This is a genomic window from Streptomyces sp. NPDC008092, assembly GCF_042957285.1.
Lineage (GTDB): Bacteria > Actinomycetota > Actinomycetes > Streptomycetales > Streptomycetaceae > Streptomyces.
Map to the genome: position 1 here is coordinate 165322 of NZ_JBIBHY010000004.1, position 230686 is coordinate 396007.

General features: G+C 71.6%; 194 protein-coding genes, 4 tRNA genes and 1 pseudogene (2 of these 199 running past the window's edge). 71 read left to right on the forward strand and 128 right to left on the reverse strand.

What is annotated here, in order from left to right; genetic code table 11:
* Together ACFZB3_RS13790 and ACFZB3_RS13795 are read right to left on the reverse strand one after the other, a co-directional pair.
* Positions 1–148 carry the 5' portion of a hypothetical protein gene (locus ACFZB3_RS13790; protein ID WP_391374474.1) on the reverse strand. 4745 nt of this gene lie to the left of the window's left edge, so 148 of the gene's 4893 nt are visible here — the first part of the coding sequence; its start codon is at positions 146–148; the stop codon falls past the left edge of the window.
* Between the two features lie 108 nt (positions 149–256).
* The gene (locus ACFZB3_RS13795; RefSeq protein WP_391374476.1) at positions 257–1165 is read right to left on the reverse strand and encodes an S-4TM family putative pore-forming effector; all 909 of its coding nucleotides are present in this window, start codon (positions 1163–1165) and stop codon (positions 257–259) included.
* Positions 1166–1312: 147 nt separating this feature from the next.
* Here ACFZB3_RS13795 and ACFZB3_RS13800 point away from each other — a divergent pair, with 147 nt between their 5' ends.
* Complete coding sequence (locus tag ACFZB3_RS13800) at positions 1313–6070, forward strand: NB-ARC domain-containing protein (RefSeq protein ID WP_391374479.1); 4758 nt, start codon at positions 1313–1315, stop codon at positions 6068–6070.
* Here the strand turns inward: ACFZB3_RS13800 and ACFZB3_RS13805 are convergent.
* Complete coding sequence (locus tag ACFZB3_RS13805; RefSeq protein WP_391374481.1) at positions 5982–6839, reverse strand: NAD-dependent epimerase/dehydratase family protein; 858 nt, start codon at positions 6837–6839, stop codon at positions 5982–5984. The genes ACFZB3_RS13800 and ACFZB3_RS13805 overlap by 89 nt on opposite strands.
* Positions 6840–6961: 122 nt before the next feature.
* Between ACFZB3_RS13805 and ACFZB3_RS13810 the strand changes: the two genes are divergently transcribed.
* Positions 6962–7822: a helix-turn-helix domain-containing protein gene (locus tag ACFZB3_RS13810; protein ID WP_391374484.1), complete on the forward strand. Its 861-nt coding sequence runs from the start codon at positions 6962–6964 to the stop codon at positions 7820–7822.
* On the opposite strand, the gene ACFZB3_RS13815 is transcribed toward ACFZB3_RS13810, so the two are convergent.
* Both ACFZB3_RS13815 and era read right to left on the reverse strand, forming a co-directional pair.
* A complete protein-coding gene (locus ACFZB3_RS13815; protein ID WP_391375759.1) occupies positions 7810–8316 on the reverse strand; it encodes a hypothetical protein in 507 nt (168 codons plus the stop codon). The two genes, ACFZB3_RS13810 and ACFZB3_RS13815, sit on opposite strands and share 13 nt — an antisense overlap.
* Positions 8317–8493: 177 nt before the next feature.
* Positions 8494–9462: a GTPase Era gene (gene era, locus ACFZB3_RS13820; RefSeq protein ID WP_391374487.1), complete on the reverse strand. Its 969-nt coding sequence runs from the start codon at positions 9460–9462 to the stop codon at positions 8494–8496.
* Between the two features lie 143 nt (positions 9463–9605).
* Between era and ACFZB3_RS13825 the strand changes: the two genes are divergently transcribed.
* Both ACFZB3_RS13825 and ACFZB3_RS13830 read left to right on the forward strand, forming a co-directional pair.
* Positions 9606–10916 carry an ammonium transporter gene (locus tag ACFZB3_RS13825; RefSeq protein ID WP_391374489.1) on the forward strand — a complete coding sequence of 437 codons (1311 nt, stop codon included), beginning with the start codon at positions 9606–9608 and terminating at the stop codon, positions 10914–10916.
* Positions 10913–11251 (forward strand): P-II family nitrogen regulator, encoded by a 339-nt coding sequence (locus ACFZB3_RS13830; protein ID WP_365711697.1) that lies wholly within the window; start codon positions 10913–10915, stop codon positions 11249–11251. The genes ACFZB3_RS13825 and ACFZB3_RS13830 overlap by 4 nt, the downstream gene beginning before the upstream one ends.
* Here ACFZB3_RS13830 and ACFZB3_RS13835 read toward each other — a convergent pair.
* The 8 genes from ACFZB3_RS13835 to ACFZB3_RS13870 all read right to left on the reverse strand — a co-directional run bounded on the left by ACFZB3_RS13835 (position 11145) and on the right by ACFZB3_RS13870 (position 18490).
* Positions 11145–12218 (reverse strand): WxL protein peptidoglycan domain-containing protein, encoded by a 1074-nt coding sequence (locus ACFZB3_RS13835; RefSeq protein ID WP_391374492.1) that lies wholly within the window; start codon positions 12216–12218, stop codon positions 11145–11147. The two genes, ACFZB3_RS13830 and ACFZB3_RS13835, sit on opposite strands and share 107 nt — an antisense overlap.
* A 103-nt stretch (positions 12219–12321) precedes the next feature.
* Entirely contained in the window at positions 12322–13656 is a 1335-nt protein-coding gene (locus ACFZB3_RS13840; protein WP_391374495.1) for a beta-xylosidase, read from the reverse strand.
* Positions 13657–13810: 154 nt separating this feature from the next.
* Positions 13811–14278, reverse strand: coding sequence for a hypothetical protein (locus ACFZB3_RS13845; RefSeq protein WP_391374497.1), 468 nt, complete (start codon positions 14276–14278; stop codon positions 13811–13813).
* A 480-nt stretch (positions 14279–14758) separates the two neighbouring features.
* Entirely contained in the window at positions 14759–15109 is a 351-nt protein-coding gene (locus tag ACFZB3_RS13850; RefSeq protein ID WP_391374499.1) for a cytidine deaminase, read from the reverse strand.
* A gap of 124 nt (positions 15110–15233) precedes the next feature.
* Positions 15234–15593: an MmcQ/YjbR family DNA-binding protein gene (locus ACFZB3_RS13855; RefSeq protein ID WP_391374502.1), complete on the reverse strand. Its 360-nt coding sequence runs from the start codon at positions 15591–15593 to the stop codon at positions 15234–15236.
* Complete coding sequence (locus ACFZB3_RS13860; protein WP_391374505.1) at positions 15590–16891, reverse strand: CNNM domain-containing protein; 1302 nt, start codon at positions 16889–16891, stop codon at positions 15590–15592. The genes ACFZB3_RS13855 and ACFZB3_RS13860 overlap by 4 nt, the downstream gene beginning before the upstream one ends.
* Positions 16892–16910: 19 nt before the next feature.
* On the reverse strand, positions 16911–17408 hold the full coding sequence (ybeY, locus tag ACFZB3_RS13865) for an rRNA maturation RNase YbeY (RefSeq protein WP_181802918.1): 498 nt from the start codon (positions 17406–17408) through the stop codon (positions 16911–16913).
* Between the two features lie 14 nt (positions 17409–17422).
* Complete coding sequence (locus ACFZB3_RS13870) at positions 17423–18490, reverse strand: PhoH family protein (protein ID WP_391374508.1); 1068 nt, start codon at positions 18488–18490, stop codon at positions 17423–17425.
* A 255-nt stretch (positions 18491–18745) separates the two neighbouring features.
* Here ACFZB3_RS13870 and ACFZB3_RS13875 point away from each other — a divergent pair, with 255 nt between their 5' ends.
* Positions 18746–19435, forward strand: coding sequence for an FAD binding domain-containing protein (locus tag ACFZB3_RS13875; protein ID WP_391374511.1), 690 nt, complete (start codon positions 18746–18748; stop codon positions 19433–19435).
* 229 nt (positions 19436–19664) lie between these two features.
* On the opposite strand, the gene ACFZB3_RS13880 is transcribed toward ACFZB3_RS13875, so the two are convergent.
* The 3 genes from ACFZB3_RS13880 to ACFZB3_RS13890 all read right to left on the reverse strand — a co-directional run bounded on the left by ACFZB3_RS13880 (position 19665) and on the right by ACFZB3_RS13890 (position 23172).
* Complete coding sequence (locus ACFZB3_RS13880) at positions 19665–20840, reverse strand: PfkB family carbohydrate kinase (protein ID WP_391374514.1); 1176 nt, start codon at positions 20838–20840, stop codon at positions 19665–19667.
* Between the two features lie 95 nt (positions 20841–20935).
* The gene (locus ACFZB3_RS13885; protein WP_391374516.1) at positions 20936–22225 is read right to left on the reverse strand and encodes an enolase C-terminal domain-like protein; all 1290 of its coding nucleotides are present in this window, start codon (positions 22223–22225) and stop codon (positions 20936–20938) included.
* Entirely contained in the window at positions 22222–23172 is a 951-nt protein-coding gene (locus tag ACFZB3_RS13890) for a 5-dehydro-4-deoxyglucarate dehydratase (RefSeq protein WP_391374519.1), read from the reverse strand. The genes ACFZB3_RS13885 and ACFZB3_RS13890 overlap by 4 nt, the downstream gene beginning before the upstream one ends.
* Before the next feature lie 106 nt (positions 23173–23278).
* Here ACFZB3_RS13890 and ACFZB3_RS13895 point away from each other — a divergent pair, with 106 nt between their 5' ends.
* Together ACFZB3_RS13895 and ACFZB3_RS13900 are read left to right on the forward strand one after the other, a co-directional pair.
* Positions 23279–24055 carry an IclR family transcriptional regulator C-terminal domain-containing protein gene (locus tag ACFZB3_RS13895; protein ID WP_391374522.1) on the forward strand — a complete coding sequence of 259 codons (777 nt, stop codon included), beginning with the start codon at positions 23279–23281 and terminating at the stop codon, positions 24053–24055.
* Between the two features lie 332 nt (positions 24056–24387).
* Complete coding sequence (locus tag ACFZB3_RS13900; RefSeq protein ID WP_391374525.1) at positions 24388–25650, forward strand: MFS transporter; 1263 nt, start codon at positions 24388–24390, stop codon at positions 25648–25650.
* Here the strand turns inward: ACFZB3_RS13900 and ACFZB3_RS13905 are convergent.
* The 10 genes from ACFZB3_RS13905 to hrcA all read right to left on the reverse strand — a co-directional run bounded on the left by ACFZB3_RS13905 (position 25635) and on the right by hrcA (position 36891).
* Positions 25635–26627 carry an adenosine deaminase gene (locus ACFZB3_RS13905; protein WP_391374528.1) on the reverse strand — a complete coding sequence of 331 codons (993 nt, stop codon included), beginning with the start codon at positions 26625–26627 and terminating at the stop codon, positions 25635–25637. The genes ACFZB3_RS13900 and ACFZB3_RS13905 overlap by 16 nt on opposite strands.
* Positions 26628–26647: 20 nt before the next feature.
* Positions 26648–27562, reverse strand: a complete 915-nt coding sequence (locus ACFZB3_RS13910; protein ID WP_391374531.1) for a ribonuclease Z — start codon at positions 27560–27562, stop codon at positions 26648–26650.
* A gap of 6 nt (positions 27563–27568) precedes the next feature.
* On the reverse strand, positions 27569–27922 hold the full coding sequence (locus ACFZB3_RS13915; protein WP_391374533.1) for an HIT domain-containing protein: 354 nt from the start codon (positions 27920–27922) through the stop codon (positions 27569–27571).
* A gap of 119 nt (positions 27923–28041) precedes the next feature.
* Positions 28042–31266 carry a S41 family peptidase gene (locus tag ACFZB3_RS13920; RefSeq protein ID WP_391374535.1) on the reverse strand — a complete coding sequence of 1075 codons (3225 nt, stop codon included), beginning with the start codon at positions 31264–31266 and terminating at the stop codon, positions 28042–28044.
* A gap of 46 nt (positions 31267–31312) precedes the next feature.
* Complete coding sequence (locus ACFZB3_RS13925) at positions 31313–31858, reverse strand: hypothetical protein (RefSeq protein WP_391374537.1); 546 nt, start codon at positions 31856–31858, stop codon at positions 31313–31315.
* Between the two features lie 156 nt (positions 31859–32014).
* A complete protein-coding gene (locus ACFZB3_RS13930; RefSeq protein WP_391374540.1) occupies positions 32015–32407 on the reverse strand; it encodes a VOC family protein in 393 nt (130 codons plus the stop codon).
* Positions 32408–32433: 26 nt separating this feature from the next.
* Positions 32434–33192, reverse strand: coding sequence for a 16S rRNA (uracil(1498)-N(3))-methyltransferase (locus ACFZB3_RS13935; protein ID WP_391374542.1), 759 nt, complete (start codon positions 33190–33192; stop codon positions 32434–32436).
* Positions 33189–34313 carry a nitronate monooxygenase gene (locus tag ACFZB3_RS13940; protein ID WP_391374545.1) on the reverse strand — a complete coding sequence of 375 codons (1125 nt, stop codon included), beginning with the start codon at positions 34311–34313 and terminating at the stop codon, positions 33189–33191. Before ACFZB3_RS13940 ends, ACFZB3_RS13935 begins: the two co-directional genes overlap by 4 nt.
* A 424-nt stretch (positions 34314–34737) precedes the next feature.
* Positions 34738–35874: a molecular chaperone DnaJ gene (gene dnaJ / locus ACFZB3_RS13945; protein WP_217549614.1), complete on the reverse strand. Its 1137-nt coding sequence runs from the start codon at positions 35872–35874 to the stop codon at positions 34738–34740.
* A complete protein-coding gene (hrcA, locus tag ACFZB3_RS13950) occupies positions 35875–36891 on the reverse strand; it encodes a heat-inducible transcriptional repressor HrcA (protein ID WP_189261748.1) in 1017 nt (338 codons plus the stop codon).
* 172 nt (positions 36892–37063) lie between these two features.
* Here hrcA and ACFZB3_RS13955 point away from each other — a divergent pair, with 172 nt between their 5' ends.
* Positions 37064–37786, forward strand: a complete 723-nt coding sequence (locus ACFZB3_RS13955) for an MBL fold metallo-hydrolase (protein WP_391374549.1) — start codon at positions 37064–37066, stop codon at positions 37784–37786.
* A 34-nt stretch (positions 37787–37820) separates the two neighbouring features.
* Positions 37821–38636, forward strand: a complete 816-nt coding sequence (locus tag ACFZB3_RS13960; RefSeq protein ID WP_391374552.1) for a DUF3097 family protein — start codon at positions 37821–37823, stop codon at positions 38634–38636.
* Here ACFZB3_RS13960 and ACFZB3_RS13965 read toward each other — a convergent pair.
* The 3 genes from ACFZB3_RS13965 to ACFZB3_RS13975 form a co-directional block, all read right to left on the reverse strand.
* Positions 38614–39204 carry a Uma2 family endonuclease gene (locus ACFZB3_RS13965; protein ID WP_391374555.1) on the reverse strand — a complete coding sequence of 197 codons (591 nt, stop codon included), beginning with the start codon at positions 39202–39204 and terminating at the stop codon, positions 38614–38616. The two genes, ACFZB3_RS13960 and ACFZB3_RS13965, sit on opposite strands and share 23 nt — an antisense overlap.
* A gap of 102 nt (positions 39205–39306) precedes the next feature.
* Positions 39307–40539, reverse strand: a complete 1233-nt coding sequence (gene hemW / locus ACFZB3_RS13970; RefSeq protein WP_391374556.1) for a radical SAM family heme chaperone HemW — start codon at positions 40537–40539, stop codon at positions 39307–39309.
* A 40-nt stretch (positions 40540–40579) separates the two neighbouring features.
* Entirely contained in the window at positions 40580–42544 is a 1965-nt protein-coding gene (locus tag ACFZB3_RS13975) for a SpoIIE family protein phosphatase (protein ID WP_391374559.1), read from the reverse strand.
* A 102-nt stretch (positions 42545–42646) separates the two neighbouring features.
* Here ACFZB3_RS13975 and ACFZB3_RS13980 point away from each other — a divergent pair, with 102 nt between their 5' ends.
* Positions 42647–46768 carry a HAMP domain-containing protein gene (locus ACFZB3_RS13980; RefSeq protein ID WP_391374562.1) on the forward strand — a complete coding sequence of 1374 codons (4122 nt, stop codon included), beginning with the start codon at positions 42647–42649 and terminating at the stop codon, positions 46766–46768.
* On the forward strand, positions 46765–47325 hold the full coding sequence (locus tag ACFZB3_RS13985) for a response regulator (protein ID WP_391374565.1): 561 nt from the start codon (positions 46765–46767) through the stop codon (positions 47323–47325). Before ACFZB3_RS13980 ends, ACFZB3_RS13985 begins: the two co-directional genes overlap by 4 nt.
* Before the next feature lie 61 nt (positions 47326–47386).
* Here the strand turns inward: ACFZB3_RS13985 and ACFZB3_RS13990 are convergent, their stop codons facing one another.
* Positions 47387–49261: an AMP-binding protein gene (locus ACFZB3_RS13990; protein ID WP_391374568.1), complete on the reverse strand. Its 1875-nt coding sequence runs from the start codon at positions 49259–49261 to the stop codon at positions 47387–47389.
* A gap of 282 nt (positions 49262–49543) precedes the next feature.
* Positions 49544–51418 (reverse strand): translation elongation factor 4, encoded by a 1875-nt coding sequence (gene lepA / locus ACFZB3_RS13995; protein WP_089106789.1) that lies wholly within the window; start codon positions 51416–51418, stop codon positions 49544–49546.
* A 221-nt stretch (positions 51419–51639) separates the two neighbouring features.
* On the opposite strand from lepA, the gene rpsT reads away from it, so the two are divergent.
* Positions 51640–51906: a 30S ribosomal protein S20 gene (gene rpsT, locus ACFZB3_RS14000; protein ID WP_089106790.1), complete on the forward strand. Its 267-nt coding sequence runs from the start codon at positions 51640–51642 to the stop codon at positions 51904–51906.
* Between the two features lie 228 nt (positions 51907–52134).
* On the opposite strand, the gene holA is transcribed toward rpsT, so the two are convergent.
* From holA to leuS, 9 genes are all read right to left on the reverse strand, one after another.
* On the reverse strand, positions 52135–53127 hold the full coding sequence (gene holA, locus ACFZB3_RS14005; protein WP_391374573.1) for a DNA polymerase III subunit delta: 993 nt from the start codon (positions 53125–53127) through the stop codon (positions 52135–52137).
* Between the two features lie 72 nt (positions 53128–53199).
* Positions 53200–53445, reverse strand: coding sequence for a hypothetical protein (locus ACFZB3_RS14010; protein ID WP_391374575.1), 246 nt, complete (start codon positions 53443–53445; stop codon positions 53200–53202).
* Positions 53446–53564: 119 nt separating this feature from the next.
* Positions 53565–54446, reverse strand: a complete 882-nt coding sequence (locus ACFZB3_RS14015) for a YceI family protein (protein ID WP_391374578.1) — start codon at positions 54444–54446, stop codon at positions 53565–53567.
* A 174-nt stretch (positions 54447–54620) separates the two neighbouring features.
* Positions 54621–55472, reverse strand: coding sequence for an arylamine N-acetyltransferase (locus tag ACFZB3_RS14020; RefSeq protein ID WP_391375762.1), 852 nt, complete (start codon positions 55470–55472; stop codon positions 54621–54623).
* A 13-nt stretch (positions 55473–55485) separates the two neighbouring features.
* A complete protein-coding gene (locus ACFZB3_RS14025) occupies positions 55486–58059 on the reverse strand; it encodes a ComEC/Rec2 family competence protein (protein WP_391374581.1) in 2574 nt (857 codons plus the stop codon).
* Positions 58056–59204, reverse strand: a complete 1149-nt coding sequence (locus ACFZB3_RS14030; RefSeq protein WP_391374584.1) for a helix-hairpin-helix domain-containing protein — start codon at positions 59202–59204, stop codon at positions 58056–58058. The genes ACFZB3_RS14025 and ACFZB3_RS14030 overlap by 4 nt, the downstream gene beginning before the upstream one ends.
* Before the next feature lie 131 nt (positions 59205–59335).
* The gene (locus tag ACFZB3_RS14035; protein ID WP_391374587.1) at positions 59336–60181 is read right to left on the reverse strand and encodes a DegV family protein; all 846 of its coding nucleotides are present in this window, start codon (positions 60179–60181) and stop codon (positions 59336–59338) included.
* Positions 60182–60253: 72 nt separating this feature from the next.
* Entirely contained in the window at positions 60254–60982 is a 729-nt protein-coding gene (locus ACFZB3_RS14040; RefSeq protein ID WP_391374589.1) for a hypothetical protein, read from the reverse strand.
* Positions 60983–61132: 150 nt separating this feature from the next.
* Positions 61133–64012 (reverse strand): leucine--tRNA ligase, encoded by a 2880-nt coding sequence (gene leuS / locus ACFZB3_RS14045; RefSeq protein ID WP_391374592.1) that lies wholly within the window; start codon positions 64010–64012, stop codon positions 61133–61135.
* Between the two features lie 426 nt (positions 64013–64438).
* Between leuS and ACFZB3_RS14050 the strand changes: the two genes are divergently transcribed.
* Together ACFZB3_RS14050 and ACFZB3_RS14055 are read left to right on the forward strand one after the other, a co-directional pair.
* Positions 64439–65740, forward strand: a complete 1302-nt coding sequence (locus tag ACFZB3_RS14050; RefSeq protein ID WP_391375765.1) for a cytochrome b/b6 domain-containing protein — start codon at positions 64439–64441, stop codon at positions 65738–65740.
* Positions 65737–67350 carry an NADH-ubiquinone oxidoreductase-F iron-sulfur binding region domain-containing protein gene (locus ACFZB3_RS14055; RefSeq protein WP_391374595.1) on the forward strand — a complete coding sequence of 538 codons (1614 nt, stop codon included), beginning with the start codon at positions 65737–65739 and terminating at the stop codon, positions 67348–67350. The genes ACFZB3_RS14050 and ACFZB3_RS14055 overlap by 4 nt, the downstream gene beginning before the upstream one ends.
* A 187-nt stretch (positions 67351–67537) precedes the next feature.
* Here the strand turns inward: ACFZB3_RS14055 and ACFZB3_RS14060 are convergent.
* Positions 67538–67610: transfer RNA gene (locus ACFZB3_RS14060), tRNA-Ala, on the reverse strand.
* Between the two features lie 113 nt (positions 67611–67723).
* On the opposite strand from ACFZB3_RS14060, the gene ACFZB3_RS14065 reads away from it, so the two are divergent.
* A complete protein-coding gene (locus tag ACFZB3_RS14065; RefSeq protein ID WP_391374598.1) occupies positions 67724–68935 on the forward strand; it encodes a glycosyltransferase 87 family protein in 1212 nt (403 codons plus the stop codon).
* Here ACFZB3_RS14065 and ACFZB3_RS14070 read toward each other — a convergent pair.
* From ACFZB3_RS14070 to ACFZB3_RS14080, 3 genes are all read right to left on the reverse strand, one after another.
* The gene (locus ACFZB3_RS14070) at positions 68914–69147 is read right to left on the reverse strand and encodes a hypothetical protein (RefSeq protein ID WP_006136074.1); all 234 of its coding nucleotides are present in this window, start codon (positions 69145–69147) and stop codon (positions 68914–68916) included. The two genes, ACFZB3_RS14065 and ACFZB3_RS14070, sit on opposite strands and share 22 nt — an antisense overlap.
* A 3-nt stretch (positions 69148–69150) precedes the next feature.
* Positions 69151–69324, reverse strand: coding sequence for a hypothetical protein (locus ACFZB3_RS14075; RefSeq protein WP_391374601.1), 174 nt, complete (start codon positions 69322–69324; stop codon positions 69151–69153).
* Between the two features lie 68 nt (positions 69325–69392).
* Positions 69393–70862 (reverse strand): MFS transporter, encoded by a 1470-nt coding sequence (locus tag ACFZB3_RS14080; RefSeq protein WP_391374603.1) that lies wholly within the window; start codon positions 70860–70862, stop codon positions 69393–69395.
* A 123-nt stretch (positions 70863–70985) separates the two neighbouring features.
* Between ACFZB3_RS14080 and ACFZB3_RS14085 the strand changes: the two genes are divergently transcribed.
* On the forward strand, positions 70986–71897 hold the full coding sequence (locus ACFZB3_RS14085) for a helix-turn-helix domain-containing protein (protein WP_391375768.1): 912 nt from the start codon (positions 70986–70988) through the stop codon (positions 71895–71897).
* Between the two features lie 61 nt (positions 71898–71958).
* Here ACFZB3_RS14085 and ACFZB3_RS14090 read toward each other — a convergent pair.
* The 7 genes from ACFZB3_RS14090 to ACFZB3_RS14120 all read right to left on the reverse strand — a co-directional run bounded on the left by ACFZB3_RS14090 (position 71959) and on the right by ACFZB3_RS14120 (position 76277).
* Positions 71959–72031, reverse strand: a tRNA-Ala gene (locus tag ACFZB3_RS14090).
* A 111-nt stretch (positions 72032–72142) separates the two neighbouring features.
* Positions 72143–72811: a histidine phosphatase family protein gene (locus ACFZB3_RS14095; protein WP_391374605.1), complete on the reverse strand. Its 669-nt coding sequence runs from the start codon at positions 72809–72811 to the stop codon at positions 72143–72145.
* A complete protein-coding gene (gene rsfS, locus ACFZB3_RS14100; protein WP_391374608.1) occupies positions 72811–73254 on the reverse strand; it encodes a ribosome silencing factor in 444 nt (147 codons plus the stop codon). The genes ACFZB3_RS14095 and rsfS overlap by 1 nt, the downstream gene beginning before the upstream one ends.
* Before the next feature lie 101 nt (positions 73255–73355).
* Positions 73356–75068, reverse strand: coding sequence for a LytR C-terminal domain-containing protein (locus tag ACFZB3_RS14105; protein WP_391374610.1), 1713 nt, complete (start codon positions 75066–75068; stop codon positions 73356–73358).
* Positions 75069–75084: 16 nt separating this feature from the next.
* Positions 75085–75768 carry a nicotinate-nucleotide adenylyltransferase gene (nadD, locus tag ACFZB3_RS14110; protein ID WP_391374613.1) on the reverse strand — a complete coding sequence of 228 codons (684 nt, stop codon included), beginning with the start codon at positions 75766–75768 and terminating at the stop codon, positions 75085–75087.
* A 69-nt stretch (positions 75769–75837) separates the two neighbouring features.
* Positions 75838–76005, reverse strand: coding sequence for a hypothetical protein (locus ACFZB3_RS14115; protein WP_167450157.1), 168 nt, complete (start codon positions 76003–76005; stop codon positions 75838–75840).
* 110 nt (positions 76006–76115) lie between these two features.
* Positions 76116–76277, reverse strand: coding sequence for a hypothetical protein (locus tag ACFZB3_RS14120; RefSeq protein WP_217549548.1), 162 nt, complete (start codon positions 76275–76277; stop codon positions 76116–76118).
* Positions 76278–76375: 98 nt separating this feature from the next.
* Here ACFZB3_RS14120 and ACFZB3_RS14125 point away from each other — a divergent pair, with 98 nt between their 5' ends.
* The gene (locus ACFZB3_RS14125) at positions 76376–77476 is read left to right on the forward strand and encodes a M48 family metalloprotease (protein ID WP_391375771.1); all 1101 of its coding nucleotides are present in this window, start codon (positions 76376–76378) and stop codon (positions 77474–77476) included.
* Between the two features lie 91 nt (positions 77477–77567).
* Here the strand turns inward: ACFZB3_RS14125 and ACFZB3_RS14130 are convergent, their stop codons facing one another.
* The 7 genes from ACFZB3_RS14130 to ACFZB3_RS14160 form a co-directional block, all read right to left on the reverse strand.
* Positions 77568–78638, reverse strand: a complete 1071-nt coding sequence (locus ACFZB3_RS14130; RefSeq protein WP_391374617.1) for a hypothetical protein — start codon at positions 78636–78638, stop codon at positions 77568–77570.
* Between the two features lie 100 nt (positions 78639–78738).
* Entirely contained in the window at positions 78739–79350 is a 612-nt protein-coding gene (locus ACFZB3_RS14135) for a hypothetical protein (RefSeq protein WP_391374619.1), read from the reverse strand.
* Positions 79351–79473: 123 nt separating this feature from the next.
* On the reverse strand, positions 79474–80760 hold the full coding sequence (locus ACFZB3_RS14140; protein WP_391374622.1) for a glutamate-5-semialdehyde dehydrogenase: 1287 nt from the start codon (positions 80758–80760) through the stop codon (positions 79474–79476).
* A 154-nt stretch (positions 80761–80914) separates the two neighbouring features.
* Positions 80915–81343 carry a hypothetical protein gene (locus ACFZB3_RS14145; protein ID WP_293995677.1) on the reverse strand — a complete coding sequence of 143 codons (429 nt, stop codon included), beginning with the start codon at positions 81341–81343 and terminating at the stop codon, positions 80915–80917.
* Positions 81344–81466: 123 nt separating this feature from the next.
* A complete protein-coding gene (gene proB / locus ACFZB3_RS14150; RefSeq protein WP_391375773.1) occupies positions 81467–82573 on the reverse strand; it encodes a glutamate 5-kinase in 1107 nt (368 codons plus the stop codon).
* A gap of 164 nt (positions 82574–82737) precedes the next feature.
* Positions 82738–83913, reverse strand: coding sequence for a phospholipase D-like domain-containing protein (locus tag ACFZB3_RS14155; protein ID WP_391374625.1), 1176 nt, complete (start codon positions 83911–83913; stop codon positions 82738–82740).
* A gap of 116 nt (positions 83914–84029) precedes the next feature.
* Positions 84030–84851 (reverse strand): trypsin-like serine protease, encoded by an 822-nt coding sequence (locus ACFZB3_RS14160; protein ID WP_391374628.1) that lies wholly within the window; start codon positions 84849–84851, stop codon positions 84030–84032.
* Positions 84852–85106: 255 nt separating this feature from the next.
* Here ACFZB3_RS14160 and ACFZB3_RS14165 point away from each other — a divergent pair.
* Both ACFZB3_RS14165 and ACFZB3_RS14170 read left to right on the forward strand, forming a co-directional pair.
* Positions 85107–85367, forward strand: a pseudogene (locus ACFZB3_RS14165) (winged helix-turn-helix domain-containing protein); the annotation flags it as partial.
* A gap of 21 nt (positions 85368–85388) precedes the next feature.
* On the forward strand, positions 85389–85844 hold the full coding sequence (locus ACFZB3_RS14170) for a BTAD domain-containing putative transcriptional regulator (RefSeq protein ID WP_391375776.1): 456 nt from the start codon (positions 85389–85391) through the stop codon (positions 85842–85844).
* Between the two features lie 45 nt (positions 85845–85889).
* Here ACFZB3_RS14170 and ACFZB3_RS14175 read toward each other — a convergent pair whose 3' ends face one another.
* From ACFZB3_RS14175 to rplU, 7 genes are all read right to left on the reverse strand, one after another.
* A complete protein-coding gene (locus ACFZB3_RS14175) occupies positions 85890–87113 on the reverse strand; it encodes a glycosyltransferase (protein WP_391374630.1) in 1224 nt (407 codons plus the stop codon).
* A 344-nt stretch (positions 87114–87457) separates the two neighbouring features.
* Positions 87458–89542, reverse strand: coding sequence for a hypothetical protein (locus tag ACFZB3_RS14180; protein ID WP_391374633.1), 2085 nt, complete (start codon positions 89540–89542; stop codon positions 87458–87460).
* 182 nt (positions 89543–89724) lie between these two features.
* On the reverse strand, positions 89725–91224 hold the full coding sequence (locus ACFZB3_RS14185) for a D-ribitol-5-phosphate cytidylyltransferase (protein ID WP_391374635.1): 1500 nt from the start codon (positions 91222–91224) through the stop codon (positions 89725–89727).
* Positions 91225–91522: 298 nt separating this feature from the next.
* Positions 91523–92752 carry a hypothetical protein gene (locus ACFZB3_RS14190; RefSeq protein ID WP_391374638.1) on the reverse strand — a complete coding sequence of 410 codons (1230 nt, stop codon included), beginning with the start codon at positions 92750–92752 and terminating at the stop codon, positions 91523–91525.
* A gap of 330 nt (positions 92753–93082) precedes the next feature.
* A complete protein-coding gene (obgE, locus tag ACFZB3_RS14195) occupies positions 93083–94522 on the reverse strand; it encodes a GTPase ObgE (protein WP_391374640.1) in 1440 nt (479 codons plus the stop codon).
* Between the two features lie 136 nt (positions 94523–94658).
* Positions 94659–94913 (reverse strand): 50S ribosomal protein L27, encoded by a 255-nt coding sequence (gene rpmA, locus ACFZB3_RS14200; RefSeq protein ID WP_030779398.1) that lies wholly within the window; start codon positions 94911–94913, stop codon positions 94659–94661.
* A 14-nt stretch (positions 94914–94927) separates the two neighbouring features.
* On the reverse strand, positions 94928–95248 hold the full coding sequence (gene rplU / locus ACFZB3_RS14205) for a 50S ribosomal protein L21 (protein WP_007381993.1): 321 nt from the start codon (positions 95246–95248) through the stop codon (positions 94928–94930).
* Positions 95249–95595: 347 nt separating this feature from the next.
* Here rplU and ACFZB3_RS14210 point away from each other — a divergent pair, with 347 nt between their 5' ends.
* Together ACFZB3_RS14210 and rfbC are read left to right on the forward strand one after the other, a co-directional pair.
* Positions 95596–97629 (forward strand): glycosyltransferase, encoded by a 2034-nt coding sequence (locus ACFZB3_RS14210; protein ID WP_391374643.1) that lies wholly within the window; start codon positions 95596–95598, stop codon positions 97627–97629.
* Positions 97630–97677: 48 nt separating this feature from the next.
* Positions 97678–98271, forward strand: coding sequence for a dTDP-4-dehydrorhamnose 3,5-epimerase (gene rfbC, locus ACFZB3_RS14215; protein WP_391374646.1), 594 nt, complete (start codon positions 97678–97680; stop codon positions 98269–98271).
* Between the two features lie 66 nt (positions 98272–98337).
* Here the strand turns inward: rfbC and ACFZB3_RS14220 are convergent, their stop codons facing one another.
* The 4 genes from ACFZB3_RS14220 to ACFZB3_RS14235 form a co-directional block, all read right to left on the reverse strand.
* A complete protein-coding gene (locus ACFZB3_RS14220) occupies positions 98338–99132 on the reverse strand; it encodes a class I SAM-dependent methyltransferase (protein WP_391374649.1) in 795 nt (264 codons plus the stop codon).
* Between the two features lie 348 nt (positions 99133–99480).
* On the reverse strand, positions 99481–103653 hold the full coding sequence (locus ACFZB3_RS14225; RefSeq protein WP_391374652.1) for an Rne/Rng family ribonuclease: 4173 nt from the start codon (positions 103651–103653) through the stop codon (positions 99481–99483).
* A 276-nt stretch (positions 103654–103929) separates the two neighbouring features.
* On the reverse strand, positions 103930–104694 hold the full coding sequence (locus tag ACFZB3_RS14230; protein ID WP_391374655.1) for a TIGR03936 family radical SAM-associated protein: 765 nt from the start codon (positions 104692–104694) through the stop codon (positions 103930–103932).
* A gap of 117 nt (positions 104695–104811) precedes the next feature.
* A complete protein-coding gene (locus ACFZB3_RS14235; RefSeq protein ID WP_391374658.1) occupies positions 104812–105687 on the reverse strand; it encodes a hypothetical protein in 876 nt (291 codons plus the stop codon).
* Between the two features lie 181 nt (positions 105688–105868).
* Between ACFZB3_RS14235 and ACFZB3_RS14240 the strand changes: the two genes are divergently transcribed.
* A complete protein-coding gene (locus ACFZB3_RS14240) occupies positions 105869–106222 on the forward strand; it encodes a DUF805 domain-containing protein (RefSeq protein ID WP_391374660.1) in 354 nt (117 codons plus the stop codon).
* 112 nt (positions 106223–106334) lie between these two features.
* On the opposite strand, the gene ACFZB3_RS14245 is transcribed toward ACFZB3_RS14240, so the two are convergent.
* From ACFZB3_RS14245 to ACFZB3_RS14275, 7 genes are all read right to left on the reverse strand, one after another.
* Complete coding sequence (locus ACFZB3_RS14245) at positions 106335–106799, reverse strand: hypothetical protein (protein WP_391374663.1); 465 nt, start codon at positions 106797–106799, stop codon at positions 106335–106337.
* 143 nt (positions 106800–106942) lie between these two features.
* Entirely contained in the window at positions 106943–109687 is a 2745-nt protein-coding gene (locus ACFZB3_RS14250) for an HAD-IC family P-type ATPase (RefSeq protein WP_391374666.1), read from the reverse strand.
* Positions 109684–110739 (reverse strand): PPK2 family polyphosphate kinase, encoded by a 1056-nt coding sequence (locus ACFZB3_RS14255; protein ID WP_391374668.1) that lies wholly within the window; start codon positions 110737–110739, stop codon positions 109684–109686. The genes ACFZB3_RS14250 and ACFZB3_RS14255 overlap by 4 nt, the downstream gene beginning before the upstream one ends.
* Positions 110740–110870: 131 nt before the next feature.
* Positions 110871–111143: a DUF6400 family protein gene (locus tag ACFZB3_RS14260; protein ID WP_391374671.1), complete on the reverse strand. Its 273-nt coding sequence runs from the start codon at positions 111141–111143 to the stop codon at positions 110871–110873.
* A 92-nt stretch (positions 111144–111235) separates the two neighbouring features.
* Positions 111236–111844, reverse strand: a complete 609-nt coding sequence (locus tag ACFZB3_RS14265) for a VOC family protein (RefSeq protein WP_391374674.1) — start codon at positions 111842–111844, stop codon at positions 111236–111238.
* 53 nt (positions 111845–111897) lie between these two features.
* Positions 111898–112647: an SDR family oxidoreductase gene (locus tag ACFZB3_RS14270; protein WP_391374677.1), complete on the reverse strand. Its 750-nt coding sequence runs from the start codon at positions 112645–112647 to the stop codon at positions 111898–111900.
* Between the two features lie 696 nt (positions 112648–113343).
* The gene (locus ACFZB3_RS14275; protein WP_391374679.1) at positions 113344–113484 is read right to left on the reverse strand and encodes a hypothetical protein; all 141 of its coding nucleotides are present in this window, start codon (positions 113482–113484) and stop codon (positions 113344–113346) included.
* Positions 113485–113565: 81 nt separating this feature from the next.
* Between ACFZB3_RS14275 and ACFZB3_RS14280 the strand changes: the two genes are divergently transcribed.
* Both ACFZB3_RS14280 and ACFZB3_RS14285 read left to right on the forward strand, forming a co-directional pair.
* A complete protein-coding gene (locus tag ACFZB3_RS14280) occupies positions 113566–113817 on the forward strand; it encodes a hypothetical protein (protein WP_391374682.1) in 252 nt (83 codons plus the stop codon).
* A 472-nt stretch (positions 113818–114289) separates the two neighbouring features.
* Positions 114290–115810 carry a lysyl oxidase family protein gene (locus tag ACFZB3_RS14285; protein WP_391374684.1) on the forward strand — a complete coding sequence of 507 codons (1521 nt, stop codon included), beginning with the start codon at positions 114290–114292 and terminating at the stop codon, positions 115808–115810.
* A 69-nt stretch (positions 115811–115879) separates the two neighbouring features.
* On the opposite strand, the gene ACFZB3_RS14290 is transcribed toward ACFZB3_RS14285, so the two are convergent.
* Both ACFZB3_RS14290 and ACFZB3_RS14295 read right to left on the reverse strand, forming a co-directional pair.
* Entirely contained in the window at positions 115880–116479 is a 600-nt protein-coding gene (locus ACFZB3_RS14290) for a hypothetical protein (RefSeq protein WP_391374687.1), read from the reverse strand.
* A complete protein-coding gene (locus ACFZB3_RS14295; protein ID WP_391374690.1) occupies positions 116460–117053 on the reverse strand; it encodes a DUF4291 family protein in 594 nt (197 codons plus the stop codon). Before ACFZB3_RS14295 ends, ACFZB3_RS14290 begins: the two co-directional genes overlap by 20 nt.
* A 123-nt stretch (positions 117054–117176) precedes the next feature.
* On the opposite strand from ACFZB3_RS14295, the gene ACFZB3_RS14300 reads away from it, so the two are divergent.
* Positions 117177–117863, forward strand: coding sequence for a hypothetical protein (locus tag ACFZB3_RS14300; protein WP_391375779.1), 687 nt, complete (start codon positions 117177–117179; stop codon positions 117861–117863).
* 675 nt (positions 117864–118538) lie between these two features.
* On the opposite strand, the gene ACFZB3_RS14305 is transcribed toward ACFZB3_RS14300, so the two are convergent.
* The 12 genes from ACFZB3_RS14305 to ACFZB3_RS14360 form a co-directional block, all read right to left on the reverse strand.
* The gene (locus ACFZB3_RS14305) at positions 118539–120521 is read right to left on the reverse strand and encodes a TIGR03960 family B12-binding radical SAM protein (protein WP_391374693.1); all 1983 of its coding nucleotides are present in this window, start codon (positions 120519–120521) and stop codon (positions 118539–118541) included.
* Positions 120522–120648: 127 nt separating this feature from the next.
* The gene (locus ACFZB3_RS14310; protein ID WP_391374695.1) at positions 120649–122154 is read right to left on the reverse strand and encodes a CHAD domain-containing protein; all 1506 of its coding nucleotides are present in this window, start codon (positions 122152–122154) and stop codon (positions 120649–120651) included.
* A 140-nt stretch (positions 122155–122294) separates the two neighbouring features.
* Positions 122295–123494, reverse strand: a complete 1200-nt coding sequence (gene rodA / locus ACFZB3_RS14315) for a rod shape-determining protein RodA (RefSeq protein WP_391374698.1) — start codon at positions 123492–123494, stop codon at positions 122295–122297.
* Entirely contained in the window at positions 123491–125746 is a 2256-nt protein-coding gene (gene mrdA, locus ACFZB3_RS14320) for a penicillin-binding protein 2 (RefSeq protein ID WP_391374701.1), read from the reverse strand. The genes rodA and mrdA overlap by 4 nt, the downstream gene beginning before the upstream one ends.
* Positions 125747–125861: 115 nt before the next feature.
* The gene (gene mreD, locus ACFZB3_RS14325) at positions 125862–126539 is read right to left on the reverse strand and encodes a rod shape-determining protein MreD (RefSeq protein ID WP_391374703.1); all 678 of its coding nucleotides are present in this window, start codon (positions 126537–126539) and stop codon (positions 125862–125864) included.
* A 14-nt stretch (positions 126540–126553) separates the two neighbouring features.
* Entirely contained in the window at positions 126554–127507 is a 954-nt protein-coding gene (gene mreC, locus ACFZB3_RS14330) for a rod shape-determining protein MreC (RefSeq protein WP_391374705.1), read from the reverse strand.
* Between the two features lie 215 nt (positions 127508–127722).
* Complete coding sequence (locus tag ACFZB3_RS14335; protein ID WP_004001297.1) at positions 127723–128742, reverse strand: rod shape-determining protein; 1020 nt, start codon at positions 128740–128742, stop codon at positions 127723–127725.
* Between the two features lie 328 nt (positions 128743–129070).
* The gene (gene ndk / locus ACFZB3_RS14340) at positions 129071–129484 is read right to left on the reverse strand and encodes a nucleoside-diphosphate kinase (RefSeq protein WP_093503045.1); all 414 of its coding nucleotides are present in this window, start codon (positions 129482–129484) and stop codon (positions 129071–129073) included.
* Between the two features lie 293 nt (positions 129485–129777).
* Positions 129778–130134, reverse strand: coding sequence for a DUF4233 domain-containing protein (locus ACFZB3_RS14345; RefSeq protein WP_391374708.1), 357 nt, complete (start codon positions 130132–130134; stop codon positions 129778–129780).
* Between the two features lie 2 nt (positions 130135–130136).
* Complete coding sequence (locus ACFZB3_RS14350) at positions 130137–131666, reverse strand: glutamate ligase domain-containing protein (protein WP_391375782.1); 1530 nt, start codon at positions 131664–131666, stop codon at positions 130137–130139.
* Position 131667: 1 nt separating this feature from the next.
* The gene (locus ACFZB3_RS14355; RefSeq protein ID WP_391374711.1) at positions 131668–134166 is read right to left on the reverse strand and encodes a SpoIIE family protein phosphatase; all 2499 of its coding nucleotides are present in this window, start codon (positions 134164–134166) and stop codon (positions 131668–131670) included.
* A 190-nt stretch (positions 134167–134356) separates the two neighbouring features.
* The gene (locus tag ACFZB3_RS14360; RefSeq protein WP_391374714.1) at positions 134357–136987 is read right to left on the reverse strand and encodes a valine--tRNA ligase; all 2631 of its coding nucleotides are present in this window, start codon (positions 136985–136987) and stop codon (positions 134357–134359) included.
* A gap of 137 nt (positions 136988–137124) precedes the next feature.
* Between ACFZB3_RS14360 and ACFZB3_RS14365 the strand changes: the two genes are divergently transcribed.
* Positions 137125–138114 (forward strand): hypothetical protein, encoded by a 990-nt coding sequence (locus ACFZB3_RS14365; protein WP_391374718.1) that lies wholly within the window; start codon positions 137125–137127, stop codon positions 138112–138114.
* Between the two features lie 96 nt (positions 138115–138210).
* On the opposite strand, the gene clpX is transcribed toward ACFZB3_RS14365, so the two are convergent.
* The 5 genes from clpX to ACFZB3_RS14390 all read right to left on the reverse strand — a co-directional run bounded on the left by clpX (position 138211) and on the right by ACFZB3_RS14390 (position 143055).
* Positions 138211–139497 (reverse strand): ATP-dependent Clp protease ATP-binding subunit ClpX, encoded by a 1287-nt coding sequence (gene clpX, locus ACFZB3_RS14370; RefSeq protein ID WP_093503035.1) that lies wholly within the window; start codon positions 139495–139497, stop codon positions 138211–138213.
* A 202-nt stretch (positions 139498–139699) separates the two neighbouring features.
* The gene (locus ACFZB3_RS14375) at positions 139700–140365 is read right to left on the reverse strand and encodes an ATP-dependent Clp protease proteolytic subunit (RefSeq protein ID WP_361294402.1); all 666 of its coding nucleotides are present in this window, start codon (positions 140363–140365) and stop codon (positions 139700–139702) included.
* Between the two features lie 67 nt (positions 140366–140432).
* Positions 140433–141041 carry an ATP-dependent Clp protease proteolytic subunit gene (locus tag ACFZB3_RS14380; protein WP_391375784.1) on the reverse strand — a complete coding sequence of 203 codons (609 nt, stop codon included), beginning with the start codon at positions 141039–141041 and terminating at the stop codon, positions 140433–140435.
* Between the two features lie 356 nt (positions 141042–141397).
* Positions 141398–142792 carry a trigger factor gene (tig, locus tag ACFZB3_RS14385; RefSeq protein WP_391374722.1) on the reverse strand — a complete coding sequence of 465 codons (1395 nt, stop codon included), beginning with the start codon at positions 142790–142792 and terminating at the stop codon, positions 141398–141400.
* Between the two features lie 186 nt (positions 142793–142978).
* Positions 142979–143055 (reverse strand) — tRNA-Pro (locus ACFZB3_RS14390).
* A 186-nt stretch (positions 143056–143241) separates the two neighbouring features.
* Between ACFZB3_RS14390 and ACFZB3_RS14395 the strand changes: the two genes are divergently transcribed.
* Both ACFZB3_RS14395 and ACFZB3_RS14400 read left to right on the forward strand, forming a co-directional pair.
* Positions 143242–143312 (forward strand) — tRNA-Gly (locus ACFZB3_RS14395).
* Between the two features lie 95 nt (positions 143313–143407).
* The gene (locus ACFZB3_RS14400; protein ID WP_391374725.1) at positions 143408–143629 is read left to right on the forward strand and encodes a hypothetical protein; all 222 of its coding nucleotides are present in this window, start codon (positions 143408–143410) and stop codon (positions 143627–143629) included.
* A gap of 38 nt (positions 143630–143667) precedes the next feature.
* On the opposite strand, the gene ACFZB3_RS14405 is transcribed toward ACFZB3_RS14400, so the two are convergent.
* Together ACFZB3_RS14405 and ACFZB3_RS14410 are read right to left on the reverse strand one after the other, a co-directional pair.
* The gene (locus ACFZB3_RS14405) at positions 143668–144099 is read right to left on the reverse strand and encodes a ribonuclease domain-containing protein (protein ID WP_391374727.1); all 432 of its coding nucleotides are present in this window, start codon (positions 144097–144099) and stop codon (positions 143668–143670) included.
* 149 nt (positions 144100–144248) lie between these two features.
* Positions 144249–144443: a hypothetical protein gene (locus ACFZB3_RS14410; RefSeq protein ID WP_089107496.1), complete on the reverse strand. Its 195-nt coding sequence runs from the start codon at positions 144441–144443 to the stop codon at positions 144249–144251.
* Between the two features lie 460 nt (positions 144444–144903).
* Between ACFZB3_RS14410 and ACFZB3_RS14415 the strand changes: the two genes are divergently transcribed.
* Positions 144904–146037 (forward strand): acyltransferase family protein, encoded by a 1134-nt coding sequence (locus ACFZB3_RS14415; protein WP_391374730.1) that lies wholly within the window; start codon positions 144904–144906, stop codon positions 146035–146037.
* A gap of 6 nt (positions 146038–146043) precedes the next feature.
* On the opposite strand, the gene ACFZB3_RS14420 is transcribed toward ACFZB3_RS14415, so the two are convergent.
* On the reverse strand, positions 146044–146490 hold the full coding sequence (locus ACFZB3_RS14420; protein ID WP_391374733.1) for an HD domain-containing protein: 447 nt from the start codon (positions 146488–146490) through the stop codon (positions 146044–146046).
* Between the two features lie 228 nt (positions 146491–146718).
* Complete coding sequence (locus ACFZB3_RS14425) at positions 146719–147882, reverse strand: SpoIIE family protein phosphatase (protein WP_391374736.1); 1164 nt, start codon at positions 147880–147882, stop codon at positions 146719–146721.
* A 174-nt stretch (positions 147883–148056) separates the two neighbouring features.
* On the opposite strand from ACFZB3_RS14425, the gene ACFZB3_RS14430 reads away from it, so the two are divergent.
* A complete protein-coding gene (locus ACFZB3_RS14430) occupies positions 148057–149298 on the forward strand; it encodes a GNAT family N-acetyltransferase (RefSeq protein ID WP_391374739.1) in 1242 nt (413 codons plus the stop codon).
* Between the two features lie 7 nt (positions 149299–149305).
* On the opposite strand, the gene ACFZB3_RS14435 is transcribed toward ACFZB3_RS14430, so the two are convergent.
* Both ACFZB3_RS14435 and ACFZB3_RS14440 read right to left on the reverse strand, forming a co-directional pair.
* Complete coding sequence (locus tag ACFZB3_RS14435) at positions 149306–150109, reverse strand: DNA-formamidopyrimidine glycosylase family protein (RefSeq protein ID WP_391374742.1); 804 nt, start codon at positions 150107–150109, stop codon at positions 149306–149308.
* Positions 150110–150337: 228 nt separating this feature from the next.
* On the reverse strand, positions 150338–150823 hold the full coding sequence (locus ACFZB3_RS14440; protein ID WP_361294379.1) for a ribose-5-phosphate isomerase: 486 nt from the start codon (positions 150821–150823) through the stop codon (positions 150338–150340).
* A gap of 205 nt (positions 150824–151028) precedes the next feature.
* On the opposite strand from ACFZB3_RS14440, the gene ACFZB3_RS14445 reads away from it, so the two are divergent.
* Positions 151029–152492, forward strand: a complete 1464-nt coding sequence (locus ACFZB3_RS14445) for an amino acid permease (RefSeq protein ID WP_391374745.1) — start codon at positions 151029–151031, stop codon at positions 152490–152492.
* Between the two features lie 3 nt (positions 152493–152495).
* Here the strand turns inward: ACFZB3_RS14445 and ACFZB3_RS14450 are convergent, their stop codons facing one another.
* A complete protein-coding gene (locus ACFZB3_RS14450; RefSeq protein ID WP_391375787.1) occupies positions 152496–154226 on the reverse strand; it encodes a protein kinase in 1731 nt (576 codons plus the stop codon).
* A 297-nt stretch (positions 154227–154523) separates the two neighbouring features.
* On the opposite strand from ACFZB3_RS14450, the gene ACFZB3_RS14455 reads away from it, so the two are divergent.
* Complete coding sequence (locus ACFZB3_RS14455) at positions 154524–155255, forward strand: LPXTG cell wall anchor domain-containing protein (RefSeq protein WP_391374748.1); 732 nt, start codon at positions 154524–154526, stop codon at positions 155253–155255.
* 65 nt (positions 155256–155320) lie between these two features.
* Here the strand turns inward: ACFZB3_RS14455 and ACFZB3_RS14460 are convergent, their stop codons facing one another.
* A complete protein-coding gene (locus ACFZB3_RS14460) occupies positions 155321–155905 on the reverse strand; it encodes a biotin transporter BioY (protein ID WP_391374751.1) in 585 nt (194 codons plus the stop codon).
* A gap of 437 nt (positions 155906–156342) precedes the next feature.
* Here ACFZB3_RS14460 and ACFZB3_RS14465 point away from each other — a divergent pair, with 437 nt between their 5' ends.
* From ACFZB3_RS14465 to ACFZB3_RS14495, 7 genes are all read left to right on the forward strand, one after another.
* A complete protein-coding gene (locus ACFZB3_RS14465; RefSeq protein WP_391374754.1) occupies positions 156343–157575 on the forward strand; it encodes an ROK family protein in 1233 nt (410 codons plus the stop codon).
* A 195-nt stretch (positions 157576–157770) separates the two neighbouring features.
* Positions 157771–158838, forward strand: coding sequence for an ABC transporter substrate-binding protein (locus tag ACFZB3_RS14470; protein WP_391374761.1), 1068 nt, complete (start codon positions 157771–157773; stop codon positions 158836–158838).
* Positions 158835–159680, forward strand: a complete 846-nt coding sequence (locus tag ACFZB3_RS14475; RefSeq protein WP_391374764.1) for an ABC transporter permease subunit — start codon at positions 158835–158837, stop codon at positions 159678–159680. The genes ACFZB3_RS14470 and ACFZB3_RS14475 overlap by 4 nt, the downstream gene beginning before the upstream one ends.
* A complete protein-coding gene (locus ACFZB3_RS14480) occupies positions 159656–160369 on the forward strand; it encodes an ATP-binding cassette domain-containing protein (protein ID WP_391374767.1) in 714 nt (237 codons plus the stop codon). Before ACFZB3_RS14475 ends, ACFZB3_RS14480 begins: the two co-directional genes overlap by 25 nt.
* Before the next feature lie 95 nt (positions 160370–160464).
* Complete coding sequence (locus tag ACFZB3_RS14485; protein WP_391374770.1) at positions 160465–161805, forward strand: NtaA/DmoA family FMN-dependent monooxygenase; 1341 nt, start codon at positions 160465–160467, stop codon at positions 161803–161805.
* 70 nt (positions 161806–161875) lie between these two features.
* Positions 161876–162766 (forward strand): TauD/TfdA family dioxygenase, encoded by an 891-nt coding sequence (locus ACFZB3_RS14490; RefSeq protein ID WP_391374773.1) that lies wholly within the window; start codon positions 161876–161878, stop codon positions 162764–162766.
* 113 nt (positions 162767–162879) lie between these two features.
* Positions 162880–164286, forward strand: coding sequence for an amino acid permease (locus ACFZB3_RS14495; protein ID WP_391374776.1), 1407 nt, complete (start codon positions 162880–162882; stop codon positions 164284–164286).
* A 4-nt stretch (positions 164287–164290) separates the two neighbouring features.
* On the opposite strand, the gene ACFZB3_RS14500 is transcribed toward ACFZB3_RS14495, so the two are convergent.
* Entirely contained in the window at positions 164291–165067 is a 777-nt protein-coding gene (locus tag ACFZB3_RS14500; protein WP_391374779.1) for an SAM-dependent methyltransferase, read from the reverse strand.
* A 205-nt stretch (positions 165068–165272) separates the two neighbouring features.
* Between ACFZB3_RS14500 and ACFZB3_RS14505 the strand changes: the two genes are divergently transcribed.
* Positions 165273–165497, forward strand: coding sequence for a hypothetical protein (locus tag ACFZB3_RS14505; protein WP_391374782.1), 225 nt, complete (start codon positions 165273–165275; stop codon positions 165495–165497).
* A 7-nt stretch (positions 165498–165504) separates the two neighbouring features.
* Here the strand turns inward: ACFZB3_RS14505 and ACFZB3_RS14510 are convergent, their stop codons facing one another.
* On the reverse strand, positions 165505–166167 hold the full coding sequence (locus tag ACFZB3_RS14510; protein ID WP_391374785.1) for a DsbA family protein: 663 nt from the start codon (positions 166165–166167) through the stop codon (positions 165505–165507).
* A 148-nt stretch (positions 166168–166315) separates the two neighbouring features.
* Here ACFZB3_RS14510 and pepN (ACFZB3_RS14515) point away from each other — a divergent pair, with 148 nt between their 5' ends.
* From pepN (ACFZB3_RS14515) to ACFZB3_RS14525, 3 genes are all read left to right on the forward strand, one after another.
* Entirely contained in the window at positions 166316–168901 is a 2586-nt protein-coding gene (pepN, locus tag ACFZB3_RS14515; RefSeq protein ID WP_391374788.1) for an aminopeptidase N, read from the forward strand.
* 207 nt (positions 168902–169108) lie between these two features.
* On the forward strand, positions 169109–170158 hold the full coding sequence (locus ACFZB3_RS14520; protein ID WP_391374791.1) for a hypothetical protein: 1050 nt from the start codon (positions 169109–169111) through the stop codon (positions 170156–170158).
* Between the two features lie 164 nt (positions 170159–170322).
* Complete coding sequence (locus ACFZB3_RS14525) at positions 170323–170877, forward strand: DUF4760 domain-containing protein (RefSeq protein WP_391374793.1); 555 nt, start codon at positions 170323–170325, stop codon at positions 170875–170877.
* A 24-nt stretch (positions 170878–170901) separates the two neighbouring features.
* On the opposite strand, the gene ACFZB3_RS14530 is transcribed toward ACFZB3_RS14525, so the two are convergent.
* From ACFZB3_RS14530 to ACFZB3_RS14550, 5 genes are all read right to left on the reverse strand, one after another.
* The gene (locus ACFZB3_RS14530; protein ID WP_391375789.1) at positions 170902–172122 is read right to left on the reverse strand and encodes a glycosyltransferase; all 1221 of its coding nucleotides are present in this window, start codon (positions 172120–172122) and stop codon (positions 170902–170904) included.
* A 310-nt stretch (positions 172123–172432) separates the two neighbouring features.
* Positions 172433–173590: a DUF6596 domain-containing protein gene (locus ACFZB3_RS14535; RefSeq protein WP_391375792.1), complete on the reverse strand. Its 1158-nt coding sequence runs from the start codon at positions 173588–173590 to the stop codon at positions 172433–172435.
* Positions 173590–174006, reverse strand: coding sequence for a YciI family protein (locus tag ACFZB3_RS14540; protein WP_391374796.1), 417 nt, complete (start codon positions 174004–174006; stop codon positions 173590–173592). Before ACFZB3_RS14540 ends, ACFZB3_RS14535 begins: the two co-directional genes overlap by 1 nt.
* A 96-nt stretch (positions 174007–174102) precedes the next feature.
* The gene (locus ACFZB3_RS14545) at positions 174103–175878 is read right to left on the reverse strand and encodes a TIGR03767 family metallophosphoesterase (RefSeq protein WP_391374799.1); all 1776 of its coding nucleotides are present in this window, start codon (positions 175876–175878) and stop codon (positions 174103–174105) included.
* A 244-nt stretch (positions 175879–176122) separates the two neighbouring features.
* Complete coding sequence (locus ACFZB3_RS14550) at positions 176123–176587, reverse strand: NUDIX domain-containing protein (protein ID WP_391374802.1); 465 nt, start codon at positions 176585–176587, stop codon at positions 176123–176125.
* Positions 176588–176798: 211 nt separating this feature from the next.
* On the opposite strand from ACFZB3_RS14550, the gene ACFZB3_RS14555 reads away from it, so the two are divergent.
* The gene (locus ACFZB3_RS14555) at positions 176799–180107 is read left to right on the forward strand and encodes a S8 family serine peptidase (protein ID WP_391374805.1); all 3309 of its coding nucleotides are present in this window, start codon (positions 176799–176801) and stop codon (positions 180105–180107) included.
* An 85-nt stretch (positions 180108–180192) separates the two neighbouring features.
* Here the strand turns inward: ACFZB3_RS14555 and ACFZB3_RS14560 are convergent, their stop codons facing one another.
* From ACFZB3_RS14560 to ACFZB3_RS14580, 5 genes are all read right to left on the reverse strand, one after another.
* A complete protein-coding gene (locus ACFZB3_RS14560; RefSeq protein WP_391374808.1) occupies positions 180193–180858 on the reverse strand; it encodes a hypothetical protein in 666 nt (221 codons plus the stop codon).
* 32 nt (positions 180859–180890) lie between these two features.
* Positions 180891–181361, reverse strand: a complete 471-nt coding sequence (locus tag ACFZB3_RS14565; RefSeq protein WP_391374810.1) for a matrixin family metalloprotease — start codon at positions 181359–181361, stop codon at positions 180891–180893.
* Positions 181362–181548: 187 nt separating this feature from the next.
* Entirely contained in the window at positions 181549–182097 is a 549-nt protein-coding gene (locus tag ACFZB3_RS14570; protein ID WP_391374813.1) for a hypothetical protein, read from the reverse strand.
* A gap of 132 nt (positions 182098–182229) precedes the next feature.
* Entirely contained in the window at positions 182230–183105 is an 876-nt protein-coding gene (locus ACFZB3_RS14575; RefSeq protein ID WP_391374816.1) for a hypothetical protein, read from the reverse strand.
* A 1-nt stretch (position 183106) separates the two neighbouring features.
* Positions 183107–183661 (reverse strand): sigma-70 family RNA polymerase sigma factor, encoded by a 555-nt coding sequence (locus ACFZB3_RS14580; protein ID WP_391375795.1) that lies wholly within the window; start codon positions 183659–183661, stop codon positions 183107–183109.
* A gap of 343 nt (positions 183662–184004) precedes the next feature.
* Between ACFZB3_RS14580 and ACFZB3_RS14585 the strand changes: the two genes are divergently transcribed.
* The 3 genes from ACFZB3_RS14585 (at position 184005) to ACFZB3_RS14595 (ending at position 188494) form a co-directional block, all read left to right on the forward strand.
* Positions 184005–185021: an aspartate-semialdehyde dehydrogenase gene (locus ACFZB3_RS14585; RefSeq protein WP_391374818.1), complete on the forward strand. Its 1017-nt coding sequence runs from the start codon at positions 184005–184007 to the stop codon at positions 185019–185021.
* Positions 185022–185248: 227 nt separating this feature from the next.
* Positions 185249–187822: an aminopeptidase N gene (gene pepN, locus ACFZB3_RS14590; RefSeq protein ID WP_391374821.1), complete on the forward strand. Its 2574-nt coding sequence runs from the start codon at positions 185249–185251 to the stop codon at positions 187820–187822.
* A 213-nt stretch (positions 187823–188035) separates the two neighbouring features.
* On the forward strand, positions 188036–188494 hold the full coding sequence (locus ACFZB3_RS14595; RefSeq protein ID WP_391374823.1) for a DUF5707 domain-containing protein: 459 nt from the start codon (positions 188036–188038) through the stop codon (positions 188492–188494).
* Between the two features lie 5 nt (positions 188495–188499).
* Here the strand turns inward: ACFZB3_RS14595 and ACFZB3_RS14600 are convergent, their stop codons facing one another.
* Positions 188500–189999, reverse strand: a complete 1500-nt coding sequence (locus ACFZB3_RS14600) for an FAD-dependent monooxygenase (RefSeq protein ID WP_391374826.1) — start codon at positions 189997–189999, stop codon at positions 188500–188502.
* A gap of 238 nt (positions 190000–190237) precedes the next feature.
* On the opposite strand from ACFZB3_RS14600, the gene ACFZB3_RS14605 reads away from it, so the two are divergent.
* Positions 190238–190789, forward strand: coding sequence for a TetR family transcriptional regulator (locus ACFZB3_RS14605; RefSeq protein WP_391374829.1), 552 nt, complete (start codon positions 190238–190240; stop codon positions 190787–190789).
* 108 nt (positions 190790–190897) lie between these two features.
* Here ACFZB3_RS14605 and ACFZB3_RS14610 read toward each other — a convergent pair whose 3' ends face one another.
* Entirely contained in the window at positions 190898–191152 is a 255-nt protein-coding gene (locus tag ACFZB3_RS14610; protein ID WP_391374832.1) for a hypothetical protein, read from the reverse strand.
* Between the two features lie 133 nt (positions 191153–191285).
* On the opposite strand from ACFZB3_RS14610, the gene ACFZB3_RS14615 reads away from it, so the two are divergent.
* Complete coding sequence (locus ACFZB3_RS14615) at positions 191286–192263, forward strand: SDR family oxidoreductase (RefSeq protein ID WP_391374835.1); 978 nt, start codon at positions 191286–191288, stop codon at positions 192261–192263.
* Here the strand turns inward: ACFZB3_RS14615 and ACFZB3_RS14620 are convergent.
* The 3 genes from ACFZB3_RS14620 to ACFZB3_RS14630 all read right to left on the reverse strand — a co-directional run bounded on the left by ACFZB3_RS14620 (position 192254) and on the right by ACFZB3_RS14630 (position 195684).
* Positions 192254–193309: a WYL domain-containing protein gene (locus tag ACFZB3_RS14620; RefSeq protein WP_391374838.1), complete on the reverse strand. Its 1056-nt coding sequence runs from the start codon at positions 193307–193309 to the stop codon at positions 192254–192256. The two genes, ACFZB3_RS14615 and ACFZB3_RS14620, sit on opposite strands and share 10 nt — an antisense overlap.
* A gap of 119 nt (positions 193310–193428) precedes the next feature.
* Entirely contained in the window at positions 193429–195474 is a 2046-nt protein-coding gene (malQ, locus tag ACFZB3_RS14625; protein WP_391374840.1) for a 4-alpha-glucanotransferase, read from the reverse strand.
* Positions 195475–195684 (reverse strand): hypothetical protein, encoded by a 210-nt coding sequence (locus ACFZB3_RS14630; protein ID WP_391374843.1) that lies wholly within the window; start codon positions 195682–195684, stop codon positions 195475–195477.
* 300 nt (positions 195685–195984) lie between these two features.
* On the opposite strand from ACFZB3_RS14630, the gene ACFZB3_RS14635 reads away from it, so the two are divergent.
* From ACFZB3_RS14635 to ACFZB3_RS14645, 3 genes are read left to right on the forward strand one after another with little or no spacing between them, the layout of a single operon-like run.
* The gene (locus ACFZB3_RS14635) at positions 195985–196518 is read left to right on the forward strand and encodes a helix-turn-helix transcriptional regulator (RefSeq protein WP_391374845.1); all 534 of its coding nucleotides are present in this window, start codon (positions 195985–195987) and stop codon (positions 196516–196518) included.
* Positions 196515–197213: an ATP-binding cassette domain-containing protein gene (locus ACFZB3_RS14640; protein WP_391374848.1), complete on the forward strand. Its 699-nt coding sequence runs from the start codon at positions 196515–196517 to the stop codon at positions 197211–197213. Before ACFZB3_RS14635 ends, ACFZB3_RS14640 begins: the two co-directional genes overlap by 4 nt.
* Positions 197210–198580, forward strand: coding sequence for an FtsX-like permease family protein (locus ACFZB3_RS14645; protein WP_391374851.1), 1371 nt, complete (start codon positions 197210–197212; stop codon positions 198578–198580). Before ACFZB3_RS14640 ends, ACFZB3_RS14645 begins: the two co-directional genes overlap by 4 nt.
* A gap of 135 nt (positions 198581–198715) precedes the next feature.
* Here ACFZB3_RS14645 and ACFZB3_RS14650 read toward each other — a convergent pair whose 3' ends face one another.
* Positions 198716–199252 carry an HNH endonuclease gene (locus tag ACFZB3_RS14650; protein WP_181805740.1) on the reverse strand — a complete coding sequence of 179 codons (537 nt, stop codon included), beginning with the start codon at positions 199250–199252 and terminating at the stop codon, positions 198716–198718.
* Positions 199253–199617: 365 nt separating this feature from the next.
* Here ACFZB3_RS14650 and ACFZB3_RS14655 point away from each other — a divergent pair, with 365 nt between their 5' ends.
* Positions 199618–200721 (forward strand): mechanosensitive ion channel domain-containing protein, encoded by a 1104-nt coding sequence (locus tag ACFZB3_RS14655; protein WP_391374855.1) that lies wholly within the window; start codon positions 199618–199620, stop codon positions 200719–200721.
* Positions 200722–200777: 56 nt separating this feature from the next.
* Here ACFZB3_RS14655 and ACFZB3_RS14660 read toward each other — a convergent pair whose 3' ends face one another.
* Positions 200778–201314, reverse strand: coding sequence for a hypothetical protein (locus ACFZB3_RS14660; RefSeq protein WP_391374858.1), 537 nt, complete (start codon positions 201312–201314; stop codon positions 200778–200780).
* A gap of 253 nt (positions 201315–201567) precedes the next feature.
* Here ACFZB3_RS14660 and ACFZB3_RS14665 point away from each other — a divergent pair, with 253 nt between their 5' ends.
* From ACFZB3_RS14665 to ACFZB3_RS14735, 15 genes are all read left to right on the forward strand, one after another.
* A complete protein-coding gene (locus tag ACFZB3_RS14665) occupies positions 201568–202395 on the forward strand; it encodes a hypothetical protein (RefSeq protein ID WP_391374861.1) in 828 nt (275 codons plus the stop codon).
* Positions 202396–202661: 266 nt separating this feature from the next.
* Positions 202662–203873 (forward strand): ROK family protein, encoded by a 1212-nt coding sequence (locus ACFZB3_RS14670; protein WP_391374864.1) that lies wholly within the window; start codon positions 202662–202664, stop codon positions 203871–203873.
* 65 nt (positions 203874–203938) lie between these two features.
* Positions 203939–205282 (forward strand): extracellular solute-binding protein, encoded by a 1344-nt coding sequence (locus tag ACFZB3_RS14675; RefSeq protein WP_391374867.1) that lies wholly within the window; start codon positions 203939–203941, stop codon positions 205280–205282.
* A gap of 2 nt (positions 205283–205284) precedes the next feature.
* The gene (locus ACFZB3_RS14680; RefSeq protein ID WP_391374870.1) at positions 205285–206226 is read left to right on the forward strand and encodes an ABC transporter permease subunit; all 942 of its coding nucleotides are present in this window, start codon (positions 205285–205287) and stop codon (positions 206224–206226) included.
* A gap of 2 nt (positions 206227–206228) precedes the next feature.
* Positions 206229–207122 (forward strand): carbohydrate ABC transporter permease, encoded by an 894-nt coding sequence (locus ACFZB3_RS14685; RefSeq protein WP_089107451.1) that lies wholly within the window; start codon positions 206229–206231, stop codon positions 207120–207122.
* Positions 207123–207128: 6 nt separating this feature from the next.
* Positions 207129–208397 (forward strand): 6-phospho-beta-glucosidase, encoded by a 1269-nt coding sequence (locus ACFZB3_RS14690; protein ID WP_391374874.1) that lies wholly within the window; start codon positions 207129–207131, stop codon positions 208395–208397.
* Entirely contained in the window at positions 208388–209359 is a 972-nt protein-coding gene (locus tag ACFZB3_RS14695) for a BadF/BadG/BcrA/BcrD ATPase family protein (RefSeq protein WP_391374877.1), read from the forward strand. The genes ACFZB3_RS14690 and ACFZB3_RS14695 overlap by 10 nt, the downstream gene beginning before the upstream one ends.
* A gap of 386 nt (positions 209360–209745) precedes the next feature.
* Positions 209746–211161 carry a hypothetical protein gene (locus ACFZB3_RS14700; RefSeq protein WP_391374880.1) on the forward strand — a complete coding sequence of 472 codons (1416 nt, stop codon included), beginning with the start codon at positions 209746–209748 and terminating at the stop codon, positions 211159–211161.
* 14 nt (positions 211162–211175) lie between these two features.
* A complete protein-coding gene (locus ACFZB3_RS14705; protein ID WP_391375798.1) occupies positions 211176–212216 on the forward strand; it encodes a transporter substrate-binding domain-containing protein in 1041 nt (346 codons plus the stop codon).
* A 47-nt stretch (positions 212217–212263) separates the two neighbouring features.
* On the forward strand, positions 212264–213589 hold the full coding sequence (locus tag ACFZB3_RS14710) for a hypothetical protein (protein WP_391374883.1): 1326 nt from the start codon (positions 212264–212266) through the stop codon (positions 213587–213589).
* A gap of 3 nt (positions 213590–213592) precedes the next feature.
* Positions 213593–216109 carry a tetratricopeptide repeat protein gene (locus tag ACFZB3_RS14715; protein WP_391374886.1) on the forward strand — a complete coding sequence of 839 codons (2517 nt, stop codon included), beginning with the start codon at positions 213593–213595 and terminating at the stop codon, positions 216107–216109.
* 3 nt (positions 216110–216112) lie between these two features.
* Positions 216113–217510 carry a protein phosphatase 2C domain-containing protein gene (locus ACFZB3_RS14720; protein WP_391374889.1) on the forward strand — a complete coding sequence of 466 codons (1398 nt, stop codon included), beginning with the start codon at positions 216113–216115 and terminating at the stop codon, positions 217508–217510.
* A 150-nt stretch (positions 217511–217660) separates the two neighbouring features.
* Positions 217661–219001, forward strand: a complete 1341-nt coding sequence (locus tag ACFZB3_RS14725) for a VWA domain-containing protein (RefSeq protein WP_391374892.1) — start codon at positions 217661–217663, stop codon at positions 218999–219001.
* A 68-nt stretch (positions 219002–219069) separates the two neighbouring features.
* The gene (locus tag ACFZB3_RS14730) at positions 219070–220677 is read left to right on the forward strand and encodes an FHA domain-containing protein (protein ID WP_391374895.1); all 1608 of its coding nucleotides are present in this window, start codon (positions 219070–219072) and stop codon (positions 220675–220677) included.
* Positions 220678–220802: 125 nt separating this feature from the next.
* Positions 220803–221207 (forward strand): globin, encoded by a 405-nt coding sequence (locus tag ACFZB3_RS14735; RefSeq protein ID WP_391374898.1) that lies wholly within the window; start codon positions 220803–220805, stop codon positions 221205–221207.
* Between the two features lie 13 nt (positions 221208–221220).
* Here the strand turns inward: ACFZB3_RS14735 and ACFZB3_RS14740 are convergent, their stop codons facing one another.
* From ACFZB3_RS14740 to ettA, 3 genes are read right to left on the reverse strand one after another with little or no spacing between them, the layout of a single operon-like run.
* The gene (locus ACFZB3_RS14740; protein ID WP_391374900.1) at positions 221221–221901 is read right to left on the reverse strand and encodes a hypothetical protein; all 681 of its coding nucleotides are present in this window, start codon (positions 221899–221901) and stop codon (positions 221221–221223) included.
* On the reverse strand, positions 221898–222311 hold the full coding sequence (locus ACFZB3_RS14745; RefSeq protein WP_351700066.1) for a thioesterase family protein: 414 nt from the start codon (positions 222309–222311) through the stop codon (positions 221898–221900). Before ACFZB3_RS14745 ends, ACFZB3_RS14740 begins: the two co-directional genes overlap by 4 nt.
* A gap of 6 nt (positions 222312–222317) precedes the next feature.
* On the reverse strand, positions 222318–223982 hold the full coding sequence (gene ettA, locus ACFZB3_RS14750) for an energy-dependent translational throttle protein EttA (RefSeq protein WP_391374903.1): 1665 nt from the start codon (positions 223980–223982) through the stop codon (positions 222318–222320).
* A gap of 192 nt (positions 223983–224174) precedes the next feature.
* Here ettA and murJ point away from each other — a divergent pair, with 192 nt between their 5' ends.
* The 3 genes from murJ (at position 224175) to ACFZB3_RS14765 (ending at position 228018) form a co-directional block, all read left to right on the forward strand.
* Positions 224175–225851 carry a murein biosynthesis integral membrane protein MurJ gene (gene murJ, locus ACFZB3_RS14755; RefSeq protein ID WP_391374906.1) on the forward strand — a complete coding sequence of 559 codons (1677 nt, stop codon included), beginning with the start codon at positions 224175–224177 and terminating at the stop codon, positions 225849–225851.
* Between the two features lie 113 nt (positions 225852–225964).
* Complete coding sequence (locus ACFZB3_RS14760; RefSeq protein WP_391374909.1) at positions 225965–226714, forward strand: ferritin-like domain-containing protein; 750 nt, start codon at positions 225965–225967, stop codon at positions 226712–226714.
* 245 nt (positions 226715–226959) lie between these two features.
* Positions 226960–228018 (forward strand): zinc-binding dehydrogenase, encoded by a 1059-nt coding sequence (locus ACFZB3_RS14765; protein WP_391374912.1) that lies wholly within the window; start codon positions 226960–226962, stop codon positions 228016–228018.
* 20 nt (positions 228019–228038) lie between these two features.
* Here the strand turns inward: ACFZB3_RS14765 and ACFZB3_RS14770 are convergent, their stop codons facing one another.
* The 3 genes from ACFZB3_RS14770 to ACFZB3_RS14780 all read right to left on the reverse strand — a co-directional run.
* Positions 228039–228431 (reverse strand): hypothetical protein, encoded by a 393-nt coding sequence (locus ACFZB3_RS14770; protein ID WP_391374915.1) that lies wholly within the window; start codon positions 228429–228431, stop codon positions 228039–228041.
* 24 nt (positions 228432–228455) lie between these two features.
* Positions 228456–229823: a Cys-Gln thioester bond-forming surface protein gene (locus tag ACFZB3_RS14775; RefSeq protein ID WP_391375801.1), complete on the reverse strand. Its 1368-nt coding sequence runs from the start codon at positions 229821–229823 to the stop codon at positions 228456–228458.
* Between the two features lie 406 nt (positions 229824–230229).
* Positions 230230–230686, reverse strand: partial view of a single-stranded DNA-binding protein gene (locus tag ACFZB3_RS14780; RefSeq protein WP_391374918.1) — the 3' portion only. It continues 23 nt past the right edge of the window; only the last 457 of its 480 coding nucleotides appear in the window; its start codon lies beyond the right edge, outside the window; it ends in the stop codon at positions 230230–230232.

Below are 230686 nucleotides of genomic sequence, written 5' to 3' on the forward strand. Positions count from 1 at the left end.
CTCCGCTGGCGCCGTCGGCGAACGGGCGCCACGGCGGGACGACCGGCCGGACCGTGCCGCCGTGCGCCCCCTTCTCCGCCCACTCGATCAGGGCGTCGGACACGGCCGTGTCGTCGAACAGACTCCGGAGGCCGGCCTCCTTCTCCACCCGCGCCTTCCCTGTCCAGGACCCGTCCGTGCCCGTCGTGGAGCCCGGCACCGGCTGTCGGCCGGGTGATCGCCTCGGGCATACCGTCCGTACCAAGCTGCCACAGAATCAACCGGGTTGGGGTGTCGTACGGCCGACAAGGCCCTGCAGATGCTCCATCGCGGCCTGGAAGTCCGCCCGGTCCGTGCTCTTGAAGCGGCGGAAGAACCAGTCGGGCACGCGCGTGTGCCGCTGCCGCGACTGGAAGATCACGTCCTGGACCTGCCGGGCGAAACCCAGCAGGGCGGCCGGGTCGCCGCCGGCGGCGACCCGGGCCTCCAGGAGCTCCATCACCCGCTCCCGCTCCGCGGCCACCTCCCACTGGGTACGGCACACGTCGAGGCCCGTCATCACCGCGCCGAGCGAGGGCACGTACCACAGCAGAAGCAGGTCGAGGACGCTCATGCGCGCCGAGAGGCCGGCCACCAGTCCCAGGGCGAGCCAGACGATCATCGCCGTCAGCACAGTCCTGGCGTACCGGCGGCGGACCCGGGCACCCCAGCCGAGGTTCTGCTGCTGGCAGGCGAGCACGTCGTACGGGCGCGGCAGTTCGGGTATCTCGTAGTAGTCCCGCAGCTCCGTCTCGTCACCCCGGAAGCGCCGGCTGAGGCCGTTGACCTGCTGGGGTGCGGGCGGTGGACCGGCCATCGGGCTGTTCCACTCCAGCCGGAACAGCCGGACGTCGAACAGTTCCTGGAGCAGCGCCGCACGCCGGGCCTCGTTGCTCTCCCACGAAGTGAGGCCGACGGAGTACGCCACGGCCCAGAGTCCGCCGAGGACCGTCACCGTGACGGTGAGCCGGGGCAGCAGGACGGTGCCGAGTCCGGCGGCGGCCAGCAGCAGGGAGACCCCCGTCCGGGCGTTGGCCAGCCGCTGGGCCCTGCGGTGGGATACGGCCATGGCCCGCAGCCGTTGCCTGGCCGCCTCGGCGTTCTGTTCCGACGGTATGCGGGAGCCCCCGGCCGGCTCGCTGCCCATGACGTCCCCCTCGCCCTCGGCTGTCCCCTTCAACTCTGCCCGCGGGGCCGCCGGGTGTACACAGGGCAGGGCGTCCGGGGCGGCGGCCGGAACGGTGCCAGAATGTCCCGGACCGGCCTTGGGGGACGAGGCCGTCGTGCGGGGGCGGTGACAGTGCTTCTTGAACTGACCGAGTGCCTCGGGGACGAGGACGCGGCCCAGGCACTCCTGCGCTGGGCGCGGGTGATGGGCGTGACGCTCACGCCCGTCGTCCCCCGCTGGGAGCCTTCCGGCAAGGGGTACACGGGTGCGGCGCTGGCGGCGGTGACGGTGACCCCCGGTCCGGGTGCCGTCGTGGTCAAGCTGTGCCCCGCCGGCCAGTGGGCGGAGCACTCGGCCCACGTGCGGGCCCGGCGTGTCTCCCGGCTGCACGGGGACTTCGCCCGACGGCATCTGACCGAGCAGGTCTTCGATCCGCACCCGGTGGGCGACGGACGGCTGCTGACGTTCCAGAGTCCGGCCGGCGGCAGCCTGCGCGATGTCGTCACGATGGCGCGGTTGTCGGAGGGCGAACTGGCCTCCGTGTTCCGGACCGTGGTCACGGGACTGGTGAACGACTGGAACCGGGGCGTCGTGGACCGGGACACCGAGTCCGTCACCGTCTCGGGGTTCCTGCGCGGCGAACTCGGCGCACTGGTCGAGGCGGACGGCGAGGTCACGCAGTACGCCGCCGGTGTCCACACGCTCCTGACGGACCCGGCACGGGCGGCCTGGATCGAGATCGACGGCACGGTCGTACCCGATCCGCTGCTCATGGCCAGGGGGAACCGTCTGCTGCCCGACCCGGAGTTCCCGGTGGTGCGCGGCCTGACCCACGGCGATCTGCATCTGCAGAACGTCCTGGTGCCCTGCCGCAGGGGGACGTTGCGCCCCGACGCCTACCAGCTGATCGACCTGCCCGACTTCGACGAGGCCGCACCCCTCACCCGGGACGTCGCGACACTGATGCTGTCGGTGCTGACCGGGAAGGCGCCCCTCGGCCTCCTTCCCGAGCAGGAACTCGCGCTGCTGTCCCAGGTGGTGGACCCTCGGGACGCCCATCTCCCGCAGATCGTCCCCTGGCTGGCGGAGCTCCTGGAGGAGATCCACACCGCCTGCACCGAAGTCGTCCCGGACGGCTGGCGGGACCTGTGGTCGGACCAGCTGCTCCTGTCGGTGCAGGCGACGGCGCTGCGCTTCACCACGTACGAGAATCTCGGCGACGACCAGCGGTGGCGGTGCTTCCGGCTGGCGGCCCATGCGGGCGGTGAACTGCTGCGGCGCAAGGGCGTGGCGCCGCCGGCGTCCGGGCCGGCGGTCCCGGCACCGGCCCGCACGGGTGCCGGGCCCGGGCCGGACGCCCGCCCCGGGCCCGCCCACGGCCCGGACCCGGGCGGCTCACGGCCGCGGGCCGACGTCCCGCACATGGCACCCGCGGTCCCGTCGGACTTCGTCGAACGGCCCGAGGAGGGCGAGGCCCTGGTCCGGTCGCTGCTGAACGCGGCGGCAGGCGGCGGAAGCGGCAACGGCGGAACGGTCACCGCCGGCGCACCCACAGCCGTCGGACTGACCTCTTCCGCCGTCACCGGTGTCCACGGCACCGGCGGTTTCGGCAAGACGACCCTGGCCGCCTGGGCCTGCGGCCACCCGGAGGTGCGGGCGGCCTTCCCCGACGGCGTGCTGTGGCTGCAGCTCGGCCAGGACGTGCCGCAGCAACGGATCGTCACCGGGGCCCGCGATCTAGTCAGGCTCCTCACCGGCGCCGAACCCCCCGCCTACGCCACCGTGGACGCCGCGGGCAGCGCGCTGGGTCGGGCGCTGGCGGATCGGCGCGTCCTGCTGGTGGTCGACGACGTCTGGCGTCAGGAGGACGTGGCGCCGTTCCTGCGGGGCGGCGGCGCGTGCGTCCGGCTGGTGACGACCCGCAGGCGCGGGGTCCTGGACCCGTCGGCGCCGCTGGTCCGGATCGACCGGATGTCCGCGGCGCAGTCGCTGCGCCTGCTGACGGCGGGCGTCGACGGGGCCGACAACACCACCGTGCTGCCGCTGTTCGAACGCTCCGGCCGCTGGCCGCTCGCCCTGGGCCTGCTCAACGGCGTGCTGCGCAGCATGGTGCAGCGCAGCGGGATGGCCGTGTCCGACGTCGTACGCGACATGGTCGGCGAACTGCGCCGGCACGGCCCGGAGCGACCGCTCGACGCGTACGCGGAGTCCGACACCCGCACGGTGGCGGCGACCGTCGACCTCAGCCTCGACGAACTCGCCCGGATCCCGCGCACCGGCCGCGGCTCCCTGGCCAGGCTGCTGTCCCTGGCCTGTTTCCCGGAGGACCAGCACATCCCGTACCGCTGGCTCACCCGGCTGTGGGACGTCGACGAACTGACGGCGCGGCGCGAGTGCCTACGCCTGGACGACCACTCCCTGCTGGCGCAGCTGGACGAGGAGGGCGTACGGCTGCACGACATCATCCGGGAGGTCCTCGCGAGCCGCGACCCGGAGGCGGTACGGCGGGCACACCGCGCCCTGCTGGACGGGCACGCACCGTTGTGCGGCAGAGCGGGCTGGCACACGTTGGGCAGGCCCGGTGCCGATCCCGCGTTCCTGGACAACGTCACCTACCACCTGGGAGGAGCCGGCGACGCCGAGACCCTCGACCGCACCACCACCGACTTCCGCTTCCTCGTCGAACGGGTCTGGCACAGCGGGCCCGCGGCCCTGGCGGCGGAGGCGGCGCGCCGCGAGGCCGTGCTCGCGCCGCCCGGGAACCAGGACGACTACGGGACGGGGCTCGCCGAGCTGGTCCACGCGGAGGCCCATCTGTTCGCCGGGCACGCGCGGCGCATCGACCTCGCGGTCACGCTGTACAGCCGTCTCCTGGCCGCGGTGCCGGTGCCGGAGCGGCTGCACGACACGCGTGCGGCCCTCCCCGAGGGCCTGCTGGCCCTGGACGCCTTTCCCGACCGGCCCGACCGGCGGCTGTGGCGGGTGCTGACCGGTCACGCGAGCCCCGTGCACGCCCTGTGCTGGCGACCGGACGGCCGGGTGCTGGCCAGCGGCGGCGACGACGGCACCGTGCGGCTGCACCGGATCGACGAGGACGACCGCGCGGAACTGGTCGTGGACGCGACGGACGGCGCCGGCGCGGTGACCGGACTGTCGTGGAGCCCCGACGTGCTGTACCTGGCCGTGGGCACCGACCGGGGCGAGGTCCTGCTGGTGGACCCGTCGGACGGCCGGATCACGGGGCGGCTGTCCCTCGGGGACCTCGGGGAAGCGGACCGTGCCCGGCAGGTCCTGGTGGCCTTCGCGCCCGGCTCCCGGGCGGTCGCCGTGGCCTGCGGCGGCGAGGTCCGGCTCTGGCACGCGCCGTTCACCGCGGACACTCTGGGCCCGCCGCTCCCCGTTCCGCACGGCGCCGGCTGTACGGCGCTGAGCTGGCATGCGCGGGGCGGGCTGGCCGTCGGCCTCGGTGACGGCCGGATCCGGCTGTGGCGGGAGGAGCCGACGGGCGAACCCGTGGTGCTCGACACCTGCCACACCGTGGTCCAGGGCCTGGACTGGCATCCGGACGGCAACCTGCTGGCCGTCGTGGGCCGCGCCGCCACGGTGGTCGTCGTCGACTGTGCCCGAACCGGTGCCCCCGAGCGTACGTTCGGGGAGGAACGCGCCGGGGAGGCCTGGCTCCGTTCGGTGGCGTGGTCACCGTCGGGGGACACCCTGTTCACGGGTGACAACGACGGGACCGTCTTCGCCTGGAGGCTCACCTGGTGGGAGAACGTGCCGCTGCTGGGTCTCGGCCACAGCTTCTCCGCCCGCAGCGTCCAGGCGAGGGCGATCGCCCCGCATCCGCGCGAGACCCTGATCGCTGTCGGCACCCGGCACCCCGCGGTACGGCTCTGGGACCCTGAGCCGCCCGTGGCCCTGGACCCGAAAAGCGTCGACCGGGTGAACACCGTGGCCTTGTCCCCGGGCGGGGAACTGGCCGTCGGTGATGCCGGAGGAGGGCTGACGGTACTCGACACAGACGCCCCGGTCCCGCGGTTCTCCTGGCGCCGGGCCGACCACGAAGGCGAACTGCGGGGCCTGGCCTGGGCCCCGGACGGCCGCCGCCTGCTCAGCGTCGGCGACGACGGCCGGCTGCGGCTGTGGGACGCCGACCGGGCCGGGCCGATACGTTCCCAGGTCCGGAGGCTGAGCTATCCGGGGGCTGTCGCCTGGAGCGCCGACGGCCGGTGGCTGGCCGCCGGGGACAATACCGAGGTACTGCTGTGGGAGACGACGGACTGGGGACGGATCCACACGGTCGCCGCGGGTGCGAGTGTCAACGCCCTGGCGTTCGAGCCGGCCGGGTCCCGGCTGGCCGTCGCCACCTCCTCCGGGGAACTCCGGATGGTTCCGCTGGGCCCGGCCGGTCGTCCCGCGGGCCCGGTCGCCGGGTGGGCGGGCCACACCAGTTCGGTCAGCGCGGTGGTCTGGTCACCGGACGGCCGGAACCTGGCCACCGCCGGCTACGACGGCCACGTACTGCTGTGGGATCCCGCCACCGGGCTGCCTCGCCACCGCCTCGAAGGCGACGGTTCGGCGGTGTGGTCCGTCGCACTGTCCCCGGATGACAGGAGTCTGGTGGCCGTCACCATGGACGGCTCGGCTCTCCTCTGGAACACCGCGAGCGGGGCCGAGGTGTGCCGAATGCGTGTGGACAACCACCTGTCCTCCTGCTCCTTCGATCCGCGCGGCAACCGGGTCGTTCTCGGCGGCGCGGCCGGCATCTACCTGTGCGAGGTGCGCCGCCGGGGCGTCAGAGGACCCCGGCGTCCCGGGCCGTCCAGGCGCTCGGGTAGATCGGCCGGAAACCGAGATCCCGGCGGATCTTCCGGTTCGACATGATCCCGTACCAGGGGTCGCGATCGCTGCGGTCGGACAGTTCCTCGGGCGGCTCGGCGCCGGCCAGCCGGTACAGCTCCACGGTCGTGACGGGCGCGTCGTCGGCGATGTTGTAGACCGGGCCGTTCACCGCGGGGGCGTACAGCAGCCGCATCAGCCCCTGTCCGACGTCCGCGTGGTGGGCCATCTGGAGCCGCTGCGCGAGGGCCCAGCGCGCGGCCCAGGGCATCGCGTTGGCGATGTGCGGGTCCCCTTCGCCGTAGACGAACGGCAGCCGCCCGATCCGCACCTCCATGCCGCCCGCCAGGGCGAGCAGTTCCCGCTCGGCGGCCGCCTTGGACTCGGGGTACGCGCCCCACATCTCGCCGCCAGGCCGGCTCTCGTCGTCCTCGGTGAGCGGGCGGCCGCGCCCGGACCCGTACACGTTCCCGGTGCTGACCTGCACGAACCGTCGTACACCGGCGCTCAGTGCGGCCCGCCCGAGGGCCACGGCCGCGTCCCGGTTGACGGCCCAGGCCTCCTCGTCGGGCACCCCGCGGAAGGCGGCGGCGACGTTCACGACGGCGTCCGCCCCGGCGACGGCCTTGCCGAGCGCCTCCTCGTCCCGCAGGTCGCCGACGGCGACCTCGGCGCCCAGCGCGGCGAACGGCTCCCCGCGGGCCGCGTCCCGCACGAGGACCCGTACCCGCTCACCCGCCTGCGCCTGCTGGACGAGCCGCGGCACGAACCGCCGCCCGACCTGACCGGTCGCCCCGGTGACAAGAGTGATCACGACCTTCTCCTTCGCTCTGGTCCCCTCACCCTCGCCCCGGTCCCCGGCCACCGGGAGAGACCTCCCGATCAGGGGACCGGCGGTCCCTGGATAACCCGGGCGCCCCCGGTCACCCTGGAGACATGGACCGCCCCGGACTCGCCGACTTCCTGCGCCACGCCCGCACCCGCCTGGACCCCTCCGACGTGGGCCTGCCCCCCGGCGCCCGGCGGCGCACCCCGGGGCTGCGGCGCGAGGAGGTGGCGTCGCTGGCCGGCATGTCCGCCGACTACTACACGCGCCTCGAACAGTCCCGGGGCCCGCGCCCGTCCCGCCAGATGCTGACGGCACTGGCCCGCGCGCTGCGCCTCACACAGGACGAACGGGACCACCTGTTCCACCTGGCCGGCGAGGAGCCGCCGCGCCGGGAGGCGACCAGCACCCATGTCGGCCCGGGGCTGCTGCTGGTCCTGGACCGGCTGCACGACACCCCGGCGCTGGTGACGACCGACTGCGGCGAGGTCCTGGCCCAGAACGCCCTGTCACGGGCGCTGAGCGGCGACGTGCTGGCCCGCCCGCCGCGCGAACGCAACCTGCTCCGCCGCTACTTCCTGGACCCGTCGACCCACGGCGTCTTCCCGCCGGAGGACCGCCCGGCGCGGGCCCGTGAACACGTGGCCAACCTGCGGGCGGTGGCCGCCGCACGCCCCGGCGACCCGGTCCCGGCCGCCCTGGTCGCCGAACTCCTCGCGGGCAGCGAGGAGTTCGCGCGCCTGTGGTCCGAACACGAGGTGGCGGTGCGCCGCGCGACGACGAAGCGCTTCCTCCATCCGGCCGTCGGCCTCCTGGAACTGGACTGCGAGGTCCTCATCAACACCGACACCCACCAGCACCTCGTCATCCACACGGCCCGCCCGGGGACGGAGTCCTACGAACGGCTTCAGCTGCTGCGGGTGGTGGGGCTCCAGGACATGACCGGGGCCCTGCCGGGTCACCAGGTGTGAGCCACGTCCACCACGAGGTGGTTGGCCGTCTGGAAGACCCGGAACGGCAGCCGGGCGCGGACGCCGAGGCCCGCCTGGGTGTAGCCCTCGGAGCCGCCCGTGACCTTGAACTCCCGGAAGGTCCGGTACCCGGTGACGTCGACGGACGGCAGCGCCGGGTAGGGCTGTCCGGTCACCGGGTCGTAGCGCGGGGCGAACAGCGAGATCTCCAGAATGGCGCCGCCCTTGATCGGGACGACGACGTCGGACGGGTCCTGGTGCAGGACGTCGACGTAGTGGACGTAGTAGCCGACCGGGTCGGCCGAGGTGCCCTGGGCGTCGAAGACCAGCCGGTCGTAGCACTCGTGCTGTCCGGTCCGCACGTCGGTCAGCCGCCTGGAGGCGGTGGCGTCGGCGGTCTTGTCGAGGCTGCCCCAGGTCACGGCGCAGTCCACGGCCGTCGGCGCGGCCACCGCCGGAACCGTGCCGGCCAGCAGACCGCCGCCGGCCAGCATCATCGCGGCCACTGCAGTACCTATGCGTCGTATGCGTCGCATGACTACCCCCCGGTAGTTCGCGTAGGTGTGTGCCTGTTCAGACCGGCGGCCTCGCGGAAGGTTGTACGCAGGGGAGCAGTCCATCGCGGCGCAGGGGTCCGTCGGGACGCAGGGGTCCCTCCCGGCCCCGCCCCCTCAGAAGCCCAGCCGCCGCAGCTGCTTCGGGTCCCGCTGCCAGTCCTTGGCGACCTTCACGTGCAGGTCGAGGAAGACGGGGGTGCCCAGCAGCGCCTCGATCTGCTTGCGGCTCTTGATGCCGACCTCCTTCAGGCGCTTGCCCTTGGGGCCGATGATGATGCCCTTCTGGCTGGGGCGCTCGATGAACAGGTTGGCGTGGATGTCCAGGAGGGGCTTGTCGGCGGGGCGGTCCTCGCGCGGGAGCATCTCCTCGACGACGACGGCGATGGAGTGCGGCAGCTCGTCGCGAACGCCCTCCAGGGCCGCCTCGCGGATCAGCTCGGCGATCATGACCTGCTCGGGCTCGTCGGTGAGGTCGCCCTCGGGGTAGAGCGCCGGGCCCTCGGGAAGGAGCGGGACGAGGAGGTCGGCCAGCAGGCTCACCTGCTTGTCGCCGACGGCCGAGACCGGCACGATCTCGGCCCACTCGAAGCCCAGCTCCTTGCCGAGCTGGTCGATGGCGATCAGCTGCTCGGCGAGGGTCTTGGAGTCGACCAGGTCGGTCTTGGTGACGATCGCGACCTTCGGGGTCTTGCGGATCCCGGCCAGCTCCTTGGCGATGAAGCGGTCGCCCGGACCGATCTTCTCGTTCGCCGGGAGGCAGAAGCCGATCACGTCGACCTCGGCCCACGTCGTGCGGACGACGTCGTTGAGGCGCTCACCGAGCAGCGTGCGCGGCTTGTGCAGGCCGGGGGTGTCGACCAGGATCAGCTGGGCGTCGTCCCGGTGCACGATCCCGCGAACCGTGTGCCGCGTCGTCTGCGGCTGGTTCGCGGTGATCGCCACCTTCTGCCCGACCAGAGCGTTCGTGAGGGTGGACTTGCCCGCGTTGGGGCGGCCCACGAAACAGGCGAAGCCCGCCCGGTGGACGGCCTCCGACGATTCCGACGGCTCGGTTGACTGGCTGCGAACGCTCATGGCCCCCATTCTCCCTGATCGTCGAGGCGCCGCCGCACCGTGAGATTTCGGTAACCCGGCCGCAACGAAACGTCACGGAAACACAGCTGTACGCAACCGGAAACGGGGACCGGTGACCCTCTGACGAGCCCCGACCGACGTTGGAGACGCCCGTGTTCCTCTCCGCCGCGCACGCAGACACCGGCGACACCGCCTGGCTGCTCGCCGCGACCGCCCTGGTCCTGCTGATGACCCCGGGGCTGGCCCTGTTCTACGGCGGCATGGTCCGCACGAAGAGCGTCCTCAACATGCTGATGATGAGCTTCGTGTCGATCGCCCTGGTGACGGTGGTGTGGCTGGCGGGCGGCTACTCGCTCGCCTTCGGCGACGACCTCGGGGCCGGGCTCCTCGGCGACCTGGCCCACGCGGGCATGAGCGGCCTCGGCCCGGACAGCGTCCAGGGCACCGTCCCGACCCTGCTCTTCGCCACCTTCCAGCTCACCTTCGCGATCATCACGGCCGCGCTGATCAGCGGCGCGATCGCGGACCGGGCGAAATTCGGGGCGTGGCTGGTGTTCGTGCCGGTCTGGGCGCTGCTCGTATACGTTCCGGTCGCGCACTGGGTGTGGGGCCCGGGTGGCTGGATCGCGCACCGCCTCGGCGCCCTCGACTTCGCCGGCGGCCTGCCCGTCGAGATCACCTCCGGCGCCTCCGGTCTCGCCCTGTGCCTGGTCCTCGGCCCGCGGCTCGGCTTCAAGAAGGACGCCATGCGGCCGCACAACCTGCCGATGGTGATCCTGGGCGCCGGTCTGCTCTGGTTCGGCTGGTTCGGCTTCAACGCGGGCAGCGCGCTCGGCGCCAACGGCCTCTCGGCCGCCGTCTTCCTGAACACCCTGGCCGCCGGCTGCACCGGCCTGCTCGGCTGGCTCTTCGTCGAGCAGCGGCGCGACGGCCACCCCACCACCCTGGGCGCGGCCTCCGGCGCGGTCGCCGGCCTGGTCGCCATCACCCCCTCCTGCGGCTCGGTCTCCCTGCTCGGCGCCCTCGTCGTCGGCCTGGCCGCGGGCGTGGTCTGCTCGTACGCCGTCAGCTGGAAGTTCAGGTTCGACTACGACGACTCGCTCGACGTCGTCGGCGTTCACCTGGTCGGCGGCATCATCGGCACCCTCCTGATCGGCCTGTTCGCCGAGAAGGCCATGACCGGATCCGCCGAGGGCCTCTTCTACGGCGGCGGGCCCGCGCAGCTCGGCAGGCAGGCGGTGGCGGTCGTCGCCGTCGCCGCGTACGCGTTCGCCATGACGTACGGCATCGGCAAGGTGCTCGACAAGGCGATGGGTTTCCGGGCCGCCGAGGACCAGGAGCACACCGGTTTGGACCTTACGGTGCACGCCGAGACCGCTTACGATCACGGGGTCCTGGGCCACGGCGCCCCGGTCTCCCACTCCGTCCTCGCCACCGCCCAGAAGGTCGACAGCAAGCCATGAAGCTCATCACCGCGATCGTGAAGCCCTACCGCCTCGACGCGGTGAAGACCGCGCTCCAGGAGCTCGGCGTGCACGGCCTGACCGTGACCGAGGCCAGCGGCTACGGCAGGCAGCACGGCCACACCGAGGTCTACCGGGGCGCCGAGTACCGCGTCGACCTGGTCCCCAAGGTCCGGATCGAGGTCGTCGTCGAGGACGCCGACGCCGAGCCCGCGATCGAGGCGGTCGTCAAGGCCGCGCAGACGGGGAAGATCGGGGACGGGAAGGTGTGGGCGGTGCCGGTGGAGACGGTCGTACGGGTGCGGACGGGCGAGCGCGGCCCCGACGCCCTGTGAACCACCCGAACCACCTGGCGAACGGCCGCCGGCCCCTGCGGCGCGAGCGGGCGAACAGCGCTCCGGCCACCGCCCCGGCGGCGAACACCACCACCAGCACCAGCCACGGCAGCGCGAGGAACGACGCGCTCGCCGACTCCTTCGTACCGGCCGCGCTGGCCGTCAACGTCACCTTTCCCCAGTCGAGTTGGGGTGCGTCCCGCCAGTGCGTGGTGAGCTTGACCCGCTCCCCCGGCAGCAGCTCGGAGGGGACCCCGGTGAGGTCGCGGCTGAGCAGCGTACGGCCGAACAGGCCCTGCGCCCGCAGCCGTACCTTCGGATCCAGGGTGACGTTCCCGGTGTTGTGCAGGGTGTAGGAGATCGTCGCCGTACTGGCGCCGAGGCCGGGCACGAGCGGCTGGTGATGGGCGATGTGCACGTTCTCGACGGCGACGGCCGGGAGCGTCGGCCCGCTCACCCGCAGGTAGACGCGGGCGCCGACGGCCCGCTGCACGCCGAGTGCGAGGGATCCGGACCCCGGATCGACCTTCTCGTCCAGCGCGACGATCGCCCCGGGATGGTCACCGGGCTCGGCCCCCTCGGGCACATGCAGCGTGAACGGCACGGTGACCGTCCTGTGCGGCGGGACGGTCACCCGCACCTTCCCGATCTTCGCCCAGGCCCCCACCCCCCGCATCCGCTCCTTCACCGTCCGGACGGCGAACCCGCCGTCCCGCGCGGTGTTGTAGGCGTCGGCCGCGTACAGCCGGAAGGTGAGGGGCTTGCCGGTCTTGTTGGCGACGGCCACCTTGTCGGTGATCGTCTGCCCGGGGTCGAGGGAGAGGTAGAAGTACGGCCGGGCCGCGATCTTCGACGCGACCGGGTAGACGGACCAGCTGCCGTTGTCGGCGGCGCGCGCGGGAGCCGCCGTGCAGAGGACGCCGAGGATCAGGCTCAGGAGGAGGGCATACGGCTTGGCGCGACGCATGGGTGCGGACCCCCGGTCGGAAGCGGGCCGGTGACGACCGGGTCTTTCGCTGTTCGAAAGCCCGGTCGCCACAAGGGAGTTGAGTCGACGGTCGGTGGTCGGCTCAGGTGAGCGTCAGGGTCAGGACTCCGGAGTACGACCCCGGAGGCGTGAACGCCGGTACGTCCAGGGAGAGTCCGGCGTCGACCGTGAACTCACCGCCGGTCAGCGTGGCGTCCGGGGTCGACGCGAGGGTCGCTCCGGAACTGCCGACGGTGCCCGCGGAACCGGCCGCACAGGTGCTGGGGCTGCCCGACTTGGTCGCGCACTTCGGGGTCCAGCTCAGCTTCCCGGCGTCGATCTTGGCGCCGGGACCGGTGAAGTCGGTGACCTTGCCGGTGAGCGACCAGCCGGCCGGCCCGCCACGGAAGTCCTTGACGGTGACGGTCTGCAGGCTGCCCGTGGAGGCCCCGCCCTGCCCGAAGTCGACCGCCGACAGCGCGACGGAGTCCCCGGCCTGGGACATGGACAGCGTCCCCGCCTTGACGGTGGTCGTCAGCTTCTGGCTGCCGTCGGGGATCGGCGTGGTGTCGTTGACGACGTAGGCGGCAGGACCCGCCCCCGTGTCGCTGCTCCACGCACTTCCCTCGTAGGCCACGATCCCGGTCGTCGTCTTGTCGTTGACGGTGATCGGGGCGCTGAAGGACCCGTCGGAGCCCGCGGTGGCCGTCGCCGTGTCGGCGGTCTGGGTGTCCCCGGACCGTCCGGCGAGGGTCACGGTCGCCCCCGGAGTGAAGTTCTGCCCGCTGACGGTCACGCTGTCACCGGGGTTCCCGGAGGCCGAACTCAGGCTGATGGCACGGTTGTTGACCGGAGTGGTCGAGGTCGCCGTGACGGTCTCCGACACCGGTGCGGGCGGGTTGGTGACCGTGCAGGGGGTGTCCAGCTCCAGGATGTAGCTGGTGTGGATGTTGTAGTCGCTGGGCGAGAGCGTGATGGCGCCCGGCGAGGTGACGGTGAACGTCCCGGTCATGGAGAACGACGGGAAGACCCCGTACCCCGGCACCGGATCGTTCTTCTTCGGCCCGGTCACCGTCACGTCACCCGTCTGCGCCCCGCCCAGCGCGACCTTGCCCGTCGGCGTCATGATGTCGGCCGGCAGGGCGAGGGCGGTGGGGTTGTTGGCGGCGGGCGTGACCACGGTGTAGGTCACGGTGACCGTGTCGCCGACCTTCGGGCTGGTGTTGTCCACCGAGATGCTGGCGGTGGTGGTGCCGTCGATCGGCGGAAGGCCCGCGACGGCGGGCGGGATGCAGTGCGTGGCGAAGTCGACGTTCGTCCCGGCGGCGCCGGCCGGGCAGGCCAGCGCACCGCCCGCCGTGACCGCGAGCGCGGTCGCCCCGAACAGTGAGATCCAGCGCCACCGTCGGGATCTTCGTGATCTTGGGGGTGAACCCATGGAAGCCCCCTCCTGAGGGTTGCGGGCGCAGCGGCTCCTCTGCGCCGACAGGGGGCCATTGATGTGGAGGCCGCGTGAGAAGTCAATGGAGATGCCGCAGAAACCTGACGGTTCATCAGCTTCTGCGGCATCCGGAACGAGCCCGTCAGCACGCTCAGAACACGAACGGGCCGGGGGACTGGGCGGCGCTGGACGTACAGGTGACGGTGATGCCGAAGATGACCATCTTCAGCGAGCCGCCGTAGAAGTCGAGGCTGTCGCCGGAGGCCACGGTGCCGGGGAGCGGACCGACGGTGACCGCGGAACCGGCGGACATGGCCGGGTTCACGGTGCCGCTGAAGACGACGTTGCTGCCGGCCGAGTTGGCCATGGTCAGCGTGGAGGCGATGGAGTTCGCCGACAGGGCGAGCGGGGTGGTGATCGCGCTGGAGGTGAGCGTGAGGGTGGCGCTCGTGCCGCTCTGGGTCGCGGTGAGCGTGGCCGAGCCGCCGCCGAAGATGCCGCAGCTGGCGGTGACGGTGGCGGTGGTCGGGGTGACGGCGGCTGCCGTGGGCGCGAAAGCCAGCGCCGTTGCGGCGAGGGCCCCCGCCGCGAGTGCCGCACCGGTGGCTATTCGTTTCATGGGGATCGGGCTCCCTTCCCGTTGCGTGGGAATGCCATGTGGGGATGGCGACCCCGGTCCGGGTGGGTGCGGACACACCGCGGGGCCGAATCTGACGGTCCGTCGGAACTTACGGTCCCATTGATGCGCGAGCGACTCAGACCTACAAGGTTGAAATTTGGCCGACTGCGGAGAGGGGGCGGCCGGAGGGGGCGGTTGCGGCCGGAGGGCGACTGCGGCTGCGTGGTTGCTCGCGCCCCTTCAGGTGGGACCAGCACAGCGCCCCCGAAGGGGCGCGGGGAACTGCGCGAGCAACCACGGCGACGCCGCACCCGCCCGCTCATGCCCGCCACCCCGAGTCAACCCACCCCGCCGCTCCCCCGACGGAGTCAAAGAACACCCCGCTGCTCAGCCACCCCCACCCCCCGCCCCTCCCCCGACGGAGTCAGAGAAGTCCTCGCTTCTCGGCGGAGCGAGTCGGGTGGGCGGGTGCGCAACAGGTCAGGCAAGGACAGTGAGCCGAACCTCCCCGTCGGCCCCCGCGAGCAGCACCGGCGTCCCCGGCCCCCCAAGATCCCGCACCGCGGCCAGATCCTCCGCCGAAACCCCGTCGGCCCCGGAAACCACCGCCGCGGCCTCCAGGGACTCCGCCCCCGACGCCACCGCCATCGCCACCGCCGTCCGCAGCGCGCTCAGCTTCAGCGAGGCCAGCTCCACGGTCCCCGCCACATACGTACGGCCCGTCGAGTCCCGTACGGCCGCGCCCTCGGGCACCCCGTTGCGGGCCCGGGCCGAGCGGGCCAGGGTGACGATCTTGCGGTCCTCGGCGCCGAGCGCGCTGCTGTCGGTCATGCCCCGAGCATACGAACAACCCGGACCGGCCCCCGCTCCTCCCCCGCCGCCGGACGGAGTCAGCCGGGGTTCCGGACGGTCTGACTCCGCCCGCGCCCCGGGCCCCGGGCCGGGAGCGGAGCGGCTACGGCCGGTCCAGCCGCAGCCGCTCCGCTCTCGGCAGGCCGGCGACGACGAGGTCGTACGAGTCCTCGATCAGTTCCTGCACGAGCCGCTCGGGAAGACCGCCGTCCACCGTCACGGTGTTCCAGTGCCGCTTGTTCATGTGGTACCCGGGGGCGATCAGCCCCTCGTGGTCGGTGCGGAGCCGCACCGCGTCGTCGGGGTCGCACTTGAGGTTGACCTTGAGGGGCTTCGCGTCGATCCAGCTCAGCGCGAACATCTTGCCGAGCACCTTGAAGACGGAGATGTCCGGGTTGAAGGGGAAGTCCTCCTCGGCCGCGTTGAAGGAGAGGCAGAAGGCGCGGAGCTGGTCCGGGGTCACTCGGGGCCGTCCTCCGAGGCGTCGGGTACCGGCACCGGCTCCACCAGCACCGTCACGATCTTGTTGCGGCGGCCGGCGGCCGACTCCGCGGTGAGGGCGAGCCTGCGGCCGTCGGGGAGTTCCACCTGTGCGGAGGCACCGGCGATCGGCACCCTGCCGAGGGCCTTCGCGAGCAGGCCGCCGACGGTCTCGACGTCCTCGTCGTCGTACTCCTCCAGGCCGTACAGCTCGCCGAGGTCGGTGATGTCGAGGCGGGCGGTGACCCGGTAGCGGTCGTCGCCGAGGTCGGTCACCGGCGGGAGTTCACGGTCGTACTCGTCGGTGATCTCGCCGACGATCTCCTCCAGGATGTCCTCGATGGTGACGATCCCGGCCGTGCCGCCGTACTCGTCGATGACGACGGCGACGTGGTTGCGTTCCTTCTGCATCTCGCGCAGCAGGTCGCCGGCGTTCTTGGTGTCGGGCACGAAGAACGCGGGCCGCATCGCGGTGGAGACCAGGTCGGACTCGGCGTCCCGGCTGATGTGCGTCTTGCGGACCAGGTCCTTCAGGTACACGATCCCGACGATGTCGTCCTCGCTCTCCCCGGTGACCGGAATGCGCGAGAAGCCGGAGCGCAGCGCGAGGGTGAGGGCCTGCCGGATGGTCTTGTAGCGCTCGATGACGACCAGGTCGGTGCGCGGGACCATGACCTCGCGGACCAGGGTGTCGCTCAGCTCGAAGACCGAGTGCACCATCCGGCGCTCCTCGTCCTCGATCAGCGACTCCTTCTCGGCGAGGTCGACCAGCGCCCGCAGTTCGGCCTCGGAGGCGAACGGGCCGCGCCTGAAGCCCTTGCCGGGGGTGAGCGCGTTGCCGATGAGGATGAGGAGATACGGGATCGGGCCCATGACGCGGGCCAGCGGCAGCAGCACGTACGCGGCGGCCGTCGCCGTGTTCAGCGGGTGCTGGCGGCCGATGGTGCGCGGGGAGACGCCGACGGCGACGTACGACACGAGCACCATCACGCCGATCGCGGCGAGCAGCGCCTGCCAGGTGGCCGGAATCTCCTGGAGGCAGGCGTAGGTGACCAGCGCGGCGGCCGCCATCTCGCAGGCGACACGGACCAGCAGCGCCACGTTGAGGTAGCGGGTGGGGTCGGCGGCGACCTGGGCGAGCTTGGCGCTGCCGCGCCGCCCGGACTTCACCGCCTCCTCCGCCCGGAAGCTGGAGACGCGGGCGATACCGGCCTCGGCGCAGGCGGCCAGCCAGGCGACGACGACCAGCGCGACCGCGCCGAGGACGATCTGCGGACTCATACGACGACGACCCGCCCGGCTAGGAGACCGTCGGCGCCGGGGACGGGCCGGTCAGGCCCTGCTCCGCACGCCAGCCGTCCACGATGGCCGCCTGCAGGCCGAACATCTCGGCCTTCTCGTCGGGCTCCTCGTGGTCGTAGCCGAGCAGGTGCAGCACGCCGTGGACGGTGAGCAGCTGGAGCTCCTCGTCCATGGAGTGCTGGGTCTCGGCCTCGGCCCCCTGCTTGGCCGCGACCTCCGGGCAGAGCACGATGTCGCCGAGCAGCCCCTGCGGCGGCTCCTCCTCGTCCTTCGACGGCGGCCGCAGCTCGTCCATCGGGAAGGACATGACATCGGTCGGCCCGGGCAGGTCCATCCACTGGATGTGCAGCTGCTCCATGGCGTCGGCGTCCACGACGATCACCGAGAGCTCGGAGAGCGGGTGGATGCGCATCCGCGCGAGGGCGTAGCGGGCGATGTCGAGGATCGCCTGCTCGTCGACCTCGGTTCCGGACTCGTTGTTGACGTCGATCGACATGGCGCTGTGCTTGTCTACTTCCCCTTGTGCCCGGACTTCGAGCGGCCGCCCTGGTGCGCGCCGTTCTCGGTGCCGTGCGTGCTGTCGTACTTCTCGTACGCGTCGACGATACGGCCCACCAGCTTGTGCCGTACGACATCGTGGGACGTCAGCCGGGAGAAGTGCACGTCGTCCACGCCGTCCAGGATGTCCTGCACCTGGCGCAGACCGGACTTGGTGCCGTTCGGCAGGTCGACCTGCGTCACGTCACCGGTGATCACGATCTTCGACTCGAAGCCGAGCCGGGTGAGGAACATCTTCATCTGCTCGGGCGAGGTGTTCTGGGCCTCGTCGAGGATGATGAAGGCGTCGTTGAGCGTCCGGCCGCGCATGTAGGCGAGCGGCGCGACCTCGATCGTCCCGGCCGCCATCAGCCGCGGGATGGAGTCCGGGTCGAGCATGTCGTGCAGCGCGTCGTACAGCGGGCGCAGGTACGGGTCGATCTTCTCGTAGAGCGTGCCCGGCAGGAAGCCGAGCCGCTCGCCCGCCTCGACCGCCGGCCGGGTCAGGATGATGCGGTTGACCTGCTTGGACTGCAGGGCCTGCACCGCCTTGGCCATGGCCAGGTAGGTCTTGCCGGTACCCGCGGGCCCGATGCCGAAGACGATCGTGTGCTTGTCGATCGCGTCGACGTACCGCTTCTGGTTGAGGGTCTTGGGGCGGATGGTGCGGCCGCGCGAGGACAGGATGTTCTGCGTCAGAACCTGGGCCGGGGTCTCCTCCGGGCCCTCCCCGTTCTCACTCGCCCGCAGCATGGCGATCGAGCGTTCCACTGCGTCCTCCGTCATCGGCTGTCCGGTGCGGAGCACCAGCATCATCTCGTCGAACAGGCGCTGTATGAGGGCGACTTCATGGGCATCGCCGACCGCGCTGATCTCATTGCCCCGGACGTGGATGTCGGCCGCCGGGAAGGCCTTCTCGATCACGCGCAGCAGGGAGTCGCCGGATCCCAGCACGGTGACCATGGGGTGCTGGGCGGGAACCTCGAACTGAGCTCGGGCCTGCTGCTGCGCGGGAGTGTGAGCTGTGGGTGTCTGAGTCATGGGCCGGCGCTTAAGGCCTGCGGTTCCTCCTCGTCACGGCCGCGTAGCTGAGGGCGGCCTCGCGGTATCAAGCGTACGACGCGGGGCTGACAACGCCGTAGGGCTTTTCACAGCGGAAGGCGCCCCCGTTGCAGCCGTGAGCCCTGCATGCGCTCCCGCACGCCGGGGCAGGATCGGGCCGTCACTGCCATTACGTGGTCGGGGGGCCGCGTCCGCTCGCTCCGGGCCACCTGTCCGCACAGAAAGCAGGTAGCCGTGCTGCTGCGTCTGCCCACGTCGGTGTCCGAGGCCCGGGACTGTCTGGCCGAGGGGGCGATACCCGTCGGCGGAGCGACCCTGATATGGGCCGCCTGGCAGCGGGACGGCTTCCCCGAACAGGCGGTGTCCCTGCGGAAGGTACCGGAGGCGACGGCGATAGGGAACGGGGTGCTCGGCGGCGCGGTCCTCCTCCACCAGGTGGACGACCGGGTGCCGGCGGTGCTGCGGCAGGCGGCGAAGGGCGTCGGCACGGGGGCGGTGCGCCGGACGGCGACGGTGGGCGGGAACATCGCCGGGTCGAGTCTGCGGGACCTGCTGCCGGCGGCGATCGTGCTGGACGCGTGGGCCGACGTGCTCACGGCGGACGGGGTGGACCGGGTGGACCTGGCCGAGGTGCAGGCCAAGTCGCCGGTGCTGCTTTCGCTGCGCTGGCGGGAGCCGGTGACGGGGGCGTACGCGAAGGTGGCCGACCCGGCGGGCGGCGAGGTCCCGACGATCGCCGCGGCGGCGCTGGACACGGAGGGTGTGCTGCGGGTCGCGGTACGCGAGGGGTACGTGGTGAGCAGCGGGAGTGTGGGGGCCGACGGGGGCGGGGTGGAGGAGTTGTTCGCCAGGGCGTTGTCGGGGGTGTCGGAGGCGGGACGGTCGCTGGTGCGTCAGCAGGTTGCCGGGGTGCGGGGGGAGTAGGCCGGGGCTGTGCGGCTTCGTCGTCGGCCGCGGCCCGGTGGGGGCTGCTCGCGCAGTTCCCCGCGCCCCTGACGGGGCGCTGCCCAGCCGCGCCCCTTCGCCTCCCCCCCCCAGCCGCGGGCAGTCGTGCCGCTGGGGCGGCACGGGTGGGCGCTGGGGGTCCCCCCGGCCGAAGGCTGGGGGAGGCACCCGGCAAGCGCCGGCAAGCGTCCCCACCCCCGGCCCGCCCCTACCCCGCCCGCCCGAACCCGATCGTCGGCACCGCCCTCCGCAGTGGCCACGGCCGCACCTGGTCCTCCTCCGGCACCAGTCCCTCCAGGAACGCGTACCGTCGCAGCGCCGCCGGATCCTGCCCCGGCACGGACTGCACCTTCCGCCACCACGCCCCGATCTCCGACCAGCCGGGAGCGGACAGCGACCCGCCGAACTCCTGGACGGAGAGCGCCGCGGTCAGCCCCGCGAAGGCGAGGCGGTCGGCGAGCGGCCAGTCGGCGAGTGTGCCGGTGACGAAGCCCGCGACGAAGACGTCCCCCGCGCCGGTCGGGTCGAGGGCCTCCACGGCGATCGCCGGCACCTCCGCGGACTCGCCGGTGCGTCCGTCGACCGCGTAGGCGCCCTCCGAGCCGAGGGTGACGACCGCGAGGGGCACGTACTCGGTGAGGGCGTGCGCCGCGGCCCGCGGGCAGTCCGCGCCGGTGTACCGCCGGGCCTCCTCCGCGTTGGGCAGGAACGCCTCGCAGTGCTCCAGGTCGGCGAGGCCCGCGAGGTCCCACGCGCCGGTGTCGTCCCAGCCGACGTCGGCGAAGATCCGGGTCCCCTCGGCGGCCGCCCTGGCGATCCAGGGGTTGCGCTTGCCGGGCGTGAGGGAGGCGACGGCGGCCCGCGCACGGGCGGGGTGGCCGGGTGCGTTCTGCTGGCGGAACAGCGTGTCGGCGGGCGGCTCGTGCCCGTGCGAGACCATGGTCCGCTCCCCCTCGTACGCCATGGACACGGTGACCGGCGAGTGCCAGCCGCGCACCTTCCGGGACGGGGAGAGGTCGATGCCCTCGCCCTGGGCGAGCGCGTCCCAGCAGTACTCGCCGTAGTGGTCGTCGCCGAAGGCGGCGGCGAGGGAGGTCCTCAGGCCGAGGCGGGCGAGGGCGGTGGCCATGTTGGCGACGCCGCCGGGGCTGGAGCCCATGCCCCGCGCCCAGGACTCGGTGCCGCGCACCGGGGCGCTGTCGAGGCCGGTGAAGACGATGTCGAGGAAGACGGTGCCGGTGAGGTAGACGTCCCAGGGCGGGTCGTCCGGCGTGCGCAGGGCGGCCAGCGGGTCGACCTGCGCGGCGCAGTGCGGTGTTGTTGCTCCCCTGTCGTCGTCGAGGTACTCCGGTTCCTCTCCGGCGAACGCGTTGGACGCGGTCACGGTGCGCTCCCTGACGTGGTGCGGATCCGGCCAGTGTGCACCATGTCACGGGAGCGGCGGCCGCCCCCGCCGTACGACCGCCCGATCGGGCGGCGCTACCAGCGGGGCACCGCCGGTGCCGTCCAGCCCGGCTCGGCCGCCCGCATCGCCGCCGCGTCGTCGCGGTCGCGGAGCGTGCCGTCGTCGTCCAGCCACCGCCGGTGCAGCCGGCGCAGCTCCTCCCGGTCCAGTTCGACGCCGAGTCCCGGGGCGTCGGAGACGGCGATCCGGCCGCCGTCGAAGGCGAGGCGTTCGGTGAGGACGTCCTCGGACTGCCAGGGGTAGTGGGAGTCGCAGGCGTGGTGGAGGCCGGGGACGGTCGCGGCCACGTGGGTCATCGCGGCGAGGCTGATGCCGAGGTGGGTGTTGGAGTGCATGGAGACGCCGACGCCGAACGTCCGGCAGACGGCGGCCAGTTGCCGGGTGTTGACCAGTCCGCCCCAGTAGTGGTGGTCGGAGAGGACGACCTGCACGGCCCCGCGCGTGAACGCCTCCGGGATCTCGCCGAAGGTCGTCACGCACATGTTGGTCGCGAGCGGGACGTCCGTGCCCGCCGCCACCCGGGCCATCGCCGGGGTGCCGAGCGCCGGGTCCTCCAGGTATTCGAGGACGTCGCCGAGTTCCTCCGCCACCTTCAGCGAGGTCTCGACGGACCAGGCGCCGTTCGGGTCGAGCCGCAGCGGGTGCCCGGGGAACGCCTCGGCCAGCGCGCGGACGGCCGCGATCTCCTCCTCGGGCGGGAAGACCCCGCCCTTGAGCTTGAAGGAGGTGAACCCGTACCGCTCGGTGAAGCGGCGGGCCTGTGCCACCACCCCGGCCGGGTCGAGCGCGGCTCCCCAGTCGTCCGGCTCGGCCGGCACCCCGTCCGGGTGCGCGGCCCATTTGTAGAAGAGGTACGCGCTGTACTCGACCGAGTCGCGCACCTTCCCGCCGAGCAGCGCGTGCACCGGCAGTCCGAGCGCCTTGCCGAGGGCGTCGAGGCAGGCGACCTCGAAGCCGGAGACGACCGACAGCCGCAGTTTCTCGGCGGTCTGCACGCCCCGCAGCCCGCCGACGTCGGCCTGGCCCGAGACCCGGGCCGCGTCCACGGCGACCTCGTCGGCCAGGCCGGACAGCCCGTTCAGGTCGGCGGCCTGCCGCCCGCGCAGCTTCGCCGCGAACGGTCGGGCCAGCTCCAGGTACTTGGTGTCCCCGTAGGTCTCCCCGACCCCGACCACCCCGCCCGCGGTCTCCACCTCCACGATCAGCCGGGGCGTGTACGGCTGGTGCACGCCCTGCGTGTTCAGCAGCGGCGGGTCGGCGACGAGGACCGGGGTGAGGCGGACGTCGGTGATCGTGAGGTTCACAGGGACGCTCCGACGAGGTCGAGCCCGGCGCCGAGCAGGTCCCGGAGTTCGGCGAGGTCGGCGGCGGACGGGTCGGTGAGCGGGGCGCGCACGGGTCCCACCGGCCGGCCGCGCAGCCGGGCCGCCGCCTTCACCAGCGACACCGAGTATCCGGGCACCCGGTCGCGCAGTTCGACGAACGGCACGTAGAAGTCGCGCAGCAGCTTGTCGACGGTGCCCTGGTCGCCGCCCTGGAGGGCGGCGAAGAAGGCGTCGGCGATCTCCGGGGCGAAGGCGTGCACGGCGGAGGAGTACGCGGGGACGCCGACCGTCGCATAGGCGCGGGCCTGGATCTCGGCGGTGGCGGCGCCGTTGAAGAAGAGGAAGCCGTCCGGGGCGGCGAGGGTGAGCCGCTGGAGCCGGTCCAGGTCGCTGTGCCCGTCCTTGAGGCCGATGACGCCGGGGACGCGGGCGATCCGCGCCACCGAGTCGGCCGTGTAGGTGACCTGGCCGCGCTGGTAGACGACGAGCGGCAGCCCGGTCCGGCCGGCGATCGCCTCGACCTGGGCGACCAGCCCGTCCTGCGGGGCGGCGACGAGGTAGTGCGGCAGCACGAGCAGGGCGTCCGCCCCGGCCTCCTCAGCGATGCGCGCGAACCGGACGGCCTGCGCCCAGCCGTACCCGACCCCGGCGACCACGGGCACCCGCCCGCCGGCCTCCTCGACCGCCACCCGCACGACCCGGCGGTACTCCTCCTCGTCCAGCGAGAAGAACTCCCCGGTCCCGCAGGCCGGGAAGAGGGCGCCGGGCCCGGCGGCCAGCTGTCCGGCGACGTACGCCCGGAACCCGTCCACGTCGAGGGACCCGTCGGCGCGGAACGACGTGAGCGGGAACGACAGCACCCCGCCCACCATCCCGTCCCGCAGCCTCCGCGCCACCTGCTCCGGCCGTCCGGCCACCCCACTCATCTCCGTCTCCATACATAGACAGCATCCACGTACAAGAACCGAGACTAGATATGCGAACGCACCCCCGTCAACGGCGCACCCCGCCCCGCCCCTCTACGATCTGCACATGTCCGAGACAGCAGGCGTCCGCGAGGTGAAGTCCGCGGCGCGCACGGTGGAGCTGCTGGAACTCCTCGCGGCCCGCGGCGACCGCCCGGCCCGCCTCCAGGAACTGGCGGACGAACTCGGCGTCCCGCGCAGCTCGATGTACGCCCTCCTCCAGACGCTGATCACGAGGGGCTGGGTGCGCACCGACGCCACCGGCTCCCTCTACGGCATCGGCATCCGCACCCTGCTGACCGGCACCAGCTACCTGGACTCCGACCCGCGCGTCCGCCTCGTACGCCCCTACCTCGACGAGGCCTCGGAGGCGCTCGGCGAGACGATCCACCTGGGCCGCCTGGACGGCACGGACGTGGCGTACCTGGCGACCCGGGAGTCCCACGAGTACCTGCGCACGATCAGCAGGGTCGGCCGCCGCCTCCCCGCCCACGCGGGCGCCCTCGGCAAGGCCCTGCTGGCGGAACGCCCGGACACCGGCCTCCCCGAGGGCCCCTACCGGCCCCTCACCCCCCACACCCGCACCACCCCGGACGCCCTCCGCGCCGACCTCGCCGGGGTCCGCGCCCGCGGCTACTCGATCGACCGCGAGGAAGGCGTCCTCGGCATCACCGGCTACGGCTTCGCCCTGCGCTACGACACCCCGGCCCAGGACGCGATCAGCTGCTCGGTACCGCTGGCCCGCCTCACGCCGGAGCACGAGGCGGAGATCGTCGCGGTGATGCAGGAGACCCGCACGAGAATCGAATCGGCGACAACAGGCGGCACGGTCAGCTGGCGCTGAGGGCCGGGGACGGGTCGCGCAGTTCCCCGCGCCCCTAAAAAACACAGCTGCGGGCAGGCGTGCCGCAGGGCGGCACGGGTGGGCGCAGCGGCACCCGGCCAGCGCCGGTAAGCGACCCACCCCCCGCCCAGCCCTCACCCGCCACCTCAAGACGCGCGGCGCTGCTACCCCCTCCCCCGCACCCGAAACCCCGCCGTGCCCCACATCACACCCCCCACCCTTCTGCTCCCCCTCCGCACTTGATACAAATTCCCCGCGCGTTCCTGTCCCTCGACGGCCTGCGCCCAACCCCCTTTCTTGAGCCGCTCCTTCCGCATGCCCTGGGAACGCCCGTGTCCGCCCCCCGCACCACCCCCTGGCCCCTCGTCGCCCTCTTCACGGCCGGGTACCTCGCCCCGTACCTCCTCCCGACCACCGTCGGCAGGCTCGAATCGGGGCTCCCCCTCTCCGCCACGCAGGCAGGCGCCGTCGGCAGTGCCCTGCTGCTGAGTTCGGCGACGGCCGGCTTCCTGCTCGCCGCCCGGGTGGACCGCGTCGGCCCCCGCACCCTCGCCCGCCTCGGCCTCCTCCTCGCCGTCGTCGGCTACGGCGGGGCCGCCCTGACGACCGCCGTCCCCGCGGTCGTCGTCGGCGCGGCCGTCGGCGGCTTCGGCTCCGGCACGATCACCGCCGTCGCCGCCACCGGCATCGCCGCCCAGCGGGACCCCCACCGCACCACCACCCTCGGCCTGCTCGGCGTCTCCGCGCTCGCGGGCGCCGTCTACCTGACGGTCCCGCACCTCGGCCCCGGCCACGCGCAGCCCCTCGCCGCGATCGCGCTCACCGCGCTCGCGGTCTGGCCGCTCACCGCCCGCCTGTCCCCCCGTACCGCCCCGGCCCTCCCCCGCACCGGCGCCGGCTCCCGGCTCCCGCACCTCCGCTCGGGCCTGTTGCTGGCCGCCGCGATGCCGTGCTGGTCGGCCGTGCAGAACTCGCTGTGGGGGGTCAGCGGCCGGATCGGCCTGACGCAGGCGCATCTCAGCGAGGCGACCGTCGGCGCCGTGTTCGCGGTGGCGCTCGGCACCGGCCTGCTCGGCGTGGTCGGCGCCGGCGCCCTCGGTCCGCGCCTCGGCCGGGCGCTGCCCATCGGTCTCGGCACCGTGCTGATCGCCGGCTGCATCGCGCTCAGCGCGTCCGCGACCGACCTGACGACGTTCGCGACCGGCGAGATCGCCTGGAACCTGCTCTACCCGGTCGTCCTGTCGTACGTCATCGGGCTCGCCGCCGCCCTCGACCCGCGGGGCCGCTGGGCGGTGCTGGTCGGGTCGGCGTCGTCGCTGGGGACGGCCGTCGGCCCGATGACCGGCAGCCTGCTGGCGGCGCAGGCCGGGTTCCCCGCGATGGGCACGGTTCTCGCGGTGGCCCTGCTGGCCGTCGCGGTACCGCTGACGGCGGTGGCCCTGCGACGCAGGACCACCACCGTCACGACCGGCGAGGTCCCGGTCGGGCAGCGTCCCGAAGGGGCGCGGGGAACTGCGCGACCGGCCACGACGGCGCTGCGGACGGCAGACGGCGCATCGCGGTACTTCCGGCGGAGCACTCAGCCGAACTCGTAGGCGTCCACCTCGGCGAGGTACCGCGCCCGCAGTTCCTCGTCGTCCTCCAGGAAGGACGCGAGGAAGGAGTTGCGGGCCAGTTCCCGCATCTGCTCCCTGGTCAGGCCCAGGGCGTCCCGCACGGCGTGGTAGTTGTCGGCGACGTAGCCGCCGAAGTAGGCCGGGTCGTCGGAGTTGACCGTGCACAGCAGCCCGGCGTCGATCATGGCCGGAAGCGGGTGTTCGGCGAGCACGTCGACCGCGCGCAGCCGGACGTTCGACAGCGGGCACAGGGTCAGCGGGATCCGCTCCCGCACCAGACGCTCCACCAGCCGCGGGTCCTCCAGGCAGCGCAGCCCGTGGTCGACGCGCTCGATGCCGAGCACGTCCAGGGCCTCGGTGATGTACTCCGGCGGCCCCTCCTCACCCGCGTGGGCCACCCGGCGCAGCCCCAGCGCGGCCGCCGCCTCGTACACCTCGCGGAACTTGACCGGCGGATGGCCGACCTCGGCGGAGTCCAGCCCGATGCCGGTGATCCGGTCGAGGTAGGGCTTCGCGGCGTCCAGCGTCTCCATCGCCGACTCGGCGGACTCGTCCCGCAGGAAGCACATGATGAGGCGGGTGGAGATCCCGTGGTTCGCGGCGCTGCGGCCGAGCGCCCGCCACAGGCCCTCGACGACCGTCTCCATGGCCACGCCCCGCGCGAGGTGCGCCTGCGGGTCGAAGAAGATCTCGGCGTGCCGCACGCCCTGAGCGGCGGCCCGCGCGAGATACGCGTTCGCGAGGTCCTCGAAGTCCTGCTCGGTGCGCAGGACGGCCATGAGCTCGTAGTAGAGGTTCAGGAAGGACTGCAGGTCCTCGAACCGGTACGCCTCGCGCAGCGCGTCGGTGTCCGCGTACGGCAGCTCGACGCCGTTCCGCGCGGCCAGCCGGAACGCCAGCTCGGGCTCCAGGGTGCCTTCGATGTGGAGGTGCAGCTCTGCTTTGGGGAGGGGCATCAAAGCATGGTACGGCCGCTTCACCTGCGCTTCGGAACCGGCACTCGGAGCAGGTCGCAGGCGACGGTCAGCTCGCCCTCGTAGCCGGCGGCCCGGGCCTGCCGTTCGAAGCTCGCGGGGTTCTCGGAGTCGGAGTAGCGCTGGCTGAAGTGGGTCAGCACGAGGTGCCGTACCCCCGCGTCCCGGGCGACGGCCGCCGCCTGGCCGGCGGTCAGGTGGCCGTGGTCCGCGGCGAGCCGGGCGTCCTCGTCGAGGAAGGTCGACTCGATGACGAGCAGGTCGCAGCCCTCCGCGAGGGCGTACACCCCGTCGCACAGCCGGGTGTCCATCACGAACGCGAACCGCTGGCCGCGGCGCACCTCGCTGACCTCGTCGAGCGTGACGCCCCCGAGGACGCCCTCGCGCTGGATCCGGCCGGCGTCGGGGCCGCTGATGCCGTGCGCGGCGAGCCGTTCGGGCAGCATGCGGCGGCCGTCGGGCTCGGTGAGCCGGTAGCCGTACGACTCGACGGGGTGCGAGAGCTTTTGGGCCTGGAGGGTGTAGGAGCGGGTGACGGCGAGGTCGCCGTCGGCGTCGACGGGAGCCTCGGTGATGCCGACGGTCTCGCGGTAGGCGGTGGCGTACCGGAGCCGGTCGAAGAAGTGCTGACCGGACTTCGGGTAGTGCGCGGTGACCGGGTGCGGGACCTGGTCGAGGTTGACGCGCTGGATGACCCCGGCGAGGCCGAGGGAGTGGTCGCCGTGGAAGTGGGTGACGCAGATCCGGTTCAGGTCGTGGGCGGCGACGCCGGCCCGCAGCATCTGCCGCTGGGTGCCCTCGCCGGGGTCGAAGAGGATGCCCTCGCCGTCCCAGCGCAGCAGGTAGCCGTTGTGGTTGCGGTGCCGGGTGGGGACCTGGCTGGCGGTGCCGAGGACCACCAGTTCACGTACGGACACGGCGAGTTATCCGGGGGGCCACTGCAGGCCGCGGCCGCCGAGGACGTGGGCGTGCGCGTGCCAGACGGTCTGGCCGGCGCCGCTGCCGGTGTTGAAGACGATGCGGTAGCTCTCCAGCTTGTCCTCGTCGGCGACGGCCTGCGCCTCGCGCAGTATGTCGGCGGCGATCACGGGTTCGCCCGCGGCGAGTTCGGCCGCGTTCCCGTAGTGGACCTTGGGGATCACCAGGACGTGGGTGGGGGCCTGGGGGTTGATGTCCCGGAAGGCGACGGTGGTGTCCGTCTCCCGGACGATCGTCGCCGGGACGTGGCCTGCCACGATCTTGCAGAACAGGCAGTCGTCCTGGGGTTCCCCGGCCATGTTTTCTCCTCGCCCGGTGATCAGTTCCGGGGGCATCGTAGTCGGTTTGGCTGCGGGCCGGTGGGGGCTGGTCGCGCAGTTCCCCGCGCCCCTTTTCAGGTGGGACCAGGCGCCCCTCCCTACATCGGCAGCGTGGGCGGAGTCTTCGCAGGCGTCGTCTCCAAGGCCTCCAGCGCCATCCTCACCGCCTCGTCCAGCTGGGGATCCCGCCCCGCCCCCCAGTCCTGCGGCCGCTGCACCACCTCCACGTCCGGGTCGACGCCGTGGTTCTCGACGCCCCAGCCGTAGCCCTCCAGCCAGAACGCGTACTTCGGCTGGGTGACCAGGGTGTCGTCGACGAGGCGGTAGCGGCTGTCGATGCCGATGACGCCGCCCCAGGTGCGGGTGCCGACCACCGGGCCGATGCCCAGCGCCTTGATCGCCGCGTTGACGATGTCGCCGTCCGAACCGGAGAACTCGTTCGCGACGACCACGACCGGCCCCCGGGGCGCGTCCTTCGGGTAGCTGAACGGCCGCATGCCGCGCGGCAGGTCCCAGCCGACGATCCGCCGGGCCAGCTTCTCCACCACGAGTTGGGAGGTGTGCCCGCCGCGGTTCTCGCGGACGTCCACGACGATGCCCTCGCGGGCCATCTCCACGCTCAGGTCGCGGTGGATCTGGGCCCAGCCAGGCGCCTGCATGTCGGGGACGTGCAGGTAGCCGAGGCGGCCGCCGGAGAGTGCGTGGACGTGGGCACGCCGGTCGGCGACCCACGCGTGGTAGCGCAGCGGCTCCTCGTCGGCGACCGGGACGACGACCGGGTGCCGCAGGTCGCCGCCGCCCGCCGGGGACACGGTCAGTTCGATCGCCTTGCCCGCGGTGCCGACGAGGAGCGGGCCGGGGCCGGTCACCGGGTCGACGGGGCGGCCGGCGACGGCCACGATCGCGTCGCCGGGGCGTACCGCGGCGCCGGGTGCGGCGAGGGGGGAGCGGGCGCCGGGGTCGGAGGTCTCGGCGGGCAGGATCCGGTCGATGCGCCAGCTGCCGTCCTCGTGCCGGGAGATGTCGGCGCCGAGCAGGCCCTGCCGGGCGCCGCTGCCGTAGCCGCCGCGCGGGGTGACGTAGGCGTGCGAGGTGCCGAGTTCGCCCTGGACCTCCCAGAGCAGGTCGACGAGGTCGTCGTGGGTGGCGACCCGGTCGACGAGCGGGCGGTAGCGGTCGAGGACGCCGTCCCAGTCGACGCCGCCGAGGTCGGGCCGCCAGAACTGGTCGCGCATGATGCGGCCGGTCTCGTCGAACATCTGCCGCCACTCGGCGGCCGGGTCGACGGTCTGCCGGACCCGGGACAGGTCGACGGTGACGTTGGTGTCGCTGTCGTCGTCGCCTGAGGCGCGGCGGTCGCTGGGTACGACCCTGAGCTTGCTGTCGGCCCAGAGCAGGACGCGTTTGCCGTCGCCGCTGACCTCGAAGTGGTCGGCGTCGGAGGCGAGGTACTCGATGCGCTGCTGGGCGAGGTCGTAGCGCTCCAGTTCGGTCTTGGGCGCCGGGTCCTCGGGGTGGGCGCGGGAGGCGCCGAGCACGCCGCGCACCGGGTGGCGCAGCCAGAGCACGCCGTCCTTGGCGGCGCGGAGCGTGGAGTAGCGGCCGGCCTCGACGGGGAAGGGCACGATCCGGTCGGCGAGGCCCTCCAGGTCGATGCGGGTGGCGGGGGTGCCCTCGGCGTCCGGGGTCTCGTCCTTGTCCGGGGTCTCGAAGGGGCGGCCGTGCCGCTGCGGGCCGAACGGCGAGGGGGTGGTGGCGGCGAGGGTGATCAGGTGCGGGCGGTCGCCGACCACGAAGGCCAGGTCGAAGACGTGCTCGTCGTAGACCGGGTCGAAGGAGCGGGTGGAGAGGAACGCGAGGTGCTTGCCGTCGCGGGTGAAGGCCGGGTCGTAGTCCCGGAACCGCAGCGGGGTCGCCTCGGTGACGGTGAGGTCGGTGGTGTGGGCGATGCGGAGCTGGCAGAGCCCGCCGGCACCCGGGTGGGACCAGGCGAGCCAGCCGGAGTCGGGCGAGAAGGCGAGGCCGGAGACGTCGCCGTCCTCGCTGCGGTCGACCTCGCGGACCTCGCCGGTCTCCCGTTCGACGAGGAGCAGCCGGCCGTCGTGGGCGGCGACGGCGACCCGGCCGCCGTCGGGGGCCACGGCGAGGTCCAGGACCCGGCCGAGCTGTCCGGCGGCGATCCGGCGCGGGGTGGCGCCGGGCGCGAGCCCGGTCGCGGGGGCGAACTCCAGGGCGTCGTCGCCCTCCGCGTCCGTCACCCACACCACCCACTCCTCCGCGTCCACGCGGAAGGTGACGGGCAGCCGGGCCCGCACCCCGGGCTGGGCGACGAGCGCCCGCGCCGGGCCCGAGCGGTGGGTCACCCAGTGCACGCCGCCGCGCACCAGGACGGCACTGCCGCGCGCGGTGTGGTCGGGGGAGGCGGAGCTGAACCAGCGGGCCGCGTTGACCGGGTACGGCTGCCGGTCCACCCGCTGTCCGCCCAGCCGGATGTCCAGGCGGCGCGGCTCGGCGCCCTCCAGGTCGTCGAGGAGCCAGAGTTCACCGGCCGAGGCGTAGACGACGCGGGTGCCGTCGCCGGAGGCGTGCCGGGCGTAGAAGCCGTCGAGGGGGGTGTGGCGGCGCAGGTCGGAGCCGTCGGCGAGGGAGGAGTACAGCGCCCCGGTGCCCTCGTGGTCGGACAGGAACGCGATGCGCTCCCCGGCCCACACCGGGTACTCCAGGTTCCCGTCCAGCTCCGCGTGCAGCCGTACGAACTCGCCGGCGCCCTCGCCGCCCTGGCCGTCCCGGTCGATCCACAGCTTGCCCGCCGTACCGCCCCGGTACCGCTTCCACCAGGCGGCCTCCCGCCCCATCGGCGCGGACAGCAGCACGGTGTGCGGGCCCTGGGCGACATGGCCGACCGGGCCGTAGGGCAGGACGGTGGACGGGCCGCCGTCGAGCGGGACGGTGTGGGCCCAGCTGCGCCGGAGGCTGGCCTGGCCGTAGGTGGAGATGGCGAGGACCTGTCCGTCGGCGGTCCAGCCGCGCACCTGGGTACGGGAACTCCCCCAGTGCGTCAGACGGGTGGACGAGCCGCCGTCGACGGGGGCGAGGTGGATCTCGGGGGCGCCGTCGCGGGTGGAGGTCCAGGCGACCGTGGTCCCGTCGGGCGAGATGCGCGGCAGCGTCACCGGGACGTTGTCGGCGCTGGCCCGCCAGGCCCGGCCGCCGTCCAGGGGCGCGAGCCACACGTCGTCCTCGGCGGTGAAGGCGACCAGGTCGCCGTGGACGTGCGGAAATCGGAGGTAGGACCGCGGTCCGTTCGCTGCACCCTGAGTCACCCGCTCAGCCTATGCACCGGGGCGTGTTCCGGGTGGCCGATTTCGATCACTTTCCCTGCGCCGGCCAGCACTTGGGGTCGCCCTGGCACCAGATCGTCTTCGTGACGGTCACGGTCGGGCCGGGCTGCTGCCCGTACGTGGGCGGCCGGTAGGTGCTGTACGCCGGCCCGGGCGTCGCGTCACAGTCGCCCAGTCCGTTCACCCGGAACCACTCCTTGCCGCCCACCTTGGCCACGAGGTTCCCGCGCACACAGGCCCCGCTGACGGCCTTGGTGACCCGGCCGGTCACGGTGATGTTCCGGCCGTCCTTGGTCCTGCCCTGGCAGTCGACGGAGACGACGGTGGTCGCGGTGGCCGACGGCGTCCTCGTGCTCTTCACGGTCGTCGCGGTCTTCGCGGTCTTCGCGGTCTTCGCCGATGATCCCGGCGAGCCGTAGTTGCCGGTGCAGGTGAGCCAGTCGACGTCGACGTGCTGGCGCGTCAGCTCCGCGGTGGCGGTCCGGTCGGTGGTGTAGGCGACCGTCGCGGTGTTCAGGTCGCTCGGCCGACACGCCGCCGCACCGCCCACGGCGATCACCGCGAGCCCCGCCACGGCCGCCACCCTGGTCCCGCGCGGCCGGCCCCAAATCCGCCTCAATACCCCCATGGAGGGCAGCCTGCCACCGTCGCGCCGGTGGCGGTAGAGGGCTTACGGCCACTCACGTGTTCGGAGGGGTCACCCGTGCCGGTGTCCCCTCCCCAGGGATCCTCAGGTGCGCAGCAGCAGCCACTCCTGGAGTTCCACCAGGTTGCCCTCGGGATCCTTGAGGTGGGCGACCCGCATGCGTTCCGTCATCGCCGCCGGCCCGTGCAGGAGGTCCGCCCCGCGCCCGGCGATCTGCTCGCAGTAGGCGTCCAGGTCGTCGACGCGCAGCACCACCAGCGAACGGTGCCCGGTCGCCGCGTCCCCCAGCTCGCCCAGTATCGCGGCCATCATCGCCCGGTCCTGCAGGGCGATCCCCGCCGATCCGGCGTGCGGGCTGAACTTCTCGTACGGCCCCTCGCTCGCCCCCGACTGCGGCTTCAGCCCGAGCACCTCGGCGTAGAAGCGGTAGCAGGCGGCGAAGTCGGTGACCAGGAGCCGGACTTGGGCGAGTTCCACGGCTGTCCCCCAGGGTGCGGTGCGGTTCAGGACCACCGGCCGGTACGGCCGAGCAGCAGGGCCGCCGCCGCCGTCCCGGCAGTGGACGTGCGCATCACGGTAGGCCCCAGGGTGTACGCCTTCGCACCCGCCTCCTCGAACAGCGCCAGCTCGTCGCGGGCGACACCCCCTTCGGGGCCGACGACCAGCACGATCTCGCCCTCGGCGGGCAGTCCGGCCGCGGCGAGCGGCTCGCCGGCGTGCTCGAAGTCGGAGTGGAGGACGGCGGCGAGGTCGGCCCGGGCCAGGAGCGCCGCGACCTGCTTGGTCGTCGCCGCGTCCGCGACCTCCGGGAACCGCACCCGGCGGGACTGCTTGCCGGCCTCGCGGGCGGTGCCCCGCCACTTCGCCAGCGACTTGAGGCCCCGCTCGCCCTTCCACTGGGTGATGCAGCGGGCGGCCTGCCAGGGCACGATCACGTCGACGCCGACCTCGGTCATGGTCTCCACGGCGACCTCGCCGCGGTCCCCCTTGGGAAGGGCCTGGACGACGGTGATCCGCGGCTGCGGCAGGGGTTCCTCGCGGACGCTCGCCAGCCCCGTCACCACCAGCCGGTCCTTGCCCTCGGCGGCCCGTACGACGCCCGCGGTCCAGCGCCCGCGCCCGTCGGTGAGGATGACGTCCTCACCGGGCTGCAGCCGCTTCACGGAGACGGCGTGCCGCCCCTCGGGCCCGTCCAGCACGACCTCGCCGCCCGGCAGACCGGGCACGACCAGCTGATCGACCACGAACACCGGAGCGGTCATCGCCCGTCCCCCTCCACCCTGGCCTCTGCCCTGGCCTCTGCCCTGGCCTCCTCCTTGGCCTTGGTGGACAACGCTGTCGACGCGGCGGCGAGTTCCGCCGCGAGGGTCTCCACCAGCTGCCCGGCGGGCAGTTCGCGGGCCATCCGGTGCCCCTGCCCGGCCCACAGGGCCATGCCCTGCGCGTCCCCGGCCCGGGCGGCGGCCTTGCGCAGCGGGGAGGTGAGGTGGTGGACCTCCGGGTAGGCGGCGGGCGCGTACGGGCCGTGCTCGCGCATGAACCGGTTGACCAGGCCGCGGGCGGGCCGCCCGGAGAACGCCCGGGTCAGCGCGGTCCGCGTGAACAGCGGGTCGGTGAGCGCCTGCTTGTACGGACCGGCGGCGCCGGACTCCGGGGTGGCGAGGAAGGCCGTCCCCAGCTGCGCGGCGCTCGCCCCCGCCGCCAGTACGGCCGCGATCTGGCTGCCGCGCATGATCCCGCCCGCGGCGACGACCGGGATCCCCACGGTCTCGCGCACCTGGGCGACCAGCGACAGCAGCCCGATCCCGGACCCGTCGTTCTCCGGCACGTCCCGGTGGGTGCCCTGGTGTCCCCCGGCCTCCACGCCCTGGGCGATCACCGCGTCCGCCCCGGCCCGCTCGACGGCCCGGGCCTCCTCGGCGGTGGTGGCGGTGACCAGCGTGAACGTCCCGGCCCGCCGCAGCGAGTCCAGCACCTCCCGCGTCGGCACACCGAAGTGGAAGGAGACGGCGGCCACCGGGTTGTCCAGCAGCACGGCCAGCTTGGCCTCGTACCCGTCGTCCCGCCCGCTGTCCGGGTCGCCGAGCTCGGTCTCGTACCAGGCGGCCTCACCGGCCAGCTGATGCGCGTAGACCTCCACGGCACCGGACTCGGCGTGTTCGGGCTGCGGCATGAAGACGTTCACACCGAAAGGACGGCCGGTCAGTCCCCGCAGCTGCTTGATCTCCTGGTACATCCCGTCGGCGGTCTTGTACCCGGCGGCCAGGAACCCCAGCCCGCCCGCCTCGGACACGGCGGCGGCGAGCTGCGGGACGGAGACCCCGCCTGCCATGGGGGCCTGCACGATCGGAAGAGGGAAGAGATCGGTCAGTGCGGAGGACATGACGGCATGTTGTCACGTCCTCCGAACAAGACCGAATCGGGCCGCCCCATTGGCACATGCCAGAAATCTCCCCCGACAAGGGCCCCGACCACGCTGCCGAGAGGCACCGCCACCTCTGGGAGGAACCGCCCCGAGAGGCGGCTGCACCCCTTCGAGAAACCGAGCCGAGAGGCGACCGCACTCATTCGAGGAACCGAGTCAGGTGGCGACCGCGCCCCTTCGAGAAACCGAGCCGAGTAGCGACCGCGCCGCTTCGAGAAACCGAGCCGAGTAGCGACCGCGCCCCTTCGGCAAACCGAGTCGGGTGGCGGCCTCGCCTCTTCATCGGCCGAGTCGGGTGGTGGGTGGGCGGAGGTCTCCGGGGGTCCAGGGGGCGGAGCCCCCTGGCGGGGTCGAAGGGGCGGAGCCCCTTCACGGTGACCCGTCAACGCCCGTTGAACGCGTCCTTCAGCCGGCTGAACAGCCCTTGCTGACCGGGCTGGAACTGCCCCGTCGGCCGCTCCTCCCCACGCAGCTTCGCCAGCTCGCGCAGCAACCGCTCCTGCTCGGGGTCCAGCTTCGTCGGAGTCGTCACCTCGACGTGGACGATCAGATCACCCCGCCCGCCACCGCGCAGATGCGTGACCCCACGCCCGTGCAGCGGAATCGACTGCCCGGACTGCGTACCCGGCCGGATGTCGACCTCCTCGAGACCGTCCAGCGTCTCCAGCGGCACCTTCGTACCGAGCGACGCCGCCGTCATCGGGATCGTCACCGTGCAGTGCAGATCGTCCCCGCGCCGCTGGAACGTCGAGTGCGGCAGCTCGTGGATCTCGACGTACAGGTCACCGGCGGGACCGCCGCCCGGCCCGACCTCACCCTCACCGGCGAGCTGGATCCGCGTGCCGTTGTCGACACCGGCCGGGATCTTCACGGTCAGCGTCCGCCGCGACCGCACCCGCCCGTCGCCCGCGCACTCGGGGCACGGCGTCGGCACGACCGTCCCGAAGCCCTGGCACTGCGGGCAGGGCCGCGAGGTCATGACCTGGCCGAGGAAGGACCGCGTCACCTGCGAGACCTCACCGCGGCCCCGGCACATGTCACACGTCTGGGCGGAAGTGCCCGGCGCCGCGCCCTCACCGTTGCAGGTGTTGCAGACGATCGCCGTGTCGACCTGGATGTCCTTGGTCGTGCCGAAGGCCGCCTCGTCGAGCTCGACCTCGATCCGGATCATCGCGTCCTGGCCGCGCCGGGTCCGCGAGCGCGGACCGCGCTGGGACGCCGTACCGAAGAACGCGTCCATGATGTCGGAGAAGTTCCCGAAGCCACCGGCCCCGAAGCCGCCCGCGCCCGCGCCGCCGCTCTGCGAGAGCGGATCCCCGCCGAGGTCGTAGACCTGCTTCTTCTGCGGGTCGGAGAGCACCTCGTAGGCGGCGTTGATCTCCTTGAACCGCTCCTGGGTCTTCGGGTCCGGGTTGACGTCCGGGTGCAGCTCGCGCGCGAGCCGACGGAAGGCCTTCTTGATCTCTTCCTGCGACGCGTCGCGGCGCACGCCGAGAACGGCGTAGTAGTCCGTGGCCACTTACGACTCCGCCAGGATCTGTCCGACGTACCGTGCCACCGCTCGTACCGCTCCCATCGTTCCCGGGTAATCCATGCGGGTCGGGCCGACCACGCCGAGTTTGGCGACTGCCTCGCCGCCCGAACCGTAGCCGACCGACACCACGGACGTGGAGTTGAGTCCCTCGTAGGCGTTCTCGTGACCGATGCGTACGGTCATGCCCGAATCACCGGCCTCGCCCATGAGTTTGAGGAGGACGACATGTTCCTCCAGTGCCTCCAGGACGGGCCGGATCATGAGGGGAAAGTCATGTCCGAAGCGGGTGAGATTGGCGGTGCCGCCGATCATCAGCCGCTCCTCGTTCTCCTCGACGAGCGTCTCCAGCAGGGTGGAGAGCACCGCCGAGACCGCGCCGCGGTCCTCGGCCTCGAAGGCTTCCGGCAGGTCCTCCACCAGCCGGGGCACGTCCGAGAACCGGCGTCCGGCGACCCGGCTGTTCAGCCGCGCCCGCAGGTCCGCCAGAGACGTTTCCCCGAAGGGTGCCGGGCAGTCGACCATCCGCTGCTCGACCCGTCCGGTGTCGGTGATCAGCACCAGCATCAGCCGGGCCGGAGCCAGCGACAGCAGTTCCACGTGCCGCACGGTCGACCGTGTCAGCGACGGGTACTGCACGACCGCCACCTGCCGGGTCAGCTGCGCCAGCAGCCGGACGGTCCGTGCGACCACGTCGTCGAGGTCGACGGCGCCGTCGAGGAAGTTCTGGATGGCCCGCCGCTCGGGCGCGCTCATCGGCTTGACGCCGGCCAGCTTGTCGACGAACAGCCGGTACCCCTTGTCGGTGGGGATCCGCCCCGCGCTGGTGTGCGGCTGGGCGATGAACCCCTCGTCCTCCAGGGCGGCCATGTCGTTGCGCACGGTCGCCGGGGAGACCCCGAGGTTGTGCCGTTCGGTCAGCGCCTTCGAGCCGACCGGTTCCTCGGTGCCGACATAGTCCTGGACGATGGCGCGCAATACCTGAAGCCTGCGTTCACTCAGCATCCAGCGCCACACCTCCAGAAAGTCGTCCCCGCGGCCTTTCGGTCCCTTCGGGCCTTTCGTCTGGCACTCTGCGAACGCGAGTGCCAGCATCCCCGGCCCAGTGTACGGCCGTGGGGTACTGACTGGGCAAGGTCGGTCGGGACCCATGGCGTTCTACGGCTAGCGTCGCGGCATGACGGTGACTTGGGAAGAGCTGGGCTGGGAGCGGGTGGCCGAAGGGGTCGGCCGGTGCCGGCTGCCGGGCTGGGACTGCACGGCGGGTCTGGTCCTGGGCGCGGGCTCGGCCCTGATGGTGGACGCCGGGTCGAGCCTGGCGGAGGGCGCACGGTTGCGCGTGGAGGCGCAGGCGCTGGCCGGCCGCCGTGTGACCCATCTCGCGCTCACCCATCCCCACTTCGACCACGTCTTCGGCGCGGCCGCCTTCGCGGGCGCGGACCTGTACGCGGCGGTGGGCACCGAGGCCGTCTTCGCGTACGACCACGAGGCGCTCCGCCTGGACGCGGTCCGCAACGGTCTCCCCGCCCCCGAGGCCGAGGAGGCGGCCGACGCCCTCCCTCTCCCCCGTCATCTGGTCTCCGGCGAGTGGACCCTCGACCTCGGCGACGGCCGCCAGGCCCTGCTGGCCAACGTGGGCCCCGGCCACACCGCCCACGATCTCGCCGTCCTGGTCCCCGGCGACCCCGAGGTGGTGTTCTGCGGCGACCTGGTGGAGGAGTCCGGTGATCCCCAGGCCGGCCCCGACGCCGTACCGTCCCGCTGGCCCGCGGCCCTGGACCGCCTCCTGTCGCTCGGCGGCGAGCGCGCCCGGTACGTCCCCGGTCACGGAGCGGTGGTCGACGCGGCATTCGTCCGGGCCCAGCGCGACGCCCTGGCGGCCCGTTTCGGCGTGTCGTAGGCGCACCCGTTCGGCTTCTCCTATCGTCATCCGAATGCGCCAGTACTCCGCCGACCTGACCCCGCCGTGGAAGAAGCCGAAGCCGGTGCCCGAGGTGGCCGCCGAGCCCGGTCTGGTGGTGGAGGAGCCCGGTACCGGTTTCTGCGGCGCGGTGATCCGCTGCGAGGCGGGCACGGTCACCCTGGAGGACCGCTTCGGCAAGCACCGGGTCTTCCCGCTGGAGCCGGGCGGCTTCCTCCTGGAGGGCCGGACCGTCACCCTCGTACGCCCCGCCTCGGCCGCCCCGGTACGCCCCTCCCGTACCGCCTCCGGTTCGGTCGCCGTCCCCGGCGCACGCGCGCGTGTCGCCCGCGCGGGCCGCATCTACGTGGAGGGCCGCCACGACGCGGAGCTGGTCGAGAAGGTCTGGGGCGACGACCTGCGCATCGAGGGCGTGGTGGTGGAGTACCTGGAGGGCGTCGACGACCTCCCCGCCATCGTGGCCGAATTCGCCCCCGGCCCGGACGCCCGCCTGGGCGTCCTCGTCGACCACCTGCTGCCCGGCACCAAGGAGTGGCGCATCGCCCGGTCGGTCACCAGCGACCACGCCCTGGTCGTCGGCCATCCGTACATCGACATCTGGGAGGCCGTGAAACCGTCGTCCCTGGGCATCGACTCCTGGCCCCGCGTCCCGCACGGCCAGGACTGGAAGACGGGCGTCTGCCGGGCGCTGGGCTGGCCCTCGGACAACACGGGCGCGGTATGGCAGGCGATCCTGGCTCGGGTGACCTCTTACAAGGACCTGGAGCCGGAACTGCTGGGACGGGTGGAGGAACTGATCGACTTTGTTACGGGTAGCGGTGGGGCCTGACTTTTTCGTAGGCAGCGAATTCGCTGGTGTCGAGTTCGATGCCCAGGGGCTCCAGCGGCGTGAGATCGCCGAACTTCGTGATGCGCTGGCGCCGGTAGTCTGAGTCGTCACCGGGGCCCGTCGGCTCAGTAAGCAGTACGCACTGGGCCATGACCGGGTCAATGATCAAGTAGGCAGGCACCTTAGCCGCCGCGTAGATCGATCGCTTAACGCAGTAGTCGCGCTCCACACTCGTTTTGGAAACGACTTCCACCAACAATGTGATGACTTCTGATGGCATCAGCCTGCCGTGGCCCGGCCCCGAGCCGCGCTCAAGCACCACGAGGTCCGGCTGCGGCTCACTGGTCTGTTCGAGCATGGCGACGTCCTGAGTCTGGAGGCGCCGCCACTGCCGACGGGGGATCTGGTCCACGACCGCTTCCACGATGTCGTTATGGGCCACATCCGGCCCCGCCATCATCACGATTTCCCCCCGAAGGAGCTCAACCTTGAATTCCTCGGGGAACTCAAAGTTCTCGAAGTACCGCATGATGTCGGTGGTCGTCGGTCGGTCATCCACAGCGGTCACTCCGCAGCCCTCCGGTTTCCGCCACCGTCAACTACGGCAGCGGACTACGAACCAGGTTAGGGACCGAACCGGCGTTCCGGGCGGATTCACTCGCCAGAGTGATCAGTCCACCAGATCCCGCACCACCGCATCCGCCAGCAACCGCCCCCGCAGCGTCAGCACAGCCCGCCCTTCGTCGTACGCACCGCTCTCCAGCAGCCCCTCCCCCAACGCGCGCCGCGAGGCCTTCAGGCCCTCCTCCCGCAAGAGCGAGAGCGGCACCCCCTCCCGCAGCCGCAGCTCCAGCAGGATCCGCTCGACCCGCCGGTCCTCGTCCGTCAGGACCTCCCGCCCGGCGCCCGGCGACCGCCCGGACGCCAGCGCCGCCGCGTACGCCCCCGGGTGCTTCACGTTCCACCACCGCACGCCCCCCACGTGCGAGTGCGCCCCCGGTCCGGCGCCCCACCAGTCGGCGCCCCGCCAGTACAGCTCGTTGTGCAGGCAGCGGCCCGCTTCCGAGGTGGCCCAGTTGGACACCTCGTACCAGTCGAAGCCCGCGCCCGCCAGCACCTCGTCGGCGATCAGGTAGCGGTCGGCGTGCACGTCGTCGTCGGTCATCGGGACCTCGCCGCGGCGGATCCGGCGCGCGAGCTGCGTGCCCTCCTCGACGATCAGCGCGTACGCCGACACGTGGTCGGGTCCGGCGCCGATCGCCGCGTCCAGGGAGGCCCGCCAGTCGTCGTCGGACTCGCCCGGGGTGCCGTAGATCAGGTCGAGGTTGACGTGCTCGAAGCCGGCCGCGCGGGCCTCCGCGACGCACGCCTCGGGGCGTCCGGGGGTGTGGGTGCGGTCGAGGACCCGCAGCACGTGCTGCCGTGCGCTCTGCATGCCGAAGGAGATCCGGTTGAAGCCGCCCTCCCGCAGCGCCGCCAGGTAGGCCGGGCCGACGGACTCCGGGTTCGCCTCGGTCGTGACCTCCGCGTCGGCCGCGAGCCCGAACTCGTCGCGGATCGCGCCCAGCATCCGTACCAGGTCGGCGGCGGCCAGCAGCGTCGGCGTACCGCCCCCGACGAACACGGTCCGCACCTCGCGCGGATCGTCGCCGAGGACCTTCCGCGCCAGCCTGACCTCGTCGATCAGGGTGTCCGCGTAGTTGTCGCGGGAGGCCAGCACACCGCCGGTGCCGCGCAGCTCGGTCGCCGTGTAGGTGTTGAAGTCGCAGTAGCCGCAGCGGGTCGCGCAGTAGGGGACGTGCAGGTAGAACCCGAGGGGGCGGGCGGCGGCACCGGCGAGCGCGGACGCGGGGAGCGCGCCGTCGTCGGGGACGGGCTCGCCGTCGGGGAGTGCGGAAGGCATGTCCCCCATTGTCCCGTACCGATTTCTTGTACGGCCTCGGTCACTCCGCCTGCAGGACGAGCAGCGCCAGGTCGTCCTCCGGCTGCCCGCCGCCGAACTCGTGGACGAGCCGTCTGATGCGCTCGGCGATCAGGTCGGCGTTCAGCCCCGCGCAGCCGGCCAGCGCCCGCGCCAGCCCGTCGCCGTCGTCGAACTGGCGGCTGCCGGAGCGCCGCTCGGTGACCCCGTCGGTCACGCACAGCAGGCTGTCGCCGGGCGCGAGCTCGATGGTCTCGCTGGTGTACGTCTCGTCCTCGACGACCCCGAGCAGCGTCTGCGGGCGGGCGGCGGTGCTGACCTCGCCGTCGGGGCCGAGGAGTAGCGGCAGCGGGTGCCCGGCGGAGGCGAGGGTGCAGCGGACGCCGCCGCCGTCGAGGGGCGTGAGCTCGCCGTAGAGGAGGGAGAGGAAACGGGTCTGCGGGCCGTCGCCGGGCGGCAGGGCGCGGCCGCCGGCGGCGACCAGGGCGCGGGCGGCGGCGTCGGCGGCCTCGGTGGCGTCGTCGAGGAGGAGCTGGTTGAGGCGGTCGAGGACGTCGGCGACCCGGTAGCCCTCCCGGGCCAGGAGCCGCAGCCAGGGCCGGGCGAGGCCGATCACGACGGCCGCCTCGGGGCCCTTGCCCTGGACGTCGCCGACGGCGAAGCACCAGCGGCCGTCGCCGGCCGGGAAGAGGTCGTAGAAGTCGCCGCTGGGACCGCCCTTGTCGCAGGGCTCGTAGACGAGCGCGCTGCGCACCCCCGGGATCTCCGCGACCGCGCCGGGCAGCAGCCCGCGCTGCAGGACGGCGCTGATGGTGGCCTGGCGGGCGTACTGGCGGGCCGCGCCGATGGCCAGGGCGACCCGGCGGCCGAAGTCCTCCACGAGGCCGGTGATCTCGTCGGGGATGCCGTCCGGGCCGGAGCGTCCGATGACGAGCGTGCCGAGCGGGCGGCCGCCGGCGATCAGCCGGTAGGCGAGCGCCGAGCCGTGGGTGCCCTGCGGGCCGAGGGCCGCGCCGGGCCAGGGGTACGGCTCGGGCCCGGACCGTAAGCCGCTCTGCGCGCACGGCGGGTCCTTCTGCAGGGCGTGCCGCAGCTCCTCGATGCGGTTCTCGCTGCCGTGCCAGACCCGGGCCAGCCGCGGGCCGCCCGCACCGCCCGCACCGCCGGGCTCGCCCCAGCCGCCGCCGCGTACGGTCGCCTCGTCCTCCAGCCACACCGCGCACCAGTCGGCGAGCCGGGGCACGATCAGCTGGCCGGTGAGCGCGGCCACCAGGTTCTCGTCGAGCTGCCCGGCGAGCAGGTCGGAGGCCTCGGCGAGGAAGGACAGCGCGCCCCGGTTGACCCAGTCCCGGTCGCGCTCGGGGCGGTGGGCGCATCCTCCGCGCTCCCCCGCGCCCGCGCCCGCGTGCGCGTGCTGGGGCGGTTCGGGGGCGAGGATCTCGGCGACCTTCAGCTGCCGCTCGTCGGGGAGCGTTCCGCCGCGGCCGGTCAGCCGCGCCCACACCGACTTTGCGCCGGTGCGGTACGTCACCCCCCAGGACTCGGCGAGCGAGGCGACCAGGCGCAGCCCGCGCCCGAACTCCGGTGTCTCGTACGGCGTCTCGCCCGGGTGGTCGCGGGGCGCGCGGGAGGGGTGGTGGTCGGTGACCTCGACGACGAACGCCGTCTCCTCCCGATCCTCCAGCCACCAGTCGACCTCCACGTCCGTGCCGGCGTGCACGACGGCGTTGGTGACGAGTTCGCTGACGACGACCATGGCGTCCTCGGCGACCCGCTGCTGCTCCGGGCGGAGGAGGCCGCACTCGGTCCACTCGTCGAAGGAGGCGCGCACCAGGGCGCGGGCGGAACCGGGCGCGAGGGGGCTTCCGGGCAGGGTCGCGCGCCCCTGCGCACGCGGGCCCGCGGTGTCGTGCGCGGGCGCCGCGTCGTGCGCAGGCGCCTCACGGACCCGGGAGACGGTCTCCCGTTGCGTGGGTATGGCCCCCATGTCCAGCTCCCCGAGCAGTTCGGACGAATACATCCCGATCGATGCGGACAGAGTGACAGACTGACTGCGCCCATAAGCACCGAGTTACCGAAGTGGGCCGCCATGAGTGAGAACAGTGCTACGCGTGTGCTCGAAGACGGACAGAAACCGGAACAACTCCGAGCATCCGCACTGCGCCCACTGCTCGCCGCGATGACCGCCGCCCGCGACGGCGACTTCGCGAAAGTCCCGGAGACCGGGGCCGACGGGGCCACCGGGGAGGGGATCGTCGCCGAACTCACCGCGGTCTTCAACCAGATCATGGACCGCGGCATTCACTTCAACACCGACCTGAGGCGCGTGAAACGGGAACTGGTGCGCCACGGCCGGCTGGACGAACGGCTGTCGGCGAGCCCCGGCCAGGGCGCCTGGACGTCACGCGTCAACGACGTCAACCAGGTCCTCGACGCCCTCGTCGCACCGGCGGCGAACGCCACGCGCGTGCTGGACGCGGTGGCCGGCGGCGACCTGACCCAGCGGGTCGATCTGCACGACGGCAGCCGGCAGCTCCGCGGCGATCTGCGCAGACTCGCCCGCGCGGTCAACACGATGGTCGATCAGCTGTCCCTGTTCACCGGCGAGGTGACCCGCGTCGCGCGCGAGGTCGGCACCGAGGGACGGCTCGGCGGCCGGGCCAAGGTGCAGGGCCTGTCGGGCAGCTGGCGGGACGTCACCGAGGCCGTCAACACCATGGCGTCCCGGCTGACCGCGCAGGTCCGCGACATCGCCCTGGTGACGACGGCCGTGGCACGCGGCGACCTGACCCGCACGGTGACCGTCGAGGCGACCGGTGAGCTGCTGGAGCTGAAGCTCACCGTGAACACCATGGTCGACCAGCTCTCCGCGTTCGCCGACGAAGTCACCCGCGTCGCCCGCGAGGTCGGCACGGAGGGCCGGCTGGGCGGCCGCGCCCAGGTACGGGGTGTGTCGGGCGTCTGGAAGGACCTGACGGACAACGTCAACTTCATGGCGTCGAACCTGACCTCCCAGGTCCGCAACATCGCCCAGGTGACGACAGCCGTCGCCGACGGCGACCTCTCGCAGAAGATCATGGTCGACGCGCAGGGCGAGATCCTCGAACTGAAGTCGACGATCAACACGATGGTCGACCAGCTCTCCGCGTTCGCCGACGAAGTCACCCGCGTCGCCCGCGAGGTCGGCACCGAAGGAAACCTCGGCGGCCGGGCGCACGTCAGAGGCGTCTCCGGCGTCTGGAAGGACCTCACCGACAACGTCAACTTCATGGCCGACAACCTGACGTCCCAGGTCCGCAACATCGCCCTCGTCTCCACGGCCGTCGCCCAGGGCGATCTCGGCAAGAAGATCACGGTGGAGGCGAAAGGCGAGATCCTGGAGCTGAAATCGACGATCAACACGATGGTCGACCAGCTCTCCGCGTTCGCCGACGAAGTCACCCGCGTCGCCCGCGAAGTCGGCACCGAAGGAAACCTCGGCGGCCAGGCGCAGGTCAGGGGCGTCTCAGGCGTCTGGAAAGAACTGACGGACAACGTCAACTTCATGGCACTCAACCTGACGTCCCAGGTCCGCAACATCGCCCAGGTGACCACAGCCGTCGCCAACGGCGACCTGTCCAAGAAAATCACCGTCGACGCACGCGGCGAGATCCTCGAACTCAAGGACACCGTCAACACGATGGTGGAACAACTGCGGGCCTTCGCCGACGAGGTGACCCGCGTCGCCCGCGAGGTCGGCACCGACGGCCGGCTGGGCGGCCGCGCCCAGGTGCTCGGCGTCTCCGGGGTCTGGCGGGACCTGACGGACAACGTCAACTACATGGCCGACAACCTGACATCCCAGGTCCGCAACATCGCCCAGGTGGCGACGGCCGTCGCCCAGGGCGACCTGTCGCGGAAGATCGACGTGGACGCGCGCGGCGAGATCCTCGAACTGAAGACCACCATCAACACCATGGTCGACACCCTGTCCTCGTTCTCCTCCGAGGTGACCCGGGTGGCCCGCGAGGTGGGTTCCGACGGCCGGCTGGGCGGCCAGGCACGGGTGGAGGGCGTGTACGGCACCTGGAAACGCCTGACGACCAACGTGAACGAACTCGCCCTGAACCTCACCACCCAGGTCCGCGCGATCGCCGAGGTGGCCTCCGCCGTCGCCCAGGGCGACATGTCCCGCTCGATCACGGTCGAGACCCGCGGCGAGGTCGCCGAACTCAGGGACAACATCAACCTGATGGTGGCCAACCTGCGCGAGACGACCCGCGCGAAGGACTGGCTGGAGTCCAACCTGGCCCGCCTCGCCGCCCTCATGCAGGGTCACCGGGACCTGATGGAGGTCGCCGACCTCATCCTGCGCGAGCTGACCCCGCTGGTGAACGCCCAGTACGGCGCGTTCTTCCTGGCCGACCCGGACGAGGACGGCGCCGCCGTACGCACGGCCGTACCGGCCAAGGGCCTCGCGTTCATCGCCGGCTACGGCTCCGCACAGGGCGCGACGGTCGAGACCGGCGGCCTCCCCGTGCACGGCCTGGTCCGCCAGGCGGCCCGCGAGAAGAAGCGGATCCTCGTCGAGGAGACCCCGCCGGACTACATCAAGATCAACAGTGGTCTCGGCGAGGCCGCGCCCACCACGATCGTCATCATCCCGATCCTCTTCGAGGACAAACTCCTCGGCATCATCGAACTGGCCTCCTTCTCCCGCTTCTCCGACGTCCACCTCGCGTTCTTCGACCAGTTCGTCAACACCATCGGCGTCGCGATCAACACGATCATCGCCAACTCCCGCACGGAGTCCCTGCTCGGCGAGTCGCAACGGCTGGCGATGCAGCTCCAGGAACGTTCGGACGAACTTCAGAAACAACAGGCCGAACTACAGCGCTCGAACGCGGAACTGGAGGAGAAAGCCGCCCTCCTGGCGACCTCTTCCCAGTACAAGTCGGAGTTCCTGGCGAACATGTCCCACGAACTGCGCACTCCGCTGAACTCCTTGCTGATTCTGGCCCGGCTGCTGTCCGACAACCCGGACGGGCGCCTCTCCGACCAGGAGGTCCAGTTCGCGACGACGATCCACCGCTCCGGCTCGGACCTGCTCCAGCTCATCAACGACATCCTTGACCTGTCGAAGATCGAGGCCGGCCGGATGGACGTACGCCCCAAACGCCTCCCCCTGATCAAACTCCTCGACTACGTCCACGCGACCTTCCGCCCGCTGACCCTGGACCGGGGCCTGGCCTTCGAGGTGACCGTCGGCGAGGACGTGCCGCGCGAGATGTACTCCGACGAACAACGCCTCCAGCAGATCCTGCGCAACCTGGTCTCCAACGCGATCAAGTTCACCGCCAAGGGCCGGGTGGAACTGCGGGTGCGCCGGGTGAAGGACCCCGAGCACCACTACGTCCACGACAGCGACGAGGTGATCGCCTTCGAGGTGTCGGACACCGGCATCGGGATCGCCGCCGAGAAACTCCCGGTCATCTTCGAGGCGTTCCAGCAGGCCGACGGCACCACGAACCGCAAGTACGGCGGCACCGGCCTCGGCCTCTCCATCAGCCGGGAGATCGCCGGCCTCCTGGGCGGCCGGATCGTCGCCGAGAGCGAACCGGGCACGGGCTCGACGTTCACGCTGTACGTCCCGGTCGTCAGCCCCGGCCACACGGCGCCCGGGCCGGCCCCGCAGAACCACACCGCGCCGGCCCTCGGCCCGGCACCGGCCGCCGCTCCCGACCCCGACGACTCCTGGCCGGCCCCGACCCGGCTGGAGGCATGGCAGACCGGCCGCGCGGGCCGCGTGCTCCCCGGCCGCCGCGTCCTGATCATCGACGACGACATCCGCAACGTCTTCGCCCTCACCCACGTCCTCGGCCGCGTCGGCATGCCGGTGCTGTACGCGGAGAACGGCCGGGAGGGCATCGAGACCCTCGAACGCAACCCCGACGTCGAACTGGTCCTGATGGACATCATGATGCCGGAGATGGACGGCCACGAGACCATCGCGGCCATCCGCCGCGCCCCCCGATGGACCGGCCTGCCGATCGTCGCCCTCACCGCGAAAGCGATGCCGGGCGACCGGGAGAAGTCCATCGCACGCGGCGCCAACGACTACGTACCCAAGCCGGTCGACGTCGACCGGCTGCTCACCGTCGTCTGCGCACTCCTGGACCCCGACAGCACACAGGACGGCGAGACCGCCGACGACGAACGGACGGGGCAATGACCGCTGACGACCGCGCCGGCATCCTCCTGGTCGACGACATGGAGGACAACCTGATCGCGCTGGAAGCCGTTCTGGGGTCGCTGAACGAGCCGATCGTCCGGGCCCGCTCCGGCGAGGAGGCGATGAAGGCCCTGCTCCGCCGCCGCTTCGCCGTCGTCCTCCTCGACATCCGCATGCCCGGCATGGACGGCTTCGAGACAGCCGCGAACATCAAACGCCTCGACCAGACGAAGGACGTCCCGATCATCTTCCTGACCGGAGCGGACGAGGACGCGGGATACACGTTCCGCGGCTACGCCACCGGCGCGGCGGACTACCTGACGAAACCGTTCGATCCGTGGGTGCTGCGGGCCAAGGTCAACGTGTTCCTGGAACTGCACAGAAAGAACCAGCAGCTGCAGGAACTGCTGGCGCGGGAACAGGCGGACTTCGGCGAGTTGGGCAAGCGGCTCGCCGTGCTGGAGGACCTGTTGTCCGACGAGCCCGTCGATGTGACAACGCTGAGAGAAGAGGCCAGGGAACTACGGCAACTGCTGAACAGAGCCAGGCCGAACTGAGGTGAAGGGGTGGGGGGACTGAGCGACCAGCCCCCACGCACCCGCGCCCGGCGACGAACCCCTACGCTTCGCGCGTCCCCGCGTACATCTCGTCGATGAGGTGCTTGTACTCCCGCTCCACGACCGGCCTCTTCAGCTTCAGGCTCGGCGTGATCTCCCCGTGCTCCACGTCCAGGTCACGCGGCAGCAGCCGGAACTTCTTGATGGTCTGCCACTTCTGCAGCCCCTCGTTGAGCTGCTTGACGTACCCGTCGACCATCTCGACGGTCAACGGCGCGGCCACCACCTCGGCGTAGGACCTGCCGTCCAGGCCGTTCTCCTTGGCCCACTCCAGGATCGCGACCTCGTCGAGGGCGATCAGAGCGGTGCAGAAGTTCCGGTCGGCGCCATGCACGAGGATGTTGGAGACGTAGGGGCAGACCGCCTTGAACTGTCCCTCGACCTCGGCGGGCGCGATGTACTTGCCGCCGGACGTTTTGATGAGGTCCTTCTTGCGGTCGGTGATCCGCAGATAGCCGTCGGGGGACAGCTCGCCGATGTCACCGGTGTGGAACCACCCGTCGGCCTCCAGCACCTCCGCCGTCTTCTCCGGCAGCCCGTGGTAGCCCTGCATGATGCCGGGGCCGCGCAGCAGGATCTCCCCGTCGTCGGCGATCCGCACCTCGCAGCCGGGCAGCGGCTTGCCGACCGTACCGGTGCGGTAGGCCTCGCCGGGGTTCACGAACGACGCGGCCGAGGACTCCGTCAGTCCGTAGCCCTCCAGGATGTGCACGCCGGCACCGGCGAAGAAGTAGCCGATCTCGGGCGCCAGCGCGGCCGACCCGGAGACACAGGCCCGCAGCCGCCCGCCGAAGGCCTCGCGCAGCTTGGAGTAGACGAGCCCGTCGGCGACCTTGTGCTTGGCGGCGAGCCCGAAGGGCGCGGTCGCGGCACCGGTGCGGCGGAAGTTGTCCTGGGTGACCTTGGCGTACTCGCGGGCGACCTCGGCCGCCCACTGGAAGATCTTGTACTTGGCCGCGCCGCCCGCGCGGGCCTTCGCCGCGACGCCGTTGTAGACCTTCTCGAAGATGCGCGGCACGGCGGCCATGTACGTCGGCTGCACGACCGGAAGGTTCTCGATGATCTTGTCGACGCGGCCGTCGACGGCGGTGACGTGACCGACCTCGATCTGCCCGGAGGTGAGCACCTTGCCGAAGACGTGGGCGAGCGGCAGCCACAGGTACTGCACGTCCTCGCTGCCGATCAGGCCGGTCGCGGCGATCGCCTTCGCCATGTACGACCAGTTGTCCTGCGGCAGCCGCACGCCCTTGGGACGGCCGGTGGTGCCGGAGGTGTAGATGAGGGTGGCGAGCTGGTCCTTGGTGATCGCGCCGACCCGCTCCTTGATCAGCTCGGGGTGCTTCTCCAGGTACCTGGCACCGCGCTGCTCCAGTTCGGCGAGGCTGATGACCCAGTCGCCGGTCTCGACGCCGGCCGGGTCGATGACGACGACCTGGACGAGCTCGGGCAGCTCGGCGCGCTTCTCGACGGCCTTGGCGACCTGTGCCGCGTCCTCCGCGATCAGCACCCGGCTCTCGGAGTCGGAGAGGATGAACGCCGACTCCTCGGCGTTGGTCTGCGGGTAGACGGTCGTGGTGGCGGCGCCGGCGCACAGGATGCCGAGGTCGGCGAGGATCCACTCGACGCGGGTGGAGGCGGCGAGCGCGACCCGCTGCTCGGGCTCGATGCCGAGTTCGATGAGACCGGCCGCGATCGCGTAGACCCGCTCGGCCGCCTGCGCCCAGCTGAGCGACTTCCAGTCGTCCGGGCCCTGGCCGGAGGCCGCGGGCACCGGGTAGCGGTAGGCCTCGGCGTCCGGTGTGGCCGCCACGCGATCCAGGAAGAGGGCCGCCACGGACGGCGGTCGGTTCTCGATCAGTGTCTGTGTGTCGGTCACGACATCCTCCGGGGCCCGCGACGGTGCGGCTGGCTCAGTGCGGCTGGGGTGTACTCACGGTGGGGTTCGCGCTGGTGTTTCTGGTTGTTTAACTCGCGAGTAACTATCGAGCAGGGATCAGAGTAAGCCGCGACCGGCCTGTACGTAAGGGGCATCGGCCTGTCTGTTTCGCCGCACGGTCCACGCAGAGCGACGCAACGCACGCGTAGGGGTCCGCCGCACTTTCGCACGGCGGACCCCCGTTGTACCCGATTTGCGGCCGCGACCGATTGTTACCAGCGGTTACTTCTTGCTCTTGGCCGATCCCGCGCTGTCATCGCTGGAGAGCACCGCGATGAAGGCCTCCTGCGGAACCTCCACGGAACCCACCATCTTCATCCGCTTCTTGCCTTCCTTCTGCTTCTCCAGCAGCTTCCGCTTCCGGGAGATGTCACCGCCGTAGCACTTGGCGAGGACGTCCTTGCGGATGGCGCGGATGGTCTCGCGGGCGATGACCCGGGAGCCGATGGCGGCCTGGATGGGCACCTCGAAGGCCTGCCGCGGGATGAGCTCGCGCAGCTTGGCGACGAGCCGCACGCCGTACGCGTAGGCCGCGTCCTTGTGGGTGATCGCCGAGAACGCGTCGACCTTGTCGCCGTGCAGCAGGATGTCGACCTTGACCAGGCTGGAGGTCTGCTCGCCGGTGGGCTCGTAGTCCAGCGAGGCGTACCCGCGGGTCTTCGACTTCAGCTGGTCGAAGAAGTCGAAGACGATCTCCGCGAGGGGCAGCGTGTACCGGATCTCGACCCGGTCCTCGGACAGGTAGTCCATCCCGAGCAGGGTGCCGCGCCGGGTCTGGCACAGCTCCATGATCGAGCCGATGAACTCGGTCGGCGCGAGGATCGTGGCCCGTACGACGGGCTCGTACACCTCGTTGATCTTCCCCTCGGGGAATTCGCTCGGGTTGGTGACCGTGAACTCGGTCCGGTCCTCCATGACCACGCGGTAGACCACGTTCGGCGCGGTGGCGATCAGGTCGAGCCCGAACTCGCGCTCCAGCCGCTCCCGGATCACGTCCAGGTGCAGCAGTCCGAGGAAGCCGACCCGGAAGCCGAAGCCGAGGGCGGCGGAGGTCTCCGGCTCGTAGACGAGCGCGGCGTCGTTGAGCTGGAGCTTGTCGAGGGCCTCGCGCAGCTCGGGGTAGTCGGAGCCGTCCAGCGGATACAGACCGGAGAAGACCATCGGCTTCGGGTCCTTGTAGCCGCCGAGCGCCTCGGTGGCGCCCTTGGTCTGGCTGGTGACGGTGTCACCGACCTTGGACTGCCGGACGTCCTTCACACCCGTGATCAGGTACCCCACCTCGCCGACGCCGAGTCCGTCGGCGGACAGCATCTCCGGCGAGTTGGTGCCGATCTCCAGCAGTTCGTGGGTGGCGCCCGTCGACATCATCTTGATCCGCTCACGCTTGTTGAGCTGACCGTCGATGACACGGACGTAGGTCACGACACCGCGGTAGGAGTCGTAGACCGAGTCGAAGATCATGGCACGGGCGGGCGCGTCGGCGACGCCGACCGGCGCGGGGATCTCCTTGACGACCTTGTTGAGCAGCGCGTCCACACCGAGGCCGGTCTTGGCGGACACCCGCAGCACGTCGTCCGGCTCGCAGCCGACCAGGTTCGCCAGTTCCTCGGCGAACTTCTCCGGCTGCGCGGCCGGCAGGTCGATCTTGTTGAGCACGGGGATGATCGTGAGGTCGTTCTCCATCGCCAGGTAGAGGTTGGCGAGGGTCTGCGCCTCGATGCCCTGGGCGGCGTCGACGAGGAGGACTGTCCCCTCGCAGGCCGCCAGCGACCGCGAGACCTCGTAGGTGAAGTCGACGTGCCCCGGGGTGTCGATCATGTTGAGGATGTGCGTGCTGCCCTGGTCCGGGCCCTCGGTCGGGGCCCAGGGCAGACGTACCGCCTGGGACTTGATCGTGATGCCGCGCTCGCGCTCGATGTCCATCCGGTCGAGGTACTGAGCACGCATCTGCCGCTGCTCGACCACGCCGGTCAGCTGGAGCATCCGGTCGGCGAGCGTGGACTTGCCGTGGTCGATGTGCGCGATGATGCAGAAATTGCGGATCAGAGCCGGGGCGGTACGGCTCGGCTCGGGCACATTGTTAGGGGTCGCGGGCACGCAGGGTCCTGTCTCTTGAGGCGCCTTATGCCTCGGGTCGGATCAATACGTAGTCTCCATGGTCCCATGGAGAGGGACCGGGGACCGGTTTGGGCCATTCTCCTGCCCGCTGGTAGTGTGGGCAGCTGTGTCTCATGCCCTCTCAGCGCGAGACACATCTTCTGGAAATCATCGGCACGGGACCTTCACCGGCTCGTGCCAGAACCTGAAAAGGCTCATTCGTGGCGAACATCAAGTCCCAGATCAAGCGGATCAAGACCAACGAGAAGGCTCGGCTGCGCAACAAGGCCGTCAAGTCCTCCCTGAAGACCGCGGTCCGCAAGGCCCGTGAGGCCGCTGCCGCGGGTGACGTCGAGAAGGCCACCGAGCTGCAGCGCGCTGCCGCGCGTGCGCTCGACAAGGCCGTCTCGAAGGGCGTCATCCACAAGAACCAGGCCGCCAACAAGAAGTCGGCGCTTGCTTCCAAGGTTGCTTCCCTCAAGGGCTGAACACTTGATTTGACGCCGGAAGGACCCGGGCGGGCCCTCTCTCATCCGCCCCCGACCGGCACCCGATGATCGACGCGCGGCCTGCGTTCGCCACGCGGGCGTCGATCGGCAGCTTGAACCGAAGGCCCCGGCACCTCGCCCTTCCCCAGGGCGGCCGCCGGGGCCTTTCGGCATGCCGCGGGCCTCCGGATGCCCCGGCGCCGTGCCTCCGGCTCCCCCGCCGGCCTGCTACCCCCGGCCTCGTGACCGCGCCGCCCGCGCGATCGTCACCACGGCCTTCTCCAGGGCGTACTCGGGGTCGTCCCCGCCGCCCTTCACGCCGGCGTCCGCCTCGGCGACGGCCTGCAGCGCCACCGCGACCCCGTCCGGGGTCCACCCGCGCATCTGCTGCCGCACCCGGTCGATCTTCCACGGCGGCATCCCGAGCTCCCGCGCGAGATCGGCGGGCCGCTGCCCGCCCCGCGCCCCCGCGAGCTTCCCGATCGCCCGGACGCCCTGCGCGAGCGCGCTCGTGATCATCACCGGGGCCACCCCGGTCGCCAGCGACCAGCGCAGCGCCTCCAGCGCCTCCGCGGTGCGCCCCTCCACGGCCCGGTCGGCCACGGTGAAGCTCGACGCCTCGGCCCGCCCGGTGTAGTACCGCCCGACGACGGCCTCGTCGATGGTGCCCTCGACGTCAGCGGCGAGCTGGGTCACGGCTGACGCAAGCTCCCGCAGGTCGCTGCCGATGGCGTCGACGAGCGCCTGGCAGGCCTCGGGCGTGGCGGACCGCCCGAGCGCCCGGAACTCGCTGCGTACGAACGCGAGCCGGTCGGCCGGCTTGGTCATCTTCGGGCAGGCGACCTCCCGCGCCCCCGCCTTGCGCGCCGCGTCGAGGAGGCCCTTGCCCTTGGCCCCGCCGGCGTGCAGCAGCACGAGGGTGATCTCCTCGGCGGGCGCCCCGAGGTACGCCTTCACGTCCTTGACCGTGTCGGCGGACAGGTCCTGCGCATTGCGTACGACGACGACCTTGCGCTCCGCGAAGAGGGACGGGCTGGTCAGCTCGGCGAGGGTGCCGGGCTGCAACTGGTCGGGGTTCAGGTCCCGTACGTCCGTGTCGGCGTCGGCGGCCCGGGCAGCGGCCACCACCTGCTGCACGGCACGGTCGAGCAGCAGCTCCTCCTGGCCCACGGCCAGCGTCACCGGGGCGAGCAGATCGTCATCAGCAGTCTTCTTGGCCATCGCGCCAAGCATCCCACGGCCCACTGACAACAGGGCGGCCCGCACCTTCCCCGCCCCGGGCCGCCCGCGCTCCTACGGCTCCTCCCGCCACCCGTCCCACTGCCCCGCGAACTCGTCCAGCTCCGCCGGGTCCAGCCGTCCCCGCTCGTCCCTGAGCAGCACCAGCCACTGCGCGTCCTCGGCGTCGTCCTCCCCCGCCAGTGCGTCCCGCACCAGCCGCGGCTCCTCGTCGACCCCGAACCGCTCCCCCAGGGCCTCGGAGGCCTCCTCCGCCGCGTCCCGGTCGGGCAGCACCAGTACATGTCTCACATCGCTCACGGCCCCATTCTCGGGCACCGCCGGCCACCGCAACGAGCAGGAGCAGGAGCAGGAGCAGCAGCAGCAGCAGCAGGCCGGAACGAACCACGGATGGGCGGGAGCGGACCGGAACGGCCGGTTCAGCCCTTCGGGACGATCTGCACGTCCAGGTCGACGCGGATGCTCGGCCCGACCACCGCGATCCCGCGCGCCAGCATGCTCTGCCAGCTCACGGTGAAGTCGTCCCGGTGGAGTTCGGTGGTGGCCCGGCAGGCGGCACGCACCTCGCCCTCCATCCCGTTGCCGAGCCCGAGGTACTCCGTGTCGAGGGTGATCGTGCGCGTCACGCCGTGCAGCGACAGCGCCCCGGTGACGGCCCACCTGGTGCCGCCCCGGTGCACGAACCGGTCGCCGTAGAACTCCAGCGTCGGGAAACTCTGCGCGTCCAGGAAGTCCGCCGACCGCAGATGGTCGTCGCGCATCCGCACGCCCGTGTCGATGGTCGCGGCGTCGATCACCACGTGCATCGCCGAGCGCTCCATCTGCTCGGCGATCCGCACCGCGCCCGCGAACGAGTTGAACCGCCCGTGGATCCGCGCCAGTCCGATGTGCCGGGCGGTGAAGCCGATCGAGGAATGCGTCGGTTCGATCTCCCAGTCGCCCGGTGCCGGGAGCTCCGGCGGCTGGGCGACCTGGAGGGTCACGTCACCGAGGGAGGCGAGGCAGTTCTCGCCGACCTGCGCGGTGGCCCGGTACGGCGTGAACCCCTCGGCGGACACCGCCAGCCGGTACTCACCGGCCGGCACGGTCGTCACGAACGACCCGTAGGGGTCCGTGCCCCCGCTGACCACCGTGCGCCCCATGGTGTCGCTGACCGCGAACTCGGCGTTCGGCACCGGTTCGTTGACCGGGTCGAGCACCCGGCAGCTCAGCACCCCTGCGTCGGGCGGCGTCTGCACCGCCGCGAGGGGGCTCGTCCGCTGCACGCGGTTCGTTCGGTTTCCCATCAAGCGGCCGAACATCCTCGCCACCCCTGTACGCCTCGCCACCGTCCATTACCGAAGAAACATTCGATCACTGATGCGGCTTTCGGGGCAACACGGGCCCACATCGCGGGAATCCGGCGCATGCGCCGGAACTACCCGCGAGTAACACACTACGCGCCGGTAGAAACATGTTCTTCCGCGACACCCGAATTAGCCGTTCGCGTTGATTTTCCCCGGATTTCGCACAGTCGGCACACAGTCCAACTCGATCCCGAACCGCTTCCGGTAGACCCCGAGCACCTCCTCGTCGCGCTCCAACTCCCGCACCTCACGCGCCCCGTCGGCCGCCGTCTCCGTCAACGTCCGCCCGCTCAGCGTGATCCGCCCGCCGTCGTCGGTGACCCGGGAACAGACCAGCGACTGGGTGAAGTGCGACGACGGCGAGGTGCTGTGCCACCACGCCCCGGCCGTGAAGTCCCCGAGCAGCCGCGGCCGGACCTCCAGCCGGTACTGCGGCTGCCCGTCGCGCAACACGTCCAGGTCTCCGCCCACCGCGCGGTCCGCGCCCTCTCCTGCCGCCCCCGCCGCGTCCGGCCCCGCCTCCGCGATCCGGAACGTGCCGCCGGGATCTGCCTGCTCGCCCCGTTCCGCGAAGGCCAGCGGGTAGTGGCTGTGCGCCCCGAATCCCACGTCGGCGAGCCACTCGCCCCCGTCCACCGTCCGTACCCGCAGCGCGAGATGGTCGTACGGGATCCCGAGCCGCCCCTCCGCCCCGTACACCCGCCCCGCCAGCGGTGTCACCCCGAAACCGAGCGCGGTCAGCAACACCGAGAAGGCGCCGTTGAGTTCGTAGCAGAACCCGCCCCGGCCCGCACCCACCACCTTCTCCAGCAGCCGCTCCTCGGCCAGCACGATCTCCTCGCCGAGGTGGATCGACAGGTTCTCGAAGGGCACGGTCCGCAGGTGCCGCAGGTGCAGGTCGCGCAGGGCGTCTGCGGTGGGCCGGGCCGGGCGGGCGGCTCCGAGCCGGCTGAGGTAGGCGTCGATCCGAGCGGGGTTCACCGAGTTCATGCCCTCAGTCTCGCGCCACGCGCAGTGCGCCCACCGCCCCGCCCCTGCCTCCGCCGGTCACGGCGAGCGCCCCGTCCCGGTCGGTCCGCAGCACCACCGCCCCCACGGCCCGCAGCTCGGCCACCGTGCCGGGTGCCGGGTGACCGTAAGGGTTGTCCGCACCGCAGGAGATGAGCGCGACCCGCGGCGCCACCAGCCGCAACAGCTGCGGATCCTGGTACGCGGACCCGTGATGGGCGACTTTCAGCACGTCCACCCGGGCCAGTGCGGCGGCGGCCGGTGATCTCAGCAGCTCCTGCTGGGCCGGGGGTTCCAGGTCCCCGAGCAGCAGCATCCGCAGTCCGGCCGAACGGACCAGCAGGGCGACACTCGCGTCGTTCGGCCCATCCGGTGCCGGGCCCGGGCCCGGGGGCGGCCACAGCACCTGCCAGTCCAGCGGCCCGGTCCTGCGCCGCTCCCCGGCGACCGCCCGCGTGACGGGGACGTGATGCTCCGAGGCCTCCCTTCTGACGAACTCGGCCTGGTCCGCGGGTTCCTCGAACCCGGTCGTCTCGATCTGCGCCACCTCACGCCCGCGCAGCACCCCGGGCAGCCCGGCGACGTGGTCCGCGTGGAAATGGGTGAGGACGACGAGCGGAATCCGGGTGATCCCGAGTTCCCGCAGGCAGTGGTCGACCAGCGCCGGATCGGGCCCGGCGTCCACGACCACCCCCGTGCCCGCGCCCGCCGCGAGCACGGTCGCGTCGCCCTGCCCGACGTCGCACATCGCCAGCCGCCAGCCGGGCGGCGGCCAGCCCGTGACCACCCGGGTCAGCGGCACCGGGCGTACCACCAGCAGCACGAGCAGCACGCCCAGCACCCCGCACCACCACGGATGCCGCGCCAACCGCCGTCCCAGCAGTACGACGACCACCGTCACCCCGGCGAGCAGCAGCGCCCCCGCCCAGCTCCCGGGCCAGCCCACGCCCGCCCCCGGCAGCCCGGCCCCCGTCCGGGCGATGCCCGCGATCCACCCGGCCGGCCAACTCGCGCACCATGCCAGCGCCTTGGCCGCCGGCATCGCCACCGGAGCCGCCGCGAGCGCCCCGAACCCCAGGATCGTGGCCGGCGCGACCGCGACCTCCGCCAGCAGGTTGCAGGGCACCGCCACCAGACTCACCCGCGCCGACAGCACCGCGACCACCGGCCCGCACACCGCCTGGGCGGCCGCGGCCGCCGCCAGCCCCTCGGCCAGCCGCTCCGGCACCCCGCGCCGCCGCAGCGCCTCGCTCCACCCGGGCGCCAGCATCAGCAGCGAACCGGTGGCCAGCACCGACAACGCGAAGCCGTAACTGCGGGCCAGCCAAGGGTCGTACAGCACCAGCAGCAGAACCGCCGTGGCCAGTGCCGGGACCAGGGACCTGCGGCGGCCGGTCGCCAGGGCGAGCAGGGCGACCGCGCCGCAGGCCGCGGCCCGCAGCACGCTGGGGTCCGGCCGGCACACGACGACGAAGGCGAGCGTGAGCGCCGACGCGAACAGCGCGGTCGCCCGCAGCGACAGCCCGAGGCGCGGAGCGAGACCCCGCCGCTCGGTCTGCTGGGCCAGTCCCGGCGGTCCGATGAGCAGGGCGAGCAGGATGGTGAGGTTGCTGCCCGACACCGCGAGGGTATGCGCGAGGTCGGTCGCCTCGAACGCCTCGTCCAGTTCCGGGCTGATCCGTGAGGTGTCCCCGACGACCAGCCCGGGCAGCAGTGCCCGGGCGTCCTCCGGCAGCCCGCCGGTCGCCTCCCGCAACCCGGCCCGCAACCGTCCGGCCAGCCGCTGCGACCCGTTCGGCTCCCCCACCACCGCGGGCGCGGGGCGCTCCCGTACCCGCAGCATCGCCGCGACCCGGCCACCGCCGGCCGTGGCCGGCGCCAGCCGGCCGCTCACTCTCAGCCGTGTGGAGGGCAGCAGCCCGAGCCACCGCGCCCGGCCACCGCCACCGGGCGCCGGCACGCCCGTGTCCACGGCCAGCAGCACCGGTGTGCGCGTCGTCACCGCGGTCCCGTCGCCCTTCTCCACCCGGCGCACCTCACCGCGCACCAGTACGGCGGCCGGGGTGGCGTGGTCCCCCCGCACGCGCGGCCTGGCGGCCCAGGGGTCGCCCGTGAGCTCCACCTCTGCGGTCACGGTGGCGTACGCGCGGGCCAGACCGGGAACCGGTCCGCGGGACACGTCCGCCCCGTGCAGCCCCGCGGAGGCGGCCGCCCCGGCGACGCAGAGGAGCAGCGCGCCGGCCGAGGCCCGCCGCCAGGCCGGCCGGGCGGACCCGACACCGACGGCTGCCGTCCCCGGCCCGGGACGCGTCCGGCCGAGCCGCAGCAGGATGAGCCCGGCAGCCAGGCAGACGACGGCGACCGCGGCCGTCCACCCCGGCGGCGCGTCCAGTGCCAGGGCCGCCGTGGCCCACACGGCGAGCGCGGGCGGCACCAGCCGCAGGTCGGCCCGCGCGTCCTGCCGGGCGTGCGCGGAGCCGCCCTGCTGTCCCGGCACCGCGCGCGCCGACCGGCTCACGGCCGCGGGTCCGGGTGCCGCTCCGCCGGGTGCGCGGCTCATGGCCGTACCAGGTCCCGCAGATCGGAGTAGCGGCGGTCGCCGATGCCCTTGACCTGGCGGAGTTCGTCGACCGACCGGAAACCGGCGTGCTGGGTGCGGAAGTCGAGGATGTGCTGGGCCAGTACCGGGCCGACTCCGGGCAGGGCGTCGAGCTGCTCGACGGTCGCGGTGTTCAGGGAGAGCGGGGCGGCCGGGCCCGCTCCCGTCGCGGCACCGCCCCCGGCCTGGCCCGGTGCGGCCGGCGGAGCGGGGCCCCCGACGACGATCTGTTCGCCGTCCGTCAGGAAGCGGGCGCGGTTGAGCCCGTTGGTGTCCGTACCGGGCCGCACCCCGCCCGCCGCCTGCAGCGCGTCGGTCACCCGGGAACCGGCTGGCAGCGTGTGGACCCCCGGATCCCGAACCTTCCCGGTGACATCCACCACAATCTCCGCGCCGGGCCCGCCGGTTCCGGTGGTCGCGCCGGAACCACCGCCCGGCGCACCGGGCGCGGAGGCGGCACCGGCTCCTACGGCATCGGCTCCGGCCGCCGGGACCCGCTCCCCGCCCTGCTCGTACGGCGCCTCCGCGCGCACCGTCTCCGGCGCGCTCACCGACTCGGTCCGGCCCGTCCAGAAGTGCTGCACGGCCAGCGCCGCGGCCACGACGAGGACCGCCCCCAGGGCGACCGCGCCCCGGCGCTCCAGCCCACAGCGTGTCTGGAGCCACACCGGCATCCGCTCCCGTACCGCGAGCCCGACCCGGGACCGCAGCCCGGGCAGCGCCCGCTCGCGGCGGGCCGTGGCCTCGCCGGCCAGCGCACGGGCCGACGACATCACGGCCGCCGCCGTGGACAGCGCCGCCGCGGCGGTGCGCACTCCGGCCGTGGCGGTGCGCACCACGGTCGTCGCCGCGGTCAGTCCGGTCGCCGCACCGGTGCCGGTCACCGTTTCCGCGGAGGGCGGTCCTTGCCCCGGCCCCGGCCTGGCGACGGCCCCTTCGCCGAAGAGGAGTTCCGCCCGGCGGCGCAGTTCGTCCGCCGGTGCGGGGCGGTGGCGGACGCGGGCCCGGACCGGGGACCGCCGGTGCCGGGTGCGGCCGTCGGAGGTGGGGCCCCGGCCCGGGCCACTGGTCGCATGTGTCTCGTGTGAGCGTGATCGAAGTGCCATGCGACGAGGATCGGGCTTCCCGCCGATCCGCGATGATCTTGCTCAGTTTCCGTGGACCGCGCCCGAGTTGTGGATAACTCCGCCACCCGCACGAGTGATGGCGGCGAGGCCCGCGCCCTCGGATCGCCGGGTCACCGCAGTGAGACGACCGCCCCGAGCAGCCCGGGGCCGGTGTGCGCCCCGATGACCGCGCCGACCTCGCTGACATGCAGGTCGGCCAGCCCGGGCACCCGTGCCCGCAGCCGGTCGGCGAGGGCCGAGGCCCGGTCGGGGGCGGCGAGATGGTGGACGGCGATGTCCACCTCGGCGCCGCCCGCACGCTCGGCGGTGAGCTCCTCAAGGCGGGCGATGGCCCGGGACGCCGTCCGTACCTTCTCCAGGAGCTCGATCCGGCCGCCGTCCAGCTGGAGCAGGGGCTTCACGGCGAGCGCGGAGCCGAGCAGGGCCTGGGCGGTGCCGATGCGGCCGCCGCGGCGCAGATAGTCGAGGGTGTCGACGTAGAAGTACGCGGAGGTGCCGGCGGCCCGCTTCTCCGCCGCCGTGACGGCCTCGTCGACGGTGCCGCCCGCCTCGGCTGCCTCGGCCGCCGCGAGCGCGCAGAAACCGAGGGCCATCGCGACCATCCCGGTGTCCACCACCCGCACCGGGACGGGTGCCTCCCGGGCGGCGACGACCGCCGCGTCGTAGGTGCCCGACAGTTCGGCGGAGAGGTGGAGCGAGACGATTCCGGTGGCCCCGGCCCCGGCTACCCTGCGGTAGGTTTCCGCGAACACCTCGGGGCTGGGCCGGGACGTGGTGACGGGGCGCCGCTTCTGCAAAGCCTGGGCCAGCGAACGGGTCGAGATCTCGGTGCCCTCTTCGAGCGCCCGGTCGCCGAGGACCACGGTCAGAGGTACCGCGGTGATGCCGTGGCGCTCCACCGTCCGCGGCGGCAGGTAGGCCGTTGAATCGGTGACGATCGCGACATGGCGGGACATGAGCTGGAGGTTACCTGGCGTAGCCCGGGTGCGGCAGCCCGCCCCCGGCCGCCCGGACCGGGACCGGCCGGATCAAGTGGTGCTCTCCGGCCGGGGCTTCTTCTGCCAGGGGTAGGCCCGAGGCCTGCCGGGCGGGGTGATCGCGGGCTGCACCGGCTCCTCGGCCGCGGCCGACCGGGGTTGCTCGGGCCAGGTCTGCCGGTCGTCGGGGCCGGCGGCGGCCTCGGGCCAGGGCGGGGTCTGCCCGGCCGGGTCCGGCCGGGTCCAGTGCCGCAGGGCGTCCGCCTCGACGCCGATCTGGGTGCTCAGGGTGTCCAGATCGTCGTCGGCGAAGCGGCGGGCCCGGTCGCGGGCCGCCCAGCGCAGCGCGTCCGCGGACTCGGTGATGCGCTCGGTGCGGCGGCGCAGCTCGGGCAGGCGGGTGGCGAGCGTGGCCCGGTCCGGTTCGGCCTCCAGGCGCCTGAGTTCGCCGTCCAGTTCCTGCCCGTGGGCGCTGAGGCGCTGGAAGAGACCGAGGGACTCCTTCAGCGACTCGTCCTCGGCGACGCCCGCGTGCAGCGCGTCCTGAGTGGCCCGCATCGAGGTGCGCAGTGCGAGCCGGAGCTGGGCGATCTCGCCCGCCGGGCCGATCTGGACCATGGACTTGGCGCGCAGCGTGTGCTCCTCGACCGTGCGCCGGGCCTGGGTGATCGTCCGGTCCACGCCGCGCTTGGCGGCACCGACCGCCTTGAACGTGACGTACGCCCCACCGGCGACGAAGAGCAGGAACAGCAGGGCGAATACGGCGATCACTGTTTCCACGGTGCTCCTCCTCGCTGCCCACCACCCGGCCGTCTCCGGGCACGGCATGGGTGGCCGTGCCCCTCAACGGTAAACGCAAAGGGCAGGCCCGGAGTTCCGGAAGAACCCCGAACCTGCCCGTAGGGGACCACCCGGAGATGGCCGACGGCGTCAGGCCGTGACGATGTTCACCAGCTTCGGCGCGCGGACGATCACCTTGCGGATCCCGGCCCCGCCCAGTGCCCTCACGACCAGCTCGTCGGCCAGCGCGGCCTTCTCCAGCTCCTCCTCGGAGATGGCCGGCGACACTTCCAGGCGGGCCTTGACCTTGCCCTTGATCTGCACGACGCAGGTCACGGTCTCGTCGACGACGTACTCCGGGTCGGCGACCGGGAAGTCCCGGTGCACGACCGAGTCCGTGTGGCCCAGCTTGCGCCACAGCTCCTCGGCGATGTGCGGGGCCAGCGGTGCGATCATCAGCACCAGAGGTGCGGCGACCTGCCGCGGCAGCGCGCCGCCCGCCTTCGTCAGGTGGTTGTTCAGCTCGGTGACCTTGGCGATGGCCGTGTTGAAGCGCAGCCCCTCCAGGTCCTGGCGGACGCCGTCGATCGCCTTGTGCAGGGCGCGCAGCGTCTCCTCGTCCGCCTCGGCGTCGGTGACGGTGACCTCGCCGGTGGCCTCGTCGACGATGTTGCGCCACAGCCGCTGCAGCAGCCGGAACTGGCCGACCACCGCGCGCGTGTCCCACGGCCGGGACACGTCCAGCGGGCCCATCGCCATCTCGTACAGGCGCAGGGTGTCGGCGCCGTACTCGGCACAGATCTCGTCCGGAGTGACGGCGTTCTTCAGGGACTTGCCCATCTTGCCCAGCAGACGGGTGACCTTCTCGCCCTGGTAGTAGTACTCGCCGCCCAGTTCCTCGACCTCGGCGGCGGGTACCGGGAAGCCGCGGCCGTCGCGGTAGACGTAGGCCTGGATCATGCCCTGGTTGAACAGTTTGTGGAACGGCTCGGCGGACGAGACGTGCCCCAGGTCGTACAGGACCTTCGACCAGAAACGGGCGTACAGCAGGTGCAGCACGGCGTGCTCGGCGCCGCCGACGTACAGGTCGACACCGCCGTGCGGCATGCCTTCGCGCGGACCCATCCAGTACTGCTCGATCTGCGGGTCGACCAGCTGCTCGCTGTTGTGGGGGTCCAGGTAGCGCAGCTCGTACCAGCAGGAACCGGCCCAGTTGGGCATGGTGTTGGTCTCACGGCGGTACTTCTTCGGCCCGTCGCCCAGGTCCAGGGTGACGTTGACCCAGTCCTCGTCGCGCGACAGCGGGGTCTCGGGCTGGGTGTCCGCGTCCTCCGGGTCGAAGGTGCGCGGCGAGTAGTCGTCCACCTCCGGCAGTTCCAGCGGCAGCATCGAGTCGGGCAGCGCGTGGGCGACGCCGTCCTCGTCGTAGACGATCGGGAAGGGCTCACCCCAGTAGCGCTGGCGGCTGAACAGCCAGTCGCGCAGCCGGAAGTTGACGGTGCCCTGGCCGATGCCCTTGCGGGCCAGCCACTCGGTGATACGGGCCTTGGCCTCGGCGACCGGCAGACCGTCCAGCCTGATGTCGTCGTTGGAGGAGTTGACGATCTTCGCGTCGTACGAGGCGAAGGCGTCCTCCCACGTCGACGTGTCGGTACCGCGGCCGTCGGTCGGCTCGACGATGCAGACGATCGGCAGCTCGAAGGCGCGCGCGAACTCGAAGTCGCGCTGGTCGCCCGCCGGTACGGCCATGATCGCGCCGGTGCCGTAGCCCATCAGCACGTAGTCGGCGATGAACACCGGGATCTTGTCGCCGTTGACCGGGTTGGTCGCGTACGCGCCGGTGAACACACCGGTCTTGTCCTTGGCCTCGGCCTGCCGTTCCACGTCGGACTTGGCGCCGGCCTGCGCACGGTACGCGGCGACGGCGTCGGCGGGGGTCGCATGACCCCCGGTCCACACGTCGTGGGTGCCCTCGGGCCAGGCCTCCGGAACGAACCGGTCGACCAGCGGGTGCTCGGGGGCCAGCACCATGTACGTCGCGCCGAACAGGGTGTCCGGGCGCGTGGTGAAGACGGTGATCTTCTCGCCGTCGATCGGGAAGTCGACGCGGGCGCCCTCGCTGCGGCCGATCCAGTTGCGCTGCTGCAGCTTGATGGCCTCGGGCCAGTCCAGCTCGTTCAGGTCGTCCAGCAGCCGGTCGGCGTAGGCGGTGATGCGCATGTTCCACTGGCGCAGCTTGGCCTTGAAGACGGGGAAGTTGCCGCGCTCGGAGCGGCCGTCGGCGGTGACCTCCTCGTTGGCCAGCACGGTGCCCAGGCCGGGGCACCAGTTGACCGGCGCGTCGGAGGCGTAGGCCAGGCGGAACTCGCCCAGGACGTCGGCGCGCTCGATGGCGGTCAGCTCGTTCCACGCGCGCGTGTGGCCCGGTACGGCTCGCTCACCGGACTCGAACTGGGCGATCAGCTCGGAGATCGGGCGCGCCTTGTCCGCCTCGTCGTCGTACCAGGAGTTGAAGATCTGCAGGAAGATCCACTGGGTCCACTTGTAGTAGTCCGGGTCGATCGTGGCGAACGACCGGCGCTTGTCGTGGCCCAGGCCCAGCCGGCGCAGCTGGACCTTCATGTTCTCGATGTTGGCCTCGGTGGACACGCGCGGGTGCGTGCCGGTCTGCACGGCGTACTGCTCGGCGGGCAGGCCGAAGGCGTCGAAGCCCAGGGTGTGCAGGACGTTGTGGCCGTTCATCCGCTGGAAGCGGGCGAAGACGTCGGTGGCGATGTAGCCCAGGGGGTGGCCTACGTGCAGGCCCGCACCGGACGGGTAGGGGAACATGTCCATGATGAACTTCTTGGGCCGGGCGGCCACCTCCGGGTCACCGGCCAGGTCACCCGTGGGGTTCGGCGCCGCGTAGGTGCCTTCGGCGTCCCAGAAGTCCTGCCAGCGTGCCTCGATCTCGGCCGCCAGGGCGGCCGTGTAGCGGTGCGGCGCGGCCTCCGCCGACGTGGCGGCGGCAGCGGGGTTCGTCTCGCTCATGATCCTCAAAGCTCCATCGGTCGTCTCTGCCAGCGGCTGCGAACTTTCTAGAAACGAAAAATCCCCTCGCACAGGAGGGGACGCCGCGCCGATGCCGACCAGCCGTTCATACGGCGGTCGGGACTGATCAGCGCGGCCCGCTAAGCAGAAGGCGTACGGCACGCATGGCGTCAGGGTACCGCAGCGCTTGAGCAAGCTGCGACGCGCTTGCGTATCAATGGTTGACACGTGTGTCTGAGGCGACCATCGGGACGAGAGTTGAACCAGGTTCAAAATTTACTTCGCGTAACGTCCGCTAAGGGACATCACAAGGGCTGCATCGCTCTTTGATAACAACGCAATAACTCAAACCTCGTACTGATCGGTATGGCGCCACTTAGGCTGCGGCACCGGGACCGCTTTCCCGAACTGCTCGGAGTTGCCCCCATGAACCCTCGTCGTAGTAACAGCTCGCTTCCCAAGCCAGGCCGGTCGGCCTGGGGGGTGGCGTCCGCTGTCGTCCTGTTGCTCATACCCGTGGTTGTGCTGACCGGAGGCAGCCAGTTCCAATCGTTCCTGAACTTCGGCGCGGGCGTGCTCTCGCTCGTCTCGCTGAGCTGCTCGGTGATCTGGGGTCTGATCGCACAGGACCGCATCTTCCTCAACACCCGCCAGCGGATCGTCGGCCAGGCGGTGCACCGGACGACCGCGGTCGCCTCGATCGCGTTCCTGCTGGTGCACATCGTCACGAAGATCGCACTGGATCACACCGTGGTGATCGCCGCGATCATTCCGTTCTCGCTCGGCATCACCGGAAGCGCCGGCCTGATCGGGCTCGGTTCGCTGGCCGGACTGCTGATGATCTTCGTGGGCGTCACCGGCGCCCTGCGCAGCAACTTCGCCGCCCCGGCCGTCGTCGCGGCCCGCTGGCGGGCCATGCACATGCTGGCCTACCCGGCCTGGTGCGCCGCACTGATCCACGGCCTGTACGCGGGCCGCGCGGCGAAGCCGTTCTTCATGATCTCGTACGACCTGTGCCTGATCGGCGTGATGGCTGCGCTGGCGCTGCGCGCCGCCCCGCGGCCGTTCAAGCGGAGGGTCGCCGACCGTCTCGTCTCCGTCCTCGGTACTTCGGAGCGTCCGGAGCTGGACGATCTGGACGCCAGCCGCGCCCGGGTGGGCGAGTCCGGGCTGCCGGGCTACGAGACCCTGCGCGAGCGCGAGCCGAGGTCTTCGCGCGCCGACACTGCTGCCTCGCAGCCGAACCCGCTGTTCCCGTCCGGGGCGGCCGCCGCACCCGGCCCCGATCCGGCGTCCGGCTTCGCCGCCGCCTACCGGGCGACGGCCGCACCCGGCCAGCCCCAGTCGCCGTTCGCGGCCGGCCAGACCGCGCGCATGGAACGCCTCGACATGCAGGCCACGCAGGCCAACCCGCGCATGGACGGCCCGTCCAGCACCTCGGGCAGCTGGCCGATCCCGTCGCCGCCGCCGGTCGGCGAGGCACCCCGGTCGGCGTACGACCCGATGCAGGACACCGGATACAACATCCCGGCCTATGGCAATCCGGGCGCCGGCGGCACGGGCGGACGTGATGTGTACGACACGGGTGAGACGAATGCCCGGTACGGGACGTACAACTCGAATGACACGTACAACAGCGGTCCCGCCAACGAACCACCGCCCGGTGCGTCCTTCGACGCCCCGGGTTCGGGCGAACCTTGGAACACGCCTTCCGGAGGCTATAGGTGAACGAGGCCCTGCCCGACGTCCCAGAAGTCCGCGTGGTCGGCCTTCCGCAGCTCACGTCGGGCTTCGACCTTGTCGAAAGACTCGATCTGCCCATGCACCTCAAGGTGCACGGGCCGCTCGAACCCCTGGGCGGAGAGCAGCTCGCGCAGCTCTCCGAACGCATCAACCTGAAGGGCCGCGGCGGCGCGGGCTTCCCCTTCCACAAGAAGCTGCGCTCGGTCGCCGAGGCCGCGATCAAGCGCGGCGTACGGCCCGTCGTCGTCGTCAACGGCAGTGAGGACGAGCCGGCCTGCCGCAAGGACACGGTGCTGATCAACCGTGCCCCGCATCTGATCCTGGACGGCGCGCTGCTGTGCGCCGAGGCGCTGGGTGCCCGCACGCTCGTGGTGGGGGTCACCCGGGAGTCCACACAGCGCTCCATGGAGCAGGCGCTCGCCGAGCGCGGTCTGAGCAACGGCCGGCGTTCGGCGCTGAAGGCGTTCGTCCAGCGCAACCCGGTCCGTATGGTCACCGGCGCCGCCGCGTCACTGATCCGCTCGATCGACGGCGGCCCGGCGATCCCGCCCGGCCGCAAGACCAGTGCCTCGCAGAACGGTGTCGGCGGCGCGCCCACGCTGCTGTCGAACGCGGAGACGTTCGCGCAGCTGGCGATCGCCGCGCGTATCGGCCCGGAGCGCTACGGCAACACCGGTCTGTACGACGAGCCGGGCACCGTCATGCTGACGGTCTCCGGCGCGGTCGCCCGCCCCATGGTGATCGAGGTCCCCACCGGTGTGCCGCTGCGTTACGTCCTGCAGCTGGCCGGCGCCCCGCCGGTGCCGCAGGGTGTGCTGACCGGCGGCTACCACGGCAAGTGGATCGACGCGGCCACGGTCAACGAGGCGATCGTCTCGCGCAACTCGCTCGACGCGGTGGGCGGTGCGCTGGGCGCCGGCGCCATCCTGCCGATCACGCAGGAGACCTGCCCGCTGGGTGAGTCGCTGCGGGTCGCCCAGTGGCTGGCGGAGGAGAGCGCGGGACAGTGCGGTCCCTGCTACCTCGGTCTGCCGGCGGCCGCGCGCGGCATGGAGGACATCCTCAACGGCGGCGGACCGGCCGCCCTGGAGGCGCTCAAGCAGGTCGCGAAGAACGTGAAGCGGCGCGGGGCGTGCTCGCACCCGGACGGCTCCGCGATGTTCCTCGAATCGACGATCAAGGCGTTCACCGACGACCTCGCCGCGCACGTTCTCGGAAACGGCTGCGGACGGCCCGTGGAGGGCGTTCTGCCGCTCTTCGAGGACGGCAAGATGCCGTCCGGCATCCCGGGCGGCGGAGAGCCCGAGGACAACGGCGCCGGCAGCCGCCAGAAGATCTACGTCGACTGGACGCTGTGCCGGGGCCACGGTCTGTGCGCGGACATCCTCCCGGAGGTCTTCGAGCTGGGCGCGGACGGGTTCCCGACGGTCGCGCAGGCGAAGGTGCCCCGGTTCGCGGAGGCCAAGGCGCTGCGCGCGGTGCGCCGCTGCCCGGCGCTCGCCCTGCGTCTGGAGGAGGACACCCGCTCGCAGGCGCCGGCCAAGAACCTGCCGGTTCTCTCGCAGGGGCGCGGCCGACGGGCGCTGGGGCGCTGATCGGCACCCTTCACGGCACGCATGTGGGGCGGGTCACCCGGTCAGGGTGGCCCGCCCCACGTATGCGGAGACCCTGCCTGCGCGGGAGGTTCCCGCGGACAGGGTCTCCGCGTTCTTTCGGGACAATGCCGACCGGGACAACGAAGAAGGCGGACCATCCGTTCGGATGATCCGCCTTCGACTTCTGTGGAGCTAAGGAGAATTGAACTCCTGACCTCCTGCATGCCATGCAGGCGCTCTACCAACTGAGCTATAGCCCCGTGTTTTGGTCCGCCCGGTTTCCCCGGCGGCGACGCCAACATTACACGGTCGCAGGGGTGCACCACCAAATCGTTTCCGTTCTGTACGGATACGGAGGCTAGTGTCGGACTTCGTGACCGTGATCGCGCTCTCCGAGACCCGGCGCCGGACGCCGGTGGCCCTGGGGGCGTGCCTCCTGTCGTTCACGGCGTTCTGGGTGGCCCAGCGGGCCGCGCACGTGTCGATGATCGACCTGATGGTCTACCGGGCGGAGGGGGCGACCGTCCGCGCGGGCGGCGATCTCTACGCGCTGCGTACGACGGCGGCCCATCTGCCGTCCACCTATCCTCCGTTCGCGGCGCTGCTGTTCGTCCCGCTGACGCTGCTGGACGTCACGAGCATGCGCACACTGGCGACGGCCGGGAACCTGGCCCTGCTGCTGGTGTTCGTCGGGCTGTCGCTGCGGCTCGTCGGGCACGCGCGCGTGGAGCACGTCCTGTGGGTCGCGGCGGCGGCGGTGTGGTGCGAGCCGGTGTGGACGACCGTGCGCTACGGGCAGGTCAACCTGCTGCTGGCCGTACTGGTGCTGTGGGATCTGTCACGTCGTCCCGCCGAACGCCCGGACCGCTGGGCGGGGGTGGGGGTCGGGCTCGCGGCGGCGGTCAAGCTGACCCCCGCCCTGTTCGCGGTGTTCCTGCTCGCCAGCGGCCTGGCCGCGCGCCGCGCCGGACGGGACGGCGGCCCGTGGCTGCGGCACGCGCGCGGGGCGGCCGCCGTCTTCGCGGGGGCGACCGCGCTGGCGTCGGCCGTCCTGCCGTACGACTCGTGGCGGTTCTGGACCGGGATGGTGTTCCGGACGGGACGGGTGGGGCAGGCCGAGGAGACCGCGAATCAGGCCCTGCGCGGCGTTCTGGCGCGTCTGCTGCACACTCCCGACCCGGGAGCCCTGTGGGCCGCCGCGGCGGCCCTGACGGCCGTCCTGGGGCTCGCGGTGGCGGTGACGGCGGAGTTGCGCGGCCGACGGGCCTGGGCGGTGGCCGTCTGCGCGGTGACCGCGCTGCTGATCAGCCCGGTGTCGTGGTCGCACCACTGGGTGTGGTGCGTGCCCGTGGTGCTGCTGCTGTGGACCCGCGGGCACCGGACGGTGGCCGCGGGCACGCTGCTGGTCTTCTGCTCGTACGCCCTGTGGTGGGTGCCACACGGGCACGGGCGGCCCGAACTGCACCAGAACGCCGTCGCCTTGACGCTGTCCGCGCTCTACACGGTCACCGGGGTGCTGTTCCTCGCGCTGGCCCGGACATCGTTGCCGAGGCCGGGCCCCGGTCAGGCCGTGACGAACGAATAGAACCGCTTGAGCGTGCAGTGCTCTTCGAGGAGCCGTCCGTAGATCGGCTCGCCCTCCAGCTCACGGTAGGTCTCGATCGGGTCGCCTTTTATGATCAGCGCTCGCGCGCATTCCTCGCACCAGTACTGGTAGTCGGGATTGATCGGCTCCATGTCGCGGACGATGGGGGTACCGCTCCCGCACCAGTCGCACTTCCGCCTGTGTGCACCCATCGATCAGCTCCAGCTGTGGCCGCAGGCCGTGCACACGTAGGAGATCCCGCCGTTGTCGCCGAGTACTTGGGCGACATGCGCGGAACCGCAGGAAGGGCAGAGCAGCCGGGTGATCGTGCCCCGTATCAACGCCGCACCGAGGAGGTGGCCGCCCTCCTCAAGGATGCTCGCAGGCATCGCTACTCCTCCCGTCGGGCCGCGCCCCCTTCCGGCCGTTTGATTCTGCCACGGCCGGACCAATACGGTCAGCGACGCCTCAGTACCAGTCCGGACACGGCACCCGCGGCCGCCGTCGCGGCGAGCGCCCATGCGCAGGCTGACAGCGCCTCCGCAGAGGTATACGCCTGCGGGCCCCCAACTGACTCAAGCCGGTTCAAGAACAGTGTGCCGAACGCGGCGACCCCTATGAGCTGACCGAGCTGGGTGACGGTCGCGAGGAGTCCGCTGGCGTCCGCGGCGTCCTCGGGGCGCACGGTTGCAAGCGCGCCGGTGAGTGTGGGACTGAACGCGAGCGCGAGCCCCGCGCCCACGCCCGCGTACGCCACGTACAGCTGCGCGCCCCCGTCGCCGCCCCCGTGGAAGGCCAGCCCGACACCGGCCACGCCCAGGGCGGTGAGCACGAACCCGGCCGGGGTCAGCGCCCGCTGCCAGGCGGCCGGACACCTGCGCCAGGTGAGGGCGACCGCGCCGAAGACGACGGCGGTCGGCGCGAAGGTGAGACCGGCGCGCAGCGCGCTGTAGCCGAGGCCGCGCTGGACGTGCAGGGTGAGGGTGAAGAGGAATCCGGCGTTGACGGCCATGACGGCGAGGATGCGCAGGACGGCCAGGCCCATGCCGGGGTGGCGCAGCACCCGGGGTGCGACGATCGGGGCGCCGCCGCGCCGGGCCAGCCTGGCCTCGTACCCGCAGAACAGGGCGAACAGGAGCACGGCGGCGGCCAGGGACAGCCAGGACCACAGCGGCCAGTCCTCCTCCTGGCCGAGCACCAGCGGAACCGTCAGCAGCGACACGGCGGCCCCCAGCAGGACCAGGCCGGGCAGGTCCAGGCCGCGTGCCCGCTCGGGGCCGGCTCCGCCGCCGCGCGGCAGGACGCGCCGGCCGAGGACGAGGAGTACGGCGCCGACGGGCACGTTGACGAGGAACACCGGCCGCCAGCCGGTGCCGAACAGGTCGGCGCTGACCAGGACGCCGCCGATGATCTGTCCGGCGGCGGCGCCGACCGCGAGGACCGCGGAGTAGGCGCCGAGCGCCCGTATGCGGGCCTCGCCGGTGAAGGCGCGCTGGATGATGCTGAGGACCTGCGGGATCATCACCGCCGATCCGGCGCCCTGCACCAGCCGGAACACGATCAGCTCGGTGGCTCCCTGGGCCAGGCCGCAGGCGAGCGACGCCGAGGTGAACAGGGCGAGGCCGGCGAGGTGGACCCGGCCATGGCCGAGCCGGTCGCCGAGCCGGGCGCCGGTGATCAGCAGCACCGAGTAGGTGATGGCGTAGCCGGCCACGACCAGTTGCAAGTCGGCGCCGGAGGCGTGGAGTTCGGAACCCATGGTGGGGGCCGCGACGTTCACGATGAAGACGTCCAGCACGGCCATGAACAGGGCCGCGAGGACGACGGCGAGGAGCAGCCGGGGCCGGTTGTCAGTGCCGGGTGCTTCACTTTTCGCAGGGGTCGGAGCGGGTGCGGGACCCGGTCCCGTCCGGGATGTGGTCGTCATGCGTCCGAGCGTGGCGGCGGGCCGGTACGGGTGCCGAGAGCCCGCCGATGCTGGTAGTGGCAGCACCTGGCAGGGGACGGTGGCCGGGCCGACGATGGACGAGTGACGACGGGGGACGTGACGATGGCGACGACAGCACACCGCCGCAGGCCGGAGCTGGCCGCGTTCCTGCGCAGCAGGCGGGCCCGGGTGCAGCCGGCGGACGTCGGGATGCCACCGGGGCTGCGGCGGCGTACGCCGGGGCTGCGGCGGGAGGAGGTCGCCCAGCTCTCGGGGGTGGGCGTGACCTGGTACACGTGGCTGGAGCAGGGCCGGCCGATCAACGCGTCGGCGCAGGTGCTGGACGCGGTGGCGCGGACGCTGATGCTGGACCTGCCGGAGCGGGAGCATCTGTACCGGCTGGCGGAGGTGCCGTTCGCCCCGGTGCCGGAGGGGCTGTCCCGGTCGGTCGGGGCGGAGGTGCAGGGCATCATCGACGCGCTCGACCCGCTGATGGCGGTGGTGTACACCTCGCGCTACGACGTGCTGGCCACCAACGCCGCCTACCGGGACCTGTTCCTGGTACCGGAGACGGTGCGGATCGGCGTGCCGAACGTGCTGTGGACGCTGTTCACGGTCGCGGAGGAGGCCTCCCCGGTGGTGCACCTGCAGCGTGAGCTGCCGGTGATGGTGGCGACCCTGCGTTCCTGCTACGGCAGACATGTCGGCGAGCCGGCCTGGGAGGACTTCATACGGGCGCTGTCCCAGGCCAGTCCGTACTTCGCCCGGTTGTGGGCGAGCGGGGCGGTGGCGCAGCCGGGGCCGCGGGTGAAGACGTTCCGTCACGAGGCGGTGGGCGAGCTGCGGATGACGTCGCAGTCGCTGTCGGTCGACGGGATGCCGGAGGCGCGGATCGTGGTCTACACGCCGGAGGACGAACGGACGCGGGAGCGGGTGGCGTTGCTGCGGGAGCGCAGGCAGCGGCTGTGGCCGGTGACGGAGGAGGAGGCCACCGAGATCCTCCGGGAGTGGAACACGAGAAATCCCGCCCTCTGAAGAGGACGGGATTCCCATCACCGATCTTTGACAACTCGACAGTGTGTGGAGTGTCGATCTGTGGAGCTAAGGAGAATTGAACTCCTGACCTCCTGCATGCCATGCAGGCGCTCTACCAACTGAGCTATAGCCCCGTGCGTTCTTCCCGTCTTTCCGCTCGGCGGGCTGAACAAGAAGAACTTTAGCCTGCGACCTGCCGGAAAGTGAAATCCGGGCTCCGGGCAGGCCGGGTGGCCGCAGGTTCCTCAGTCGTCGTCGCCGAGGACCGGCTCCGGGAGGGTGCCGGCGTTGTGTTCCAGGAGCCGCCAGCCGCGGGCGCCTTCGCCGAGCACGGACCAGCAGCAGTTGGTGAGACCGCCGAGGCTCTCCCAGTGCTGGGACTCCAGGCCGAGGAGGCGGCCGATGGTGGTGCGGATGGTGCCGCCGTGGCTGACGACCACGAGGGTGCCGTCCTCGGGGAGCTTGTCGGCGTGCCGGAGCACGACGGGGGCGGCCCGGTCGGCGACCTCGGTCTCCAGTTCGCCGCCGCCGCGGCGGACCGGCTCACCGCGCTTCCAGGCGGCGTACTCGTCGCCGTGGCGGGCGATGATCTCCTCGTGGGTGAGGCCCTGCCAGACGCCCGCGTAGGTCTCCCGCAGTCCCTCGTCGCGGATCACGTCGAGGCCGGTGAGGGCGGCGAGCTGGGCGGCCGTGTCGGCGGCCCGTCGCAGGTCGGAGGAGACGATCGTGTCCGGGCCGAGGGAGGCGAGCAGGCGGGCCGCGCGGCGGGCCTGGCCGATGCCGGTCTCGGTGAGCTCGACGTCGGTGGAGCCCTGGAAGCGGCGCTCCACGTTCCAGGCGGTCTGGCCGTGCCGCCACAGGATGACGCGGCGGCCGCGGCCCCTGTGGTCGGTCACCTCGCCCGTGGCGCTCATCACCAGTCCCCGCCCGGCTCGCCGGAGTCCTCGGCGGCCTGCAGCCTGGCGTGCTCCGCCGCCTTGCCGCGGGTGGCCTTGGCGTCGGCGGGCAGCTCGATCTCGGGGCAGTCCTTCCACAGCCGCTCCAGGGCGTAGAAGACGCGCTCCTCGCTGTGCTGGACGTGGACGACGATGTCGACGTAGTCGAGCAGGATCCAGCGGGCCTCGCGGTCGCCCTCGCGGCGGACCGGCTTGGCGCCCAGTTCTTTCTGGAGGCGTTCCTCGATCTCGTCGACGATCGACTTGACCTGGCGGTCGTTGGGCGCGGAGGCCAGCAGGAAGGCGTCCGTGATCGACAGGACGTCGCTGACGTCGTAGGCGATGACGTCGTGGGCGAGCTTGTCGGCGGCCGCCTGGGCGGCGGCGGTGATGAGCTCGTGGGAACGGTCGGTTGCGGTCACTGCATGGCTTTCCGTCGGCGGTCGTTTGACCTCAAGGGTCTCACGTACCGCCGGGCGCACCCCACGTGATTACCGGGTCACGTGGGGTGCGAGGGGCCGCCTCAGGAGGAGGACGGCTTGTAGTCCTGTCCGAGGACGACCGAGACGTCCGCGCCGGAGCCGACCGCGCCCTTCCGGACGGTGCCGGCGGCGAGGCCGAGGGTCTTGGCGACCTCGGTGGCGTTCTCCTTGTCGGCGGCGTCGGAGTACAGCACCTTGGAGGTGGCCTGCGTACCGGAGGCCGTACCGCCTTCCAGGAAGGTGTAGCCGCCGTTGACGAGGACCACGCGGGCCTTCTCGGTGTCGTCCTTGACGCCGGTGGCGTTCTGGACGGAGACGCGCACCGCGGAGCCGGCCGACGGGCTCTTGGCGGTGCCGCCGAGGATGTCCTTGACGACGCTGGAGCTGGTCTCGGCGCTGAGGGTGCCGTCGGTCTGGACGGGCAGCAGGGCCGTCTTGTAGTCGCCGTCCTTGGCGAGGTCGGCGAGCTTGGCGAGGAAGGTGCCGAGGTCCTTGTCGGTGAGGGACGGGTCGAGGATCTGCGCGAGGGTCTGCACGGTGGTCGTCGCGGCGGAGGCGTCGGAGGACAGCTTGCGCAGCACGCCCTGCATGACCTGTCCGAACCGCTCCAGCTGGGCGTTCTGGGCTTCGCCGGAGGCGCGGTAGGTGGCGTAGGCGACGGCGGCCTTGCCCCCGAGGGTCTGGTCCTTGCCCTGGTTGACCAGGGGCTCCTCGCCCTTCTTCTTGGCGTCCGGGTCGGGCACGTCGGCGTTGGTGTCGATGTCGATGTTGCCGACGAGATCGACGAGGTTCTGCAGGTAGGGGGTGTCCAGGCGCCAGGTGCCCTCGATGCTGGTGCCCAGGACGGTGTCGAGCTGGTCGCGGGTGCCGGAGGAGCCGTCGCCGTCGACGGACTTGGCGAGGGTCGTGGTGGTGCCGTCGTCGTCGGTGAGGGCGAGGGAGTTGGGCAGCAGGACGGTGCTGCCCTGCTTGGTGGTGGTGTTGTCGACGAGCAGCACGGTCGAGGTGCCGCCGCCACCGGTGTTGTGCAGGTGGACGACGACCACGTCGCGTTTCTGGGCGGCCGCCGAGGTCGTCGTGGAGCCCTTGGCGGCGGAGGAGGACAGACCGGGGATCTTTCCGGCGTACCAGAGGTAGCCGACGCCGCCGGCGGCGACCAGGGCGAGGACGACGACCAGGGCGACCATCCGGCTGCGGGCGCGGCGCTTGGCCTCCTCGCGGCGCTCGGTGCGGTTCTCGGTGAAGTTCAGCCAGTCGATGACGTCCTCGGAGTCACCGTCGGGCTGTTCGACGAAGGCGAACTGGCCGGTGTGGTAGTCCCGTTCGTCGTCGTCCTGCCGGGGACCGACGGCGTGGTCGGGCGGTCCGGCCTGCTGCGGGATGTGCGCGGTCTGCTCGGCGACCCGGGGCTGCCGGCCGCTGGTGGCGGCCTGCCCGTAGGGGTCGTAGGCGGCGTGGCCGCCGGTGCCGTACGGGTCGTACGGGGGCGTGACCGGCTGCCCGCCGGTGTCGTGGACGGGGGCCTGCTGCCCGGTGTCGTACGAGGGCGCGGCCTGCTGCCCGCCGCCGGCGTACGGACCGTAGCCGTAGCCCTGCCCCTGCCCCTGCCCCTGCCCCTGCCCCTGCCCCGCGTACGGGTCGTACGTCTGCTGTTGTTGCGCGGGGATCTGGCGGTACACCGGCTGCCCGTACTCGTCGTAGCCGACGAGTTCGTACTGGTCGCTTCCGTAGCCCGCGTCGTATCGGTCGTTCACCGGTGCCCCTCTCGGCTCACTCGCCGCGGTACAGCTCGCGCTTGTCGATGTAGCGCACGACTCCGTCCGGCACCATGTACCAGATGGGGTCGCTCTTCGCGACTCTCGCACGGCAGTCTGTGGAGGAGATGGCGAGCGCGGGAACCTCCACCAGCGAGACGCCGCCCTCCGGGAGACCGCGGTCGGTCAGGTGGTGCCCGGGCCGGGTGCAGCCGATGAAGTGGGCCAGGGAGAAGAGTTCCTCCGAGTCCCGCCAGGTGAGGATCTGGCCGAGCGCGTCGGCGCCGGTGATGAAGAACAGGTCGGTGTCGGGGTTGAGGGCGCGCAGGTCGCGCAGGGTGTCGACGGTGTAGGTGGGGCCGCCGCGGTCGATGTCGATACGGCTGACGGAGAACTGCGGGTTCTCCGCGGTCGCGATGACCGTCATCAGATAGCGGTCCTCGGCCGGCGAGACGGCGCGGGCGGTCTTCTGCCACGGCTGCCCGGTGGGCACGAAGACCACCTCGTCGAGGTGGAACTGGGCGGCGACCTCGCTGGCCGCCACGAGGTGCCCGTGGTGGATCGGGTCGAACGTTCCGCCCATGACCCCGAGGCGGCGTTTGCCGGTGTGCGCGGGGCCCGCCGGTGTGTACCGCGGCCGTGTCACCATGTCGTCGGCCTCGTCATCTGCCGGACCGGTAGGCATGTCCTGCTCTCCCATGCGTGCAGACCCTACCGGCCCGGCCCGTGGGCCCCGCCCGGAGGACCGGTGCCGGGCTCGGTGTCCGGCTCAGCGGTCGCGGTTGAAGCGGGTGGTGATCCACAGCAGGAGCAGCAGGATGACGAAGGCGCTGCCGCCGGTGACGGCCGGGTTGAGGCTGTTGTGGTTGCCGCCGTGCTCCTCGCCCTCTGCGGCGAGGGTGACCAACTGGGCAGCGGCGCTGTGGAGATTCATCATCTGCGGCAGGACCTATCGCGTGTGGACGGGATAAAGATGTCGGCTCATCGTATGCGGGCGCCCCGGCGGCGATCACGCCGACTCCTCCATCGGGGAACGATCCCGGCGGCTCAGTCGTCCTTCTGTTTGTACCCGCGCAGCAGGAACCAGGCGGTCAGTGCGCAGCCGACGAACATGACGACGATGACGACCCGGAGCAGATCGCCCGAGCCCTGGTGCTGGGCGGCGCTCGCGGCCTGGGTGAGCCAGGCGGCCGGGGGGTGGTGCTCCATGAGGACTCCTTCGGCTGTACTGCCCGTCCACGGTATCTCCGCCTAGGCTGGGCCCTGCCCCGGGGGCACGGCAGACACTCACGCACATGGGGGATGACATGTCCGACGACGGCGACGAGCGGAACGGGCACGAGCGCGTGCCGAGCAGGCAGCGCAAGCGGTTCCCGGGGATCTCCTCGCGTGCGTACGAGCATCCGGCGGACCGTTCGGCCCTGGTGGCGCTGCGCAGGCTCAGCGGCTTCGACGCGGTCTTCAAGGCGCTCAGCGGGCTGCTTCCGGAGCGGAGCCTCAGGCTGCTGTTCCTGTCCGACTCGGTCCGGGTGTCCGACCAGCAGTTCACCCACCTGAACGACATGTTGCGGGACGCCTGCTACATCCTGGACCTGGAGAAGGTCCCGCCGATGTACGTGACGCAGGACCCGCAGCCGAACGCGATGTGCATCGGCCTGGACGAGCCGATCATCGTGGTGACCACGGGTCTGGTGGAGCTCCTCGACGAGGAGGAGATGCGGGCGGTCGTCGGCCACGAGGTGGGGCACGCGCTGTCCGGGCACTCGGTGTACCGGACGATCCTGCTGTTCCTGACCAGCCTCGCGCTCAAGGTCGCCTGGATCCCGCTGGGCAACCTGGCGATCCTGGCGATCGTGACGGCCCTGCGGGAGTGGTTCCGCAAGTCGGAGCTGTCCGCCGACCGGGCCGGACTGCTGGTGGGCCAGGATCTGCGCGCCTCGATGCGCGGGCTGATGAAGATCGCGGGCGGCAACCACCTGCACGAGATGAACGTGGACGCGTTCCTGCAGCAGGCCGAGGAGTACGAGGCGGGCGGCGACCTGCGCGACTCGGTCCTGAAGATCCTGAACGTGCTGCCGCGCTCGCATCCCTTCACCACGGTCCGCGCGGCCGAGCTGAAGAAGTGGGCCGAGTCCCGTGACTACCAGCGGATCATGGACGGTCACTACCCGCGGCGCACCGAGGACAAGGACACCTCGGTCGGCGACTCGTTCAAGGAGTCCGCGGCGAGCTACGCCAGTGACGTGAAGAGCTCCAAGGACCCGCTGATGAAGCTGGTCTCGGACTTCGCGGGCGGGGCAGGAAACCTGGGCGGCCGGGTGAGGCGCGGCTTCGACGGGTTCACGAGCGCGCCCCCGCCGAAGGACGCACCGCCCGCGGACACTCCCCCGGAGGACGGCGAGGCGTAGCCGGGGCCTCGCCCTCTCGCCGAACGACCGGTTCGGCGGATGTCCGGCTCAGCGGATGTCCGGCTCAGCGGATGTCCGGTTCGGTGGCCGCTCAGACCTTCGGTTCGGCCGCGGTGGCCAGCGTCCCGCACAGGGCGGTGGCGCTGTCCGTGGCGAACGGGTTCGTGCCCGCGGGGCCGCCCGCCTTGGCCGTCTGCCCGGCCAGCAGGGGGTGCAGGTGGTCGGCGGCGTCCTCGGCGCAGGACAGGGGGCCCGCCTGGACGTAGGAGACGACCAGCTGGGCCTGGTGCAGCCGCAGGTCGTCCCGGTCGAAGCGGAAGGTCAGCTGGCGGCGCACGGTGAACAGGGAGGCCTGGGCGCCGGCCGCGGCGCCGGTGGGCCGCAGCGCGTAGACGAAGGTGTGGTCGGCGGTGACCTCCAGGGTGGCCGGGTCGGCCTCGGTGGCCGTCAGGTTGCCCTGGACGCGGATCCTCGGGTCGGCGAGTTCGGCGCGGGTGGGGTCGAAGCGGACCAGCCATCCGGTGGGGGCGTGCCGGCCGTCCGCCGCCGGGTGGTCGACGCTCTGGTCGAACTGGTCGAGCTGACCGGGGTCGAGCAGCGCCCGCGTGGGCCGCACCTCGCTGCTGTCGAGGACCTCGGGGTAGAGCGAGGAGCGGACGAGGTAGTCCTTGGCCGTGGTCAGGGCAGTGACGACCTGGCTGTCGGAGAAGTGCGCGGTGCTCCGGGCGGCCGGCAGCGGTATCCCCTCGGCGCCCACCTCGTAGTGCGCGGCGGGGCTGCGCGCGAACAGCGTCTCGGCGTCGGCGGCGCCGGGCACCTTGCCCTGCGGGGAGAGCGGGATGACGGTCATCCGCAGGGGTTCGACGGGCTGCTGGGCCTCGTCGGTGCCGTAGGGGTGGCGGACGCCCATGTAGATCGCGGTGCCGAAGGCGACGAGGATCAGTACGACAAGGACCAGGGCCTGCCGGGTGAGGCCCCGGCGCAGGGGCGGGCGGCGGCGCACGGCGGGCGCGTGGTCGGTCATGCGTTCGCGTGCGGAGGACTCCTGGAGGCGGGCAGCGCGGACGAACGATTCGTCGAAGACGACGGATCGGTACTCGTCCTCGCCACCCACGGGGGCGCCCTCGGGTGTCCCCTCAGGTGGGTCTCCTGGCCCGCCCATACTTTCAGAGTAGGTCTCGGGAGCCTCAGGTAAACGCCCTGCTACACGACAACTTCTGACAGGTTCTCACCAGGTCTGCCACCAGCGCGGCCGCGGCCGGTCAGGGGGTGCGCGGGACCACGGAGACCGCCGGCTTGGCGGACTGGGAGTAGTCGGCGGACACGGAGGGTGCCGCCGCGGTGCCCTGTTCCTGGCCGGTGGAGGGGGGCCTGGGCACCTGGTCGCGGCTGCCGCCCGAGGAGGCGCTGCGGTAGACCGCGGCGAAGGCGAGCGCGACCATGCCGATGCCCATGACGAGGGCGAGCACCCAGGCGACCGGACGGTGCCAGCGGACGTGTTTGCCGTACGTCCCGGCGGCGCCGTACCGGTCCTCCAGTACGTCGGTGTCGTCCAGGTCGTCGAGTTCGCCGGCGTGCCCGAACTCGGGGCCGTCGGGGCCGTAGCCGTCGTCGTAGCGCTCGCCTCTGGTGTGGGCGCGGCGGGCCTCGGCCTCGGAGGCCTCGGCTCTGGCCTGGGCGGCGGCAAGGAGGCGTTCGACGGCGGTCGGCTCGTGGACCACGGCCGCCTTCACGAAGGCCTCGTCGAAGACCACGGCGTCGAACTCTTCGTCCGACTTTCCGTGGTCATGGTCGTCGTCGGGCTCCCAGCCGTCAGGGAACGGCGTGCCCCCCACGTCCTCCGGCACGGATCCAGAGTAGACCTGGGGGGTCAATTTGGGCAGACGGTATGGAAATTCATAGGCCCGGTGAGACGCCTCTCACGCCGGGCCGGGGTCGCGTACGCCCTGCCGCGCGCCCGCACGCCGTACGGAATGCGCGGTTGGGCCGTACGGGTGTCAACGGCGGATGTGGCCGTCGCCGGTGACGATGTACTTGGTGCTGGTCAGCTCCGGCAGGCCCATGGGGCCGCGGGCGTGCAGCTTCTGGGTGGAGATGCCGATCTCGGCGCCGAAGCCGAACTGGCCGCCGTCGGTGAAACGGGTGGAGGCGTTCACGGCGACCGTGGTCGAGTCGACCAGCTGGGTGAAGCGGCGGGCGGCCTGCTGGGAGGTGGTGACGATGGCCTCGGTGTGCCCGGAGGTCCACAGCCGGATGTGCTCGACGGCCCGGTCGAGGGAGTCGACGACGGCGGCGGCGATGTCGTACGACAGGTACTCGGTCTCCCAGTCCTCCGGAACCGCCTCGACGACGGTCGCCTTGGAGTCCGCGGCGTAGGCGAGGACGCGTTCGTCGGCGTGCACGGTGACGCCGGCCTCGGCGAGGGCGTCCAGGGCGCGCGGCAGGAACTCGGCGGCGATGTCCTGGTGGACGAGGAGGGTCTCGGCGGCGTTGCAGACGCTGACCCGGTGCGCCTTGGAGTTGATCAGGATGTCGACGGCCATGTCGATGTCGGCGTGGGCGTCGACGTAGACGTGGCAGTTGCCGGTGCCGGTCTCGATGACCGGGACCTTGGACTCCATGACGACGGTCTGGATGAGGGAGGCGCCGCCGCGCGGGATGAGGACGTCGACGAGGCCGCGGGCGCGCATCAGCTCGTGGACGGACTCGCGGCCCTCGCCGGGCACCAGCTGGACGGCGTCGGCGGGCAGCCCGGCGCCGCCGACGGCGTCGCGCAGGACGCGGACGAGGGCGGTGTTGGAGGCGTGGGCGGAGGCGGAACCGCGCAGCAGGACCGCGTTGCCGGACTTCAGGCAGAGGGCGGCGGCGTCGACGGTGACGTTCGGGCGGGCCTCGTAGATGATGCCGACGACGCCGAGCGGGACGCGGACCTGGCGCAGGTCGATGCCGTTGGGGAGGGTGGAGCCGCGGACGACCTCGCCGACCGGGTCGGGCAGCTTCGCCACGTCGCGGACGTCGGAGGCGATGGCGCGGACCCGCTCCGGGGTGAGGGTGAGGCGGTCGATGATCGCCTCGCTGGTGCCGTTCTCGCGGGCCTTGGCGATGTCCTTGGCGTTGGCCTCGACGATCTCACTCGTACGGACTTCCAGGGCGTCCGCCACGGCGAGCAGCGCGTCGTCCTTCACGGCCCGCGGGAGCGGCGCGAGGTCGGCGGCGGCGGCCTTGGCGCGGTAGGCGGCCTGGGTGACCGGGGACATGGCGTCGTACGGCGAGAGCGTGGTCATGAGGGAAGGGTAGTGCGCCCCGGCGGGCCGTCCACGCGTCATCCCACACCGCGAGACATGGATCAAAACGGGTGAATACCGGCCGGCGGCAGAGGAGGCGCCGGACGGGCCGGAGGGTCCGGAGGAGTCGGTGGGTTCAGAAGGGGTGGAGGGTTCAGAAGGGGTGGATGCCGACCGGTGTCGCGGGCGGCGGGCCGTAGCCCTCGGCGACGCGCTGGTGGTAGGTGGCGCGGTCGATGACCTCGAGACCGACGATCTCCCAGGCCGGCAGACCGGCGGTCTGGCGGTGCTCGCCCCACAGGCGCAGGGCGACGGCGGCGGCGTCGTGGAGGTCGCGGGCCTCTTCCCAGTAGCGGATCTCGGCGTGGTCGCAGGCATAGCGGCTGGTGAGGAGGAAGGGGTGGTCGTGGGCCAGCTGTTCGAGTCCGCGGCGCAGTTCCGGCAGGGGGACCTCGGCACCGCAGACGCTGAGGGTGACGTGCCACAGGCGGGGCAGGTCCTTCGGCTCCTCGTAGGTGTCCCCGGCCGCGACGCTCGTCAGAGCACCGCGGGAGGCCGCAGCCCCAGGGCGCACTCGTCTCACGACGGCCTCCTTCAGCTGTGCTCGTGCGGAACGTGGTCCTGAGACAAAGTTGAGCAGGCCGCAAGGGTTCGTGTGGCGGTTTTACGGAACGTCCCCCACCGGGGTCCGTCGTTACGCCCCGTTTTACGGGTGCAGGATCACCAGGTCGTCCCTGTGTACGACCTCGCGTTCGTAAGCGGGACCCAGTTCGCGTGCCAGCTCCCTGGTCGAACGCCCGATCAGCTGGGGGATCTCCTTGGCGTCGAAGCTGACGAGCCCGCGGGCCACCGCGCGGCCTTCGGTGTCGCGCAGCTCGACCGGGTCGCCGGCGCCGAACTCGCCCTCCACCGCGGCGATCCCGGCCGGCAGCAGCGACTTGCGGCCCTCGACGACCGCGCGGACGGCGCCGTCGTCGAGGGTGAGCGAGCCCTGGGGGGTGGAGGCGTGCTGGAGCCACAGGAGGCGGTCTGCGGACCGTTTGCCGGTGGGGTGGAAGTAGGTGCCGGTGTCGCTGCCGGAGAGCGCGTCGGCGGCGTGCACGGCGCTCGTGAGGACCACCGGGATGCCCGCGGCGGCGGCGATCCGGGCGGCCTCGACCTTGGTGACCATCCCGCCGGTGCCGACGCCCGCCTTGCCGGCGCTGCCGATCTCGACGCCCGCGAGGTCCTCGGGGCCCGTCACCTCCGCTATCCGCGAGGTGCCGGGCCTGCTGGGGTCGCCGTCGTAGACGCCGTCGACGTCGGAGAGGAGGACCAGCAGGTCGGCGTGGACGAGGTGGGCGACGAGGGCGGCGAGGCGGTCGTTGTCGCCGAAGCGGATCTCGTCGGTGGCGACGGTGTCGTTCTCGTTGACGACCGGCAGCGCGCCCATCGCGAGCAGCTTGTCGAGGGTGCGGGAGGCGTTGCGGTGGTGGGCGCGGCGGCTCATGTCGTCGGAGGTGAGCAGGACCTGTCCGACGCGGACGCCGTAGCGGGCGAAGGAGGCGGTGTAGCGGGCGACGAGCAGGCCCTGGCCGACGCTGGCGGCGGCCTGCTGGCGGGCCAGGTCCCGGGGGCGGCGGCGCAGGCCGAGCGGGGCGAGTCCGGCGGCGATGGCGCCGGAGGAGACGAGGACGATCTCCTTCTCCCCGCCGCTGCGGCTCTTGGCGAGGGCGTCGACGAGCGCGTCGACACGGTCGGCGTCCAGGCCGCCGGAGGCGGTGGTCAGCGAGGAGGAGCCCACCTTGACGACGATCCTGCGGGCCTCGCTCACGGCCTGCCTTGCCCTTGCCACGTGCTGTGTGTCCCCTCGCGTAGGTACGGCTGCCCGCCCGGCAATCTACGCGAACGGGACCGTGCGTCGCGCGTCGGTCCACACCCCGGACAGCGATCCGCGACCGGCCGCCGGGACCGGCTGCCGCGACCGGTCGCCATGGCTCAGTAGCCGCGGACTACTGTGCGCATGGACACGAAGTTGTTCTTGTACTGGTCGTGGATGCCCGCGCTCTTGATGCGCAGCAGTGCCTCGTCGTTTTCACGGAGCGACGATTCGTCGTAGTTGGGGCTGCCGGTGAACACCCACTTGGTGTCCTTCTGGCTCGCGTAAGTGCCCTCCACGAGCAGGTACTTGGAGTGGATGAGGTCTCCGTCAGCCTGGTTCAGCTCGTAGAGCTTGATGCGGTCGTGGCCGGAGAGATCCGCGGCACTGCCGGAACTCATGTGCCGGTAGACGACGTCGATCCAGCAGTTCTCGTCAGCGAGACTCCGCAGTTTCTTCGCGATGCCTTCCCTGGTGAGGTCCCAGGCCCCGATCCTGATCACCGTGCGGCCGGTGGGCGTGCCGACGGTGGTGTTGCCCTCGCAGGTGACGTTGTCGAGGATCTCGACGACGGTGTCCGTGGAGTCGCCGCTGCCGGCGCGCGGGAAGAAGTACGACTTGACGTCACCCGAGGTTGTCATCCGGTAGTAGTCGTCGGTCTCCCGGTCCGGCGACGCGGCCAAGTCGGCGAAGTAGTCGACGTAAGCCGTGTAAAGGCCGGTGTTGCCGACCACGGTGACCGCGTTGTTCCAGTAGTCCTGGGTGTTGTGGGCGGTCAGGTTGGCGGAGGACTGCACGACTACGTCGTCCCCGTCCCCGGCGCGGGAGAAAAGGAAGAACTTGTTGTGCATGCGCGGGGTTCCGGCGTTGCCGACACACGCGCGGTTCGCGCATCGCTTGACCCATGAGTTCGCGGCGCGATCGCCGCCCAGCGCCGACACCAGCCTGGCGTACGCCGGGTCGTTCTGGTCGGTCGAGTCGAGCACGATCCGGACGTGCACGCCCCGTGCGCTCGCGGCGATGAGTTCGTTCACGAAGTCCATGTCGGTGACGACGTAGAGGGCGATCCGGACCCGTGCCTCGGCGGGCGCCTGCCGGACCAGGCTCTTGACATGGCTGACGATCGCCTGTTGTTCCGCCGCGGTGCCCTGCGGGTCGTTGAAGACGGCGCCGGTCGTGATCGCGGCCGCGGCCGGTTCCTCCGCAGCGGGAGCGGCGTTCGCCGAGGCGACCAGTACGGCGATCAGGGTCACGGCGACGGCGAGGGCATGCCGGAGAGACGACCTGCGGGACATGGAGCTCCTCTTTGCGGTTCGAGGTGGGCGTGGCGCGGCGGCCCGGGGCGGGAGGCGCCCGGGCCGCTGCAGAGGCCGGCCGGTTCACCGGCCGGGTCCGGCCGGCGGATCGGGTGCTAGAGGCCGGCGACGCCCTTGATCCAGTCAAGGCTCGTGGGCACCGTCGAGGACCACATCGGGCCGATGCAGACGTTGTCGCTCGTCCGGTAGGTGACACCGGAGGTCACGCCGACCTGGTAGCGCAGCCCGTCGACCAGCTTGAACTGCGGGCCGCCCGAGTCGCCGGAGCAGGCCATGCCGTTGCCCTTGGAGCTCTTGATACCGCGTCCCTCGCCGAGGATGTCGGTACTTTCGATGTCGTTGACGGTGATCGTCGCCCGCTTGAGGCTCTTCGACGGTGCGCCGCCGATCTTGCTCTGCGACCCCCAGCCGAAGATGTAGTTGGTGGTGCCTTCCTCGGGGCTTGCGCCCGCCAGGCGTACATGTTCGGAGTTGGCGTCACGGGTGAGGTGGAGCAGGGCGATGTCGTGGTTGGTGCGCCACTTGATGTCGTCCACCTGGATGACGCCGCCGCCCTCGTTGTACTGCGTGCTCTTGACCCGGACCTGAATCTTGGAGGCGTCCTGTCCCACGCTGGTGTTGGCGAAGCAGTGCTTCGCCGTGAGGATCCAGCGTTCTGCGATGATCGAGCCGGTGCACAGCAGATTGCCCCGGCCGGTGCCCGCGTCGGCGCTGTCCCAGAGAATCGCGGCTATGCCGTCGGCCGAGGCCGCGGCTTCTCCGTTCACGACCGTGGGGGATTCGGACACCCCGTCGCCGCTGGTGCCCACCGGGCCGGTGGTGGCGACGCCGTCCTCTGCCATCGCACTCGGCGCACCCGCACCGAAAAGGCTCGCGCCGACGATCGCGGTCGTGGTCACGAAGGTACGAATTCTCAAGGCTGTTCCTTCTGTCGGCCTGCATGGGATCGCCGAACATGCTCGACGCCGGCCCTGAAAAACGCCTGAATTCTCGTTGAAAGCGTGTGACCAATACCGAAAAATCACCTGTTGAATGCAGAAAACGGAACCAAAGATCATGTTCCGGACAACAGGAAAGAGATGGTGATCACTGGATTACTCAGCGGTGACGTACGAGGTCGCTGGGGTAAAATTGAGGTATTGCCCAGGGGTGGTTTAGGCCAAGGGGGGACAATGGGTCAGGTCGAGTTCCGACTGCTTGGACCTGTGGATATCTTGAACGGCGAGCAGTCACTGGGGCTCGCGACCCCGCAGCAGCGAGGCATTCTGGCCGCACTGTTGCTCGACGCGAACCGAGTCGTCCCCATAGAGAAGATGCTTCGAGCGATATGGGGAGAGGAGCCGACAGAATCGGCTCGCAACGCAGTGCAGGGATACATATCGAAAATTCGCCGCACTTTGGCACCGTTTCCCGATTGCGGGATAGTGACCAGCCCGCAGGGCTATTCCCTGCAAGTGGACCGGGAGCGAATCGACCTCTACCGTTTCCGGCGCCTGGTGGACGCGGCCCACCGGTCCGACTCGGCACGCTCGGCCAATTACCTGAAGCGGGCGCTCGAACTGTGGCAGGGCCCCCCGCTCACGGGAGTGGCGGGCCAGTGGCTGCCCTCCAGGGTCGGCACCTACCTGGAGGAAGAACGGCTCTCCGCTCTCGAGGACCACGCTGCGGCCGTACTGGAGGTCGGACATCTACGGGAGGCGATCGCGGAACTGACGACCCTCGTCGTCGACCATCCACTCAGGGAGCGGGCGGCGAGCCTCCTCATGGCGGCCCTGCACAGAGCAGGCCGCCGTGCGGACGCCCTGACGGTCTTCCGGAACACCCGTCACCATCTCGTGCGGGAACTCGGCATCGAACCGGGAGTCATCCTGCACCGTACGCATCAGCAGATTCTCAGCGACGCCCTGTGACCACCGCGAGGACACAGCGCCCGAGCACGGCCACCGCCCGCGCCGTCACACGGCCGTAGCCGTCCCGCCCGGCCCGACCCTCGACCTCAGCAGACGGCGCACCTTGCGTGCCGCGCGCCGCAGGAAGGTGTTGGCGGCTTCCTCCCGGTAGCCCTCGACGGCGCGGGCCTCGCGGGGTTCGGCGAGGTAGATCCAGTCGGGGACGCCGGCCGCCTCGGAACGGAAGTGCGGGTAGCCGAGGTAGACGCTGGTGCCGCGGTTCTCCAGGACCGGGACGGGCTGCTTCCCGGCCCGCACGAACTCAAGGACGTCCGGGAGGAGTTCGGTACGCCGGGCGGCGACCAGGTGCAGCTGGAGCCGCTCGTGGACCTTGAGGCGGCGGGCCACCCCGGGGCTCCAGTGGGCGTCCATCAGCGGCTCGGCGAGCTCCAGTTTGTGCCGCCGTACGTCGTCGGTGTCCTTGAGGAACCGGGGGCCGAACTGCGGGAGCAGCGTGACCTTGAACGGCCGGACCATGAGGCTGTCGCGCCGCGGCCCTGCCGGGACCATCTCGGCGATCAGGTTGATCAGGGCGCGCGCGGAGTCGAAGCGGAGGATGTAGCCGCCGGTCTTGGTGACGTGTTTGCCGTCCTCGCGGCCTACGAGGTAGTAGCAGGGGTAGTCGGCGACGACCGAGACGCCGTCGGCGCGCAGATAGGCCTCCATGGTGAACAGCGCGTCCTCGCCGGTCCACAGGGACTCGTCGAACCGCATGCCGTGGCGTTCCAGCAGGGCTCGGCGGAAGAGTTTCTGGGCGCTGAGCGTGAACTTGATGTTGGAGGAGAAGACGTCGGTACGGTCGAGCGTCTTCCCCCACATCGACCGCGGGGGTTTGCGGTTGATTCCCTCGACCTTGCCGAGGACGACGTCGGTGCCGTTCCTGTCGGCCATGGCGACCATGCGTGCCAGTGCCTCGTCGCCGAGCCGGTCGTCGGCGTCCAGGAAGAACACGTAGCGGCCGGCGGCCTTGGCGAGGCCGACGTTGCGCGGGCCGCTGGGGCCGCCGGAGTTCTCCTGGCGGATCACGGTCACCGGCATGGCGGCGCGGGCCGCGAACTCCTCCAGGTACTCCCCCGTGCCGTCGGTCGATCCGTCGTCGACGGCGATGACCTCCATGCGGGCCGGGTCGAGGGTCTGGCGCTCGACGGAGGCCAGGCACTCGACCAGGTACGGCATCGCTTCGTACGCCCCGATGATCACGGTCACATCAGGCTGCGCAACGACGGTCACGTTTCCCCCTAGTCAATGGCGCGTTCCCTCTGCGTCAACCCGATCGCAACGTCGAACGCACCGTCTTAGATGACCGATCGGTGCGACAGGTTGCCCCGGAAGGCACACTCAGTGATCCAGCTCACATGACGAACGGACAGCTTGGTGGTGTACAGCGGGTTACATCGGACAGTACGGGCGCACGGTAAGAGCTGCTCAACGGGAACGGCGAAGCACGGGTAAGAAGACGTCCGCGCATTCTTGAGCAGAGGTAAGAGAACGCGGCGCGAGAACGAGAACGGCGAACGGGCCCGGTTCCGGGGAGATGCCCCCGGGACCGGGCCCGTTCGCGGTCGTGGCAGAGGTCAGCCGGCGGTCGCGCCCTCCGCCTCACCGGCGGTCGCCCGCGGCTTTCCGCCGGGCAGTGCCTCGGCGAGTTCGGCCGCCCCGGGGTCGCCGGCCGCGGTCCGGGCCTCCTGGCCCAGGTTGCGGGTCTCGGCCTTGCGGGCGAGCGTGGCCACCGCGTCGTTGAACTGCTCGATGGAGGTCGGCTCGTCCGGCCCGAGCAGGTAGTGCTTGAGCTCGTCCCGGTCCGCGGCCAGCGGATCGCCCGAGGGGTCGCGTACGGCGTCCAGCAGGCCGCCGAGTTCCTTGGCGCTGTTGGAGAGGATCACGGCGGCGCGCACGGCGGTGTTCGCCCGCTTGAACTCCTCCACGCCGACGCCGGCCGAGTCGGTGACCGCGTAGGGCTTGCCGCTCGCGATGAAGTCGGAGACCACGCTGGAGATGTCGGAGACCATCGCGTCGGAGACGTTGAAGCAGTCGTACAGCTGGGGTTCGGCACCTGTGATGACGGCGTGCTGGTGCGACGGCAGCGCCTGCCAGTAGGAGTCGTTCCAGGCGGCGCGCAGCCGGGCGATCTCCTCGTGCTTCTCCAGGTCGACGACGTCGTCGCGGCTGGCCTCGGCCTCGTCGCGCTTGTCGTCGCCGGTGCCGGCCAGTTCGGTCAGGCGGGTCTCGATGCGGGTCAGCTCGGCCTGTGCCGCCGCCTGGGCGGCCGGGTCGGCGGTGAAGCGGGCGTCGGCGGCGCGGGCGGTGGCGGCCTTCTGGACGAGGGCGGTGACGCGCCGGTGGGCGGCGCCGGCCTCGGCGCTGACGGTGCCGGTGAAGGGGTGCGGCTTGTAGAGGACGCGGACCGGCGGGTCGGCCTTGACCAGCTTCTTCACGATGTTCTCGCCGGCGAGGACCAGGGAGGTGTTGCCGGGGTTGCCGTCCCAGCCCTCCCAGGTGGGCGCGTAGAGCACGGTGGGGATACGGCCGTCGGGGACGCCCTGCCAGTTCTGGATGGGGGCCAGCTGGGGGCGGCCGACCTCGACGATGTCGTCGTCGCGGACGCCGACGTCGGCGATGGCGTAGCGGTCGCGGCCCGCGCGGCCGGCGGTCCACACCTCGTCGTACACCTTGCTGAACGGGTTGACGCTGGCCAGCTTGTCGCTGTCGCCGTGGCCGATGAAGACGTGCTTCATCGTGGGGACGCGCAGCAGGTGGATGTTCTTGCCGACGTTGGCCGCGTAGAGGGCGACACGGACCGTGGAGAGGTCCATGTTCATCAGGTGCACGCCGCCGGGCACGCAGATGACGGGGGCGGTGGTCGGCGCCAGGCTCTGCAGGATGACGCGCTCGCGCAGCAGGATCAGCGGGCGGGACTCCAGCTGATCCATCGTCTCCAGCCACATGTTGAGCTGGTAGGCGGAGTCCTTGGAGCCGGAGAAGTACAGCACGGTCCCGGGCCGGTACTCGGCCAGCCAGTCGTCGACGGCCGCCAGTACGGTGTCGGCGTCCGGCGGGGTCTTGCGGCCGCGTACGTACGGCATCAGTACCAGTACGTACAGGCAGCCCAGGGCGAGGGTGATGCCGATGCCGACGAATCCGGCGACCGGGTCGTCCGTCGCCGCCGAGACCAGCAGGCCGACGACGGCCGCGAGGTCGAGGTGGAGCATCTTCTCGGCGGAGCGGTCGAGCAGGCCGCGGGGCGGGGCGTCCGGGATGCGGATGCGGGACTTCAGGTCGACGTTGCGGGTGGCGACGGGCATCCGGCGGCGGTTGCGGATCAGGGTGACCAACGCGCCGTGCGGGGCCTGCAGTCCGTAGAAGGCGATGAAACAGGCGATCGCGCCGTAGAAGACCAGGCCGTTCGAGAGGTCCATCCTGGCCAGCAGCAGGATCAGCAGCAGCTGCCGGATCAGGAAGCGGATCGACAGGCCGGCCCGGACCTTGCTCAGGCGGCTGACGAGGTAGCTGCCCTTGCGGTGCAGGTAGTGGTCCGCCAGGTACGTGACGGCGGCCGCGGCCGCGAAGGCGTAGACGCTCGGGACGAGCGCGGCGACCATGAGGACCGGGAAGCCCAGCATCATGAGTGCCGCCGCGGCCAGCTCGGCCGCGCTGCCCACTCGGGCGACGCGAATAGCGGTGGATATCACGGAGAACCTTTTGCTGACAAAAAGGCCTGAATTTGACCTTGCGGACAATCTGGGAGGTGGTCGATCCGGGTTCTACGGGTTCAGGCCCCTGCGATTGCTCCGCGAACGCGCAACCACAGAGGCCTGAATTACAGATGACTAATGGCTGTCGATTATGCCACGCCGTCCTGTCGGTCCAGGACACTGGCCAGGGCCTGCTCGAAGCCGGAGGCCTGGCCGGCGGCGGCCGTCGGGTCCTGCTGGCGGACGTCGATGACGTGGCCGGTGAGTTCGGAGAGCAGCACGTCGAGGGAGGTGCGGGCGACGGCCTCGGAGGAGAGCAGCGAGCCCGTCGGCTCCTGGCCGAACGCCTTGGTGCGCATCGGGGTGGCGGTGCGCTCGGGGTTGATGCAGTTGACGCGGACGGCGTCGCCGGCCCATTCGTCGGACAGGGCCTGGGTGAGGTTCACCATGGCGGCCTTGGTCGAGGAGTAGAGGCTGTACTCGGCGCGGCCGCGGGTGTAGCTGCTGGAGGTGTAGAGCAGCAGCTGGCCCTGGGTCTCCGCGAGGTACTTGTAGCTGGAGCGGGCGATCTGCACCGGGGCGAGGTAGTTGACCTTCAGCGCCTCCTCGATGGTGGCGTTGTCGGTCTCGGCGAGCTTGCCGATGCGCAGCACGCCCGCGGTGTTGACGACGTAGTCGATCCGGCCGGTCTCGGCGTACGCCTTGGAGAGCGCGTCGTCGACCTCTTCGGGGTTCTCCACGTGGGTACCGGTGGTGGAGCGGCCGAGGGCGTAGACGTTCGCGCCGTAGGACTCGGCGAGTTCGGCGATGTCCTTGCCGATGCCGTACGAGCCGCCGAAGATCACCGCGGTCTTTCCGGTGAGGAGCTCGCGGTAGGCGTCCTCGCCGTTCTGCTCGGGAGCGGCGGTGGAGGCGAGCTGGAAGAGCTTGTCGGCGATGAAGACGTCGACGGGCTGGGTGACCTTCATGTTGTACTCGTCGCCGGCGACGACGTGGATCGGCACGTCCGGCAGGTATTTGAGGACGACGGAGCAGTCGTCGGTGGCCTGGAAGTTGGGGTCGCCGTCGGCGACCTGGTAGGCCCGCTTGATCGTGGACAGCTTGAAGGCCTGCGGGGTCTGGCCGCGGCGCAGCCGGGAGCGGTCCGGGATCTCTGTGATGAACTCGCCGTCCCCGCCGTGGGTCCGCGTGACGATGATGGTGTCGGCGGACGGGATGGCGACGTCGACGGCCTGGTAGCGCTCCAGGGCGGCCACGCAGTCGTCGATCACGCGCCGTGACAGCAGGGGGCGTACGGCGTCGTGGAAGAGGACGTTGAGGTCCTCGCCCTCGGCCAGGCCCTCGCCGAGTGCCTCGATGGCGCGCTCGGTGGTCTCGTTCCGCGTGTTGCCGCCCTCGATGATCTTCTTGACCTTCGCGAACCCGGCCTTGGCGACGATCTTCTCGACGTCCGCGACGTAGCCCGGTGCCATCAGCACGATGATGTCGTCGATCGAGTCGGCCTTCTCGAAGGTGGCCAGGGTGTGCTCGATGACGGCCTTGCCTGCGATCTTCAGCAGCTGCTTGGGGATCGACAGACCCACCCGCTGACCGGTGCCACCGGCCAGGATCACTGCGGTGGTTCGGGGCTTGGCTATGTGCTGGGACACAGGTGACCTACCTTGGGGCATCAGGGAACCTGGAAATGGTCCCACTTCCGGTAACCGCTGTGCAAGGTGAGCGCCGTCCACTGAATATGTGCCCGCAACCTTTCATTCACCTTGCGTCGCTGGTGATGGGCGCGGCCCGCCGGGCCGCTGGAGGAGTTCCGTGAATTTGCTGTGAGTAACTACACAGGGCATTTCGATTGCTGTGCGTGACTCGAAGCACGTCTCAGCAGCACTACGCCGTGCTGCGGGGACGGCTTAGCCGCGCTAAGCCGTCCCCGCAGCACGGCCTCCCGGCACCTCACCGGCGGCGCAGCTTCTTCAGACATCGGTGCCCCAGGACCCGTACCAGCTCCTTGGACGACGTCTGGTGCACGGTGCGGGACTTCGCCTCGGCGGTGTGGCGCACCGGGGCCGCGGCCGCCGCGGCGAGTGCGCCGTAGAGGGCCTGGGCGGCGACCTCGGGGGCGATGCGGGCCTCGGCGGCGGGCGCTCCCGGCTGTGCGGGGATCGCGGGCAGGGCGTGGAGCAGGGCCGGGTCGCCGACGACGCGGACGCCCATGGCGCCGATGCGTTCCACCATCTCGGCGCCGATGCGGCCGGCGGCCTCGACGGCCCAGGCGGGGGTGGAGATCTTCACGTCGGCGGCCGTGGGGCTGCACGAGTTCTTCATATGCATGACGGCGCCGTTGCGGACGAGCTTGGAATACAGCTCGTCGGGGAGTCCATTGCCGCGGAATTCCACGTTGAGCTTTCGCAGCATTTCGGTCTCGGCGAGGGTGAGGGAGCGGTTCGCCGTGTCCGGGACGGGCTGGAGGAGTTTTTCGGGGAGTCCGAGGAGGGCTTCGAAGGTGCGCATCAGGCCGTCGCGGTCCCGGTCGTCGACCACGACGACGGTGATCCGGTCGGCGCCGACCGCGCGGACCCAGCGTTCGACGAGCCGGTCGTGCCGGTGCCGGCGCCAGAAGCTGGGGTTGGGCTTCTCGTAGGGGGCCTTGCGGAGCATGTGGTCCAGCCAGTCCTCGTAGCCCATGCGCAGTCCGTTCTGCACGTACTGCTGCCACTGGGAGGGCATGATCCTGGCGAGCGGGCGGAGGGTGACGAGGACGTGGACGCGTTCGCCGCCGAGCTGCTCGACGATGCGGGCGACGGTCTCGTCGTCGGGGGCGTCGGCGAAGAACTCGCTGCTGATCACCGAGGTGCGGGTGCCGGTGGCCTCGACCGCGCCGATCAGCCGCGTCCAGTGCTTCTCGGTGGGCACGGTGTCGCCGATCATCGCGGGCCGGGCGCAGGCGGCCAGGGCGGCCTCCATCGGGTGCCGGGTGGTCGCCGGGAACTCCACACCGTGCTCGGGCAGCTTGTCCTTCGCGGCGAACAGGGCACCCTGGATGGCCGTGGTGCCCGTTTTGTGCGGGCCGATGTGCAGCAGGCGGGTGCCGGCAGGCAGGGCGGCAAGGGGACCGGTGGGGCCTGCGGGGTCCGTGATGGCGTCGTTCACCGGGGCTTCGCCTCTCGTACAGTCCGTCTCCATGGTTAACGGAAGGTAAGACGTTTACCTTAGGTTCACCTGAGAGAAGCCTGGGACACAGATGAGTCCCAGGCTCCTGTTACACAGACTTGACCTTCGGCGTGCCCGGTTCGCCGACCATGCTCCGGGTGTTCCCGGTTCGTCCCTCGCGGCGCACCGGGTGACGGGCGGTGGGTGGGCCCGCGGCGGCCCGCGGCTCGGCGGCGGTGTCGACCGGACGGGGAACGGAAAAACCCGTTGGGGCCAGGAGGAGTCCGGCCCCAACGGGTCTGACGGGTCCGACGGGTCTGACGGCGGACCGGCACTCCCCGGCAGCCGGGGAGGCCCGTGGTCCTACTCGAACGGGTCGAAGTCGCCGTACTCCTGCAGGGACTCGTCGCGTTCCGCCTGCCGGTCGCGGCGGCGCTGCACGGCAGGCCGCTGCTCCTCGAAGCGGTGGTCCTCGCCGCGGCGGCCGAGCATCTCGGCGCCGGACATCATGGACGGTTCCCAGTCGAAGACGACGGCGTTGTCCTCGGGACCGATGGCGACGCCGTCGCCGGACCGGGCCCCGGCCTTCATCAACTTCTCTTCCACACCGAGGCGGTTGAGGCGGTCGGCGAGGTAGCCGACGGCCTCGTCGTTGTTGAAGTCGGTCTGGCGGACCCAGCGTTCGGGCTTCTCGCCGCGCACCCGGAAGAGACCGTCCTCCTCCTGGGTGACGGTGAAGCCGGCGTCGTCGACGGCCTTGGGCCGGATGACGATCCGGGTCGCCTCCTCCTTGGGCTTGGCCGCGCGGGCCTTGGCGACCAGCTCGCCGAGTGCGAACGTCAGCTCGCGCAGGCCCAGGTGGGCGACGGCGGACACCTCGAAGACGCGGTAGCCGCGGGCCTCCAGGTCGGGGCGGACCATCTCGGCGAGGTCCTTGCCGTCGGGGACGTCGATCTTGTTGAGGACGACGATCCGGGGCCGGTCGCCGAGGCCGCCGTACTGCTTGAGCTCCTCCTCGATGACGTCGAGGTCGGAGACGGGGTCGCGCTCGGACTCCAGGGTCGCGGTGTCGAGGACGTGGACGAGGACGCTGCACCGCTCGACGTGGCGCAGGAACTCCAGGCCGAGGCCCCTGCCCTGGCTGGCGCCGGGGATGAGGCCGGGCACGTCGGCGATGGTGTAGACGGTGGAACCGGCGGTCACCACGCCGAGGTTGGGGACCAGGGTGGTGAACGGGTAGTCGGCGATCTTCGGCTTGGCCGCGGACAGCACGGAGATCAGCGAGGACTTGCCGGCGCTCGGGTAGCCGACCAGTGCCACGTCGGCGACGGTCTTCAGTTCGAGGACGATGTCGTCGAGGTCGCCGGGCTCGCCGAGCAGCGCGAAGCCCGGGGCCTTGCGGCGGGCGCTGGCGAGGGCCGCGTTGCCGAGGCCGCCGCGGCCGCCCTGGGCGGCGACGTAGGAGGTGCCGTGTCCGACGAGGTCGGCGAGGACGTTGCCGGCCTTGTCCAGCACCACGGTGCCGTCGGGCACCGGCAGGACGAGGTCCTGGCCGTCCTTGCCGGCCCGGTTGCCGCCCTCGCCGGGCTTGCCGTTGGTGGCCTTGCGGTGCGGCGAGTGGTGGTAGTCGAGAAGGGTCGTCACCGACTGGTCGACGGTCAGCGTGACGTCGCCGCCACGGCCGCCGTTGCCGCCGTCGGGGCCGCCGAGCGGCTTGAACTTCTCCCGGTGCACGGAGGCGCAGCCGTGGCCTCCGTTACCCGCGGCGATGTGCAGCTCGACGCGGTCCACGAAGGTGGTCATGGTGCAGTGCCTCCAGCTATTACGGGGTAGTACCAATGTCAACACGCGAAAGGCGGACCCGCCTTCCCGATCGGGAAGTGAGGTCCGCCTCGCGAAACGTTCGGTCTGAGCCCTGGATCAGGGAACTAGATCAAGCTCAGGCGACCGGAACGATGTTCACGACCTTGCGGCCACGGTGGGTGCCGAACTCCACCGCACCGGGCAGCAGCGCGAACAGCGTGTCGTCGCCGCCGCGGCCGACGCCCGCACCCGGGTGGAAGTGGGTGCCGCGCTGACGGACCAGGATCTCGCCCGCGTTGACGACCTGACCGCCGAAACGCTTCACGCCGAGGCGCTGAGCGTTGGAGTCACGACCGTTACGGGTGGACGATGCGCCCTTCTTGTGTGCCATCTCTCCTCAGTCCCTTACTTCGCAGCCGCGGGGATCTCAGTGACCTTGATCGCCGTGTACTGCTGGCGGTGGCCCTGACGACGGCGGTAGCCGGTCTTGTTCTTGTAGCGAAGGATGTCGATCTTGACGCCCTTGTGGTGGTCCACGACCTCGGCCTGGACCTTGATGCCGGCCAGGACCCACGGGTCGCTGGTCACAGCGTCGCCGTCGACAACGAGCAGGGTCGAGAGCTCGACCGTGTCGCCAACCTTGGCGGTGGAAATCTTGTCAACCTCGACGATGTCGCCGACAGCAACCTTGTGCTGGCGACCGCCGCTGCGCACGATGGCGTACACGCGGATCTCACTCTCTCGCTCGGGAACGGCACCCCCGCAGTCCAGCCGCCCGGCGAACGCGGGCGGCCTCTCCGGAACACCGTGTGCTCCGGAGGAAGAGGTTTACGGGGATGTGGCACGTCCTCATATCCATGGACACGCCGACGGTCAAGGTTACGGGGCCGCGCGGAGGCGGTCAAACCGGGCCCGAGCCCGCCGTCGCGGCCGGCCTTCCCGTCGACCCGGTCGCCCCTGAGAAGCGGCTGCGGTTACCCTGTGACCCCCACTCGTGCATCCGTTGGTCACCGGCTGTACACGGATCATTAATGCAGTAGTCAGCTTTCCAAAACTGGAGCCAGGTAACAGAGATGTCGATCAAGGTGAGCGTCATCATCCCGGTGTACAACCCGGGAAAGTACATCCAACCCTGCATCGACTCCTTGTTGAGGCAGACGCTTCCCGCGAACGAGTTCGAGGTCCTGTTCGTCGACGACGGCTCGACCGACGAGACCCCTGCCACGCTGGACGCCCTCGCCGAGCAGCACCCGCATTTCCGGGTGATCCACATACCGAACTCCGGTTGGCCCGGAAAGCCGAGGAACATCGGCGTGGGCGAGGCCAAGGGCGAGTACATCCAGTTCGTCGACCAGGACGACTACCTCGCGTCCGACGCTCTGCGCCGACTGTACGAGATGGGGCACCGCAACGGTTCCGACATCGTCATCGGCAAGGTCGCCAGCAACTTCCGGGGCGTACCGCACGGCGTCTTCAAGGTGGACCGGGAGAAGTGCACCATCCACGACGCGCCGCTGTACGACAGTCTCACGCCGCACAAGATGTTCCGCGCGGAGTTCCTGCGCGAGAACAAGATCGCCTATCCCGAGGGCAAGCGGCGCCTGGAGGACCAGCTGTACATGATGGAGGCGTATTTCCCCGCCAAGGTCGTCTCCATCCTGGGCAGCTACACCTGCTACTACTACTCGAAGCGTGACGACGGCAACAACGCGGGTTCCGTGCGGATCATCCCGTCGGGCTACTACGGAAACCTCCGTGAGGTGCTCGACGTCGTCATGGCGAACACCGAGCCCGGCGACTTCCGCGACCTGCTGCTGCGCCGCTTCTACCGGGTGGAGATGCTCGGCCGGCTCAGCGAGCCCAACGTCCTCAAGTACGACGAGGCCTACCTCGGCGAGATGCTGGCCGCCGTGCGCCCGCTGGCCGAGGAGTTCATGGGCGAGGGAGTGACCGACGGGCTCGGCGCCCTCACCCGCGTCCGCTCGACACTGCTGCGCCGTGACGACGCCGACGGCCTGGTGCGGTTCGCCCGCTTCGGGCAGTCCCTCAAGGGCGCGACCCGGCTGGAGGAGGCCGAGTGGCGGCCCGACGGCAAGCTCGGCGTCACCGTCAGCGCCCGGCTGGTGCACGGCGACGACGCCGAACCGGTCCGCCTGCTGCGCCGCGACGGCCGCTTCTACCTGCACCCCGAGCTGGTCCAGGACGTGCTGGGGGCCGACGAGCCGGTCGACGTCACGGACGAGATGGACCAGTTCAAGGCCGAGATGTCGCTGCGCAACCGCGAGACGGCCGTCGAGTGGCCGTGCGCGGCCGCGTTCACCTCGCATGTCGAGGACCTCGGCGACGGCGTCTGCGAGGTCGTCCTGCGCGGCAGCGGCGTGGTCAGCCCCCAGGGCGTGAAGGGGCGCGGCCCGGTCTCCAAGGGCTTCTGGGACATCTGGATCAGCGTCCGGGGCCTCGGTCTGGTCCGCAAGGCCCGGCTCGGCGCCGACCGCGTCGCCGGTGTGGAGACGGAGCTGCGTCCGGCGCTGCTCGGCTCCCCCGCCCGCCCGGTCATCCCGTACTTCACCGACCCGCACGGCAACCTCACCCTGGACGTCGCCCGCCGCAGCAAGAAGCTGGCGCCCTACCTGGAGAACCGCCCCGTGCAGCGGATGCCGGGCAAGCGCCCGGAGCTGCGGCTGGACGTGTTCACCCGCCCGAAGACCGCGCCGGCCAAGACCGAGCTGGTCCTCAGTTCCGGGGACGGCGGCGGTACGCACGTGGTGCCGGCCGAGATCCGCAACGTGGCCGGCCGCGCCCACATCGCCGTTCCCGCGCGTGCGGCGTCGGTTCCCGCCGGCCGCTGGAGCCTTTCGGCCCGGCTGGACGGCCAGAAGGACGCGGCCCTGCCGCTGTGCACCGTGACCGTCAGGAGCAACGGACGGCTGCAGCTCGACGACGCCCTTCCCGAGGTGGATGCCGAACTCGTCCGCACGACGCTGTCCAAGCGCCGCAAGGCGACCCTGCGGCGGCGGCTGCGCGCCGTCGGCGGTCCGGTCGTACGCAGGCTGCCCGCGCCGGCCCGCAGGAAGCTCCGCGGCCTGGCGGCGAGGCTGACCGGCTGATCCACCGGACCTACCACGGACAAGCACCACGACAAGGATGTGATCGACATGCGGGAGCTCGACATCGCCGGGGCCTGGATCCACGAACCGAAGGTCTTCCCGGACGCCCGCGGAAGCTTTCACGAGTGGTTCAAGGGACCGGACTTCGCCGAGGCCACGGGCCATCACCTGAATCTGGCGCAGGCCAACTGCTCGGTCTCCAGCCGCGGCACCCTGCGTGGGATCCACTTCGCCGACGTACCGCCCAGCCAGGCCAAGTACGTCAAGTGCGTACGGGGTGCCGTGCTGGACGTCATCGTCGACATCCGTACCGGCTCGCCCACGTACAAGCGGTGGGAAGCCGTACGGCTGGACGACGTGGACCACCACTCGGTCTACCTCTCCGAGGGGCTCGGGCACGCCTTCATGGCGCTGACCGACGACGCCACCGTGGTGTACCTGTGCTCCGAGGGGTACGCCCCGCAGCGCGAGCACGGCATCCACCCGCTCGACCCCGAGCTGGGCATCGAGTGGCCGGCGCATCTGACCCCCGTGCTGTCCGAGAAGGACGCGGCGGCGCCGTCCCTGGCCGTGGCCGAGGCCGAGGGCCTGCTGCCGTCGTACGACGCGTGCCGGTCCTACCTGGCGCAGCTGCGCGGCTGAGACCGTACTACGACGAGGGGCCTCGCGGATCTTCCGCGAGGCCCCTCGTCATGGTCGTCCTGCCGGTCAGCCGCCGAGGGCCGCGATCTGCCCCCGCAGCCGCTCGAAGCCCGCGCGCGGACGGCGCAGGTTCCGGGCCCGGACCAGGGCGGGCCAGAAGTCCGCAGCCAGCAGTGCCTCCGGCCGCGCGGCGTGCTTGCGCACCAGCACCTCGTCGGGGACCGCCTGCGGATCCGGGGTGACGTACTCCGCGATGATCTCGTCGTACGCGTCCTTGAGGACCGTGTTCTGCGGATCGGCCCCGAAGACCACGGCGACACCGGTCGGCGCGGTGTCGACCTCGACGACGACCAGGTCGGGTCGGTACTTGCGCAGGACCGTCACCAGTTTGTAGACGTCGCCCGTCCAGTACTTGGTGTGCCGGTCGCGGGCCGCCTCGTCCACGTCGCGGGGCAGCATGTCGTCGAGGACGATCACGCTCGACCAGCGTGAGTGGCGTTCGACGTTCATGAAGTCGCGCAGCGCGTACTCGAAGAGATGCATGCCGTCGATGAAGGACAGTTCCAGCGTGGGATCGCCGCCGAACACCCCGAGCGGGTCGCGGCGGGCGAGGGCGCGGAAGGGGTTGCGGCCTCGCCGCAGGTGCACCAGCGGGTCCTTGCGGGCGAAGAAGTCGTCACTGGTCGACTGGACCAGATGCACGTCGCAGCTGATCGACGTCACCACCTTGAAGGCCGGGTCGACCGCCACCGACGCCACGCGCGAGAGCGCAAGGCTGCGACCGTCATTGACGCCGATCTCCAGATAGTTGCGCGGGCGGTAGACACGGTGCAGTCCACGCAGCAGTTCATGACGGTTCACTGGAGCGGCCTTTCGTCGTAAATTCCGCTGTTCGGGTTCCCGGCGAAGTTACTCGTTGACAAGCATGCGCGTAACCTTTCCCGTCAATTTACCGAGTGTTCCCTGTGAACCGGACGGCGGGAGGAGCTTCCCCGACGGCGCCCTGGTCACCGCGCCCGTCCGGCCGGTGACACTGTGCTGCGGCAATCGGCCGCACCGGTGCCGGCGATCTTGTCGGAGGCGAGGGTGCGCGGGTGCGCGCGGAGCGCGGGCCGGTCGCCGGGGCGGTCCACGACCCGGCGTACACGCGATCGGCTCCCGGTCGTGTGACCGGGAGCCGATGGCTGGTGGTGCGTGGGCCTGGGCCCGTCAGTCCTCGTCGGAGGCGGTGGCGACCGTGGTGGTCTTCTTCGCCGTCGACTTGGCGGCGGCCGTCTTGGCGGTCTTGACCGCCTTCTTGGCCGTCGTCGTCTTCTTCGCGGCCGTCTTCTTGGCAGCGGTCTTCTTGGCGGCCGTCTTCTTCGCCGCGGTCTTCTTGGCAGCCGTCTTGCGGGCCGTCTTCTTGGCCGGAACGGCCTCCTCGACACCCTCCTCGGCGGCCCCGGTGGGGGCCTCCTGGGCCGCCGCCGGCGTCTCCGCCGACGGTACGACCACGACGGCCGTCTCCTCGGACGCGGTCGGCGCGGTGGCCTTGCGCACCGCACGGCGGCGCGGGCGGGCCGGAGCCGCGCTCTCGGCCGCCGCAGCGGCCTCGGGCTCGGCGACCGGTTCCGGTGCCGTCTGCGCGACCGTCTCCGCCTCCGCGACCGTCTCCGCCACCGGGGCGCTCTCGGCGACGACCGTCACCACGGTCGCCTCGGCACCGGCCGGGGAGCCGGCGGGCGCCGACACCTTCCGGGTGGCACGCCGACGCGTACGGCCCTTGGGAGCGGTCTCCTCGACGGCCGGGGCCTGCGCGGCCTCGACCACCGGGGCCTGCGCGGCGGCCGGCTCCGGCAGCAGCGGGCGCTCGGTCTCGACGGCGGCCGGTACGTCCTGCGCGGTCGGCGCCTCCGCCCCGGCGGTCTCGGTGCGGGCCGTGCGGCCCTTGGGCGCGCCCGCCGGAGCCGAGGCCCGGCGGCTCGCCCGGCGGCGGGAACGGCCGCGGCCGGCCGCGGCCTCCGCCTCGGCGATGCTGCTGTACAGCTCCTCGTCCGGCGCGAAGTCGGGCGCGGGCAGCGCGACGGGCCCGGCGGCCTCGGCCGCGACCTCCGCCGCCGTCTCGACCGCGTGGACGGCCTCGGCGTGCTCGACGGCCCCGTCGGCCACGACCTCGTGCGTCTCGTGCACGTCGTGGTCGTGGTCGTGCTCGTGCCCGTCGCCGCCGCGCCCGCGCTTCTTGCGCTTGCCGCCGCCACCGCCGCCGGAGCCGGGCTGCTCCATGTGGACGATGACGCCACGGCCGTTGCAGTGCACGCAGGTCTCGGAGAAGGACTCCAGGAGGCCCTGTCCGACGCGCTTGCGGGTCATCTGGACGAGTCCCAGCGAGGTCACCTCGGCCACCTGGTGCTTGGTGCGGTCCCGCCCGAGGCATTCGAGCAGGCGGCGCAGCACCAGGTCCCGGTTGGACTCCAGGACCATGTCGATGAAGTCGATGACGATGATGCCGCCGAGGTCGCGCAGCCGCAGCTGGCGGACGATCTCCTCGGCCGCCTCCAGGTTGTTGCGGGTGACGGTCTCTTCGAGGTTGCCGCCCTGGCCGGTGAACTTGCCGGTGTTGACGTCGACGACGACCATCGCCTCGGTCCGGTCGATGACCAGCGAACCGCCGCTCGGCAGCCAGACCTTGCGGTCCAGTGCCTTGGACAGCTGCTCGTCGATCCGGTAGGTGGCGAAGACGTCGACCTCGGAGGTCCACTTCGACAGCCGGCCCGCGAGGTCGGGCGCGACGTGCGAGACGTAGCCGTGGACGGTCTCCCAGGCCTCGTCACCGCTGACGACGACCTTGGAGAAGTCCTCGTTGAAGATGTCGCGGACGACCCGGACGGTCATGTCGGGCTCGCCGTACAGCAGCGTCGGGGCGTTGCCGTTCTTCGACTTCTTCTGGATGTCCTCCCACTGCGCCTGGAGCCGTTCGACGTCGCGGCGCAGCTCGTCCTCGCTCGCGCCCTCGGCGGCGGTGCGCACGATGACGCCCGCGTCCTCGGGGACGATCTTCTTGAGGATGGTCTTCAGCCGCGCGCGCTCGGTGTCGGGCAGCTTGCGGCTGATGCCGGTCATCGAGCCCTCGGGGACGTACACGAGGTAGCGGCCCGGGAGGGAGACCTGGCTGGTGAGGCGGGCGCCCTTGTGGCCGATCGGGTCCTTCGTCACCTGGACGAGGACCGACTGGCCGGACTTCAGGGCGGCCTCGATGCGGCGCGGCCCGTTGGCCATGCCGAGCGCCTCGAAGTTGACCTCACCGGCGTACAGGACGGCGTTGCGGCCCTTGCCGATGTCGATGAAGGCGGCCTCCATCGACGGCAGCACGTTCTGGACCTTGCCCAGGTAGACGTTGCCGACGTACGAGGTGGCCTGCTCCTTGTTGACGTAGTGCTCGACGAGCACGCCGTCCTCCAGGACGCCGATCTGGGTGCGGTCGCCGTGCTGGCGTACGACCATCACGCGCTCGACGGCCTCGCGGCGGGCGAGGAACTCGGCCTCGGTGATGATCGGGACGCGTCGGCGGCCCTGCTCGCGGCCCTCGCGGCGGCGCTGCTTCTTGGCCTCCAGGCGGGTCGAGCCCTTGATGGACTGGACCTCGTCGGACGGCTCGGAGGGCTTGCGGGGCTCACGGACCTTGACGACCGTGCGCTCCGGGTCGCCCTCGCCGGGCTCGGCGTCGGCGGAGCTGTCCCCGGCACGGCGGCGGCGGCGCCGGCGACGGCGGCTGCTGGAGGAGGACAGGCCGGCCTCGTCGTGGGCCTCCTCGTCGTCCTCTTCCTCCTGCTCGGCGGTGTCCTCGGCGTCCTGCTCGGCCTGTTCGGCGGCGAACTCGTCGGTGCCGTCGTCGCCGTCGGCGGCGTCACCGCGACGGCGGCGTCGGCCACCGCGGCGGCGGCGCCGGCGGGAGCCGGACTCCTCGGCCTCGTCCTCGCCGTCGGCGATGTCCTCGGCGGACTCCTCCGGCTCCTCGGACTCGTCCTCGGCGGTGGCCTCGGTGACCGGGGCCTCCTCCACGGCGCCCCGGCGGCGGCGCCGACGGCGCGAACCGGCCTCGGCCTGCTCGGCCGGCTCGGCGGCGAAGGCCGCGGGAGCGGTGGAAGCGGCAGGAGTGGCGGAAGCGGTGGAAGCGGCGGCAGCGGACGATGCGGGGGCGGCCGGGGCAGCCGCGAGCTCCTCCGGTTCCTCGGTGCCGGCCGCGGAGGCGGCGGCCTCGGCGGCGGCGCGCTCCGGGGTCTGGAACTTGGGTTCGGTGAACACGGGCGCCTGGAAGACGGCGACGGCGGGCCGGGCCGGGCGGCGCTGCTGCTCCTCGTCGGCGCCGGCTCGGGCGGCGGGCTCGGAGAACCCGGTGGCGGCCTGGCGCACCACGCGGCGCCTGCGGCGCGGCGCCTCGGCCTCGACGGGCTCGGCGGCCGGGGTCTCGGCGACCACCGCCTGCGGCTCCTCGGCGACGGCCGTCTCGGCGGCAGCGGCTTCGGGCGCACCGGCGGGCGCGGACACCCGGCGGGTCGCACGGCGACGGGAACGCGGGACGGACACGGTCTCCTCAGGGGCCTCGACCGTCTCGGGTGCCTCGGCCACGTCGGCGGTCGCGGCGGTCTCCGTACCGGCCTCGGCGGCGACGGCCGGGGCCGCGGCTTCTTCGCCCGCCTCGGCAGGCACCGGGGCACCGGCGGGCGCGGACGCCCGGCGGGTCGCACGGCGACGGGTCCGCGGGGCCGGCGTGTCCTCGTCGGCGGCCGTGGCGGGTGCGGGGGTCTCGGCCGCCTCGGCGGTCTGAAGCGGCTGTGCCTGCTCCGCCTCCGCAACGGCGGACGGCTCCTCCGCCGCGGCCGGGGCCGCGGTGGGCGCGGAGACGCGGCGGGTCGCGCGGCGGCGCGTGCGCGGAGCGGGCGCGGCCTCCTCGTCGCTGTCGGCGGCGGACTCGACCGGGGCCGTGCTTTCGGCGGGCTCGGTCGCGGCGGTCGCACCGGCAGCAGCAGGCGCGACGGTCTCCGCGGTTCCGGTGGCCTCCGCGGCCTCGGTGGGGGCAGCGGCGGGTGCGGACACGCGGCGGGTCGCACGGCGGCGCGTCCGCGGAGCGGGCGCGGCCTCCTCGACGGCTTCCGCGGCCTCTGCGGCCTCGACCGTCGCAGCGGCCTCGGCGGCCTCTTCCGTGACCTCTTCTTCTGTCGCTTCGGCGACGGACTCGAAGGTCTCGGCGGCCGGTATGGCCGGCGCGGTGGTCTCGGCCACTGCCTCGGTCCCGGCGGGCGGTCCCGCGGGGCGGGACGCGGCACGGCGACGCCTGCGCGGCGGCAGGGTGTCGCTGGGGGTGTTCAGTTCGGAGCCCTCGGTGGGCTCGGTCGGTTCGAGCATGCGGGCGTTTCTCCCGTCAGGCTCCCGGGCGCCGCGCCTGGTCCGGCGTCGATCGGTTCGAGCGACCACCGGTGACGTCCACGGCTCGCGCGATGCGCGGTGCCGCCGTGTGGGGCGCGGGCGCCGCACAGGAGCTCTCTGTGTCCTGTCTCGCCGGTTCCGTACGCCTTGTCGCGGACGGCCTGGCGAAAGTCTTCTGGTCGGTGCGCTGCCCGACCCAGGTGGCTCCCGAGTACGAGGGCTGCGCTACGACGTGCGTCCTTCGCGGGACCTTCCTTACGCCGGCACCGTCGCGGTGGCAGTCGGTTCGGCCTTCGAAAGGGCCTCGGCTGCCTCGCGGTCGGGCGCGAGCGGGTCGGTCACCGTGCCGGTCTCTTCATCGAGCAGCCCCTGCGCCAGCCTGGTCACCGCTGCGGGGACCGGCGGCGCCAGGTCGGCCACGGCGCGGAGACCGGACAGGACGTCGTCGGGTCGTACGGCAGGCGTCACGTGCCGAACAACCAGCCGCAGTATCGCACAGGGCTGGTCGGTCGGCCTATCAGCCGTTTCACTCTGTGTTTCAAGTTGCACGACGGCGGGGCGGGCGTCGAAGGTGCGGACGCCGTTCTTGGTGGTGCGCCGGACCTCGACGGACTCGGCGGCGTTGAACGCCGCGACGGCCTTCGCGGCCTCCGCCGGGTCCTGGCCGGCCAGCCGCAGCTCCCACACGGAGGCGGTGAGCCGGTCGGCGAGTCCGGACGTGTGCACCTCGACCGCGTCGACGATGTCGAGCCCGGCGGGCAGGGACTCGTCGAGGAGGGCGCGCAGCCGCTCCGGGTCGCGGGGTGCGGTGAGCGCGATCTCCAGGTACTCGGCCTCGCTGCCCGTGCCGGTGGGTGCGGCATTGGCGTACGACACCTTCGGGTGCGGTGTGAACCCCGCCGAGTACGCCATCGGCACCTCGGCGCGGCGCAGCGCCCGCTCGAAGGCGCGCTGGAAGTCACGGTGGCTGGTGAACCGGAGGCGGCCGCGCTTGGTGTAGCGCAGTCGGATGCGCTGCACCGCGGGTGCGGGCGGCGGGCCTTCGGGCTGTCGCTTGCCCAGTGTCGTCAGTCCTTCGTGGTTCTCGTGCGTTCTTGTGCGAGGCCGTACCGCTGTGGGCCGTACGGCTGGGTACTGCTATCCATCAAGAGTACGTGTGTCGCGGCCCCGGGGTTCCCGGCGGTCCACGGGCGCGGGCCGCCGCGGCTCGCCGAAGAGGGCGCGGCGGACGTCGGCGCGGGCCTGTCCGACAGCTCGGCCGATCGCGCGGGCGGCCTGGGCCGCGGGGCGCAGGACGAGGTCGCGGACGACGTGTCCGACCGGGGTGAGGACGGTCCGGTACGCCCAGCGTGCGGGTTCCAGGAAGATCCACCGGAAGAGGGTCCCGAGAACCCGTCCGACGGCACGTGCGACGTATCCGGCGGCCCGCCAGGCGTGTCCGAGAGCGTCCCCGATCTCGCGCAGGACGACGCCGAGGACCCGGGCGACGGGGGCGAGGACCCAGCGCCACAGGGCGAGGGCGGGCAGGACGAGGAGCACGCGCGCGGTCCAGTACAGGCCGACGGCCAGCTTTTCCGCCAGCCAGGCGATCGCTGCGGCCACCAGGGCGACGGCTTTCGCCACGGCCGCCACGACGGGCGCGAGGAGCCGTACGAGCGCGTGGCCGATCGGGGTGAGCACGCGCGCGTGGAGCCACAGGAGGGCGTGGCCGAGCGGAGTCAGCAGGTGGCGGTAGAGCCAGACCAGCGGGACGACGAGGAGGACGTGCAGGAGCAGGCCGACGGCGCGGCCGGCGGGGGCGAGAAGGTACCGCCACAGGAACCGCGCGACGGCGGCCAGAGCGTCCCAGAGCAGCCGTACCGGCAGCACCACGAGGAACGCGAGGATCCGTACGGGGATTCTGATCGCGACGACCAGACAGCCCTCGGGGTTCTGCGAGTACCGGGGCTGTGACTGTGGCTGTGACCGCTGCTGGGGCTGTGGCCGCTGCTGGGGCTGTTTCTGCATGTCCATGGCCGGAGAGACGTTATCGCGCACCGCGCGGATGCGATCGGCCCGTCTTGATCACCGATCGGCGGCGAGACGGTAACGGTTGACCCGCTCACGCCAATCTGGATGGATCCGGCCACGACGGCTTGATTTGCTGGGCGCCAGCGAAATCTTGAACCTTTCTTGGGTCCTTGGGGGACGAGCAATGAACTGGTACGTGGACGTACTGAAGAAGTACGTGGTGTTCAGCGGGCGCGCGCGTCGGCAGGAATACTGGATGTTCACCCTGATCAACACGATCATCGCGATCGTGCTCATCGCCGTCGGCGCGGCCATCCACTTCAGCGCCCTCGCCGCGATCTACGACCTCGCGGTCCTGCTGCCGAGCCTCGGTGTCGCGGTCCGCAGGCTGCACGACACCGGCCGCTCGGGCTGGACGATCCTGGTCGGCATCATCCCGCTGGTCGGCTGGATCTTCGTGCTCGTCTGGCTCGCCTCCGACGGCAAGCCGGAGGAGAACCAGTACGGCGTCAACCCGAAGTACGCGGCCGCCGTCTGACCCGCCGACACCCCGAAGGCCCGCCGGAACCGTCCGGCGGGCCTTCGCGTGTTCGGCCGTGGTGCTGTGCTGCTGTGCTGCTGACGCCCACGTGCCTACGCGTCCTGGGCGTCTACGCGGCGGAGGACGAGTTCTTGTTGCGTTCGCTCTGCAGGTGCAGGACCAGGAAGAGGACGCGCAGGAGGTCGTCGGGGAGGGCGTCCAGGCCGGCGGGCAGGACGACGCGGCGGGGCCGCCCGCCCAGCAGGTCGTACTCCACGGAGAGCGGGCCGACCCCACGCACCCGGCCGCTGAACCTGGGGTGGTCGATCAGGTACGGCCCGATCTGCCGCGGGATCCCGGACCAGGCGGCGCAGTCGACGTCCCAGCTCCCGAACGTTCTGGGCACGCTGCCCAGGCGGCCGTAGCCGATCTCGACGTCGCCGATGCGCCGCAGCCGGCTGCCGAGCAGGTCGTACTCCAGTGGATGCGGCCCGAGCGTGCGGGGCCGGCCACCCCACCTGCCGTAGGTGAGTTCGACCTCGCCGATGCTGCGGAGCCGGCCGCCCAGCAGGTCGTATCCCAGTTCCAGTTCCATGTCCGCCCGCTCCCCCGCCGTCCGTCGGCATTCGACCGCACACCCGTGTTCGGTTTTCCTGATTGTGCGGCCCGTTCGGTGCGGCTTCCATGGCGGTCGTGTCACGGTTTCGTCGGCGTCGGCGAAACCCGGTCGACGGCACGTCAGGTCCTGGGCACCGGCCTGCCGTTCCAGCGGGCGAGGAACTTGCCGATCTCCCACAGCGCAAGCAGCGCGAGCGCCGGGAGCAGCGTCCAGCCGAACTGGGCGAGGTTCAGTTCGGTCGTGCCGAGCAGTCTGCGGAAGGCGTCCAGCTGGGTGACCAGGACCGCGAGGACGAACTCGATCAGCATGGCCCGGTTCATCTGCTTGCTGTCGAAGCTGGCCGTGGTGAGCACGGTGTCGCGTTCGCTGCGGCACTCCAGGGCGGCCACGATCAGGCAGAGCGCGAAGGACGTGAACGCCATCGACTGGCCGATCGCGACACTGCCGTAGCGGGATCTGCCGAGGTCGATCAGGCAGAGCAGGCCAATGGTGATCACCAGGCCGGACAGTCCGACGGTGAGCATGACGCCCCGGTTGAGCACGTGTGCGCCGCGCGGTCGCGGGCGGCGGGCCATCAGGCCGGGGCTCTGCCGGTCGAAGCCGAGCGCGAAGCCGAAGGCCGCGTTGACGAAGAAGTGGATCCACAGGACCTGCGCCGGGGTGAACGGTTCCCCGGCGGCGATGTCGAACAGGGTCGCGCCGAGAAACGTCAGCACGAACACCACGAGCAGGACGAGCACGAACCGGATGTACTTGGTGAGGTTGTCGTAGATCTTGCGGCCCTGTTCGACGGCGAAGACGATCGTGGCGAAGTTGTCGTCGGCGAGAACCATGCGGCCTGCGTTCTTGGCGACCTCGGTGCCGGAACCCATGGCGATGCCGACGTCGGCCGCCTTGATCGCGGGCGCGTCGTTGACGCCGTCGCCGGTCATGGCGACGACGCCGCCCTTCTTCTTCAGCGTCTCGGCGAGGAGCACCTTGTGTTCGGGCGCGACCCGGCCGACGACGCCGATGCCGTCGATCCGGGCGAGCCGTTCGCTCTCCGGGAGGGCCGCGAAGTCCGCGCCGAGCATGGCTTCGCCCTCGATGCCGACCTGCCGGGCGATGGCGGCGCCGGTGACGACGTCGTCGCCGGTCACCATGCGGACCCTGATGTGCGCGGCCTGTGCGTCGGCGACCGCGGCCTTCGACTCGGCGCGCGGCGGGTCGACCATGCCGACCAGGCTGGTCAGCTGGAGGTCGGTGACGTGGCCGAGCAGGTCGCCGTCCGGGTCGAACGCCGCCGGGTCGAAGGCCGCCGGGTCGAGGTCGCGGCGCGCCGCGGCCATCACCCTCAGTCCCTCGCTCCCCATCCGTTCGACCTGCTCCTGGGCCCGCTGCCGCAGTTCCGCGTCCCACGGGACGGACTCGCCCTGCCTGAGCGCCGTGGCGGCCCGGTCCATGACGGCGGGCGCCGCGCCCTTCACGAAGCAGCGCACGACGGGGCGGCCGGTGTCGTCGGTGGCCCGGTTGAAGGTGGCCATCAGCTTGTAGGTGGGGTCGAAGGGGAGCACGGCGAGCCTGGGCAGCCGTTCCCGGGTGGCGTCGACGTCCAGGCCGCTCTTGTGGCCGAGGACCAGCAGGGCGCCCTCGGTGGGGTCGCCGACGACCTTGCCGTCCACCAGCCGGGCGTCGTTGGCGACCAGGTAGGGCAGGATCACGTCGGTCATGTCCGGGGCGCTGCCCACCGGGTGCCGGATCCTGCCCTCCAGGCCGTAGCCGGTGCCGGAGACGGTGTAGCGGTCGCCGGCGTCGACGACCTCCACCACCGTCATCTGGTTCATGGTGAGTGTGCCGGTCTTGTCGGAGTTGATCGCCGACGTGAAGCCCAGCGCCTCCACCGACGGCAGGTCCTTCACGATCGCCCGGCGCCTGGACAGGTCGACGGCGCCGATGGACAGGATCGTCTGGGACACGGTGGGCAGGGCCTCCGGGATGGCGGCGATCGCCAGCGAGACGGCGCTGACGAACAGCGCGTCCCACGCCGTGCCCCGGCCGCGGCCGAGCACGAACATCAGGATCATCGTCACTCCGGCCGTCGCCGTGATCCACAGGGTGAGCCGGTCCATCTCCCGGGTCAGCGGCGAGGCCTCCCGGCGGGTGGTCGACAGCATGCCCGAGATGCGGCCGATTTCGGTGTCCGCGCCGGTGGCGGTGACCACCACCGTGCCGCTGCCGTGGGTGACGGGGGTGTTCATGAACGCCATGTTCCGGCGCTCCCCCGGCGGCAGGTCGACGTCGCCGAGTGTGCCCGCCTCCTTCGCGGCCGGCACGCTCTCCCCGGTCAGCGCCGCCTCGTCGATCTGCAGGGCGTTCGCCGCGACGACCCGGCCGTCGGCCGGCACCTCGTCGCCCGCCGCGAGCAGCACCACGTCGCCCGGTACGACCTGCTCGGCCGGGATCTTCGACTCGGTGCCGTCCCTGCGCACCCGCGCGGTGGCCTTCATCATCGACTTCAGCGCGTTCATGGCGCTGTCCGCCTTGCCCTCCTGCCGCATCCCGGCAACCGCGTTGACGACGGTCAGGACGAGCAGCAGGATCCCGGTGCTCCACTCCTTGATGACGAGCGAGACGACTGCGGCGGCCACCAGGACGAGTTGCATGTAGCTGCGGTACTGGGCGAGACAGCGGCGCCAGCCCGGCAGCGGCTTCTCCTCCGGCAGCGCGTTCGGGCCGTGGGTCCGCAGCAGCTCCGCGGCGCGGGCGGTGGACAGGCCGGCGGCCGGATCCACCTCGAAGGCGGCGGCCACCTGCTCGGGCGGACGCGCGTACCACGGCGCGCCGTCGGCCGCCCGGTCCTGCGGGACCTCTGCCGGCGCGGTCATGAAGACGCCTTCGCGTTCTTCTTGCCGCTCTTCTTGTTGTTCTTCTTCTTACTCTCCTTCTTGCTCTTGATTTTCTTGATTTTCGTCCTGTTTTTGTTCTCCGCCGCCGCGTACGGGTCCGGGGCGGCCCCCGCGGGTGCCTCGGCCTCCAGTTGCTCCCTGACCTCGGCGAGTTCGCTCCGCCTCTGGTCGCTGACCTGCGGGTACTGCGGGTCGATGGCCATCAGGGTGTGCACCAGGACGGCGGCCGCGCACACCCGGGCGAACCACTTGTGGTCGGCGGGAACGACGTACCAGGGCGCCCATTGCGTACTGGTTGCGGACAACATCTGTGAAAACGCCTGTTGATAGTCGTCCCAGTAGGCCCGCTCACGCACGTCTGCCGACGAGAACTTCCAGTTCCGCTCGGGTACGTCGATGCGTTTGAGGAAACGGGTGCGCTGTTCTTCCTTCGACAGGTTCAGGAAGATTTTCACGATCCTGAAGCCGTTGTCGGTGAGGTAGCGCTCCCAGTCGTTGATCTCGCGGTAGCGCCGTTCCCACACGTCCGGGCCGCGGGCCGCGTCGGGCAGTTTCTGGCGGCGCAGGTTGTCGGGGTGCACCCGGACCACGAGCACTTCCTCGTAGTGGGAGCGGTTGAAGATGCCGATCTCACCGCGGCCGGGCAGGTTCTGGGAGTAACGCCACAGGTAGTCGTGGTCGAGTTCGTCGTTCGAGGGAACCTTGAAGCCGACCACGCGCACGCCCTGCGGGTTCACCCCGCTCATGACGTGGCGGATGGTGCCGTCCTTGCCGCCGGCGTCCAGGGCCTGCAGGCAGAACAGCACCCCGTAGGTGTCCTGGGCGGCCAGCCGCCGCTGGTAGTCGGCGAGCTGCTCGATACCGCTGCGGAGCAGTTCGACGCCGTCCTTCTTCTTGCGGATGCCCGCTCTGAAACCGGGGTCGAAGTCCTCGGGCAGCCGCACCTTGCTGCCCGGTTTCACCCGCAGCGGCTCGATGAACTCCGCGATGCGGTCGGCACTGCCGGCGCTGCCGGCTCTGTCGTCGGCCATGGCCCACCCGCCCTTCCGGACCGTCCAGCTTCCGGCCGGCCGCGCGGGACGTCCTCACCCCTCGCGGGTGGTTCACGCCGTGCGGCGGGGTACGGCGGGGAAGCCGCCGCCCCGGTGTGCGGGCGGGAGCATCAGGCGGCGGGGTCGTCGCCGCCGGGGCGTCCGCCGCCGCGGCGCGGCAGGACGCCGGCCGCGAGCAGGGTGTCGTAGAGCCGCTGCTGTTCCGGGTCGAGGCCGGAGTACAGCAGGTCGTACGCCTCCTCCTCGCCGCGCACCATCTCGACGGGGTCCCAGTCGTCGCCGAGCGCCGCCATGACATGGGCGCGGCGGGTCAGCTCGTGACCGGTGAGGTCGACGGAGAACTCGACCGGCTCGGCGGGACGGGAGGCATCTTTGTCGGACATATAACGGAATTTAGGTAGGCCTTCCGGGTGACGACAAGGGCCCGTGGGACACATCACAGCAGGTCGGAGGGGGATGGATGGGCGCGGCCGGGTCACGCGGGCGGTTCGGTCCCGGCCTGCTCGCTCACCAGGTAGCGCGCGTACCAGTCCGGCCAGTGGGGGTCCTCGCTGCCGGTGCGTGCCTCGTGCTCGCCGTGTGCGGCCGCGGCCCGGCGCAGGGCGTCCGCGAGGTCGTCGACCGAGGAGAAGGTGGTGGTGGCGGGGTCGAGCCGTCCCGGGAGCCGGGTGGTGACCTCCTGGAGGAGCCAGCCGTTGCCGTCCGGGTCGCTGAACGACAGGAAGGAGCCGTAGCTGCCGTCAGGACCGTCCAGCCGGGCGTCGGAGCCGGCGTGGTGGAAGACGCCGCCGGCGTCGTGGAACACCTCGCTCGGGTGGGCTCCGTGCCGGGCGAGTTCGTCGTGGGCGGTCCTGATGTCGTCGACGATCAGGTGCAGGCCCTGGGCCGAGCCCGGAGCCTGTTCGGTGACCGACGAACCGAAGATGACCGACGCCGGGGAGCCCGGCGGGGTCACCTGCACCACCCGGAAGTCCCCGTCGCCGGCGACGTCCGCGTCGAGCCGCCAGCCCAGCGTGGTGTAGAAGTCCTTGGCCCGGTCGACGTCGGTGACCGGCACGACGACGACCTCCAGTTTCATGTCCATGGCTTGTGCCTCCCGTCTCGTAGGGGCGTGGGGATGCCGGCGTGGGCGGGCGGTCAGCGGGCGAGCAGTTGCTGGCCGCCGTCGATGTCGTAGGTGGCGCCGGTGAGGGCGTCGTTGACCATGATGTGCACGGCGAGAGCGGCCACGTCCGCCGGGCCGACCACCCGGCCGATGGGCAGCGTCCTGCGCAGTTCCTCGCGCCGTGCCTCCAGTTGGTCGCCGAGGAGGGCGGCGGACAGCGGGGTGTCCACGAACCCGGCGGCGATGAGGTTGACCCGGACCGGGGCGACCTCCAGGGCCAGGTTGGCGGTGAGCGCCGGCAGCGCCGCGGTGACCGCGCCCACGACGGCCATCCCGGGCGCGGGCCGCCGGCCGCCGGTGCCGCCGATGAACAGCAGCGTCCCCCCGGCCCTGACCTTCTCCCGGCCCGCCCGCGCCACCGCGAGCATCATGGCGATCCGCGCGCCGAAGTCCCGGGCGGCGTCGGTCAGATCGAGTTCGGCGAGCGGGGTGTACGACGGGTTGCCGGCCGTCACCAGCACGTGGTCGACCCGTCCGGACAGCTCCCCGAGGAACCGCTCCAGGTGTGCGGTGTCCTGGGCGTCGAGCGCGGCCGTGCTCAGTGGGTGCAGTTCGTCCGCGGCCCGGCGCAGGCGCTCGGCGTTGCGCGCCACCAGCACCAGGTCGCCGCCGGCCGCCCGCACCTGTCGCGCCGTCTCCAGACCGATGCCGGCGCTGCCGCCCACCACGACGACCGTCTGCCCGGCCAGTTCTCCGTGCGCCCCGCCCGACCCACCAGCCATGACCGCCTCCACGTCCACCGGCACCGTCCACTGCGCGGGCCCTGCCGGCCACTACCAGGAGTCCCGCCGTCCCCGCCGTCCCCGCCCGCGGGGCCGGCGGGGACGGCGGTGGTGAGCACGGCGTGGGCTTACCGGGGCTCGTCGGGGTCGACGCCCTGTCGTTCTGGCGGAAGCGAGCGGTGGTAGCGACGCAGGCGCCGTCTCGTATGCCGATGAGCAGGACCCGGCCAGCGGGGATACGGACCGATCGCTGCAACGACACACAGCGCGCGGATCAGTCGGAGCCGCACGGGACTATCCGCCACCGCCACCCGGCACCGGACTCCGAACTCTCAGTCTGTCACCCACCCGGCGCAACGGCATCCGGGCCGCCCCCTGCCCGCATCGCCACCCGCCACCCGCCACCCGCCACCTGCCACCTGCCACCTGCCACCTGCCACCTGGACCACGAGCTCACCGCCGCCTCCAGGGCCTGTGCCTGTCTCAGCGGTCAGCTCGCCGCTAGGAACAGGAAGGCGGGCCGTCCACCGGCCTGCAAGGTCACCCACTGCGCCGCCGTGCCCCGCGCAGCAGGACCCGCCATCCGCTGTGCGAGGGTGGCCTGCGAGGAACCGAACAAGGTGGGTGGGCGTCCTGAAGGCCATGATCAACGGTGCGAGGATGGCGGCGCACGGGTGGAGACGCGAGGGGGCGGCTTCAGTAGCCGTGGTTGCGGCGGTCGTGGGTCTGGCCGGGTGCGGGAGCAGCACGCCGCAGCCGGTCGGGGATCCTGATCCGGGCGGACGGTTGCTCGCGGCGATCAAGCCGGTGCTCGCCGTCGCTCCGGCGGGGGCGCATGTCTCTTCGAGGTACGCGACCAAGCCGAGGTGGGACTCCTGTGACGGGATTGAGTCCACGTACGGCTGGGACGAGCCGACGGTGAGCCTGGGGTTCACCGGCGGGGGCACGGACGCGCAGGTCGTCGCGCATCTGAAGTCAGCCCTGGGGAAGTTGGGCTGGACCTTCGATACCGCGGACTCCGCCCCCACCGGGCCTTGGTACTGGCACAAGACCGTGGCCGGGAACGTCCGGGGCACCGTGCAACTGCTGGGCGGTTCGGCCTTCACCCCCTCCGACTGGGACCTCCAGGCCACCACTCCCCCGGCCACCCACCCGGCCACCGGCTGCTGAACCGGTCGTCAGAACCGACTACCTGGACGACCAGGCGTGGCAGGACGTGGCGGCGAGCTGTGCTGTCACGTGACCCGTGAAGGCGCCCGATGGATCGCAGAGTGCCTCATGAGCCGTTGAACACCCACAACCGTCGCAGACCCTGCTGTCGGCGCCTCTTGTCCAGCGCCGTGAGCCCGAGATCGCGCCCTGTGCAGATGTCGGCGAGCGCTCACCGCCCGGCAGACGGTCCGTAGGCGCGGAAGCCGCGCACCGGTCTCCGTACCTTCTCCCCTTCTCCGGCACGGCCGAGTGGCAGACGGTCGCCGATCGCCGAGTTGACAGCGTCAACGAGCCGCCGTTCAGGGCGACTTCAGGTCGCCAGGCAACCTGAACCGAATTTCCGGCCTTTTCACAGATGGCACACAAGTACATCCTTCCGTGCCTGCAAGACGTGCACGACTCGTCCCGACCAGACGGAGAAAGAGCACCCATGACCAGACACCACCCCAATGCCTTACGGCGTTCGGCGGTCATCGCCGCTGCCGCCCTCACCGTCGGCGCCGCCGGAACCCTCGCCGCGCCCGGCGCGGGAGCGGCTACACCGGCGGGTACGCCGAAGCTCGAACTGATCGCCGCCACCCCCGCGGTGACCGTCGACCGATGGGAAGGCGAGCCGGGGATCTACCTGGACCTCGGCACTTACATCACGGTCGACAAGGGACCGTTCGAGCTGCGGGTGACGCGCAAGTCCTACAACGACCCCGTCGTCGCGTCGCAGGTGATCCGCTCCGGCGGCCGGACGGTGACCAGGACCCTGCCGAAGGGCCTGGTGAAGGACTTCTCGGGTCTGCCGGGCTTCCTCAAGGTCAGCATCAGCGACGAGTCGGGGGCGAAGAAGGTCGACACCACGCAGTCGTTCTGCCCGAACAACCAGGCGGGCCGGATCCGGCCGGATGCACCGGCCACCTCGAAGTACCCCGACGGCTGCTCCGACAACCCGTTCGCGCTGGGCGGGGTGTGGGGTGTCGAGAAGGGCTGGGCGGCCGCCACGTCCCAGGGCTTCCGCGGGGACAATGCGATCGACCTGCCGGCCGGCGTCTACACCGCGAAGGTGTCGGTGGCGAAGAAGTACCGCGACCTGTTCGGAATACCCGACAAGACCCAGACCATCAAGGTGACGGTCCGCCAGCAGGACTCCGGCGGGGGCCAGGGGCTGGCCGGCGCCAGGCGCGGGCAGAAGAGCACGTCGAAGAGCCCGAAGCCGGCCGCCGGACGCCCGGTCGGCAAGGCGGCCGTGGCCGCCGCCATGCCCAAGCCCGACCTGCGGGCCCTCCCCGCGTACGGCATCGCGATCACCGACGGGGCCGAGGGCGGAGCGGGAGCCGCCCCGGGCAAGGAGTACCTCGCCTTCAGCGCCACCGTCTGGAACGGCGGCCCCTCGCCGCTGGTCGTGGACGGGTTCCGCAAGCCCGGCGCGGAGAAGATGGACGCGTACCAGTACTTCTACGACGCCAAGGGCAAGCAGGTCGGGTACACGCCCACCGGCACCATGGAGTGGGATCCGCGGGAGGGCCACCAGCACTGGCACTTCAGCGACTTCGCCAGCTACCGGCTGCTCGGCGCGGACAAGAAGGAGATCGTCCGCAGCGGCAAGGAGGCGTTCTGCCTCGCCAACACCGACGCCATCGACTACACGGTGAAGAACGCCAACTGGCACCCGTACAACACCGACCTCGCCACCGCCTGCGGTGAGGAGACCGCCGTCTCGGTGCGCGAGGTGCTCGACGTCGGCAACGGCGACACCTACAGCCAGTACCGGCCCGGCCAGTCCTTCGACGTCACGGACCTGCCGAACGGCACCTACTACATCCAGGTCATCGCCAACCCCGACAACCGGCTCAAGGAACAGAGCACGGCCAACAACGTCACGTACCGCAAGGTCGTCCTCGGCGGCACGCCGGGCGCCCGCACGGTGACCGTGCCGAAGTACGGCCTCATCGACGCTCCCTGACCACCCCGCGGGCGGGGGCAGACGCCTCCGCCCGCTCACCGGCAGGACGGTCGCTTCCCGATCGCCGTTTCAAAGACCGTCGGGGTTTCGAGGCAGCCAGTCCTGGTGGCTGTCACGTATTCGGTCGCGTTCCGCGGAGTTCGTTGCGATGACGTCAGCGCCGCCGTCGTACGGATGGTGGATGCGCGTGAGGTTGCTGTCGGTGATGATCACTCCGCTGAGCACGTCGTCTGCCACTTCGCGGAGGATGTCGTCGACCGTGCCTGGTCGCCAGGGGCGACGGTCAGCGTAGAGGTGCGTGTAGCTGTGGGGTTCGGGGTCGGGATCGTCGTCGTACGCGAGTGTCGTCCATCGGGTGCCTCGGGGGTGTACCTCTTGCCGTCGCAGCGGGCGTTCAGGTCCGTCCGGTTCCCAGGACCAGGCCATGGTGATGACGTAGACGTCGCTGCCCTCGAAGAGTTCGTCCAGGATCGTGTTGTACCGGTGGAGGGCGATGGCGTACTCGCCCTCGGTCTCCGGGTAGCGCTTTGCGCCCGGGAGACTGTGGAACCGCACCCAACGGTCGCTGTATGCAGTGCGCAGTTCGTGTGCGATGGGAGGCCCCTTGGGGAACTGGTGCTGCCACAGTGCCGACAGGCGGATCAGGCCGTCATCCCCGTAGATGGGCAAGGAACGCGTCCTCAACGGGATAGGGGTGCTCCTGGGGCAGCAGTCGGTTGGCTGAGTCCAGGTCACCGCTGCGGACGAGGGCGTGGATCTCGTGGGCGAGTGGTGTGACGTCCCGGATGGCGACCGTCCACTCGTCCGCGTAGCGTCGTGCGGCCTCACCGGAAACGCCGAGCTGCAGAGATCGGTACGGCAGGGGCTGCAGGTGCAGATCCCGCTCGGGGTCCCACTGCACGCGAGCGGGCGCCCGCTTCAACTGACGCTGCCAGGCGGCTCGGTCGGCATGCATCCCGGGGGCGTAGCTCGACAGACACGCGTTGCGCAGCGCCCAATCGAAGCCGTCACGGCCGATCTCGACAGCCAGCACGGTCTCCTGCCCCTCCTTGGTGCCCCAGCCGCAGCGGTACATCATCCACAGGAACGACGGTTTGATCCACGTCATCCTGTCGCGTTTCCATACAGTGGGAAAACGGCCCTCCCGGACGGCGGGCAGGCCGATCTCCGGGGCGTATGCCTGGTAAACGGTGATCGTGGATGCCGTGTGCAACGCGCGGATCCTGTGTCGCGGTTCCTCCATGACGTAAAGGGTGGGCTGCTCCGTCCCTGCCAGCCATCCATTTTCGAACGCGACTGATGCCGCCCATGGGGCCCGCAGGGTTTGAGGGTTCAGGCGAGGGACCGGTTCAATGGCGTCGTGACCATGACGCCGACAGATCCTACGAGCATCATTGCCGGACGGGCCTCACTCGACGACGTCATGGCGGAGCTGTCCCGGCGCAGGCCGGTCTTCCACTCCGAAGCCGACCTCCAACATGGTTTCGCCCGGGTCCTCTGGGAGTTGGCGCCGGACGTGCAGTCGCGGCTTGAGGTGCCGCAGCGGGGGCCGGGCAAGACCGAGTATCTCGACCTCCAGTGCCTCGGGCCCGAGGGCCGCACTGCAATTGAATTCAAGTACTTCACCCGAGGCTGGACCGGCAAGGCCGGCACTCCGGTCGAGGACTACGCCCTGAAGGCGCATGGCGCCACCGACCTTGCCCGCCTGCACTTTGTCCGGGACATAGCGAGGCTGGAGCGCTTCTGTCGTCGGCCCGGTCAGAACGGTCTTGCCCTCATGCTGTCCAACGAGGCGTCCCTGTGGACTCTCCCGGATCCTGGCCGCCGACGTACTCGGGATCACGACTACCGGATTCACCACGGACGGGAACTGGCGGGAACGCTGCTCTGGGCCGAGGGGACCTATGAGCCGAACACCTGCAGTCTGCGAGGTGCGTACCCCCTCAAGTGGGAGATGTACTCCGAACAGGTCGGAGCAGGTGGAGAGTTTCGCTACCTGGCGGTGTTCGTCGGTTCATCGGCAGGCGGAGTCGACGCCGCCGCAGGTGCGTAGTCGGTTCGTGCGCTCGTGCTCCCATGCCCGGCGAGGCCGACGCCGCTGGACGACCGGCGACGGCTTTCAGGCGGCGGCCTCGGGCTGGTCGCCGGGGGCTTGGTGAGCGCCTTGCCGGTGGTCCTCCCGTCGGCCGGGCCTCCTGCTGTGTGAGCGCAGCACGCGTCTGTGGAGGATGGTCGGCGTCAGTGACACTTAGCTGAGCAGGCGCCGAATGCAGCCTGCCCACAACTCTTGGCCCGGGCCCGGGACGCACAACCGCCCTCGGCAGGGGGTCAGCCAACCGCGGGAGACGGAACGAGCCCCGCCGGGCAAGAGGTGCCTGGTCGGCCTCGAACGGGTCACTCTCCTCGGCTCCCGTCCCGCCCAACCCGCAGTACCCGCCCGGGTTTTTGTTGCCCGGAAGGGTACTGGTGGTGGTACCGCTCAGCCCGGCAGATGCTGTTCGGCGCCTCCTACTGCGGCCCGTCGCCACCCGCAGTGCGGGCAGCCGCAGGCGGCCACTTCGGGGACCGCCGCCTCCTCACGCCCATTCCGCCTCGGAAATGATCTGCGGGGCCCGCACCGGACTCGGCAGCGGCGTCCCGAAGGGAACCGACGGCACCGCCAGGCGGGAACCGGGAACGTGGAAGGCTTACCGCAGCCGACGCCGCAGCCGCTTCCTCCGCTCCCGCCTCAGTGCACGTGCCCGCTCGAAGCCGGGGCCGGACCCGTGTTCTTGACCGTCAGGGGCAGCAGCTTCTTGCCCGTCGGCCCCACCTGGATCTGGGTGTCCATGGCCGGGCACACCCCACAGTCGAAGCAGGGCGTCCAGCGGCAGTCCTCGACCTCTGTCTCGTCGAGAGCGTCCTGCCAGTCCTCCCAGAGCCAGTCCTTGTCGAGGCCGGAGTCAAGGTGGTCCCAGGGGAGGACCTCCTCGTAGGTGCGCTCGCGGGTGGTGTACCAGTCGACGTCCACGCCGGAGGAGGCCAGGGCCTTGTCGGCGCAGGCCATCCAGCGGTCGTAGGAGAAGTGCTCGCGCCAGCCGTCGAAGCGGCCGCCGTCCTCGTAGACGGCGCGGATGACGGCGCCGATGCGGCGGTCGCCCCTCGACAGCAGGCCTTCCACGATGCCGGGCTTGCCGTCGTGGTAGCGGAAGCCGATCGAGCGGCCGTACTTCTTGTCGCCGCGGATCTTGTCGCGGAGCTTCTCCAGGCGGGCGTCGGTCTCCTCGGCGGAGAGCTGCGGGGCCCACTGGAAGGGGGTGTGGGGCTTGGGGACGAAGCCGCCGATGGAGACCGTGCAGCGGATGTCGTTGGAGCGGGAGACCTCGCGGCCCTTGGCGATGACCTTGGTCGCCATGTCGGCGATCTGGAGGACGTCGTCGTCGGTCTCGGTGGGCAGGCCGCACATGAAGTAGAGCTTCACCTGGCGCCAGCCGTTGCCGTAGGCCGTCGAGACGGTGCGGATGAGGTCGTCCTCCGAGACCATCTTGTTGATGACCTTGCGGATCCGTTCCGAGCCGCCCTCGGGGGCGAAGGTGAGGCCGGAGCGGCGGCCGTTGCGGGTGAGTTCGTTGGCCAGGTCGATGTTGAAGGCGTCGACGCGGGTGGAGGGCAGGGAGAGGCCGATCTTGTCCTCGGTGTAGCGGTCGGCCAGGCCCTTGGCGATGTCGCCGATCTCGGAGTGGTCGGCCGAGGACAGGGAGAGCAGGCCGACCTCCTCGAAGCCGGTCGCCTTGAGGCCCTTGTCGACCATCTCGCCGATGCCGGTGATGGAGCGTTCGCGGACCGGGCGGGTGATCATGCCGGCCTGGCAGAAGCGGCAGCCGCGGGTGCAGCCGCGGAAGATCTCGACGGACATGCGCTCGTGGACCGTCTCGGCGAGCGGGACGAGGGGCTGCTTGGGGTACGGCCACTCGTCGAGGTCCATGACGGTGTGCTTGGAGACCCGCCACGGGACGCCGGACCTGTTGGGGACCACGCGGGCGATGCGGCCGTCGGGGAGGTACTCGACGTCGTAGAAGGCCGGGATGTAGACGGAGCCGGTCTTCGCGAGGCGGAGGAGGACCTCCTCGCGGCCGCCGGGGCGGCCCTCCGCCTTCCACTCGCGGATGATCTTCGTCATGTCGAGGACGGCCTGCTCGCCGTCGCCGATGATCGCCGCGTCGATGAAGTCCGCGATCGGTTCCGGGTTGAAGGCCGCGTGCCCGCCGGCGAGGACGATCGGGTGGTCGAGCGTGCGGTCCCTGGACTCCAGGGGGATGCCGGCCAGGTCCAGGGCCGTGAGCATGTTCGTGTAGCCCAGCTCGGTGGAGAAGGACAGGCCGAACACGTCGAAGGCCTGCACGGGGCGGTGGCTGTCCACGGTGAACTGGGGGACGCCGTGCTCGCGCATCAGCGCCTCCAGGTCCGGCCACACGCTGTAGGTGCGCTCGGCGAGGACGCCCTCCTGCTCGTTGAGGACCTCGTAGAGGATCATGACGCCCTGGTTGGGCAGCCCGACCTCGTAGGCGTCCGGGTACATGAGCGCCCAGCGGACGTCGCAGGCCTCCCACGGCTTGACCGTGGAGTTGAGCTCGCCGCCGACGTACTGGATCGGCTTCTGTACGTGCGGGAGCAGCGCTTCGAGCTGCGGGAACACAGACTCGGCGACCTGAGCGGCGGCTTCGGCAGGCATCTCGCGGACCTTTGTGAGGTGGCTGGGGGCGACTCCCCGGCCGGAGGCCGGGGCGGTTCCCCGGCCGTGACCGGGGAGGGTGACCATCAAGCCTAACCCGGTCGGCGGACTCCCCCGTACGCCCGGATCACACCGGCGTCCCGGCCTTGATGCGTGCCCAGGCCTCCGGTGTCCCGGCCTCCACTGCCGCCGCGCGCTGCTCCTCGCGGCCGTAGAGCAGCCCGTACGTGAACGTGCTCTCCCCGGCCGCGTGGGCCACCGCGGCCAGCTCGCGCAGGGTCTCGCGGGCCATCACGCTGTCCTGGTGCTCGCCGAGCATGGTCTGGAGCGCCTTCATGGCGGCGAGCAGGGCTTTGGCCGGCTTGCCGAGTACGGGGCGGGTGGCCTCGGCCGCGTAGCGGGTGCGCTTGGCCTTCTTGCGGGCCTCGTGCAGGCCGAGGTCGCGGTCGTGGCCGGGGGGCTGTGCCATGCCGGTCTCGATCAGGTCGGCGACCTTCGCGAAGTCCCTGCGCACGGCCTTGGCGAGGATCTCCCCGGGGTCTCCGGCGGCCGCCTTCAGCAGGGGCGGGTCGGCGGCGAGGGTGTCCAGGGTGTCGAGGAGTGCCAGGTAGCGCCGGGAGTCGAGGACGCCGAGGAGCCGGCTGCGGGAGCCGCGTTCGCTCGCCTCGGCCCAGTGGTGCAGGCGGTCGTGGACGGGGCCGTCGACGAGGGCGGGGGGTACGGCGGCGAGGTCTGCCAGCAGGCGTTCGGCCAGGACCTCCTGGTCGCGGCCCACGCCCAGTTCGCCGGCCAGCCATTTCAGCTCGTCGGCGACCGGGTCGGTGACCTGCCGGTCGAGGACCTTGCCGAAGGTGCGGAAGGTGCTGCGCAGCCGGCGGGTGGCGACCCGCATGTCGTGCACGCCCTCCTCGGTGTCCAGGCGGACGGCCGGGTCGAGCTCGACGATCGCGTCGCGCTGGGCGCGGACGTAGGCCATGACGTGGTCGCCGGCGGTGGCGGGCGGGGCGGAGCCGGTCTTCGGCGGGCGGGGCTTGCCGCCCTTGGTCTCGGCGAGGGCGCGGGCGAGCTTGGAGGCGGACTTCGAGGGGCGTACGCCCGCCTTGCCCAACCGTTTCTCCACCTTGTCGAGGAAGGCGGGGTCGCCGCCGTCGGCGAGTTCCACCTCGATCTCGGTCCACTGGGCCCTGCCGTCGCCGCCGAAGAGCCGGTCGGCCCGGACGCGGTCCACGCTCACCTCGGCGAGCAGGGCGCCGTCGGCGTCGACGAGGTGCCGGACGTCGCGGGTGGTGCGCAGCCGGATCACCGGGACCAGCCGGCCTTCGCGGACCCGGGAGCGGGCCAGGGCGGCGAGTTCGTCGGGGAGCGTGTCGGAGAGGGGGGCGTGGATCTCGTCCCGGACGCCGGGGGCGACGGGGAGTTTGAGGTGCCAGCCGGCGTCACTGCCTCCGCTGCGGCGGCGCAGGGTGACCTTGGCCGAGGCGAGGCGCAGGTCGGAGGTGTCGTGATAGGTCGCGTCGAGGTCGGCGGTGCCCTTGTCCACGACGTTCGCCACCCCCGCGACGCCGGTCAGGTCGGGCAGGCCGCTGTCGTCGGACTCGTACTTGCGCTCGATTTCACGCTTCGTATCCGCCATGAACAGAATCTAATGGCCGAGCACCGCAGGGGCCAGCGGCCGAAGCAGGTAAATCGGAGGGAAAGGCAAAACAAGCCACAGGTGAACACATGGGGAACAATGTGTTCACCTGTACGCTTCTGCCCCGGTTCTCCGCGGTGCTAGGCCGACATCGGCCGCTGCACCCTGATCGACTGCAGCAGTCCCACGGCCACCCACACCGCGAACATCGACGATCCTCCGTACGACACGAACGGCAGCGGCAGACCGGTGACCGGCATGATGCCGAGGGTCATGCCGATGTTCTCGAACGCCTGGAACGCGAACCACGCCACGATCCCCGCCGCGACGATCGTGCCGTACAGCTCGGTCGTCTCGCGGGCGATACGGCAGGCGCGCCACAGGACGACGCCGAGGAGCACGATGATCAGGCCCGCGCCGACGAAGCCCAGCTCCTCCCCCGCGACCGTGAAGACGAAGTCGGTCTGCTGCTCGGGGACGAACTGGCCGGTGGTCTGCGAGCCGTGGAAGAGGCCCGCGCCGGTCAGGCCGCCGGAGCCGATGGCGATGCGGGCCTGGTTGGTGTTGTAGCCGACGCCGGAGGGGTCGAGGCTGGGGTTGGCGAAGGCGGCGAAGCGGGCGATCTGGTACTCGTCGAGGATGTGCAGCTGCCAGATGGCGACGCAGCCGACCACTCCGGCGGCGAGCAGGCCGAAGACCCAGCGGTTGGAGGCGCCGGAGGCGAGCAGCACGCCGAGGATGATGGTCACCATGACCAGGACCGTGCCGAGGTCGGGCATGAGCAGCACGATCAGGATCGGGACCGCGGCCAGACCCAGGGACTGCAGGACGGTGCGGTGGTCCGGGTACTTCTTGTCACCGGCGTCCACCCGCGCCGCCAGTATCATCGCCATGCCCAGAATGATCGTGATCTTCACGAACTCGGCGGGCTGCAGCGAGAACCCGCCGCCGAGGACGATCCAGTTGCGGCTGCCGTTGATGGTGGCGCCCAGCGGGGTGAGCACCGCGAGGATGCCGGCCAGCGAGAGGCCGTAGAGGATCGGTACGGCGTTGCGGAGCTGGCGGTGGCCGACCCAGATGGTGCCGATCATCAGGGCGAGCCCGATGCCCATGTTCATCAGGTGCCGGACCAGGAAGTAGTACTGGTCGCCCTGGTTGATCTCGGTGCGGTTGCGGGTCGCCGAGTAGACCAGCACCGAGCCGAGCAGGGACAGGGCGAGGGCGGCCAGCAGCATCGGCCAGTCCAGGCGGCGGGTCAGCGAGTCCCGGGCGAAGGCCCGGGTCCAGCCGGCCCGTGCCGGGCCGTATCCGGAGACGGAGAAGTTGTTGACGCCGGTCATGTGAGCATCCTCCGGCGTCCCCTCTTGCGCGGTCGCCTGCGGGTGGTGCGGTTGCCCGTGGACGGGGAGGCCGTGGTGGCGGCCGGGGTCTGCCCGTCGCCGGTGTTCTTGTCGCCCTGCTTGGAGAAGACCTCGAAGTCCTTCGCCGGGTCCTTGGACACCTTCGGGGAGTCGATCGTGCCGTCCGTGCGGACCTTCGGCAGGCCCTTCTGCGGGGTGTAGAGCAGCGCCTTGTTCTTGTCGACGGAGCCGTCGGCCGACACGCCGTACAGCGCGCTGTAGATGTTGCGGACCGCCTCACCGGAGGCACCGGAACCGGTACCGGCCTGGGAGATGGTCATGATGACCGTGTAGTCCTTGCTGTAGGTGGCCAGCCACGACGTGGTCTGCTTGCCGTAGACCTCGGCGGTACCGGTCTTGCCGTGCAGGGCGATCTTGTCCTGCGGCCAGCCGCCGAACTTCCAGGCCGCCGTACCGCGGGTGATGACGCCCGCGAAGGCCTCGTCCATGCCCTTGAGGGTGGCCTGGGTGACCGGCAGCTTGCGGACCACCTTGGGCTTGATCTCCTGGACGGTCCTGCCGTCGGCGCTGATGACCGCCTTGCCGATGGTCGGCTGGTACTCGGTGCCGCCGTTGGCCACGGCGCCGTAGATCATCGCCTCCTGTATCGGCGTGACGAGGGTGTCGCCCTGGCCGATGGAGTAGTTGATCTCGTCGCCCTCGCGCATCTTGTTGCCTTCGAGGCAGTTCTCGTACTCGATCTTCTCGACGTAGGTGCCGTCCTTCTTGCCGGACTTGCACCAGGCGTCCTTGTTGGCCTTCCAGTAGTCGATCTTCCACTGGCGGTCGGGGACCCGGCCGGTGACCTCGTTGGGCAGGTCGATGCCGGTCTCCTTGCCGAGGCCGAACTGGTGGGCGGTCTTGAAGAAGTAGTCCCTCGGCTCGCCCTTCTTCGGGTTGATGCCGCCGTCCTTCTTCCACTCGCGGTCGGCGAGGCCGTAGAAGACGGTGTCGCAGGAGACCTCCAGGGCGCGGCCCAGGGAGATGTCGCCGAAGTTCTCGCCCTCGAAGTTCTTGAAGACCTGGCCGCCCACCGAGTAGGAGCTGGTGCAGGGGTAGCCGCCGTCCCACGCGTAGCCGGCGTTGACCGCGGCGGCGGTGGAGACCACCTTGAACGTCGAACCGGGGGCCGCCTGACCCTGTATGGCCCTGTTGAGCAGCGGGTAGTCGGAGTTCTTGCCGGTGAGGGCCTGGTAGTCCTTGGCGGAGATGCCGCCGACCCAGACGTTCGGGTCGTAGGTGGGAGCCGAGGCCATGGCGACGATCCGGCCGGTCTTGGCCTCCATCACGATGACGGCGCCGGAGTCGGCCTTGTAGTTCTCGTGGGTGATGCTGTCGTACTGCTGGCGGGCGGCCTTCATCGCCGTGTCCAGCTCGTACTCGGCGACCCGCTGGACGCGGGAGTCGATGCTGGTGACCAGGTTGGAACCGGGCTCGGCGGCGTCGGACTTGGCCTTGCCGATGACGCGGCCGAGGTTGTCGACCTCGTAGCGGGTGACGCCGGCCTTGCCGCGCAGTTCCTTGTCGTACTCGCGCTCCAGCCCCGAGCGGCCGACCTGGTCGGAGCGCAGGTACGGGGAGGAGGTGTCCTTGGCCTGCTGGATCTCGTCGTCGGTGACCGGGGAGAGGTAGCCGAGGACCTGGGCGGTGTTGGACTTGCCGGGGCTCGCGTAGCGGCGGACGGCCTCGGGCTCGGCGGTGATGCCGGGGAAGTCCTCGGAGCGCTCGCGGATCTGCAGGGCCTGCTTGGCGGTGGCCTCGTCGGTGATCGGGATCGGCTGGTACGGCGAGCCGTTCCAGCAGGGCTGGGGGGTCTTGGCGTCGCAGAGGCGGACCTTCTGCATGACCTCCTCGGGCTTCATCCCGAGGACGCCCGCGAGCTTGGTCAGGACCGCCTTGCCGTCGTCCTTCTGCTTGAGCAGGTCGGTGCGGGAGGCGGAGACCACCAGCCGGGTCTCGTTGTCCGCGAGGGGGACTCCGCGGGCGTCCAGGATCGAACCGCGCACGGCGGGGTCGACGACCTGCTGGACGTGGTTGCCGGAGGCCTCCTTCTGGTACTCGGAGCCCTCCCGGATCTGCAGGTACCACAGGCGGCCGCCGAGGGTGCCGAGCAGGGAGAGGACAAGGATCTGGATGACGACGAGACGGATCTGGACCCGTGGGGTCCGACCGGTCTCGGGAATGTTGGTCACTGGGCTGTCTCCCCCTCTCCCGGCACAAATGCGCGTGCGCGTACGAATGATGAACGATCGACCTGTGAGACCGCGTTCCGCCCCCGTGCACCCGTTCGGGTGAACTCCCCCGCCTTCACAGCCGCTTGACCCCCTTGATGCGGCCGACGCGGACGTTGCGGGTGCGGGCCCTGGCCTTGAGGCCGCCGAGGCCGCCGCGCTGGCCGCCGATGCGCATCCCGGTGCCGGAGGAGATCCAGCCGGAGGAGATGTCGCCGGCCTTGCCGCCGGAGTTGGCCTCGGTGAGCGGGTCGTTGTCGGCGCGGCGGGCCAGCGCCATGACGCCGGGGACCACGAAGGGGGCGAGCAGCAGGTCGTACAGGGCGGCCGTGATCAGCAGGCTGGTCATGCCGACGTGCCGGGCGGCGGTGTCGCCGACGAGGGCGCCGACGCCGGCGTACAGCAGGGTGGAGCCGACGGCGGCGGCGACCACGACGAGCATCGGGCCGGTCGCGGACTTCAGGCGGCCGTTCTCCGGCTTGATGAGGCCGGCGAAGTAGCCGACGACGCAGAGCACCAGGGCGTAGCGGCCGGCCGCGTGGTCGGCGGGCGGGGCGAGGTCGGCGAGGAGTCCGGCGCCGAAGCCGACGAGGGCGCCGCCCACATGGCCGTAGACCATGGCGAGGCCGAGGACGGTGAGCAGCATGAGGTCGGGGACGGCGCCGGGCAGGTGGAGGCGGGCGAGGACGCTCACCTGGATCACCAGGGCGACGACGACCAGGGCGGAGGAGAGCAGGATCCTGTTGACGCGCATGGGGGATTCAGCTCCTACTGCTGCTGGCCGGTGGTGTCGGTGCCGTTCGCGCTCGCGTCCGCGGACGGGGTGACCGTGACGGTCACCGTCGGGGTCGGGGTCGGCCTGGGCTTGGCCGGGAGCACCTCGTCGCGCGGGTCCCTCTTCGGCGCCTGGACGACCACGCCGACGATGTCGAGCTTGGTGAAGGAGACGAACGGCGTGACGTACAGGGTGCGGGTGAGGCCGCCGTTGGACGGGTCGACGCTGGTGACCGTGCCGACCGGGACCCCGGGCACGAACGGCTTGTCGCCCTGGGAGCCGAAGGTGACGAGCCGGTCGCCCTTCTTCACCTCGGCCTTGCTGTCGAGGAGTTCGACGCGCAGCGGGCGGTCGCCCTGGCCGGAGGCGAAGCCGAGTTCGTCGCTGCCCTCCATGCGGGTGCCGACGGTGAAGTCGGGGTCGTTGGCGAGCAGCACGGTGGAGGCGTCCGGGCCGACCGTGGTCACGCGGCCGACCAGGCCGTTGCCGTTGAGGACGGTCATGTCCCGCTTGATGCCGTCGTTGTAGCCGACGTCGATGGTGACGGTCCAGGAGAAGCCCTGCGCCGACCCTATGGCGATGACCTGGGCGCCCTTGATGCCGTACTGGCCCTCGGCGGCGACGTTGAGCATCTTCTCCAGCTGGTTCAGGCGGCTGCGGTTGCGGTCGTCGCTGCCGAGCTTCGCCTTGAGCGTCGCGTTCTGCTTCTCCAGCCGGGCCAGCCGGTCGTGCCGTCCGCCGGAGTCACGGACGGCGGAGACGGCGTTTCCGACCGGGTCCACCACCGTCGACATGCCGTTCTCGATCGGGCCGAAGACCGCGGCCGCGGCCTGCCGGGCGCCGTCCACCGGGGAGTTCCTGCCACCTCGGATGTCCACCGTGATCAGCGCGAACGCGATGGCGATCAGCAGCACCAGGAGCAGCCGGCTCTCTTTCGTGTCCCTCACGTGCGGCGGCCGTGCCTTCCTCAATAGGAACTTGCGGAACTTGATTTCGGGAGTTCGTCAAGCATGTGGGGCATATGGAGCATGTGGGGCATGTGGGGGGGGTGCGGAGGTTTGCGGGAGGGGGGAGAACTCGCTCGGTGCGAGCCTATGCCTCCATATCAACGATCCGCCGCACGAGAGGAGATCATCTCGTACGGCGGAATCGAAGAGTTACGTCATCTGCGCGGCTGGGCGTCCAGGACCTGCTGGAGCGCCTCGAACTCCTCGACGCACTTGCCGGAACCGAGCGCCACGCTGTCCAGCGGGTCCTCGGCGATGTGGATCGGCATGCCGGTCTCCCGGCGCAGCCGCTCGTCCAGACCGCGCAGCAGGGCTCCGCCGCCGGTCAGAACGATTCCCCTGTCCATGATGTCGCCGGACAGCTCCGGCGGGCACTTGTCGAGCGTGGTCTTGACGGCGTCGACGATCGCGTTGACCGGTTCCTCGATCGCCTTGCGGACCTCGGCGGCCGAGATGACGACGGTCTTGGGCAGGCCGGACACCAGGTCCCGGCCGCGGATCTCGGTGTGCTCGTCGGAGTCGAGGTCGTACGCCGAACCGATGGTGATCTTGATCTGCTCGGCCGTCCGCTCACCGAGGAGGAGCGAGTACTCCTTCTTGATGTGCTGGATGATCGCGTTGTCCAGCTCGTCGCCCGCGACGCGGATGGACTGGGCGGTGACGATGCCGCCGAGCGAGATGACCGCGACCTCCGTGGTGCCGCCGCCGATGTCCACCACCATGTTGCCCGTGGCCTCGTGGACCGGCAGGCCGGAGCCGATGGCGGCCGCCATGGGCTCCTCGATGATGTGCACCTGGCGGGCACCGGCCTGCGACGACGCCTCGATGACGGCACGGCGCTCGACACCGGTGATGCCGGAGGGCACGCACACGACCACCCGCGGCCGCGCGAGGTACCGCCGCTTGTGGATCTTCAGGATGAAGTAGCGGAGCATCCGCTCGGTGATCTCGAAGTCGGCGATCACGCCGTCCTTCAGCGGACGCACGGCGACGATGTTTCCGGGCGTGCGCCCGATCATCTTCTTCGCCTCTGCGCCGACCGCAAGAATTCCACCGGTGTTCGTGTTGATCGCGACAACGGACGGCTCGTTGAGTACGATCCCGCGACCCCTGACGTACACCAGCGTGTTGGCGGTCCCGAGGTCGACAGCCATGTCACGGCCGATGAACGACATTGAGTTCCCCATCAGGATTCGTCTGGCCTTCCCGGGAGCTTTTGAGGGCATTTCAGGTCGGCGAAGTGGGTGCTGTGACGTGAAGGCTTCCATCGTAGACGCGCCTGCACGAACACTGCGCGAGGGTCTTCGCCATTGTCAGCACGTGTACGGCCGCCTCGCTTGTGGAGACGGTCCGACGGGGCCACTCGTTCCCCCGATCGGCACGCATATGCCGAGGGACGGCCGAAATCGTTCGGCCGTCCCAGATCACGCAGCTCAATGGGCTGACGCCCCGTCAGGAACTTCCACGAAAACTCCGTACGGGCCCTTTGCGGAACCCTGACGGCTATGCGCGGCCGGGGAAGAAGATCTTGACCTCGCGCTCGGCGGACTCCTCCGAGTCGGACGCGTGGATCAGGTTCTCGCGGACGATCACGCCGAAGTCGCCGCGGATGGAGCCGGGCGCCGCGGCGATCGGGTCGGTGGGGCCGGCCAGGGCGCGGATGCCCTCGATGACCCGCTCGCCCTCGACGATCAGGGCGACGGACGGGCCGGCGGACATGAACTCGACCAGCGGCTCGTAGAACGGCTTGCCGACGTGCTCCGCGTAGTGCTGCTCCAGCGTGGCCCGCTCCAGGGTGCGCAGCTCCAGCGCGGTGATCTGCCAGCCGGCCTTGCGCTCGATGCGGCTGATGATCTCGCCGGTCAGGCCCCGACGGACGGCGTCGGGCTTGAGCAGGACGAGGGTGCGCTGGGTCACGGGTGAGCTCCTTCGGTACTGGCCGGGTGCGGTGAGGAGAGGCTACAGGGCCGGTCTGAGCGCCTGTTACACAGTGTGCAGGTCGGCTTGGTGCGGCCGGCTTCGGGGGCTGCCGCCCCCGGACCCCCGCATCGGCCTGAACGGCCTCGTCCTCAAACGCCGGACGGGCTGGGTTGTGGTACCGGCCGCCGGCCTTCGCGTGCACACACCCGACAAGCCGAGATGTGGTACCGGCCGGCCTTGGCCTCCACACACCCGACGAGCCGAGTTGCGATCCCGGCCGGCCTTCGTCGTCACGCGCCCGACGGGCTGTCCTGGGTGGTCTGGGCTGCGAAGCGGGCCTTCGCCTCGTCGATCTTCTTCCCGTAGTGCACCGAGGCCCACCACAGGCCCGCGAAGACCGCGCCCAGGAAGTACATCGTCGGGACGAAGACGCCGGACGCTACCAGGGCGATCTGCAGGGCCCAGCCGAGGGCCACGCCGCCGGGGCGGGTGATCACGCCGCACAGGGCCACGCACAGGAACATGGCGATGCCGCTGACCAGCCAGACCGTGGCGGTGGACAGGTCGGCGTCCTTCATGGCGACCAGGGCGGCGAAGCCGATGACGAAGAACTCGCCGATCAGGGTGGAGGAACAGAGCGTGCGCATGGTCAGGCCCTCCCGAGGAGCAGTCGGGCCTCGCCGACGGTGATGACGGAACCGGTGACCAGCACGCCGCCGCCGGTGAACTCGCCCTCCTCCTCGGCCAGCGTGATCGCGGCCTCCAGGGCGTCGGGCAGCCTCGGCTCGACCTGGACGCGGTCCTCGCCGAACACCTCGACGGCGACCGCGGCCAGCTCGTCCGCGTCCATCGCGCGGTGGCTGGAGTTCTGGGTGATCACGACCTCGGCGAAGATCGGCTCGAAGGCCTCCAGGAGCCCCCGGACGTTCTTGTCGCCGCTGGCGCCGACCACGCCGATCAGTCGGCTGAAGTCGAAGGCCTCGCCGACGGCCTCGGCGGTGGCGCGGGCCCCGGCGGGGTTGTGGGCGGCGTCGAGGACGACGGTGGGCGAGCGCCGTACGACTTCCAGGCGGCCCGGGGAGGAGACCGCCGCGAAGGCCTTGCGGACCGTGTCGATGTCGAGGGGCTCGGGGCGCTGGGCACCGACGCCGAAGAACGCCTCCACCGCCGCCAGGGCGACGGCCGCGTTGTGGGCCTGGTAGGGGCCGTGCAGGGGGAGGTAGACCTCGTCGTACTCGCCGCCGAGGCCGCGCAGGGTGAGCAGCTGGCCGCCGACGGCGACCTGGCGGGCGACGACGCCGAACTCCAGGCCCTCGCGGGCGACGGTGGCGTCCACCTCGACGGCCTTCTTGAGGAGCACCTGCGCCGCGTCGACCGGCTGCTGGGCCAGGATGACCGTCGCGTCCGGCTTGATGATGCCGGACTTCTCACCGGCGATCTCCGCGGTGGTCCCGCCGAGCCGGTCGGTGTGGTCGAGGTCGATGGGGGTGACGACGGCGACGTCCCCGTCGATGACGTTGGTGGCGTCCCAGGAGCCGCCCATGCCGACCTCGACGACGGCGACGTCCACGGGGGCGTCCGCGAAGGCCGCGTACGCCATGGCGGTGAGCACCTCGAAGAAGGAGAGCCGGTACTCCTGCTGCGCGTCGACCATCTCGACGTAGGGCTTGATGTCGTTGTACGTCTCGATGAACCGCTCGGCGGAGATCGGGGCGCCGTCGAGGCTGATGCGCTCGGTGATCGACTGCACGTGCGGGCTGGTGTAGCGGCCGGTACGCAGTTCGAAGGCGCCGAGCAGGGCCTCGACCATGCGGGCGGTGGAGGTCTTGCCGTTGGTGCCGGTGATGTGGATCGAGGGGTACGACCGCTGGGGCTCGCCCAGGACGTCCATGAGGGCGGCGATCCTGGTGACCGACGGCTCCAGCTTGGTCTCGCCCCAGCGGGTGGCGAGCTCCGTCTCCACCTCCCGCAGGGCCCGGTCCACCTCGGGGTCCTCGGGGCGGCCCGGGACGTCGGCCTGCTGCGGGCCGCCCCGGGTACGCAGGGTCCGGCTGCCGGCCTCGATCGCCGCGAGGTCGGGGTCACGGTCCGTCTCGGCCGCGACGATCTCGTCGAAGCCGTCCTCGGAGCCGTCCTCGAAGTCGCCGTCGAAGCTCTCATGGGGGTCGCGCGGAGGCAGATCACTCACGGCACCAGTCTACGGAGCCTTCCGGACGGGTGGACGCGTCGGTCGCCGGAAGCGGCTGCTCGCACCAGATCGTCTTGCCTGCGGAGGTCTGCCTGGTCCCCCACCGCTGGGTGAGCTGGGCCACCAGCAGCAGGCCCCGGCCGCCCTCGTCGAAGACCCGGGCCCGCCGCAGGTGCGGGGCGGTGCTGCTGGCGTCGGAGACCTCGCAGATCAGCATCCGGGTGTCGCGGATGAGCCGCAGCTGGATCGGGGGGCTGCCGTAGCGGACGGCGTTCGTGACGAGTTCGCTGACCACCAGTTCGGTGGTGAAGGCCAGCTCGTCCAGCTTCCAGGCGGCGAGCTGGTCGGTGGCCAGGGTCCGGGCCCCCGCCACCTGCCCGGGGTCCGCGGGGATCTCCCAGGCGGCCACCTGGTCGCGGGGCAGGGCGCGGGTGCGGGCCAGCAGCAGGGTGACGTCGTCGGCGGGTTCGCCGCTGCGCAGCGCGGCCACCACCCGGTCGCAGGACTCCTCCAGCGGCTCCCCCTCCCCGGCGGAGGCGAGCGCGCGGCGCAGCCGGTCGAGACCGTGGCCCATGTCGAGGTGGCGGGAGTGCACAAGGCCGTTGCTGAACAGGGCGAGGGTGGAGCCCGCGGTGAGTTCCAGGTCGGTGGTCTCGAACGGCAGCCCGCCGAGCCCGAGCGGCGGGCCGGCCTGGCCGGGGGCCGGCTCCACCGCCCCCTGGGGAGTGATCACGAAGGGCAGCGGATGGCCCGCGCTGGCCAGCGAGCAGTGCCGTGAGATCGGGTCGTAGACGGCGTACAGGCAGGTCGAACCCACCTCTCCGGCCTGCTCCCCGGCGCCGTCGTCGAGGTGCAGGACCAGGTCGTCGAGGTGGGTGAGGAGTTCGTCGGGGGGCAGGTCGACGTCCGCGAGGGTGCGGACCGCCGTGCGCAGCCGGCCCATGGTGGCGGAGGCCTGGATGCCGTGGCCGACGACGTCCCCGACGACCAGGGCCACCCGGGTGCCCGACAGCGGGATCACGTCGATCCAGTCGCCGCCGACGCCGGCCCGGGTGCCGGTGGGGAGGTAGCGGTAGGCGAAGTCGACGCTCGGGCAGTCGGGCAGGCCGTGCGGGAGCACGCTGCGCTGGAGCGCCAGCGCGGTCTCGCGCTCCCGGGTGTAGCGGCGCGCGTTGTCGATCGCGGTCGCGGACCGCGCGGCGAGTTCCTCGGCGTCGGACAGGTCGTCCTTCTCGAACGGCGGGGAGTCCCGGGTGCGCCAGAAGACGATCACCCCCATCAGGACGCCCTGTGCCGACAACGGCGCGGTGATCAGCGAGCGCATGCCGTAGTCCAGGAGCTCCTCGGTGCGCCGCGCGTCGGGAAACCGCGCTCTGCGGGTGACCCGCAGGTCGGCCATGAGGGCCGGGGCGGCCGCGGTGTGGCGGGTGGCGCCGGGCGGCGGGTCCACGGCGATCAGGGCACCGGTGGGGTCCAGCGGGGAGTCGTCGCGGACGCCGCCCCGGGCGACGCGCCGCAGGACGTTCTCGGCGGCCGTCGGCTCCCCGCCGCGCAGGACGGACTCCTCCAGGTCGACGGTGACGAAGTCGGCGAAGCCGGGCACGGCCACCCGCACCAGTTCGTCGGCGGTCCGCCCCACGTCCAGGGTGTTGCCGACGGCGGTACCGGCGTCGTAGAGCAGCCGCAGCCGCCGGTGGCTCTTCTCCAGCGAGCCCGCCATGGTGTTGAACGCCGTCTCCAGCTGCCCGATCTCGCGGCGTCCGGAGGGCGGCACCCGGGCGCCCATGTCCCCGGCGGCGAGCCGGGTCGCGAAGCCGGCCATCCTGCGCACCGGCCAGACGATCACCCGGGTCACGTAGGCGCCGTAGGCGACGATCAGGAGGACCGCCGCGCCGACGCCGACGGACGCGGCGATCGTCAGCGTGCGCATCCGGGCCTCCAGCGCGTTCTCACGCCGGTCGATCGAGGTGCGCTCGGTGTCGACGTAGCGGGAGAACCGGTCCCGGAGTCCGTCGAGCCGCTGCTTGCCCTCCAGCGTCCGCGCCGTGCTGCTCGCGTCGGGATCGCCGCGCCGGGCCTCGGCCACGAGCGGGACCGAGTAGTCGTCGATGAAGGACTGGCCGGACCGCTGGATCTGCTGGGCCAGCCGGCGCTGGGCGGGGGACGTGCTGAGGTCCACGAGCCGCTGCGCCTGCCCGGGGAACGCGGTCCTGGCGGCCTGCCAGGGTTCGAGGAAGGCGTCCTTGCGGGTGATGACGTAGCTGCGCTGACCGCTCTCCATGTCGAAGACGGCCCCCTGGACCACACCGACCTGGGTCAGGGCCGGCCGGCCGCTGCGCGCGGAGAGCAGGGAGTGCTCGGCGTCCCCGATCGCGAGGACCAGCATCAGGAAGACGAGGCCCATGACCACGGCGAGCAGGCCGCCCGCACCGGCCGTCAGGGGGACCAGGCCCCGGTGCGGAGGCGTCCTCGTTCGGCCCCTGCGCTGCATGTGGGCGTTCCCTCCGCCGCATGGCACCAAAACGGAACATTGGGGTCATGTTCCTACTTTTGGATTGTAGGGCGGTGGCCGGGTGGCGCTGTTCGGCCCGCAAACGCGCGCAGGCGCCCGGCAGCCCTGCGGGAAGGGCTGCCGGACGCCTGTACGGACTCCTCGGCCGGGGCCTTGCGGGGGCCTCCGGTCACGCCTCCGGAAGGCGGTCCAGCTGGGTGCGGATGCGGGCGATGTCCTCGTCGGCCTTGGCGAGCCGGGTGCGGATCTTCCCGACCACGTCGTCCGGGGCCTTCGCCAGGAACGCCTCGTTGCCGAGCTTGCCGGTGGCCTGGGCCTTCTCCTTCTCGGCGGCCGCGAGGTCCTTCGCGAGGCGCTTGCGCTCGGCGGCGACGTCGATGGTGCCGGAGAGGTCGAGGGCGACCGTGGCACCGGCCACCGGGAGGGTCGCGGTCGCCGCGAAGGCGTCGCCCTCCGGCTGCAGGCGGAGCAGCTGGCGGATGGCGGCCTCGTGCGGGGCGAGGGCCGTGCCGTCCAGCGTCAGGCGGGCCGGGACCCGCTGGCCGGGCTGCAGGCCCTGGTCGGCGCGGAAGCGGCGGACCTCGGTGATGACGGACTGGAGGGCCTCGATCTCCCGCTCCGCCGCCTCGTCGCGGAAGCCGCTGTCGGCCGGCCAGTCGGCGATCACGACGGACTCGCCGCCGGTCAGCGTCGTCCACAGGGTGTCCGTGACGAACGGGACGACCGGGTGGAGGAGCTTCAGGGTGACGTCGAGGACCTCGCCGAGGACGCGCTGGGAGACCTCGGCGCCCCGGCCGCCCGCCTGGAACGTCGTCTTGGACAGCTCGACGTACCAGTCGAAGACCTCGTCCCACGCGAAGTGGAAGAGGGCGTCGGACAGCTTCGCGAACTGGAAGTCGTCGTAGAACGCGTCGACTTCGGCGACCGTCTCGTTGAGGCGGGAGAGGATCCAGCGGTCCGTCGCCGACATCTCGGCCGGGTCCGGCAGCGGGCCCTCGACCGTCGCGCCGTTCATCAGGGCGAAGCGGGTGGCGTTCCAGATCTTGTTGGCGAAGTTCCGGGACGCCTGGACCCACTCCTCGCCGATCGGGACGTCGGTGCCGGGGTTGGCGCCGCGGGCCAGGGTGAAGCGGACGGCGTCGGAGCCGTACTTGTCCATCCAGTCCAGCGGGTCGACGACGTTGCCGAAGGACTTCGACATCTTCTTGCCGCGCTCGTCGCGGACCAGGCCGGTCAGCGCGATGGTGCGGAAGGGGACCTCGCCGTCCATGGCGTACAGGCCGAACATCATCATCCGGGCGACCCAGAAGAAGATGATGTCGTGGCCGGTGAGCAGGACGTCGGTCGGGTAGAACTTCCGCAGGTCCGCGGTCTGTTCGGGCCAGCCGAGGGTGGAGAACGGCCACAGGCCGGAGGAGAACCAGGTGTCGAGGACGTCGGTGTCCTGCTGCCAGCCCTCCGCCTCGGTGCCGGGCGGCTCCTCGTCGGGGCCGACGCAGACGACCTGGCCCTCGGGGCCGTACCAGACGGGGATGCGGTGGCCCCACCACAGCTGGCGCGAGATGCACCAGTCGTGCATGTTGTCGACCCAGTCGAAGTACCGCTTCGACATGTCCTCGGGGTGGATCTTCACCCGGCCGTCGCGGACCGCGTCACCGGCGGCCTTGGCGAGCGGGCCGACCTTGACCCACCACTGCATGGACAGCCGCGGCTCGATGGTGGTCTTGCAGCGCGAGCAGTGGCCGACGCTGTGGACGTACGGCCGCTTCTCGGCGACGATCCGGCCCTGCGAGCGCAGCGCGGCGACGATGGCGGAGCGCGCCTCGAAGCGGTCGAGTCCCTCGAAGGGGCCGTGGACGGTGATGACGGCCCGCTCGTCCATGACGGTGATGGACTCCAGGCCGTGGCGCTGGCCGATCGCGAAGTCGTTCGGGTCGTGGGCCGGGGTGACCTTGACCGCACCCGTGCCGAACTCGGGGTCGACGTGCGTGTCCGCGACGACCGGGATGCTGCGGTCGGTGAGCGGCAGCTTGATCCGCCTGCCGATCAGGTGCCGGTACCGCTCGTCGTCGGGGTGGACCGCGACGGCCGTGTCGCCGAGCATCGTCTCCGCACGCGTGGTGGCGACGACGACGGTCTCGTCGCCCTCGCCGTACTTGATGGAGACCAGCTCGCCGTCGTCCTCCTGGTACTCCACCTCGATGTCCGAGATGGCCGTCAGACAGCGCGGGCACCAGTTGATGATGCGCTCGGCGCGGTAGATCAGCTCGTCGTCGTAGAGCTTCTTGAAGATGGTCTGGACGGCCTTGGAGAGTCCCTCGTCCATGGTGAAGCGCTCGCGGTCCCAGTCGACGCCGTCGCCGAGCCGGCGCATCTGGCCGAGGATCTTGCCGCCGTATTCTTCCTTCCACTGCCAGACCCGCTCGACGAACTCCTCGCGGCCCAGGTCGTGGCGGGACTTGCCCTCCTCGGCGAGCTGCTGTTCGACCTTGTTCTGGGTAGCGATGCCGGCGTGGTCCATGCCGGGCAGCCACAGCGACTCGAAGCCCTGCATGCGCTTGCGGCGGGTCAGCGCGTCCATCAGCGTGTGCTGGAAGGCGTGGCCCAGGTGCAGGGAGCCGGTGACGTTGGGCGGCGGGATGACGATGGTGTACGCGGGCTTGTCGCTCTTGGCGTCGGCCGCGAAGTAACCGCGCTCTACCCAGCGCTCGTACAGCGGCCCCTCTACGTCGGCCGGCGCGTACTGGGTCGGCAGTTCGGTGCTGGGCGCTGTGGGCTGCTGCTGAGCATTCTCGGTCACGGGGCTCAGTTTAGAGGTGTCTCAGGGCTGTCCCGAAACGCGTTTGTTCCGTAACGGTGGGCACCCCCACGCCATGAGTCCCCTGTGACTGCGCCAAGATGTCAGGAACACATAAGCATCTGGAGGGGAACCCAGAGATGAGCTACAACCAGCCGGGCCCGTACGGCGGGCCGCCGCCGCAGCAGCCGGGACCGTACGGGCAGCAGCCGGGTCCGTACGGCCAGCCGCCGCAGGCGCCCCAGCCCGGCTACGGCTACCCGCAGCAGGCTCCCCCGCAGCCGGGGCCCTACGGGCAGCAGCCGCAGCCCCCGCAGCCGGGCTACGGCTACCCGCCCCAGGGCGTTCCCCCGCAGGACAACCCGTACGGCCAGCAGCAGCCGCCCTACGGCCAGCCTCCGTACGGCCAGCAGCCCTACGGCGTTCCGCAGCCGCCGGCTCCGGGCGGTGGCAGGAAGAAGACGGGGCTGGTCATCGGGGCGGTGGCGGTGGTGGCCGCGGTCGCGGTGGGCGCGTACTTCGTGCTCGCCGGGCACGGCAGCAGCGGCGGCATCACGGACGACGGCGCGCACAAGCTGACGACGCCCGCGACGGTCATCAACGGGACGTACAAGAAGTCGGACGGCTCCGGCTCCTCGGACGGGCTGACCGACTCGGACATCTCGGACTTCGAGAAGATGGGCGTGAAGAACCCGAAGGCGGTCAGCGCCGGGTACGCGAACGGCTCGGGTCTGACGACGAAGAGCCTGTCGTTCGCCGGGGTGTACGGGACGATCGACGACCCGGAGGCCGTCGTCGACGCCATGTTCGCCAAGGTCAAGTCCGAGTCCGAGAAGAGCGGTTCGTCGGACAAGAGCAAGCTGGTCGGCAGCCCCGAGAAGGCCAGCCCGGCGGGCTTCGCCAACGGCGTCATGAAGTGCCAGCTGGTACAGATCGACAACAGTTCCGGCGCCTCCGCGGGCGAGCCGAAGACCCTCAAGACGCCCATGTGCATCTGGGGTGACCACAGCACCGTCGCCATCGTCACGGCGTTCAGCTTCGCCAATCTGGCCGGGAGCGACTCCACCCTGATCGCCGGCAACGCGGACATCGCGGCCAAGCTGCGGAACGAGGTCCGCGTCAAGCTCTGACGACGTCCGCGCCACGCTCCGGCGGACCCCCGTACGACGAACGGCGGAAGGGGCCCCGGTCGACCGGGGCCCCTTCCGCCGTTCGTCGTACGGGGGTTACGCCGACTTCTGCTCGCCCGCGCCCCGGCCGCGCGCGTCGCGCGGGATCAGGGTCGGGTTGACGTTGGAGTGGACGACGTCGGCCGTGATGACCACGCGGGCCACGTCCTTGCGGGACGGCACCTCGTACATCACCGACATGAGGACTTCCTCCATGATGGCGCGCAGGCCGCGGGCGCCGGTCTGCCGGAGGATGGCCTGGTCGGCGATGGCCTCCAGGGCCTCGCGCTCGAAGTCCAGCTCCACGCCGTCGAGTTCGAAGAGGCGCTGGTACTGCTTGACGAGCGCGTTGCGCGGCTCGATGAGGATCTGGAGCAGGGCCTCGCGGTCCAGGTTGTGGACCGAGGTGATGACCGGGAGGCGGCCGATGAACTCCGGGATCATGCCGAACTTGACCAGGTCCTCGGGCATGACGTCCTCGAACTGGTCCTTGGACTGCAGCTCGCGCTTGGAGCGGATGGTCGCGCCGAAGCCGATGCCCTTGGCGCCCGCCCGGGACTCGATGATCTTCTCCAGGCCGGCGAACGCACCGCCCACGATGAACAGCACGTTCGTCGTGTCGATCTGGATGAACTCCTGGTGCGGGTGCTTGCGGCCGCCCTGCGGCGGGACCGAGGCCGTGGTGCCCTCCAGGATCTTCAGCAGGGCCTGCTGCACGCCCTCGCCGGAGACGTCCCGCGTGATCGACGGATTTTCACTCTTCCGCGCGACCTTGTCGATCTCGTCGATGTAGATGATCCCGGTCTCGGCCTTCTTGACGTCGTAGTCCGCGGCCTGGATCAGCTTGAGGAGGATGTTCTCCACGTCCTCGCCCACGTAGCCGGCCTCCGTCAGCGCGGTGGCGTCGGCGATCGCGAACGGCACGTTCAGCATGCGGGCCAGGGTCTGCGCGAGGAGCGTCTTGCCGGAGCCGGTGGGGCCCAGCAGGAGGATGTTGGACTTCGCCAACTCGATGGCGTCGTCGCGGCCTTGGGCGCCGCCGTTCTCCCCTGCCTGGACGCGCTTGTAGTGGTTGTACACCGCGACCGAGAGGGCCTTCTTGGCGGGCTCCTGGCCCACCACGTAGCCCTCCAGGAACTCGTAGATCTCGCGGGGCTTCGGGAGTTCCTCCCAGCGCACCTCGCTCGTCTCGGCGAGTTCCTCCTCGATGATCTCGTTGCAGAGATCGATGCACTCGTCGCAGATGTACACACCGGGCCCTGCGATGAGCTTCTTGACCTGCTTCTGGCTCTTGCCGCAGAACGAGCACTTGAGCAGATCGCCGCCGTCACCGATGCGTGCCACGGTGTGCTTCCCCTTCGCCTGGGAGACGCCTGGACTCTCTCGAATCCAGCGGCTCCTGGTGCTGCCTTATGTCGACGGTACCTTGCCGGGCCCCCCGTACGGGCCCCCCTTGGCACGGTTCACTTTGACGTGCACCCTGCGGTGCGCGCGGTCAAACCGTGCCAAGGGCGGCAGAGAATACATTCTCTGTCAGCGGCCTCTGTCAGCGGACGTCCGCGTTGTTCATCTTCCGGGTGGAGATGATCTGGTCCACGATGCCGTAGTCCAGCGCCTCCTCGGCCGTGAGGATCTTGTCGCGCTCGATGTCCTCGCGGACCTGCTCGATCGGCCGGTTGGAGTGCTTGGCCAGCATGTTCTCCAGCTGGTCGCGCATCCGCGTGAACTCGTTGGCGATGATCTCCAGGTCGGAGAGCTGGCCGCGGCCGGTGGAGCCGGCCGGCTGGTGGATCAGCACACGGGAGTTCGGCAGCGCCATGCGCTTGCCGGGGGTGCCGGCGGCCAGCAGGATGGCCGCGGCGGAGGCCGCCTGGCCCATGCAGACCGTCTGGATGTCGGGCTTCACGAACTGCATCGTGTCGTAGATCGCCGTGAGGGCGGTCATGTCGCCGCCCGGGCTGTTGATGTAGATCGAGATGTCCCGGTCGGGGTCCATCGACTCCAGGCACAGCAGCTGCGCCATGACGTCGTTGGCGGAGGCGTCGTCGATCTGGACGCCGAGGAAGATCACGCGCTCCTCGAAGAGCTTCGCGTACGGGTCGTACTCGCGGATGCCCTGGGAGGTGCGCTCGACGAAGCGCGGGATGACGTAGCGGGCGTCGGGCCGGGGCCCGTCGTAGCGGGCGTCAGCGGCGCCGGGGATGTTGCTCATGAGGGTGTTCACCGTCCTGGTGGCGTTCGGGGGGCTGGAGTCTCGGCGGAGCGCGGCCTGGCCGGGCTCAGACGGCGCCGGTGCCGCCGCCTCCCGGAACACCGGAGGCATGCGTGATGATCCCGTCGATAAGACCGTACTCCTTGGCCTCTTCCGGGGTGAACCAGCGGTCGCGGTCGCCGTCGCGGACGATCGTCTCGACGGACTGGCCGGAGTGCAGGGCCGTCAGCTCGGACATGGTCTTCTTGGTGCGCAGCAGGTACTGGGCCTGGATCTTGATGTCCGAGACCGTACCGCCCAGGCCCGCGGAGCCCTGGTGCATCATGATGTCGGTGTGCGGCAGCGCGAAGCGCTTGCCCGCGGTACCGCCGGTGAGCAGGAACTGGCCCATCGAGGCCGCCATGCCCATCGCGATGGTCACCACGTCGTTCGGGATGAACTGCATGGTGTCGTAGATCGCCATGCCGGCCGTCACCGAGCCGCCGGGGCTGTTGATGTAGAGGAAGATGTCCTTGTTGGGCTCGGCCGCGAGCAGCAGCAGCTGCGCGGTGATCTTGTTCGCGATGTCGTCGTCCACCTGCTGGCCCAGGAAGATGATCCGCTCGCCGAGCAGCCGGTTGTAGACCTGGTCGCCGAGGCCGCCACCGATGGAAGGCTCGCCGGCGGCGGAGGGCATCAGATTCGTCACGTATCCACCTGCTCGTCAGTACGACGGCGCCGGGCCGTCTCACGTTTCCGTAGCCGGGGGCTTGGCTGCCCTCGTACTCATGGACCCTAACGCGATGGTCCCTTCGGGGAATCCCGGTAACAGGGCTGTTCGCCGGGGGCGTAGTGGCTACGCCGCCGGGCCGACGGCCACGCGCCGTGGTTGTGGGGGTGTGTGGGCGCGTGGTGGTTGCTCGCGCGGTTCCCCGCGCCCCCGAGCGGCGGCTGCGCCGCCATCGGGGGCGCGCTGCAGCCCGGGAGGACGACAAAGGGGCCCCCGGGACAGTGCCCAGGAGCCCCTGTGCGCCGTTACGGGCGCCGTAGGGCTCAGCCCTCGGTCTTCTCCTCGGCGGGGGCGTCGGCGGCCTCGGCGGCGGCCTCAGGGGCCTCCGCGCCGGTCTCGTCCTCGTCCTCGTCGTCCAGGTCGACGATCTCGCCGTTGGTGTCCTTCACCGTGGCGGCCTCGACCACGACGGCCAGGGCCTTGCCGCGGGCGACCTCGCCGACCAGGAGCGGGACCTGGCCGCCCTCGACGACGGCCTGGGCGAACTGGTCGGGGGACATGCCGGAGGAGGCCGCGCGCCGCATGAGGTGCTCGGTGAGCTCCTCCTGGTTGACGTTGAGCTTCTCGACCTTGACCAGCTCGTCGAGGACGAACTGGGTCTTGATGCCCTTGACCGCGGCCTCGCGGGTCTCGGTCTCGAACTCCTCCTCGGTCTTGCCCTGGATCTCCAGGTACTTCGCGAGGTCGAGGCCCATCTGGCCGAGCTGGTGGTGCTCCAGGTTGTGCTTGCGGGTGTTGATCTCGTCTTCGAGCAGCTTCTCGGGGACGGGCACCTCGACGAGCTCCAGGAGCTTCTCCAGGACGCGCTCCTGGGCCTGGGTGGCCTGGTCGTACGTCTTCATGTTGGCCAGCCGCTTGCGGCTGTCCTCCTTGAGCTCGTCCAGGGTGTCGAACTCGGAGGCGAGCTGTGCGAACTCGTCGTCCAGCTCGGGCAGTTCGCGGGCGGCGACCTGGGTGACCTTGACGGTGACCTCGGCCTCGCGGCCGGCCGCGGAGCCGCCCTTGAGCTCGGAGGCGAAGGTGGCCTCGCCACCGGCCTCCAGGCCCTTCACGGCGTCGTCGATGCCGTCGAGGAGCTCGCCGGAGCCGATGGTGTACGAGACACCGCTGGCGATGCCGTCCTCCAGGACCTCGCCGTCGACCTTGGCCTCCAGGTCGATGGTGACGACGTCGCCGTCCTCGGCGGCGCGCTCCACCGGGGAGGTGGAGGCGAAGCGCTCGCGGAGCTGCTCGACGGACTTCTCGATGTCGTCGTCGGTCACCTCGACGGCGTCGACCTCGACCTCGATGCCGGAGTAGTCCGGGATCTCCAGGGCCGGGCGGACGTCGACCTCGGCGGTGAAGTTCAGCGTCTCGCCGTCCTTCAGCTCGGTGATGTCGACGTCGGGCTGGCCCAGCGGGTTCAGCTCGGCCTCGTTGACCGCTTCGGTGTAGAACTTCGGAAGCGCGTCGTTGACCGCCTCCTCCAGGACCGCACCGCGGCCGAACCGCTGGTCGATGACGCGGGCCGGGATCTTGCCCTTGCGGAAGCCCTTCACCGTGACCTGCTGGTTGATCTTCTTGTACGCCGCGTCGAGGCTGTCCTTGAGCTCCTCGAAGGGCACCTCGACAGTGAGCCGAACCCGGGTCGGGTTCAGGGTCTCCACGGCGCTCTTCACGGTTCGGTCTCCTTGTGGCTGACTTCTCGGGTTCTGCCGGTGCCAGAGGGGCCCGGCGGAGTTTCGCCGCCCGGAGGAGTTCGTAGGCCGCCGTGCGGGGGCCGGGACACGCGGGCGCGCAGCTTGCATAGTAACCGCAGCGGCTCAGGGCCCCAAAAGGCGATCAAGACGGACGCCGTCAGGTGGTGGTCGGGGTGGCGGGATTTGAACCCACGGCCTTCCGCTCCCAAAGCGGACGCGCTACCAAGCTGCGCCACACCCCGTATCGGTGCGACACGTAGGGTACATGCCCGGGCCGCCTGCGTCGGCCGCTTTGTTCACCCGCATCGGCGCCGGATCCTCGTCGCGTCCCGGCCGCATCCCCGCAGACCAATCGCGTTGGCCTACGCGGCGGACGACCCGCTACGATGCCTTCTGTGCCGCGGTCACCGACCTGCGGCGCGTGTTGTGCGGGCGTAGCTCAATGGTAGAGCTTCAGTCTTCCAAACTGACTACGCGGGTTCGATTCCCGTCGCCCGCTCCGCATGGCTCAGGCCCAGGTCACCGGATAGATTCACCGGTGACCTGGGCCTGAGTCGTTGCCCGGGCCGGATCGGCAGGTAAGGAGAGGCCGTCGTGGCCATGGGAGCGGCGGGGTTGCCCGGCAGGGAGTGGATGGTCAAGGACGCCAAGGGTCGTAAGTACAGCTACGACTCGGAGGAAGAGGCGTTCCGGGAACTCCCCGAGCACGGCGAGGGCGCCACCGTGTGGACCCGCGAGGTCTACCGGGTCCTGTTCGTCACGAGGTCGGCCGAGGGCTGGAAGCAGGTCCCCGTGTCCCGCGGACAGCGCGAATAGCACGTCTGTCCCGGACCGGCCGACTGCACACGTGTGGCTCAGCGCATGCGGGTGAAGGTGCGGCCGGCGTCGGGGCTGTACCAGGCGGAGCCGTCGTCGCCGGTGGCGATGCGTTCCGGGTCCCGGGCCTGGCCGGGCCTGTTGCGGTTGACGTCCCACAGCAGATAGGCGACCGGGCCGCCCGCGTGATCGGTCCCGGGGAGCGTTCCGTCGCGGTTCGGCCAGGAGGAGCCGCCCTTGGTGCCGGAGCCGTCGTTCGGCGGCCACTGACCGGCGTCGATCAGTCCCAGGGTGTCGAAGGCCCGCTGCGGAACGGGCGCGGCTGCGACCGGAGCCGCCACGGGGCGCGCCTGCTGGGCGGAGTGCGCGGGATCGCGGGCCAGGGCGGTGGCGGGCACGCATGCGCCGCCGGTCACCGCCGCCGCGGCGACGGCTGCCGCCACCGTCGTCCGCCAGGTCGTGTTCTGCACTGATGCGACTCCTTCCGTACCGGTATGGGGTACGAGGGAGTCTGGCGGTGTCCGGGCAGGCCGCGCGATCTTCCACGCATGCCGCCACCCGATTTGGTGACGTCACGGGACGCGGTGCGGGTACAGGGCGTCGCGGCCGGCCCCGGCGGTCAGAAGTTGATCGAGTTTATGGTCTGGGCCAGCGAGTCGAGGAAGCGCTGGATGGAGGGGGCCATCCCGGTCGACGCGAGGAAGAAGCCGAACAGGACGGCGACGATGGCGGGGCCCGCCTTGATGTTCCCCCCTCGCATCATCACCACAAGGATGATCGCCAACAGCAACACCACAGACAGTGAAATGGCCACAACTGATCACACCCTCGGTCGGTCCGCTCTCCGGCCCTGGGGTACGGCCCCGCACCCCCGCCAGATCCATCGTGCCACCAACCCGGCCGCACTATGCGGTTCGTGACACAACGTCGACAACTCACCGCACACCGGCAACTGCCCGCACTGCAATTCGAGGCCCCACCCGCCCACGGATCCAGGGCAATTGACGGACATCGTTTCCGTGTCCACACAACTCGCGCGCAGCCAATTCGAATTATTGACACAGGCACGGCAAGGGACGACGACCCGCGGTCGTTATGCACCAATTAGTAGGGATCAATAGGGACATCACGGGTGTAAGTGCAGCATGGAACCGCATAGGCACAGGCATCGCCCCCGGTGAATCACCCGGCGATCAAGATTCGGTTGCCGCCGATTAGCAGGAATCGCATCGGCGGTTTTACGAAATCCCACAGGCGACGCTAGGGTGCCTCAAATGTTTGACGCCGCCACGTCCCCCGGCCAGAACCGAGCACCCCGTCCCCCGGCACTGCCGCCGGCGGGCAGACCGCGCGACGCGTTCTTCGACAACGCCAAGTACCTGGCGATCGTGCTCGTCGCGATGGGTCACTCATGGGAGCCGCTGAAGGGCGACAGCCGCGTCCTGGAGGCGGCGTACTGCGTCGTGTACGCCTTCCACATGCCGGCGTTCATCATCGTCTCCGGCTACTTCTCGCGGAACTTCGACATGCGCCCGGACCGGCTGAAGCGGCTGGTCACCGGAGTCGTCGTCCCCTATGTCCTGTTCGAGACCGCCTACTCGCTCTTCCAGCGCTTCGTCGTCGGCTCCGACCAGGACATCAGCCTGCTCGACCCCTGGTACCTGACCTGGTTCCTGTGCGCGCTGTTCGTCTGGCGCCTGACCACTCCCCTGTGGAAGGCGGTCCGCCATCCCCTTCCGGTCGCCTTCGGCATCGCGATGCTGGCGTCCGTGTCCCCGAGCATCGGTGACGACCTCGACCTCCAGCGGGTGCTGCAGTTCCTGCCGTACTTCGTGCTCGGCCTGTGCCTGCGGCCCGAGCACTTCCGGCTGGTGCGCCGGTGGCCGGTGCGGATCGCCGCGGTGCCGGTGTTCGCCCTCGCGCTGGCGTTCGCGTGGTGGTCGGTGCCGCGGATGAACACCGAGTGGTTCTACCACCGGGACTCCGCGCAGGAGCTGGGCGCGCCGTGGTGGTGCGGGCCGGTGATGGTGCTCGCCATGTTCGGCTGCTCGATGCTGCTGACGGCCGGCTTCTTCTCCTGGGTACCGGGCCGGCGGACGTGGTTCACGGCACTGGGCGCGGGCACGCTGTACGGCTACCTGCTGCACGGCTTCGTCGTGAAGTACGGCGCCCACGCGGGCTGGTTCGACCCGAAGTGGCTGCACGGACCGCTCGGCGAGATCCTCGTCACGGCGCTCGCGGGCGGGTGCGTGACGCTGCTGTGCACCCGGCCCGTGCAGCGGGTGTTCCGGTTCTCCATGGAGCCGCGGATGGACTGGGCGTTCCGGCGGGACGCGGCCGAACCGGCCCGGGGCCGGGAGCAGGGCCAGGAGCGGGAGCCGCGGAGCCGGGAGATGGCCAGCGCCTGAGAGTGCCTACCCGGGGAGGCCGAGGAGGGCGCGCATCCGGGCGTACTTCCCGGTCAGCCGGCTCCGGGTGTCCTCGTCCAGTACGGCGAGACGGGCGGGGTCGGCGTTGTGCGCGAGGTCGGCCTCCTTGACGAGGAGGGCGCCCGGGGTGGTGAGGATCCGGTGGGCGTACGACTCCGGGGGCTCGCCGGGGTGCTTGGTGAGGGCGAGCACGACGGCCTTCGTACGGGGGCTCAGGGGGGCCGTGTCCAGCCACTCCTCGGTGACGGCGTGATCCTCGACGGCGTCGTGCAGCCAGGCGGCGGCGATCTGGTCCGGGTCGCCGCCGCGGACGGTCACGCCGTGGGCGACGGCGGCGAGGTGCTCGGCGTAGGGGCGGCCGGCCTTGTCGGTCTGCGCGGCGTGGGCCTCGCGGGCGAGCTTCTCGACTTCGGGGAGGGTGAGGGGGTGCACGGTGCGAGTATGTCGCGGCCGGGGGCGGGGGGTGTCACTTACCGGCGCTGGCCGGGTGCCTCCCCCAGCCTTCGGCCGGGGGGGGACCCCCAGCGCCCACCCGTGCCGCCCCAGCGGCACGACTGCCCGCGGCTGTGTCTTTTGTCTTTCAGGGGCGCGGGGAACTGCGCGACCGGCCACGGCGAACCCGCAGCCGCCGACGGTCCGCGGTCGCACCCCGGTCCGCGTTCATCTCGCCGCTTCCCGGCAGATCAGCAGCAGCGCCCTGTCGTCGTTGACGTCCTTCGCCACCGCCTCGATGAGGTGCCAGGCGGCGCCGTGGAAGCCGCCGGCGACGTAGCGGTCGGCCTCGCCCGTGAGGCGGTCCATGCCTTCCACGATGTCGCGGTCGGACGTCTCCACCAGGCCGTCCGTGAAGATCATCAGGACGTCGCCGGGGCGCAGGGAGCCCTTCACCGGGTCGAACTGGGCGCCGTCGTACACGCCGAGGAGAGGCCCTTCGGCGGCCTTCTCCTCCCAGCGGCCGCTGCCCGCGCTGAGCTGGAGGCCGGGCGGGTGGCCCGCGGAGTACAGCTCGTAGTCGCCGGAGTCGAGGTCCAGGACCAGGTGTATGGAGGTCGCGAAGCCCTCGTCCCAGTCCTGGCGGAGCAGGTAGCCGTTGGCGGCGGTGAGGAAGGCGTGCGGCGGGAGGGAGCCGAGGAGGCCGCCGAAGGCGCCGGACAGGAGCAGGGCGCGGGACGCGGCGTCCATGCCCTTGCCGGAGACGTCGGTGAGGACGACCTCCATCGTGCGGCCGTTGTTCGTGCGGGCGGCGACCACGAAGTCGCCGGAGAAGGACTGCCCGCCGGCCGGCCGCAGGGCCATCTCGCGGTGCCAGCCCGGCGGCAGCTTCGGCAGCTTGCTCTGCACCCGGATGCGTTCTCGCAGGTCGAAGAGCATGGTGCCGCCGCGCCGCCAGGGCACGCCGACCCGGCTGCGGAACTGGGCGGTGAGCAGCCCGAAGAAACCGCAGGCGGCGACGACGAGGACCACGCCGGGGGTGACCCGGGAGGGGCCCTCGGTGTAGGGGCCGAGCCGTACCGACTCCACGATCAGGGCGGTGGCCGCCGCCGCGTACAGGCCGAGCAGGCTCGCCGGGCGCAGCAGCAGGCCGCCCGCGATGATCGGCAGGACCAGCGCGGCCGGCGAGAACCAGACCGAGTTGGCGAGGGTCATGGACGCGAGGACCGGGACGGTCAGGAGCAGTCCGATCAGCGCGATCCAGTCGGAGCCGTCGCCGCGGAAGTAGTCCACGGCGCTTCTGCGCACGCCGACGCGGACCCGGTGCCACTGCACTTTCCACCGGGCCGGGAACGTCTCGGCCTTCGCGCGCCGCTCTCGGTCTACTGCCATTAGTTCGGGACCCTATCCATCGGACCAGCTGCTTGGCACGGGAGGTCCCACTTGTCCCCCGTCCGAGGCTCACCTTCGGGTGCGACTTCACAGTGAACTTCACCGGAAGCCCCCGCGTCGCCGTCCGGGAGAAATTCGCTGGCTCGTCCCGCAATGCGCTGGTAGGCATGGCGTATGGCGACCGAGCGTGCGACCGAGTTGAGGGTGCTGCGTCCCGAGGAGTTCGACGGGTGGTGGGACCACCTGGTGCGGGCCTTCGGCGCCGGTGCGGCTCCGGCCGAGGAGCGCGAGCTGGACCGGTCCATCATCGAGTGCGAGCGTTCGCTGGCCGCCTGGGACGGGTCCGAACCGGTCGGGACGGCGGGGGCGTTCCGGTTCCGGATGACCGTGCCGGGCGGTGCCGTGCTGCCCACCGCGGGGATCACCATGGTGAGCGTGGCCGCGACGCACCGGCGGCGCGGGGTGCTGACGTCGATGATGCGCCGCCAGCTGGACGACATCCGGGAGTGGGGCGAGCCGCTGGCCGCGCTGACCGCCTCCGAGCCGGCGATCTACGGCCGCTTCGGGTACGGCGCCGCGACCTCCCAGCTGCAGGCCGAGATCGACACGAGCCGGGTGACGCTGGACGTGCCGGCCGGCACCGGTGACGTACGGCTGCGGTACGCCGACCCGGCCGGGGTGCTCGACGCGTGCGAGGCGGTCTACGCGGAGCTGGTGCCGCTGCGGCCCGGGATGCTGGCCCGGCAGCCGGGCTGGGAGCGGGTGGCGCTGCTGGACCCGGAGAGCGAGCGGGACGGGGCCTCGGCGCTGCAGTGCGTGGTCGCCGAGCGGGACGGGCGGGTCACCGGGTACGCCCGGTTCCGTACGAAGCTGGGCTGGTCGCCGAGCGGGCACGACGGCACGGTGTCGCTGGACGACCTCGCCGCGCTGGATCCGGCGAGCGACGCGGCGCTGTGGCGGTTCCTGTTCGGCATCGACCTGATGTCGAGGCTGACGGTACGGGGGCGGCCGGTCGACGACGCCTGGCAGTACCAGGTCTCCGACATCCGGCGCTGTCTGACGCGGCTTCGGGACATGGGGTACGTGCGGCTCGTGGACGTCGGTGCGGCGCTCGCGGCGCGCACCTACCAGACGCCGGTGGACGTGGTGTTGGAGGTCGACGACGCCTTCTGCCCCTGGAACACGGGCCGTTGGCGGCTCACCGGGGACACCAAGGGGGCGTCCTGCGAGCGTACGACGGACACGGCCGAGCTGGCGCTGTCGGTACGGGAGTTGGGGGCGTCCTACCTCGGTGGCGTGTCCCTGCTGTCGCTGGCGCGGGCCGGGCGGGTGGGCGAACTGCGGCCGGGGGCACTCGCGGAGGCGTCGGTGGCGTTCGGCTCACCGGTGCCGCCGTGGCTGTCGCACGGCTTCTAGCGCGCACTCAGCGTTTCTGGCAGGTGGGGCACCAGAAGAGGTTGCGGGCGGCGAGGTCGGCCGTGCGGATGCCGGTGCCGCAGAGGTGGCAGGGCAGGGTGGCCCGGCGGTAGACGTACACCTCGCCGCCGTGGTCGTCCACGCGCGGCGGGCGGCCCATCGCCTCCGGGGTGTGCTCGGGCCGGACGGTGTCGATGCGGTTGTTCCGGACGCCTTCGTGCAAGAGCCCGACGAGGTCGGCCCAGATGCCGTCCCACTCGGCGGGGGTGATGTCCCGGCCCGCGCGGTACGGGTCGATCCCGTGCCGGAAGAGGACCTCGGCTCGGTAGACGTTCCCGACACCAGCGATGACCTTCTGGTCCATCAGCAGAGCGGCGATCGTCGTACGGCTGCGGGAGATCCTGCGGTACGCCGCGTCCGGGTCGGCGTCGGCGCGGAGCGGGTCCGGGCCGAGGCGGGCGTGTACGGCGGTCTTCTCGGCGTCGGTGATCAGGGCGCAGGTGGTGGGGCCGCGCAGGTCGACGTAGGCCGTGGGGTTCGCCAGGCGGAGGCGGACGGTGTCGCCGGCCGGGGGCGCGGGGGCGTCTCCGAAGGCGACCTTGCCGAAGAGGCCGAGGTGGATATGCACCCAGGCGCTGTCGCGGAAGCCGAGGAAGAGGTGCTTGCCGTGGGCCTCGGTACGGGTGAGGGGGGCGCCGTCTATCAGCGCGGCGGCGTCGGAGAACTTGCCCTGCGGGCTGGTTGCCCTCACGGGCCCGGTGAGCCGACGGTAGTCCAGCGCGAGCCGATGGATCGTGTGCCCCTCTGGCACTGAGGTAATTCCTTTCCCACCCACCCACCCGACTCGGTCAGTGGAGAGGTGAACGTCCAAGGGCGCCACGCACAGCGCCCCACAGGGGACACGGGCTGAGCTGTGGCGCCCCCTAAGGGGCGCGGGGAACTGCGCGATCAGCCCCCGCCGGGCCGCGGACGAGCGTCTGCCGGGTGCATGCCGCCTCGCCCCTCGGGCAACCGAGTCGGGTGGGTGGGTGGGCGAACGCTACGGCTGCGGGTGGTGCGCCGGGATCGGGGGGAGGTCGCCCGTCGTCTCGTATGCCGTGAGCATGTCGATGCGGCGGATGTGCCGCTCGCCCTCGGAGAACGGCGTGTTCAGGAAGGTCTCCACGAACTTCGTCGCCTCGTCCTCCGTGTGCATGCGCGAGCCCACCGCGACGACGTTCGCGTTGTTGTGCTGCCGGCCGAGCGACGCGGTCTCCTCGCTCCAGGCGAGCGCCGCCCGCACGCCCTTCACCTTGTTCGCGGCGATCTGCTCACCGTTGCCGGAGCCGCCGATCACGATGCCGAGGGCCTCGGGGTCGGCCGCCGTCCGCTCGGCCGCGCGGAGGCAGAACGGCGGGTAGTCGTCGTCGGCGTCGTAGATGTGGGGGCCGCAGTCCACGGGGTCGTGGCCCGCCGCCTTCAGCCACTCGACGAGGTGGTTCTTGAGTTCGAAGCCCGCATGGTCGGAGCCGAGATACACGCGCATGGGATGAGTGTGACACGGACGTGAACGCACGGCAGGGGCGGGGCCAGGCCCGGGAAATTGTGAGTAACACTACAGAACCTCAGGAAAACCTCAAGTAACGATCCGGATTCAAAGGTTCAGGAATCAGTCCACCTCCGTTTCACTGGACCGACTCGTACGCCGCTCGTACGAGAGCCCGCTCACCCGGCACAAAGGAATTCCCCCCATGACTGCCAACGGTCCCCACGACGGTCCCCGGGACGGTCTCCACGCAGGACTCAAGAACCGGCATCTGTCGATGATCGCCATCGGCGGTGTCATCGGCGCCGGCCTCTTCGTCGGCTCCAGCACCGGTATCGCCACCGCAGGCCCCGGCATCCTGCTGTCGTACGCACTCGTCGGCACGCTCGTGGTGCTGGTGATGCGGATGCTCGGCGAGATGTCCGCCGCCAACCCCACCTCCGGATCGTTCTCCGCGCACGCGGACCGCGCGCTCGGCCGCTGGGCCGGGTTCTCCATCGGCTGGCTGTACTGGTTCTTCTGGGTGGTGGTGCTGGCGGTCGAGGCGACCGCCGGTGCCACGATCCTCGAAGGCTGGATCCCGGCCGTACCGCAGTGGGGCTGGGCGCTCATCGTGATGACGGTGCTCACCGCCACCAACCTGGTCTCCGTCGGCTCCTACGGCGAGTTCGAGTTCTGGTTCGCCGGCATCAAGGTCGTCGCGATCGGCGCGTTCATCGTCGTCGGCCTGCTGGCGGTGCTGGGCGTGCTGCCCGGCGCGGACACCGACCGGGCGAGCTTCTCCAACCTCACCGGCCACGGCGGTTTCCTGCCGCACGGCCCCGGCACCATCCTCACCGGCGTGCTGCTCGTCGTCTTCTCCTTCATGGGCAGCGAGATCGCCACCCTGGCCGCCGGCGAGTCCGAGGACCCGCAGCGCGCGGTCACCAAGTCCACCAACAGCATCATCTGGCGGATCGGCGTCTTCTACCTCGGCTCGATCCTGATCGTGGTCTCGCTGGTGCCGTGGAACGACCCGTCCATCAAGGAGAAGGGCTCGTACGTCGCCGCCCTCGACTCCCTCGGCATCGCGCACGCCGGCCAGATCATGAACGTCATCGTGCTGACGTCCGTGCTGTCCTGCCTCAACTCCGGCCTGTACACGGCCTCCCGGATGGCCTTCTCGCTCGGGCAGCGGGGCGACGCGCCGAAGGCGTTCGCCCGGACCACCTCCCGCGGGGTGCCGCTGGCCGCGATCGTCGCGTCCGTCGTCTTCGGGTTCGTCGCCGTGTTCTTCAACTACCGGTTCCCGGACTCCGTCTTCCTCTTCCTCGTCAACTCCAGCGGCGCGGTGGCCCTGTTCGTCTGGCTCGTCATCTGCTTCTCGCAGCTGCGCATGCGGAAGATCATCCAGGCCGAGGCACCGGAGAAGCTCGTCGTGAAGATGTGGCTGTACCCGTACCTGACCTGGGCGACGGCCGGTCTGATCGTGTTCGTGCTGGGCTACATGCTGACCGACACGGAGGGCGAGAGCAGCGGTCGTACGACGGTTCTGCTCTCGCTGCTGGTCGCGGCGGCGGTGGTCCTGGTCGCCGTGGTGAAGCAGAAGGTGACCGACGGCCGTACCGCCCCGGTGGCCGCCGAGTCCGCCAGGTCCGCCGAGTCCGCCGACGAGGTGTCCGTCGGCTGACGCTCACAGCAGGGTGAAGCTCGCCTTCACCCGCTCGTAGGTCCGCACGGCCTGGGCTTCGACCGCCGGCTGGTACCAGGTGTTGATCTGGTACGACTTGCCGTCGGCGTCGAAGCCCAGCAGCCGTGCGTGCCAGGCGGTGCCCCTGAGGGTGAAGGTGTACTCCCAGACCACCGCCGGGTGGCCGCGGAAGGTCGTCCGGGCCAGCCGGATCTTGGTGTAGTCCTGGCCCTGGTGGGCGCTCTGCTCGGAGGCGCTCCAGCTGTCCATGAGGTTGCCACGGGCGAGCGAGGACTTGGCGACGAGTTCCTGGCTGCCGTCGGGGGAGGTGTAGTGGACCTCGGCGCCCGTCTTCACGTCCCTGCGCCAGCCGGTGGGCGGCGCCCAGGCGAAACCGCCGGCCTCCTCGTGGGTGCCGGGCGGGAGGGAGCGGGGGCGGGCGGTGCCCTCGACTGTGGGCGCCGATGAAGTGGGCGTCGAGGTCGAGGGGGTTGAGGAGTTGCCGGTCGCTTTATTGCTTTCGCCGCCGCCTGTTGTGGTGGTGAGGAGGATGGCGAGGGCGGTGGCTACCGCTGCGGTTCCCAGTACGGCGAGGAGAGTTGTGCGTCGGGGGGTCTTGCCCCGGTGGGTACCTGCGGGCTCGTCGTGGCTGGTCGCGCCGTTCCCCGCGCCCCTGACGGGGCGCTGCAGTTCGGGGCGTTCACTGGCGGGGCGCTGCGGTTCGGGGCGTTGTAAGGCGGGGCTCGGCTGAGGGCGGGTCGGGAGTGTCGGGCCTGTCGGACTGTTCGACGGGGTTTCCGAGCGGACCTCCGCGCGGGGTTCCGAGGGGGTCTCTGTGGATGCGCTGACCGGCGGGGACGGCTGTATCTCCGTCGGTGGTGGCTGCGGGCGTTCGTCCTCGGGGGCCGGGAGGTGCACCACGTACGCCGGGGTCGGGCGTTCCGCCGGACGCGGGGCCGGATAGCGCTCCGTCGGCGTCTGCGCCGGGTACGCGATCGGGCGGAGTTCCTGTTCCACCTCCTCCAGCCCTGGCCGCGTCGTCGGGTCCTTCTCCAGGAGTGCTGCCAGCAGGTCGTACAACGGGCCTGCCGTGGGCGGCAGTTCGGGCTCCTCGTAGAGGACGGCGTGCAGGGTGGCCAGGGTGGTGTCGCGGGAGAAGGGGGAGCGGCCGGCGAGGGCCGCGCACAGGGTCGCGCCGAGCGACCAGAGGTCGGAGGGCGGGCCCTGCGGCCGGCCGGAGACGCGTTCGGGCGCCATGTAGTCGGGGGAGCCGACGAGCATGCCGGCCATGGTGAGCGCCTTGGCGTCCTGGATCGCCGCGATGCCGAAGTCGGTGAGGACCACCCGGCCCGCGGTGTTCTCGACCAGGACGTTGCCGGGTTTGATGTCGCGGTGCAGCACTCCCCCGGCGTGCACCTGACGCAGCGCCGCGACCAGGCCGAGGCCGATCCGGGCCGCCGCGCGCGGGCTCAGCGCGCCCTCCTCGGCCATGATCCACTCCAGGGAGCGGCCATGGACCAGCTCCATGACGATCCACAGGCGTTCGCCCTCGTCGACGACGTCGTAGACCCGCACCACGTTGGGGTGGTCGATCCGGGCGGTGGCCCTGGCCTCGCGCAGGGTGCGTTCGCGGCGGGTGCGGGTGTCCTCGGCGTCGAGGCCGTCGATCCGCATCTCCTTGACGGCGACCTGCCGGTCGAGCGTCTCGTCGGCGGCCCGCCACACCCGCCCCATCCCGCCCTGACCGATACTCTCGGCCAGCCGGTAGCGGCCGGTCACCAGCAGCCCGGGAACACCGCCCGGCCCGGCGTTCTCCGGACCCCCCGCATTCCCCGGATTCCCCGCACCAACTGAATTCCCTGAATTCTCTGAATTCCCCGGCAATTCGCTGCACCCCCTCAACGACCGCCCCTGCTGACACACAATGGTCACACTTACGGCCGTACCAGCATAGTGCGGAGAAATCTTGTGGTACCTCTTCAAGTGACCGCGAATTCAGGCGCGGTCCAGGGGGTTGCAAGGGGGACGAACATGAGTTCTCGTCGTACGGTCCGGCGGCTGACCGTGGTCACCGGATCGCTGGTCACGGCATCTTTCTCGGCCGTGATGATCCTGCCGTTCACGGCCGCCGCCGATGACCAGGGACCGGCAAGCAGCAAGGGGGGAAAGGCGGTCGACCAGGCACCGGACGGTGTGCGGCTGACGACCACGCTGCCCGCGAAGATCTCGGTCGACAACAGTTCGCAGAAAACGACGATTACCGCCACCGTGAAGAACGAAGGGACCAAGGACAGTGCCGACATCAGTCTTCTGGTGGTCGGTTTCGACGGCCTGAAGGTCAACGGAGTGCAGGGGTGCGACGCCGTCGCCGGGAAGGATCTGCCGGCCGGTTCGAACAGCGCCTTCAGCTGCTCCGTCGGCGCGCTCGGCGCGGGCAAGTCGAAGTCGTACGCCGTCGACGCCACGTTCGACCTCGGAAAGACCGGGAAGATCTGTCTGCCCGTGCAGAGCGCGGACGGGAAGAAGACGTTCTGGCAGCAGGGCCCGGTGCCGTTCGGTACGACGAACCCGTCGCCGAACGCACCGGCCACCCCGCTGCTGCTCGGCACCGACAACAAGCCGGTGGGGCCGAGTGGCGACCAGTTGCCGAAGACCGGCGCGGGACGTGACGTGCTGCCGCTCGGCGCGGCCGGTGCGGCGCTGGTCGCGGCCGGGGCGGCGGGGGTGTGGTGGTCGCAGCGGCGGCCGCGGCAGCGGTCGTAGCACCCGGTACGACAGCGGGGCCCGGGGTGCCGAAGCATCCCGGGCCCCGCTGCGGTCGGGTGGGGTCAGCGCTTGTCGACGAGCTTCCACGCCGCGGGCACCGCGCCCATCGCGAGGGCCGCCTTCACCGCGTCGCCGATCAGGAACGGGGTGAGGCCGGCCGCGATCGCCGCGGACGCGGACATGCCGGCGGCGTAGGCGAGGTAGGGCACGCCGACCGCGTAGATGATCGCCTCGCCGAGCAGCATCGTGCCCGCCATGCGCAGGACGCCGCGGTCGGCGCCGCGCCGGGCCAGGGCGCCGACGGCGGCGGAGGCGAGCATCATGCCGAGGATGTAGCCGAAGGAGACGGAGACGCCGGAGGTGCCGCTCGCGAACCAGGGCACGCCCGCGAGGCCGGCCAGCGCGTACAGGGCGAGGGAGAGCAGGCCGCGGCGGGCACCGAGGGCGGTGCCGACCAGCAGGGCCGCGAAGGTCTGGCCGGTCACCGGCACCGGGGAGCCGGGCACCGGGACGGCGATCTGGGCGGCGAGGCCGGTGAGCGCGGCGCCGCCGGCCACGAGGGCCGCGTCGCGCACCCGGGACGCGGGCAGGAGGTCGGCGAGGACGGTGCCGGTGCGGGTCGACGCGGTGGCGGTGGCGGTGCTCATGGGGACTCCGCGGGGTGGGGTGGACAGACAGGGACCTCGTGACGCTATCCCGGCCCGTCTGAGCCGGACACGTCAGCGGTCGACAAAGGCCGGAAGCGGCACTTGGTGGGCTCTCCACAAAGGATGTGGGTTACACGCGGTACGGGGTGACGCCGATCACTCAGGCAGGGATGTTTCAGCCACGTCAACGGCATTGAACGGGGCTGTGGAGTTCCGCCAATCGAATCCCAGCGGTCTGGTGGGATTCGAGCTTTCTGGCCTACGCTGCCGGACATGGTCGCCCAGTCCCGGAACTTCACGTCGCGTCGCTATGTCGACCTGCGACGCCAGGGGGCTGCCACCTGTCGCCGTACGCCCTGAGGCCGCGCGGCGGGAGACCGGTCCGGCGCGCCTCGACGTCCGAGACGTGTCGGCCCCGTTCCCGAGGACGGTTTCCCATGCCCCGTACCGCGGCTCCCCCGCTCACCTCCGCACCCCGCGACCGGCGGCGGACCAGCGCCAGTGTGGTCCTGCGCTCGGTGCTCGAACACGGGCCGGTCGCCCGGTCCACCATCGCCCGGCTGACCGGGCTGTCCCCGGCCTCCGTCACCGACTACTGCGCCCGGTTCACCGAACTCGGCCTGATCCGGGAGACCGAGGCGCCGCAGCGCGTCAGGGGCGTGGGCCGGCCGCACGTCCCGGTCGACCTGGACGACTCGCGGTTCGTGGTCGGCGGGGTGCACGTGGCCGTGCCGTACACCACGGTCGCCCTGCTCGACCTGCGCGGACGGGTCGTTCTGCGGCGGGAGTTGAAGCACCGCTCCACCGACCCGCGCGCGGTGCTGGCGCGGGCCGCCGCCGGGCTCGCCGCGCTGCTCGACGAGGTGCCCGGCAGCCGGCCGCTGGGCGTCGGGGTCGCCGTCGGCGGCTGGGTGGACCGGGACTCCGGGACCGTCGTCGAGCACCCCCTGCTGGGCTGGCGCGAGGTGCCGGTGCGCGAGCTGCTCGGCGCGCACACCGGGCTGCCGGTCCATGTGGACGGCCACGCGCGCGCGTTGGTCAACGGGGAGCGGCTCTTCGGGCGGGCCCGGGGCAGCCGGAGCGTGCTGCACCTGTTCGTCGGGAACGTGGTCGACGCGGCCTTCGCCACCGGCGACGAGGTGCACCACGGCCCGCGCTCCCAGGCCGGCATGATCGGCCATCTCCCGGTGCCGGGCGGCACCGAGCCCTGCGGCTGCGGACGCACCGGCTGCCTCCAGGTGGAGCTCAGCGAACGCACCCTGGTGCGGCGGGCCCGGGCGGCCGGGGTGGTGGACAGCGCCAATCCGATGGACGTCCTCGCGGCGGCCGGGGCCGGCGATCCGGCGGCCGCGGGGCTGCTGGTGGAGCGGGCGCGGCTGACCGGGCGGGCGGCGGCGCTGCTGCTCGACGTCCTCAACCCGGAGAGCGTGGTCGTCACCGAGGTCGGCGTGCTGTACCGCGAGGACTGTCTGCGGGCGCTGCGCGAGGCGGTCGGGACGGAGCGGGCGGCCGTGGTCGCGCCGACCAGTTTCGGGGCCTCGGTGCTGGCGGTGGCGGGCGGTTCGGTGGTCCTGGACGTGCTGTACCGGGACCCGCTGAGCGCCTCGTCCCCGACGGCTCCGGCCACGACCGCGGCCCCGGCTCCGGCCCTGTCACCAGAGCTTATTTAATTCAGAAACTCGGAATATTGACAGCCGTCGCGCACGGCAAGGAACATCCATCCCATGACCTGTCGCACCCTCTGTTGCTGACGTCTTGACGCGCCCCGGGCGCGCATTTCCCTCTGCGTGAGATCTCTCTTTCCGGCCCTCCGGCGCCGGGAATTCGCCCTGCCTTTCTGCTGCTTTTCTCCCCGGAGCACTCCCATGTCTTCTGCGTCCTCCTCCGGCATCGACCGCCGGCTCTTCCTCACCTCACTGCTCGGCGCCTCGGCGGCCGTGGCCGGGCTGAGCGGCTGCGCGGGCGGCAGCGCGGCCGCCGACACCGCGGGCGCCGCCACCGCCCCGCTGGCCGACAAGGTCCCGGCCGGCACCAGCCTGAAGATCGCCTCCTACCAGGGCGTGCAGCAGCTGGAGTTCAAGCTGGCGAAACTGCCGGAACTGCCGTTCACGGTGTCGAGCTGGGTGAACATCGGCGCCGGTCCGGATGTCATCAACGCGTTCCGCGCCAAGTCCCTGGACGTCGCGAACAACGCGGGTATTCCGCCGATCCAGGCGCAGTTCCAGGGTTTCGCGGCGAAGATCGTGGCGATCAACATCACCCGCAAGCCGAACTACCTGTTCGCCACCAAGCCCGGCAGCGACATCCGCACGGCCGCCGATTTCAAGGGAAAGAAGCTCGCCTTCTCGCAGGGGCAGGCCCAGGGTGTGGTGCTGCTGCGGGCGCTCAAGGAGGCCGGGCTCGCCTACGACGACGTGAAGCTGGTCCCGCTGACCAGCAACCAGTTCCTCACCGCCCTGCAGTCCGGGCAGGTGGACGTGGCCCCGCTCGCCAACACCCAGGCGCCGGCCTATCTCCAGCAGTACGGCTCCAAGGGCGCCCACACCATCGCCACCGACGTCGTCGACCTGCTCAACCTGCTCTGGGCGCCGCAGGCGGTGCTGAACGACAAGGCCAAGGCCGCCGCGATCGCCGCGTACATCCCGCAGTGGGCCAAGGGCCTGGTCTGGCAGTGGGAGAACCCGGACACCTGGAACGAGGAGTTCTACGTCAGGACGCAGAACCTGACCCTCGCCCAGGCCCAGGGCATCACCAGGCTCGCCAACAAGCCGCTGTTCCCGCCCAGCTGGGACGAGGCGGTCAAGTGGGAGCAGGAGACCGCCGATCTGCTGGCGGAGGGCGGCTTCGTGAAGAAGACCGACGTCACCGGGCTCTTCGACCACCGCTTCGAGTCCCTCGCCGCGAAGGCCGTACCGGCGGAGTACCGGAAATGACCGCCGTGACCACCGGCACCGTGCCGGTCCCCGTCGCGGAGGAGGAGGCGCACCGGGTCCGGCCGCGCCGCCGGCTCTCCCCCGGCCGCCGGCTGCCCGCCGCCCGGCTCGCCGGTCCGCTCGTCGTCCTCGCCGCCTGGGCCATCGCCTCCGCCGCCGGGCAGCTCGACCCCGGCGCGATCCCGGCGCCCTGGACCGTCCTGGACACCGCCGTCCGCCTGTGGACCGCCGGAACGCTGCGCACCGACATCTTGACCTCCGTGGAGCGGGCCGGGTACGGCTTCGCGATCGGCCTGACCGCCGGGGTGCTGCTGGCCCTGGCCTCCGGGCTCAGCCGCACCGGCGAGGCGCTGATCGACGGGACCGTGCAGATCAACCGGGCGATCCCCACCCTCGGCCTGATCCCGCTGTTCATCCTCTCGCTGGGCATCGGCGAGACCTTCAAGATCGCCATCATCGCGATCGTCGTCTACATACCGGTCTACCTGAACACGCATGCCGCGCTGTCCGCCATCGACAGCCGGTACGTCGAACTCGCCGAGGTGCTGGACCTGTCGAGGGTCCGGTTCATCCGGCAGATCGTGATCCCCGGCGCGCTGCCCGGATTCTTCGTGGGGCTCCGGCTCGGCGTCACCGGCTCCTGGCTCGGCCTGGTCGTCCTGGAGCAGATCAACGCCACCAGCGGCCTCGGCTACATGATGTTCCAGGCCCAGAACTACGGGCGCAGCGACATCATCCTCGTCGGTCTGCTGATCTACGGCGTCTTCGGCCTCGTCTCCGACACCGTGGTCCGGATCATCGAACGGAGGGTGCTGTCATGGCGCCGCACACTGAGCAGCTGACCCGCCCCGCCGTCCGGCTCCGGGGCCTGACCCGGTCGTTCGGGGAGCGCACGGTCCTCGACTCCGTCGATCTCGACCTGCCGGCCGGGCAGTTCACCGCCCTGCTCGGGCACAGCGGCTCCGGCAAGTCCACCCTGCTGCGGGCGGTCGCCGGACTCGACCACGGGGTCACCGGCAGCGGGCAGCTCACCGCCCCGGAACGGGTGTCGGTGGTCTTCCAGGACTCCCGGCTGCTGCCCTGGCGCCGGGTGCTGGACAACGTGGTGCTGGGCCTGGACGGCAGGGACGCCCACGACCTGGGGCGGGCCGCCCTCGAAGAGGTCGGTCTCGGCGGCCGGGAGCGGGCCTGGCCGGGCGAGCTGTCCGGCGGCGAGGCGCAGCGGGCCGCGCTCGCCCGGTCCCTGGTCCGCGAGCCCGAACTGCTCCTCGCCGACGAGCCGTTCGGCGCGCTGGACGCGCTGACCCGGATCAGGATGCACCACCTGCTGCGCGAGCTGTGGAAACGGCACCGCCCGTCCGTCCTGCTCGTCACCCACGACGTCGACGAGGCGATCGTCCTCGCCGACCGGGTGCTCGTCCTGGAACGGGGCCGGATCGGCCTCGACCTGACCGTCGACCACGACCGCCCGCGCGGCGAGTACCGGAGCCGGCTGCTGGCGGCGCTGGGCGTCACGGAGGACGTCGCGTGACCGTGCGCCGGGGGCTGCGCCCCCGGACCCCCGCTTCGGCCTGAACGGCCTCGTCCTCAATCGCCGGACGGGCCAAAGGATGCAAAGGACCCCGCATGACCCGCACACTCCACCTCAACGCCTTCCTCATGACCACCGGCCACCACGAAGCCTCCTGGCGCCTCCCGGAGAGCGACCCCTACGCGCACGTCGACCTCGCGCACTACGTCGGGCTCGCCCGGACCGCCGAGCGCGGCACCTTCGACTCGCTCTTCCTCGCCGACGGCCCGCATCTGTGGGGCAGCGTCGGGCAGCGGCCGGCCGGGGCCCTGGAGCCGCTCACGCTGCTCACCGCGCTGGCCACCGCGACCGAGCACATCGGCCTGATCGCCACCGCCTCCACCTCCTACAACTCCCCCTACAACCTGGCCCGCAAGTTCGCCTCGCTGGACATCATCAGCGGCGGCCGGGCGGGCTGGAACATCGTCACCACGGCGGGGGCGGAGGCGGCCCGCAACTTCGGCGTGGACGAGGAGCCCGCGCACGCGGAGCGGTACACGCGGGCCGCCGAGTTCCTCGACGTGGCCCTGAAGCTCTGGGACAGCTGGGAGGACGACGCGATCGTCGCCGACAAGGCGTCCGGCGTCTGGGGCGACGACGCAAAGATCCACCCGCCCCGGCACCGGGGCACGTACTTCCGTGTCGAGGGCGCCCTCAACGTGCCCCGCTCCCCGCAGGGTTACCCGCTGCTGGTGCAGGCGGGCTCCAGCGAGGACGGCAAGGCGTTCGCGGCCCGGTACGCGGAGGCCGTGTTCACCGCGCAGCAGACCGTCGAGGAGGCGCGGGCGTTCTACGCCGACCTCAAGGCACGGACGGTCGCGGCCGGCCGGGACCCGGACCACGTCAAGGTGCTGCCGGGCATCGTGCCCGTCATCGGCTCGACCGAGGCCGAGGCGCGGGCGAACGAGCAGCTCCTGGAGGACCACATCGTGCACCGGCACGGGGTGGCCAACCTGGAGCGGCTCCTCCATCTCCCCGCCGGCTCCCTGGAGCTGGACGCCCTGCTCCCCGCCGACCTGCCGCCCGAGGACGCCATCGAGGGCGCCAGGAGCCGCTACACGCTGGTCGTCGGGCTCGCCCGCCGCGAGCGGCTCACCGTGCGGCAGCTGATCGGCCGGCTCGGCGGCGGCCGCGGTCATCTGACCTTCGCCGGGACCCCGGAGCAGGTCGCCGACGCGATCGAGACCTGGTTCACCCAGGGCGCCGCCGACGGCTTCAACATCATGCCGCCCGTGCTGCCCTCCGGCTTGGAGGCCTTCGTCGACCACGTCGTCCCGGTCCTGCGCGCCCGCGGCCTGCTGCGCACGGAGTACGGCCCGCGCCGGACCCTGCGGGAGCGCTACGGCCTGCCCCGCCCCGCCAACCAGTACGTCGCTCCCGCACTCGCCACCGCCTGAAAGCCCGCAAGCCCGCAAGCCCGCAAGCCCGGCCTTCCGAAAGCCCGAACGTCTGAAAGGACGCCCCCGCATGTCCATCGAGATCCGCAAGGTCACCGCGAACATCGGCGCCCAGGTCCTGGGCGTGGACATCGCCAAGCCGCTCGACGCGGAGCAGGTCGCCGCGATCCGCGAGGCCCTGAACGTCCACAAGGCCCTGGTCTTCGACGACGTCCGCCTCGACGACGAGGGCCAGGAGGCCTTCGCCCGGCACTTCGGCGACCTCACCACCGCCCACCCGACGGTGCCCGCCGTGGACGGCGCCCCGAACGTGCTGCCCGTCGACAGCGAACGCGGCCGGGCCAACCACTGGCACACCGACGTGACGTTCGTCCTGAACCCGCCGCAGGCCAGCACCCTGCGCTCGCTCACGGTCCCGCCGTACGGCGGCGAGACGCTGATCACCAGTTCGGCCGCCGCCTACCGCCGGCTCCCGGAGCCGCTGCGCGCGCTGGCCGACACGCTGTGGGCGGAGCACACCAACGACTACGACTACGCCGTGCCGGACGAGGAGATCGACGAGGAACAGGCCGCCCAGCGCGTCCAGTTCACGTCGACCAGGTTCCGCACGGTCCACCCGGTGGTCCGGGTGCATCCGCTGACCGGTGAACGCGGCCTGTTCATCGGGGGGTTCGCGCAGCGGATCGTCGGCCTGTCGAAGGACGAGTCCCGCAAGGTCCTCGACCTGCTCCAGGCGTACGTCACCCGCCCCGAGAACATCCTGCGCCACCGCTGGTCCCCGAACCAGCTCGTCCTGTTCGACAACCGCATCACCCAGCACTACGCCGTCGACAACTACGACGACCTGCCGCGCCGCCTCCACCGCGTCACCGTCGCCGGTGACGTCCCGGTCGGCATCGAGGGCAAGGAGAGCTACTCGATCGAGGGCGACGCCTCGCACTACACGTCCGTAGCCGCGTGAACACGTCACGTTAACGGCGCGTCCGGATAATGGGCGGCCTCCCCCGGACAGCGGGGAGGCCGCCCACACTATGGGCTCTTTTGCCCATCTCACGCATTGGACGAGCCGCGCCCATGCCGCACCGCAGCACCCCGGTCGAGACCCCGCCGACACACGACGACGGCGTCTCCCCCACCCGCACTCCCGCCCCCTCGCCCGCCCTCTCCCCCGGCCTCAGGCAGCGCCACCTGTCGATGATCGCCCTGGGCGGAGTCATCGGCGCGGGTCTGTTCGTCGGCTCCGGCGCAGCCATCGCCGCCGCCGGGCCGTCCGTCGTCGTCGCGTACACCCTCTCCGGGCTCCTCGTGATGCTGGTGATGCGGATGCTGGGCGAGATGTCGGCCGCACATCCGTCGTCGGGCTCGTTCTCGACGCACGCGGAGCGGGCGATCGGGCCGTGGGCGGGGTTCACGGCCGGCTGGTCGTTCTGGGTGCTGCTGTGCACGGCCGTGGGGCTGGAGGGCATCGGCGCCGCGAAGATCGTGACGGGCTGGCTGCCGGGCACGCCCGAGTGGGCGTGGGTGGCCCTCTTCATGGTCGTCTTCTGCGCCACGAACCTGGCCTCGGTGCGCAACTTCGGCGAGTTCGAGTTCTGGTTCGCGGCGCTGAAGGTCGGCGCGATCAGCCTCTTCCTGGTCCTCGGCGTCCTGGCGGTCGCCGGCGTGCTGCCCGGCACCCGCTCGCCGGGCACCTCGAACCTGACGGACTTCCTGCCGCACGGCAGCGAGGGCCTGGTGATCGGCATCCTGGCCTCGATCTTCGCCTACGGCGGCCTGGAGACGGTCACCATCGCGGCGGCCGAGTCCGCGGACCCGGTCCGGGGCGTGGCGAGCGCGGTCCGCACCGCGATGTGGCGCATCGCGCTCTTCTACATCGGCTCGATGGCGGTCATCGTCACCCTGGTCCCCTGGGACTCGGCCGAACTGGTCGGGAAGGGCCCGTACGTGGCCGCCCTGGACCGGCTGGGCATCCCCGGCGCGGGTCAGCTCATGAACGTCGTCGTGCTGGTCGCCCTGCTCTCCGCGATGAACGCGAACATCTACGGCTCCTCGCGCATCGCGCACTCCCTGGTGGAGCGCGGCCAGGGTCCGCGCACGCTCGCCCGGGTGTCCGGGGGCGTCCCGCGCCTCGCGGTCCTGACCTCCTGCGTCTTCGGTTTCGTCTGTGTCGTGCTCAGCTACTGGCGCCCGGACGACGTCTTCCCCTGGCTGCTGAACATGATCGGCGCGGTGATCCTGGTCGTCTGGGTCCTCATCGCCGTCTCCCAGCTGCTGCTGCGCCGCCGCACCCCCGGGAAGCCGGTCGTGCGCATGTGGGCGTTCCCGTACCTGACCTGGCTGGCGCTGGCGGGCATGGCCGCGATCCTGGTCCTGATGGCCCGCGAGGCGGACACCCGCGTGCAGCTGTACTACACGGGCGGGATGACGGCCGTCCTGGCGGCGGTGGGGTACGCACGGCAGCGGCGGCGCCCCGCCGGCTGAGGGCTCAGGGCTTGCGGCCGAGGCCGCCGTGCTGGCCGATCGGCCGGGGGGCCGGGTCCGTGTCGGGGCGCCACAGGGGCACCGACACCACTCCCGGGCCGACCAGGTCCAGGCCCTCGAAGTAGCCCTCGATCTGGTCGACGGGACGCAGGTAGTAGGGGACCGCGCCGGTCTCGTTGTAGGCGTCCTGGGCCTGCTCGTAGGCGGGGTCGGTGCCGCGGGAGCCGTCGTTGACGGAGAGGTGGCTGCCGGCGGGCAGGCCGGACAGCAGGGCGCGGACCAGGTCACGGGCGCGGTCGTGGCCGTCGACGTGGCCGAGGATGCCGCTGAGGATCAGGGCGGTGGGGCGGGTGAGGTCCAGGGTGCGGGCCGCGGCCGCCAGGATGCGCTCCGGCTCGTGGAGGCTGAGGTCCTCGTAGGCGGTGACGCCCTCCTCGGTGGAGGTGAGCAGGGCGCGGGCGTGCGCGAGGACCAGCGGGTCGTTGTCGACGTACACGATCCTCGACTCGGGGGCCAGGCGCTGCGCCACCTCGTGGGTGTTGTCGACGGTCGGCAGCCCGGTGCCGACGTCGAGGAACTGGCGGATGCCCGCCTCCGCCACCAGGTACCGGATGCTGCGGCCGAGGAAGGCCCGGCTGCTGCGGGCGATGGTCACGATCCCGGGGAAGACGGCGGTGTAGGCGTCGCCGGCCTCCTGGTCGACGAGGTAGTTGTCCTTGCCGCCGAGCCAGTAGTTCCAGATGCGCGCCGAATGCGGCACCGAGGTGTCGATCTCCGTCATGTGCCCATGGTGCTACGGGAGATGGGCTCGCGGGGCACATCGGGTGAGGGAAGTACGGCGGAACCGCCGGCCGCCGCCCCAGGGGGCCGTGCGAGGAGGAGGCCGGGCCGCAATGTCCGGAATCCGCCCCGATGGGACGGATTCCGGACTCATCGCCGGGGTGCCGGTCCTCCTATGCTGCTCGTCCCGACTGGAGGAGGCGTACGTGGCCGACGTCCGATGCCCGAACTGCAAGGGGCCCCTCAAGGAGTTCCGGGACCTGAAGCCCGACGAGATCCCGGCCGCCGAGGCAGCGGTGAGCAAGTACCCCGGCGAGCGGGCCGAACGCTTCCGCCCCCAGGCCTACCACCGCTGCACGGCGCCGGGCTGCCGCCGTATCCAGCGCAAGGACAACTGGCAGGTGGGGGCCAATCTGCCGGAAGGCTTCTAGGGGGTCTCTACAGGTTGCTGAAGTCGGGGCCCTTGGTGCGGGTCCGCTTGATCTCGTAGAAGCCGGGGACGGAGGCGACCGCGAGGGTGCCGTCCCACAGGCGGGCCGCCTCCTCGCCCTTGGGGGCGGGGGTGACGACCGGGCCGAAGAACGCGATCTGCTCGCCGTCGGCGCCGGGGACCGCGATCACCGGGGTGCCGACGTCCTGGCCGACCTTGTCGATGCCCTCCTTGTGGGAGGCGCGCAGCTCGGCGTCGAACTCGAAGTCCTCCTGGTCGGCGTAGTCGATCAGGTCGGCGGGCAGGCCGACGTCCGCGAGCGCGCCGGCGACGGCCTCCACGGTCGGGCCCTCGCCGTTGTTGTGGATACGGGTGCCGAGCGCGGTGTACAGCGGGCCGAGGATGTCGGAGCCGTGCTTCTGCCAGGCCGCGGTGACCACGCGGATCGGCTTCCACGCCTTGGTCTCCAGCAGCTCGCGGTACTCCTCGGGCAGCTCGTCGAGCTTGGGCTCGTTGAGGACCGCGAGGCTCATGATGTGCCAGCGCACCTCGATGTCGCGGACCTTCTCGACCTCCAGGACCCACCGGGAGGTCATCCAGGCCCAGGGGCACAGCGGGTCGAACCAGAAGTCGACGGGGGTCTTGCCTGAGCTGGTCACGGTCTCGGACATGGCTCTCCTCGGAATACGGGCCTTTTCCAGCGGCAACACCATCACCGGCCACCCCATTCCCGGGCGCCCGCCGTCAGGGGCACGTGGGAGGATCGGTGCTGTCCCGACTACCGACGACGATGCGTGTCGACGCGAAGGAGTACCGCCCGTGCCCGGTGAGAATCTGTCCCGCGACGAGGCCCGGGAGCGGGCCGCCCTGCTGTCGGTCGACGGGTACGACGTGTCGCTGGACGTCCGGTCCGCCGTCGGGGAGGGCCAGGCAGAGCCGCGTACCTTCCGCTCGGTGACCACGATCCGCTTCCGCTGCAACGAGCCGGGCGCGTCGAGCTTCGCCGACCTGATCGCGCCCGGCGTGACCGCCGTGACCCTCAACGGCAAGGACCTCGACCCCGGGGAGGTCTTCGACGGCACCCGGATCGTCCTGGAGGACCTGGCCGCGGAGAACGAGCTGGTGGTGGACGCCCGGTGCGCCTACTCCCGCACCGGTGAGGGCCTGCACCGCTTCGTCGACCCCGAGGACGGCGAGGTCTACCTCTACACGCAGTACGAGCCGGCCGACTCCCGCCGGGTCTTCGCCAACTTCGAGCAGCCGGACCTCAAGGCGCCGTTCCGCTTCGAGGTGCGGGCGCCCGAGGAGTGGACGGTGTGGAGCAACGGGGCGGGTGAACTGGCCGACGGGGTGTGGCGGTTCGCGGAGACGAAGCCGATCTCGACGTACATCACGTGCGTGGTGGCGGGCCCCTACCACTACGTGACGGACTCGTACTCCCGCACCCTGCCGGACGGTTCGACGCTGGAGATCCCGCTCGGCGCGATGTGCCGCAAGGGCCTCGCCCCGTACTTCGACGCGGACGACGTCTTCCTGATCACCAGGCAGGGGCTGGACTTCTTCCACGAGCACTTCGACTACCCGTACCCGTTCGGGAAGTACGACCAGGCGTTCGTGCCCGAGTACAACCTCGGCGCGATGGAGAACCCGGGCCTGGTGACCTTCCGGGAGGAGTACATCTTCCGGGGCAAGGTGACGCAGGCGTCGTACGAGGCGCGGGCCAACGTGATCCTGCACGAGATGGCCCACATGTGGTTCGGCGACCTGGTCACCATGGTGTGGTGGGACGACCTGTGGCTGAAGGAGTCCTTCGCGGACTTCATGGGCACGTTCGCGAACGTCGGCGCGACCCGTTTCGAGAACGCCTGGACCACCTTCGCCAACCGCCGCAAGGCCTGGGCGTACCGCGCCGACCAGCTGCCCTCCACGCACCCGGTGACGGCCGACATCCGCGACCTGCAGGACGCCAAGCTCAACTTCGACGGCATCACCTACGCCAAGGGCGCCTCGGTCCTCAAGCAGCTGGTGGCGTACGTCGGCCAGGACGCGTTCCTGGAGGGCGCCCGCCGCTACTTCAAGCGCAACGCGTACGGCAACACGCGCCTCGGCGACCTGCTGTCGGTGCTGGCGGAGACCAGCGGCCGGGACATGGGCGCCTGGGCCGGGAAGTGGCTGCAGACGGCGGGGGTGAACTCGCTGACCCCGCAGGTGCTGCTGGACGGGGACGGCAGGGTGGCCGAGCTGGCCGTGCTGCAGGAGGCCGCCGCTTCGCATCCGGAGCTGCGCCCGCACCGGGTGGCGATCGGCCTGTACCGGCTGGAGGGCGGCGATCTGGTCCGGTACGCGCGGGCCGAGGCGGACGTCGACGGCCCCCGCACGGTGATCACCGAGCTGGCCGGCGCCGAGGCCCCGGAACTGGTCCTGGTCAACGACGACGACCTCACCTACTGCAAGATCCGCTTCGACGAGACGTCGCTGGCGACCCTGCGCGGGCACCTCGGCTCGCTCACCGACCCGCTGGCCCGGGCGCTGTGCTGGTCGGCGCTGTGGAACCTGACCCGGGACGCGCTGCTGCCCGCCCGGGACTTCGTCGGCCTGGTGCTGCGGTTCGCGAGCCGCGAGTCGGACATCGGCGTGCTCCAGATGCTCCAGGCGTGGGCGGAGTCGGCGCTGGTGCACTACGTGGCGCCGCAGGCGCGGGAGGCGGCCGGGCGGCTGCTCGCCGAGGGCGCCCTGCGGGAGCTGCGGCAGGCGGCGCCGGGCAGCGAGCACCAGCTGGCCTGGGCCCGGTTCTTCGCGTCGACGGCGACCGAGGAGACCGGTCTCCGGCTGCTCCAGGACCTCCTGTCGGGGGCGGCGGTGATCGACGGCCTGGACGTCGACCAGGAGCTGCGCTGGGCGTTCCTGGAACCCCTCGCCGCGCACGGCGCCGCCGACGAGTCCGTCCTCGCGGCCGAACTGGCCCGGGACGACACGGCGTCCGGCAAGCGCCACCAGGTGCGCTGTCTGGCCGCCCGGCCGTCGGCGGCGGTGAAGGCGCAGGCGTGGGCGCAGGTCGTGGAGTCGCAGGCGCTGTCCAACGCGCTGGTGGAGGCGACGATCGCGGGCTTCGCCCAGCCCTCGCAGCGGGAGCTGCTGGCTCCCTACGCCGAGAAGTACTTCGCGGTCATCGCCGGGATCTGGGAGGACCGCTCGATCCAGATCGGCATGGACGTGGTGCGGGGCCTGTATCCCTCGTTCCAGGACCGTCCGGAGACCCTGGAGGCGACGGACGCGTGGCTGACGGCGCACGCCGACGCGCCTCCGGCGCTGCGCCGGCTGGTCCTGGAGGCCCGGGACGACCTGGCACGGGCGCTGCGCGGACAGGAGTGCGACGCGCGGGCCGCCGAGGTCTCCGCGAGCTGACCTTTGGCCAACGGTCACCCTCCGGGTGACCGTTACGCAATTCATTCCATCATGGCCGTAACCCCTGGTCCGCACCCGTCCGGACCAGGGGTTACGGGCCCCTACTCGGCACCCGAACACCCGTCCTTTAGTCCCGCCTTGTCCGTATTTATCGACGAACACGTAACACCGGTTAAGGACCCGGCCGGCCCCGGGAATCCCGAGGCCATGACCCACAACACCCCGCTCTCCCCCCGCCCCCTGCGCCACCTGTCCGACGTCCACCGCCGGGTGCTGACGACGGCCCAGCTCCGCTCGCACGGCGTCGCGGCCACCGAGATCGCCGAGCAGTGCCGGCCGGGCGGCCCCTGGCAGCAGCTGCTGCCGGGCGTGGTCCTGCTCCACCCCGGCCCGCCGACCAGCGAGGAACGCCTGCACGGCGCCCTCCTGTTCACGGCGCGCGAGCCGGCCCCGGGCGTCCCGGCGCAGCCGACCCCGGACTCCCCGCACCGCCCGGTCTACACGGACGTGATGATCACGGGCCTGGCCGCGCTGACCCTGCACGGCTTCTCCGCGACCCCGCCGCTGCTCGCCCTGGACCACGTGGACGTCCTGGTCCCGCGCCTGCGCCGGCTGCGCTCCACCTCCTACGTCCGCGTGCTCCGCACCCCGGCCCTGCCCACCCCCGAGCAGGTGACGGGCCTCCCGGTCGCCCCGGTCCCGCGCGCCCTCGCGGACGCGGTGGCGGACCTGACCGACGCGGAGGCGGTACGGCGGCTGCTGACCGAGGCGGTACGCGGCGGCCACTGCGAACCGGCCGCGGTGGTACGGGAACTGAACCAGGCGAAGCTGCTCTCCCGCCCCCATGTGGTGGACGCCGTCGACTCCCTGGTCGCCGAGGGCCGGGCCATCGCGGAGGACCGCCTCTACCGGATGGTCCGCGAGTACGGCCTCCCCGACCCGGTCTGGAACGTCGACCTGAGGCTGCCGGGCGGCCCCCACCTGGGCGGCCTCGACGCCTACTGGCCGGAGCAGGGGGTCGCGGTCGAACTGGACACGCGGGCACCGCGCCAGGGCGACCGGCAGGACGAGGACGCCCTGTGGTCCGAGTACACCCGCAAGCGGGAGCACCTGGAGCGGCTCGGCATCACGGTCGTCCACCTCACCCCGAGGAAGCTGCGCGACGCGATGGAGCAGCAGGCGGCGGTGGTCCGCACGGCCCTGATGGCGGCGGACGACCGCGATCCGGCCGCGTACGTGGTGGTGCTGCCGCGCTGACCCGGGAGGGGGGAGCAGGGGGAGCAGGAGGAGGGGGTGCAGGAAGAGGGGGAGCAGGGAGGAGGGGCCGCCGGTCGGAGGGGGACCGGCGGCCCCTCCCCGTGCTTCCCGAAGATGCCGGGAACGCCCCTGCGCACCGGGCGTTCTCCGTAGACTTCCCGCCCGTGACGGTGTTTGAGCGGTGGTCCCTGGTAGCCGCGTTCGGCTCGCTCGGCGTGGGCGTCGTCGGCTTCGTCGGCCTGGCGTGGCAGCTGCTGATGCTGGCCCGCAGCACGGAGCGAGATCACGAAAGGCGCCGCAAGCAGGCGACCATGGAGTTCCTCGCGGACAACATGAACCAGCGGAAGTCGCTGTTCGACGAGGGCATACCCCAGGAGCGCGACCAGGCGGCCATCGCGGCGCTGATCAGCCGCTCGCTGTCGGGCGACGAGCAGGCGACGAAGCTCGTCACCTCCTACCTCACCACCTTCAACCTCCTGGGCGCGGGCACCCGGCTGGACGCCTTCGACCGGCAGCTGATCGACGAGGCATGGGGCGGCCTCATCATCTCCGTCTGGGACAACTACCGGCCCTGGGCCGAGGCGCAGCGGCACGAGCACTCCGAGCCCCGCCTGTGGCGGAACCTGGAGTGGCTGGCCGCCCACATGACACCCCGCAGGCTGCTTCCCCCGGTCGGCGGAAGCGGCGGTCTCCCCCCGGCCGGGACCCCGGCCGGGTAGGACGGCCCGCCGGGCCCCGCGCTCCTACTGCCCGCTCACGCCCGGACGCAGTTCGTCGCGCACGTCGTCGACGACACGGCCGAGCAGGTCCGCGTACGCGGCGATCATCCGCGTCCGGCTGAACCGCTCGCGGCTGGCCAGCAGCGCGGGTGCGAACGCGTCGCGCTCGGCCACCGCCGCCGACCACGCGAACGCGATCGCGTCGGGGTCGAAGGGCGTCACCAGTCCGTGTCCCTCGACGATCGAGGCGCTGTCGCCGACGTCCGTCGTGACCGGGACGGCGCCGCACATCATGCCCTCGATGAGGCAGAGCGGTGCCGCCTCGCCGGAGGCGGAGGTGAGGGCGACGACGTCGGAGCCGGCGTAGACGGTCTCCATGTCGTGCCGTACGCCGAGCAGGTGCAGCCGGTCGCCGAGGGCGGCCCGGTCGGCGCCGAAGGCGACCTCGATGTCGGCCCACAGGGCCGGGTTGTCGTCGGTCATCCCGGCCCCGCACATGACGACGTGACCGCCGCCCTCGCGGGCCAGCCAGGCCCGCGCCGCCCGCAGGAAGAGCGGCACGTTCTTCATGCCGGCGTACCGGGCGGCGAACACGACGACCGGGGCGCCGGGGGCGTCCGGGGTGGTGGCGGGGATGCCGAGGGACTCGCGGAAGGCGAGCCGCAGCGCCGCGTCCGGGCGGAAGCGGAGCAGGTCGACGCCGTTCGGGATGACGTGCAGCAGCTCGCCGGGGACCCCGGCGGCCTCGTACGCGTCCCGGGTGGACTCGGCGCAGCACACGCACGCGACGACCGTGCCGTCCTCGATGGCGGCCTTGAGTTCGTCCAGCGCCCGGCCCTGGTTCTCCGGGTCGGACCGGTGCAGGCAGACGACAACCGGACGGCGGGGCAGCCCGGCCTGGTTGAGCAGCGCGAGCGGCTGCTCCTTCAGCGACAGGATGACGTCGGCGCCGGCCATCGCGCGCGCCGTATCGGCCAGCTCGGGGCCGCTGAAAACCGACGCCGCCACGGTGCCGTCCACGAGTCCGGCGCTGCGGCCGAGGGAGGTGACCTCGATGCCACCGGCCGTAAGCGCCCGGTAACACGCGTCGTCCTCCATGCGCTGCGTGGTGGCTTCTCGGTGGACCTCACCGTGCAGACTCAGCACCCGATGCCACTGCTGTCCGCCCTCTACCAGGCCCAGCAGCACATCACTGTGCACGATCCGGGCTCCCCCGGAGAAAAAACCCTCGTAGACCGAGAGCACACGAAGTCCGAGCCGAGCGCTCACACGACCACCAGCCTTGCACCAGATCGAGCCATCCCCGGGATCCGCGGGTTAGCCGATATGAGGCGGTACGGACGTTTCATTCGGATGAACGGAGTGTCTCGTGTCGAAGTCGGCTGCGTTTACGTGACATGCACCGGACCCGCTCCCGCCAACATCATTCCGCTTCCCTCGCCGCCACCCTCCTGACCTGCGCTTTTACAAGCGTGCTCGGCGCCCGCGCACCCTCCGGACGAGCGTGGCCGACGGCAAAAAAACGGCAAGCGAGCCACCCGGACGCGCGACGATGTCACTTGTCGCGGTCGGCGTGGAGACGTGCGTTGAGACGGGCGGCCCGGCGGGTCAGATGGTCGCGCTCGGCGAGGTTCGGGGCCTGGTGGGCGGCCTCGGCGTACAGGCGGGCCGCGGTCGCACGGTCGCCGTCGCGTTCGTGCAGGTAGGCGGCGACCGCGGTGTACCGGGGCAGGGCGGCGTCCAGCTCGGCGAGTGCGGCGAGCCCGGCCCGGGGTCCGTCGGCCTCGCCGACGGCGACCGCGCGGTTGAGCCGGACGACGGGGCTGCCGGTCAGGCGCGCGAGTTCGTCGTACCACTCGACGATCTGCACCCAGTCGGTCTCCGCGGCGGTGGGCGCGTCCGCGTGCAGGGCGGCGATGGCGGCCTGGGCCTGGAACTCGCCGAGGCGGTCGCGGGCGAGGGCCCCCTGGAGGATCCCGACGCCCTCGGCGATCAGGCGGGTGTCCCACCGGCTCCGGTCCTGCTCGGCCAGGGGCACCAGGCTGCCGTCGGGCGCGGTGCGGGCGGCCCGCCGGGCGTGGTGGAGCAGCATCAGGGCGAGCAGCCCGGCCGCCTCGGGGTGGTCGATGCCGGCCGCGAGCTGCCGGGTGAGCCGGACGGCCTCGGCGGCGAGGTCGACGTCACCGGAGTAGCCCTCGTTGAAGACCAGGTAGAGGACGCGCAGCACGGTGGCGACGTCGCCGGGCCGGTCGAGGCGGACGCCGGAGACCGTGCGCTTGGCGCGGCTGATGCGCTGCGCCATGGTCGCCTCGGGGACGAGGTAGGCGTGGGCGATCTGGCGGGTGGTGAGGCCGCCGACGGCGCGCAGGGTGAGCGCGACCGCGGCGGAGGGGGTCAGGGAGGGGTGGGCGCAGAGGAAGTAGAGCTGGAGGGTGTCGTCGCCGGCGGGGACCGGGCCGGGCGGCGGCTCGTCGTCCACGCGGTCCTCGCGCCGGCGGCGGGCGGTGTCCGCGCGGGTGGCGTCGAGGAACCGCCGCCAGGCCACGGTGACCAGCCAGCCCTTCGGGTCCCGCGGCGGGTCGGCGGGCCAGACCCGGACCGCCTCGACCAGGGCCTCCTGCACGGCGTCCTCGGCCGCCGCGAAGTCGGCTCCGCGGCGGACGAGGACGGTGAGCACGCTCGGGGTGAGGCTCCTGAGCAGGGCCTCGTCCATCAGTGGCACGAGTCCTCGGCGTTGGGCGGCGCGGCCAGGAACGGGCGCACCTCCAGCCACTCGTGGATCGGCCTCCCGCCCGCGCCGGGAGCGGCCGACAGTTCACCGGCCAGCTCCACGGCGCGCTCCTGGCTGTCGACGTCGATCACCATCCAGCCGGCGATGACGTCCTTGGTCTCGGCGAACGGGCCGTCGGTGACCGGCGGGCGCCCCTCGCCGTCGTAGCGGACCCACATCCCGTCGGGGGCGAGGGCCTGGCCGTCGACGAACTCGCCGGTCTTCTCCAGCCTGGCCGCGAAGTCGTTCATGTACCGGATGTGGGCCGAGATCTCCTCGGGTGTCCACCGGTCCATGGGCACGTCGTTGACCGGGGCCGGGGCGCCGCGGTAGTGCTTCAGCAGCAGGTACTTCGCCATGGTGGTTCTCCTCGGTGCCGGTGCCACCCATTGTGGCCGCCTTCGCCCCTGGGACGGAGCCGGCCACGGGTTCTCGACATCGCCGCCGAGGACGTCTCAGGCCTTCTTCAGGACCAGCTCCGTGTTCCGGTCCGTCGTGTTGCCGGCGAGGGCCTTGCTCGCGCCGGGGGCGTTGAAGGCCAGTTCGCGGTAGAGGGCGGCGAGGCCGGTCTGGGAGAGGTCGGAGAAGTCGGTGCGGTGCGGTGCGGCGGACTCGATCAGGGTGGTGAAGAGCGAGATCGTGCCGTCCTTGTTGTCCACCAGCTCGACGATCCTCGCGAGGTGCGGGTAGTCGACGTGCGAGGCGGTGGTGATCTCCCAGAAGGTGTTGCCGTTCGACGCCTTGTGCGGGGTGATGAGGTTGCGGTGGATGTGGCCGTTCACCCAGGCCAGCACGTTGGCGTGGCGGTTGAGCAGGGTGACCACCTCGGCGCCGGTGTGGCGGCCGTCGCTCGGGTGGGCCGGGTCGGGGCGGGTGTTGGTCATGGACTGGCTGGTGTGGTGGCTGAAGACGACCGCGTAGGAGTCCTTGTTCTCCTTCAGGGTCTTCTCCAGCCAGGTCAGCTGGGCCGTCCCGACCGACCCGTCGTAGTGGCCGCCCGCGTCCGTCGTGTCCAGGCTGATGCCGATGACGTCGTCCGAGATGCGGAAGGCGTAGTACTGGGTGCCCGCGGCCACGTTGGCGCTGGAGTAGCCGTGGCCGACCGGGCCGACGCCCTGGTAGGCCGGGTCCAGGTGCGCCTTGAGGTAGTCCGCGGCGGTGTAGGGGGCGCGCTTCTCGTCGGCGGTGACCGAGCGCATGGACCGGGCGTGGGCCTTGAGGAAGTCGCGGTAGCCGCTGCCCTTGGGGTCCTGGGCGTTGTGGATGGCGTCCTGGAGCTTCTTGGCGTCGGCGTCGCTGACCGACATCAGCTTCTTGCCGGCGACCGCGGCCTGGACCAGGTAGGGGTCGGCGTGCGAGCCGTAGCAGCCGAGCGGCAGGGCGTCGTGGTTGCCGACCGTGGAGTACCAGGGCAGGTTGAGGCCGGGGCTCCTCACCTCGCGGATCGCGGCGGCGAGGTAGCCCGCGAGGTGCGGGAAGCCGAGCGCCTTGTCCTGGTCGCGGACGGTCGAGGAGGCCTGCCAGTACAGCTTCATCCCGCTGTTCTGGACGCCCTCGTAGTGCTTGGGGTCGCCGGTGTTGGGGGTGATCCGGCCGCCGCTCATCACCTTCATGAACCACTCCAGTTCGGAGTGGGCGTTGTTGTCGGTGTTGTCGCCGGTCGTCATCACGAAGTGCAGCGGCGAGCCGGTGACCGGGGCGCCGCGCAGCGCGTTGACCCGCTCGACGAGCGAGACCGCGCCGGGCACGGTGAGCGCCTCGTGCGGGCGCCAGGCGTGCCGGTCGTGGACGCGCACGTACTCCAGGCGCAGCGGGTGCTGGACGTCCATCAGGTGCAGGTCGGTGAACTGCACGAACGCGGCGAGGGCGGTGCGGCGGTGCTCCCGGCCGGACTTGGCGGCGGCCAGGTCGGAGCGCAGCACCCGCGACCAGCCGGCGCCGTCGCCGAGCCGCCGGTAGCCGGAGCTGTTGCGGGGCGCGGCGACGGAGGCGAGGGTGGTGCCCTTGGTGTACGGGGCGAGGGCGGCCGCGGCGGCCTTGCGGCCCTCGGCGACCGGCTGCTCCTCGACCGCGGCGGGCGCGGCCTCGCCGGCGGTGGGACGCAGTGCGTAGCCGACGCCCGCGGAGAGCGAGACGGCTCCGGCGGCGGCGAGCACGGTACGGCGGTTGATCTCCAGTGCCTCGCGGCCCTTGTGGGCCGCGGAGGTGGCGACAGAGCGTATGCGCGACATGGCGCGATCTCCCCGAGTACGAACGCGTCGGCAGTGGTCACGGGCGATCGCTTCCGCGAACTTCCCGCTCACTGTGGATCGTTGGCACCGGGGGTGACCTGCGCGTGAACACGGCGGCAACGCGCAGCGCCGATCACCGTACGTGGATCAGGCGAGGTGGGGACCGGTCATGGAGCGGATTGCGGGCGGCCCGGGCCCGGCTACTCCGCGTTCATCTGCCGGGGTAGGGGAGGGTCTCCGGCGCTTACGCCTGCTCTTCTGCAAACCGGCCGGCGGCCGGCCGCTCCCGCCACAGCCGCAGGGCGACGTCGATCAGCGGGATGTGCCGCAGGGCCGGTACGGCGTCCAGGTCCTGCCAGGCGGCCATGTCGGTCGAGCCGTCGACCTCGTTCCTGAGTTCGCCGCCGACGATCTCGGCGGTGTAGATGATCCGCACGCCGTGGTGGTCGGTGGCGGGGCGCCGCAGACCCGCGCGGGGGAAGCGGACGCGGTTCGAGTCGATGCCGAGCAGGCCGGTCACCTCGATGCGGTAGCCGGTCTCCTCCATGAGTTCGCGGCGGACGGTGTCGTAGGGGTCCTCGCCGTGCTCCATGCCGCCGCCGGGCAGGACCCACTCGGGTGTGCCGTCGTCGGCCGGTGACCGGGCGAGCAGGACCTGGCCGTCACGGACACACACGGCGTAGGCCGCCACCCTGAGCTTCTCGCGCACGTGGGCACGTTAGGGCGTGCGGCGGCCCGCGGCCAACGGGATTTCCTCTCACAGCAAGGACACAGATAGGGGGTTTTCCCCATACGTTCATATCGATTCGGTCAACGTTCCCAAAAGAGCGTTCCCTTGGGTAAAGCTGTGCGCCCATGCGCCGCTACTTGACCAAGTCGCGGCCACTCCATGCTCGTTCCTTTACCTACAAGGGATGCAGATGACCCTCACCCCCCAGCACGACCCGATACCGGGCCACAGACGCCTGGGCCGCACAGCCCTCGCCCTCGGTGTCGCGGCCGTGCTCGCCGCCGCCGCGCCGATACCCCTGGCCGCCGCGGCCCCCGCCTCCGCAACGTCCGCCGGCACCGCCGACCCGGGCGTCAAGTCGGCCCACGACAAGCTCGGTTCGGACGACGCCGCACTGCTCGCCGAGGCCAAGGCCGACAACGCCAAGAACGTCACGATGATGATCGCGACCGCGCCGGGGCAGACCGAGCAGGTCGCCGGGGAGCTGGACGGGGTCGAGGGCGGCCTGGTGGGCCGTACGTACGACAAGCTCGGTTACGTCCGGGCGACCGTCCCCACCGGGCGGGCGGACGCGGCGATCGCCGCCGCCGCGAAGCTGTCCTCGGTGCACGCGATCGACCTGCGCCAGGAGATCCAGCTCGACGACCCGACGGTGAGCGGGAACAGCTCCGACGCCAAGGCGGCCAGGACCGCTTACTCGGGGCCGGACAAGAACACCCCGGCCGCGAACCCCTACAACCCCTCCTTCGAGACGGGCGCCGTCGACTTCGTCAAGGAGCACCCGAAGGCGGACGGCCGGGGCATCACCATCGGCATCCTGGACTCCGGCGTGGACCTCGGCCACCCGGCGCTGCAGAAGACCACCACCGGCGAGCGGAAGATCGTCGACTGGGTGACCTCGACCGACCCGGTCAACGACGGTGACGGCACCTGGCGGCGGATGACCACCCCGGCCGCCGGCCCGGCGTTCTCCGTCACCACGGCGACCCAGGGCACCGAGACGTTCAAGGCGCCCGCGGGTTCGTACAGGTTCAACTACATGTACGAGTCGGCCACCGCCGGCGGCGACATGAAGGGCGACCTGAACCGCGACGGCGACACGACCGACGCCTGGGGTGTGCTGTACGACCCGGCCTCCGGCACCGTGCGCGTCGACAGCGACGACAACCTGGACTTCACCGACGACGTGCCGATGAAGCCGTACAAGGACGGCTACCAGGTCGGCTACTTCGGCACGGACGACCCGGCCACGGACGTCGTCGAGCGCATCCCGTTCGTGGTCGAGATCCGCAAGGACGTCGTCTACAACGCGTCCGGCGCGAAGGCCGACTACGTCAACATCGGCGTCATCGAGTCCGAGCACGGCACCCACGTCGCCGGCATCACCGCCGCCAACGGCCTGTTCGGCGGGAAGATGAACGGCGCGGCCCCGGGCGCGAAGATCGTCTCGTCCCGGGCCTGCACCTGGACCGGCGGCTGCACCAACGTCGCCCTCACCGAGGGCATGATCGACCTGGTCGCCAACCGGGGCGTCGACATCGTCAACATGTCGATCGGCGGCCTGCCGGCGCTGAACGACGGCAACAACGCCCGCGCCGAGCTGTACACGCGGCTCATCGACACCTACGGCGTGCAGCTCGTGATCTCGGCCGGCAACTCCGGCCCGGGCGCGAACACCATCGGCGACCCCGGTCTCGCCGACAAGGTGATCTCGGTCGGCGCGGCCGTCTCCAGGGAGACCTGGGCGGCCAACTACGGCTCCCAGGTGACCACCAAGTACCAGCTGCTCCCCTTCTCCTCGCGCGGCCCGCGTGAGGACGGCGGCTTCACGCCGACCCTGGTCGCGCCGGGCGCCGCGATCAACAGCACCCAGACCTGGCTGCCGGGCTCCCCGGTCGCCGAGGCGGGCTACTCCCTCCCGGCCGGCTACTCGATGCTCCAGGGCACCTCGATGGCCTCCCCGCAGGCGGCGGGCGCGAGCGCGCTGCTGCTGAGCGCCGCCAAGGAGAAGGGCATCGCCCTCTCCCCCGCCGACCTGCGCACCGCGCTGACCTCGACGGCCCACCACATCAAGGGCGTCCAGGCGTACGAGGAGGGCGCGGGCCGGATCGACATCGTCGACGCGTGGGAGTCCGTCCGCGACCACGCCACCGCGCACGACTACACCGTGAAGGCGCCCGTCGACACCGCGCTCGACTCCGCGCTGAAGACCCCGGGCTACGGCACCGGGCTGTACGACCGCGAGGGCGGCCTCAAGGTCCGGCAGAAGAAGACGTACGACGTCACCATCACCCGCACCTCCGGCGCCGACAAGGCGATCCGGCACGAGCTGCGCTTCGAGAACAACGCCGGGCACACCTTCAAGCTCCTCGGCTCCGACGAGGTGACGCTGCCGCTGAACCGGCCGGTGACGGTCAAGGTGCAGGCGAAGCCGAGGAGTTCGGGCATCAAGTCCGCGATCCTGGAGGTCGACGACCCGCGCACCGAGGGCGTCGACAAGCAGATCCTGACCACGGTCGTGGTGTCGGACCCGGTCCACTACACCTACTCCGCGTCGGGCTCGGTGCAGCGCAACAGCTCCACGTCGTACTTCGTGACCGTCCCCGCGGGCGCCGAGTCCCTTGAGGTCGCGATGAGCGGGCTCGCCGCCAAGAGCCAGACGCGGTTCGTCTCCATTCACCCGTACGGCGTCGCGGTCGACAACACCGGTACCCCGTACTGCTACAACAACTACCTGGACGGCAACGGCTGCAGGCCCGACGTGCGTTCGTACGCCGACCCGCAGGCCGGGGTCTGGGAGATCGAGGTCGAGGCGCGCCGCACCTCGCCGCTGCTCGACAACCCGTACAAGGTGGACGTCACCGTGCTCGGCGCGGCCTTCGACCCGGAGACCGTGACCGTGCCCGAGGCGAAGGCCGGCACCCCGGTCACCGCCTCCTGGAAGGTGACCAACGCGTTCGCCGCCCTCGACGGCAAGCTGGTCGGCGGCCCGCTCGGCTCCTCGAAGACGGCCCGCCCCTCGATCAGGGAGGGCGAGACGCAGACCACCACGGTGGACGTGCCGGCCGGCGCCACGTCACTCGACGTCGCCATCGGGGGCGTCTCGGACACGGCGGCCGACCTCGACCTGGCGGTGTACGACGCCTCGGGCAAGGAGGTCGGCAAGTCCGCCGACGGCGACTCGGAGGAGGCGGTCTCCGTCCCGTCCCCGGCCGCCGGCACGTACACCATCGAGGTCGTCGGGTACGCGGTTCCCTCCGGTGCCACCGACTACGACTACCGGGACGTGTTCTTCTCCGCCGCGCTCGGCAGCGTCACGGTCGACGGCGCGGCCCCGGTCGAACTCGGCACGGGCGACTCGGCCACGGTGACCGGTCAGGTCACGGCGGCCGCCGAGGCCCCCGCCGGCCGGGAGTTCTTCGGCCGGATCCAGCTGGTGAACGCCCGCGGCACCGTTGCGGGCACCGGCAGCGTGAAGATCGGGAAGGTCACGCCGTAACGGGGTGACGCACACGGGAGGGGCGGGTGTCCTGGAGGACACCCGCCCCTTTTCGTGTGCCGGGCCCGGGATCAGTGACCGGGGGTCACTCGGCCGGGTCCGTGGGCTCCGGGTCGCCGGTGGGCACGTCGGACGGCTGCTCGGTGGGCTCGTCCGTCGGCTCCGGGCCCTCGCCGACGCCGACGTCGGGCGCGACCTGGTCCCGCACCATCTGCTTCCAGTGGTCGGCGACCGTCGACTGTCCGTCGCCGTCCATGTCCTCCGCGGTCGGGAACGGCTGCGTCGTGCTGCCGACGGGCTGCGCGCCGTAGACCGGCACCATCGTGAACCAGGCGCGGTCGCTCATGCTGTGGGTGGAGAAGACATAGCTCTCGCCGATCTCCAGCGGCAGGTCGCCCTCCATCAGCGTGAGGCTGTTGGTGTCGGCGTCGTAGCCGCCGGTCTGGTTCACCACGGTGGTGGAACCGGCCTGCAAGGTGCCCTCGTAGACCTCGTTCACCTTGACGGCCCACTGGGTCTCCGGCATGCCGTCGATTTCGGTGGTTCCCTTTTTGGTGACCACCGTGCCGTGGAAGACGAAATCGGCGAAACCGACGAGCTTTTCGTCCTCGCTGAAATCCCCGACGGTGCTGGCATGCGCGTACTGCACACTGAATTCGGGCCGGTCGTCGGCAGACGCCTGGAATCCGCCCCAGGCGGCCACCGTGGCCACCGCAAGGCCGACCGACGCGAGGACCGCGCTCTTTCGCAATCGGGACGCGGAACCGTTGAATACCATTCTGCTTACCCCCAGAGCGCGTGGTAGTCGGCCTTGTCGTGCGACTGCGGCGTGGTGAGCGAGCCGCGGTCGGGCGTGTTGTTGACCATGATCTGGCCGCGGTAGCTGTGCCCGAGGCCGAGGGCGTGGCCCAGCTCGTGGGTGGCCACGCCGCGGCGTTTCGTCGTCCCGTAGTTCTTGAGGTAGTGGACGTTCAGATAGATGGCGTCCGCTCCGGTGCGGCCCTTCCACAGCCCGTCCCAGGTGACGTCGGAGCGGTTGGAGTCGCGCCACTCCAGGTCGGCGACGGTGTTCCAGGCGTCCGGCGCGATGTTGATCCGGTTGAGCGAGCTGTTGTCCCAGGCGTTGATGGCGTGCTTCCGCGCGTCGTCGTACCGGGTCTCGTCCTCCCACCGTATTTCCCGGCCGTCGACCGAGTCGTTCCCCAGGAAATGCGCGGAAGCCGGCGTGGCGGCCGTAAAGGAAAGGGACAGCACCGCGGCCGAGACGCAGACGGCGGCGGTTTTTCTTCGGACAGTTTTCACCAGACCCCCGAGTTGGCTGAACTTTTACCGACGCAGGGATCATGACCGAGGCAGATCATGCCACGAAAGTAATTATCAAGTCAAGGGAAGGTAAGTATCCGGCCAAGCGGAATAATCGTATCCGAATGTGCAGAATACTTTAACCGACGGCGTCGTTCGCAGCGCATTTCAACCGCCCGGACTGCGGGATCGCCTTTTCCACCCAGGTACGCGCCCATTCCAGAGCGTCGCCCGCCCCCTCCGGCGGGGCGTCTCCGTGGCGGTAGGCGGACGGCGCCTCGCCCTCCCGGGAAGGCACCAGCACCAGCATCCGGGCGCCCACCCGGTAGTACCGCTCGGCGTCCGGCTCCGGCGTGACGAAGACCAGCCGGCGGGTGCCCGAGCCGGCCGGCTTGTAGGCGCGGTCCACGTTCAGGACCACCCGGAAGCCGGACCCCGACCCGGACCCGGCGGGCCCCGCCTCGGCCACCCGGCCCTCGGCGACCGCCGAGGCGCAGGCCACCAGCCCCTCGCCGCTCAGGCTGCCCGCTTCGCCGGCGTCGGCGTCCGCGTGCCCCCGCTCGGACAACGCGTACACCGCGCCCGCGACTCCGCCGAGCGCCAGCACCGCCGCCAGGGCGACCGGCAGCCGCCGGCGCCGGCGCACGGGGCCCTGCTCCGTGGACTCGTTCTCTCGCCGTAACGTCATGGTGTCCCCTTCGCCGTCCGGTGTCCCGGTGCACCTGCCTGTGCGCCGGACCGGTCCTGAGACGCGGGGGCACCGCAAAACGTTCGGTGCGTCCGTGCCCTCTCCGGCTCGGGACGCGTCGCCTCCGCCGGTTCAGGACCCGTCGCCGGAGGGGCAGGCCGTCTCCCGGGACCCGGGCAGGGCCTCGACGATCCAGGCGCGCTCGGCGGCCACGCGGCTGTCGCCCACGGCCCACAGGCTCGCGGTCCGCTGCCCCTGGTCGACCCCGACGAGCACGTGCTGTCCCTTGCGCGGAGCCGGGTCGGCGCCGTCGTCGAGGAGGACGGTGACCTCGGCCGGGCCGTGGGCCGGCTTGTAGGAACGGGTCACGGTCAGCACGATCCGGGTCCCGGAGGGCTGCGCCCCCGGATCCACCGCGGCCACCGTGCCCTCGGCGACCAGCCGGTAGCAGGCGAGGGCCACCGCCGGGTCGGACGGCCGCCCGCCCCCGACGGCGCCCTCGGCCGGGGAGCTGCCCTGGCTCTTCGCGTCGGCGGCGCTGGCTCCGCTCGCGGACTCGGCCGCTCCCGAGTTGTGCGTCACCATCCAGCCGAGCCCGGCGACCAGGCCGAAGGCCGCCGCGGCGGCGAGCGAGCCCACGGCGATGCGCAGTGCCCGGCGCGGACCCGAGGGACGGCCCGGACGGGGAGGACGGGCGGGGTGTGCGGGACCGGCAGGACGCGTGCCGCTTCCGGGACGCTTCCCCGCCCGGGCGGCCGGGGCGGACCCGGCGGTCCGGGCGGGTTCCGCCTCCTCCGGCATCGGCTCCTGCCCGGTCAGGGCCTGGGCGAGCCAGGCCAGCTGCTCCCTGAGCACCGCCACGTCGGCCTCGGCCGACCGGTGTTCGGCCATGAAGGCGGCGTCCCGGCGGGCCTCGTCCGGCAGGGGTTCGTCGGTGACCGCGGCCATGAGCGCGTCCATGCCTGCGTACTCTCCCGCGCCTGCCGCACCCTCGTGCTCGGCGGTCACGTCACACCACCTCGTCCTCGTGCAGCCGTTCGCGCAGCGCGCGGACCGCCGTGTGCAGCCTGCTCTTGACCGTGCCCTCGGGAATGTCCAGCTCCTCAGCGATCCCGCGCACCGACAGGTCGGCGAAGAAGCGCAGGATCACGACCTGCCGCTGGGCATCGGGCAGCTCGTCCAGACCCCGGGCAACGGCGAGGGAGAGCAGGCTGGTCTCCTCGCCGGAGGGGTGCACCGGCTCGTGCAGCGCGGCCAGCCGCTCCCCGAGCCGCTCCTGGCGCCGCTTGGCCCGGTGCCAGTCCATGGCGAGGTTGGAGGCGACCACCGCCACCCACGCCGACACGTCCCGCGGCGCCCCGAGGCCGCCCGCGGCCCGTTCCAGCAGCCGCAGGCGGACCTGCTGCACCCCGTCCGGCAGGTCCGCCTGCGGCACCCCGCCGAGCGCGAGCACCGCCCGCACCCGGCGTTCCTGGGCCGCGTCCAGTGGGTCGTCGCCGGTAGGACCGCTGTGGTCCGCACCGGCACAGGCCCCCTGGTCGCGGCGCGCCCCTCCGCGCAGCACAAGCCACCCCCTCACTCATGTGCCCCTACGACGCAGGAGGGGCGGGAAACGTTCGACCGGATCGGCCGGACCCGAAGAGGCGTACGTCACACCACCGCCCGGCCGGGCGGCGGACGGACCGGGCCGGCACAGCACAGCTTCCGGCGCGGGGCCGCCGCCGGGCGATTTTCTCCAGCTCGGCGGGGTGCGCGACGGAGGTCCGGAGCCGTCCCCAGGGTGATCGTGTCCCACCCTTCGGGCATGCCGAGCAAAGAATTGGACAGGTGGACCGGGGTCGGCCGCATGATGGAAAAGCCCCGGTCATGCAGGGACACGCAGCAAGAGACACGTAGAGGGAGTCGCCGTGAGGGTCGGAATCGTCGGAGCCACCGGTCAGGTCGGCACGGTCATGCGCAGGATCCTCGCGGAGCGGAACTTCCCCGTCGACGAGCTGCGCCTGTTCGCCTCGGCCCGCTCGGCCGGGACCGTGCTGGACGGCGTGACGGTGGAGGACGCGGCGACCGCCGACTACACCGGCCTGGACATCGTGCTGTTCTCGGCGGGCGGGGCCACCTCGAAGGCGCTCGCGGAGAAGGTCGCCGCCCAGGGTGCCGTCGTGATCGACAACTCCTCCGCCTGGCGCAGGGACCCCGAGGTCCCGCTGGTCGTCTCCGAGGTGAACCCGCACGCGATCGCCGACCGCCCGAAGGGCATCATCGCCAACCCGAACTGCACGACCATGGCCGCGATGCCGGTCCTGAAGGTGCTGGACCGGGAGGCCGGCCTTGAGGCGCTGGTCGCCACCACCTACCAGGCGGTGTCCGGGTCCGGTCTCGCGGGCGTCGCGGAGCTGCAGGGGCAGGTGCAGAAGGTCGCCGCCGACGCGGAGAAGCTCACCCACGACGGCTCGGCGGTCGACTTCCCCGAGCCGCAGGTCTACAAGCGCCCCATCGCCTTCAACGTGCTGCCGTTCGCGGGCAACCTCGTCGACGACGGTCTGAACGAGACCGACGAGGAGCAGAAGCTGCGCAACGAGTCCCGCAAGATCCTGGAGCTCCCCGGCCTCAAGGTCTCCGGCACCTGCGTCCGCGTCCCGGTGTTCTCCGGGCACTCCCTCCAGGTCAACGCCCGGTTCGCGCGGCCGGTCTCCCCGGAGCGGGCGACCGAGCTGCTGGCGGACGCCCCGGGCGTCGAGCTGTCCGACATCCCGACCCCGCTGCAGGCGGCCGGGCGGGACGCGTCGTACGTCGGCCGGATCCGGCGTGACGAGACGGTGGACAACGGCCTCGCGCTGTTCGTCTCCAGCGACAACCTCCGCAAGGGGGCCGCGCTGAACGCCGTGCAGATCGCGGAGCTGGTCGCCGAAGAGCTGTCGCGGTAGGGGCCGAGCGCCCACGGGGTGCCGCGACCGGCCGTCGTGCGGGTGCAGGTGCGTGAGGGCTGGTCGCGCAGTTCCTCCCCCGCCCTTCGGCCGGGGGTACCCCCAGCGCCCCTGACGGGGCGCCCCCGTGGCCCGGCGCGCTCAATCCGTGGGGTTTTCCCTCGTCGCCCCCCACCGGGATGCCGTGGAAGGATGGCGCAACCCACACATAACGAGGAGATGACCGCGTGCCTGGCACAAACCTGACTCGCGAAGAGGCACAGCAGCGGGCGAAGCTGCTCACCGTTGACTCGTACGAGATCGATCTCGACCTCTCCGGCGCGCAGGAGGGCGGTACCTACCGGTCCGTGACCACGGTGCGCTTCGACGTCGCCGAACCCGGCGCCGCGTCCTTCATCGACCTGGTGGCCCCCGCGGTCCACGAGGTCACCCTGAACGGGGACGCCCTCGACCCCGCCGAGGTCTTCGCGGACTCCCGGATCGCGCTGCCGGGCCTGCTGGCGGGCCGCAACATCCTGCGGGTCGTAGCCGACTGCGCGTACACCAACACGGGCGAGGGTCTGCACCGGTTCGTCGACCCGGTCGACGAGCAGGCCTACCTCTACACCCAGTTCGAGGTGCCGGACGCCCGCCGGGTCTTCGCCTCCTTCGAGCAGCCGGACCTGAAGGCGACCTTCCAGTTCACCGTGAAGGCCCCGACCGGCTGGACGGTCATCTCGAACTCGCCGACGCCCGAGCCCAAGGACGACATCTGGGTCTTCGAGCCGACGCCGCGCATCTCGTCGTACATCACCGCGCTGATCGTCGGCCCGTACCACTCCGTGCACAGCGTGTACGAGAAGGACGGCCAGAGCGTGCCGCTCGGCATCTACTGCCGGCCCTCGCTCGCCGAGTTCCTCGACTCGGACGCGATCTTCGAGGTCACCCGGCAGGGCTTCGACTGGTTCCAGGAGAAGTTCGACTACGCGTACCCGTTCACCAAGTACGACCAGCTCTTCGTGCCGGAGTTCAACGCGGGCGCGATGGAGAACGCGGGCGCGGTGACCATCCGCGACCAGTACGTCTTCCGGTCCAAGGTGACCGACGCGGCGTACGAGACGCGCGCCGAGACCATCCTGCACGAGCTGGCCCACATGTGGTTCGGCGACCTGGTCACCATGGAGTGGTGGAACGACCTGTGGCTGAACGAGTCGTTCGCCACCTACACCTCCATCGCCTGCCAGGCGTACGCCCCCGGCTCGCGCTGGCCGCACTCGTGGACAACGTTTGCCAACTCCATGAAGACCTGGGCGTACCGGCAGGACCAGCTGCCCTCCACGCACCCGATCATGGCCGAGATCCGCGACCTGGACGACGTGCTCGTCAACTTCGACGGCATCACGTACGCCAAGGGCGCGTCCGTCCTGAAGCAGCTGGTCGCGTACGTCGGCATGGACGAGTTCTTCAAGGGCGTGCAGGCGTACTTCAAGCGGCACGCGTTCGGCAACACGCGCCTGTCCGACCTGCTGGGCGCCCTGGAGGAGACCTCCGGGCGTGATCTGGGCACCTGGTCGCAGAAGTGGCTGCAGACGGCCGGCATCAACATCCTGCGCCCGGAGGTGGAGACGGACGCCGAGGGTGTCGTCACCTCCTTCGCCGTCCGCCAGGAGGCCCCGGCGCTCCCGGCCGGCGCCAAGGGCGAGCCGACGCTGCGTCCGCACCGGATCGCGATCGGCCTGTACGACCTCGACGAGGCGACCGGCAAGCTGGTGCGCACCGAGCGGATCGAGCTGGACGTGGACGGCGAGCTGACCGCCGTACCGCAGCTGGCCGGCCGCGCCCGCCCGGCGGTGTTCCTGCTCAACGACGACGACCTGTCGTACGCCAAGGTCCGCCTCGACGAGCAGTCGCTGCGCTTCGTCACCGAGCACCTCGGCGACTTCGAGTCCTCCCTCCCCCGCGCGCTGTGCTGGGCGTCGGCCTGGGACATGACCCGGGACGCGGAACTCCCCACCCGCGAGTACCTGTCCCTCGTGCTGTCCGGCATCGGCAAGGAGTCGGACATCGGTGTCGTCCAGTCCCTGCACCGCCAGGTGAAGCTCGCCGTCGAGCTGTACGCCGACCCGGCCGCCCGCGAGGCCCTGCTCACCCGCTGGACCGACGCCACCCTGGCCCACCTGCGGTCCGCCGCGCCGGGCAGCGACCACCAGCTGGCCTGGGCCCGTGCCTTCGCGGCCGCCGCCCGCACCCCGGAGCAGCTGGACCTCCTGGACAGCCTGCTGGAGGGCACCCACACCATCGAGGGCCTGGCCGTCGACACCGAGCTGCGCTGGGCGTTCGTGGAGCGCCTCGCGGCGGTCGGCCGCTTCGACGAGGCGGAGATCGCGGGCGAGTACCAGCGGGACAGGACGGCCGCCGGTGAGCGGCACGCGGCCACCGCCCGCGCCGCCCGTCCGACCGAGGAGGCGAAGGCTGAGGCCTGGGCGTCGGTCATCGACTCCGACAAGCTGCCGAACGCCGTGCAGGAGGCGGTGATCGGCGGCTTCGTCCAGACCGACCAGCGTGAGCTGCTGGCGCCGTACACCGACAAGTACTTCGAGATCCTGAAGTCGGTGTGGGACTCCCGTTCGCACGAGATCGCCCAGCAGATCGCGGTCGGCCTCTACCCGTCCCTGCAGGTCTCCCAGGAGACCCTGGCCAGGACGGACACCTGGCTGGCCGCGGCCCAGCCGAACGCGGCCCTGGCCCGGCTCGTCTCGGAGTCCCGCGCGGGCGTCGAGCGCGCCCTGAAGGCCCAGGCGGCGGACGCGGCGGCCCAGTAGGCGGTACCGCCCGGCGGGGCGCCCGGTGGCATCTCCACCGGGCGCCCCGACCTATGTGCGAAGTACCCATCACCCAGGACGAGTTGAGTATCCGTGCTCACGCCCGGGGCGGCTGTGCGTTGCGAGGATCGACGCAACGGCGCGGCAGAGAGCGCCGGGTCCATTCGGCTCGGACACCCTGAGCCGGTCCGAGTCAGTTACGGAGAACTCGCCATGTCCCGTCGTATCGCCCTGTCCGTGGTCGCCGGTGTCGTCGTGCTCGGAGGGGCCGGGGCCTTCGCCCTCGCCTACGCCGGCGACCAGGACCCGTCGCCCGCCCTGGCGCACAGCACCGTCCGCTACACCGCGCCCCAGGCCGGTCACCAGGGCTCGCTCTCCTTCACCACGGAGGTCACCGCGCCCTCCGGCGTCAAGAACCTGAAGGTGCTGGCCTGGCCCGAGAAGTCCGAGTTCGCCACGAAGCCGCTGACCGCCAGGGACATGGCCGAGGTGGAGTCGGCAGCCTGCACGCCGGCCGGCGGGAACACCGTCCGGTGCGTGTACAGGACCGCGGTGTCCGCCGCCGACGCCGCCTCGTCCGCGCACGGCGCCTGGCACATCGCCGTGCTCGCCACGGCCAAGGACGGGCACACCACCCTCGCCACCAGGGCCGCCGACTTCACCGTCGCCTGAACCGGTCACCCGACGTGGGTGGCCAGCGCCTCCTCGATGTCCGCCGCCCGGACGTCCTCGCCCGCCCAGGCCACGTATCCGTCGGGGCGCACCAGAACGGTCGTACGGCGGCCGCTCCGCCAGTGCGCCACGGCCAGCCGGTCGCCGTACCGCCGGCCCGCGTCGTACGGATCCGGGGCCGGGCCGGGTACCGAGACCGGGGCTTGGGCCGGGGCGGGGGCGGGGGCCGGGGTGACCAGGACGAACCGGCCGCCGCGCAGGGCCTCGTACAGGCGGCCCCCGTCGGCCAGGGCGAGGTCGGGAACCCGGGTGCCGGTGAGCGGGTGGGCGCCGCGCGGGGCGGGGTAGCGGTAGCCGATGCCGGTGATCTGGGCCATGACCCTGCGGCGGACCGGGCCCGCGAGGCCGAACGCGCGGATCAGTCCGGCACGCACCGCCAGCATGGGGCCCTTGGCCATCGCGAGGCGGACCAGGGCGCCGCTGCTGCGCAGCACGGACCTGCCGACCGGGTGGCGTTCGCTCTGGTAGGTGTCGAGCAGGCCGGGATCCGCGTGGCCCTGCAGCACGGCGGCGAGTTTCCAGCTCAGGTTGGCCGCGTCCTGCAGTCCGGTGTTCATCCCCTGGCCGCCGGCCGGGGTGTGCACGTGTGCCGCGTCGCCGGCCAGGAAGACCCGGCCGACCCGGTAGCTGGGCACCTGGCGCTCGTCGCTGTGGAAGCGGGACATCCAGCGGGCGTCGTGCATCCCGTAGTCCCGGCCCAGCGCGAGCCGGGTGATCTCCCTGACCTCGTCGAGGCCGACCGGCTCGTGGTCGGGGACGTCACGGCCGCGGTGCCAGCAGATGACGCGGTAGTAGCCGTCGCCGAAGGGCGCCAGGAACGCGAACGCGTCGCCGACCGCGGCGGCCGTCAGCAGCGTCGCGGGCTTCTCGGCGAGCAGCACGTCGGCGAGGACCACGGACCGGATCGCCGACCGCCCCGGGAACGGCAGCCCGACCGCCTCCCGCACCGCGCTGTGCATGCCGTCGGCGCCGACCACGTACGCGGCACGCAGGCTCTCGCCACCCCTGACGTGCACGGTGACCCCGGCCGCGTCCTGGGTCAGGCCGGTCACCTCGCACTCGTTGCGGAAGTCGACGCCCGCCTCGGCCGCCCGGCGTTCCAGCACCTTCTCGACCTCGTACTGCGGGAGGACGAGGACGTGCCGGAAGCGGGAGGGCAGGTCGCCCAGGTCGAGGGTGAGTCCGCCGAAGAGGTCGAGGCGGGCGAGCGGCTCGCCGACGGCTTCGAGCTCGTCGGCGAGGCTCCGGGAATCGAGCTGCTCCAGGGCGCGGGCGTGCAGGGCGAAGGCGCGGGAGAGGTTGCTGATCTTGTGGGGGCGCTTTTCGAGGAGCGTGACCGGGATCCCGGCGGCGGCGAGGTCACCGGCGAGGAGGAGGCCGGTGGGACCGGAGCCGACGACGATCACGCGGGTGGTTTCGCCGGCGGTTCCCGGGGTGCCGTTCATGAGGACCTCCTGGATGTCTGCGCTCGGTTGCCAACATCCGATGACCAACACTCGTTGGCCAACGCTTGTTGACAAGCCTAGGGCGGGCCGAATCCGCAGTCAACACTTGTTGGCCTACACGTGTTGGCCTACGCTCGTTGGCATGATCGGCACTCCCAGTGGAAACACAGACCCGGCCAACGGTCCGGTGAAGGGCCCGGCGCATGGTCCGGCGAACAGCCCGGCGCACGGTCCGGCGGTGCGTCGCTCCGACGCCAGCCGCTCCGCCATCCTGGCCGCCGCCCGCGAGCGCTTCGCCGCCGACGGCTACGAGCGCGCCACCATCCGCGCCATCGCCAAGGACGCCCGCATCGACCCCTCGATGGTCATGCGCTACTTCGGCAGCAAGGACGGCCTCTTCGCGGCCGCCGTCACGGTCGACCTGCGGATGGCCGACCTGTCCCAGGTATCGGACGCCGAGGCCGGGCGGGCGGTGGTGGACCACTTCCTGGACCTCTGGGAGGCGAACGAGGAGCTCACCGCGGTCCTGCGGGTCGCCGTCACCAACGAGGCGGGGGCCGAGCGCGTGCGGGCCATCTTCCGGGAGCAGGTGGTGCCGCTGGCGGCGCGGGTGTGCCCGGACCCCGAGCAGGTGGTGACGCGGGCGGGGCTGTGCGCCGCGCAGCTGCTGGGGATCGCGCTGACCCGTTACGTGGTGCGGCTGGCGCCGGTCGTGGCGCTGACGCGCGAGGAGATCACGGCGTGGCTCGGGCCGACCGTGCAGCGGTACCTGACCGCGCCGAGCCCGTGACGAACGCGCCGAGGGCGCCGGTCGGCTCCCGTACGTGCGGTACGTACGGAAGGCGGCCGGCGCCCTCGGCGGAGTCGGAGCAGGAGGCCTCGGGCCTACGCCGCGGGCCTACGCCTTGGTGGCCTTCGGCTTGATCACCCGGACCTTGGACTTGTCCAGCACCATCACCAGGCCCGCGATGACCGCGAACAGCACGAGCGGGGCCAGGACGTAGAGACCCAGCGTCTGGACGACGCTCAGGCCCTTGCCGGGGTCGTCACCGTCGTCACGCGTGAGCGCGAGGGCGGGCGACGACATGAGCAGCATCATCAGCGTCGTACCGGCAGCCAGGGCGCCGGCGCGCAGGGCGTTCTTCTTGTCCACGAAGCCAAAGTTAGCGGGCCGACCTGGGGGGCGCGCGTCCGGGGGTACCCGTAAGCCGCCGTCGCCCGGGGCGCGCGCGGATCTCCGGAAAAAGGTGACGTGAACTGTCACCTTTGGCAGGCACCGTGGTGCCATGGACAACAAAGACACGGACACCGGCACCCGGCGCATCGGCGCCCCGCACGTCGGCGCCCCGCTCGCCGGCCGGATCGCGCTCGTCGCCGGTGCCACCCGCGGCGCCGGACGTGCCCTCGCCGTGGAACTCGGCCGGGCCGGCGCCACCGTCTACGTGACCGGCCGCACCACCCGCGACCGCGCCAGCGAGGTCGGCCGGACCACGGAGACCATCGAGGAGACCGCGGACCTGGTCACCGCGGCCGGCGGCACCGGCATCGCGGTCCCCACCGACCACCTGGAACCGGACCGGGTCCGGGTCCTCGTCGAGCGGATCGGCCGCGAGCAGGGACGGCTCGACATCCTGGTCAACGACCTCTGGGGCGGCGAGCACCTGCTCGTCGGCTCCGTCTTCGGCAAGAAGAGCTGGGAGACACCGCTCGCCGACGGCCTGCGCATCCTGGACCTCGGGGTGCGCTCGCACCTGATCACCGCGGCACTCGCCCTGCCGCTCCTGGTCCGCTCGGACGCGCCGCTGCACGTGGAGGTCACCGACGGCACGGCGGTCTCCAACCGCCGCTACCGCGAGAACCTCTACTACGACCTCGCGAAGAACGCCCCGATCCGCATCGCCTTCGGGCTGGGCCAGGAGCTGGCGGAGTACGGGGGCACGGCGGTCGCCGTCACGCCGGGCTTCCTGCGCTCGGAGCAGATGCTCGCCCACTTCGGCGTGACCGAGGAGACCTGGCGCGACGCCGTCGCCCAGGATCCGCACTTCGCCGTCGCCGAGTCACCGCACTACCTCGCCCGCGCGGTCGCCGCGCTCGCCGCCGACCCGGACCGGGCCGCCCGCTGGAACGGCAGGTCCACCTCCAGCGCGGAGCTCGCCAGGACCTACGGCGTGCGGGACGTGGACGGCAGCCGGCCGGACGCCCTGGCGTACTTCGAGGACGTCCTGTACGGCGGGAAGGACGGCTCGCCGGACGACTACCGCTGACCGTCGTCCGGCCGCCGGTCCTCCGGTTCCGTGCCGTACACGGCGGCGAGGGCCCGCGCGTGCTCGCGGAAGCGGGCGCGCAGGCCCGCCGGGGCCAGCACCTCCACGTCCGCGCCCAGCCCGGTCAGCTGGCCGAAGGCGACGTCCTCCGACTCCATCGGCAGGTCGAGCGTGACCTGCCCGGCGGCGTCCGGCGCGGCCGCGGACGCCAGCGCCCCGGCCACGCCGGCCGGGTCCGCCACGGCGGGCAGGCGGCGCAGGCCGCGCCCGGTGAGCCGCACGGTGACGGTCGTGCGCAGCAGCGCCCGGGCGAACCCGGCGGCGTGCGCCTGCCAGTGCGCGGCCAGGTCGAAGGAGGGGTCGCGGACGAAGGGCTCGCCGTCGCCGGGGGCGGGGGCGAGCGCGGTGACGCGGTCGACGCGGTAGGTGCGCCAGGTGCTGTCCCGGCCCGTCATCCGCTCGGCCGGGACCCGGCCCACGACGTACCAGACCCCTGCTTTCAGGACGAGCCCGTACGGCTCCAGCAGGCGGGTCACCGTGCGGGGCGGGGCGCCGTCCCGGCCGGGCCGTGCGTAGTCCAGCTCGACGGTGCGGTCGGACCACACGGCACGGGCCAGCTCCGGGAGCAGCTCCGGTGCGGACGGCTCGCGGAACCAGGCCGGGGCGTCCAGGTGGAAGCGGCGCACCGAGGACTCGGCCGCCGCGCGCAGCGAGGGGAGCAGGGTGGCCGACAGCTTCAGCCGGGCGGTGTCCGCCGCGTCCGACAGGCCCAGGTCGCGCAGGGCCGTGGGCAGGCCGGAGAGGTACAGCGTCTCGGCCTCGGTGGGATGCAGCGTGGTGAGCCGGGTGCGGTGGCCCGGCGCCAGGTGGTAGCCGCCCGCGCGGCCGCGCTCGGACCGGACGGGCACGCCCGCCTCCTGCAGCGCCTGGACGTCACGGATCACCGTGCGCCTGGAGACGTCCAGTTCGCGCGCGAGGGCGTCGGCGGTCAGGCCGGGGCTCGACTGGACGAGAAGAGCCATGCGGATCAGGCGGGCGGCACGCATGCCTCAAGGATCGTCGACCGGCGCCCCGGACGGCCCGCGGGCCGTCCGGGGGCCGTCCGGGGGCCGGGTTGGCCGACCCGCCGTGCACGGGTGGCCGTCACGCCGTGCACGGGTGGCCGTCACGCCGTGGACGGGCCGTCCGTGTGCAGGGTCCGGAACAGTGCCCGTACCCGCTCCGAGGCCGTCAGCTCCTCCAGGGTGACCGGGCGGCCCTTGGTGTCGGCGATCGGGAGGCGCCAGTTCGGGTACTGGTCCCAGGTGCCGGGGAGGTTCTGGGGGCGGCGGTCGCCGACGGTGTCCGGGAGCCAGACGCCGATCATGCGGGCCGGGGTGCGGAGCAGGAAGCGGTGGACGGCACGGATCTCGGCCTCCTCGTCGCCGGACTCGGAGGCGGCGAGCAGGCCGAGGCGGGTCAGCAGGGCCAGCCACTCCGCGGTGTCGGCCGCCGCCTCTGCACGTTCCTCCGCGAGCGGGCGGGTGAGCAGGCCGAGGCGGTCGCGGAGTTCGACGTGTTCGCCGGTGAGGCGGGCGGCAGTGGGCGGCAGGTCGTGGGTGGTGGCGGTGGCGAGGCAGTCGGCGCGCCAGCGTTCCGGGGGCAGCGGGCGGCCGTCGCCGTCCCAGTCCCGTTCGAACCAGAGCACGGACGTGCCGAGCACCCCGTGCCGCTCCAGCGTCTCGCGCACTCCCGGCTCCACGGTGCCGAGGTCCTCCCCGATCACCACCGCTCCGGCGCGGGTCGCCTCCAGGGCCAGCAGGGCGAGCATGGCCTCGGCGTCGTAGCGGACGTACGTGCCCTCCGTCGGCGGCCGCCCCTCGGGCACCCACCACAGCCGGAACAGGCCCATCACGTGGTCGATGCGCAGGGCGCCGGCGTACCGGAAGAGGGCGCGCAGGAGTTCACGGAACGGGGCGTGGCCGGAGGCGGCGAGGCGGTCGGGGCGCCAGGGCGGCAGGCCCCAGTCCTGGCCGCGGGCGTTGAAGGCGTCGGGCGGGGCGCCGACGGACATCCCGGCGGCGAAGTGGTCCTGCTGGGCCCAGGCGTCGGCGCCCGCGGGGTGCACGCCGACGGCGAGGTCGTGCACGATCCCGACCGGCATCCCGGCGTCGCGGGCGGTGTGCTGGGCGGCGGTGAGCTGGGTGACGGTGAGCCAGGCGAGCCGGGCGTGGCAGCCGACGCGGTCGGCCAGCTCGGCGCGGGCGCGGGCGGTCTCCGGCGAGCGGGGGTCGCGCAGGGCCTCGGGCCAGCGGTGCCAGTCGGAGCCGTACCGCTCGGCGAGCGCGTACCAGGTGGCGTGGTCCTCCAGTGCCTGCCCCTCCGCGGCACGGAAGGCGTCGTAGGCGGCCTGCCGGCCGGGGGCGAGCGGTGCGGCGGCCGCCTTCTCCAGCGCCTCCCGCTTCAGCGCCCACACGGCGTCCCGGTCGATGAGGGCGCCCTGGTCGAGGACGGCGGAGCGCAGGTGTCCGGCGCGGTCCGCGACGGAGCCGGTCCCGGTGTACTCGGGGACGGCCTCCGGCCGCAGGTGCACCGGGTCGGGGAAGCGGCGGGAGGACGGCCGGTAGGGGGACGGGTCGGTCGGGGCGCCGGGTACGGCCGCGTGCAACGGGTTGACCTGCACGAATCCGGCGCCCGCGGTGCGTCCGGCCCAGTCGGCCAGCTCGGCGAGGTCGCCGAGGTCGCCCATGCCCCAGGAGCGGCGGGACAGCAGCGAGTAGAGCTGGACGAGGATGCCGTACGAGCGGCCGGCGGGGGTCGGCAGCCGGTCCGGGGCGACGACCAGGTGGGCGCGGGCGGTACGGCCGTCGGGCGCGGCGGCGGTCAGCAGGTGCACCCCGAGCGGCAGCCCCGCCAGGTCGTCGCGGCTCTCCCCGTCCTCCGTCCGCACCTCCAGGCGGGTGCCGGCGGGCAGGCCGAGGGCGATGTCGCCGGTGCCTTCCCAGTGGACGACCGTCGGCGGCAGCAGCCGCTCGGCGAGTTCCCGCTCCCGGCCGGCGAGGGCGGCGCGGACGGCGTCGGGGCCGCTCGCGTCGACGCCCAGGGCGGCCAGCGCGGCGGTCACGGCACCGGCGGAGGCGGCGACCGTACGGTCCGGGGCGGGGTTGTAGGAGGTGGCGACGCCGTGCAGCTCCGCGAGCCGGCACAGCCCCGGGTCCAGGGCTTCGTTCATCTACAACCCCGGCTCGCTGGTCAGCGGGACCGCGTCGGCCAGCGGCGGCTCACTGGTGAGGGGCTCGGCGTCGGCCGACGGCGGCTCACTGGTCAGCGGGGCCTCGGCGCAGGCGCTCTCGGCGCTGAACACGCACAGGCGGGACTCCTCCTCGGCCGGCACCGGGGGTTTGAACTGGGCCGGGATCGGATGATGCACCGTTGCGGCCACGGCGGCCTCCTCGTCACAACGTCGGGTACGGCGGCGATTGCCGGGTCAGAGCAGGCCTACCCCGTCGCTGCGGGGGCACTCCCCGCGGACCACGCGATCAGCGCTGCGCCGCGATGAACTCCACCCGGGCCTTCGCGGCTCGGCGGGCTACCGGACCGCCAGGGTTTCCGGAGTCACGGACGGCGACGGTGCGAGGCATGCCGCGGTCGTCGTCTCGACGGGACGGCGGGACGGCGGCGGGGCGGGGTTTCCCGGGGGCACTATTCACTCGGTACATATATCCAGTGCATACTGCTCCCCATGAGCACCCGGCACATCCTTCTGGGGCTGCTGGAGGCAGGGCCGAGTCATGGCTACGACCTCAAGCGGCGCCACGACGAACGCTTTCCGCAGGCCCGTCCGCTGGCCTACGGGCAGGTGTACACGACCCTGCAGCGCCTGGTGCGGGACGGTCTCGCCGAGATCGAGGGGACCGACGCCGACGGGGGGCCGGAGCGGACGCTGTACCGGTCGACGGACGACGGGGCACGTGAACTGGCCCGCTGGGCCGGGGAGATCGCGCCGCCCGCGCCCTTCGTGGCGAACGAGATCTTCGCGAAGGTCGTCGTCTCGATCCTGGCCGGCGGCGATCCGGCCGCCTACCTGCGCGCCCAGCGTGCCGCGCACATGGAGCGGATGCGGGAACTCACGGCCGTGAAGACGGCCCGGGGCGCCGATCTGGCGACCGTGCTCTCGGCGGACTACGCCCTCAACCACCTCGACGCCGACCTCCGCTGGATGAACACCACGGCGGACCGGCTGACCACTCTGACCGCGGAGGTCGACGCAGCATGACCAACAAGGGGGACTCCCCGGCGCCGCTGCTGGCGGGCCGGGACCTCGTCAAGGCGCACGGCAGGACGGCGGCACTGCGCGGCGCCTCGGTCGAGCTGCGCGCCGGCGAGATCCTCGCCGTGACCGGGGCCAGCGGCAGTGGCAAGTCCACGCTGCTGCACTGTCTGGCCGGGATCGTGCGGCCGGACGCGGGGGCGGTGACCTACGACGGGTCGCGGCTCGACCGGCTGCCGGAGAAGCGGCTGAGCGAGCTGCGGCGCTCCGACTTCGGCGTGGTCTTCCAGTTCGGGCAGCTGATCCCGGAACTGACCGCACTCGACAACGTGGCGCTGCCGCTGATGCTGGCCGGAGCGGCCCGCACCGAGGCCCGGGCGCGGGCCGGCGAGTGGCTGGAGCGGTTCGGGGTGCGCGGACAGGAGGAGTCGCGGCCGGGCGGGATGAGCGGCGGCCAGGCGCAGCGGGTCGCCCTGGCACGGGCGCTGGTGACCGGCCCGAAGGTGGTCTTCGCCGACGAGCCGACGGGGGCGCTGGACTCGCTGGCGGGCGAGCAGGTGATGACCGCCCTGGTGCACACGGCCCGCGAGTCGGGTACGGCCGTGCTGCTGATCACGCACGACGCCCAGGTCGCGGCGTACGCGGACCGCGAGGTGCGGCTGAGCGACGGGGCCGTGCTGCCGGCGGAGGTGACCGCGTGAGGGCCGATCTGGCGCTCGCCTGGCTGCTGACCCGGGGGTCGGACCGGCGGGAGTGGTGGCGGGTCGTTCTGACGGCGGCCGGGGCCGCCCTCGCGACCGGGCTCGGGACGGCGGTCGCCGTGCTCGTGCCGTTGGACGGCCACCTCCACATCGGGGTCGGCGGCGGGCTGCTGGACGACGAGGGGACCCGGGGCGGCGTGGTCGCAGCGCTGGCGATGCTGCTCGTTCCGGTGTACGGGTTCCTCGGGCAGAGCGCGCGGATCGGTGCCGTGCACCGCGACCGGCGGCTGGCCGCGCTGCGGCTGGCGGGGGCCGGGGCCGCGCAGGTGCGGCGGATCGCGGCGCTGGAGTCGGGGCTCGCCTGTCTGGCCGGCTCCGCCGCGGCCACGGCGGTCTCGCTGCCGGTCCTGCTCCGCCTGTGGTCCCACCCCGCTCCCCTGGCCTGGGCCGGGATCGCCGCGGTGACGCTGCTGGTGCCGACGGCCGGCGCGGCGGTGAGCGTGCTGTCGCTGCGCCGCGTGGTGGCGTCGCCGCTGGGTGTCGTACGGCGGGTACGGACGGCGGGCCCGGGGCGGCTGTTCCTGGTGGCGACCGTCCTGCTGGGCGTGTCCGCGCTGTTCGTGGTGGTGGCCGTGTTCGTGCGCGACCCCTTCTCGCCGCCCCTGTTCGGGCTCGCCGTCGGCCCGCTCGTGGTCTTCGCCCTGTGCCTGCTGGTGGGCGCCACGGCGGTGTGGCTGGCGGGCTGGTCGTCCCGGCGGCTGGGTTCGGCGCTCGCCGCCCGCACCGGCAGCCCCGTGATGCTGATCGCGGCGGAACGGCTGCGCGACGACCCGTGGGCGGCGGCCCGGACCCATGCGGCCGTGCTGCTCGTGACGGTCGTCGGCACGGGCTTCGTGGGGGTGCGGCAGGTGCTGCTCGCCGATCTGCGGGCGTCCGAGCGCGAGGGGCGGCTCGGGATGGGCCTGTCGTACTACACCGACGGGCTCGATCTGACGGCCGCCGCGATCCTCCTCGCTCTGGCGATCGTCCTGTCCGCCCTCGCCGTGGGCACCGCGGAGTCCCTGGCCGCCCGGCGCCGGGGCCTGGCGGTCCAGACCGCCGTCGGGGTGCCGCACGGGGTGCTGGCCCGGGCGCTGCTGCTGGAGACCGCGCTGCCGCTGCTCCCCGCGGTCGCGGTGGCGGGTGCGGGCGGCACGGGGATCGGGGTCTGGTACTCGGCGCTCGCCGGGGAGCGGACCGCCGCGGGCGTGCCGTACGCGGCGCTGCTGGTCCCGGTAGGCGTGTACGCGTGCTGTCTGCTCGCCGCGGCCACCTCGCTGCCCCTGCTGCGCCGCTCGGTGCGCCCGGCGGAGCTGCGCTACGCGTGACCGCCGCACGAGCGCCGCACGAGCGTCCGGTCTGCGGTCCCGGGGGCGCAGGGGAGCCCCGGGGCCGGGGCGTGCGCGTGCCGGAGGACCCCGTGGCCGAGCGGGCAGCCACGGGGTATGCGAAGGCCCGGATCGTCAGGCGGAGATGCCGTCGATCCGGGCCAGGGCGTCGTCCGCGCCGTACGGTTGCAAGTACGGCAGCCAGCGCGGGTCCCTATGGCCGGTCCCGATGATGCGCCAGGCCAGGCCGGTGGGTGGGGCTGGTTTGTGCCGCAGCCGCCAGCCGATCTCGAAGAGATGGCGGTCGGCCTTGACGTGGTTGCAGCGGCGGCAGGACGCCACCACGTTGTCCCAGACGTGCTGACCCCCGCGGCTGCGCGGGATGACGTGGTCGACGCTGGTTGCGACGCCACCGCAGTACATGCACCGGCCCCCGTCGCGCGCGAAGAGCGCCCTGCGGGTGAGAGGAACGGGCCCCCGGTAGGGAACCCGTACGAATCGCTTGAGCCGGACCACGCTGGGTGCGGGGACTGTGACGGTTGCGCTGTGCATATAGGCGCCGGATTCCTCCAAGGCGACAGCCTTGTTCTCCAGGACGAGGACGAGCGCGCGGCGGAGCGGTACGACGCCGAGCGGCTCGTACGACGCGTTGAGGACCAGGACATGCGGCACGGGTGCCTCCTTGGGCGTCGGCGGCGCGTGGCTCGCGCCGGGACGATCTGTGGCCAGTCTCCCCTCATGCCTGGTGGACGCGCCACCATCTCCCGGTAACGGGCTGGGAGTGTTTTCGACCACACCGCATTCATCCCCCGGTTGCACCCCTTTTCAAGCGGGCCGTTCCGGCGGGCCTGTTCAGGCGGGAGTGAGAAGCAGGCGTGAGGACGGTCTCTCCTTCACGTAACGGCCGGGCCTCCGCACAATGCCCCGTTAGTGTGGTGTTCCTGCCCGTCCGGTGACCTTTCCGTGACCTGGAACGCCGTATCTGACCCTGATCGCCGTGCCGGAGGGCAGTACCGCACCGCCTGGAGGTACCCGCCGTGTCCTTGCCCGCCGTCCTAACGGCCGCCGGTTCGTCGCCGTCGCCGACCCCCTCGGAGTCGTCGACAACGACCGTCCCCACGCTCCAGGACGCCCAGGAGAGCGCCGCTCACACGGCCAGCTGGGTCGAGCAGAACTGGTCGACGTGGCTGGCGATCGGGCTGAAGGTGCTGCTGGTCGTGGTGATCGCGGTGGTGCTCAGAAAGGTCGTGCTGCGGGCGATAACCAAGTTCATCGACCGGATGAACCGGACGGCCGAGTCGGCGGAGGGCACCACCCTCGGCGGGCTGCTGGTCAACGCCGAGCGGCGGCGGCAGCGGTCGCAGGCGATCGGGTCGGTGCTGCGGTCGGTGGCGAGCTTCCTGATCCTCGGCACGGCCGCGCTGATGGTGCTGAGCAGCTTCCAGATCGACCTGGCGCCGCTGCTGGCGTCCGCCGGGGTCGCCGGTGTCGCGATCGGTTTCGGCGCCCGGAACCTGGTCACGGACTTCCTGTCCGGCGTGTTCATGATCCTGGAGGACCAGTACGGCGTCGGCGACTCGATCGACTCGGGCGTCGCCTCCGGCGAGGTGGTCGAGGTCGGCCTGCGCGTGACCAAGCTGCGCGGGGCCAACGGCGAGATCTGGTACGTCCGCAACGGCGAGATCAAGCGGATCGGGAACCTCTCGCAGGGCTGGGCGACCGCGGGCGTCGACGTCACCGTGCGGTCCAACGAGGACCTGGACCGGGTCCGGGCCACCCTCGACGAGGTCGCCGAGAAGATGGCCAAGGAGGAGCCCTGGAACGAGGTCCTGTGGGGCCCGATCGAGGTGCTCGGCCTGGACTCCGTGCTCATCGACTCCATGGTGGTCCGCGTCTCCGCGAAGACCATGCCGGGCAAGGCGCTGACCGTGGAGCGCGAGCTGCGCTGGCGGATCAAGCGGGCGTTCGACGCGGCGCACATCCGCATCGTGGGCGGCGAGACGGCCGTACTCCTGAACGAGGAGCCCCCGGACCCGACGGCAGCCGTGGCCGCCCCGTCGGCGTTCTCCAACACGGACTCGCCGCAGGTGGCGGCCACGGCACCGATCGCTTCGCCGCGGTCGTCGGCGGCCGGGAAGTAGCGGAACGGTCCAGCACGCTCGTCCGAGTGAAGGGCCGGGAGCGAGCAGCCCCCGGCTCAGCCGCCTTCGAGCGTGCGGACCAGCTGGCAGAGCGTGATGAACGCGGCGCCCCGGAAGAGGAGGACGTCGGCGCCGAGGCGTCGGCCGGCGCGGACCTCGACGTGGGTCTCCCCGGTGGACTCGACGTAGGCGACCGTCCCGTCGGCGGACGCCCGGCTCCGGAACGGGCGCCACCGGAAGTCGACCGGGTTGCCGCCGCGGACCTCGGACGCCCGCCGGGCCACGCCCAGTCCGGCGCGGACGCGGGCGAGCGGGATGCCGGTGAGGGTGTGCGTCTGGGTGCCGTTCAGGGCGTCCGCGGAGACCTCGATGCCCAGCCCGCGCGCCACACGCACCAGCGAGCGGGTCCGCCAGGCCGCCCACAGCACGGAGAGCAGCAGCCACGCCGTCACGGCCTGGGCCGCCTCGCCCAGGGCCCGCCAGGCGATGCCGTCGTCGACGAGAGCGAGGCCGCACACGATGACCGTCGGGGACGTGAAGTCGGCGAGGCCGCTCCGCAGCAGCCGTACGAACAGCCCTCTCCGAGGGGTCATGCCAGCCGCCGTTCTCCGGGTCGGTGTCGGGGTGGGTCCAAGAGCAGCAAGCCGTACGAAGGGCCCGCTTGACCAGGGGCGGCGAAGATCGTGACGCAGCCGTGATCACAATCCGGCCGTCGGCCGGATTCAGACGGTCTTCACAGGCCCCCCGCATTCTCCCCGTGTCCGCGATGATCTAAGGTCGGCCCACTACGGGCCCTTGTTCTGGAGCGCGACGTCGCCCGGGGGCCCGTCTCGAATGTGGGGAAACATGAGAAAGCTCGCCATAGGCACCGCGCTGTCCGGTGCCCTGGCCCTGGCCGGCATCGCCGCGCCCGCCGCCTCCGCGGCCACTCCGAACCTGGTCTTCTCCGACGTGACCGTGAACAAGGGCAAGGCGATCGTCGTCGGCACCACCAAGACGGTGAACGTGCCCGTGACGTACACCCTGACCCGGCCGGCCGACCTGGTCATCGACAACAAGAAGACGTTCGCCGCGGTGATGCTCTACCGCGGCACGCTGAAGTCCCTCGGCAACGAGCTGGACCCGGAAGTCATGCCCACCTGTACGACGACCGCCACCACGGACACCACGGTCACCGAGAGCTGCACGGAGACCATCCCGGTCGACCCGGGCGACTACCTCTACGATGCCGCGGACGCCACCACGTGGAAGGCCGGCGGCCTGTACGCCCACCTCGACAGCACCGTCTCGGACGACTTCCTCAGCTCCGAGTCCGACGTGGCCATCTGGGGCAGCCTCGGCACCGCCAAGGTGCAGCGCGCCGCGCAGCTGACCGCCGACGCCTCGCCGGAGCCGGTCGCCAAGGGGAAGACGATCACCGTCAAGGGCAAGCTGACCCGGGCGAACTGGGAGACCGGCAAGTACGCGGGCTACACCGGGCAGAAGGCCACCCTGCAGTTCCGCGCCGAGGGCAGCAAGACCTACACGAACGTGAAGGCGATCACCTCCGGCACGGGCGGCGCCCTGGCCACCACGGTGAAGGCGTCGAAGAGCGGCTACTACCGCTACGTCTTCGCGGGTACGGCGACCACCGCGGCGGCGACGGCCACCGGGGACTACATCAAGGTGAAGTAACGGTCCTGCTCCTGGGCCGGCGACACACCGCGGGGCCCGTCCGGATCTTCCGGGCGGGCCCTTCGCTTGTCCAAGCGCAGGTAACGACTGGGTTGCCGCCCCTGCGGGCTATTGACGCTCTCCTTCCGGCGGCCTACGTTTTCCAGCCAACAGGAAACTTTCCTAACAGTGATCAACGGATGTACGGTCCGGGCGGATCACCCGGGTGGACCTACCGCCCAGGTCACTGGGAAACTGAGCGGCTGGAAAGGCAGGTGTCGAACGCCATGGCAGGAACCGCCGGTACGCCGGGCACCCCGCGCGTGCTGCGCGCCATGAACGACCGCGCCGCACTGGACCTGCTGCTGGAGCACGGCCCGCTCTCGCGCACCCGGATCGGCAAGCTCACCGGCCTCTCCAAGCCGACCGCCTCCCAGCTGCTGGCCCGCCTGGAGGCGGCCGGGCTGGTGCTGGCGACCGGCACCAGCGAGGGCCGGCCGGGCCCCAACGCCCAGCTGTACTCGGTGAACCCGCGGGCCGCCCACGCCGCCGGCCTCGACGTCAACCCGGGCCGGATCCGGGCCGCCGTCGCCGACGTCACCGGCCGCACCGTCGGCGAGTACGAACTGCCGACCCCCGGCCGGCGCTCCGCGCAGTCCGTCGTACGGCAGGTCACCGACGCCCTGGACGGCGCCGTGAAGGCGGCCGGGCTGGCCCGGGACGACGTCCACCGGGTCGTCGTCGGCACCCCCGGCGCCTTCGACCCCAACACCGGCCGGCTGCGGTACGCCTCGCACCTGCCCGGCTGGCACTCCCCCGCGCTGCTCGACGAGCTCGCCGCCGCACTGCCGATGCCGGTCGAGTACGAGAACGACGTCAACCTCGCCGCCATCGCCGAGCAGCGGCTCGGCGCGGCCCGCGGCCACGGCGACTTCGTGCTGCTGTGGAACCAGGAGGGCCTCGGCGCCGCCCTGGTCCTCGGCGGCCGGCTGCACCGCGGCTGGACCGGCGGTGCCGGCGAGGTCGGCTTCCTGCCGGTGCCGGGCACCCCGCTGGTCCGCCAGGTCACCAAGGCCAACAGCGGTGGCTACCAGGAACTCGCCGGTTCGCAGGCCGTGCCCCGGCTGGCCCGCGAGCTGGGCATCGAGGACCTGCCGGCCGGGCCGTACGACGAGGTGGCCGCCGAACTGGTCGCCCGCGCCGCCGACCACGCCTCCGGGCCCTACCACCAGCTGCTGCGGACCTACGCGACCCGGCTCGCCACCGGTCTCGCCTCCCTCGTCTCCGTCCTCGACCCCGAACTCGTCGTCCTCAGCGGCACCGCCCTGACCGCGGGCGGCGAGGTGCTGCGCGCCCTCGTCCAGGCCGAACTGGAGGAGCTGGCGGCCGCCCGGCCGCGGCTCGTCGTCGGCGACGTCCGTCAACACCCCGTGCTGCGCGGCGCGCTGGAGAGCGCGCTCGCGACCACCCGCGACGAGGTCTTCGACACCTCGCGCTGAGCCCCCTCAGACCCCCGCACAGCCAGTCCTTCCCTCGCTCACCGCCCGCCCCGGGAGATCTCGCCATGCCCATACCCTCCGCTGCCCGAAAGACGGCTTTTGCCCTGACCGCGGCCGCCAGTTCGCTCGCCCTGCTCACCGCCTGTACCGGCCAGTCGTCCTCCGGTGCCGACGACGACGCCTCCGCGAACACCACCATCAACTTCTGGCACGCCTGGAGCGCCCCGAACGAGGTGAAGGCGGTCAACGCGCTGATCGCCGGCTTCGAGAAGGCGCACCCCAACATCCACGTCAACGTCGTCAGCAACATGACCGACGACAAGATCAACCAGGCGCTGCGCAGCGGCGGCGACAAGGCCCCGGACGTCATCTCGTCGTTCACCACCAACAACGTGGGCAAGTTCTGCTCCTCGGGCGCGCTGGTCGACCTGAACCCGTTCTTCAAGAAGTCCGGCATCGACCCGGAGACGACGTTCCCGAAGGCGATGAACGAGTACACCCAGTACGACGGAAACCGCTGCACGGCTCCGCTGCTCGGTGACGCGTACGGCCTCTACTACAACAAGACGGCGTTCAAGGCGGCCGGCATCACCAGCCCGCCGAAGACGTGGACCGAATTCACGGCCGACGCGAAGAAACTGACGATCACCCAGGGCGACAGCTACAAGCAGCTCGGTTTCATGCCGGACTACCACGGCTGGGAGACCACGACCGAGCACTACCAGGCACAGTTCTCGCCGACGTACTTCACCGCCGACGGAAAGTCGAACGTCGCGAAGGACCCGGCGTTCACGGAGGCGTTCACGCTCCAGAAGAACCTCGTCGACGAACTCGGCGGATTCCAGAAGCTGGAGAAGTACCGGGCGACGCTCGGCGACGAGTGGGGCGACAAGCACCCCTTCCAGACCGGTCAGGTCGCCATGCAGCTCGACGGCGAGTGGCGGCTCGGCATGGCCCTCGCCACCAAGCCGAAGTTCGACATCGGCGTCGCCCCGCTGCCGGTGCCCGACGACCAGGTCGCGCAGTACGGCAAGGGCTACATCACCGGCACCATCGCCGGTATCGCCGCCAACAGCAAGAAGCAGAACGCGGCCTGGGAGTTCGTCAAGTACATCACCACGGACACGGACGCGGTGGTGAACTTCTCCAACGCCATCCACAACGTGCCGTCCACGCTGGCCGCCCTGAAGTCGCCGAAGCTGAAGTACGACCCGCGCTTCAAGACCTTCCTGGACATCGCCGCCAACCCGAACTCCACGACGTCTCCCGCCTCCATCAACGGCGGTGTGTACCTGGCGACGATCCAGAACTTCGGGTACGACTACGAGAGCGGCAAGGTCAGCAACCTCAAGTCCGGTCTGGAGGCCACGGCCAAGCAGATCGACACGGACATCGCGCAGGCCAAGTAGCGATGAGCACCATCACGTTGGCGTCGAAGCGCCGCCGGTCGGCGCTTCGTACGGTCGCTTTCATGTCGCCCTGGCTGATCGGGTTCGCGGTGTTCTTCGCGTACCCGCTGATCTCCACGGTCTATTTCTCCTTCATGCACTACGACGGCTTCAAACCGCCGACGTGGACCGGCACGAAGAACTGGACGTACGTCTTCGAGCACTACCCCTACTTCTGGCCCGCGCTGCGCAACACCCTGTGGCTGGTCCTGGTGATGGTGTCGCTGCGGGTCGTCTTCGGACTCGGCGTCGGCATGCTGATCACGAAGATCAGGACGGGGACGGGGGTCTTCCGCACCCTCTTCTACCTGCCGTACCTGGCCCCGCCGGTCGCGGCCACCATGGCGTTCGCGTTCCTCCTCAACCCCGGTACCGGGCCGGTCAACTCGATCCTGGAGAAGGTCGGCATCCCGGCCCCGGGCTGGTTCAACGACCCCGCATGGTCCAAGCCGGCCCTGACCCTGCTGGCCCTGTGGGGCGTCGGCGACCTGATGGTCATCTTCATGGCCGCGCTGCTCGACGTGCCGAAGGAGCAGTACGAGGCGGCGGAGCTGGACGGCGCCTCCGCGTGGCAGCGGTTCCGGTTCGTGACGCTGCCCAACATCTCGCCGATCGTGATGTTCGCGGTCGTCACGGGTGTCATCCAGACGATGCAGTACTACACGCAGCCGCTCATCGCCGGAAAGGTCGCCTCGGGTGTCATCCAGGGCGCGGGCACGCAGTTCGAGCCCGGCTATCCCGAGAAGTCGACGCTCACCCTCCCCCAGCTCGTCTACAACCTCGGCTTCCAGCGCTTCGACTACGGCTCCGCGTGCGTCGTCGCCCTCGTGCTCTTCGCCCTGTCCATGGCGTTCACCGCGATCCTGATGCGGCGCCGGGGCGGTCTCATCCAGGCAGGTGACTGACGATGACCCAAGTGCTGGACCGGCCGGCGGAGCTGAAGGCCCCCGTGTCGGAGGCAGAACGCACCGCCCGCCGCAAGGCGTTGCTGAACTGGGTGGCGGTGCACTCGCTCGGCGTCGCCGCCGCCCTGTTCTTCACCCTCCCCTTCGTGTTCGTGTTCCTGACCTCGCTGATGAGCGACAGCCAGGCGCTGAGCCGGGACCTGATCCCGCACACCTGGGAGTGGGGCAACTACAAGAAGGTGTTCGACACCCCGGGCTTCCTGACGTGGTGGAAGAACACCCTGATCTACGCGGGCCTGGGCACCGTCCTGACCGTCGTGTCCTCGCTCCCGGTGGCGTACGCGCTCGCGAAGTTCCGCTTCCGCGGCCGCAACCTGTCCCTGATGCTGGTGATCTCGATGATGATGCTGCCGCCGCAGGTGGTCATCATCCCGATGTACCTGTTCTGGGCGAAGCAGCTGGACCTCTCCGGCACGCTGTGGCCGCTGATCGTGCCGATGGCGTTCGGCGACGCGTTCTCCATCTTCCTGCTGCGCCAGTTCCTGATGACGATCCCGAACGAGTACCTGGACGCGGCGAAGGTGGACGGCTGCGGCGACCTCAGGACCCTCCTCAGGGTGGTGATCCCGATGGCGAAGCCGGGGATCGCCGCCGTAGCCCTCTTCCAGTTCTTCTACGCCTGGAACGACTACTTCGGCCCCCAGATCTACGCCTCGGAGAACCCGGGCGCCTGGACCCTCTCCTACGGCCTGGAGTCGTTCAAGGGCATGCACCACACCGACTGGAACCTGACCATGGCCGCGACCGTGCTGGTCATGGCCCCCGTGATCCTCGTCTTCTTCTTCGCCCAGAAGGCGTTCGTCGAGGGCGTCACGCTCACCGGAGTGAAGGGTTAACCAAGCATGAAACTCACCGTGGTCGGCGGAGGCTCGACCTACACCCCCGAACTCATCGACGGCTTCGCGCGCCTGCGGGACACCCTGCCCATCAAGGAACTCGTGCTGGTCGACCCGGCCGCCGAACGCCTGGAACTGGTCGGCGGACTGGCCCGCCGGATCTTCGCCAGGCAGGGCCACGGCGGCCGGATCGTCACCACCTCCGACCTGGACGCGGGCGTCGAGGGCGCCGACGCGGTGCTGCTCCAGCTGCGCGTCGGCGGCCAGGCGGCCAGGCAGCAGGACGAGACGTGGCCGCTGGAGTGCGGCTGCATCGGCCAGGAGACCACCGGCGCCGGCGGCCTCGCCAAGGCCCTGCGCACGGTCCCCGTCGTCCTGGACATCGCCGAACGGGTCCGCCGCACCAACCCGAACGCCTGGATCATCGACTTCACCAACCCGGTGGGGATCGTGACCCGCGCCCTGCTCCAGGCCGGCCACAAGGCGGTCGGGCTGTGCAACGTGGCGATCGGCTTCCAGCGGAAGTTCGCGAACCTGCTCGGTGTCACGCCGTCCGAGATCCACCTGGACCACCTCGGCCTCAACCACCTCACCTGGGAGACGGCGGTCCGCCTCGGCGGCCCCGAGGGCGAGAACGTCCTGCCCAAGCTGCTCGGCGAGCACGGCGACACGATCGCCGCCGACCTGAAGCTGCCCACGGCCCTCCTCGACCGCCTCGGCGGCGTGATCCCGTCCTACTACCTGCGCTACTACTACGCGCACGACGAGGTCGTACGGGAGCTGCGCACCAAGCCGTCCCGCGCGGAGGAGGTCGCCGCGATGGAGAAGCAGCTGCTGGAGATGTACGGCGACCCGTCCCTCGACGAGAAGCCGGAGCTGCTCGCCAAGCGGGGCGGCGCCTACTACTCGGAGGCGGCGGTCGACCTGGCCGCGGCCCTGCTCGGCAGCAGCGGGAACCCCTACCAGGTGGTCAACACGTACAACGGCGGCACGCTGCCCTTCCTCCCCGACGACGCGGTGATCGAGGTGCAGGCCGCGGTGGGCGCGCACGGCCCGGTGCCGCTGCCCGTCCCGGACGTCGACCCGCTCTTCGCCGGGCTCGTCGCGAACGTGACCGCGTACGAGGAGCTGGCCCTGGAGGCGGCCCTGCGCGGCGGCCGGGACCGGGTGTTCCGGGCGCTGCTCTCCCACCCCCTCATCGGCCAGTACGAGTACGCCGACGCCCTGACCGACCGACTGATCGCGCACAACCGGGAGCACCTCGCGTGGGCCTGACCGCAAGTGTCCTCGCCATCGACGCGGGCAACAGCAAGACCGACGTCGCGGTGGTGGCGGCGGACGGCGAGGTCCTCGCCACGACCCGGGCCGGCGGCTTCCGGCCGCCGGTGGTGGGCGTGGAGCAGGCCGTGGACGAGGTGGCGACGGCGGTCGCCGAGGCGTACGCCGCCGCCGGGGTCACCTCCGTCGCCCACGTCTCCGCCTGCCTGGCCAACGCCGACTTCCCCTTCGAGGAGGAGCAGTTGGCCGCCGCGCTGGCCACGCGCGCGTGGGGGGCGACGGTGGCGGTCCGCAACGACACCTTCGCGATCTTCCGGGCCGGTGTCACCGAGCCGCGCGGGGTCGCCGTCGTGTGCGGTGCCGGCATCAACTGCGTCGGCATGCGCCCCGACGGCCGTACCGCCCGCTTCCCCGCCCTCGGCCGCATCTCCGGTGACTGGGGCGGCGGCTGGGGGCTGGCGGAGGAGGCCCTGTGGCACGCGGCCCGCGCGGAGGACGGCCGCGGGGAGGGCACGGCGCTGGCCCGCGCGCTCCCGGCGTACTTCGGGTACGACAGCATGCTCGCGCTGATCGAGGCGCTGCACCGGGAGGACGTCGAGCCGTCCCGGCGGCACGAGTTGACGCCGGTGCTGTTCGCGACGGCGGCCGACGGCGACCCGGTGGCGCGGGCGGTCGTGGACCGGCTGGCGCAGGAGGTGGTGGCGATGGCGGTGGTCGCGCTGACGCGGCTGGAGCTGCTGGACGAGGAGACGCCGGTGCTGCTGGGGGGCGGGGTGCTGGCGGGTGGGCATCCGCAACTCGACGACGGGGTGCGCGAGTTGCTGGCCGCGCGGGCGCCGAAGGCGGTGCCGAGGGTGGTGACGGCGCGGCCGGTGCTGGGCGCTGCGCTGCTGGGCCTGGACGTGGTGGGGGCGGGGGTGGCTGTGCAGGAGAGGGTGCGGGCGTATTTCGAGAGGTGACCCGGGGTGGGGGCGGGTGGGGACGCTTACCGGCGCTGGCCGGGTGCCTCCCCCAGCCTTCGGCCGGGGGGACCCCCAGCGCCCACCCGTGCCGCCCTGCGGCACGCCTGCCCGCAGCTATGTAGCTGACGCGAGTGCAGCGCCCCGTCAGGGGCGCTGGGGGTACCCCCAGCCGAAGGCTGGGGGAGGAACTGCGCGACCAGCCCCCACGCACCCGCGCCCCGGTACGCACCGTCACCACCCCTCCGGAACCGAACCGATCCCCCCGGCGTATTCATGGGCAGGGGTTCCGCTGCGATCCGATCAAGATCCAGTGAAGGCCGGTGCCGAATGTCAGTCCGGGCGGCGATACTGGGCGGCGACCGGATGACCATGGGGGAGGTCACGTGACACACCCGCCGACGAAGAGCGCGGCACCGCCAGGCGCAGGCACCGCCCTGCCCGCGCAGCGGACCGGCTCCCCCACGCCCGCCGCCGCTCCCCCGCGCCGCCGCTCCGCGTTCGCGGAGGGCGTCGAGCAGTTGCGCACCGCCGCCACCACCGAACCCGGCCGGCTCCGCGTCATCGGCGCCGTCCTCGCCGTGCTGATCGTCGCCTTCGGTGCCGTCACCGCCTGGCAGATGACCGACCGCGCGGCCGCCGCCGACGACGTGCTGCACCGCAGCCAGCCGCTGAGTTCGGGCGCGGCCGACATCTACCGTTCGCTGGCCGACGCCAACACCGCGGCCTCCAGCGGCTTCCTGGCGGGCGGTCAGGAATCGCCCGCCTCCCGCGCCCGGTACGAGAAGGACATCCGGACCGCCGCCGCCAAGCTCGTCACCGCCGCCGCCAACTCCGAGCCCGGCTCGCCCTCCGAGGCGGCCGTCGCGAAGCTGAACACGCTGCTGCCGGAGTACAAGGGGCTGGTGGAGCGGGCCCGGGTGTACAACCGGCAGGGCTACCCGGTCGGCGGCGCCTACCTGCGGTACGCGAACGAGAAGATGCAGCTGGAGATGCTCCCGGCGGCGGAGGACCTCTACACGAAGGAGAACGCGCGCCTCGCCTCCGACTACTCGGACGCGACGCCGTACCCCTGGGCGGCCATCGCCCTCGGCGTCCTCGCGCTCGCCGCGCTCGCCTGGGCCCAGCTGCGCCACTACCGCCGTACCAACCGCGTGCTGAACCACGGCCTGGTCGCGGCCTCCGCGGCCACCGTCGTCACGCTGCTGTGGCTGGTCGTCGGCCACACCCTCGCCCGGTCCGGCCTGGACGGCTCCTACGACCACGGCGTCCGCTCGCTGAACGTGCTGCACGACGCCCGGATCGCCTCCCTGAAGGCGCGCGGGAACGAGAACCTGAGCCTGGTGGCGCGCGGCGCCGAGACGGTCACGGTCGGCGGGCAGACGTACGACGCGTACTACTACGAGTTCGACAAGGACATGAGCGCGCTCGGCAAGGGCCTCACCGAGGCCGCGGCGCTCGCGGACGGCACGGCCGGCAGCAAGCCCGTGGTGGCGGCCGAGGGGAACATGAAGGTGTGGAAGGAGCGGCACGCCGACGCCCGCACCGAGGACGAGAACGGCGACTACCAGGCGGCGCTGGACAAGGTGATAGGCACGAAGGACGCGACCGCCGAGTGCTTCGACAGCGTCGACACCAACCTGAAGAACGCGCTGGCCTACGAGGAGACCCGGTTCAGGGAGCAGGCCACCGACGGGCGGGACGCGATGTCCGGACTGCCCATCGGGGCCGCCATGCTGGGGGTCGCGGCGGCGGCCGGCGCGCTGTTCGGCATCGGGCGCAGGCTTTCGGAGTACCGGTGAGAGGGGGCGTGGCGATGTTCGTGCGGCGGATGAGGGCCTCCCTGCGCGGCTGGGGCGGCGTGGGCGCGATGGCGATCGGCTGCGCCCTGGCGCTGGCGTTCGTCCTGCTGCTGCCGCTCACCCAGTCCCGCGGTGCGGGCGGCCAGGGCACGGGGCTCGGCGGTCCGGGGCTGGCCACCGGCACCCCGGCGAAGGCCGACAAGTGCGTGGACTCCCAGGCACAGAACGAGACCTGGTCGCCGTCGGGCGCGGACGGGTCCACCATCGACGCCATCAAGGCCCGTACCGGCGCCAAGCGGAAGCTGATCGTCGGCGTCGACCAGAACAGCTACCGCTGGGGCTACCGCAACCCGAACAACTCGGGCGCGGAGCTGGAGGGTTTCGACATCGACCTGGTGCACCGGATCGCCCAGGACATCCTCGGCGACCCGAACGCCGTGCAGTTCAAGGCGATTCCGACGAGCCAGCGGATACCGGCGATCCAGGACGGCCGGGTCGACATGGTGGTGCGCACGATGACCATCAACTGCGACCGGCTGAAGGACGTCGCGTTCTCCGCGCCGTACTTCAAGACCGGGCAGCAGGTCCTCGCCCCCAAGTCGTCGTCGATCACGGGCTACAACGACACGCTGGCGCACAAGAAGATCTGCACGGCGACCGGTTCGACGGCGTACGCCAAGCTGGACGCCGACAGGAAGTCCGGGAAGCTGCCCGCGTCGGCGGACATCTCCACCACCGTCCCCAACCAGCTCGACTGCCTGGTGCGGCTGCAGCTCGGCGAGGTCGACGCGGTGGTCACCGACGGCGCGCTGGCCGCCAGCCAGGCCGCCCAGGACCCGACGGTCGAGCTCAAGGGCGCCGCCTTCACGACCGAGTACTACGGGGTGGCGATGAAGAAGGACGCGACCGATCTGGTCCGCCGGGTCAACCAGATCCTGGTGGAGTACCGGTCCGACGGCTGGCAGGCGTCGTACGACAAGTGGTTGTCGGCGACACTGGGAGCGGACTCGACGGCGTCGAAACCACCCGCGCCGCAGTACCTGCGCACCAGCTGACCCGCATCCGCGAGGCCCAGCCCCGACGAGCAAGCGAGAGGTGATCGATGGGCGTCACGGACCCCGCCGGGCCGCTGATGGACCGGGACGAGGTGGACCGTGCGCTGGCGCGGCTCGGTGCGGAGCACGAGGCGATCGAGACCTCGCTGCTCGCCCTGCAGGACCACGCGGGCCGCAGGCTCCTCGAAGGCGCCGAGCTGACCGGGACGACCCGGGAGCGGTGGATGTCCGCGGATGCCTCGATCACCCTGCTGTGGGCGTACTTCGACGCCTACACCGACGCGTTGCGCTCCGCCCGGGAGATCAGAGCCAGACGCCGCTGGTCCAGCCGTGAGGACCTGGTGGAGCTGACCGAGCTGCTGCGCGGCGAGTCCGTGACGGTGGCGGGCAGCGCGACCGCGACGGCGAACGCGCCGACCCTGCTGTCGGCGGGCGGCCGGCTCAGCGAGCGGTTCTCGCTGACCGCCCTGGTCGACCGGATGAACGAGCTGTACGCGACCTCGCTGAACATGGTCGTCACCGCCGACGCGGTGTGGTCGGCGCTGCCCGCGCGGATCGATTTACTCGCCGCGGAGCTGCAGCGCACCCGCAAGCTGGCGCACTCCGTCGGCGTGCGCCCCGGCGAGCACCCGGCGGGCGACGACCTGGAGCGGATCACCCGGACCCTGACGAAGCTCCGCGAGGACGTCGTCTCGGACCCGCTGGCGTTCTGGGTGCCGGCGCCGGGGAGTTCGGCGCCCGGCGGCGGCCGTCCGGACACCGCGGTGTACGACCGGGAGGCCCGGGCGCTGGAGGAGGTGCGGCGGGAGATCGACGCCGTGCTGACGGTACGGCAGGACGCCGAGGCCCGGCTGATCAAGCTGCGGGACGTGCTGTCCCGCGCGGACCGCACCCTCGCCGAGGCGCGCACCGCGCGCGGTGAGGTGCTGGCGAAGATCGCGGCGACCGAGGTGCCGGTGGTCAGCGGCCCGCCGACCGTGCTGCAGGAGCAGCTGGCGACGGCCGCCGAGTACCGCAGAGGGGCCCAGTGGCACCGCCTGTCGCCACTCCTGGAGTCTCTGGAGCAGAAGGCGGAGGACGAACTGCTGCGCGCCCGTGAGTCGTTGACGGCGGTCACCGCGCCGCTCGCGGTGCGCGCGGAGCTGCGCGGCCGGCTGGACGCGTACAAGGCGAAGGTGGCCCGGCACGGGCTGGCGGAGGACCCGTTCCTGATCGAGCGGTACGACGCGGCCCGGCGGATGCTGTGGAGTGCGCCCTGCGATCTGAGGGTCGCGGAGCAGGCGGTGCTGCGCTACCAGCAGTCGGTGGCCGAGGCGCTGGGGGCGCCGCGGGTGCCGCAGCAGGGCGGGCCCGAGGACCGGAGGGGGGAGTAAGCCGTGAGTCAGGCGGGAGAACCGTGCCAGCGGCCGGGCTGTGAGGGGTCGTACGAGGACGTGGGCGGCGGTGAGCTGTACTGCGACACCTGCGGGCTGGCCCCGGTCGTCTCGGCGAAGGGGATGGTCGGCTCGTCGGCCACCGGGATCACGGCCGGCGGCAGGGGTTCGACGGGCAGCGGGAGTTCGGGGTCCAGCAGCCGCAGCAGCCGCAGCAGTTCGCGTACGTCGTCGCAGTCCTCGAAGTCGCGGCGCTCGGTCTCCGGGCGGCTGTCGCGGTCCCTGTCGGGAAAGACGACGGGCCGCTCCGTGTCGGTGCGCAGCTCCGGTTCCTCGGCGAGCACGTCCGGGCGCAGCCGGCTGGGCGCCGGTCTGGTCGCGGTGCCGCAGGTGCCGAAGCCGGACCCGCGCGAGATGGTCCTGGAGAACCCCGAGGTGCCGGAGCGCAAGCGGTTCTGCTCGCGGGCGGACTGCGGGGCGCCGGTCGGGCGGGCCCGCGGTGAGCGGCCGGGGCGGACCGAGGGGTTCTGCACCAAGTGCGGCAACCCGTATTCGTTCGTGCCCAAGCTCAAGGGCGGGGACGTGGTGCACGGCCAGTACGAGGTCGTGGGCTGTCTCGCGCACGGCGGCCTGGGCTGGATCTACCTCGCGGTGGACCGGGCCGTCTCCGACCGCTGGGTGGTCCTCAAGGGCCTCCTGGACACCGGCGACCAGGACGCGATGGCCGCGGCGATCTCCGAGCGGCGGTTCCTCGCGGAGATCGAGCACGCCAACATCGTGCGGATCTACAACTTCGTCGAGCACCTGGACCAGCGCACCGGCTCCCTCGACGGGTACATCGTCATGGAGTACGTCGGCGGCAAGTCGCTGAAGGAGATCGCCAACGGCCGCCGCACCCCGGAGGGCCGCCGCGACCCGCTGCCGGTGGAGCAGGCCTGCGCGTACGGCATCGAGGCCCTCGAAGCCCTCGGTCACCTGCACAGCCGCAACCTCCTCTACTGCGACTTCAAGGTCGACAACGCCATCCAGACCGAGGACCAGCTCAAGCTGATCGACATGGGCGCGGTGCGCCGGATGGACGACGAGGAGTCGGCCATCTACGGCACGGTCGGCTACCAGGCGCCCGAGGTCGCCGAGGTCGGCCCATCGGTCGCCTCCGACCTGTACACGGTCGGCCGTACCCTCGCGGTCCTCACCTTCGACTTCCAGGGCTACACGACCGTCTTCGTGGACTCGCTGCCCGACCCGGACAACATCGAGGTGTTCCGGCAGTACGAGTCGTTCTACCGGCTGCTGGTCCGGGCCACCGACCCCGACCCGGCGCGCCGGTTCGCCTCCGCGCAGGAGATGGCCGAGCAGCTGACCGGTGTGCTGCGCGAGGTCGTCTCGGTGCAGACCGGCACGGCCCGGCCGGCCCTGTCCACGCTGTTCGGGCCCGAGGTGAAGGTCACGGACACCGAGCTGTTCCCGAAGCTGGACGGGGACGTGTCCCGGCTGGGCGGGCGGGCGGTGGCCTCCCGGACGCTCGCGCTGGAGCCGTCGGGAGGGGGCGCGGCGCCCGCCGACCCCGCCCTGGTGCGGCCCATCGCCACCGCGGCCGCCGCGTTCGCCCTGCCGGTCCCGCTGGTCGACCAGAGCGACCCGAACGCCGGTTTCCTGGCGGGCCTGTCGACCTCGCTGGTGGGCGAGGTCAGCCTGCTCAGCGCGCTGGCCGCGGCGCCGGCGCAGACGGTCGAGACCGAGCTGCGGCAGGTCCGCGCGCGGCTGGAGAACGGCGACATCGAGGCCGCGCTGGTGAGCCTCGGCCAGCTGGAGGACGAGCGGCCCGACGACTGGCGGGTGGTCTGGTGCCGGGGCGTGGCCGGCCTGGTCACCGGCGACTTCGAGGGCGCGGCGCTGTCCTTCGACGCGATCTACGACGCCTTCCCGGGCGAGACCGCGCCGAAGCTGGCGCTCGGCCTGTGCGCGGAGGTGCTCGGCCAGCTGGACAACGCGGCCGAGTACTACCGGCTGGTGTGGGCGACCGACCCGGGCTTCGTCAGCTCCGCGTTCGGCCTGGGCCGGGTGCAGCTGGCGGCCGGGGACCGGCGGGGTGCCGTACGGACGCTGGAGTCGGTGCCGGAGGCCTCGATCCACTACACGGCGGCCCGGGTGGCGGCCGTACGGGCGCGGCTGCGGCACCGGACCGCGGCGGCCGACGACACGCCGTTCCTGGACGACCTGACGGCCGCCGCCGGGCAGATCGAGGCGCTGGACGCGTACGGTCTGGATCCGGCCCGGCGCGAGCAGTTGTCGGCGGAAGTCCTCGGCTGCGCGCTGGACTGGATACTCTCCGGGGGCCGGGACTCCCAGCCCGTCGTCGGCGGCCGGGTGCTGCTCGGCAGCGGTCTGGACGAGCGGGGTCTCCGCTTCGGCCTGGAACGCTCGTACCGCACGCTGGCCAGACTGGCGACCGGCGGTGAGGAGAGGATCGACCTGGTGGAACGGGCCAACCGTTACCGCCCCCGGACGTGGGTGTAGTTGATGTCGCAGATGCCCCAGCAGGCCGCACCGGCGAAGTGCCCGAGCTGCGCGGAGCCGCTCGAATCGGGTGACCTGTTCTGCGGTGCGTGCGGGTACGACCTGTCGGCCGTGCCCGCCGCGCCGCAGGACCACCCGACCCTCACCATGGGCGCCGCCGGTGTGGGATCCTCGGGCGTGGACTGGCCCCCGCCCGAGCCGGAGAGCTCCGGAACGCCCGCGGCACCGCATCTGCCGACCGACCTGCCCGGCACCGACTCGGGCGGCACACCGCTGCCCGCGGAACCGCCCGCGCACGGCTCGCCGGCCGCCCCGCCGCCGCACGGCGCGCCCCCGCACGCCTCGCCGGTGACGCCGGCCTCCGGGGTCCGGTTCGACCGGCCGCCGGAGCCGGACGAGTACCCGCTGCAGGCGCCGGACCCGCGGGTGGCCGCCTCCGCCGCCGAGACGGCCGAGAGCGCGGAGAGCGCCGAGACCACCGAGCTGCCGAAGGTCTGCGTGGCCTGCCGCGCGGGCCGGGTCGACGACGACGGGTACTGCGAGAACTGCGGGCACGCCCAGCCCCGCGAGCGCGACCACATGGAGCAGGAGTCGGGCCCGGTGGCCGCCGTCAGCGACCGCGGGCTGCGCCACCACCGCAACGAGGACGCGTTCGCCGTCGGCCACACCGCGCTGCCCGACGGCACCCCGGCCGCGCTCGCGGTCGTCTGCGACGGCGTCTCCTCGGCGACCCGTCCCGACGAGGCCTCCATGGCCGCCTCCCGGGCCGCCGTCGAGGCGCTGCTGGCCGCGCTGGAGCAGGGCACCCATCCGCAGCAGGCGCTGCACGACGCGATCGTCGCCGCCTCCCAGGCCGTCAACGCCCTCGCCGAGGAGCCGCCGTCGGCCCGTGAACACACCCCGCACCAGAACGCCCCGGCGTGCACGATCGTCGCCTCGATCGTGGCCTCGGGCCTGCTGGTGGTCGGCTGGGTCGGCGACAGCCGCGTCTACTGGGTGCCGGTGGACCGGACCGCCCCGGCGGCCCGGCTCACCGAGGACGACTCCTGGGCCGCGCAGATGGTCGCCGCGGGCCTGATGAGCGAGGCGGAGGCGTACGCCGACGAGCGCGCCCACGCGATCACCGGCTGGCTCGGCGCGGACGCCTACGAGCTGGAGCCGCACACCGCTTCCTTCAAGCCGGACCGGCCCGGCGTGGTGGTGGTGTGCACCGACGGCCTGTGGAACTACGCGGAGACGGCCGAGGAGATGGCCGAGATCGTTCCCGCCGACGCGGACGTACGGCCGCTGCACGCGGCCCGGGTACTGGTCGGCCACGCCCTGGACGGTGGCGGCCACGACAACGTAACAGTGGCGCTGCTCCCGTTCCCGGAACCGCCGCAGGGGGCAGGATCCGCCTGAGGCCGCCGCAAATCGGCCGCAAACGGGAGAGACGCGCGGGGAAAGAGGCGTACGGCGAGACGTACGGGGAAGCACCGGCGGACCGGAGGGGACCGGTCCGCACACCGTCAGCACCCACCACGCGTGGGGTGGAGGGGGACCAGAGCAGTCATGGCCAATTTCTCGAAACCGAGCGTGCCGCAGTTCTCGGTGGACGTGTACCAGAACGAGTACCTGCCGGAGGGCGGCCGCGAGGTCAGCGCGATCGTCACGGTGACGTCGACCGGCGGCGGCACCGTCGGGACCGCGGTCGGCGCGTCGTACGCACCCGGGCAGGGGCCCGCCGCCGGGGTGGCGATCATGGTCGACTGCTCGGGCTCGATGGACTACCCGCCCACCAAGATGCGCAACGCCCGGGACGCCACAGCGGCCGCGATCGACACCCTGCGCGACGGCACCCACTTCGCGGTGATCGGCGGCACGCACGTGGCCAAGGAGGTCTACCCGGGCGGCGGGCGGCTCGCGGTGGCCGACCGCACCTCGCGCGAGCAGGCCAAGCAGGCGCTGCGCAGGCTCAGCGCGGGCGGCGGAACGGCGATCGGCACCTGGCTGCGCCTCGCCGACCGGCTCCTGTCCTCCGCGGACGTCACCATCCGGCACGGCATCCTGCTCACCGACGGCCGCAACGAGCACGAGTCGCCGGAGGACCTGAAGGCCGCCCTGGACTCCTGCGCCGGCCGGTTCACCTGTGACGCGCGCGGCGTCGGCACCGACTGGGAAGTGAAAGAAGTCACAGGCATCGCCTCCGCGCTGCTCGGCACCGCCGACATCGTCGCCGACCCCACGGGCCTGGCCGCCGACTTCACGCAGATGATGGAGACGGCGATGGGCAAGGAGGTCGCGGACGTCGCGCTGCGGCTGTGGACCCCGGTCGGCACGGCCATCAAGTTCGTCAAGCAAGTGGCGCCCACGGTCGAGCAGTTGACCGACCGCCGCACCGAGGCCGGGCCGCGGGCCGGGGACTACCCCACCGGTTCCTGGGGCGACGAGTCCCGTGACTACCACGTCTGCGTGGAGGTCCCCACGGCCGGCCTCGGCCAGGAAATGCTCGCCGCGCGGGTGTCGTTGGTCGTCCCGCAGCCCGACGGAAGCGTCCAGAACCTCGGCGCACAGGGACTGATCAGGGCGGTGTGGACGGACGACATGGTCGCCTCGACCTCCATCAACCCCCAGGTCGCCCACTACACCGGCCAGGCCGAACTGGCGCAAGCCATCCAGCAGGGGCTCGATCTTCGCAAAGCGGGCGATATGGACGGGGCAACGGCCAAACTGGGTCGGGCCGTTCAGTTGGCAAGCGCTTCCGGGAACGCGGATACTGCGAAACTGCTTGCGAAGGTGGTGGACGTGGTCGACGCCACGACAGGTACTGTGCGACTGAAGGCGAAGGTCGAGGAGGCCGACGAGATGACTCTCGAAACACGGTCCACAAAGACTGTTCGTGTAAAGAAGTGACCTGACAGTCCACACGCAGGACCACCCAGACAGGCTCAGGACGATCCTGACAGAGAGGGAAGCCCGCCATGCCGACCTGCCCGAACGGACACCAGTCGGGTTCCGACGACTGGTGCGAGGTGTGCGGTCACCGCATGGCCGGTGCCGTACCTCCGCCGCCCCCGCCGACCGCCGGCGGCTACGGCTTCCCGCCGCCCGCACCCGGTGCCCAGGCCGGTGGCCCGATGGGCGGCGGCCGCCACCTGTCCGCGGTGCCGAACGCGCACGAGCCGGAGCTGTGCCCGCAGTGCCGTACGCCCCGTGAGGGCGGTGCGCCGTTCTGCGAGGAGTGCCGCTGGAACTTCCTGACCAACACGGCCACCTCGTACACCCCGGCCGCCCCGCGCCCGCCCGCGGGCGGCGGCCCGGCCGCGCCGACCTTCCGGCCGCCGGCCCCGCCGTCGTTCGGCGGCGGCGGCGACTCGTACGAGTACCAGGGTTCGCGCCCCTCGCAGGTGAACCGTCCGGCCGAGCCGATCCCCTCCTTCGGCAGCGAGCCCTCGGGCCCGACGCCGTTCGCGGGCGAGCGCGGCGGCCAGTCCCCCTTCGGCGCCGACCGCGGCCCCTCGGGACCGCCGCCCGGCCCGGCGGGACCCTCCGGCCAGTCCGGCTTCGGCGGCGGCGACCGCGGCCAGTCGGGCCCGCCCGCTTTCGGCGGCGGCGACCGTGGCCAGTCCGGTCCGCCGGCGTTCGGCGGCGCCCCGGGCCAGTCCGGCCCGCCCGCCTTCGGCGGCGGTGACCGCGGCCAGTCCGCTCCCCCGCCCTACGGCGGCGAGCGCGGCCCCTCCGCTCCGCCCTCGGCGTTCGGCGGCGCCCCGGGCCAGAACGCCGGCGGCGCGTCCGCGTTCGGTGCCCCGCCCGGCGCCGGCCAGGCCTCCGGCCCCTACACCCGCGACCCCTCCGGCGGCCCCGCCGCCGGGCCCTTCGGTGGCTCGGACCCGTCCCGCCCGCCGGTTCCGCCGCCGCCCGGCGGCCCCGGTGCGACCACCGGCGGCGCTCCCGGCGCCTACCAGCAGTCGGCCCCGCCCGGCTTCCCGCAGGAGACCAGGCCGCCGGCCGGCGGCCCGTCCTTCGGCGGCGGTGACGACGACTGGGTGATCTCCCCGCCCGGGCAGGCCGGGGGTCCGGCAGGCCCCGGCGGGCCCGCCCGTCCCGGCGGCTACGGCTACCCGCAGCCCGGCGCCACCCAGGCCCCGCCCGGTCCCGCCTTCCCGCAGGCCCCGCAGGGCCCGGCGACCTGGATCGCGACGATCGGTCCGGACCGCGAGTACTTCATGGCGATGATGCAGCGCTCGGGCCCGGAGGCGGCCGGCCTCAACCTGCCCGCGTACTCCCCGGAGCAGCAGCGCACGCTCACCGGCAACCAGGTCACCATCGGCCGCCGCCGGCACTCCACCGGTGACACCCCCGACATCGACCTGTCGGTACCGCCGGAGGACCCGGGCGTCTCGCACCAGCACGCGGTCCTGGTCCAGCAGCCGGACGGCAGCTGGGCGGTCGTCGACCAGAACTCGACGAACGGCACCACGGTGAACGGCGGCGAGGAGCCGATCCAGCCGTTCGTCCCGGTACCGCTGCAGGACGGGGACCGGGTGCACGTGGGCGCGTGGACGACGATCACCGTCAGGCGGGGCTGACCTGCCGCGCCCCTTCGGGGGCGCGGACCCGTCCCCGCACGCACTCCGGGGTCGCGTCCGGGTCCTGTCCGGGTCCGGGTCCTAAGCCCCAAGTCCTCGGCCACCCCGTCTGAGACCATGTAAGGGTGAGAGAGATTCGGCGCGGCACGCTTCAGGAGAAGACCTTCTACGAGCAGGTCGGCGGGGAGGAGACCTTCCGTCGGCTCGTCCACCGTTTCTACGAGGGGGTCGCGGAGGACCCGGTCCTGCGGCCCATGTACCCGGAGGAGGACCTGGGACCGGCCGAGGAGCGGCTCACCCTGTTCCTCATCCAGTACTGGGGCGGTCCCACGACGTACAGCGACAACCGCGGCCACCCCCGGCTGCGGATGCGGCACGCGCCGTTCACCGTGGACCGGGCGGCGCACGACGCCTGGCTGCGGCACATGCAGGTGGCCGTGGACGAACTCGGCCTCTCCGCCGAGCACCGCGAACAGCTCTGGAACTACCTCACCTACGCGGCCGCCTCGATGGTCAACACCCCCGACTGACCGCCGTCGGCGCTCAGCGGACGCTGACGTCCAGCGCCCCGAGTCCCGCCCGGCGTACGGCGATCGACCCGAACGGGGTCCGCAGCCGCAGCCAGGCCCCTGCCGAGAGCAGTACGGCCTCGCTGCCCGGCTCGCCGCCCGGCCGCAGGAAGCCCAGTGACTGCGCCGCGTGGACGGCCCGGACCGGCAGCCGGGTGCCGCCGACCGTCCGGGACCAGATGTCCCGCCCGATCCGGTCGAGTGCGGCCCTGGTACGGCCGTCCGGGGCCAACTCCTCGGTGCGGGACCGGAATTCACCGACCGCTGCGGTGACCGTGGCGCGCAGCGCCTGCGGCGCCGGCAGCCCCGGCTCGGCCTGCCAGCCGCCCCGCGGCGGCAGCACCCCGGCCCACGGCGGCCCGGTCACCGCCCCCGGCACGGCGGCCGTGGCGGCCTGTTCGTCGACCGACTCCAGCAGTTCCCCCGCGGACACGGTCACGTCGAGGGTGGCGTCCAGGCCGTCCTCGTACGGCTTGGCGAGCCGCACCGCGCGGATCGCCAGCACCTCGAAGGAGGGCGGCCGCCCGAAGACGGCGAGCGCGGTGCCGGCCGCCTGCAGCCGCACCGCGGCCGAACGGTCGTAATGGAGCAGCCGGGAGAGGAAGGCCGCGAGATCCGCCGCCTCCCCGTCGTCAGCGAGGTGGAGCACCGTCATGCGGCGACGGCCTCCTCCTTGTCGTCGTCGCGGTACTCCTCAAGGAAGTCCCGCTCCTCGGCGGTGATCCGGCGCGGCCGTCCGGCGTCGAAGTCGAACGGCACGACGACCGTCGAGGCCCGTACGTAGACCAGGTCGTCGTCCTTCACCTCGTAGGTGATGGTGAAGGACGCGGCCCTGATCTCGGTGATCCACAGCTCGATGTCGACCGGGTGGTGCCGGTGGACGAGCTGCCGTTTGTAGTCGATCTCGTGGCGCGCCACCACCGACCCCTGCTTGAACTCCTTGTCCGGGCGGAACAGGAAGTCGATCCGGGCCTCCTCCAGGTAGCGGATGAAGACCGCGTTGTTGACATGGCCGTACGCGTCCATGTCGGACCAGCGCAGGGGGCAGCGGTAGAGATGGCGCAAGGTCGATCAGCCCCGGGTCAGCTTCTTGTAGGTGGCGCGGTGCGGACGCGCGGCGTCCGCACCGAGCCGCTCGATCTTGTTCTTCTCGTACGACTCGAAGTTGCCCTCGAACCAGAACCACTTGGACTCGCCCTCGTAGGCGAGGATGTGGGTGGCGACCCGGTCCAGGAACCAGCGGTCGTGGGAGACGACCACGGCGCAGCCGGGGAACTCGAGGAGCGCGTTCTCCAGGCTGGAGAGGGTCTCGACGTCCAGGTCGTTGGTGGGCTCGTCGAGGAGCAGCAGGTTGCCGCCCTGCTTGAGGGTGAGCGCGAGGTTGAGGCGGTTGCGCTCACCGCCGGAGAGGACACCGGTCGGCTTCTGCTGGTCCGGGCCCTTGAACCCGAACGCGGACACGTACGCCCGGCTCGGCATCTCGACCTGGCCGACGTTGATGTAGTCGAGCCCGTCGGACACGACCTCCCACAGCGTCTTCTTGGGGTCGAGGTTGGAGCGGCCCTGGTCGACGTAGGAGATCTTGACGGTCTCGCCGACCTTGATGTCGCCGGAGTCCGGCGTCTCCAGGCCCTGGATCATCTTGAAGAGCGTGGTCTTGCCGGCACCGTTCGGGCCGATGACGCCGACGATGCCGTTGCGCGGCAGCGTGAACGACAGCCCGTCGACGAGGACCTTCTCGCCGAAGGCCTTGTTCAGCTTGTCGACCTCGACGACGATGCTGCCCAGCCGCGGGCCCGGCGGGATCTGGATCTCCTCGAAGTCCAGCTTCCGCATCTTGTCGGCCTCGGCGGCCATCTCCTCGTACCGCGCGAGACGGGCCTTGGACTTGGCCTGGCGCCCCTTGGCGTTCGACCGCACCCACTCCAGCTCTTCCTTGAGCCGCTTCTGCCGCTTGGCGTCCTTCTGGCCCTCGACCTTCAGACGGGTGGCCTTGGTCTCCAGGTACGTGGAGTAGTTGCCCTCGTACGGGTAGGCACGCCCGCGGTCGAGCTCCAGGATCCACTCGGCGACGTTGTCGAGGAAGTACCGGTCGTGGGTGATGGCCACCACGGTGCCGGCGTACTTGGCGAGGTGCTGCTCCAGCCAGTTCACCGACTCGGCGTCGAGGTGGTTGGTGGGCTCGTCGAGGAGCAGCAGGTCGGGGGCCTCCAGCAGCAGCTTGCAGAGCGCGACGCGGCGCTTCTCGCCACCGGAGAGGGTGGTGACGGGCCAGTCGCCGGGCGGGCACCCGAGGGCGTCCATGGCCTGCTCCAGCTGGGCGTCGAGGTCCCACGCGTTGGCGTGGTCGAGGTCCTCCTGGAGCTTGCCCATCTCGTCGAGCAGCGCGTCGGAGTAGTCGGTGGCCATCAGCTCGGCGATCTCGTTGAACCGGTCGAGCTTGCCCTTGACCTCGGCGACACCCTCCTGGACGTTCTCCAGGACGGTCTTGTCCTCGGTGAGCGTGGGCTCCTGCATGAGGATGCCGACGCTGTAACCGGGCGAGAGGAAGGCGTCACCGTTGGAGGGCTGCTCCAGCCCCGCCATGATCTTCAGCACGGTCGACTTGCCGGCGCCGTTCGGACCGACGACGCCGATCTTGGCCCCCGGCAGGAAGTTCAGGGTGACGTCATCAAGAATCACCTTGTCGCCGTGCGCCTTGCGCGTCTTGCGCATGGTGTAAATGAACTCAGCCAAGAGAAACCGTCCGGCAGCTTGAAATCTGGCAGTGGGCAGATACACCCCATCTTGCCGTACGGCCAGCCCTGTGTGGAAACTCGTTGGCTCGGGCGGCTCTGAGCTGGGGGTTCGTGGGCGGGAGGGGCGCTCGTCGGAGCGTGGCCCGTTCCCCGGTGCCTCCGGGCCGGGCCCGGGCCGTAGATTGTGCGCATGATCGAGGACGCGTCGCCCGACCGGTTAGACCGCCCGCCCGGCAGACGGAGGCACGCCGCGCCGAAGCAGGCCCGGGGCGGAGGTCTGCTGCGGTCGTCCGCGCTGATGGCGGCGGGAACGGTGGTCTCGCGTGCCACCGGGCTGATACGGCAGGTGCTGCAGGCCGCCGCACTGGGCACCGGGCTGCTGGCCACCACCTACAACCAGGCCAACACGGTGCCGACCAGCCTGTACTTCCTGCTGATCGGCGGCGCGCTGAACTCCGTCCTGGTCCCGCAACTGGTCCGGGCCCGCGCGGAGGACCCCGACGGCGGCGCCGCCTTCGAACAACGCCTGGTCACCCTCGTGCTGTGCGTCCTCGGCGCGGGGACCGCGCTGGCCACCTGGGCCGCCCCGGAGATCATCAGCGTCTACCAGCGGGACACCCCCGCCACGCACGGCGCGTTCGAGCTGACCGTGGTCTTCGCCCGTTTCCTGCTCCCGCAGATCTTCTTCTACGGTGTGTTCAGCATCTTCGGCCAGGTCCTCAACGCCCGGGACCGGTTCGGCGCGATGATGTGGACCCCGGTCCTCAACAATGTCGTCCTGATCACCATGTTCGGCCTCTACCTGGGCCTGATGACCGCTCCCGAACAGGTCTCGGACATCACCGGTGCGCAGGTCAGGCTGCTCGGGACGGGGACCACGCTCGCACTGGCCGTCCAGGCGCTCGCCCTGGTCCCCTACGCGCTGGCGGCGGGCTTCCGCTTCCGTCCGCGCTTCGACTGGCGCGGCACCGGCCTGCGCAAGAGCGTGAACGCGGCCCGCTGGACCCTGCTGTTCGTGCTGGCCAACCTCGTGGCCGGCACGGTCGTCACCCGCCTCGCCTCCGCCGCGGACGCCGCGCTGCCGCACGACGGCGTCGGCTACACCGCGTACAGCTACGCCCAGCAGATCTGGATGCTGCCCCAGTCGATCGTCACCGTCTCCCTCGTGACCGCCCTGCTGCCGCGCATGAGCCGGGCCGTGGCCGAGCACCGGGTCGGTGATCTGCGTACGGACCTGTCCCGGGCGCTGCGGGTGAGCGGCGTTGTCGTCGTCCCGGCCGCCTTCTTCTTCCTCGCCTTCGGACCGCAGATCGCACAGCTGCTGTTCGCCCACGGCGCCGCGGACGCCGCGGCCACCCGCCCCCTGGGCCACATGCTGCAGGCCTTCGGCCTGGGGCTGATCCCGTTCTCCGCCCAGTACCTCCTGCTGCGCGGCTTCTACGCCTTCGAGGACACCCGCACACCGTTCCGGATGGCGGTGTGGATCAGCGGCATCGACATCGTTCTGGCCGTGGGCTGTCACCTCCTGCTGTCCCCGCGCTGGGCGGTCACCGGGATGGCCGCCGCCTATGCCGTCGCCTACGCGATCGGCCTGCTGCTGACGGCCGTACGGCTGCGGCGGCGCGTCGAGGGTCTGCTGGACGGCCGGCGGATCTGCCGCACGTACGCACGGCTGACAGCCGCCGCCACCGCTGCCGCGGCCGCCGGCCTGCTCATCGCCCGGGCCTGCGGTCAGGGCCTGGCAGCGGCCTCCTGGACGCCGGCGCTCTCGCTGGCCGCGGGCGGCATCACGATGGCCCTGCTGTTCGTGCTCATGGCACGGCTCCTGCGGATCGGGGAACTGCGCAGCCTGCCCGGGCTGGGGTGAAGCGGGCGCCGAGCAGCGCAGAGGTGGTGCGGCCGGCCGCGGAACGCTCCGGTGCCGGCCTGCGTCGTCTCTCTCCGGGGCACGACGGCCGTGTCCCGGAGAGGGGGGACCGGGTGCATACGGGTGGCTACGCCGAGTGGACCAGGCGGTTCGAGGACGAGCGCGAGCGCAGACGCGTCCAGGGCGATCCGGACTGGGGGCAGCGCGCGCGACTGCACCCGGCGGTGTGGTCCAGCGTCCAGCGCTTCCAGGTCGGCGAGGACGGTGACGGCGCCAACCTCATCGGCAAGGCGGACCAGGCGGGCGACGCCGACTACGGGCAGGCGGTGCGGCTCTTCGTCGCCGAGGAACAGAACCACGCCCGGCTGCTGGCCAGGCTGCTGGCGGCAGGGGGCATGCCGACACTGGCCGGGCACTGGAGCGACGCGGTCTTCGTGCGGCTGCGGCGTCTCATGGGACTGCGCATGGAGCTGCTGGTGCTGATGATCGCGGAGGTCGTGGCGCTGCGTTACTACCGTGCCCTGCGCGACGGCACCGACGACGCGCTCACCGCGGAGGTGGCGGGGCGGATCCTGTCCGACGAGGAGCGTCACGTGCCGTTCCACTGCGAGCGGCTGCACGCCTCCCTGGCGGAGCTGCCCCGGGCAACGCGCCGCCCCGTGCTGGCCCTGTGGCGGCTTCTCCTGTTCGCGGTCTGCCTCGTCGTGGCCGCCGACCACGGACCGGCACTGCGCCGACTCGGCGTCGGGCGCCTGCGGTTCGTGGGCGATGTCATGGCCTCGTCCCACGCGGTGGTCTCCGCGGTGCTGGTACCCGGCCCGCGCTCCTGGACGAGGACGGCCTCGGAAAGCCCCGGGACCTGACCGACGGCCGGGCTTCGCCGACGGTCCGTCAGTTCGGTGCGCCAGCTCGGTGCGCCGGCTCGGTGCGTCGGCTCGGCCTGCCAGTTCGGTGCGCCGGTTCGGTCTGCCGGTCCCGCGCACGGACGCGCAGAGCCCGCCCGGCTTGCGGATGCCGTGCCTTCCGATTCTCCCGCTTCTTCCGACAGGACAGCGCTCGGGCCGGGGCGCAAGCTGGGAGGGACGAAAGGTCGCTCATGCCACGGTCCATGCGTGCGCTCGTAGCCGGTGCGGTCGGCGAACCGGGCGATGTGCTGCGGCTGGAATCCCGGCCGGTTCCCACGGCGGAGGCCGGTCAGGCGTTGATCCGGGTGCGGGCGACTCCGGTGCACGCCAGCGATCTGCACGTGCTGCGTGGCCGTTACGGCTTCTCCCCCGGGTTCCCCGCGGTCGGCGGGTACATGGAGTGCGTGGGCCGGATCGAGGCCCTCGGTCCGGGCACCGAGGGGCTGCGGATCGGTGAGCGCGTGGTGGACGTCGCGATCCCGGCGGTGCCGGGGCCGCGGGTGGACGGCACCTGGCAGGAGTACCTCGTCGCCGATACCCGAAGGCTCCTGCCGGTTCCCGGCCGGCTGAGCGACTCCGACGCCTGCCAACTCGCCGTCAACCCGTTGACCGCGCTGCTCCTGGTGACCCGCGAGCTCGACGTGCAGCCGGGGGAATGGCTGCTGCAGACGGCGGCGGGCTCCACCGTCGGCCGGCTCGTCATTCAGCTGGCCGGGCATCTGGGGATCCGGACGATCAACGTGGTGCGGCGGCGCGATTCCGTCGCGGAGATCAAGGCGCTCGGCGGCGACGAGGTCGTCTGCACGGAGGACGAGGACCTGTTGCAGCGCGTGACCGAGATCGCAGGACCGGCCGGCGTGCGCAAGGCCACCGACTGCGTCGCGGGCCACGTGGGTGCCCAGGTGTCCCAGGCGCTGGCTCCGGGTGGAGAGGTCGTGGTCTACGGCGCCCTCTCCACCCACCGGCAGACCGACCCGGCGGCGCTGACGATTCCGGTGTCGGCGCGCTCGCTCATCTACGAGACCAAAGCGGTCCGCGGCTTCTGGCTGAACCGCTGGTTCGGCGCCGCCTCGCCCGAGGACGTCCTGGACGCGCTGTGCGAGGTACGCAGTCTCGTCGCCGGCGGGGTGCTGACCATCCCCGAGGGCCGGCCGTTCCCGCTCGAACGCTTCGCCGAAGCCATCTCGTTCGCCGAAGCACCCGCCCACGGCGCCAAGCCGCTCTTCGTCTTCGAGGACGGCCGGGACGAGGGCGGCGGGTAGATCACGCGCGGGACCGTACGTCAGGTGCGGGAGCCGGAGGGCCCGCGCACGGTTCCGCGCACGGTTCCGCGCAGGGTTCCGCGCAGGAGGAGGGCCGTTGCCGCCACCGCTCCCACCGCACCCGCCGTGCGGAAGGAGCGGGAGGAGCGCCAAGACAGGGCGGACCAGCGGGAGTTGGCGGAGAGGACGGAGCCCGTGCTCAGCCAGGAGCCCGCCGAGACGAGGGACAGGGCCGAGCCGATCGAGCCTGCCGACAGGGCGCTGCCGATCGAGCCGACGGAGAGGGCCGAGCCCACCGAGCCGATGGAGAGCACGGAGCCGACCGAGCCGATCGACAGCACCGAGTCGTGGGACCACAGGGACAGGATGGAGTCCGAGGACGACGGGCTGCCGGGTGCGGGTGAGTTGGTCATGACGTCATGGTGCCCGTCCGGGGGTCAGTCGGTCTGCTGGTTCTCCCGCTGGCGGAGGATCACCAGGACCGCGCCGCCGATCACCACCAGGCCGATGGCCACGCCGGCGATCACGCCGGTCGCGGAGTCGCCGCCGGTCGCGGCCAGGTTGACGTCGGAGGCGGTGCCGCCGACCGAGGCCGGGCTGGGCTCGCTGAGGGTCTGGGTGGCGAGACCCGCGTCGGTGCCCTGGGTCTTGCAGTCGAGGACACCGGTGAAGCGGCGTTCGAGCCCGTTCGGGCCGGTGATCGTGAAGTCGTAGGCCTGGTCCTCCTGGAGCGGCACGTTCACCGTCCGCGAGGTGCCGGCGGGGATGCTGTACTCGGTGCTCACCAGCTCGAAGGTGAACGGCTTGTCCCCGGTGTTGGCCGCGGTGATGTCCACGCCGCTGCGGGCGCAGTTCTTCTCGGCCGACAGTGCCGGTATCGCGCCCTGGCCCGCCCACGTCGCGTTCGCGGTCGCGGCCACCGTGGACTCGCTGGAGCCGGCCAGGATCTGCGTCTGGCTGCGGCTTCCGGAGGTGAAGGCCCGGCCGACGGGGACCGTCGTCGACGCCTGGACGGCCAGTTCCGCGGAGGAGTCCGCCGCGTCGTCGGGGACCTTGAAGTACAGCTCGCTGCCGTCCTGTGCGGTGGTGACCGGCTTGCCGGCCTTGTCGGTGATCCGTACGCCGCTGAGCGCCGCGTCGGACGGCGGGACCACGGTGACCGTGCGCGCGTTGGTGTGCACCGTCACCGGGCCGAGCAGGCCGCCGGGGCGGCCGGACACGGCCGGCGGGGAGAGGGTCAGCGAGGCCTGCGGCTCGTTCTGGCCGCGGGCGTTCTTCTCCAGGTAGTCGGCGAGCTTCTCGGCCTGCGGGTCGACGGCGTCGACGTCCGCGCCGTCCGAGAAGCGCCAGATCGCCACCTGGGTGCCGGCCGCCGCGTCCTGTTCGGTGAGGCTGTCGGCACCGGCCTTGCGGGCCAGCGCGGCGAGGTCGTTGACCTGCGGGTAGGAGTTCTGCAGGATCCAGCGGATGTCGCCGGCGTGCTTGTTGGCGCCGAGCGAGGTGCCGCTCCACGCCGTCTCCTGGTACTTGGCGTCCCGCTGGGCGGGGTTGTGGAGGTCGACGCAGTACGTCTGGAGGGTGCCGCCGCCGTCCACGGACATCTCGAACAGGCCGGCGGCCACCTGCTCGTCGCCGCTGTCGCCGTGGACCACGGCCTCGCCGTAGGTCTTCAGACCGTTCATGGTCGCCGTGGCCCCGCTCTGGCTCTGGGCGGTCCCGTCGTCGGCCGCGGCCCGGCCGGCGCCGGTCAGCGCGGCGGCGGCCACCAGCCCGGACACCAGGGCCGCGGCGCCGAGGCGTGCCATGCCTCTGACGGCCACGGCGGTGCCGTAGTGCCTGGCGGACGCGCGGGGCGCCGAGGGACCAGAGAACGCAGCGAGCACAGAACTCCCCTTCGAGCAGGACCCGTTGGACGCGGGGGGTGGTCCCACCAGCAGAATCAGCGGCCCCAGGGGCCATGCCCGGCATCCTATGGATCAGCCGGACCGCCCTTTCCCGGTGAGATGGTCCGATGAGCGATCCGATCCGCAATCGTTATCGCGGAGCCGTGAACGAGCAGGGCTTGTCGACAAATCCACTCGGTCGTGATGGCGGGTGCTGCGGAGCGTGTTCGCCGGCAAGCCGCCAGGGGGCGTCAATGGCCGTCCGGTCGGCCGCTGTTCGAGTGGATTTGCCCCAACGGATCTCGATCTCAGCCTGCTTGACGCCTCGTCATAGAGCCGCCACTGACACCGGTTCCGGTTCCGGTTGTGCCTGGGCGGGCGGGTCGGGGGACTCCGCCGGTGTCTCCCAGTCGGGTTCCGGGCGCGGTGATGCCGGTGCCGTCGTGTCCGGCCTGCCGGTTCGCCGGAAGGCCGCCGTGCCGCGGGCGAGGTCGTGGCCGATCGCCACCGCGTCGATGTCGGCGGAGGCCCACTGCTGGCCCTCCCGGGTCTCGGTGCGCACCTTCAGCCGCCCCTGCACGACGACCGGGTCGCCGACCGTCAGCGAGGTCGCCGCGTTGGTGGCGAGCTGCCGGTTGGCCCACACCGTGAAGAAGTTGGTGTGGCCGTCCGTCCAGGCGTTCTTCTCCCGGTCCCAGTAGCGCGAGGTCACCGCCAGCCGGAACCGGGCCGACGGACCCGCCGCCAGCTCCCGGAACACCGGCTGCGTCGCCACGTTGCCCACC

What these genes read in the sequence shown, in the direction of transcription:
- ACFZB3_RS13795 (WP_391374476.1), bottom strand. Translation starts at nt 1,165, where the DNA reads ATGGGCAGCGAGCCGGCCGGGGGCTCCCGCATACCGTCGGAACAGAAC.
- ACFZB3_RS13810 (WP_391374484.1), top strand. Translation starts at nt 6,962, where the DNA reads ATGGACCGCCCCGGACTCGCCGACTTCCTGCGCCACGCCCGCACCCGC.
- ACFZB3_RS13815 (WP_391375759.1), bottom strand. Translation starts at nt 8,316, where the DNA reads ATGCTGGCCGGCGGCGGTCTGCTGGCCGGCACGGTTCCGGCGGTGGCC.
- era (WP_391374487.1), bottom strand. Translation starts at nt 9,462, where the DNA reads ATGGGGGCCATGAGCGTTCGCAGCCAGTCAACCGAGCCGTCGGAATCG.
- ACFZB3_RS13830 (WP_365711697.1), top strand. Translation starts at nt 10,913, where the DNA reads ATGAAGCTCATCACCGCGATCGTGAAGCCCTACCGCCTCGACGCGGTG.
- ACFZB3_RS13835 (WP_391374492.1), bottom strand. Translation starts at nt 12,218, where the DNA reads ATGCGTCGCGCCAAGCCGTATGCCCTCCTCCTGAGCCTGATCCTCGGC.
- ACFZB3_RS13840 (WP_391374495.1), bottom strand. Translation starts at nt 13,656, where the DNA reads ATGGGTTCACCCCCAAGATCACGAAGATCCCGACGGTGGCGCTGGATC.
- ACFZB3_RS13845 (WP_391374497.1), bottom strand. Translation starts at nt 14,278, where the DNA reads ATGAAACGAATAGCCACCGGTGCGGCACTCGCGGCGGGGGCCCTCGCC.
- ACFZB3_RS13850 (WP_391374499.1), bottom strand. Translation starts at nt 15,109, where the DNA reads ATGACCGACAGCAGCGCGCTCGGCGCCGAGGACCGCAAGATCGTCACC.
- ACFZB3_RS13860 (WP_391374505.1), bottom strand. Translation starts at nt 16,891, where the DNA reads ATGAGTCCGCAGATCGTCCTCGGCGCGGTCGCGCTGGTCGTCGTCGCC.
- ybeY (WP_181802918.1), bottom strand. Translation starts at nt 17,408, where the DNA reads ATGTCGATCGACGTCAACAACGAGTCCGGAACCGAGGTCGACGAGCAG.
- ACFZB3_RS13870 (WP_391374508.1), bottom strand. Translation starts at nt 18,490, where the DNA reads ATGACTCAGACACCCACAGCTCACACTCCCGCGCAGCAGCAGGCCCGA.
- ACFZB3_RS13890 (WP_391374519.1), bottom strand. Translation starts at nt 23,172, where the DNA reads ATGAGTGGGGTGGCCGGACGGCCGGAGCAGGTGGCGCGGAGGCTGCGG.
- ACFZB3_RS13895 (WP_391374522.1), top strand. Translation starts at nt 23,279, where the DNA reads ATGTCCGAGACAGCAGGCGTCCGCGAGGTGAAGTCCGCGGCGCGCACG.
- ACFZB3_RS13905 (WP_391374528.1), bottom strand. Translation starts at nt 26,627, where the DNA reads ATGCCCCTCCCCAAAGCAGAGCTGCACCTCCACATCGAAGGCACCCTG.
- ACFZB3_RS13915 (WP_391374533.1), bottom strand. Translation starts at nt 27,922, where the DNA reads ATGGCCGGGGAACCCCAGGACGACTGCCTGTTCTGCAAGATCGTGGCA.
- ACFZB3_RS13935 (WP_391374542.1), bottom strand. Translation starts at nt 33,192, where the DNA reads ATGACCGCTCCGGTGTTCGTGGTCGATCAGCTGGTCGTGCCCGGTCTG.
- ACFZB3_RS13940 (WP_391374545.1), bottom strand. Translation starts at nt 34,313, where the DNA reads ATGTCCTCCGCACTGACCGATCTCTTCCCTCTTCCGATCGTGCAGGCC.
- hrcA (WP_189261748.1), bottom strand. Translation starts at nt 36,891, where the DNA reads ATGCTGAGTGAACGCAGGCTTCAGGTATTGCGCGCCATCGTCCAGGAC.
- ACFZB3_RS13955 (WP_391374549.1), top strand. Translation starts at nt 37,064, where the DNA reads ATGACGGTGACTTGGGAAGAGCTGGGCTGGGAGCGGGTGGCCGAAGGG.
- ACFZB3_RS13960 (WP_391374552.1), top strand. Translation starts at nt 37,821, where the DNA reads ATGCGCCAGTACTCCGCCGACCTGACCCCGCCGTGGAAGAAGCCGAAG.
- hemW (WP_391374556.1), bottom strand. Translation starts at nt 40,539, where the DNA reads ATGCCTTCCGCACTCCCCGACGGCGAGCCCGTCCCCGACGACGGCGCG.
- ACFZB3_RS13975 (WP_391374559.1), bottom strand. Translation starts at nt 42,544, where the DNA reads ATGGGGGCCATACCCACGCAACGGGAGACCGTCTCCCGGGTCCGTGAG.
- ACFZB3_RS13980 (WP_391374562.1), top strand. Translation starts at nt 42,647, where the DNA reads ATGAGTGAGAACAGTGCTACGCGTGTGCTCGAAGACGGACAGAAACCG.
- ACFZB3_RS13985 (WP_391374565.1), top strand. Translation starts at nt 46,765, where the DNA reads ATGACCGCTGACGACCGCGCCGGCATCCTCCTGGTCGACGACATGGAG.
- holA (WP_391374573.1), bottom strand. Translation starts at nt 53,127, where the DNA reads ATGGCCAAGAAGACTGCTGATGACGATCTGCTCGCCCCGGTGACGCTG.
- ACFZB3_RS14015 (WP_391374578.1), bottom strand. Translation starts at nt 54,446, where the DNA reads ATGTTCGGCCGCTTGATGGGAAACCGAACGAACCGCGTGCAGCGGACG.
- ACFZB3_RS14025 (WP_391374581.1), bottom strand. Translation starts at nt 58,059, where the DNA reads ATGAGCCGCGCACCCGGCGGAGCGGCACCCGGACCCGCGGCCGTGAGC.
- ACFZB3_RS14030 (WP_391374584.1), bottom strand. Translation starts at nt 59,204, where the DNA reads ATGGCACTTCGATCACGCTCACACGAGACACATGCGACCAGTGGCCCG.
- ACFZB3_RS14035 (WP_391374587.1), bottom strand. Translation starts at nt 60,181, where the DNA reads ATGTCCCGCCATGTCGCGATCGTCACCGATTCAACGGCCTACCTGCCG.
- leuS (WP_391374592.1), bottom strand. Translation starts at nt 64,012, where the DNA reads ATGAGCGAGACGAACCCCGCTGCCGCCGCCACGTCGGCGGAGGCCGCG.
- ACFZB3_RS14050 (WP_391375765.1), top strand. Translation starts at nt 64,439, where the DNA reads ATGAACCCTCGTCGTAGTAACAGCTCGCTTCCCAAGCCAGGCCGGTCG.
- ACFZB3_RS14070 (WP_006136074.1), bottom strand. Translation starts at nt 69,147, where the DNA reads ATGGGTGCACACAGGCGGAAGTGCGACTGGTGCGGGAGCGGTACCCCC.
- ACFZB3_RS14075 (WP_391374601.1), bottom strand. Translation starts at nt 69,324, where the DNA reads ATGCCTGCGAGCATCCTTGAGGAGGGCGGCCACCTCCTCGGTGCGGCG.
- ACFZB3_RS14080 (WP_391374603.1), bottom strand. Translation starts at nt 70,862, where the DNA reads ATGACGACCACATCCCGGACGGGACCGGGTCCCGCACCCGCTCCGACC.
- ACFZB3_RS14085 (WP_391375768.1), top strand. Translation starts at nt 70,986, where the DNA reads ATGGCGACGACAGCACACCGCCGCAGGCCGGAGCTGGCCGCGTTCCTG.
- ACFZB3_RS14095 (WP_391374605.1), bottom strand. Translation starts at nt 72,811, where the DNA reads ATGAGCGCCACGGGCGAGGTGACCGACCACAGGGGCCGCGGCCGCCGC.
- nadD (WP_391374613.1), bottom strand. Translation starts at nt 75,768, where the DNA reads ATGGGAGAGCAGGACATGCCTACCGGTCCGGCAGATGACGAGGCCGAC.
- ACFZB3_RS14115 (WP_167450157.1), bottom strand. Translation starts at nt 76,005, where the DNA reads ATGATGAATCTCCACAGCGCCGCTGCCCAGTTGGTCACCCTCGCCGCA.
- ACFZB3_RS14120 (WP_217549548.1), bottom strand. Translation starts at nt 76,277, where the DNA reads ATGGAGCACCACCCCCCGGCCGCCTGGCTCACCCAGGCCGCGAGCGCC.
- ACFZB3_RS14125 (WP_391375771.1), top strand. Translation starts at nt 76,376, where the DNA reads ATGTCCGACGACGGCGACGAGCGGAACGGGCACGAGCGCGTGCCGAGC.
- ACFZB3_RS14130 (WP_391374617.1), bottom strand. Translation starts at nt 78,638, where the DNA reads ATGGGCGGGCCAGGAGACCCACCTGAGGGGACACCCGAGGGCGCCCCC.
- ACFZB3_RS14140 (WP_391374622.1), bottom strand. Translation starts at nt 80,760, where the DNA reads ATGACCACGCTCTCGCCGTACGACGCCATGTCCCCGGTCACCCAGGCC.
- ACFZB3_RS14155 (WP_391374625.1), bottom strand. Translation starts at nt 83,913, where the DNA reads ATGTCCCGCAGGTCGTCTCTCCGGCATGCCCTCGCCGTCGCCGTGACC.
- ACFZB3_RS14190 (WP_391374638.1), bottom strand. Translation starts at nt 92,752, where the DNA reads ATGGAGACGGACTGTACGAGAGGCGAAGCCCCGGTGAACGACGCCATC.
- obgE (WP_391374640.1), bottom strand. Translation starts at nt 94,522, where the DNA reads ATGACCACCTTCGTGGACCGCGTCGAGCTGCACATCGCCGCGGGTAAC.
- rpmA (WP_030779398.1), bottom strand. Translation starts at nt 94,913, where the DNA reads ATGGCACACAAGAAGGGCGCATCGTCCACCCGTAACGGTCGTGACTCC.
- ACFZB3_RS14210 (WP_391374643.1), top strand. Translation starts at nt 95,596, where the DNA reads ATGTCGATCAAGGTGAGCGTCATCATCCCGGTGTACAACCCGGGAAAG.
- rfbC (WP_391374646.1), top strand. Translation starts at nt 97,678, where the DNA reads ATGCGGGAGCTCGACATCGCCGGGGCCTGGATCCACGAACCGAAGGTC.
- ACFZB3_RS14225 (WP_391374652.1), bottom strand. Translation starts at nt 103,653, where the DNA reads ATGCTCGAACCGACCGAGCCCACCGAGGGCTCCGAACTGAACACCCCC.
- ACFZB3_RS14235 (WP_391374658.1), bottom strand. Translation starts at nt 105,687, where the DNA reads ATGGACATGCAGAAACAGCCCCAGCAGCGGCCACAGCCCCAGCAGCGG.
- ACFZB3_RS14240 (WP_391374660.1), top strand. Translation starts at nt 105,869, where the DNA reads ATGAACTGGTACGTGGACGTACTGAAGAAGTACGTGGTGTTCAGCGGG.
- ACFZB3_RS14245 (WP_391374663.1), bottom strand. Translation starts at nt 106,799, where the DNA reads ATGGAACTGGAACTGGGATACGACCTGCTGGGCGGCCGGCTCCGCAGC.
- ACFZB3_RS14250 (WP_391374666.1), bottom strand. Translation starts at nt 109,687, where the DNA reads ATGACCGCGCCGGCAGAGGTCCCGCAGGACCGGGCGGCCGACGGCGCG.
- ACFZB3_RS14255 (WP_391374668.1), bottom strand. Translation starts at nt 110,739, where the DNA reads ATGGCCGACGACAGAGCCGGCAGCGCCGGCAGTGCCGACCGCATCGCG.
- ACFZB3_RS14260 (WP_391374671.1), bottom strand. Translation starts at nt 111,143, where the DNA reads ATGTCCGACAAAGATGCCTCCCGTCCCGCCGAGCCGGTCGAGTTCTCC.
- ACFZB3_RS14265 (WP_391374674.1), bottom strand. Translation starts at nt 111,844, where the DNA reads ATGGACATGAAACTGGAGGTCGTCGTCGTGCCGGTCACCGACGTCGAC.
- ACFZB3_RS14270 (WP_391374677.1), bottom strand. Translation starts at nt 112,647, where the DNA reads ATGGCTGGTGGGTCGGGCGGGGCGCACGGAGAACTGGCCGGGCAGACG.
- ACFZB3_RS14275 (WP_391374679.1), bottom strand. Translation starts at nt 113,484, where the DNA reads ATGCGCCCCCGCCGGAGCGACGGCGAGCACCGGCTTGATCGCCGCGAG.
- ACFZB3_RS14285 (WP_391374684.1), top strand. Translation starts at nt 114,290, where the DNA reads ATGACCAGACACCACCCCAATGCCTTACGGCGTTCGGCGGTCATCGCC.
- ACFZB3_RS14295 (WP_391374690.1), bottom strand. Translation starts at nt 117,053, where the DNA reads ATGGAGGAACCGCGACACAGGATCCGCGCGTTGCACACGGCATCCACG.
- ACFZB3_RS14300 (WP_391375779.1), top strand. Translation starts at nt 117,177, where the DNA reads ATGACGCCGACAGATCCTACGAGCATCATTGCCGGACGGGCCTCACTC.
- ACFZB3_RS14305 (WP_391374693.1), bottom strand. Translation starts at nt 120,521, where the DNA reads ATGCCTGCCGAAGCCGCCGCTCAGGTCGCCGAGTCTGTGTTCCCGCAG.
- ACFZB3_RS14310 (WP_391374695.1), bottom strand. Translation starts at nt 122,154, where the DNA reads ATGGCGGATACGAAGCGTGAAATCGAGCGCAAGTACGAGTCCGACGAC.
- rodA (WP_391374698.1), bottom strand. Translation starts at nt 123,494, where the DNA reads ATGACCGGCGTCAACAACTTCTCCGTCTCCGGATACGGCCCGGCACGG.
- mreD (WP_391374703.1), bottom strand. Translation starts at nt 126,539, where the DNA reads ATGCGCGTCAACAGGATCCTGCTCTCCTCCGCCCTGGTCGTCGTCGCC.
- ACFZB3_RS14335 (WP_004001297.1), bottom strand. Translation starts at nt 128,742, where the DNA reads ATGTCGTTCATCGGCCGTGACATGGCTGTCGACCTCGGGACCGCCAAC.
- ACFZB3_RS14345 (WP_391374708.1), bottom strand. Translation starts at nt 130,134, where the DNA reads ATGCGCACGCTCTGTTCCTCCACCCTGATCGGCGAGTTCTTCGTCATC.
- ACFZB3_RS14355 (WP_391374711.1), bottom strand. Translation starts at nt 134,166, where the DNA reads ATGCAGCGCAGGGGCCGAACGAGGACGCCTCCGCACCGGGGCCTGGTC.
- ACFZB3_RS14365 (WP_391374718.1), top strand. Translation starts at nt 137,125, where the DNA reads ATGAGCTACAACCAGCCGGGCCCGTACGGCGGGCCGCCGCCGCAGCAG.
- ACFZB3_RS14375 (WP_361294402.1), bottom strand. Translation starts at nt 140,365, where the DNA reads ATGAGCAACATCCCCGGCGCCGCTGACGCCCGCTACGACGGGCCCCGG.
- ACFZB3_RS14380 (WP_391375784.1), bottom strand. Translation starts at nt 141,041, where the DNA reads ATGCCCTCCGCCGCCGGCGAGCCTTCCATCGGTGGCGGCCTCGGCGAC.
- ACFZB3_RS14415 (WP_391374730.1), top strand. Translation starts at nt 144,904, where the DNA reads ATGTTTGACGCCGCCACGTCCCCCGGCCAGAACCGAGCACCCCGTCCC.
- ACFZB3_RS14425 (WP_391374736.1), bottom strand. Translation starts at nt 147,882, where the DNA reads ATGGCAGTAGACCGAGAGCGGCGCGCGAAGGCCGAGACGTTCCCGGCC.
- ACFZB3_RS14430 (WP_391374739.1), top strand. Translation starts at nt 148,057, where the DNA reads ATGGCGACCGAGCGTGCGACCGAGTTGAGGGTGCTGCGTCCCGAGGAG.
- ACFZB3_RS14440 (WP_361294379.1), bottom strand. Translation starts at nt 150,823, where the DNA reads ATGCGCGTGTATCTCGGCTCCGACCATGCGGGCTTCGAACTCAAGAAC.
- ACFZB3_RS14445 (WP_391374745.1), top strand. Translation starts at nt 151,029, where the DNA reads ATGACTGCCAACGGTCCCCACGACGGTCCCCGGGACGGTCTCCACGCA.
- ACFZB3_RS14450 (WP_391375787.1), bottom strand. Translation starts at nt 154,226, where the DNA reads ATGGGGCGGGTGTGGCGGGCCGCCGACGAGACGCTCGACCGGCAGGTC.
- ACFZB3_RS14455 (WP_391374748.1), top strand. Translation starts at nt 154,524, where the DNA reads ATGAGTTCTCGTCGTACGGTCCGGCGGCTGACCGTGGTCACCGGATCG.
- ACFZB3_RS14460 (WP_391374751.1), bottom strand. Translation starts at nt 155,905, where the DNA reads ATGAGCACCGCCACCGCCACCGCGTCGACCCGCACCGGCACCGTCCTC.
- ACFZB3_RS14465 (WP_391374754.1), top strand. Translation starts at nt 156,343, where the DNA reads ATGCCCCGTACCGCGGCTCCCCCGCTCACCTCCGCACCCCGCGACCGG.
- ACFZB3_RS14470 (WP_391374761.1), top strand. Translation starts at nt 157,771, where the DNA reads ATGTCTTCTGCGTCCTCCTCCGGCATCGACCGCCGGCTCTTCCTCACC.
- ACFZB3_RS14475 (WP_391374764.1), top strand. Translation starts at nt 158,835, where the DNA reads ATGACCGCCGTGACCACCGGCACCGTGCCGGTCCCCGTCGCGGAGGAG.
- ACFZB3_RS14480 (WP_391374767.1), top strand. Translation starts at nt 159,656, where the DNA reads ATGGCGCCGCACACTGAGCAGCTGACCCGCCCCGCCGTCCGGCTCCGG.
- ACFZB3_RS14485 (WP_391374770.1), top strand. Translation starts at nt 160,465, where the DNA reads ATGACCCGCACACTCCACCTCAACGCCTTCCTCATGACCACCGGCCAC.
- ACFZB3_RS14490 (WP_391374773.1), top strand. Translation starts at nt 161,876, where the DNA reads ATGTCCATCGAGATCCGCAAGGTCACCGCGAACATCGGCGCCCAGGTC.
- ACFZB3_RS14495 (WP_391374776.1), top strand. Translation starts at nt 162,880, where the DNA reads ATGCCGCACCGCAGCACCCCGGTCGAGACCCCGCCGACACACGACGAC.
- ACFZB3_RS14500 (WP_391374779.1), bottom strand. Translation starts at nt 165,067, where the DNA reads ATGACGGAGATCGACACCTCGGTGCCGCATTCGGCGCGCATCTGGAAC.
- ACFZB3_RS14510 (WP_391374785.1), bottom strand. Translation starts at nt 166,167, where the DNA reads ATGTCCGAGACCGTGACCAGCTCAGGCAAGACCCCCGTCGACTTCTGG.
- ACFZB3_RS14520 (WP_391374791.1), top strand. Translation starts at nt 169,109, where the DNA reads ATGACCCACAACACCCCGCTCTCCCCCCGCCCCCTGCGCCACCTGTCC.
- ACFZB3_RS14535 (WP_391375792.1), bottom strand. Translation starts at nt 173,590, where the DNA reads ATGGACGAGGCCCTGCTCAGGAGCCTCACCCCGAGCGTGCTCACCGTC.
- ACFZB3_RS14540 (WP_391374796.1), bottom strand. Translation starts at nt 174,006, where the DNA reads ATGGCGAAGTACCTGCTGCTGAAGCACTACCGCGGCGCCCCGGCCCCG.
- ACFZB3_RS14545 (WP_391374799.1), bottom strand. Translation starts at nt 175,878, where the DNA reads ATGTCGCGCATACGCTCTGTCGCCACCTCCGCGGCCCACAAGGGCCGC.
- ACFZB3_RS14555 (WP_391374805.1), top strand. Translation starts at nt 176,799, where the DNA reads ATGACCCTCACCCCCCAGCACGACCCGATACCGGGCCACAGACGCCTG.
- ACFZB3_RS14570 (WP_391374813.1), bottom strand. Translation starts at nt 182,097, where the DNA reads ATGACGTTACGGCGAGAGAACGAGTCCACGGAGCAGGGCCCCGTGCGC.
- ACFZB3_RS14595 (WP_391374823.1), top strand. Translation starts at nt 188,036, where the DNA reads ATGTCCCGTCGTATCGCCCTGTCCGTGGTCGCCGGTGTCGTCGTGCTC.
- ACFZB3_RS14600 (WP_391374826.1), bottom strand. Translation starts at nt 189,999, where the DNA reads ATGAACGGCACCCCGGGAACCGCCGGCGAAACCACCCGCGTGATCGTC.
- ACFZB3_RS14615 (WP_391374835.1), top strand. Translation starts at nt 191,286, where the DNA reads ATGGACAACAAAGACACGGACACCGGCACCCGGCGCATCGGCGCCCCG.
- ACFZB3_RS14620 (WP_391374838.1), bottom strand. Translation starts at nt 193,309, where the DNA reads ATGCGTGCCGCCCGCCTGATCCGCATGGCTCTTCTCGTCCAGTCGAGC.
- malQ (WP_391374840.1), bottom strand. Translation starts at nt 195,474, where the DNA reads ATGAACGAAGCCCTGGACCCGGGGCTGTGCCGGCTCGCGGAGCTGCAC.
- ACFZB3_RS14635 (WP_391374845.1), top strand. Translation starts at nt 195,985, where the DNA reads ATGAGCACCCGGCACATCCTTCTGGGGCTGCTGGAGGCAGGGCCGAGT.
- ACFZB3_RS14640 (WP_391374848.1), top strand. Translation starts at nt 196,515, where the DNA reads ATGACCAACAAGGGGGACTCCCCGGCGCCGCTGCTGGCGGGCCGGGAC.
- ACFZB3_RS14660 (WP_391374858.1), bottom strand. Translation starts at nt 201,314, where the DNA reads ATGACCCCTCGGAGAGGGCTGTTCGTACGGCTGCTGCGGAGCGGCCTC.
- ACFZB3_RS14665 (WP_391374861.1), top strand. Translation starts at nt 201,568, where the DNA reads ATGAGAAAGCTCGCCATAGGCACCGCGCTGTCCGGTGCCCTGGCCCTG.
- ACFZB3_RS14670 (WP_391374864.1), top strand. Translation starts at nt 202,662, where the DNA reads ATGGCAGGAACCGCCGGTACGCCGGGCACCCCGCGCGTGCTGCGCGCC.
- ACFZB3_RS14675 (WP_391374867.1), top strand. Translation starts at nt 203,939, where the DNA reads ATGCCCATACCCTCCGCTGCCCGAAAGACGGCTTTTGCCCTGACCGCG.
- ACFZB3_RS14680 (WP_391374870.1), top strand. Translation starts at nt 205,285, where the DNA reads ATGAGCACCATCACGTTGGCGTCGAAGCGCCGCCGGTCGGCGCTTCGT.
- ACFZB3_RS14685 (WP_089107451.1), top strand. Translation starts at nt 206,229, where the DNA reads ATGACCCAAGTGCTGGACCGGCCGGCGGAGCTGAAGGCCCCCGTGTCG.
- ACFZB3_RS14690 (WP_391374874.1), top strand. Translation starts at nt 207,129, where the DNA reads ATGAAACTCACCGTGGTCGGCGGAGGCTCGACCTACACCCCCGAACTC.
- ACFZB3_RS14705 (WP_391375798.1), top strand. Translation starts at nt 211,176, where the DNA reads ATGTTCGTGCGGCGGATGAGGGCCTCCCTGCGCGGCTGGGGCGGCGTG.
- ACFZB3_RS14710 (WP_391374883.1), top strand. Translation starts at nt 212,264, where the DNA reads ATGGGCGTCACGGACCCCGCCGGGCCGCTGATGGACCGGGACGAGGTG.
- ACFZB3_RS14720 (WP_391374889.1), top strand. Translation starts at nt 216,113, where the DNA reads ATGTCGCAGATGCCCCAGCAGGCCGCACCGGCGAAGTGCCCGAGCTGC.
- ACFZB3_RS14725 (WP_391374892.1), top strand. Translation starts at nt 217,661, where the DNA reads ATGGCCAATTTCTCGAAACCGAGCGTGCCGCAGTTCTCGGTGGACGTG.
- ACFZB3_RS14730 (WP_391374895.1), top strand. Translation starts at nt 219,070, where the DNA reads ATGCCGACCTGCCCGAACGGACACCAGTCGGGTTCCGACGACTGGTGC.
- ACFZB3_RS14740 (WP_391374900.1), bottom strand. Translation starts at nt 221,901, where the DNA reads ATGACGGTGCTCCACCTCGCTGACGACGGGGAGGCGGCGGATCTCGCG.
- murJ (WP_391374906.1), top strand. Translation starts at nt 224,175, where the DNA reads ATGATCGAGGACGCGTCGCCCGACCGGTTAGACCGCCCGCCCGGCAGA.
- ACFZB3_RS14765 (WP_391374912.1), top strand. Translation starts at nt 226,960, where the DNA reads ATGCGTGCGCTCGTAGCCGGTGCGGTCGGCGAACCGGGCGATGTGCTG.
- ACFZB3_RS14770 (WP_391374915.1), bottom strand. Translation starts at nt 228,431, where the DNA reads ATGACCAACTCACCCGCACCCGGCAGCCCGTCGTCCTCGGACTCCATC.
- ACFZB3_RS14775 (WP_391375801.1), bottom strand. Translation starts at nt 229,823, where the DNA reads ATGGCACGCCTCGGCGCCGCGGCCCTGGTGTCCGGGCTGGTGGCCGCC.